Origin of the sequence: Enterobacter cloacae complex sp. 277I4 (assembly GCF_050031465.1) — a bacterium.
Classification (GTDB): Bacteria; Pseudomonadota; Gammaproteobacteria; order Enterobacterales; family Enterobacteriaceae; genus Enterobacter; species Enterobacter cloacae.
This window is the reverse complement of sequence record NZ_JBLGWC010000002.1, coordinates 1-224,617: the sequence shown is the minus strand read 5'-3', so window position 1 is coordinate 224,617 and position 224,617 is coordinate 1. Positions and strand designations below refer to the sequence as shown.

Below are 224,617 nucleotides of genomic sequence, written 5' to 3'. Positions count from 1 at the left end.
TTAACAATCTCCAGGGAAGCGACGGGCGGATCCGTACGTAGGGATTCGTTAAAGGCTTCTTTTTGCTTATGGTTCCAGTACCGGTCCATACCTGTTTCTTCAAAGAGCCTTTTCCACGTTTTACGGTCAATTTCCTTACGCCCCTCCTCGATGGTGCGATCCAGTGACGACGGAAGACCAAATGCGTTGGGCTGCATAATTCTGCTGGTGAAGAGAGAGAAACCGCACAGTTCCGACGCTTCCGAGATTAACCGCATCCCTTCTTCGAATTTCTGCATGGCCATATCCCGGGCGCTGATGAGCCGCCCTGTCCGGCTCGCCGGTACTGGCTCAGAACCCTGGTTATGAGTCATTTTACACTCCATTTTGGTATGTTAGAACAATTTGAATTGAGCAAAGGTAGTTACCCTCTAAAACCTATAGAATTTACGTAGAAACGCGTTTAGTAAAGTCTTTACTAATTACTAATGACTAACATATTAGCACTTTCAGATATGCCAGCAACAACCCCAGCCAGTGAAATAATGTGATGAGCCCATTAAATGGGTGTAATCATTCTATCTGGTTGATATTTAAAGTTTTTAATTGTCAGCTTTATGTATGCCTGTGGGATTTACTCCTAATTAAATCCCATAGTATGAAAATTAGGCATTTGTAGGCTTTTACGACGTGACGTTGTCACGTATATCAATGGAATTTAGTCACTAGTAAAGAGTTAACTAGTGACAATCTGTCTGATCGGTGTGCTTGAACGGTGCACTCCAGGCCGGATATAAAAATTGATGAGAGATATACAGAAAATGATGGACTGGCTTAATAAGCCAACCTTTCTTGCGAGGATTGATGCTGTTGAACACGCTATAAAGCGAAAATGCTCCTTTTTAACCTATAGGTAGGGCACTATGAGTAAGATACAATCAAATCGCCAGACAGATGGTTATTACATGATGATCAAAGCGGGCTAATACATGCGTTATCGCTGAGACGAGGCTTCAATGACAAATACACTTGACCCATCACTCGAGCAAATCGAAATGTGGCGCAGAGCTACCGGTTCCGAAGGTGGACTCAACGAATACCGCAACTGGATTCTGGAAAACAGAATGAGATTTACAGCATACGGTATTCATACCGTTATCGTCGAAGGTGAGGCGAAGCATATAACAGCGCTTGATGATGTTACCCTCTGTAACGAGTGGGCGAAGCTTAAAAGAGAAAACAATAGGCTTTACGCAGCAAATGAAAAAATTTGCTCTGGCTGGCGTGGTTTTGTGTTGCGTTTGTTAGGAATAACACTGCCATGCAGAAAACCGGTCATCTTACTGGGGGCAGATGGGAAGAATCAAAATGATGCCGTGAAAGGGGCTGATTTGTAATTTTCAGGCGAACCCACCGTTCTTAGAAAGCTGTTCTATGGGTATGTAAGGTAGATAATGATCTCTGAACGCTCAGTACACTTAATCACTTCCTGTACAAAGGGCAAGAATCATCAGGGCCACGTCTGGCCGACATTGGACATAGATCCAAAACAAACTCCGGACGACGCAGCATATGCCTGGAGTAACATTGTAGACGACGCCAGAAGTAATCAGGCGGTACCGGCGTTGTCCTTGTATTCAGGTAATCACTGGTCTACGGCAAAGGAAATTTTAAACTCAACCAGAAATCTGGAGTTGTGGATAATCTCTGCCGGGATGGGGTTTTTAAATAGTCGAGATCGGGTGCCCTCTTACGAGGCGACATTTCATCAAGTACCATTCAGGCATGATCTCTGGTGGAAAGCCCTTACAAAATCACTAGGAAAGCATAACCGTTGCGCAACTATAAGCCAGTTAATGCAGTCCAGTCCGAATGATGAATATTTGATTGCGGCTTCGCCTGTTTATATTGCTGCCGTCCAGAATGACATCCTGAAGGGCATCGAGAGTTTGACTCATCCTCTTACGCAACTAACGATCGTGACATCAGGGGCATATGCTGGCCCACTTGAAGAATACTTAATTAAGAGTTCTTCAAGAATGATGAAAGACCTGGAGTGCAATATGGTGTGCCTGAATATAAAACTGGCTCAATACATACTTAAAAGTGGTAGTCGTTAGAACTAGCCTGTTAATGATACAATTCTCCTGTATTTTTAGGTTTATAAAAGGTCTTAAATATGTTCAAAAACAGATTCTCTTTCTTGTGTCTTACTGTCGCATCGTCACTTGCGCTTACTGCCTGCGATGTAGTTGATGCAGCTTATGACGAGACTTTCAATGATAATGCACCCGAAATTGTAATAGCTGGAGGATTCAAAATTGATATCCAAGGTAATGCAGTTCCGGTTGAGGGATATGATAATTGCTCTTTGAATACTCTTCAGGGAAGCGTTGATACGGATAAATCAAATTGTATTGTTCTGGATAGAACGCGTAAAAAAGTACCGGTTCTAGTTCATTTGTCATCCGGTCCCGTCAAAGAAGAATGGAAGATCGAGTACCTGGTTGAAAAAAACTGATCTTGACCCGCCATTTCCGGACAGCTTTTGTATCTTAAGTTAACGATGCCCGCTGCCGCCGGTATTCTCTCGGAGAGTGATATCCCAGCGCACTATGCGGGTGATTTTCATTGTAATGCGTGAACGCCGCTGCAAGGTTTCGCAGGGCTGTTCTCACATCCGGTTTCGGCATGAACGCGATATAGTCTTCCTTCATCGTCTTCACGAACCGTTCGGCCATGCCATTGCTCTGCGGGCTGCTCACCGCTGTTGTACATGGCTCCAGATTCAGCTCTTTGGCGAACCTCCGCGTTTCATGCGCGGTATATGCTGAACCGTTGTCCGTCAGCCACTGCACCGCTGTGTCGGGCAGCCTGTCGCCGAAGCGCTTTTCCACCGACCTCAGCATCACATCCTGCACGGTCGAACTGTCATAGCCTCCCGTGCTTGCTGCCCAGTCTATGGCCTCACGGTCGCAGCAGTCCAGCGCGAACGTTACCCGCAGTTTTTCGCCGTTGTCGCAGCCGAACTCGAAGCCATCTGAACACCAGCGCATATCGCTTTCTGCCACCGCTATCTTGCCCTTATGTTCACGCTTCGGTCGCTCTGGTTTGTGATGCAACAACAACAGGTTATGCTCGCTCATTATCCTGTAAAGCCGTTTGGCATTCACAGGTGGCTGTCCCTCTGTGCGACGTTGCTTGCGCAGGATGCCCCACACGCGTCGATAACCATAACTCGGCATATCGCTGATAATGTTGAGGATAGCCGACAGTATTTCTGCGTCTGCTTCTTCATTACGCCGGTTACAGCGCCTGTCCTGCCAGTCGGCAGAACGGTTAATCCGCAGTGACAGTTGCGCACGCGACACGCCCATGGTCCGGCTGACCATGGCTATTCCCCGTCCTTTGGCAACAAGGGCGCGTGCGCTATCCATTTTCGCGACTGACCGTACTCCACGGCTTCTTTCAGGATCTCAACTTCCATCGTCTTCTTGCCCAGAAGGCGCTGAAGCTCCCGGACCTGCTTCAGAGCAGCAGTAAGCTCAGAAGCAGGAACGACTTCCTCTCCAGCCGCAACGGCGGTGAGGCTGCCTTCCTGATATTGCTTCTTCCACTTAAACAGCAGGCTGGGCTGGATACCATGCAGGCGGGCGACATGGGAGACATTCATACCCGGCTCCATCGTCTGCTGGATAATGGCGATCTTCTCCTGAGGAGTTTTACGTTTACGGACTTCTTGCCCTAACAGGATCCCGGTCATCTCAAAATTGGTGTTAGTGTTAGACATATATTCAAGCCTATCTCTTATCTGGAGATACAGCTACTGTCTGGTGTTTCAGGGGGCTACATCACCTGGTTGAAAAAAACAAATCCGGAAAAAATTTCATCCAAACTCGTATGATTAGACCTGACGGTAACTTTGTAGTGCCTGCATCCTCAGAACGAGGGATCTTTAGTGGCAAGCATTACAGTCAAGCCAGCTAAGTCAAGTCTGTACGTTCAAACAGAAAAAAGGTTTCTTAAAAATGACGTTATCTGCTGCGTTGCAAGGCACTTTTAAAGAGATGAGGAAAGACAATACAGTAGGCATCTCAGTTCAAACTTGTTCTGATATTTTTGACAGCAATGTTCCTCCGGCTTATGTTTTCTGGCTTTATCGTCTCAAAGCGGGAGAAACTTTGCCGCGCGGAAGGTTTTTCAGAAAAAGAAAGCCAATCATCAATGTCATGGCAGTTGTTCATGATACTGCATCCGAAAAATAAAGGCGCTAGCAGAAAAGTAACTTTTATGAACGTAATTGCAGCTGGGATTTTTTGCTTTATTTTTTACCCTTCAGCTTTCGCTTATGCTTGTTATAAAAAGAGATGGCTAGAGTGGATTTTTCTTACTTTAATTATGATTTTTGCTTCTGCCATTTCGATTCAACAATACAATGATGCGAATTTTGTAAGTGAGTTAAATTACCCTGTGTTTATCTCCTCCATATATGGACTGTCACTGGCATGGTTTCCTTTTCCGGTTGCTTATATTGTTCTGCGCTTCCTTCTTGATGATTTACAGCATGAGTACCCTAAACAGTGAGCAGATTTTAAGACTCATGAACAACATCGAATGCACGAATCAGTCTGCAAAAGGAAGATAAGGAGTATTCTTAGCAAGATATCTTTGTACCTGAAGACATAAAGCTGGCATCTTTTTCCTTATAGAGTGTATTATGATTAAGTAAATCCTTATCAAAGAATTAGAAAGTGAGGTCGTATGTCTGAAGCACTCAAATCGTTAAACAATATTCGTACTCTTCGCGCCCAGGGCCGCGAGCTGCCTTTAGAAGTACTTGAGGAAATCCTCGAAAAGCTTAATGTCATTGTTGATGAGCGTCGTCAGGAAGAATCATCCAAAGCTGCCGAACTGCAAGCTCGTCAGGAGAAACTTGACGCCCTGCGTAAGTTAATGGAAGAAGATGGTATCAACCCGGAAGAGCTGCTGGGCTCATTCCAGGCCAAATCTACGGCTCCCAAGAAAAGCCGTGAGCCACGCCCGGCCAAATACTCATTTACTGATGAAAATGGCGAAACAAAAACATGGACTGGACAGGGCCGTACCCCCAAAGCTCTGGCAGAACAAATTGCAGCCGGTAAAAGTCTTGATGATTTCCTGATCTAACTTTTGCCACCAGTTTTGAGAGAGGCCACTTCGGTGGCCTTTTCTCATACGGAATCAATTTTCAGGTACAGAAAATATGAAAAATTCAGAACCTAAGAGCTGTGATCCCTATGTGGACAGTTTGATTAGAAATGCAGATGCAAAGGAAGCCCGGTCATTTCTCAAAATATTGAAGCCCTTACCATTCCTTATCGTTATCATCGCTGTATTCTTTTTTTGTGTCTCGTTTTCCCGTTTATTATCCCAGGTCGCGTAAAACCTTTTTAAAGACTCTTCTTTACCAGATACGCTCCCTCACCGGGATGGTTTCAACCTCTTCAGTTTCCCATATTGGCAAAACCGTCAGGAAATAAGACGGTACCCTCCACGCTTTCCATTAAAGCGGGATGACGACGCCCAGTTCTTACGACCAGACTCCACGTTTTCGATTAGGATGCCTTTGGGCCCTTCTAACGAGGCCACCTCAACAACTCGCACTTTCCGGATCAGTCTTGGATCCACTTCTTCCCAGATCTGGCCAACTGTAATTTCTTTTTGGGTTTGCATTTAATCTCTCGCTGTCATTTAGTGAACAAGACTAATCCTCGCCGTGGTTCAGCTTATGGCTTTATTTACGCTGACGATCCTTAGCCTTAAATTTTTGCCATCGTATCCGAAGGTTTTCGATGTTAACCGGAACTTGCATGCGTGTCGTCTCTATCTCATTCCCATGCCATTTCAGGAGATCATCATCCAACTCCCGAGCCTCCCGGCTGAAGTAAATTTTCATAGTGTCAGGGTTTATGGCGCAATGGTCATTGTCGAACAGTGTATGGATATCACGGCGAAGTAAAATTCCGTTCGTTACGTCGGGAATGCCTTCTTCATGACGGGGCGTTAAGTGCGCGGCCTCAGTACGCCAGGGGGACCTTACGCCGGTGACAACACATCGCCCGTAGCAATTCAACCTAACATCCCGGGCGAAAGGGCCTTGGTCAGGACTGGTGACAGAAGTACATTCCTGGCCCTCTTTGTAGATACGCTTCGGGAAGTCGATAGTGGTTTGAGCTGTTTGGGAAAGTGACACATACGTAACCCCTTTATATCTCCTAATCCCCCCATTAAAAGTGGTAGGAATCGAGCTAGTTATGGCCACCAGTTTCACATCGCCCATTTCGACGATCTTTAGGCTCTTATTAGCGGCTACATGTAACTGGATGAATTTACCTACGAACACATCATGGTTCTCATCTTGTCTTTCAACACACAAAACGACATGGTCGAAGGTTCTCTTGTCAGAGATTACCCAGTTGCCGGTTTTCACACGGCCTGCTTCACTCACCCCTGCGGTAAGATCGGGTATGAGCGTCCCCTGCATGCCGTCAGTTCGAATTGAAAGAATTTCTCCCGATAAACCCAGCTCTGCAAGCTCACTAATAAACGGTCTTTTCTTCCGGCTTACCGGTTTTGGCTTCGTCATTTTCATCTTTGCTGTAGCACCTCAGTACCCCATTGCTCGTTCCTGGCGGGACAGCCGTTCATCAGCTGCCTGAAGACGCTCATCACGCCGCCGTGCTGCCAGAACCCGTCGTTCTGAAAAAGACATAGCCGCTACGTTTGGTACGCTGAGCTTACCGTCACCGGCACAAACGTCACAGCGAACATCAAATGCTCCGGCAAAATACTTTTCACGCATTTCTGGCTCCCACTCAGCCATTTCTGATTGGGTGAATCCATTTTCAAAGGCCGGGTTTTCCATGGTCCCGTGGCCTTCGCACTGGTGACAGATTATGTACTTAAATTTGCGCATGTAACGCTCCTGTATATGATGGATGAACCACTCTCGTTCAGGGTTATGGCGAAATGTTATCGCCGCAGCGAGAGATTCACTCTTGCTATCAATATTCCTGAAGGTTGTCCGCCTGATTTCAGGGTAAGCATTCATTCACTGGCCGGTTCTACCTTATTATTCATGCAGATTAAAGTAGTTGTGCATGCTACTGCTGTCACCTTCCTTGACAAAGTAAGCAAAGTTTGAAAAATTTAACACCGACGAAAGGCCATACCTTCGTTAGTGTGCGAAAGCCGCTTGCGAGCGACGGAATAGGTGAAAGCTTTAGTCAGGGTTAATTACCCTGTCTGCGGTGATGGGATGGCTCAGGCGTATATCATCACTCCTTCCAAAGTCCGTACACACTCTTTTAGCCTTTGCAGAAATGCAGGGGCTGTTTCATATCAGACAAGCGCAATGAAATTTTCAAATGCTTTCCAGAAATTCAAAGGCCTTAAGCTTTATCTGTATCTTACGGTCCCCGCACGGAAAGTAACTTTCCTGAACAGGAACCGCATCGCCAGTCTTAACTTTCGAAACGGTTAAAGTTACACCAGGCTGTAAATGGTGAAACGGTTTTTGAAGCCCATGTAACACCGCTGTCAGAAAGATAACTAGCCCCAAGACGTCTAACCTCTTTTTGATGAAGAGCTAATTCTTTCGGATCGGCAATATCCTCCACCACACTCATCATGGCCCTCTGAACTCCGGGAGATGCCATTGAATAAGCTGTCGAGCTTACAACTGCATTTTTCAGGATTGCCACTCTTTCTTTTTCTGGTCGTCCATTGTCAGACGTATTCGCATAAGTTGTACCGGCAATCAACAACGGAAGGCTGGCATTGGCACAGAAATGCATAACGCGTTTTTGCTGGAGCTGTAATTCAGTGGCTGCAAATGCTTTACCACATCCGAGGATCCCGATAATCATCACTAACGCTGCTTTATTCATAAAATTGAAACCGTCCTTATTAAACTTTAAATGTTGCGGTTAACACTGTGTGGAGATGTATGGACTGGATAATACTCACACGCCTGCGCCTGCCAGTATACGGGCTCAGGTATTAAACCTAAGAGATCTGGTGCACCGGTTTTTACCTTTTCATTTCGGTTTTATCTTGAGCCTGGCTCTTGAGTTTAAATTTATAGGTATGGCGCATGCAGGTTTCACTGACGGGTTTTCTCCCATCCTGGTTGTAACCATCATTGTTCCTGAGCCAGGCCCTGGTATCCTGCCCAGCGTACGGCCAGCCGCTCTAAGTCCAGATCGTACACCAGCGGTGTGATTTTACGGCCTTCGAACAGCTCGCCCAGCTCAATGCCTGGCTTAAAATGAACGGTCAGGGTGGCCGGATCTATGCCCATGAGATCGGCATCAAACAGCGCATGCATTGTCGGTGTCATCAGGATGCCGTTAGACGGATTGTACCGGGTTCCATGTTCAATGTGTGCCGCATCCAGGACACCGCCATTAACCCAACCGGTTACCGCACAACGGCCCGCGAAATTCTCGATGAGCAGAGCTTTGAATTTACCCTGTGCCACGCCACTACGTTGCGTCACTATACGCTCGCAGTGCTCACCCATGATATCTACGTCAGGTTTACGCATCGGCTCGTTGGTGGCCGTCTCAGCTTGTTTAAGGCTGGAACGTGGATAGGCCAGGTTATATGCTGCGCCTGTGGTCATTTGCTCGATAACCGCAGGCGCATATCCTTCGGCTTCGAGCTTACGATATGCAGCCCGGTAGTCTCTTTGGGTTTTCAGCGGGTAAATGTTTCCGCCTTTACCATCGAAAGCGATAAACCAGAAATCGTCCGTGCCGGTTTTCAGATTTCTGCAACGTTTCAGATGCCATCCGCCTTCTCTCGCCCAGATGGTACGGTTATTTCTGGCATTCGTTTTGTCATAACCGTTCTCGTCAAGCCAGCTGTCAAAGCTGGTCAGCCCCAGATCCTGAACCTCCAGAGAAGGCACTCGAATGACCTGCAAGGTATGGCGGGGTCTTGGCTCTCTCATCTTGATCTCTTCCTAGCGCTGGTCTGGGAAATACGGATATTGCGGGCCATATTCATAGTCATGCGGGCCTGGCTCAACTTCCCAGAATGGACGGCCGCTAATTGTCTTTGGACCGCGCTCGTTTACGATGTCTTCTACATCCTGAATATTAAATGGCATCGTTGCCAGTAACAGCTGATCTTCGGGTGTCAGCGTCACAGTTGCACCGTCGATACGGCTGTAAAGGTCGGCAAACTGTTTACCTGCACCGTGCAACCGGTGCTCCGCTACACTTCTGATTGCGTGTAAGTCCAGCTCCGCCGCTTCCATGCGATCCACGTATAGTTTCATTTCTTTACGCAAAGCGCTCAGCTCACGGGTTTTAATAAATCCGTAGGCGTACCCACCCAGGGCGATAACTGCAATGATTGCTAAAATAGCCATTTATTTTCTCTTACGTTACTGCGGCCGCCGCTTTAGTCTTAATGTGAAGCCTGGGAATTCGCTGAATGAAGAATACGTTTTCACCCCCAGACCGACAGCTGTTAAGGCGCGATCCCAACACTCCATTTGTAAGTATCAGGCCCATCTTCTCCGCTGGTGGCATCAGCTACAATTTGAGCATAACGTTCTCCAGCCAGTTCTCTTACCATCTGATCCACCACCCATTGCAGATGATGCATTTCATCGGTTCCGCCGTAACGACAAGCCAACTCAATAGCCCGCTCTATTCTTTTTTGTTCTTCAGTCATACTGAATCCTCACGCTTACATCAGCTATTCTGAAAACATGCCCACTATAAATTGCGGCTGTTATTTCTCAGCCAGGCGCCTGCATTGCTGCCTCATTCCATCAAAAATACTTTCCGCAAGCTGCTGGGGGAACTGGTCCGGAAGAAGCCCGCTAACACGTTCAATGACACCTGGGGTTCTGGCGATGATTTCCTCTATCATCGCCTCTGTCTGCTGTTTACTCAGGCCGGTTATCTCACCATGTCTGATCCAGTGGCGTCGTTGTATTCGATATATCTGGTAATAGTTGCTACTGCCACGTACGGCCATCGCCAGTTTGCACTTCTGCCAGGATATCTGATTGTTCCCATGACCGATCACCGGCCATGCCGACAACACATCATAGAGTGGTGTTAGGTGATATCGTCCCTGTGGCCCAATAGAAATACTGAAATTTTTAGCGTGGCCATCTGTTGCGGCCATCATCCAGAAAATTATCTGCGCCATAAAAAACTGCGCTTTGTCATGCTCAGCGCGGTCTGAATTACTCAGAACTTCCATAATTTCCGATATACCTGGCCCGCCGTCCGCCTGATATTTTCGTAATGGCGAAACGCCCAGGGCCTGACACATATCTTCCTGGGGTAAACGAATGATCCATTGTCCGTCTCCTGACCATTTTCGGTCAAAACGTTCTACCACCAGCGCTTTCTGATCTTCAAAGTGAGCAATCTGCGTTCTTGCCACGGGGAGCCCGTACTGTTCGAGAAGTACCGAGCAGAGCCATTCATTTTCAACCGACGAGCTCATGTCGGCTTTCATGTTCCCCACAAGTCCGAGCGGTAGCTTGAATATATGCGTCGTTGGTGTATTACCCTCCGGCATACACCACCGATCTTCATGCCACAGTAGGGCTGTTTTCTCCTGAGCACCGGCAATCGATAAACGTAAGTCGTCGTTATCTTCTGGCCTGCCCGGTAGCAATGTCTCCGTGGTATTACGCAAAGTTGCCGCAATTTCTGATTCAGTAAGAGGGTGATACTTCACGGAATATAAATCTGTGGGTTCGTCTCCGTCATGAAGCAGCTGTATCGCGCCCACGCAGTCTTTTCCCAGCTCCGTCAGCAGATCAAAAGGCTCCAGGCTATCGGCCTTGTAACGCATTGCCAGACGTCTGCGTATGCCTTCGCTGTCCGGGAGTAAATTATCAAAATAGTCACGTACCACATTTCCACGCCAGACCTGGTTCCCGGGAGTAAAAGGAATGGACAATGACAGCGGCCTTCCCTGTTCGTCAGCACTCCATTCAGGAAGGTATTGTAAGCTGTCAACCCCTTTACTTTTTTCCCAGTATCCGACTTTGATTCCGTTCATCCAGATTGCCAGACGCTGCTGTTTACGGCTCATATCGTTACCATTTCTCCTGTCGTGCAGGTGAGTTTGATTTAAGCGTTTCTTCCGTCTGCTTACTATCTGAAGAGGTGGCCGTCGAGGAGAAGCTGATTTTTACACCTAGGACGGAAAACACCTTGAATAGCCGTTCAATGCTCGCACTGGCAGGGTTGGCTTCCAGACGTGAGTATGTCTGTTGTGTGACGCCTAACCTTTCGGACAGGTCTTTTTGCGTCAGGCCATTCGCCTTGCGAAAACCAATGAGCAAGGGACGCAGCTGGTTGAGCGTGTTTAACGGGTATTCATTATTGATCATAAGCTGGCCTCGGTAGTTTCCTCTGATACACCTTGCAGGCTGTTTTCTAAACATACACCCTAAAAGCTGTAATATCAAATTAACAGCCTAAAAGCTGTAATATCAAATTAACAGCCTAAAAGCTGTTAAATATAGAATACAACTTTTAGGCTGTTACTAAGTGGCAGCATAGATCTTTATGACGTTTGATATGAGAGAACTATCGATAATAAGCCGTTACGCTCGAACAGCATCCGGTAAGAGAGCTGACAGGTCAGGTTCATCGGTAAACGAGAAGCGGAGTATCTTATGGCCCCTGTTGTTAGCTGTATAAGTAACTATGACCTACTCTCTGCCTCGGGGAGGAGGCAGAGAGAGAATTAAAAGCAAATGCAGACATTTTTAGCAGCTGGTGGGCTATGGGGTTCCAGAGGTGCTTCGGTGAATGTTACTTGACTGGCAAGTTTCCTGCTCTGATGGTCAATGCCTCGATGCTGTCTATATTGTTCTGAAGCCGTTCCAGTTCCGCCTTTTCAATACCGGCCCAAAGCTTTAAGTGTCGCTGATAAAGGGACCACTTGAGTGAGTGAAAACCATTCCAGGCTAACCCCATCCAGGAGGCGTAATTCGCATTGAGAATATTGCCGGTAATATACATTTTACCTGCGTTAACAGCACTGGAAGTTCCATAACCCAGGGCAAGCATCATCCGGAAGCGCGGATTTAGCCGCAAAGGCATGGTATCCAGTAAGGTCTCCCCAAAAGCTCCTTTTCCCAGCGATACCTGTTTCGCCACATAGAAAACCCGCATCAAAACTTCCATTATGGTCATCGGAATACTTGTCACGATAAACTGACGAAAGTCATACCCGTTGACATACATGTACTCTATTTGTTTGCCGAAGTTAGAACTCCCCACAGGGATCCCCTCAAGCATACGAAGTAACCCCATAAAAGGAGCCGGTAAACCCATGCCACGGTTTCCTTTTGCTGAGGGGGCATTAACATCCGATGCCAGGTGTCCAAACATTCTGGCGATGAGCCTGAAAATATTGGTTTCGTCGGTAACGCCTTTACTGGAAGGATAAACCACGATCTGTCCATTCTGAACCACCGTACAGGTCCCGTTCAGCATATCCTTTATGCCGAAAATAATGCCCAGTATGGGGTCGTGTGATAAAGCTCTTAAGCGGTGATTTGTGGGAGACAAAACGCCACCGGCTGCACCCACTAAATCGCTGCTGATCGAACTGTCTGGTGCCCCTATAGGGAACAAATCTGAGAGTTTTGTACTCAGGTCCTCCGGCAAAATGGCATTGAAGGCTTTCTGCACCTGTTTATTGAAAATACCATCCACTTCTGTCGTAAAGCTCACCGTAGGTTTTGGCGGGGCTCTGACGCAAAGTAAATCCAGCATGGATGCTATGAGCCCGCATCCGCAGGCAATAGCATAATCCCAGGCGTCGAGTGCGTAGCGATCATTAAATTCTTTAATATGATTCTGGATCCGGGCATCTACGACAGCCAGGTCATCCGTGGAGAGTATTGTGGCCAGTCCAATATCACCGCATACACGCTGGTTAGCCTCGCTATATATGGTCTTGAGACCAGTAGAATGCATGGCAGTATCTGAGGGGGTCATTTCTCGCAGATGATGTTCTTTAAGCGCCAGATGCTCCGCTTCATCAAGTTCAGTGCCGCTGATTAGCCCGGTCAACTGTGCCTTAAGGCTCTCTATATCACTGTTAATTGTCTCGTGAGCGTTCGTGATATCCTGACCACGGAGCTGAATATAACGGATGGCCCTGAGCTCATCATCATAAGGAGACTGACTCATGTGTTTACCTCACCGCGACCAGGCTACCTTTTGGAGCTTTCTTAGTAAGCATGTCGATTGTTGCCTTGATCCCAGCAATTTCTGCCTTAAAAAACTCCGCATTCGACATTAACCTTTCCTGTACTTCATAGAGCTTTTGAATGGCCTGACTGAGGGCGGCTGTCAGTTTCGTATTTTTTTTGTGTTTCACTATCGCGTACCCGCCAATCCCTAACACAGCTACAGGTGCGGCCAATACCGCAATGCCTGCAACCATACCACCACCGACGATAGACCCTGCTGTAGCGAGCCCGGAGGTTATGCCTGCTGCTGACACTCCCGTTGTACCAAGCGTATAGAGAGCACCGAAGGAAGCCGCAGCGCCTACGCCTGACCCCGCCAATGCTGCTGCGCCCTCAGTAATACCCGGGAACTTATTTTCAAGCGCCTGAAGAGCACTTGTAACTTCATCCATTGCCTTCTTGCGAATTTTTTCGAGCTCTTCAGTTTCGGTAGCGTCCATTACAGGCCTCGTATTCATAACTTGCTGTGTGGTAGGTGAAAAAAAGCACCATAAAAGTGATGAAGAAATCATGACTTACTATTGGTGCACTTTCCAGTTCACGGTGGTCAGATTCAAAGCGTTTTGCTGATAGTAAATGCTGACACCGCATTGCCCGGCCCCGAAAATTATCCAGCCGGGCACCGTCGAAAACTGGTAGTGCTAAAAATCGGTCGATGACTGAACTGACAGGGTTGGAGGTGGACCTGGATGAATTTCACCAATGAGACTACCTATAACATAATACTCACCTTCATCAGATATGATATAGGGCCCCCCTGAGCATCCTTGCTTGTTGTAATGCGAAATTTCAAAACGAGATGTGCAATGCTGGTTAGAGTGTTTAGCGCAGTAGCAGGAAGTGACACTTTGAATTTTCCCAAGGACCGTTGAAAGTGCAGTCTGGCCCAATGGATATCCGACCCCAAATGTTTGCATGTTGCCGACGGGGGGACGGCGTTTAAAATAATGTGATACAGGCTGTTTCATTCCAGATGGCAAAATCATTTTCGCACTATCTACAAACGGCATATTGCCTTGAAAGTTGCTTTGGTCATTACAGTCCTTAAGAATGAATTCAACAGGTACTGGGATGGTGTTTACTGGTCCGAGATGATTGTGGAATATTACGTAAAGCTTTTGGTTGTTGCTGCTGGGGTATTTCTTGCCAAGAACATCCGTCACAACATGGGCTGCGGTGAGAAGGTGTGCACTCGTACCGTCATCGAAGCCAAATGCCGTTGCTTCGCGAAATGAACTAGGGTTTGAATTATCACTCACATAGATTTTGCAAACGTAGTTTTCAAGCATTTTAACTTCTCCTTCAGAAGGCAGGTAACCACCAGGTCATACGACCGAAGTTATGTCTGCTGAACAAGTCAGGGCAAATAAATGCGCTGGGTGATTTCCCGCCAATTCGATTAGTCTGACCCTCTATGGTACTGCCGCTCCCCCGGACGGGTATGCACAACAGCGTAGGTCAATGACGCCCTCTATTTAGAGAGCAACAGACAAAATTATCGGCAATGTACATGAAATCATTAATCCATTTATCGGTGTACCTGGCTCAACGTATGATCTTGAACCAACCGGCGAGGGCAACGGAGTGCAAACAGAGTAGTAACCGTAAATCAGGCAGTCAGACATTCGTCAGGTCCATCGACAACAAATTATCTTCCTTCCCTGTCTGTCACTAAAATCCTCAGCTATCTATTTACTCAGCAAAGTTCTATATATTCAATTAGTTAAATCTTTGAAGAGCTGTAAGTATACAACTTTAATGTCACGACACGAAAATAGCGATACAACTTTAATGTTAGCGATACAACTTTATTGTCTCATCGCTCCTCCTTGCAATCAGATGCATACGATCATAAGTGACACAACTTAAATATGACGCGACAACCATCTGAGCAACCTCCGTCATTTCATATAGTTATCTTATTTGCATGTCCTCATCCCATAAGGGGTGGGGCCTACCCCCGGCATCGAGCAAACCTGACCACCCTGCCCTCATTAAGACCCCACATGCGGCAATGGTGCCCTGTCCACGCCGCCCGCGATTTTTGAGGAAATGGGGAGGAAATAAAAAGAAAACAATAAGTTATCGGCTTAGGTACCGGCGCAGATCGGGAATCAGGCGAAGCCTGACAGCACGTTGAGGCCTGGCAGGGGGCTTGAGGGATGAGGACATGCAATTGTGATAACCTTCCCGCCACGGGGTCGGTTAAATTCGTATCCTGCCGGTGCAATTCCAACGGCCGCGTTACCAGTTCGCCGGGTAGCATGGCCAGCAAAGCCAGGCATCGAGCACCCGGGTTTCACTGACGGCCGCTGCATAGACGCCGGTATCCGGGAAGAAATAAACCGGGGTGGCGTTGTTCAGCTGGTCGCCTTCATCGGCCAGAGCGCCGATCACCTCATGAGGCTTAAGCAGCATATCCGTTAAATATTCATCCGGGTGGATGGCATTCAGCGATATGGCCATCTCCAGAAATTCATCCAGGGTATGGCGGGTACGATACCCCCGGAAAACCTCGTATGAAGGCGTGACGCATTCACCATCCAGGGAACAGGCATCGTAACCGGCCAGCTGCTCTTCGGTGAGTCCGGAGGCATGCTTTGCCACAAGATTCGTAAATTGCTCTTTATCGTCCATCACAATCCTTACGCTGTAGGGGCCTGTTTGTGTTATCACTGCTTCCGGTTTTTACTTCGCACAACCCGGCAGGTATCCGGTCGCCCGGGCGTCCTTTGCGGTCTTGTTCGCCCTTCGCCTGAATTACGTCAAATCCCTTTCACTACCCGGCCGCAGGGTGACACCTCCCCTTTTCTCCGGAAGCGAAAGAGGAAGAACAGTTTAACAGCCCGGATCCTCAATAATTTTCGCGTAACGGACTAAATAACCGGTTTATGCAGCTTCTGATAACCACAGACCGCGATAGAATAAAACGTCTGGTGAGGAACCGGAGTGTTATGTAAGCGGGGGGTTTAACTGGGTATCTGTGTAGTCCTATTTAGCCAGATATCCCGAATAAAAACCTCAACGATTAGGTAAACGAAATGGATGGATTCTGGTCGATGTTCTGTTTGTTTGTCGTGGTAGTTTCACTGCATAAAGCCCTTTCTGTAGCAGCAGCACGAGCAGACGCAGCAAAATTAAATATGCTTCTCAGAATGAGAAAGTTTAAAAAGTAGCTTTCAAGACATCTGAGAATTCTTTTAAATCCTCAGAGGAAGTTATATGTTTAGGCTATTTGCAAACTAAGGTTGGAATTCCATCATTCTAGCCTTAGATCTTTGATCAAGTGAAGTTGCTCACTTGGTTGGATTTTACCGTTTCCTGACGGCTTTTCAGAAGCGAGGGCTGGTTGGAATGCCTTCCAGCTAGAAGTCTTGCAGATGCTCTCCGGGCATTAACTCATTGTCGAATCTGCACCAGTATCACTAGGTTGTTGAGCGGGCGATTAGCTTTTTCACTGAGCCGCTGTACACTCGACTGCTTCAAGAAGCACTACTTACCATTTGCCTGCCGTAAGGTCTGTTCTTAGCTGGATTTTTTTGGGAGGATACGCAGTCATGACAACTCAATCCAGCTCAATACAATACGCTTACGCGCTAGACGGCGAGGGCACCCTCACGCACATTGGCGCTGCCCTGCGCTCACATACTTACACCTGCCCAGGTTGTAAGAGCCCCCTGACCCCGGTAATGGGCGAGTTCAACGCTAAGCACTTTCGCCATTCGGAAGAATGCTGTGCCCTTGAAACCTATCTTCACAAGTGCGGCAAAGAAGCATTCTTCTATCGCTACCAACAAGCTCTCAGCCGTGAAATGCCTATTAGCCTTGAGCTGGAGCGCCGGGTTGCCTGTAATGGTTCTCGTTTAGCCTTGGTTAGAGACGAAGCACGTCAGTGCGTAAAATCCGTGCCTGCACGCTACAACTTGACTCAATTTTTCGATCAGGCAGAGCTGGAAAAACACGATAAGGTCACAGGGCTGCGACCAGACGTGATGTTGTATGATACGACTGGCGAAAGGCGTTGCTACGTAGAGATTTGTGTCACACACCCCTGCTCTCAAGACAAGATCGAAGCCGGTATCCCGATTCTTGAGTTTAAGGTCCAATCTGCCTCTGATATTCAGATGTTGCTTACCGGGGCCTACTCGATCAAGGAGAAGATCCTGAGAGTATTCAACTGGCTTCCCCCGTTTCAATCTGTGGACACCTGTAGCGGCGTCTGCTCAGTAGGTAACGTGGATATGTCTGTCTGGAGTTTAAGTGGTTCCGGCCGACTCAACGAACAAACGATGCCGCTCGCTGAAGTGGATTTAACAATCAATTCTGACGTGAACACATGGCCTAGATCGTTAGGGGCCGCTGAGCTGGCTGATAACTTACGAGCTTTTATCCGTCACGCCGATCCTCATTCACTATTTCCCAACTGCATTATGTGCGAGCAAGCAGGCCGATGGGAGGATGGCTATCTGCAATGTCACAGTAAGGCAAAGATCGTTCCCTACACCGAGGCCCGTCAGTGCGCCAATTACAAGGTTAAGGCATGACCAAAAGACTGACTTGGGAGCAGAAAAGTATTGTCAGCCATGACACCGGACATGCGTTGGTAAAAGCCGTACCTGGTAGCGGGAAAACAACCACACTTGTAAAGCGCGTTGAGCGGCTGGTCAAGACGGGAACTGATCCTCGCTCCATTCTGATCCTGATGTACAACAAGTCGGCGCAGGTGAGCTTCACGGAGAACTTGAAGACGGCACTGATGTCGAGCGTGATTCCAGAAATCCGCACGTTCCACAGCTTGGCCTTAAAGATTGTTGGTTACGGAGAACGCCAACAGATAATCAAGAAGAAAGACCTCATTACTCCAAGCGACTACCGCTATGAGCAACTGGTAAAGCAAGCCTACCGCTATGGCTTTGACCATGAGGCGAATTATATTGACCCCAATGAAATTGAAAACTTCGAGCTGTTTATTGCTCGCTGCCGGGCGGCGGCCGTAACTCCTGTTGATGCTGCCAATGATCCAACGTTCAGCAACATCAAACGGGAGTTTATTCACGCCTATGGCCGCTATTGTGAGCTGCTGGAGGAAAACAGTCTGCGAACCTTTGATGACTGTTTGATTGAGGCTGTCGCACTGTTGCGTAATGACAGCAGCCTTGGTGCCCACTTCAAGCACATCATTGTTGATGAATATCAGGACGTTAACCTGATACAGCATGACATGACCCGCTTGCTATCTAAGTCGGATACGTCGGTTATGGCTGTTGGTGATGTTAACCAGTGTATTTATGAGTGGCGTGGTGCTCGACCAGACTTTATCGGCGGACTGTTTGAAAGGCACTACCCGAATACGAAGGTGTTTCAACTGTCATGCACGTTCAGATTTGGCCATGAGCTTTCCTTGATGGCTAACTCGGTAATTCGGCGCAACTCTACAAAGCTGACCAAGCTTTGTGTCAGTCATCCTAGCACCCCCAAAACAGAGGTCAGATTGCACTTTGATAACTGCCTATCCAAGGTGCTATCAAACCTCTCGGTGAGCAGTGGAACACAAGCCATATTGTCCCGCACTAAGGCGAACCTTGCTGAGGCGGAAATTGCTTTACGCCTGTGTGGGCTACCTTATCGCTACCTCAATGGTTCAAGCGCATTACACACCCGCACCGAAATCGGGATACTGGTAGTTGGCGTCTTGCTGTCTGTGTACGGCGATCTGCGGCTACTGGAAAACCATCCCAACAAACAAGCGATTGTTTACGGCTTTCTGAAGGAGGCTGGTTTTAGATGGCAGAAAGGGCAATTCAAAGCGGCGCTCAGTGGATTGATGGCTCCGCACGCCGACCTATGGTCTGCTCTAGGTCAGTTATTCGAGGGCGCACAATACCAAAAAGATCGGCTGGGCAGGCTCGCCACTATCTGCCAGAAAGACGGAGAGGAAACGCCTGCTATCGATGTGTTACGACGCCTGAGTATGGAGGGTTTCATTGATAGTGTTGGCTCTGAGGGTGTAACTCGCACTGGATCGAACGACCAGCAACGAGGGGTCGTGAGGATCGGGGAGCTACTTGACTCCAGTAAGATCGATTCCCGCACGTTTTTAAACCTTATCTTGAATCCAGGCGAGGCTGCTACTGACTGCGATCCCTTCATCCTTTCCACACTGCATGGTTCCAAGGGGCTGGAGTGGGATAACGTAATACTGATCGGGGTCGTCTCAGAAAACGGAATCTATGGTCACTCCCGTTTTTGCAACACCGATTTTGACGACAAGTTGGCTTGCTTGAATCTATCCGGCGTCTGAATGGGATTTTATTCCCGCGCCTTGATGAGTTCCGCGCCTGATGAACCTCCAGAAAATATACGGCTTCAATGAGCCTTTCCGTTTTACAGGTTCCTCAACAGGCCGGTGGGCCGTTAGTATCATCAATATCAGTATTCGCAAAACCAGATCAGTAATTCTTTAAACCGGTGTATTTCTGCCGTTATGCTACATAAGTTTGCTGTCGTGCCGTTAGGGCCCAGGCTATTCTGGCCAGCTTGTTTGCCAGAGCACAAGTGACGACAAAGTTGCTTTTCCGGCACAGTAAATCCCTGACCCAATCGGCCAATTTGCCAGACTGGTGTTCCAGTTTTTGTATGAATACCCTGGCACATTGAACCAACAAAGTTCGGATCTTTTTATTACCTCGCTTACTAATTCCCAGCAATGTCGTCCTACCTCCCGTGCTGTACTGCCGAGGTACAAGCCCTGTTGCCGCCGCAAAGTCACGGCTGCTGGCGTACTGCTTCCCGTCGCCAATCTCAGTTGAAATAGTACTCGCTGTCAGTGTTCCGACGCAGGGAATGCTCAGCAAGCGCTGTCCAACCTCATCTTCGTCCAACTTTCGTTTCAACTGGGATTCCAAATCTTTAATCTGCTCAACAAGATAGTGATAATGCTGTTGTAATTTCAGCAATAACTGGCTGAGGTAAAGAGGCAAACTATTATCCTCAAGAATGGTACTCAGTCGGCTAATAACGGCAGCTCCTCGGGGAACGCTAATGCCAAATTCCAGCAGAAAAGCATGCATTTGATTGGTTGTTTTTACCTTATCCTGAACCAGGGATTCACGGACACGATGCAGAGCCCGCATTGCCTGCTGAGATTCCGTTCTGGGCTGCACAAAACGCATAGACGGACGCGATGCAGCTTCACAAATAGCTTCGGCGTCGACAAAGTCGTTTTTATTGCTTTTAACGAACGGGCGGACAAATTGTGGTGATATCAGCTTTGGGGAATGCCCCAACTCTTCCAACTTGCGTGCCATAAAGTGAGAACCGCCACAGGCTTCCATTGCGATGGTTGTAGCGGGGCATGTCGCCAAAAATTCGATCAACTTTGGCCGGGTAAATTTTTTACGGTAAACAGCCTTCCCGCGACGATCCTGGCAATGAATATGGAAAGAGTTTTTACCCAGATCGATACCAATGAGCGCAATGTTTTCCATGATAGTTCTCCGAATGAAAGCCTGTCCTCAGCATAGTACCGGGAAGGAGGGAGTGACCATCTCATTAAATAAAGCACGCTAAGCGTGCGTGGAGGCTGGCACCCAGCGGTACAGCGTCGGAATGGACACGCCGAGGTTCTTGGCCACGTCCTTGGGCGGCACCCCGCTGGCCAGCAGCTTCTTGGCCGACTCGATCTTGCTGTCGGTCATCTTCGGCTTGCGGCCGCCTTTGCGGCCGAGCTGCTTGGCGACTTCCAGCCCGGCGCGGGTGCGCTCGACGGTCAGCTCGCGCTCCATTTCGGCAAGGCTCGCCATGACGTGGAAGAAGAACCGCCCGGATGGTGTGCCGGTGTCGATGGAGTCGGTGAGGCTCCTGAACTGGACACCGTGCTTGTGCAGATCGCCGACCAGATCGACCAGTTGCTTGACCGACCGGCCCAGCCGGTCGAGCTTCCAGACGACCAAAGTATCGCCTTCGCGCAGCATTTCGAGCGTCTTGGCCAAGCCAGGCCGGTCTGCCCGCGTGCCACTCACCTTGTCCTCGAAGACCTTTTTACATCCGGCCTTGCTCAAGGCTTCGCGTTGCAGCTCCAGGTTCTGATCCTGCGTCGAGACGCGCGCATAGCCAATCAACATGGCTTGTCTCGCGCCCGGTCGATGCGTTCCTGCATCGCCTGCATCACTTCTTCGTGGGTGTACGATCTGGCGTTGGCGTCGGTGGCTTGCCGCAGGGCTTCCTCAACCTCGCGCGTCATCCGCTCGTAATCCTCCGGCCACAGCGCTTGCTCCATGCGCAGCGACGCCTGACTCAGCAGGTGCAGCAGGCTGAACAGCCGCATGTCGTTGGTGGCGACGATGCGCTCCCGAATCTGCTCCTGAATAGCTTCGCTAGCCCGATGCGCTTGTGGTGTGGCAGTCCCCTCGTAGTCAGCGGGGAATTCCGCTTCCTCGGCAATCCTTGCCCAGGCGCTGGCCAGCGCCTCGATGGTTGACGTGCTCATTTCCGCCGCTCCTGTGCTCTTTGGCGAATCAACCGGCCAAGGGGCCTCGACGCGAAAACCAGCAGCATCACGCCTATCGGATACCAGGTCGAGAAGACCACCAAGGCATCGAAGGCTGGCCGTCCGGTGTTGGTAGGCAGTACGGCGGTCACAGCCATCAACCCGCCGACCGTCCAGATGATGCGCCACACGTAGGGCATCACGCGGGGCACGTAGCCGTCATCGAAAGCGGTCTGGTAGTAGCGGCGCAGGCCGCGCTCGGCAAGCGCCTGGCGCTGCCGCTCCGACAGCGCATCCGTCCGGCCATACCAGCGCCGGAATGGTGGACAGCGCAGCAGCAAAGGGGTGAAGAGGATCATCACCGCCACGATCGCGACACCCCACGCCATGACGGCGCCGGCATCGGGCCGCTTGGCGTTCTCGATCACGGGCGCGAAGACGCCCGGAGCACCGATCATCCAGAACAGCGCAATGTGCTGATGGAAGGAGAGCTTCATTTGCTCATCCACTTGCGCAGCAGGCGCTTTTTCAGGGAGGCGCGTTCTTGCGGGTTGCGTCCCTTGTGATTGGCGATGCGATCCGCCGTGGCGGCCTGGCGCTTGACGGGCCAGTAGGAGCGGCCATCCTTGCCCATCGACCAGACGCTGCTGGCCTGGTTTTCCAGCAGGGGCAGATGGGCGCTCAGGGCTTCGGGCGACGCGCTGGTCAGCGCCGTGCGCTCACGGGTGCGCCAGCGCTGATGCCAGAGCTTCTTGTCCTCGCGCTCGCTGCCGCAGGTCGTGTGCCCGACGATGGGTGTTTTGCGGCGGCTGCGGCTCATAACGTAGTGGTCTCCAAGAACATTCAGGACTGATCCCAGGCGTCGATGGTCAAGACCTGATCGGCAGGACAGGCGGCTACGCGGTCGGGAACTGGATGGTGTTCAGTCTCATGCCGACCCCATTCGATTGATCGCGTCGCTTGCGGCACGCTGCGACGCAAGGAGGTTTGCGACCTGGTTTAGCAGCCGTGTCCGCTGCATGTCTGTTACCTATCTCCCCGACCGCTCATTGGACCAACTCCAGAGATTGGGCTCTATCGCTCAGCCAATACGAAACCGGCATTGGCTGATGCCACAACCGAGACTAACACAAATGGCTCGGTACCTGTATTTCGCGCCCCGTGCACTTGGCCCGGTCTTGCCACGGCTATCTCACCTTCCCTGAGGGCACGAACAATCCCATTGCCCTGAAAGTAATCAGCCATTCCCGACAAAACAGTCCACGTGTCTTGGCCGTGAGGATGAATGTGAGCCGCAATTTCCTGCCCGGGATGGACATGCCAAACCACGATAATTGAGTCTCGGGTTTCAAGCACAACGGAACGAATAGGCTCGCCTTCGGACGGCTGAACATACTCGGCTACAGAAAATATTCTCGATTCAACAGTCATCGGAGATCCCTCTTTCACAGTTGTCGTTACGGTCTTCATCGTCGGCATCCTGACGCACGGCGGGCAATTGCTGGAGCAACGCCGGCAGCCATTCCTGTACCGTCTCCCACACCACATCGAGGTTGATGTCGAAATAGCCGTGAGCCATGCGATTACGCATATTGCGCATGCTGCGCCACGGCACGTCGGCATGCGCCTGGGTGAACTCGACGTAGCCATCCATCACCTTTGTGGCCGCCTCGCCGATGACGATCAGGCTCATGATGACGGCCTGCTGGGTGCGCTTGTCGGCCAAGAAGTCGTCCTTGGCCATCCCTTCCACGAAGCTGCGCGCATCGGTTGCGGCCTGCTGAATGTGGTCGAGGTAATCGGGCAGGCGGTTCTCGCTCATATCGGTTGCGCCTCCGCGAGCACCTTGGCCCGGAACTTCGGCGGCAGGTCGCCGGGAGTCAGCAGATCGACGTCAACGCCGAGCAGCGATTTCAGTTCTTCTTCCAAATCGCCCAAGTCCAACAACGTGGCACCGGGCAGCGCATCGACCAACAGGTCGAGGTCGCTGCCATCCCGGTCGGTGCCATGCAGCACCGAGCCGAAGACGCGCGGGTTCGCGGCGCGAAAGCGGCCTACCGCTTCACGCACTGCGCTTCGCTTCATGTCAAGCACAACAGACGGTCGCATGCGCATCCTTTCTTATCGAAACTCGTTGAGATGATATGCAATCAAGAATAGAATTTCAAGAACTATTTTCGAGAATCGCAATGCCTTGATTCCCGTGCCGCGCTGTCGTTTTCAGAAGGCGACTGCACGAAATATCAGGAGTCGGCTGCACTGCCAGAACTGGCCGCCTGCAAGGCAGCGTAGAGAGCGGTTTTTCCTACCTTGAGGCGTGCGGCGGCCTCGCGGACATTCAAGCCGTTGGCGACAAGCTCCCGCGCTCGTTGCAACTTGTCGGCAGTGACAACCGGCTTGCGTCCGCCTTTGCGCCCGCGTGCGGCGGCAGCGGTCAACCCGGCCTTGGTGCGCTCGCGGATCAGGTCGCGCTCGAACTGGCCCAGCGCACCGAACACATGGAAGATGAGCCGTCCGCCCGGCGTGGTGGTGTCGATGTTTTCAGTCAACGAGCGGAAGCCGACGCCCCGTGCTTCCAGCTTGCCGACCGTCTCAATCAGGTGCGGCAGGGAGCGGCCAAGCCGATCCAGCCGCCAGACGACCAGCACATCGCCATCGCGCAGATAAGCCAGCGCATCGGCCAAGCCGGGCCGGTCTGCCTTGGCCCCGGATGCCGTGTCCTCGAAAACCCGTTCGCAGCCTGCATTGCGCAGCGCATCCGTCTGCAAGGCGGTGTCCTGTTCCGCCGTCGATACCCGCGCATAGCCGATGAGTGCCATTTCCGCCCATTTGTCCGTTATACCGTCCGCCTATCTTATTGTCCGTCATCCCGTTGCGCAAGATGTTTTCGGACAGGCGTCCGGTTTGGCCGCCTAATGATCGTTTGGCGGACAAGGCGACTGGCATCAGCCGAACAGCTCGCTATGGGAGCCAAGCCGCGCCAGTCGCAGGGTGTCGGCGTCGGACTTGCGGTAGATCAGCAGCAGGTCGGGCTTGATGTGGCATTCGCGGTAGCCCGCCCAATCGCCGGAAAGATCGTGGTCGCGGTATCGCACATCCAGGGGCTGATCGGTCGCCAGCGCGACCAGAACCGGCTTGAGGTCATCATTCGTGCAGCGGACTCCTGATACTGTTCGTTCAATAGACGACTGCACAACAGCCTTCAAACCGCGTTGTCTGGTGCAGTCGTCTTCTGAAAATGACAACAGCTGCACACGTCGGCTGACGGTGGATTGCGATATCGATAGGCGCTCCGCCGCTCGGCGGAAGCTGCCGGCCTCGGCGACCTGAACGGCGTACTTCAGGTATCGGAGATCAAGAGTCAGGTCGGGCATGAGACCCGTCCTATCATACCGGCGGTCTCATCGGCGAACCGCCTGCGCCCGGTGAGCGGCACCCATGCACGTCCACTTTCATCGAGCCCACCCCCGCTAGCGCCTGGGGAACGAGCACGTCCGTTGATCTCAGATGTGGAATCCGAGCTGAGCCCCTCAATGAGCATGACCATGTCCGAATCTGTCATAGATGCATGCGGCGGTCATACATTTTCACACGCTTGAAGTCTATGCGCGAAGCATATATTCTTGCGGTATGGAGCCTGAGGTTGCCAAGTACCATTTAGGTGCACTCGCGTTGGCCGTTGCAGACAGCATCGCCAGTGTCTCGGCCTCGTTTTCACCAAGCGGCCCGGGGACCGCCGTGATGGTGTTACTCAGCATGGAGCCCGGACTGCCGATCAGCGTTTTGGCTACCTCGATCGGGCTTTCTCATGCCGGGACGGTGCGATTGATCGAGTGAGGCAGCGAAGCGCGAGCCAGCCGCTCGACATATCTCGCTTATTAGTATATGCGTCGCGCATATACTGCAACGCCTGCCCGAAGCACGTAGACGACGTTCGTGACGTTCCCACGGGACCACTGTTGAGGAATTTTAGATGAGCATTTTCGACCGTTATGAATTTCTTGTCCCCGAGCACGGTCGGAGGGATCTTGGCCTGCTTAGATGGGCTCTCGTGATCGTATTTCTGTGGTTCGGCGCGATGAAGTTCACAGCGTACGAGGCCTATGGTATCGCCCCGTTTATCGAACACAGCCCGATCATGAATTGGCTCGGCATGTTCGGGACGCAGGGGCAAAGCTATTTCATCGGCGTTATCGAGTTATCTACCGGTCTCGTTCTGATCCTTGGTGCATTTCGTCCACTCTTCTCTGCGCTAGGCGCACTAATGTCAGCAGCGACCTATCTGATCACGCTGACCTTTTTCATCACCACTCCAGGTGTCGCGGAGCAGACTGCCGGCGGCTTTCCTGCGATTTCGGCTGCACCAGGGCAGTTTCTACTGAAGGACGCAGTTCTGCTAGCGGCGTCCCTCGTGCTGCTGCGTGCTTCGGTCCGCCACAGAGGGGCGCTTGTGCTCTCGTGACTGTGGTCCTCTCGTGACGGCGGGCGTGCAAATCCTGCAGAACCTCCGCGGGGCATGGATGCTCCGTCGCGATATCGAGCCCGGAGGCGCTCAGCTGCATGGCGACGCGGTCTTCGCCCGTTTCGCCGCAATCCCCGACGTCGTGGAGCACGGACTGTTCCTCAATGGGATTGATACAATCGTGATCGCGCGCGGTGACACGATGGAAGTGCGACGCCGGGGGCAAGCTAGGTCTCGCTGATCTGCACCTGCGCGGCCTGGATGACAGCGCTGACGCGGAGTGATTCTCGGGCGCGACCTACGGCGATTCCGAGCGAAAAGGCTTGCCCTATAGCCGCCAGGTATCAACGGTTCCGCGGCCTTAACGAGCCGGACCCGTTTTTTTCGGCGCGCTCGATCAGTCGAAATCCTCCGAAACCCTTCTAAAACAGGACATTTTCCACAAGCCGCGCGGAGGAAGAGGACCACGGTATGGCTTGCTGTCTATGCTCCGCGCACATATAGATGTGGCAATGGATGGACCTCGAGATCGAAACATTTTCGGGGCGTTCGCACTCATGATCAGCGACGACATCGTTCGCGCTAGTTCATCGCGGGCGCCGGAAGCTGGACCCGCCGCCTCAGCGCTGGCGTTGCTCGCGCACAAGCCCGGGCTCTCGATCCGTATGCTTGCGATCGGGGTGGGCCTTTCACATGCTGGAACTGTTCGCCTGGTGGATAGATTGGTAAGCGAGGGATTGATCGAGCGTAGGGAGCATTCGACAGACGGGCGCGCGCGATCCCTCTATCTTACTCCAACTGGCAAGGTCGCGAGCGACGAGGTCCTGGCCTCGCGCGATCAAGTGATTGCCGAAGGGCTATCGATCCTTAATCCAGACGAACTGAAAACCTTATCGGACATCGCTGAACGCGTTCTCCGAAATCGCTTGGAAAACCTCGAGCAGTCATACCGCATCTGCCGCTTGTGCTGCTACGAGGGCTGCACGAACTGCCCCGTCGATGCCGAATTGCATGAGCGAGGTGTGGACCGCGAGAAGAACGACGACGCGTAGGAGACTCGCAATTGCGGCAGCTCAACGCTGCTCAGATGGCGGGGCTTCATAATGTCAGCGAGCCTACCATCAGCCGCATTCTTTTGGCTACGCGTCAAGCCGGCCGATCGGGCATGGCGGTCTCATTCTAATATGTCGGTGATCGCCCCACTTTTAGCCGCTCAATTGATCGGAACGCGGTTTCGGAAGCGGCCGTTCAAACCACTCGCTGCATTCCCATTTCTCTATGTCCGATAGGTAGTTTCGGGGAAAAGCAGTCGGGAACAGGTTTCGGGAACGCATGCTCCGGCAGGAGCGCAGCGCGCGTCCCAAACGCGTTTTCCCGGTAGAGCTTCCCAATCGGCAAAGTGCGGGCCACCTCAGACTGCGAACGCGAAAAACCGCCTGGCTGGTCACTCAAGGCAGGGTAACGACGATTTTCGCTGCGGATACACCCGCCTTCAGGGCTTCCAAGGCAGCCTGGAGCATTTCAAGGCCCTGGCCCACGATCTTCGCCGGAGGGGCGGGGACGAACGTGCGCGCCGCGAGAGCCTGCGGCAGGAATTCGCGGTAGATCATTGGACCAACCTCGTCATCCTTGAGGCTCGTCCCGGAGATGTGCGTCGCCTCGACTCCAAATGAACGCTCGTCGGGCGGGGCCAGCGTCGCTGCCACCCGGCGCGAGCCCTCGCATCTCGCAACTACGGCAAAACAGTCTTTCATGTGACCGGTCGCGTGAAGCGTTCCAGCGAGACTGCGCCCGCGCATTGCCTCAATCACGTCTTCCACGATGGCTGGACTCGAGTGGTCAAGAACCTCGCTTGCACCCAGCTCCTTCAACAGGCCGACGTTGCGCGCCGAAGCGGTGGCGACGCACCTGTAGCCCGACGCCACCGCGAGCTGGATGGCGTTGCAGCCAACGCTCGACGATCCACCCCAGACCAGAACGACCTCTGGACGCGCGGTCGGCGAGTGTAACGGTGGCGCGAGAGCCAACTGTGTCCGTCCGTAGAGCCCGCTTGCGGCGGTGCCAAGGCCAAGCGGGAGGACTGCCGCATCAGCGAAGGCAATGTTGTTGGGGATCGGCGCCGCCATGTGGTCCAGCACGATCGTGTGGTGCTGGAACGCACCCTGCGCAGGTTGATTTACGGTTGTCCCGACCGCCTGTCCGATGACTCGATCGCCGACCTTGAACCGCTCGACCGCGCCACCGACCGCCGCGACCTCACCGGAGACGTCGCTGCCGAGAATCGCGGGATAGTCGAGCCATGGCAAAAGCGCGACGTCCTGCAGAATCCAGTCGAGTGGGTTGATCGCGATGGCCGCGTTGCGGATCAATATCTCGTTCGCCGCCAGATGCGGCAGAGCGGTGACACCGATCCTCAGTGGCTGCCCCGGCGCTTTCTGCCAGGCGGCCTGATTAGTCACGGTTTCGGTCATCATCAACTCTTTCTGTCAAGTATTACAGCTGGGCGTTCGTCTGAGCGGTCCAACCGCCAGGTCGGGCGCACGAAGTGGCAGCTATAGCCCCCAGGATAGCGCACCAGGTATTCTTGGTGCTCTGGCTCCGCCTCCCAAAAGGGTTCTTCTGGGTTGATCTCCGACACGACCGGGCCTGGCCAGCTTCCTGATGCCTCGATTTCCGCGATGGTTGTGAGGGCGACTTCCTTCTGCACTTCGGTGGTGTAGAAAATCGCCGATCGATAGCTCGGACCGACATCGCTGCCTTGTTGCTCGTAGGTCGTGGGGTCATGTATCTGGAAGAAGAGTTCCAAGAGCGAGCGATAGGCGAGAACGGAAGGGTCGAAGGTCACTTCCACTGCTTCCGCATGGCCGTAATGTCTCGCGTAGGTCGGATCAGGCATTTCTCCGCCTGTGTAACCGACACGCGTCGAAATGACTCCCCTGGCTCGGCGCAGCAAATCCTCCATGCCCCAGAAGCAGCCGCCTGCGAGAATTGCTCGCTCTGTCGCGGCCGCCCTATTGCCGGTAGGCGATTGGCTCACAGTCCGTTCGCCCTCCTCCGTGTGCGCCACGGTCAAGCCAGCCTCGCGGGATCCGCAGCCTGACTGGCGCTCAAGAGCTCGGTCTGCACGTCCGAACCCCGGATGAGACTCAGATCGACGGGACACCGATCAGCGATCGCGAGGATCCGAGCGCGCTGATCATCACTCAGCGGCCCATCGAGGACAATGGTGCGGGTGAACCGGTCGGGTGGCATCATGTCCGGCACCTTCTCGTGCTGCACGGTCGTGCTCGCCCGTTCGAGCGGAAAGCCCTTGCGGTTCGCATAGAGACGCATCGTCATCACCGTGCAGGCTGCGAGGCCGGCAGATACGAGTTCGTAGGGAGATAGTCCGGTCCCGAGGCCACCGACCGATGCTGGCTCGTCGGCGAACAGAGTGTGCTCGCCGCTGCGGACCTTGAGCTGGAACGTCCCTGCAAGAGTTTCGGTGGAGACGACGCCCTCCGCAACCTCGACCTGCGGAAGATCCGCGCTGAGTGGTGGGAGAAAGCGGCTCGCCCAAACCGCCACCATGGCCGCGGCGTAGTTCGCGTCCGCGACGTCGGTGAGAAGGTGATCCGCGTTGTCGAGCGAGATGAAGCTTTTAGGGTGCCTGGACGCGACGAAGATGCGCGACGCGTGGTCGATGCCGACCACCTGATCCAGCGGAGAGTGCATGACCAGCACCGGCCGTCGCAGGGAGGCAATGGCCTTCTCGACGTCGATCCCCTCAACCGCCTCAAGGAACCCTCGGCGAATGAGGAAGGGCCTACCGGCAATCTCCACCGAGGCCTCGCCCTCGCTCGCGATGGTGTCCAGATCATTCGGTCCGAAGAGGCGCAAGATATGCTGAAGGTCGGCCGGCGCACCAATCGTCGCTACCGCCGCAATATCAGGCATGTCGGCGGCGGCTACGATCGCAGCGGTGCCACCCAGGCTGTGCCCGACGAGGAGGGACGGTGACATGCCCGCCGCCGCCATCGCATTTGCGGCGGCCCGAAGGTCCTCGACGTCCGACGCGAAGTTCACAGGTTCTCCCGTCCCACCGCCGATCCCGGTCCCGGCGAAATCGAACCTCAAGACCCCGATGCCCGCACGCGACAGCGCGCGCGAGATGTGAACAGCGGCGCGACTGTCTTTCCCGCACGTGAAGCAGTGGGCGAAGATCGCCCAGCCCCGCGGCGTCCCTTCCGGCGGTTCGAGGTGCCCGGACAGCGGAGAGCCAGCCCCACTGACAAACGTAAATGATCTTCCTGCCATGTCCATCAAACCTCCAGCACGCGGCTTGGCGGTTGCGCTCTCAGAACCTTCGACGGAGCTGAGCGGAGCGCACCGCCAACCGGTAATCGTCATCTCAGGCTATCATTTATATGTCTGGCGCATATAGACAAGCCCCTATACCATGATTATATGCGCCAAGCATACTTCTGCGACCTGCTTTCCAAAGGCGGTCTCACGGAAGAGGTATCAGTCAGGCGCGTGGGCCAAAGGACTATGGAACTCAATCAAGTCAGCTATTTCATCAACTTGGCCGAGACGCTGAATTTCACAGCGGCCGCTCGCTTGAGCGGTGTGTCACAGCCAAGTCTGACCCGCGCGATCCGCCGCTTGGAAGATGAGCTTGGCGGGCCGCTGATCTATCGCGACGGGAAGAACAGCCGCCTGACTGGCCTTGGCCATGACGTCGAGGCAGAATTCCGGCGCATGGTGGTCGCGATGAAGAGCGTTCGCAATCACTCGGAGCACTGGGCGATGGGGGGGCACCGCGTGCTGGATGTCGCCGTCGCGCCCACCGTCGGACCAAAGGAATTTACGGCATTCTTCGAGAGCGCATTGGCGGAGATGCCATCCATCGAAATCAAGCTGCACTCGCTCCAGTCGAACGAGGACACATCGGAGGTGCTTTCAGGAAAATACCACGCGTGCATCATGCCGCGTGAAACAAGACCGGAACGCAAGCTGGATGTGCATCCTCTATTTCGGGAGCGCTTCGTGCTCGGCTGTTCTGCAAACCATCCCTTGGCTGCCAACGAGATCGTGCGCGGCGAAGACCTGCTCGAGTTTCCTTTCGTCGATCGCCTGAAATGCGAGTTTCGCGATCGGATCCTCGATCACTTCGCGCGACGGGACTTGCTCATGCGACCTCGCTTTCGATCAGATCGCGAGGACTGGGTGCAACGGGTCGTCGCTGACGGCCACGCCATATGCATTCTTCCGGAACGATCGCCGACCGTGCAAGGCCTCGTCACTCGGCCGATCGACGGATTTGTCTTGGAGCGCGAAGTCGTGATCGCGACAGTATCCGGCTCCACGGCAACGGTCGAGATACGGAACATCGCGCAGCTGGCAGCCCGGTATGAGTGGAACTGAATCACGACGTGAAGAGCTTCGGCGCTATGGAAACTATACGCGCAGCGTATTGGATAAATCTGGGGCGCACTGCTATAGTCGGCGCAATGACTGCAAAGATAAATGACAGTGTGTCGAGCTCTCTAGATTAATTATTGGAGACTATCATGAAGTTTGAGAAGTCACAGGCAGCAGTTGACCGCCTGACCCCCGAGCAACGCCGGATTACCCAGGATTCGGGGACCGAAAGGCCCTTCACGGGTGAGCACAACGACAACAAGGAGCCTGGCATCTACGTCGACATAGTGTCGGGAGAGCCGCTGTTCGCTTCAACGGACAAGTTCGATTCGGGTACTGGCTGGCCCAGCTTCACCAAGCCGATCGTTCCGGCAAACGTGAACGAGGTGCGGGACAGTGCACACGGCATGGTCCGGACGGAGGTCAGGTCGGTACACGCCGACAGCCATCTGGGCCACGTTTTCCCGGACGGTCCTTCCGACCGCGGCGGTCTGCGCTACTGCATCAACTCTGCGTCCCTTCGCTTCATCCCGCGCGACGAGATGGAGTCCGAGGGATACGGTGAATATCTCGATCAAGTAGAGGAGGCTTAACATGCATCAGCGCGCTGTTCTCGCAGGAGGATGTTTCTGGGGCATGCAGGATCTGATCCGCAAGCGGCCCGGCATCATCTCGACCCGTGTGGGTTACACGGGCGGCGATATTCCGAACGCCACGTATCGTAATCACGGCACGCATGCCGAGGGGATCGAGATTGTCTTCGACCCGACAGTGACGAGCTACCGGCACATCCTGGAATTCTTCTTCCAGATCCACGATCCGACGACGCTGAACCGCCAGGGCAATGATCGTGGGCTCTCCTACCGGTCGGGCATCTATTATGTCGACGAGGAGCAGAAGCGCGTCGCCGAGGATACGATCGCCGATGTGGATGCCTCGGGGCTGTGGGATGGCAAAGTGGTGACCGAGGTCCAGCCGGTCGGCGAGTTCTGGGAGGCCGAGCCCGATCACCAGGATTATCTGGAGAAGCGGCCGGGCGGCTACACCTGCCACTTCGTCCGTCCCGACTGGGTTCTTCCAAAGCGGCATGAGGCCGGCGATGTGAGCCCTGCGGCCGGGGCTGCAGCGGAATAGGCTTCGCTGCCGTTAGTGCCGCGCCGATCCGGTTCGCAACCTCCGACGACCGCTCGAATCGACGCGGTCGTCGAACCCGGCCTTGAAGCAGATCATTCCATTCAGCCGCCGTCGCAGTGCCAGGATCCAGATATGACAGACCTCTCCTCCTTTCCCATCACGCAGCGCTGGCCAGCATCTTATCTGGATCGCTTGCAACTATACGCGGCCCCCACGCCCAACGGCGTCAAGGTCTCGATGATGCTGGAGGAGACTGGCCTGCCGTATGAGCCCCACTTCGTCGACATCTCGAACAACGAGTCGAAGGATCCAGCGTTCGTGTCGTTGAATCCCAACGGCCGCATACCCGCGATCATCGATCCGGCTGGCCCTGACGGCCAGCCCATTGGCATATGGGAAACCGGTGCGATCCTCATCTATCTGGCCGACAAGACGGGGCAGCTCATCTCAACAACACCCGCCCAGCGGTACGGAGACTCTGGCCTGGGTGTTCTTTCAGGTGTCGGGCGTCGGGCCGACCTTCGGACAGCTAGGCTTTTTCCTGCGATTTGCCGGCAAGGACTATGAGGACAAGCGACCTCGGCAGCGCTTTGTTGATGAATCCAGGCGTCTTCTCGGTCTGGATCACCGGCTGGAGGGCCGCGAATGGATTGTCGATGATTACTCGATCGCGGAGATTGCGACGTTTGGCTGGGTGAATGCGCTGGTCGAATTCTACGCAGCGGGCGACATCCTCGGCCTAAGCAGCTATTCGAACGTGCAGGCATGGCTGAACGCGGGCTGGCGCGACCGGCTGTACAGCGTGGCCTGCGAATTCCTGCGAGGCCTGCATGACCATTATCGCCGCATATTATTACAACGAAGGTAAGCGAGTCCGTGAAATCAGGCTCGATGAGCACGTCGAACTAAACGAGAATCGCTCGGGCTTCTGCTGGATCGCGCTTAGCGAGCCCACCGCAGACGAACTCAGCGCGATCCAGACGACGTATAACCTCCATCCTTTGGCGATCGACAACGCCATGCACCCGCTGTGCCCGCCCAAGCTCGAGGTCTACAACGATGAGTTGTACGTCGTCGCCCAGACCGCCGAGCTGGTCGGCGACCGGATCAGCTACGGCAAGATGGCGATCTTCACCGGTCACAATCACCTTATCACCGTGCGGCACGGCAATGCCGGAGCGCTGGGCAAACTTCGGGAGCAACTCGAGGCATCGCCGACGCAGTTCGGCAAGGGTGTCGACTATGTGCTGCACGCGATCTTGCACCGAGTGGTCGACCAGTATCTGCCCATCTTCGAAATGATCGAGGACGACGTCCTGGCGATGGAGCGACGGTCGCTGCACGATTTCCTCGGGCCAGAAGAGGTGGCGCGAATCTTCGAACTAAGGTCCGAACTCACGCGGTTCCAGCGCACGCTCGGGGCTATGGCCGAGCTGGTGCGAAAGCTCGTTCGCGGCCACTTTCCCTGCATCAGCGCCGAAATGACACCATATTTCCACGACGTCGCGGACCATGTCCACCGCGTGCAGTCCATGGTCGACGGCCTCCTGCTCTACCGTTCACTGGTCTTCGAGGCCAGCAGCCTTCTGGAAGCGCAAAGGATCGGTGTGGTCACTCGCCAGCTCGCGGCCTGGGCGGCGATCTTGGCGGTCCCGACGGCGATCGCCGGAATATATGGCATGAACTTCAAGCACATGCCGGAACTGGACACGCCATATGGCTACTTCGTCGTGCTCGGAGTGATAGCGGTGTTCTGCCTTCTCCTATTCATGCGCTTCAAGAAGGCCAAGTGGCTATGAGTAACGCACTTCGCGAGCTTCTCCGTCCGCCGAGTCACAGCGCGCTTTGTGCGCGAGCGTGTCCAATCCAGTTCAAGATGAAGGTGCTTCCATGACCTCCCAGGTGACCGACGTTCTAGAAGCAGTCCAGTCATTCATCGCCAAAGGCTATGACCGCGAATACCGCGTCAAGGACGGCAATCTCGTCGATCTCGAACTAGGGTCAACCCTCGATGCATGCAGCATTCGCGTCGATGCGGCGTTGCGCCTCGAGAGCGGGGACGACGGCGAAGATGCCTCCAACATCTACGCGATCACCGATCCGGCGACAGAGCATAAAGGCCTGTTGATCGACGCCTTCGACGTGTTCCACGAAATCTGCCCCCGCGACTTGTCCGAGCGCCTTGTGGCGCATCGGGAAACAGCACCGGCAGGTGACCAGGACGCGCCGAGCAAGCACGGACTACGGAAAGTCTACAAGAGCGAGTTTCACAGCGATCCCGAGCGTTACGTTCTGCGCGAGGGCTTTCCAGACTTCCCGCCATGCCCTTTCGGCCAATCCTTCAGCATCCTCGGCTTCGATACCGCCGAGCAGGAATATGTCTGGCTCGTCACGAGCATCATTCGAGATCCTCGACTGATCAGGGTTCCATACCAGGGCGAAGACGTCATCAGCGACGAATAGCGGTGTCGCTTAGCCGGAAAGGCTGGCCTTCCTGGCCCACACATCTGCAGGCTGAACTTTAAGAACATCGAAAATTAGGAGGTGATTATGGACTGGAACAAGGACCACATACGAGAAACTATGCTCTTGCTGGAGACAGCAGCGTTGCACAGCGCTCGCGAAAACTACCTGGACTATGTCTCTACCGCTCGGCTCGATCGGAGCGAACCGATCGAAAACGACGAACTAGCTCAGGCCGAGGTCGCGAGCGACTTCGCTGAAGCGCTCGATGACACGCTCCATGACTACGCCAATAAACTCGAAAAGCTCAGGACGATCGATTTCGGCCCCAAGTTGGCCGTCAACGAAGGCGCTGTCGTCAAGCTGTCCGGCCGCCACTTTGTGATCGCGGTGTCAACGAGCAAGTTTACCTGTCAGGGGCGTGAGCTCATGGGCATTTCCACGATGGCGCCGATCTTCGAAGCGATCGAGGGTGCCCGAGCCGGGGAGACCGTGCAGTTCAACGGCCGGGACCTCACCGTAGAAGACGTGGAATAAAGCCCTCCACCGCAGCCGGCGCGCTAGTGCCGAACGCCCTGCATCTCTTTCTGCATGCATACGGTCACTTGCAGCCGCGTTGACCTGGCTCATCAAAGGCAAACTCATGACAACACCTTCATTCTTCATCACCCCCGGATACGGGACGCGCCTGCATGACGCGCTTCATTATTCTCAGGCAATGCGCATTGGTGACCGCGTGGAGATCTCCGGACAGGGCGGATGGAACGACGATCTCGTCATTCCGGAGTCGATTGAGGAAGAGATCGAGCAGGCGTTCAAGAACGTGGAACGGACGCTCGCGACCGCCGGAGCACGCTGGCCGCATGTGGTCCACGTCAATTCCTATCACGTCGGTGGATTCCCTCCCGTGATCAACGAAACAATGGCCAAGCTGTATCGCCACTACATGCCCGACCGCGCTCCAATCTGGACGCAGTTGGGAATCGAAGCGCTGGGGCTTCCAACCATGCGTATCGAAATTCGCGTAACAGCTATCATCGCCTGACCCCGCGGTTCGTGCAGGCGCCGTGCCGCGCTAATCCCGCACGCCCTGCGCCCGCTTCTCCATGCATATCATCGTATCGAGAGATCCGGTTATCATCGGCGTGCTCGGAGAACGGGGGGCCGCCTTGGCCTGGTTGGTGCGCCTCGGCTGCCTGCGGGCGATGGCCAGCACTGCCAGGAGCGTGAGCAACGCCGCCGCATAAAGGAACAGGCCGCCAGGGCCGACGATATTCATTGCAGCTGCTCCTATTAGGGGGCCAGCGGCTGTCCCGATCCCGTTGAGCAACAGAAGCCCGCGCGCGGTGCCGAGTAGCCGACCGGCCGGAAGATCGTCGTTTGCGACGGCGAGACACAACGAATAAATCGGGATGCCAAAGCCGCCGAACAGCGCACCTGCCGCAAGGAGCAGCGGCAGAGGCGCTTCCACCGCCAACGCTACGCCGATGGCAGACGCTGCGGACGCCAGCGCCGCACCGGCGATGACAAGATTCCGGGGCACTCGATCCGAAAGCCAACCGAGTGGCCAATGGAAGGCGAGCGTTCCACCAAGAACCGCAGCCATGAAGGCGGAGATACCGCCCACATCGAGGCCGATGCTCTGGGCGAAGTTCGCGCCCATGCCCCAGAAACCACCGATAGCCAGGCCGGCCAGGAAAGCGCCAGCCGCAGCGAGAGGTGATACGAGGACGAGGTCCCTGAACGCGACCCATTCCTGTTCCACCTGGGCCGGCGGATGACTGGGCAGCAAGGTGATCGGAACCACCGCCGCTGATATCAGCAGCGACACGATGAGGAACAATGTCACGTCGGCGGGCGGTGCGATGTTGAGTAACGCCTGCCCGATTGCCCATGAGCCCATAGAGACAACTCCGAATATCGACAGGAGCTGCCCGCGTGTGGATGGCAATGCGTGGGCGTTGAGCCAACTCTCCGTTGCGAGGATCATGCCCGCGTAGGCGAAGCCGGTAATCAGGCGAAGCGGCATCCAGGCGATCGGCTCCACGAACGCCACATGGAGAAGGGCGGTCATCGAGGCAATGGCCGCGAAGCCGGCGAAGGTTCTGACATGTCCCACGGAGACGATGATCGGTGGCAACACGAGCGCGCCGATCGTGAAACCCGCGAAATAGAAGGACATCATCGCGCTGATCGCGCCGGTCGAGAACCCCTTATGGCCGGCTCTCACGATCAGGAGCGTGCTCAGCAGGCCATTGCCCAGCAGCAGAGCGGCGACGCTCAGCAGCAGCGCCGCCACCGGCGCGAGAACGAGGCCGCGCTTGCCCGCCGACCTCATGGTATCCATCGCCGGGCTCGTTCTCGGGCCTGACTTGAGGGTTGATACTCTGCCGCACTGATGAACTGGTCGAATGCTTCGCACCAGATGACGACCGTGTTGTAGTCACGGACATCGATGCCGGCAGGCACCTCGACGATGAAGCCGTTGAACGTCTTCACATCGCCCACGCGGACTGATCTGTCCTTGATTAGGAGAAAGGCCTCCTTCGTGTCGACGAAACGTGGTGCGAGGTAGAGCTTGTAGTCGGGACCAGGGGCGAGGCGCCCGATATGGGCGATACGGTCGCGCGAGACCCGGATCTCGCCTTCCCCCCAGTGAAGCAGGTCGCTGCCTTTGAGATCGCGGGCCAGACGCCCTGCGTAGAGCGTCTCGGCTGAGATGGTCCGCAAGGCCGCCGCGTCCGGGGCCTGGGGGGCGGTCAGGATCGGCAGCGTGTAGACACCGCCCGCGAAGCCCATGGCGAGCATCGCGAGATGGGTGGCAATCAGGATGACCCAGCGCCGCATCGGTTACACCAGCTCCAGTCCCTTCACGAGCTGATCGGCGTCGAGATGGAAGTCCGAGAATACGATGCGGCCGCCAGCGTCCATCACGGAGAACCAGGGCGTTCCCCGCGTGCGGTAGTCCTCCATGAAGGTGGGAAGCGTCGCGCCGGCAGGTGGCTCGTCCTGACCGAACGCGACAGGAAGCGCATACTTGAGCTGGTTCACGCGCAGCTTCTCGAAGGTGTTCTCATCCGCTCCTTCGAAGACGGTCTGGATCACCGCGAAGCCCACGCCCTTGGCGCTCAATGCACCATGCAACCTTTGTAGCGTCGGAAATCCATGCAAATGGCAGCCACGGCACCAGTGCTGGAAGGCGAAGAGGACTTTCGGGCCGGTGCCGAGATCCGACAGCTTGAGCGGCGCGATGCTTTCTCCATCCGCGCCAATCCATCTCTGCACCCGCAGCTCGGGGGCTTGTCGTTCGTCGACGCTCATCTGATCCTCCAATTCCGATGCAGAAGTCCGATGAGTGGTCGCGTGTGGCGATGGCACGCGAACCTCACCGCCTTGATCCCCTACAGGTTGTAGGATGCGAGTTCGCCGACCGATACCTCGTGGCCAGCCCCGCCGTTCTTCCGTCGGTGTGTCACCGCCGCCCCTCAATGACAAAGGCGCGATAGCGGGAACCGGCAAAACGGTGCGCAGCGATGGTTTGGTAGGCGGGGCTATGATACCAATCACGGGCGGCCTGCATCGTCGGGAACCGCAAAATTACGGCCCCTTCGACGGGCGGCCCCTCCAAATGCTCCATCGCGCCATAAGCGGCGAGAAAGGTTACGTCGTGGCCATCGAACGATGGGCCGACGCCTGCAGAATAGGTTGCGAGTTCTTCCGGATCGGTGGTTTCTTCGCGGGTGAAGACGACGAACGCTTCCATCTTAAAGTCTTTCATAAGGTCGCATCTGCAGGCCACCGCCGCTGGCGATGGCCTTAAAGTCGTCAGGCTGGCAGCTCGAACCCGATTTTCGTGAGTGCCTCGACGCACGCATCCTGATCCTGCTGATAGTTGCCTCCGGAGATGCCGATCCCGCCGATCAACTTCCCGTCTTCCAGGATCGGATAGCCTCCGCCGACAGCGACCATCCGGGGGCGATAGGCCAGCGGCGCCACTTTTGGATCGTTCGAAACATAGTCGTTCCAGACATGGGTGGGGTACCCAAACGAGGCGGAACTCCAAGCCTTGTCGATGGCAACATCGACGGTGAGAAACGGCGCGTCATCAGTGCGCTCGAACGCGCGCAGGTTACCGGTGGCGTCGACGACGGCGACCGCAGCCGGGATGCCGATTGTACGTGCCGCGGCGATCGCCGCGTCGATGAGGGCGACGGCGGTTTCGCGGTTGATCGAGGCGGTGGCAATGGATTTCGTCATGAAATTTCCTTCGCCGTGGCGTAATCCGTCCGGCGTTCTTGAGGTTAGAAAAGACGTTCGGCGGTGGCAGTCATCAGAAGCCTTCGAGGACAATCTTGCCTCTTGCCGCGCCACTTTCGATCAGTGCGTGCACCGTCTTCAGATTGGCGGCATTAATTGGCGACAATTTTTCGGTTAGCGTCGTGCGAATTTTGCCGTCGTCCACCAGCACCGCCAGCGAATTGAGGATCTTGCCCTGCTCATCCATGTCGGGCGTGCCGTAGAGCGACCGTGTGAACATCAGCTCGTGGTGGATCGACACTGCCTTGCGCTTGAACAGCATGACGTCGAGCGCCTTGGGATCGTCGATGAATCCGAACCGTCCTTGCGGGGCGATCAGTTCGGCGATGTCGGATGCATGCTGCTCGGTATGCGTGGTCGAGAACACGAAAGCGGGAGCGCCGATGTTGAGCTCGGCAATCTGTGGCGCGAGCGGCCGAGAGTGGTCGATGACATGATGAGCCCCAAGCCCTTTAACCCACTCCTGGGTTTCCGGCCGAGAGGCGGTGGAGATGACGATGAGATCCGTGCGCTGTCGAGCGATCTGGATGGCGATCGACCCGACCCCACCCGCACCACCGATGATGAGGATCGCCGCCGCCCCGGGAACGGGCTTCGTCACGTCCAGGCGATCGAACATGGCTTCCCAGGCCGTCAACGTCGTGAGTGGCAGCGCCGCCGCTTCCGCCCAGTCGAGCGACGCGGGTTTACGACCGACGATCCGGGCGTCGACGAGATGGAACTCCGCATTGGTGCCAGGCCTTATGAGCGATCCGGCATAATAGACCTCGTCGCCTACCGCGAACTGCGTCACGTCGGGGCCGACCTCTTGCACGATCCCGGCCGCATCCCATCCCAGCACTTTCCAATCGCCATCAGCGGGCGGCGTGCTGCTGCGGATTTTGTAGTCGACCGGGTTGACCGAGACAGCCTTCACCTCAACCAGGATATCGCCTCCTTCAGCGACAGGCCGAGGCAGATCAATGTCGACCAGAGAGGCGTCCTCGGCGATGGGTCCCGGAACCTTGTAACCAACGGCTTTCATCGGTGTCTCCAGCTTGCTGTATCCTGAAGTCTTATCGATCAGATCGAAATTTCTTCCGAAATATACTCAGGATTTAAAGATTTCGCGTGTCAGACTATGAAGGTATGCGCGCAACATATCCAATAGCGGTACGACATAGTTTCCATACCTCGGAGCCGGATTCAGAAGTTTATCGAAAATAGCGGTTTATTGCTGTTCGGCGGGTGAGCATCCGGATGGAGGCGATAAGCGCCCAAGCGGTTGAGGAGTCGACCTCTCAGCGGTCGCGTTGGCAGGGGCGATCTCGCCCGCCGGTCTCACACCAACGTTGGCAAGCGACGGCGTCCGCTCGAAATCCGGTAATGACTCCAACTTACTGATAGTGTTTTATGTTCAGATAATGCCCGATGACTTTGTCATGCAGCTCCACCGATTTTGAGAACGACAGTGACTTCCTGCCCAGCCTTGCCAGATGCTGCCTCAGATTCAGGTTATGCCGCTCAATGCGCTGCGTATATCGCTTGCTGATAACGTGCAGTTCTCCCTTCAGGCGTGATTCATACAGCGGCCAGCCATCCGTCATCCATACCACGACCTCAAAGGCCGACAGCAGGCCCAGAAGACGCTCCAGCGTGGCCAACGTGCGTTCACCGAATACGTGCGCCACAACCGTCCTCCGTATCCTGTCATACGCGTAAAACAACCAGCGCTGGCGTGATTTAGCGCCGACGTAACCCCACTGTTCGTCCATTTCCGCGCAAACAATGACGTCACTGCCCGGTTGTATGCGTGAGTTTACCGACTGCGGCCTGAGTTTTTTAAGTGTCGTAAAATCGTGTTGAGGCCAACGCCCATAATGCGTGCACTGGCGCGACATCCGACGCCATTCATGGCCATATCAATGATTTTCTGATGCGTACCGGGTTGAGAAGCGGTGTAAGTGAACTGTAGCTGCCATGTTTTACGGCAGTGAGAGCAGAGATAGCGCTGATGTCCGGCAGTACTTTTACCGTTACGCACCACGCCTTCAGTAGCTGAACAGGAGGGACAGCTGATAGAAACAGAAGCCACTGGAGCACCTCAAAAACACCATCATACACTAAATCAGTAAGTTGGCACCATTACCCGTGAAGCTGATTCAACTCGTGCCTCAGTTGCTCCTTCGTATATTCCTTTTCGATTTGCTGATGGAGGATGCCATTAGCGTCAATCTGAGCTTTTAACACCAGAAAGAGAAGCACTGAACCCAGAATTTGTACAAATGGGCTTGAAATACCTCCAAGAACATCTCCTATTTCGCCATAACCTTTCAAATATTGCAGCGGAAGAAGAGGTGCAAACAAAGGGATAAGCAGGCAAGCCGCACCACCAATGACTATGACCCAGAAAGCTATTTTGGTAACAGGAGAGTTATAGATATTCATTTTTACACCTTTTCAGAATTTTCTTTTCTGTACGCGCTAGGAGTTTTGCCAATTTTTTTCTTAAACAACTTTTGAAAGTGTTCATGTGCCGGATACCCAATGGCTTCACTCACTTCGGGAACAGACTTACCGGATTCTTTAAGCAGCTGCTTTGCTTTTTCAAGCCGACAATAGGTTAAATAATCAAGAGGTGTCATGCCTGACAGCTCCTTAAATTTGACGCTGTAGTTCGTACGCGACATCCCCGCAATCCCGGCGAGATCGTCAAGACCCCATTTTTTATCGAGACTATGATGAATAGCTTCCAAGGTTTTGCTGAGTTGCGGATTTTCGATCAGTTTGAAGAATCCAGCATTTTTATTGGATTTGTACATGTGGATTCTTAACGCTTGCACGAAGATAATTTCGGTCAGCTTTCTGACTAACGTGTTGCTTCCAGGAAGCCCTGATTTTGCTTCCTGCTCTATAATACTTAAAAGCATGGCAAGCCAAGGCGAGTGGGAGTTATCAGCACTCTTGATATGCACGACATTTGGCAGCGAATTTAAGAATGGATGATCGGGTCCGCCATTAAAACAAAAATGTCCGCAAACGACGTTGGCTTTGAGCTTGCTCTGATCACCGTATTCCAAAACTTGAGCTTCGGTGAGGTTGGCTTTAGCTCTAAATTCGACCGCAGGCTCGGCCTTGATTTTTGGTGCACTGGCCATGGTGTGCTCCATCCCTTTGAAAAAGATCAAAATATCGCCCTGCTCCGCCAATGCTTTAAGTTTAAGTTTTGGCACCTCATACCAAAACTCGCCATGAGTCACGATGTGAAATCTCGCTAGATTCTCTTCCTGCGGGAGGCTGATGCCCCAGTCTCCCGCAAATGAGGTTCTATACCAGTAGCTGCTAGTAAGCTCTACCTTATCTAAAATTTCACTGAGAACATCCATATGTAGCTCCTACGTAAACTGTCCAATAGGTCATGTTATACGAACTATTGAACATATTATATCTATTTTACATGCTGTAAAGTCAGTCTAATCAGTAAGTGGATGAAAACTAAGGAGGCTTTATGAAACTAGATTATGTGATCGTTGCCGGAGGGTGTTTTTGGGGTCTCGAAGACCTCCTTAGGAGTCTGGACGGTGTGACGTCAACGAAGGTGGGCTACTCTGGCGGAGATTTTGATGATCCTACCTACGCCGATATTATAACAGGGAAAACGGGGCACGCCGAAGCGGTTCGCGTGGAATACGACCAAGACGAAATATCTCTCGAAGAGATTCTACATTACTTTTTCAAAATCCATGATCCGACTACGAAGAATCGCCAAGGAAATGATGTTGGCACTTCGTATCGCTCGGCAGCGTTCTATCGTGACGATGCACAGAAAGCGATTATCGAAAACGTGATTGATGAGGTCAATGAGATCGGTCGCTTCGAGAATGAAGTGGTCACGACCGTCACCCTGGAAAAAGAATTCTACGACGCTGAGGCATATCACCAAAACTATTTGCAGAGGAATCCCAGCGGATACTCTTGCCATTTTGAAAGAGACTAAATCATGAACCAAATGAACGAGGAAAAAATGAAAGCACTTAAGAATGTTGTTATTTATACGAAAGACCATTGTCCATTTTGCGCACGCGTGAAGAATTACCTAACTGCTGAAAAGGTCGATTTCAAACAAATTCGCGTAGACGACGATCCGAAGACTTACCTGGAGTTGAAGGAAAGAACAAATCTCCAAACTGTACCGCAAGTTTTTGTGGATGGAGAATTCATTGGTAGTGCTACAGACTTCTTCTCGTGGATTGATAGCTAAAGAGTGAACCCTAAAATAAAGGAGCAAATATATGTTCAATTGGAAAAGCATTTACAACTACCTGGATAACGGCACTCCCGCGCCTCCCAAAAAAGTAGAAAAGAGCGAGGAAGAGTGGAAAGAAATTCTGACGCCAGCGCAATTTCGGGTCATGCGGATGAAAGGCACCGAACGCGCGCACACCGGAGAACTCTGTTCATTTTATGAAGCTGGAAGGTACGCCTGTGTGGGCTGCGACACCGAACTCTTTGACTCGAACCTAAAGTTCGATTCGGGAACGGGATGGCCGAGTTTTTCTGAGCCAGTCGCAGACAACGTAATTCAATATGAACTGGATACGACCTTCGGGCGCAGAATCGAAGTGCTATGCAATGTGTGCGAAGCCCATCTGGGGCACGCTTTTCCAGACGGTCCTGAGCCATCAGGGGTCCGATTCTGTATTAACTCGGAGTCATTGAAGTTTGTAGAATAATTTTTAAATCGAGGGGGTTTATGAAAGTGAACCTTTTGAAAAAAGGAGCCGTTCGTGTTGATTAAGCTGTTCGGTCATAAAGACTGCCATAAAACCAAGATTTACCATTCGTACTTGCAAGAAAAAGGGAGCCAGTTTGTTTTTTTGGATGTTCATGAAGACGACGCGGCTGCTGATGAACTGTGCTCCCTCTATTCGAACGGAAAGCTGAATTTCCCGACAATAGTGGTTGGGACAAAGAAGCTGAGAAACCCCAAGTTCAAGGACCTTGACAGGTGGTTGGAAGCTTCAATGAAATAATGAGTTTTTTAGAATTATTAATAACTTAATAAGCAGTAAGATCAATGATTACAGCAATTTTCCGCAGTTGTGTTACCAAGAAACATGCTGCGGAGTTTTAGCAAAGATACTTCATCAAGCTGGTGTTGGAAAACGTGGTCTTATCGTCGTTTGCACGGCGTGAGGAATGGGAGTGGCTTCAATTTTTGAAAGTTAGGTGAAAAATATGTCGGATCTAAAAATGAATAAAGAAGACGGTGTTGAAAGCTATGAATTTGCAACCCCTGAAGCAATCGAAGAAGCATTGAAAATCGGGAAGCTTAGTCAAACGGTTTTCGGCATGGGTTGCTTTTGGGGACCGGATTCTAATTTTGGAGGGACGCAGGGAGTAGTGCAAACACGTGTTGGCTACGCTGGAGCATCAACTCTGGATCCGAGTTACCGCAACATCAACGGACACGCCGAAGTCGTCAGAGTGATCTACGATAAAGACCAAATCAGCTACAGGGAACTTCTTGGAAGTTTTGAATCATGGTCTGTTCATGGTAGAAAGCAGGGCCAGTATCGCCAGATACTTTTTGTTTTTGATCTGGAGCAAAAACAAGTAGCTGAAGAACTGATTCAAGCGATTGGAAAGGAGAAATCTCCCGAGGTGATTGAGGCCGGAGAACAAAATGGTTATTTTTGGCCCGCCGAAGATTACCATCAAAAGCATCGTCTTCGCAGAAACAAACAGCTTGTAAGTCTTGCAGAAGTAGATTTCGGTCCTCGCTGGGATGAACATCTGTATTTTACTAAATTAAATAGTACCGATAGAAAAGGCTTCAGTCTCTCAAGCTGGCTAAAAAAGTTGTCTCCGGAAATGCAGAAAGCTTACCGAATCGGTTAATCTGAAATTGCAGCTGGCTAAAGAACTCTATTTTCTATATGTAAAGAATGTGACGATCTCCTTCACATGGAGTCCAAGAGAGCATAAAAAATCTGTGTAAGTCGCATTACCCATGTATTTGAAAGGAATAAATAATGCCAATATCAGACCAGCTTATCGACCGAAGCAAGACCTCAGTTTTTATGAGGTCTTGAGATCAGCGCAGCATGAACAGATCTCTTACAGTGTGGCGAACACACTGGTTTGATTGCGGCCTTGGGTTTTAGCTTTGTATAACATCTGATCGGCGACTTCGAGCAACTGCTTTTTGTCGTCAAATAAATCAGCGCTGGCCAAACCTATGCTGACCGTTAATTGTCGTAATAACCACTCATGGTTAGCCACTACCAGCCTTAACTTTTCCAGTGTTTTATTTGCGGACGCTGTGTCTGTGCCTGGCAGGATCAGCACAAACTCTTCACCACCATAACGGGCGAAAAAGTCATAGTTCCTGCTATGGCGCTGAAACAGAGCCGCGACTTGACTCAGTGCCTCATCTCCTGCGGCATGACCATAGCTGTCGTTAAAACTCTTAAAGTGATCAATATCAATCAATGCCAGTACAAAAGATTGTCCTGTTCTTTGCCAGCGAGCAAATTCAGCTTCAAACTTGAGGTCAAAAGCTCTTCTGTTGTTCACCCCTGTCAGCGCATCCGTCATGCTGGTATTATGTAATTGTTCGCCGACTTTTTTCAGCTCCAGTATGGCGATCACTTGTCTGGACAGAGCCTGCAAAGAGCTTATCTGCCGCTGGTTCAGCTGCTTAGGAACATGATCATAGACACAAATAGTACCAATCACTGCACCTTCGGGATCAATCAGCGGCGAGCCAGCATAAAATCGGTAGCCAGGTCCTGAAATCACCATAGCATTGGTACTGAATCTGTGATCTAAAGTAGCGTCAGGGACCACCATTACCGCATCAGGTGTTTCCATTGCATACACGCAAAAGGACTCTTTAATTAATACAGAGGTACGCGAAATACCAACTTTTGCAATTAGATTCAGCTTTGTGTCATCGGTTCGCGTCACCATAGCCACTGGTGCATCACAGATATAACACGCCAGTTCAGTGATATCCCGCAGGTTCTGATCTGCTTCAGCAGGTGCTTTTAGTGTGGTTTCTGCACTAGCTGTTTGAGCTAAACTAAAGGTCATGTACTTCTCCGTTTTTCTACTGCATTTTTCAAAGATCCTGCATAGAAAAATGAATTAAATCGTTGATTTAACTCTAAATAGCTGTTCCGAATAGTAGATCACCGGAGGAAGGGAACTCAGTCCAGTTTGTGCGATCTGATTAGTCGCTAAACAAAACAAGCCACACCCAAAGGACTGAGTTGATGCCTATCCTACCACCTCTGCCACGACCACAACGGCGCCGCATTCACAAAATCATCCATGCCACCCGTGATAAAGGACATGCTCGTCGCTTGATGGCCATCTTGCTGTTACATGAAGGACGCACGATCACCGATGTTCATCACCTTACCGGCGCTGCGCGCTCGACCATCGGTCGTTGGCTTCGGTGGTATCGAGATGAAGGCATAGATGCGCTAGAAGCCTTACCGGCTGGCCGTGCCCCAGTCTTACCTATCGCCAAGATTGTCACCTTACTGGTGCTGCTCATGCAGTTTTCTCCGCAAGATTTTGGTTATCAGCGCAGCCGTTGGTGTACTGAACTATTGGCTATAAAAATCAATCGGTTAACAGGGCTCAATGTGGCAGCCTCCACGCTCCGCCGATGGTTACCTCGTATGGGCATTGTCTGGCGCAGGCCCGTGCCGACCTTGCGGATAAAAGACCCAGCCTATCAGGAAAAAATGGCGAATATCGACGCCGCGCTGGCCCGCTGTGATGCCGATAATCCGGTGTTTTATGAGGATGAAGTCGATATAGACCTCAATCCCAAATTAGGAGCCGACTGGATGTTCAGAGCGCAGCAAAAGCGGGTTGTCACACCGGGGCAGAATGCCAAGCATTATCTGGCAGGCGTTCTCCACGCAGGCAACGGAAGGGTACTTTACGTCAGCGGGATCAAGAAAAACTCATCGCTGTTTATTGCCATGCTGGAAAAGCTGCGCCACCACTACCGACGAGCCAAAACCATCACGTTGATCCTCGATAACTACATCATTCACAAAAGCAAACAGACCGAGCGATGGTTGAAGAAGAATCCCAAGTTCTGCCTGGTGTTCCAGCCAGTTTACAGCCCTTGGGTTAATCACATAGAACGGCTATGGCACAAGTTACATGAAACCATCACGCGCAATCATCAATGCAGAGGGATGGCAAACCTGCTGGCCCGAGTGAAACACTTCATGGATACCGTGTCTCCTTTCCCGGGGAATGGCTATGGCACAGCGAAGGTGTAGCACTATTGGGATCAGTTATTTAGCTGACTGTCAATAAAGCAATCTGCAACCATGTCTTTTAACCCTTCCATCAATTTTGTTTTTTTGTGCATGACGGACGTTAAGCGTTCAATGTGCCTCATTGATTTCCCTGGACGGCACAGAGAGAATTTATCAGCAATATCCTTGAGTCCTGACTGTCGAGCTTTAATCGGGGATAGGTGCGACAAGTTGTGCTGGATAATTGCGCAGTAATCCTTGATGGTTTTGATCTGCCGGGACACTTCTGTTATCTGAGCGATGTCTTCCGAGAGCCAGCAATCAATATTTTCCGCATTATTCAGCTTCATTTTGCTCTGTTCTGTAAATAAAGTGGAATCGGCGTCCCCTTTGACAAACCTGTAATGCAACGTGTTGTTATGTCTGTAAAGCACGACACAGGAGATCTGATCTTGTCGTTGATATTCAAAAATGACAAAACTACGTGCTTTAGAAAGATAGAAATCCAGAAAGGTTTTAGGCTTTTCTCTGACCATATACTGAGGGTCAATCCCATAAAAAACAGGAACCAGAACAAGAGATGAGGTTTTTCCTGCTCCGTTTGTCCCTGAGATGTTGCTATGACCCGTCAAGGATATTTCCGTCAATGAAGGAAACGCGCTCTGGTTGGTGATGATCCGCAGTAGTGCACTTTTCATAAAAATCGCCTGCAAAATATACATTAAATCAATATATATCAGATCAGTGCATATTGGTAGTGTCAAGGTTAAATAATAGGCAATTTTGTACTAGGTAGCGTTTTAATTTGATTATGGACTTTATGCTATACCGATAAATACACAGGAAATTTTTTTCACAAAAGTGTATGAATGTTGATAGAAGCAACAAGCTACCATCGAAGGGCGTTTCCAAAGATATTGGTATAACAGAGCATCGAACAGACTCAGTTGGAAAGGATCTCGCGTAGAAGCTCTATCATCTTCACGGATAACTCGCGTTTCCAACGATAAATTAGTTTGGGATTATGTAGGGTAACGTTGTTGTATCGTTATGTGATTTTACTCACTTAGCGCGGTGTACAGAACTACTGGATCAGATCAGTTTCAACTGACGTTCTGCCGTTGCACATTTTGCCCTGATGAGTTCGTTCATTGTTGTAAGACAGCCACTCATCCTGATCATTTTGCCGCGTCTCCAGCGTTTGATTAACTTGTTGCGAAAAGCCACCTGATAAAACTCGTTCAGGATCGCCTTATCAAACTGCTCGCAGATCCCATTCGTTTGCGGTGACATCGTTTTAGTTTTCGTGTGATCGATGCCACTACTAGAGTTGGTAATCATGACGCTCGAACTTGCAGAGTAGCACAGCCTATATCGATGTTAACTCTACACCTGACTCTGTCAATTTATGCGTATCAACATAGTGGCTGAAACGTGCTAATAAGAAGGTGAGTTTTGGATGAATGTACCTTTGACAAAATGGTCTGTTGGGTGCTGTATAAAAGTAGTCGATAAGCTCAGTTTTATTCGCTTTAAAATCCTTAAAAAAATAAACCTGAGTAATGACTGGCTGCTCAAAATCAGCTCTACAGGCATCTAATATGTTTACAGCCTGGTTATACTGAACCTCATCATAAGCGTATATCGCTGAACGATATTTACCACGCATTGAGTGGTTTGATGTGCTCGCGTGAGTATGTAAATGGGTTTCGATCAAGGTTGATAAAGAAATAACAGTCGGATCAAAAACCACTTCAATGGCTTCGCTGAACTGAGCGTTGTCACCAATTGAGGCGATCCAACCTTGATTGACAGTAGCAATGCCAATAAGTGATGAAAATACGCCTTCGGTGCACCAGTGACAACCACCGCCTAAGCCGATTGTATTAAGGGTGGTTGTCGTATGCAAATTGCAAGTCTGTGTGGGCTGCTGCAAACTCATTGAGATGAGGGCAACTTCCAGTCTGGTCTGGGGAAGTGGCAGGTATAGCCATTTGGTCGGAGTTCCAAATAGTCCTGATGCATAGCCTCCGCTTCCCAAAAATCACTTGCAGGTTCGACTTCAGTCACTACTTTTCCAGGCCATAATCCCGAAGCATCCACGTCAGCAATGGTTTTTACTGCCTCAGCATGCTGTGCCTCAGAGGTATAATAAATGGCTGAGCGATAAGATGTGCCCTTGTCATTACCTTGTCTATTTACTGTACTAGGGTCATGAATCTGAAAGAAAAACTCTAAAATTTGTCGATAGCTGGTGATTTCATTATCGAACATTATTTCAATGCCTTCAGCATGGTTACCATGATTGCGGTAGGTAGCATTAGCCACTTCACCACCGGTATAACCTACTCGGGTTGAAGTGATACCGGGACGTTTGCGGATAAGATCCTGCATGCCCCAAAAGCAGCCACCGGCTAATACTGCGCGTTCAATTGCCATAATTAAATGTCCTCTACTTGGTCTAAATACTCTGCGTAACCTTTACTTGCCATTTCTTCCCTAGGAATAAAACGTAATGACGCTGAGTTAATACAATAACGTAGGCCACCCTGGTCTTTGGGACCGTCTGAAAATACATGGCCTAAGTGACTGTCGCCATGAGTTGAGCGCACTTCTGTGCGGGTCATGCCGTGCGACCTATCAGTGATTTCAATTACGTTGACAGAGTCTATCGCTTTGGTAAAGCTCGGCCAACCACACCCTGATTCATACTTGGCAGAAGACGCAAATAAAGGCTCACCTGACACGATATCCACGTAAATGCCGGGCTTGGTGTTCTTTAGCAATTCACCAGTCCCTGGACGCTCTGTACCATTTTCTTGCGTCACCCGATACTGCTCCTTAGTCAGAGCAGAAATCGCATTCATAGATTTTTGATAGGTATTCATAAATGTCCTCTTATAGAGTAGAGCCATGTGCCTTTCAGATTATAAGAGACCTTCTGTTTACAGAATTTATTTCACTTAGGCCGTTAACCCGAAAAAATGATCTGATCCAGTAGTTCTGTACACCGCGCTAAGTGAGTAAAATCACATAACGAGGTGCCTATGACAGCTAAAAAGAACTGCAAGACCTATACCGCAGAATTTAAGGCCCTCTAACTTATAGTTGTTTCGGATGCGGCTTATTTGTTTTTGTGCTCCAGTGCTGTAAGTGATGTGCCTACGATAAATATAGACACGACAAACAAGCCTAAATCTTTTAGCAAAAACTGGCCAGGAACCACAGAGATCGCAGGAAACCCAAGAGATGCCTCAAAAACACCGGGTGTAGTCAGCATGAACGACAATGTCGTAAAAAAGAGTCCGGTTGAAAGTACACCGCCCAAGATTGCGAGCTTAGGGGAGAAAACTCGTGCAGCGATTAACAGGCCAACTGAAATTTCAAGCACACCCAGAAAATTTGAGAATCCTTGAATGCTGAGGAAACTATACATCCATGAAAGCAGAGGGCTATTACTAACAAAACCATGTATACCGTTTGCTTCGTAGCTAGTGAATTTCATACCACCAAACCACAAATATATTATCGTCATGGCAACGTAGATGCCACCTATACCAAACTTAGTGACTTTTGCACCGAGATTATTACTAAGGATATTGGTAGTCTGGACACCATTTTCAATTTCGGGAATAGTCATCTTATATCTCCAATTATTTTTAGCCATGTGGACTCACTCTATGTAGCCCACTAAAATGATATGACTCTTGAGAAAAACTATATGTTTACTCGAGTCGAACCTAACTTAGGTAATTGCTGTAGTTGAGCACCAATGGATTAGACATCAATGCCTAGTGGTTGAACGGCCGGGAAGTCGACCTCGGTCTGTGTCACTTCGTTAACGTAGTTAGTGAAAGTGTTCAGGGCAACAGCCAACAGAATATCCACTACATGTGCATCACTGTAGCCAGCGTTCAGCACCGCTTGGACCTGGTCATTGCTGACTTGCCCGCGCTGGCGGACTACGGCGGCAGCAAAACGCACGGCTGCGTCGGCCTTAGGGTCATTTGATGCACCGCTGCGGTTGGCAGTGAGTTCAGCATCATCAAGCTTGGCCACCTTACGGCCTAGGAAGGAATGGCCAGCAAGGCAATAATCGCAGCCGTTGATCTCAGCGACGGCTAGGGCAATACGCTCAAGAGTCGCTGTACCCAAGCCGCCCTGTGCTGATGCTGCGCTCAATTGCAGGTAGCCAGTCAGCGCAGCAGGGCTGTTGGCAACGACGCGGAACATGTTAGGAACGCGGCCCAGTTGTTTTTCCACAGCCTTGAGTGAGGTATGGGTAGCAGTAGGCGCGGCGTCGATTGTGGTAGGGGTGTTCAAACGTGACATAAATTTCTCCTAGTGATTTGAAAGACAGCACGCTGTATTGGCGTGGAATAAATTGTATTTAAGAAGGTTCTGCTTGATAATCCGTTGCTATCAGACAGCTCATCTTCACGTCTTGCGCAGTCGCCATTTCAGTGCCACTACACACCTTCGTTGACGTCACGCCGTCCTGATTTCTAAGGAGGTCTTCGAGACTCCAAAAACACCCTCCGGCAACGATCACATTATTTATTTTTCATAAAGCCTCCTTGGTTTTTATCTATTTACTAATGGAACTGAATTTACAGCATGTAAAATAGATATAACATGCTCAATAGTTCGTATAATGTGACTTATTAGACAGTTTACGTAGGGGCTATGTCAGGGTGAGAGCGTGAACATTTTGTTAAATTTCACCCAGTTTTTTGAGACCCGCATTGAGTACCGTTTCCAGATATTCACTGCTCATTCCTGCGATTTTTTGCTTCCGTCTTACGCTCGCCTTGCGTGAAGTCTCGGCCCTGAGCATGTTCAGCCCCATGTGCCGGATGCACGCCAAAATCTCTGCGGCATCACCGCGATAAATCGGGCAATCATCCTCGCCCATCGTGACGTCCAGCACCCAGTGCAGGCTATTTTCGATGGCCCAGTGCCCACGCACCGCTCGCGCAAACTCATCCTGCACCAACGCTTTGGAACTGATGAAATAACGCTGCTCTATGGTAATTTTTTGCATATTTTCAACGCGATAGGAGATGGCCACGCCAATGCTGTGCAACTGTTTCCAATGAGGAAACTGGGCGGCCAACTCGCCCGCCGCCATGACATGGTACTCACGACCATCGATGCGGCCATGAGCCTTCTCAAGCGTCATCGTCTCTGCGCATAACGGGGTGGCCGCCAGCGGGGCGAGGGCCTGTCGAACCGCCTCGAACAACTTGGGTTGGTTGCCTTTGACGGCCAATAAGTAATCGCCACCTTGCTGAAGGATGGTCTCGGCGATCTCGGTCTGGCACCCCATCGCATCGATGGATACCAGGCAGCCTTTGATGTCGAGCAGCGCCAGCAACTCGGGAATAGCGGTAATTTCATTGGACTTGGCGTCGGTTTTTATCTGTCCGAGCACCAGCTTATTGGCGGCGGCATAGGCACTGACCATGTGAATGGTCGACGTTCGATCCTCACGGTCATAGGAACTGCGCAGGGTTTTGCCATCGATAGCGACCAGGGCGCCATCGGTGTGCTGGTTAATGGCTTGAGTCCACCGCACAAAGGCGGCCTGAAACGGCTCTGGTTTGATGCCGGAGATGATCCTGGCAATGGTGTCATGGACAGGAATGCCGTTTTTAAACAGTCCCTTGGATTGAAACCAGGGAAGATGAACCTCGCCGAAATCCTCAATATCTTCCCAGCCCTCAGCCCCGCCGATCACGGCACAGACGGTGAGAAACAGGACATCGTAGAAGGGATAATAAATCTTGGCATGCTGGCGAGGGTCGTGAATATTGTCGAAGAACTGAGCGAAAACGGCATCAATAGACATGAGAGCACTCCTGAAAAGGAGCATGAGATCACAGCCGGATCACCAGGTCAAATTTCAGGGTGAGGATGTGAGCAAATTGTTAACTATGGAAATCATGGAAATTATCATTTTTTGGATTTCATGCGCATTTTTTGAGCTGAAATGACGTGCAGTGACGATTAAAAAGTGTGAAGGCGATCCTGACTATAAAGTTAACTGCATATCACAGGCCTATAAGTATTTGTTTTGTAGGCAAAAAACTATTTTTAATTTTTAACAAAATGTTCACGATCTCGCCCTGGATCTATGCTAAATAACTGATCCCAATAGTGCTACACCTTCGCTGTGCCATAGCCATTCCCCGGGAAAGGAGACACGGTATCCATGAAGTGTTTCACTCGGGCCAGCAGGTTTGCCATCCCTCTGCATTGATGATTGCGCGTGATGGTTTCATGTAACTTGTGCCATAGCCGTTCTATGTGATTAACCCAAGGGCTGTAAACTGGCTGGAACACCAGGCAGAACTTGGGATTCTTCTTCAACCATCGCTCGGTCTGTTTGCTTTTGTGAATGATGTAGTTATCGAGGATCAACGTGATGGTTTTGGCTCGTCGGTAGTGGTGGCGCAGCTTTTCCAGCATGGCAATAAACAGCGATGAGTTTTTCTTGATCCCGCTGACGTAAAGCACCCTTCCGTTGCCTGCGTGGAGAACGCCTGCCAGATAATGCTTGGCATTCTGCCCCGGTGTGACAACCCGCTTTTGCTGCGCTCTGAACATCCAGTCGGCTCCTAATTTGGGATTGAGGTCTATATCGACTTCATCCTCATAAAACACCGGATTATCGGCATCACAGCGGGCCAGCGCGGCGTCGATATTCGCCATTTTTTCCTGATAGGCTGGGTCTTTTATCCGCAAGGTCGGCACGGGCCTGCGCCAGACAATGCCCATACGAGGTAACCATCGGCGGAGCGTGGAGGCTGCCACATTGAGCCCTGTTAACCGATTGATTTTTATAGCCAATAGTTCAGTACACCAACGGCTGCGCTGATAACCAAAATCTTGCGGAGAAAACTGCATGAGCAGCACCAGTAAGGTGACAATCTTGGCGATAGGTAAGACTGGGGCACGGCCAGCCGGTAAGGCTTCTAGCGCATCTATGCCTTCATCTCGATACCACCGAAGCCAACAACCGATGGTCGAGCGCGCAGCGCCGGTAAGGTGATGAACATCGGTGATCGTGCGTCCTTCATGTAACAGCAAGATGGCCATCAAGCGACGAGCATGTCCTTTATCACGGGTGGCATGGATGATTTTGTGAATGCGGCGCCGTTGTGGTCGTGGCAGAGGTGGTAGGATAGGCATCAACTCAGTCCTTTGGGTGTGGCTTGTTTTGTTTAGCGACTAATCAGATCGCACAAACTGGACTGAGTTCCCTTCCTCCGGTGATCTACTATTCGGAACAGCTATTTAGTCAAAGAGCTGTCACGAGAACACCGTTAGCTTAGCGTACGATTTTTTCCGAATTCTGCGGTTCCCCCTGGCAGAAGCTGGTGATGACCGACACCGGCATCGACCGGCGCTACTACGAACTGTGCGCGCTGTCGGAGCTGAAGAACGCGCTGCGCTCCGGCGACATCTGGGTGCAAGGCTCGCGCCAGTTCAAGGACTTCGAGGACTACCTGGTGCCGCCCGCGAAATTCGCCAGCCTCAAGCAGGCCAGCGAATTGCCGCTGGCCGTGGCCACCGATTGCGACCAGTACCTGCATGACCGGCTGACGCTGCTGGAAACGCAGCTCGCCACCGTCAACCGCATGGCGCTGGCCAACGAGCTGCCGGACGCCATCATCACGGAGTCGGGCCTGAAGATCACGCCGCTCGATGCGGCGGTGCCCGATACCGCACAGGCCCTGATCGACCAGACGGCGATGATCCTACCGCACGTCAAGATCACCGAATTGCTGCTGGAGGTAGACGAATGGACGGGCTTCACCCGGCACTTCGCCCACCTGAAGTCAGGCGACCTGGCCAAGGACAAAAACCTGTTGCTGACCACGATCCTCGCCGACGCGATCAACCTGGGCCTGACCAAGATGGCGGAATCGTGCCCCGGCACGACCTACGCCAAGCTGGCCTGGCTGCAAGCCTGGCACATCCGCGACGAAACCTACGGGGCGGCACTGGCCGAGCTGGTCAACGCGCAGTTCCGACATCCCTTCGCCGAGCATTGGGGCGACGGCACCACGTCATCGTCGGACGGCCAGAACTTCCGCACCGGCAGCAAGGCCGAGAGCACCGGCCACATCAATCCGAAATACGGCAGCAGCCCAGGGCGGACGTTCTACACCCATATCTCCGACCAGTACGCGCCGTTCCACACCAAGGTCGTGAACGTCGGCGTGCGCGACTCGACCTACGTGCTCGACGGCCTGCTGTATCACGAATCCGACCTGCGGATCGAGGAGCACTACACCGACACGGCAGGGTTCACGGACCACGTCTTCGCGTTGATGCACCTGCTGGGCTTCCGCTTCGCCCCGCGCATTCGTGACCTGGGCGACACCAAGCTCTACATCCCGAAGGGCGATGCCACCTACGAGGCGTTGAAACCGATGATCGGCGGCACGCTCAACATCAAGCACGTCCGCGCCCATTGGGATGAAATCCTGCGGATGGCCACCTCGATCAAGCAGGGCACGGCGACGGCCTCGCTGATGCTCAGGAAGCTTGGCAGCTACCCGCGCCAGAACGGCCTGGCCGTCGCCCTGCGTGAGCTGGGACGCATCGAGCGCACACTGTTCATCCTGGACTGGCTGCAAAGCGTCGAGCTGCGCCGCCGCGTGCATGCCGGGCTGAACAAAGGCGAGGCGCGCAACGCGCTGGCCCGCGCCGTGTTCTTCAACCGCCTGGGGGAAATCCGCGACCGCAGCTTCGAGCAGCAGCGCTACCGGGCCAGCGGCCTCAACCTGGTGACGGCGGCCATCGTGCTATGGAACACGGTCTATCTGGAGCGGGCCGCGAACGCCTTGCGTGGCCACGGTCAAGCCGTCGATGACGGCCTGTTGCAGTACCTGTCGCCGCTCGGCTGGGAGCACATCAACCTGACCGGCGATTACCTCTGGCGCAGCAGCGCCAAGATCGGCGCGGGCAAGTTCAGGCCGCTACGGCCGCTGCAACCGGCTTAGCGTGCTTTATTTAATGAGATGGTCACTCCCTCCTTCCCGGTACTATGCTGAGGACAGGCTTTCATTCGGAGAACTATCATGGAAAACATTGCGCTCATTGGTATCGATCTGGGTAAAAACTCTTTCCATATTCATTGCCAGGATCGTCGCGGGAAGGCTGTTTACCGTAAAAAATTTACCCGGCCAAAGTTGATCGAATTTTTGGCGACATGCCCCGCTACAACCATCGCAATGGAAGCCTGTGGCGGTTCTCACTTTATGGCACGCAAGTTGGAAGAGTTGGGGCATTCCCCAAAGCTGATATCACCACAATTTGTCCGCCCGTTCGTTAAAAGCAATAAAAACGACTTTGTCGACGCCGAAGCTATTTGTGAAGCTGCATCGCGTCCGTCTATGCGTTTTGTGCAGCCCAGAACGGAATCTCAGCAGGCAATGCGGGCTCTGCATCGTGTCCGTGAATCCCTGGTTCAGGATAAGGTAAAAACAACCAATCAAATGCATGCTTTTCTGCTGGAATTTGGCATTAGCGTTCCCCGAGGAGCTGCCGTTATTAGCCGACTGAGTACCATTCTTGAGGATAATAGTTTGCCTCTTTACCTCAGCCAGTTATTGCTGAAATTACAACAGCATTATCACTATCTTGTTGAGCAGATTAAAGATTTGGAATCCCAGTTGAAACGAAAGTTGGACGAAGATGAGGTTGGACAGCGCTTGCTGAGCATTCCCTGCGTCGGAACACTGACAGCGAGTACTATTTCAACTGAGATTGGCGACGGGAAGCAGTACGCCAGCAGCCGTGACTTTGCGGCGGCAACAGGGCTTGTACCTCGGCAGTACAGCACGGGAGGTAGGACGACATTGCTGGGAATTAGTAAGCGAGGTAATAAAAAGATCCGAACTTTGTTGGTTCAATGTGCCAGGGTATTCATACAAAAACTGGAACACCAGTCTGGCAAATTGGCCGATTGGGTCAGGGATTTACTGTGCCGGAAAAGCAACTTTGTCGTCACTTGTGCTCTGGCAAACAAGCTGGCCAGAATAGCCTGGGCCCTAACGGCACGACAGCAAACTTATGTAGCATAACGGCAGAAATACACCGGTTTAAAGAATTACTGATCTGGTTTTGCGAATACTGATATTGATGATACTAACGGCCCACCGGCCTGTTGAGGAACCTGTAAAACGGAAAGGCTCATTGAAGCCGTATATTTTCTGGAGGTTCATCAGGCGCGGAACTCATCAAGGCGCGGGAATAAAATCCCATTCAGACGCCGGATAGATTCAAGCAAGCCAACTTGTCGTCAAAATCGGTGTTGCAAAAACGGGAGTGACCATAGATTCCGTTTTCTGAGACGACCCCTGATCGGGCTGAATGAGCAGGAATTTCCTGGCGGCAAACCCGATGATGTTTACAGCGTTCGCACATCGATGAACACCCCTCCGGCCGAAGAGGAAATCGAGGAGGAACGTCGGCTGTTTTATGTCGGTATCACTCGCACAAAACAGCAGCTAAATCTGGTGGTCCCTCTTGATGAAGGGCTTGCGCGGTGGCTCAAAAACCGCTGGGATAGCACCCCGAAGAAGTCACCGATAGCTACTCGCTTCGTCTATGAGGCTGGCTGGACTGCTTGTGCGGTTACCAGTGATGCGATCTATAACAGCACGGTAGAGAAACAGAAGGCTGACTTCAGCAAGTTTCACCAATGGTATCTAAGAGATCTTCAGCGGCTAAAAGTCTAGGGCTACCGATACTTTTCGATTTCAGACAGGTGCTCGTTATCCAGATCAATTGTGGCTTTTCTTTCAGAAGCGAGCTTCTTCGCTCGCTTTGCATACTGAAGCCCCTTGGCTGGCTGCTCTCCGCGTAGGATCTGTTCAGCCTGCTTGCTCGTGCTGTGCCCCAGAAAGCGTTCGTACTGCTCGTCAGATACCTCAGTGCCGATCAGTCGTTCGATCCAGCCGCTTTTCGGCGGGTAACTTACGCCCAGCGCAAGCAACTGCCTTTTCTGTACCCACTATTTCCGGCGCGGCCGGCTTCAATCAAGGCTTTGGTTAGAACTACAGCCATTTGGGGACTCTCATACACAAACCTGAACCATGCGGGTCTGATTGGCGGTCAAGATAGCAGCGCATCGAAATCAACACTGAACTCTGCTTCTAAGAACTCAATCGTGGCTGGTTGGCTATCGAGCGATGCTTCCCGTGTAGACTCCAGTGCGCACTCCAATCGACGCAGCAGAGTAAACGGCAAAATGATCTTGCCGAAGTCGGTATGCTTGAAATCCCCCCCCACAGGTCTTCCGCGTTCTTCCAAATGAAATCAGCTTGCGAAGCAGCCGAACCTACGAACTCTGCCATCTTGGCCTCCAACCAACTTTTGCACGAAACGGCACATCTTCCAAAAGAGGGTTGTCAACCAAGTTTTGCACAAAACGGACTTTGATCCATTTCTAACTAAAATCTACAATCCAACCTCAGATTGCAAATAGCCTATGTTTATTACAGATGGTATGGTTCGTGTTTTTGTTTATTCGATGGCAACTGTACTCTTTCTGCCGCTTGGCTTGTTGAAAAGCACGTGGTGGTTTTCACCATTGTTTGCGATAGCTGCTATTGATTACTTAATGTTTCTGCGTCGACAAGGCTAGTTGCTGAACCTCATACCTCAGAGCAATCTGTATGTTTTTTACACCACTGGTTAAAAGGTCAGGCTACGTTCCTGACGTTTTTTAAAAAACAGTTTTATGTTTGATGCGTTACTGGTCTGTCTGGTAACCCAGTGGTACATTACCATTATTAAGGCTGGCTGGCGGTGGTGCATCATGCTTAAACGACCCTCTCTGAGCGTACTTTCCGACAGTCCTGTGCACCGCACCACTTACCCGGCAGGCCTATGTCTTGGTTATTCTTCGTTGTACCTTTTTCTTCAGCTTTATCCCTGACATGTCTGTCTGAACAGTTCTAAGCAAACCGGAATGTTGTCATGGCCAAAGTACAAGGGCTCTTTGTTGGATACCGAAAATTCGCTGTTGATCGCGACTGGCTTCGTCAGCAGGAAGAACAACGTTATCGGGATCGCCAGCGACAATTTGATGAATGGTCCAGGAAATGGGTCACTGTAACCAGGCTCAAAGAGACTCGTTTATGGACTGACGGAGCCATCAGGCGATGGTTGGGTGAACCTCAGCAGCAGGGTAAATATAAAGTTTTCCCCGTTGAAGCGGTTTTGGCTGCTGAGAAGTTGAATGAGTTTCGGCTCTGGCTTAAACCCCGACTGGAAAAGAAACGTGCCCAGCACCACCACTTTTTAATTCCATTTCTGTAAAGTAGAAACAACGGCAGTTCCGGCCGCATTCAAGGCTTCGGCATCTGGTCAGAAATAAAGCGCCATTTTTCAGTATAAGGGAGGTTAGATAGTGGAAGGTATTGAGACACTGAGTTTGCAGCTTGATGAGAATGAAACTATGGCCCTTGCTCAATTAGTTAAACGTCTGAGCTGGAGCGATCTTCGTGGCTGTGCTGTGAGTGACGAAGAAGCCTGGGTAATGAAAAGCGCAATTGAAAAATTACAACAGGCGTTAAGGGAAGAAGGTTATGCGCCTCGATGAGGCTGGCTTCGTTCTTTATTCCGATAACAAATTTGCTTAAGGACTAACTATGAGCCAGCACTGGTATGAGGTGAAAAGCAATCAGGGAATTGTTCAGGTGATTGTTGGGAGAAGATATTAATGTAATGCGTTTCTGCATTACATCAAGCAGATTAGCTTTTTCTGGTCAAAATAGACGATGTGATTTTTCTTTAGCCGAAGTCCATCCGCTCCCCACGCAACCGGTAAAGGTTCGCAGGTTTAATAAAGATAGGTTTCGTATCTCCCTAAGGGTGGGATAGGTAAACTCATAATGGCATCTGTGTTTACTATGTAAGTATTCGGGTAAAATTCATCTAATACAGTAAAGTTTAGTTTCTTACAAAAGCTTAATAAATATGGGTTTTTCACGTCTTCTATTACAACATCGCACCAGGGATTCGATTCACAGCAAAGCTTCAGAAAAGACTTAAACCATCCCTTGTTTTGTATTTCTTCCGGAAGCCGTACCACATGTATGGTCAGACAATCTCCATGATAACGATTAGTACTTTGTCTAAGCCCTACAACAATCCCCTTTTCTTGAATCTGTACACCTGCCTGATGCTCTTTCATGTCGGGCGTATAGTGCCTTGCTCTGTTTAACCAGGCCACCAGCTGCTGAGCCGTACTTGGTGATTCTTCAGCTATCCATTTCAGGTACTTGATGCGGTCCATATGCGCCTCCCTGTACGATTTCCAATGAACAAAGGCTCTACAGTATTAAGCTGCTGTAGAGCTCATTCAACCAAGCTCAAACTGTGCGTATTAAAGGATGCCTAACCTTTTTGTTTCATCGATCCACGGTCTGAATTCTTCCAGTAGATTATCATATAACTTTTCATCGCTAATCGAACCGAAATCATCCATGGCAAAGAAGTGGGTGTTATCAACCCGGCGGTCAGTAAAGTCATCCAGATTTTTGAGGATACCGTAGCTTGAACCACCCAGGCCGACAAACTTCCAGAAGATGGGGTAGTTGGCAGAACGCCGGATTGCATCTTTAATCGCCCGGGTCTTGCTGATCCCGCCATCGGTAATAAATACAACATACACCGGGATTTTCGAGTCCTTAAAGTAGTCGACTATTTCTTCCATCACAGGAGGCTCGTTGTTTGTCCCTCCGAGGCCCGGCAGGTTCTCCCAGGCTGAACGCTTTCCAGCCCCGCGAATGGACTGAATATATGTGTCCAGGTTGTCCAGTGTGACGTTTGGATACTTCTTATGCTTCTCTCCAAATCCCCAGACATCCATTTCACCGTCGTCGTCGAACTGGGCGGCAAGAACGGCGATGCGGTCCAGCACAGACTGAACGTTACCCTTACTGAACTGGCCACTCATTGAGCCGGATGCGTCAAGTACAAATGCAACCGCTGCCTCAAGGGTGTCCAGTTTATTTTTAGTAAGACTGACCGAGGCTTTTTTAGCGAGGCTTACAAGGCGCGGAGATCTGGTTTCCAGTTTCTTTTCCAGACTGATACGAGCAGGCTTTGCTGGCTGCGGAGCTGGCTGTGCGACATCAACGCCATAGCTAATGGCCAGAGGCTCAAGACCACCGTTGAAACCCTGCCCGAGCGCACGAAGCTTCCAGGCGCCATTGTGCCGATATACTTCACCCAGGATAATTGCTTTCTCACTGCGGCCCTGAGTCTCAGCCTGGAACTCAGCGATTCCTTGAGCCTGCATGCTCAACGAACTGAGCCCACTGATGGTATCTTCACCATCAATGACAACTGTGATTGCAATTTTACTGATGTTCGCAGGAACACGATCCAGTGCTATCTCAATGCTGGACTGCTGAGAACCGGTAACGAGCTTTACTGCCCCTTCAGGAGAAGACAGATTATTGTAAAAGATAAAGTCAGAATCGCCGGTTACCTTTCCCTGAGCATTAAGCAGGAAGAGGCAGGTATCGGGTTCGCCTTTAAAGCCGGATTTGGCAGGGTACTGAAGATTCAGCCTGATCGCAGATTGCTGAAGCGGTATGTTTTGTCCGGATTGTAGATTCACATTAACTCTCCTGATTTTTGATTATTTTTAAAGCGCAGCGCTTATATATGTTCCCCAGGCTTAGTTCAGGACGCTGGATTTCTGGTGAGGCGTATATATGGTGTGACACCATATTTCATCACGCTGAAGTTTCTATACCTGTTGAACTGGAATTTTGATTGACCGGGTATCTTATGTTCCAGATCCCGTTCCTTCATAAACCGCAAAAGTAACATATATCAGAGGGGCATTCTGTTGATAAAAGGCACGGAATACCGGCTTTAACCAGCAACCAGAGATAAATCCGTTTCCTGCCTTTAAAAGGCTCAGGTCTGAATTAACATGACCTGCTTTCTGAAATTTCCAGTCCCCTTTCTACTACTCCCTCCTGAAAGCGGATCGCAACCAAAAAAAACCCCGGCATTGCCGGGGTATGATTCAGCGTTGTTTTAGATGTTAACGCCGTGCTGGGAGGCAAGAGCCGCCAGGCCACCGGCAAAGCCCTGACCGACAGCTTTAAACTTCCACTCAGCGCCATGACGATACAGTTCACCGAAGACCATAGCGGTTTCGGTTGAGGCATCTTCAGACAGATCGAAACGGGCAATTTCCGTGCCGTTGTCGTTGTTGTAAACGCGCATGAAGCTGTTGCTCACCATGCCGAAGTTTTGTTTACGCGCTTCTGCATCATAGATGGTAACGGCAAACACCAGTTTTTTGATATCTGCTGAGACTTTGGTCAGATCGATTTTGACCTGCTCATCGTCACCGTCGCCTTCACCGGTACGGTTGTCGCCCTGGTGCTCTACCGCGCCATCAGGGCTGGTTTTGTTATTGAAGAAAATGAAATGCGCATCTGACAGCACTTTACCGTCTTCGCCTACTGCGAACACGGAAGCGTCCAGGTCAAAAGCCTGACCGTCAGTTACACGGGCATCCCAGCCGAGGCCAACCATAGCGATATTCATGGTTGGTGCTTCTTTGGTCAGAGATACGTTGCCGCCTTTTACGAGAGAAACTGCCATTTTTAGCTCCTGCAAACAGTTGAATGAGGGCTGCATTAACAGCCCCGGGTGAAAAGTTACTTTTCGATCAGGACGCGTTAATGCCGTACTGAGCACATACAGATGCCAGACCACCAGCATAACCCTGGCCCACTGCGCGGAATTTCCACTCACCATTGTGGCGATACAGCTCGCCGAACAGCATGGCAGTCTCAGTGGACGCATCTTCGGTCAGATCGTAGCGAGCGACTTCAGTCTGGTTATCGTCATTGACCAGGCGAATAAACGCACCGGATACCTGACCAAAGCTCTGGCGACGAGCCTGAGCATCATGGATAGTGACAACGAAGATGATCTTGTCAACATCAGACGGGACGGCGTCCAGTTTAATTTTCAGCGATTCATCATCACCATCACCTTCACCGGTACGGTTATCACCGGTATGGGTTACGGAACCGTCAGATGACGTCAGGTTGTTATAGAAGATGAAATCTGAATCGCCGCGCACTTTGCCATTTGCGGCCAGCAGGAATGCTGAAGCATCCAGGTCAAAGTCCTGACCGTCTGTTGAACGCGCATCCCAGCCAAGGCCCACCAGGACGTTTTTCATTGACGGAGCTGCTTTACTCAGGGAGACGTTCCCGCCTTTGGAAAGAGAAACACTCATAAAATAACCTCTTCGATTAGTAATTGTTCAGGTTAACACTTCAGGGGATCAGCTCCCCTTTTCCTCAGATTCAGGTTTGCCCGGGAACATGACGCTTGCGAGAATGCCCAGCGCCAAAACACCCAGTACAACATACAGGCTGGTTGTCGCCGCGATGCTGTAACCATGATGCCAAATGTGATCGGTCGCATTCAGGCCCAGTTTTGCCGCGATGAAGAACAGCAGCACGATAACGGCCTTCTCCAGATGAACCAGGTACTGTTTCAGTGCTTCAAGGACAAAGTACAGAGTACGCAGGCCCAGGATAGCAAACATCATGGCACTATAGACGATAAGCGGTTCACGACTGACGGCAATGATTGCCGGTACCGAGTCAAACGCAAACATAACATCCGAGAGTTCAACCACGGCCACACACAGGAACAGAGGGGTCGCATACAGCGCCGCCTTTTTACCACGGCCAATGGTGACATCGCTGTTTTCTGGTTTCGCCAGTTCGGCATCCACTTCCTTCTGGTTAAGCAGGAAAGCATGACCTCTGAGCTTCGGCCAGATAGGGAAGAAGCGTTTAACCATGCGGTAAGCCAGATGCTGGGAATAATCCTCAATTTCATCATCGTCATCACCGCTTTTAAGCATCATGACCGCCGTCCAGGCGACGATGATAGCGAAGACAACTTCAACATACGGCCCCAGACTCAGCAGGCTCGTACCGATGGCGACAAAGATGCCCCTGAAGACGATGGCACCAATGATCCCCCAGTAGAGAACACGGTGGCGGTAACGATCAGGAACGGCGAACCAGGAGAAGATGGCCATCATGACAAACAGGTTGTCGACCGACAGCACTTTCTCCAGCGCATAACCCGTTACAAACAGGCTGGCAACCTCAGCACCGTGGTGGATGTAGAGGAAACCGGCAAATGCCATCGCAACCACAACCCAGAATACGGACCAGAGCGCCGCACTCTTCAGGGAAATGGGCTTGTCATCACGGTGCATAAACAGGTCAATAAAGATGGCACCGACTGAAAGCGCAATGAAAACAATGACCGTTTCAGTCGGGAAGCCGATGTGTGTGGAAACCATATTTTACCCTTAGGGATGTGGATCAGAGGCCAAATTCAGCCGGGTCGAAGCCCAACGCGATAGCGATCTCGCGGGAGGCCAGTTTCTCGTCCTGATCGAAGTTACCGTCACTTTTCGCAACGGCAATACCAACACGTAAGGCCAGCTGAGCGGCCTCAGGCTGATCTTTCAGCGCCAGGATGTATTTCATGGTTTCGCCCTTGCCGATTTCAACATCGAAATCGAAGCTTGAAACCAGTTTATTGAAGAACTCGATCACCTCATTGGTATCGAAGACCTTCAGCTCTTCTGAAGAGCGAAGAAAGCCCATCATTTTCTGCTTTTCTTCCGAACTCACGCCGTCACTCGATACGGCAATACGGGCACATACAGCAACGGTGCCGTGCATAAATTTTTTGTTTTTGAAACGACCAACCTGGCGGGTCAGTTCGTCCCGGCCAGAGTTAATGGCACCTTTTACCTTGTCGAAAAAGCTCATACCTGTTTCCTTTGTTGCTGTGTTATTTAGAACCGGCGCTCCAGCGAAATCCCCAGCCAAATGCCCGGTCCATTTCGTCCTGGCCTTTGAAGTACTGGTTAATTCGCTCGACTTTAATTGCGCCGTTTTCGTTTACGAGTCTGGCAATGGCGCACAATGTGCGACGGTTTTCACCTTCGGTCAGGCGGGTCTCAATGGGCGGTTGATCCGGCACATGAATGGTGACCACACCATCAGTCTTGTCCCAGCTGGGAACACCTTCATAAATAAAGGCGTAAATCAGCACTTCGCGGATATGCTTCCATTCACGTCCATTGATATGCAGCCACTCGCCGTCTGATACATCACCCGTCCGGTCATCGCCCTTGAGCTGAACATACGGTTCATCGCGATAATTACCGAATGCATTACCGAGCGCCTGAATGACCGATTTATACCCGTCCTGAAGCTCAACAAAGGCCCCCAGATCCAGGTCGATTCCTTTGGAGCCGAACATGCCTGCAAAGCCTGATTTGCCGCTGCCCCGGTGCCAGTTCAGGTTGATCCGGATTTCACCGAAGTTATCCCGTTTGGTCAGGCTGATTGCAGGCTTCTCTTTTGTCAGCGATACCTTGCTCAGGCTGATTTTTGTCTCAACTGGCGGAGGGGTTACAACCGGAGGAGTCGGGGCTGCGGGAGCCGGTTCGTCGGCAATATTTACGCCGAAATGCTCTGCCAGCGGTTTAAGTCCACCGTTGAACCCCTGCGCAACGAAGCGGAATTTCCAGTCATTATTACGACGGTAAAATTCACCCAGAATTAAGGCTGCTTCCTGACGGCCGCTCAGTTCGACACTGCCGCTAACCAGGCCGGTAGCCCCTTGCTCCACGTCGATGGAAAGATTACGAAGACCGGACACCGTCTGCCCACCGTCACAGGTCACGGTGAACGCAATTTTCTGGACATCAGGTTTCAGCCGGTTGAGCGCGACAGTAAAGGTTGAGTACTGGCCTTCACTGACCAGGCTGACGGTACCATCATCGTTACGTGGCTGACCATAAAACACCATGTCCGCATCACCCTGCACCTTCCCGTCGGCATACAGGCGAAACGCCGAAGCATCCACCTGGCCGCCCGAGGTGATCCGGACCCGCAACTCCTGGGCTGGAACGGGGGCATTGCCCCCCGGCGTCAGGTTCATTAGCGAATAACCGCTGAAACGATATCGGAGTGCATATCGTCAATTGTGCGGCCGCGACAGGCATGGCCAAGGGCGGTAAAGTCCCAGTTGCCGTTATTACGGCGCAGCGAAGAAATAACGATCCCGGTATGTGAGCCCTGCTCAGTCAGCTTGTAGCGAGCCAGCTCTTTGCCGGTTTGATCGACAACGCGGCAGAACGCGTTTTCGACGTCATTGAACGACTGACCACGGAAGCTGTTTACCGTAAACGCCAGGTATTCAACGTTTGCAGGCAGTCGGGAGAGGTTGACCTTAATCACTTCATCGTCACCGTCACCCTCACCGGTCAGGTTATCGCCACTGTGCACAACAGCGCCGCAGGTGGATTCCAGTTTGCGGAACCAGATGGTGTCAATTGTTTTACCGGTGCTGTCCATTAATACGCAGCCAGCATCGAGATCGATTGAGTCGTTGCCTCCAAACAATCCTCCAAGAAGACCTTTTTTCTTAACCGGATCCCAACCGAGACCGAAATGAAGCTGGCTTAATGCAGATGATTCTTTGCTGAGTGATACCGTCTGGTTCTTAACTAATGAAACCATGTTTTATTCCTTAAAATGGTAATGACCGAGACAATCAAAGGGTTGTTTATTAACTGACGAAGAAAATCATATCATGATGAAGTTCTCTGACAAGGGAAATTTTGGTAGTTTTCTGTAAAAACACAAAAAGAAAATCTTTTCAGGGTGTTAATTTTCTATGTTTAATTTAAATATCAATACTTTATCGGGAATCCAAAAAATACTGACTCACTCCATAACCACAGAAGTTATTAATCATATTATGATTGACATGTAGCTTAGACACTCATAGACTCACTTCTCAATCATAAATTTGCATGGCGTTCCGGATAATTAAAAAAAATGAACAAGAAAATTTGGTTTATGGAAGGTTTATCCTCCCAGCGAGATATTATTCAGGGGGTAAAATCATTTGCACAAAAAAATAATTTTGCCATTACCGTTTTTGCCTCCCACCGTAACGAAAGAAATGAAATCCTTTCCGTTGCCGATTATTCTTTGACTGAACCTGAAGATCCTCAAAAACGTCTCCAGTTTATTCAGGAAACCATTCAGACCTACGGCATCCACCATATTCATGCTGGCCGTAACAGCCAGTGGTTTGAAGAACACCGTTCAGACATTGAATCGACCGGTGCCACCCTTACTACCGGTGCAACGAGCGTCGACTGGTTAACTCTGGCTGACGAAAAAGTTACTTTTGCTCAGTTTATGGAGCAAAAGGGACTCCCGGTTGTACCATCCTGGCGGGTGAATACGCTGGCAGAATTAAAGACACACCTCGCGTCCCCGCCGTTCACTGACAGCCCGGTATGCGTGAAGCCGGTGACGGGTATCTATGGCATGGGATTCTGGCGCTTTGATGACAGTGCTTCGCCTATGGCCGTCTTTAATCATCCCGAACATCGTCTGGTCAGTCCGCAACAGTATATTGCAGCAGCATCAGCTGCTGAGTCGTTTAAACCCCTTGTTTTGATGCCGTACCTGCCAGGCCCGGAATTTTCCGTCGATATCCTCGCGGATAAGGGCGAAATACTCGCAGCCGTGGGACGCCGTAAGGAAGGGGCTATCCAGTATCTGGTAAACGAAGGTAGCGCCTGGGAACTGGCGTGTGACTGCGCCCGGGTTATGAAGGCCGACGGGCTGGTGAATGTTCAGACGCGAAACGATGTGAATGGCAACCCGGTGCTGCTTGAAACCAACATGCGTCCGTCAGGGGGGGTGGGTTATACCCTTCACAGCGGGGTGAACCTTCCTGGGTTATTTGCTGCCTTTAAGCTCGGTCTGATGTCTGAAGATATGGTGCGCCAGAGCGCTAAAAACACCTTTTCTCCGGTTGCGGTGAGATCCATTACGGATGTAATTGCATACCCGGAATCACTCTCTAACCTTTTGAATTAAGGCGTGTTTATGTCTGATAACCTCGAAGATATGATTTATCGCCGTACCCTCTCATGCGGTACGATTCAGGTAATCCGCGATCAGGGTGAAGTTTCGCTCGATGACCTGTTTGATATCGCTGAAAGACGTAACCCGAAACGCGCCTTTCTGTTTGTCAGCAAAGTACTCGGCAGGCACATTCCCGTGCCACCCTCAGTCATGCGGCAGGCCTACAGACAGCTTGCCAGCCAGTTCCCCTCAACGCTAACAGGGCCCGTACTGTTTATCGGTATGGCTGAAACCGCCGTTGGGCTTGGGGCCGGTGTGTTTGATGAAGTGCGCCACCAGCATCGTGAATCTGTATATCTGACCTCTACCCGTCACCCGGTTGATGGCACGTTGCTTTGCGAGTTCAAGGAAGAACACAGCCACGCCACTGATCATCTGATCTATCTGCCAGATGATGAAGAGAAAAGACGTCGTGTTACCAACGCGCGAACGCTGGTTTTGATTGATGACGAGGCAACCACCGGTAATACCTTTATTAACCTGCTTTCTGCCCTGCGTAATACCGGCAAGCTTCAACATATTGAACAGGTTATCGCCGTTACGCTTACCGACTGGAGTGGCAAAGCCTTGTCCGAGCGCAGCACCTTACCCGTCACTTCTGTTTCTCTTGTAAGCGGTCAGTGGGGATGGACCACATTACCAGATGCACCGGTCCCGGACATGCCAAAAGTCAACGTAACTTCACGCGGAGAATGGGACATCCAGGGGAAACAGTCATGGGGTCGACTGGGGATGCTCGCACCTGCGGCCGATCTCGGCCATGAGGTTTCCGTCCGCAAAGGGGAGCGTGTTCTGGTTCTCGGGACAGGGGAATTCGTCTGGGAGCCGTTCCTGCTTGCAGAACGGCTCGAAGCTGCCGGGGCAAAGGCATTTTACGGTTCGACTACCCGCTCCCCTATCGCCGTTGGTTATGCCATTGAGTCCGCCATTTCCTTTACGGATAACTACGGGCTGGGCATCCCCAATTTTGTCTATAACGTCGCCCACCAGCAGTTTGACCGCATTCTTGTGTGTACTGAGACACCCGCAGAAAGTATTGACGCGCAGCTTCTTAAGGCGCTGGCTGAGGTTGCGCCCGTCGTGGAGATTGTTACCTATGAATAAACCCGTTGTTCTGAGCGACCTTGACGACACGCTCTTTCAGACCCGTCGTAAAATGGTGGACGAGCTGGCCCTGGAGCCATTCCGTACCGGTGCCGTTGATCGTACCCTGAATCCACGAAGCTTTATGACGGAAGAACAGTCCATGTTAGTGGACTGGCTTCTGGAGCAGGCTGAACTCATTCCCGTTACCGCACGGGGAACTGAAGAAATCAGCCGCGTACGGATCCCTTTCCACTCCTGGGCAATCACCACGCACGGGGCCGTCATTCTCACGCCTGAAGGCAACCCCGACGAGGAGTGGAAGGCCCATATGCTCGGCCAGCTGGCTCCCTATCAGGAAAAGCTGACATCGATGCAGCGACTGATCACTGAAATGATGGACGCAAAAGGGATTAATGCCTGGGCAAGACTGAACTTCGAATACGGTGAAACGGCGGTTTATATGGTGATGAAACACCGCGACAGCACCCGCCTTGACGAGCTCAATGCCATTGCAGATGAGATAGAAACGGTGTTTCCGACCGAGGGCTTCTACATCCACCGCAACAGTAATAACGTGGCCTGGCTACCCACCCCGGTTGAGAAAGGGCTGGCCGTCAGCTGGCTGCTTGAAAAACTTCGGGCTGAACGCGGCGTTTTCCCCGTAATTGGTCTGGGCGACAGCCTGAGCGATCATCGTTTTATGAAACTGTGCAGCTGGTTTGGCATCCCGCGTCAGAGTCAGTTTGCAGATGCCATTTCACAGCGAATTTTTGGAGAAAATTAAAATGCAGCCACATGAAACATTTACCGGCTCATACCAGCCCGGTGACGTGGAATTTCTGCTAAAGCCGGTTGTCATTGAGATGACGCCGGTTGATCAAAAAGAAGAGCTGATTCAGTCCGGGAAGAAACATTATTCAGACATGCTCAGCCAGGAGCCAGCACCAACACAATGGCATCTTGATTTGTTTCACCGGGCGCTGGATCGGGGCGCAGAGAGGCTTGCAAAAGAAGTCACACAGCTCGCTATTTCTCTGGCCGAACGCTTCGGTGATGAGCCCATTGTACTGGCCAGTCTTGTCAGAGCTGGCGTACCGCTCGGCGTTATGCTGCACCAGGCCCTGCGTGACATGGGGAAAACCTCATGGCATTACGGCATCAGCATCATCCGGGATCGTGGAATTGACGGTGCAGCACTCGACGTCATTGAAGAGCGGCATGGTACCAGCGGTATTGTCTTTGTTGACGGATGGACAGGTAAAGGCGCAATTACCGGAGAGCTTGTACGCGCACTGAAAGATCGCCCGGGCTATCCTGAGCAGCCGCGACTGGTTGTCCTGGCCGATCCCTGTGGCTGTTCCTGGCTTGCAGCAAGTGATGATGACTGGCTCATTCCTTTTGGCATCATGGGTGCGCCGGTATCAGGTCTGATCTCCCGGTCAGTATGGTCCTCTGAAGGATTACATGGGTGCATGGTTTGCGAGCATCTCAGTGAATTCGAATGCAGCCGGATGCTTGTCGATACCGTCGCTCATTTCCGTAAGAAGTTAACACCGACATCCCTCGCTCCCCTGAGCTGGAATACGGAGTCAGCCCGGATCTTATGGCAGACAAGTCGCGACGTTATCGCGTTCCTGGCCGATGAATTTAAAGTGGACAGCGTCAATCGTATTAAACCCGGTATTGCTGAAGCAACCCGGGCTGTATTGCGTCGGGTACCGGACCATATATTTGTGCGTTCTATTGACGACCCGGACGTTGCCTTGCTTGTAGGGCTTGCTCGTGAAAAGGGAATAGTTGTTACAGAAATGGGGGGAACCCTCGGCCAGTATCGGGCTGTAACCATTATCAAGAAGGTACTCTGATGAAAAATCGTCTTTCTCCCTGGAATCTGGGAGCCACGCTATACATGCCTGCAACACGGGAAGATATTGCTGATGCCGTCCTGCATGGGAAAATCCCGGGTTTGCGCTCTCTGGTAATTTGCCTTGAGGATGCTGTCAGTGAAGCAGACATCCCCATCGCCCTCAAAAATCTGGAGCACCTGCTGCACGAGCTCAGTAACAGCATGCGTAGCCTGGGTAAAAATGACTGGCCTCTGGTGTTCATTCGCCCCCGGCATGCCGACATGGGCAGATGGTTAAAAGCGCATTATGATCTTTCCGCTGTCGACGGGTTTGTGTTGCCGAAATTTACCCTCAGTTCGTTAGCTGAATGGTGGGATATCATGGGCGGGACTCACCTGTGCATGATGCCAACGCTGGAAACAGAAGACGTCTTTGACGTGGTTCAGATGCGGGAGCTGGCCACCCGTCTGGTGGAACATCCCTGCCACGACCGCATTATTGCGCTTCGAATCGGCGGCAACGATCTTATGAACGTTGTGTCGCTTCGCCGTCCCCGGGACCTGACGCTGTATGACAGCCCGATGGGCTACGTCATCAAAATGCTCGTTTCGGTCTTCGGCCCGCGTGATTTTGCCCTGACCGCGCCCGTATGTGAGCATATTGACGATCATGCCGTAATGGCCAGAGAGCTGGCTCTTGATATGGCACATGGGCTTGTTGGGAAAACGGCCATTCACCCGGGTCAGATAGAGGTCATTCAAAACGCGCTGATGGTCACTCAGGGTGAGCATTCTGACGCTCTGCGGATCCTGAACTCGACCCAGGCCGTGTTTAAGTCGCAGGGAGCAATGTGTGAACCCGCCACACATCGCCGCTGGGCGGCTGGCATTCTGGACAGAGCTCGTTTTTATGGGTTACAGAACGAGCAAAGCGCTGATGGAATCAGATTACTTACCGTGACCCAGCATCATTAAGGAAATCATAATGGGGTTCAGGTTCAGAAAGTCGATCAACATTATTCCTGGTGTTCGCCTCAACCTGAGTAACGGTGCACCGAGCCTGAGTGTCGGGCCGAGAGGTGCTTCCGTTTCTTTTGGAAGCCGGGGGACCTATGCCAATCTGGGCTTGCCCGGTACCGGGCTGAGTTACCGTACCCGGCTTGACCGGGCCGCGCGTTCCGGAGGTGGGAACCGGACGGCTACCGACCCGGGGCTCAGACAGGCGCTTGAGCAGGAAGCCGCTGATCTCATGTCAGCGGTGACCGCAATCCGTAATATTCACGAGCTGACGCCGGATCCCAAAACAGGCATCAGCTGGGCAGAGCTGGAAGCAGTATACCTGCATAACAGAACGTCGCCTTTTCAGGTTCCGGCACCGGTGCGTCCAGAAAAGCCAGACTATCTTGCATTGCCGGAAAAGCCTGCCGAGAGCGAAGGCATTAGTTTTCTGGGTAAATGGTTTGAATCGGAATCAGCTAAAGCTGAGCGCCACGCCGAAAATCTTCGCCGGTGGCAGCAGGAGCTGATTGATGTGGAGCGTGAGAATACCCTTCGACAGCACCGGTACCAGCAACAACGGACGGCCTGGGCCGAACAGTATGCAAACTGGAAGTTTGAGGCTGAAGAACATGAAAAACGGCTCGCCACGGCTCAGGCAGATGCCCGGCAGCAGTTCCGGACAGACGCCGCGTTTTTCGAATCATACCTGGCGGGTGTGCTGGCAGAAACTGAATGGCCGCGTGAAACGCTTGTTGCATTTGAAGTAAAGCCGGAGCTATCAGCAGTCCTGCTGGATGTTGATTTAGCTGAGATTGAAGATTTCCCTGATAAGATTTACGGCGTTAATGCCCGGGGCACGGAGCTGACGGAAAAAGCCATGACGCAAAAAGCCGTACGCGAAAACTATGCCCGCCACGTCCATGGCTGCTTGTTCCGCCTGGTCGGTATCGTTTTACATACGCTACCGTTCGACAACGTGATTGTGTCAGGCTTTACGCAACGGGTCAGTAAGCGGACCGGCTATCTGGAGGATGAGTATATCCTGTCCTGCAAATGCAGTCGCAGCCAGATGTCGTCAGTAAATTTTGCAGGCTTAGAACACATTGATCCGGTTGAAGCGTTAGGCGATCACCCGGTTATTCGAAAGATGAGCAGTACCTTCATTTTTCAGCCTATTGAACCACTAACCCTTTAAGCAGGCTAAATCTTACGATGCAATTAAATACCAGACAGGCCCGGATTTTTAAGCTTGCCAACTTACTGGGCACCGGCAAGCCCGTTTCCGCTGCCAACATTATAACCAGTCTGGAATGCTCAGAGCCGACATTAACCCGGGCACTCAAAGAGCTACGCGAGTCATATTCTGCGGAGATCAAATACAGCAAGGCAGGTCATTCATACCATCTCGTTAATCCGGGCCAGCTGGATAAAAAGACCCTTCGCCGGATGAATGAAGCGCTCGCACAGAATGCTGAACTGAAAACCGGTGAGTCCACAGGGAAGGTCGTACTCGATAAGGATAAAAAAACAGCCGTGTCATTATCGCTACGCATGCGGATTTTAAGAAAAATTGACCGTCTGGCTGCGCTGAGTGGCTCGACCCGAAGTGAAGCGGTAGAGAAGCTGGCTCTGCACTCCGTTGATGAACTGATAAAAGAATACAGCGCTAAAAAGTCCTGACGCTAAATCTCAGACCGGGGTGAAAACCCCGGTTTTGTCATATTTCACCTCTGTATCTGCGTGACGGAGTTTTGATCTATTCTCCTCCCGCAATGTCAGCAGCGCCTTTCTGCCTACAAAACCTGGTGTCTTGACATCCTCTTGTGCTACACATCAATCTTTGGGCGATTTACACTCCATTCATGCAGATCTGTGATGTATGATGATTTTCATACATAAGAAAGTTTATTTTTGCCGGAGTTTTTTTCAGAAATCTTATATTCCAGTACGGTCTGAATTTTTTTCTCTGATAAGAGGCCATTCACATGTCGGTAATTCAATGGTGGTTAACTTATTTCTTTAATGCCGCTTCTGAGTATTTAATCTCCACCCGACAGATGTCGTGCCGTTTTATCAAATCTACAAACTCTGGCCTCTTCCTGAAACTACTCTCCTCTTCCGATCTCTTAAGAAGGAATTACATTTGAGACGCTTACCCGTATATCTGCTACTCGACACGTCCGGCTCTATGCACGGAGAGCCTATCGAAGCGGTTAAGAATGGCGTTCAGACGCTGCTTACCACGCTGAAACAGGATCCGTATGCACTCGAAACGGCTTACGTGTCAGTGATCACCTTTGATTCTTCAGCCCGACAGGCAGTCCCCCTGACAGACCTCCTGAGTTTCCAGATGCCAGCACTAACAGCCAGCGGCACCACCTCTCTTGGCGAAGCGCTTACCCTGACGGCCAGCTCCATTGCCAAAGAAGTACAGAAAACGACGGCTGACACTAAAGGTGACTGGCGTCCCCTTGTATTCCTGATGACGGATGGAAGTCCGAATGATGACTGGCGTAAAGGCCTGAATGACTTTAAAGCGGCCAGAACCGGCGTTGTTGTGGCATGTGCAGCCGGGCATGATGCCGATACCAGCGTCCTCAAAGAAATCACTGAAATCGTGGTTCAGCTCGATACAGCTGACAGTTCGACGATTAAAGCTTTCTTTAAATGGGTCAGTGCGAGCATTTCGGTAGGCAGTCAGAAAGTGGAGTCCAGCAAAAAAGAAGTGATCGGTCTTGAAGACCTGCCACCGCCGCCGCCAGAAGTAAACGTGGTCTTATAATTTTATTAATTAAGGGGATGTCATGTCTGTCAGTCTGAGCAAAGGCCAGGGCGTAAGCCTGAAAAAAAATGAATACGATCTCTCGTCCGTTACTATCGGCCTGGGTTGGGATATTAATGAGGAAAAGAAAGGTTTCCTCGGCGGGATCTTTGGTAAAAAAGAAGAAGAATACGACCTTGATGTGATCGCTTTCCTGTGTAATTCAGCCGGAAAGGTGACCGATCTCGGCAATGTGGAAAATGGTAAACCAACGCTTGTGAATGGCGATATCATCTTTTTCAACAGCCTTCGCCATAAGTCAGGAAATATCTGGCTGACGGGCGATAACCGAACCGGAGCCGGTGACGGTGACGATGAGCAAATTATTGTGCGCCTGAATTCCCTTGACGCTCAGTACGAGAAAATTGTGTTCATCGTTCAGATCTACAATGGTGAAAAGCTCCAGCAGCACTTTGGTAAAGTTCAGAATGCCTTCATCCGGGCAGTAGATGCCCGTAATATTGAAATGGCACGATTCGATCTTTCTGGCGGACCCGCCTTCGCCAGCCAGCGCTCCATGGTTTTTGCCGAGCTGATACGCGAGGCTACAGGCTGGAAACTCAGGGCAATTGGTGAGCCTTCAGAATCAGATTCGTTTGTCTCGCACCTGAGGAATTACATGTGATGCGCCGCCTGCCTGTTTACCTTGTTATCGACACATCCGGCTCGATGCGCGGTGAGTCCATCCATTCCGTTAACGTTGGAATTCAGGCGATGCTTAGCGCTCTTCGCCAGGATCCCTACGCCCTCGAAAGCGTTCATATCTCCATTATCACCTATGACAATGGGGCGCGTGAGTTCATTCCTCTCACGCCGCTGGAAGACTTCCAGTTTTCTGATATCGTTGTGCCAAGCGCAGGCGGGACGTTCACCGGTGCTGCCCTTGAATGTCTGATGCAGTGTGTTGAACGGGATGTACGTCGCTCAGATGGTGATACAAAAGGAGACTGGCGTCCTCTGGTATTCCTGATGACTGATGGAACCCCTTCTGATGCCCTGGCGTACGGTGAAGCGGTAAAAGCGATTCGCGGCCGGGGATTCGGATCCATCATTGCCTGCGCCGTTGGTCCTAAAGCAGGCCATGAGCACTTAAAACAGCTCACCGATAAGGTTGTGTCTCTGGAGACGCTAGATTCAACCGCGTTTGCAGGTTTCTTTAAATGGGTATCGGCCAGCGTGTCTTCCGGCAGCACAAGCGCGGGGATCAATAACGGAACTGATACCCTTCCCCCTCCTCCACCAGAAATCCAGCTGGTGCTCTGACAGACAGAAAGGTGCTGCTTTCCGGGCAGCACCTTTCTGTACAGCAACGTTTTCTGCTGGCCGTACCAGCCGTACGAGGAAAATTATGAGACGCCTTCCCGTGTTTTTTGTCCTGGACTGTTCAGAGTCCATGATTGGTGAAAACCTGAAAAAAATGACTGATGGTCTGCAAATGATCGTCGGAGATTTAAGAAAGGATCCACACGCACTTGAAACAGCCTGGGTTTCGGTAATCGCATTTGCCGGTGTAGCCCGTACGATTGTACCTCTTCACGAAATTGCCTCGTTCTACCCTCCCCGCCTTCCCGTTGGCGGCGGTACGAGCCTTGGGGCCGCATTGCGTGAGCTGACCGTACAAATTGATACCCAGGTCAGAAAAACCACTCATGAGGCTAAAGGCGACTGGAAACCCGTCGTGTATCTCCTTACCGACGGACGTCCGACTGACGACACAACCGCAGAAGTGAAGCGCTGGAAGGATCACTACGCGAGTAAAGTGAATCTCATTGCCGTTGGCCTGGGGCCGTCAGCGGACCTGAATACCCTGCGGCAACTGACAGAGAATGTCATGCTGTTCACCGAGTCTCAGGAAGGGGACTTTACCCGCTTCATCAAATGGATCACAGCCTCGGTTACGGCGCACAGCCGCAGCGTCGGAGACGACAAACAACCTGAGCTCAGCCAGACTGAATACATAGTCCGGCTGGCCAAGGACGAGCCAGTAAAAGCGTACGACGAAAACTGCGTTACGCTTACCGGCCGTTGCAGCAAGACCCGTCGTCCGTATCTGATGAAGTATGAACGGCCACCAGCAAGGATTTCCGGGCTCGATTTCAGCCTGAACCTGAACAGCTTTAATATTGCCGGATGCTATCCCATCGATGAGGACTATTTTGCATGGTCAGATGCCACCGCTACCGGTTTGCAGGTAAACACCAGCGAACTGCATGGCGTACCGGGTTGCCCTCACTGCGGTAATGCCAGTGCGTTTGCCCTGTGCTCATGCGGAAAATTGCTGTGCATTGACGGCCCGGATGACGTGATCTGCCCGTGGTGTGAAACAGGTCTGTCATTCAGCAATGATGGCGGAAACACTAACTTCGACGTAAACAGAGGGAGAGGTTGATGTCGCAAAATGCTTTACTTGAAGAGAAGATTATCCGCTTAGTGCTGTCTGAGCTGGGCCACCCTGTAGAAGGTGAGCGGCTTTTTCTTCTATCGCACGACCCTTCCCTTACTGAAGAGATTATGCGGCTTAAAGAGCGGATTGAGAGCCTTGCACAGGGTTTATCTGCGCGGGTTAGCGAAGGTTATAACGACGCAGAGATCGCCCCCTCGTCAGCATCCAGCCTTTCCGATCAGCAACAAACGGTCGTAAGTGATGCAGATAACCCGGGCATTGACGCTACCGATACACCATTACTGCAACCCCTGCCAGAAAATGAACCTCATCCTCCGTTCTGGAAGCTGATGCCTTATTACGAATTTGATAAACCAGCACAGAGGGAAGACGAAAACCTGTCTTCCCTGGTATTAAAACCCGGGCAGATACCGACAGGCCAGCAGCGGGCCGGATTAGCTGTGCCACCTGCCGTTCCCCCGAGAGCTAAAATAGTTATTCCCAACGCCCGCGCAGGCGAACGTTTCTCTTCGCCGGTTGCTATAGTTCTGGATGAGGGCCAGCAGGCTACTGTCAGGGACGTTGTCTTTCCCAGGAACATTGGCCTGACCTTTGACAAAGAGCATAAGTTGCTGACAGGTACACCCACCGAAAGCGGCGATATAGAGCTTTCAGTACTCTGGTCATGCGCTTCGCACGACGAATGCGAAACAAAACAGCTTTTTATAGTCAATCCCGATCCGAGAAGCCTGTGGAAGGTGGTAGAGCCACCAGCAGGCGCTTCCTACCCTAAGTCCCATCTGGACGCTGCTGGCCTGGTCAGGGGTGACATACGTATTGCTGCCGCCAGTCGCCGGGGACGATCTCATGAGCATGCCGGGAGCTTCAGAGATGACGACTTCTATATCAACCACTGCCAGGAAACAGGATGGTCTGTCATGCTGGTCGCAGATGGGGCCGGTAGTGCGGTAAATTCCCGGGAAGGCTCCCGGATTGCAGTCCAAACGGCTGGCGATTACCTTTTCAATCAGCTCAGTGGTTTGAAAGGCGTCCATCTAAAGCAGCACATCACGGCGTGGGAAGGGAGCGATCAGCAGGCAACCATAAACGCCATGCTTCATCATTTTAAACAGGCAGCTACGCTCGCGGTCAACAGTATCCAGAACGAAGCCATTTGTGCAGAACAACCTGTGAAATCCTATTCAACAACCCTACTGGCAACTGTAGCGCTACGAACTGATAATGAGCTGTTTGCGGCTGCATTCTGGCTTGGTGATGGTGCGATAGGTGCATACAGCCCTTCCGGTAAAGTCAGGATACTGGGAAATCCCGATAGCGGAGAATACGCAGGACAAACCCGCTTTCTTGACCAGAGCATTATCGCAGACCCCTCGTTTAGCGGCCGCATCAGCGTGGGTAAATGGAATGATGTATCTCACTTGATCCTCATGACAGATGGCGTATCAGACCCTCTGTTTGAGACAGATAACGGGCTTCGCAGTGACGAAAAATGGACCCGTCTCCTTGATGAGCTCATCCCTGTCCTTACAGACGCCAGTATTGCGCCTGAGAGGTTAGGCGACTGGCTTAACTTTTTCTCCACAGGGAACCACGATGACCGCACTATTGCGGTGTTGTGGTAAGGGATACGCTTCTTCGGTGATCAATATGGCAAATATTGTTACGTGCAAAACAAAGGACGGCGAAACAGTCCAGTATGTTGACGAGGTAATTGGTTCGGGCTCGATGAAGGATGTTTACTTCTCGCCTGATAAATCATACGTCGTCGCTTTTTATCATAAACCGCAGAACGAGCAGGCCCGGGATCGGATTGATATGATCACCGGACGCTACAGGCAAAACATTTTTGGCCAGTCCGGAGGTGAATACTGGAAGGACCTGTTTTGCTGGCCGACCCACGTTGTTGAGCATGGGGATAAAATCGGCATCGTGGTTCCAACCTACAAAAGCTACTTTTTCTTTAAATACGGCTCTAAAAACGATGATTTTCTTGGCATAAAAGGCCGTGAAAAGGAAGGCAAATGGTTTGCCAGCGCCAGCAACCAGAATAAATTTCTCGACCCACGTGAACGAGGCAATACGCTTACCTATCTCAAGGTCTGTCTGCTGCTAACAAGAGCCGTCAGAAGGATGCATGCGGCAGGTCTCTGTCACAGCGATCTAAGCTATAAAAACGTGCTTATCGATCCAGAAATGGGACATGCCTGCATCATTGACGTAGACGGCCTGGTTGTCCCTGGAAAGTATCCTCCCGACGTCGTGGGCACCCCGGATTTTATCGCTCCGGAAGTGGTGAAAACCAGCCATCTTTCCAAAGAGGATCCGAACCGCGTATTGCCAAGCATTTCTACTGACCGTCATGCGCTGTCGGTGCTTATCTACATGTATCTGTTCTTCCGTCATCCGCTACGTGGCGGAAAAATACATGACATGTCGGATGAAGTACGTGATGAGACCTTATCTATGGGTGAGAAGGCACTCTTCATTGAACATCCGACAGACAAAAGCAATGCAGTCAAAGTCAGTCAGCTATCCTCCTTTTCACTGCCCTGGGCTGACCCGGAGAAAATTCCTTACACCATCATGGGCCCTTATCTGACGCCTTTGTTTGAACGCGCCTTTATTGATGGCTTACACGATGCCACTAAACGCCCGACCGCCGATGAGTGGGAAAGTGCCCTGGTTAAAACAGTCGATCTGATACAGCCCTGCCAGAACAAGGCGTGTGAACAGAAATGGTACGTTTTCTCAGGTAAGACAAAGCCGGTTTGTCCCTACTGCGGTACGCCATACAAGGGTAAATTACCGGTTCTAAATTTATATTCATCCCGAAAGGAAGGCAGTTATCGTCCTGACGATCACCGGTTGATGGTGTGGAGCGGGCAGTCAATCTATGCGTGGCATGTGAATCGCCTCATTGCGCCAAATGAGCGCACAACCGATGCACAAAGGAAACGAGTTGGGTATTTTGTTTTCCATAACGATCAGTGGTGGTTAGTAAATGAAGGCATAAATGGGCTTATGTCATTACCGGATAAACGACAGATTGCCATTGGTGAAAAAATTGAACTGACGAATAACGCTCAGTTTGTTCTGTCAAAGGAGGAAGGCGGCAGGCTAGTCGTCGTTCAGTTAGTAGAAAACTAACGTGTAGTGGTCAAGTAATACTGGCCACAGTTTTACAGTAAAAATGGTATCTGTTCTCTGACTCTTCCGGCGTCAGCCCACCGTTATAATGGTGAGGTCTGACGCTGTTGTAGTAGTTCAATATGTAATCATTAATTTGCTGCCGGGCCTCGTCCTTGCCTGCGTAACCATTCGTTGGCACCCATTCTGTTTTCAGACTGCGGAAGAAGCGTTCCATGGGGCTGTTATCCCAGCAGTTTCCCCGCCGACTGACGCTTTGATTTATTCTGCAACGCCAGAGAAGTTGTTGATATTTAAGGCCTGTATACTGGCTTCCCTGGTCGCTATGGAACATGACATCCCGGGGTTGGCCACGCGTCTCATAGGCCATCCGCAGGGCACTGCTTATCAGTGCGGTATCGGCATGCGCTGACAGACTCCAGCCGATAACCCTGCGGGCAAAAAGATCCATAACAACCGCCAGATAGCACCAGCGATTTCCTGCCCAGAGATACGTAATATCTCCACACCATACCCGGTCTGGCTCCGGTACTGCGAACTGACGCTCAAGCAGATTCGGCAGGCTGGTATGCTCCTGACGGGCATTTTTATACTGATGTTTTCCGGGCTGACAACTGCTCAGGTTCAGATATTTCATCAGACGCCCGGCACGGTAACGGCTCATCGGGACCCGTTTTGAGTCAGCATTTCAGCCAGAGTGCGCGCGCCCGCAGAGCCCCGACTTTGGTTCCACGCCCGGCGTATTTCGCTGCACAACCTGACTCGTGCCGGATTAACCGTATCGCGTCGTTTTCGCCAGTACCGGTAACTGCTGCGGTGTATTTCCAGAGCAGAACACAGGCTGACAACCGTGTGGCTGTCACTTAGTCTGGCGGCTATCGTGAACCGTTCAGCGAGTCGGACATTAAGAGCGCGGTAGCCTTTTTTAATATCGTATTTTGTTCCTCCAGACGGCGAACTTGCTTTTCCAGCTCGCGGATACGTTGCTGGTCTGGAGTAATGGGTGTGGCAGAGGGCGTAATCCCCTGGCGCTCTCGCCTGAGCTGGCGTACCCAGCTCTCAAGCGTGGTTGAACCGACATTCATCGCTTCACTGGCCTGTCGATATGAGTAGCCCTTATCAACAATCAGCTGTGCACATTCCAGCCTGAACTCAGGGGGGAAGGTTCGTTTGGTTTTCTTGTTCATTAAGTCACCTGTTTTGTGTTGTGGTGAGAATATCACCTTTCATCAGGTGGCCAAATTTAGTGTGCCACTACAACGGACGCCCATAACGACTAAAACGTTCTGGCAGAATACTGAACCTGTTTAATGAATCACTATATTAAGCTGTGTTAAATTTAAGCTGCCAGAAAAACTGACTGTCTGTGCCGGATATGCGGTTCACCGCCTGCGGCAAGGGTTTAATGCGCAAAGCTCAAGTTGTTTATAAAAGTGAATAGTTTTGTGGCTCTACCCTGCCGCCCTCCTTTACGGCCTAGTGGGAGCGAAGCTGCAAAATGCGAATTTTAATAAATAGTGAAGTTTAATCCGGCAAAACAATCAGATTTATCCTCTAAAGGTTCTCAAGATGTTCCTTTTGTTTTTTTAAGCCTGAAATTCTGTGTAACTTCCAATATATGAAAGGTGATCGCTAAGGCAGTCACCGAACTCGATAATAAAACCACTAATCGCCAGTCGCCAGTTCTGGAGCGGTATACTCCATTTTTTCGACGCATCCTTGATCGGCAGAGATATAATCTTCCGTACCGGTCATCTGTCGGGAACATTTTGCGTTTATAACTTGATAAGGTACAGTGGATCCCATATATGTATATTGAGGATGTCCCTCTGAAACTCAGGAATCCGTATCATGGGTTTAAAACCAGGTCCCAAACCAATTGCCAAGTCAACAGGAAAGCCAGATCAACGTCGTCGCGATAATAAGGATACGCCCGGTAATACACCCGGATTGAAACCCAGTAAATCTACCGGGAAATGATAATGAAGGGTATAAGTTTCGTACTTATACCCTTATTAGGAACGAAGTTGCAAACTTCGGTTACTGGAGTGGAACATCCCAGCGTTTTACAGCTGTCGCTGAAACCGGTACGCAGTAAGCGGCATCTTTCTGGAGTTTAAGCCTGACATCTGTATCGAACTCAGAATCCAGCGGATTAAATTTCCAGCTTTCCCTATAGGATTTGATTATTTCTTCAGGGCAAAGAAAACTGAATTGATTGGTGGTAAATATAGAAACAGCCCGAACCGAGTAATATTCTCCTGCTTTGATTTTTTTCCTATCCCAAACTGAATTAGAAAAAAACTCCTCCGGATACTCGCTAGATTTTATAATATAGCTGTGGGTGCTGAAATCACTTATACCTGAAAGTTTAATGACGGAATGAGTAAATATAACAGGTAAAACAGTTATTTTTGTAGAAATAAATAACAGTATCATCAGAGACACTATCAGGGAAGTGCTAATTTTTTTGGGGAGTTTATCCTTGGCATCCATTCTGAGGTAAACGAGGCCAGGCAAAATTGTCATAAAAAAAACCATATAAGACATGAACGCCATTCCGGCCACGATCCTGAAACTTACCTTTTCAGTTGAAGCAGAAATATTCCTGAATACTATTTCCAGTGGAAACACCTGAAGATGCGCCAGCAGTGCTATACAGAGCGGGATGGCCACATAAATCTGGCATCGCCGCATCCATCTCACCTTCGTATTTTTAATTGATAAGTCGTGTTCTAGATATTTTCGGTTTATCAGGCAGGAAATAATTATGGTCAGTACACCGATACTTAGCAAAGACAGCCAGCCTGAATTATTTTTTACGGCCTGGCTGAAATCGAAAGCATAGTAAAATACATAGATAAACGCCATCGGGAACAGTCCTGACAGCATCAGTATCGATAAAAAGTTATTCTGAATTTTATTGTATGTAGGAAGATTATTGATGTCCAGAGGAATGATAATCGGCATGAATATAGAGATTATAAAAAAGATAAATAACAGAATCGCTAATGAGAATACGGCTGCGCAGCAGACCATAGCGAATAGACTCTTGATGCTCATCACCTCAAAGAAAACATCGAGTCTGTCAAGACGACTGAAATATCCCCAGAGCACAGTCAGCGCGATCCCTGATATGATGCCAGACGGAGTTAATATCGAAATTAACAGCGTCTTCCATTTTTGATTCATTGTTAACATTCCCTCTTTATTATGGTGGTTAAGCTAAATTAGCAGCGTTACAGCGTACAGGCACCTACCCGAATCTGACCGTCAACAGCTGTTCGAGCTGCAATGACCGAAGAATGGTTTCAGTTTTTTCTGCTTATTAAAATGTACCTTTGAAAAAGTAGACTTTCTGCGGTACGCTCTGACAGTAAGTTTGCCCCCGATTTTTTACGCAGCGCGCCGGACGGAGCCCGACATGATCCTGATTCCCGATGACGAACCGGAGCTGAGTCTGCCCGCAGCCAGTGAGGAATTCCTGCCGGCGCTGTCAGGTGAGAATGCCCCGGTCAGCCCGGCCCGGGCCTACCTGCTTTCACTCAATTCCCACCGCAGCCGGCAGACCATGGCCTCGTTCCTGAACATCGTCGCCGTTATGCTCGGAGCTGCCTCCCTGGAGTCCTGCAGCTGGGGCAGCCTGCGGCGCCATCACGTGATGGCCGTGACCGAACTGCTGCGCGACACCGGCCGGGCCACCGCCACCGTCAACACCTATCTTTCGGCACTCAAGGGCGTGGCGAAGGAAGCCTGGATGCTCAGGCTGATGGACGTGGAGAGCTTCCAGCACATCCGGGCGGTCCGTAACCTGCGCGGCAGCCGTCTTCCGCGCGGCCGGGCCCTGCCGCCGGAGGAGATCCGGGCGCTGTTCGGTGCTTGCGAGGCCGATGACTCCAGCATTGGGGTGCGCGATGCGGCGATGCTGGGTGTCATTCTCGGCTGCGGCCTGCGACGCTCGGAGGCCGTGGGGCTCGATTTGTGTGACATTGTCACAGATGAGCGGGCGCTCAGGGTACTGGGTAAGGGGAACAAGGAAAGGCTGGCCTATATGCCGGCGGGCACCTGGCAGCGGCTCAGAAAGTGGATCGATGACGTGCGGGGAGAAAAAGACGGGCCGCTATTCACCCGTATCCGCCGCTTTGACACCCTGACGAACGACCGGCTTACCGACCAGACGGTGTACCATGTCCTGCAGGTGCGCCAGCGCCTGGCTGGGATTGCAAAATGCGCACCGCACGATTTAAGGCGAACCTTTGCGACCTCCATGCTGGATAACGGCGAGGACTTAATCACTGTAAAGGATGCCATGGGGCATGCCAGCGTCACCACCACCCAGCAGTACGATCGCCGCGGCGAAGCGCGCCTGCGCACGGCTCGTGACCGTCTGGATCTGATATGAACTTAATAACATACCAAGATGATAAGTTAACAAGATAGTGTGCAAAGATGCTCGCAGGCTGCGCGATTTTCTCGAATGGTTCAACAGTGGAACTTCCGTTAAAGTAGGTCTGCCGGTTATCCTGCTTCCCCTTCTGAACCGGGGTGGTTTGGATATGCGGGATGGCCGGTCCTTTTCGTTCTTTCGCCGGGTACCATATGTGATTTTGAGGGTTATGAAGCGTGAAAATCTTCTGCAACTTCAGAAAAGTAGCTGAGTAACCGGGTATCTCTCGCTGGCATACGTTCATGAGCCGGTGTTATCAGCCCCATCAGCAGAAAGCGGCCGCTATCCCACATGTGTTCTGTGTAAATGAGATAATGATCTGAGGTACGGTTGTAATTCTCTTGTCTGGCACTCCAGGTGAGCTGGAAATGCAGATTAACGTGAATATGCTGGACGTTAGCATCGACAGCGAATGGCGGGAAATCAAAGGGGGCGTCCCTTCCAAGGAGATTCGACGGTGCGCCAGTTGATTTATACGTGATGAACTCTGCCTGTAGCTGACTCTCCAGCTCAGGGTAAACGGCAAACGTGGGCTGGAAAAACGAATCCCACGTGACATGACTGTACTCAGCCGTTAACGCCATTTGGCCGCAGCCCTGTCGCCTGAATCCAGCAGGTGATTCATGGCCGAGAGGTTGATTCCAGAGTCACGCACTTCTGTCGTTCGCGTGATTTGATCAATCAGACTAAGGTAGTTTTTGGTCGCAAGACTGACCATCTTAATGGCCTTAAAGAACGCAAACTCAACAGAATTCCTGTCATACGACTGAATGATGTTTTTTTCCGGCAACATCAGAACAAAGGACTCTGCGATACCTGCGACATGGATAGTATGATTTCTGATGTCGCTGGCGACTTTGATAGCGCCGGAGAAATCGCTGTCTGCATACCGGGCCAGCTCAATGCGACTTGAGCGTAATTCTTCAGCTACGTCATTGAGAGCAACAGTGAGCTCGCTGATATCGGTTTTGTTGACTCTGGAGCCCATTTCGTAAACCCGTTCAACAATCGTAGGCTGACACGCAACCGCTTTGGGTTGCGGCTGGAAACTGGCAAGAACCAGTGCCACTGCGGCCTGCAAGTGCTGGATTTTAAATTTCACGACGACGGACTCCATAATCATCATCTCTCGACGAGGCGCTGCATTTTACTACTGAACTTAACTATATGCTAAAAAAAGTTGGTTGCATATGTGGCTGGCACAGCAAACAGGAAATTGAAATCCTCTATCTGGCCGTGGCTTTCAGGATTGCTGCCTGGAGTCTTTCAGCGGTTACGGCTTCCGGGAAAACCGTGATGGTATCAGGAGTCGCTCCGCTAACGGGCATGACGATGATCCCCGGCGTTCCGGTGAGTCCCAGCGCCTCAGCCAGGTTACTGTTTTTCTCCAGGGATGCGGTATGGTCGCCAGGAGCTGGGGTGGTCAGTCCCGCCTTTGACGCTGCTCCGTGAATATCCTCCGCCGTCAGTTTGCCTTCATTATGACCGGTGGCGTAGATGGCATTGTGATAGGTGACATAGGCCTGCGGCCCTTTCTTTTGCCAGACCGTCAGCCCCTGCTGTGCTGCCTGAAATGAAGCTTCCCAGCGACCACCAAAAATTGGCCACTCCTTAAAGTGGTAGCGGACGTCCGGCTGCGCTTTCATAACCTTCTCCAGCTCCGGCGCAAAGCGGCTGCAGAACACGCACTGGTAATCAAAGAATTCAATCACCGCGACTTTTGCATTTTCAGGCCCGTAAGCCGGTGTGTCCGGATCATGCAGAAGGTTCGCCTGATTCTCCATCACGCTGAGTGCAAACATTTTCTGCTTACGTACCTCCTGCTGTTCCTGCAGCTTTTGACTGACCGTCACGAGAATCTCCGGGTGGGAGATCAGATAGTCGGCAGCGATTTCTCCGATACGAGCCTCCTGCTCCGGACTGAATACCGCCTGAGGGGCCGAAGCGTGTGCCATTGAAACAAAGCCAATGTATGTTGTAACTATTAATGCAGTTAATTTGTTTGCTTTCATAGATGGGGTTTGAGGGCCAATGGAACGAAAACGTACGCTAAGAAGGTAATTCATTGTTTAAATTAAAATTTAATTCTCTCAGTTCCCCCTTCAAAATATCCTCCGGTAGCGTGAACGTATAATGCCCCAGCATATTGATATGCCCGTGCATCAGTGGGGATAACCGGACGATATCTTCACCCCCGGTTTCTTCTCCATTCCTGCGCATCCAGCTCAGGGCTTCCTGCATATAAAGTGTGTTCCACAGTACCACTGCGTTAGTGACGAGGCCCAGTGCACCCAGTTGATCTTCCTGACCTTCACGATAGCGCTTTCTGATCTCACCGCGCTGCCCGTAGCAGATCGCCCTCGCCACAGCATGGCGGCCTTCTCCCCGGTTTAGCTGCGTCAGGATCCGCCGACGATAATCTTCATCATCAATATAATTTAGAAGGTACAGCGTCTTGTTGACGCGCCCCACTTCCATGATCGCCTGTGCCAACCCTGATGGGCGCGAGCTTTTCAGCAAAGAGCGAATGAGTTCTGAAGCATGAATGGTACCCAGTTTCAGCGAACCGGCGGCTCGCATCATCTCATCCCACTGATACTCGGCTTTCGACAGATCGGCACAACCACGAGCCAGTTCGTCTAGTGCACCGTAATTTGCCGATTTATCCACCCGCCAGAATACTGCTTCACCGGCATCGGCAAGCCGAGGAGAAAACTGGTATCCCAGCAGCCAGAAGAGGCCAAAAATAATGTCGCTGGTACCGGCTGTGTCTGTCATGATCTCAACCGGATTCAGCCCTGTCTGCTGCTCCAGAAGGCCTTCCAGCACAAAAATGGAATCACGTAATGTGCCGGGAACAACGATGCCGTGGAATCCAGAATACTGATCAGAGACGAAGTTGTACCAGGTGATGCCACGTCCGGAACCAAAATATTTTCTGTTAGGTCCTGAATTGACGGTTTTCACCGGCGTGACAAAGCGCATGCCGTCAGCTGAAGCCACTTCGCCGCCACCCCAGCGGCCAGCAAGCTCCAGTGTGGACTGAAAATCAACCAGGCGGACATTGGCGCTGACCAGCGTTTCTGCCCGGAGGTAATTCTGTTTCACCCAACTGAGCCGGTGGCGCGTCAGCGCCGGTATATTGTGCTTTATCAGCGGTTCCAGCCCGATATTGCAAGCCTCAGCCATCAGGACCGCGCACAGGCTGATGTGCAGATCCTGCGCCCGGGCCCCGGATTCACTGACATGCGTAAACTCACGTGTAAAGCCCGTTCTGGCATCTATCTCAAGCAACAGTTCCGTCAAATCTACCGGCGGGAGTAGCTGCCTTACCCGACTGTTGAGACGATGCAACGATGGTGGCTCCTCCAGTTTCTCCAGGCTGCTGATAGTCAGGGAAGGATATTTACCGTCATGGCAGATATTAACCTCCGCATTTCCTTCAAAGCGAGATGCGACGGCTTTCCAGGTTTTATCCAGTTGGACCGCCAGCTGTTGCACGCCTTTATGTCCATCAGTGGGATGTCCCAGCGCCCGACAGATGGGGACCCGCTGAACCTGCCATTCTTCCCCCTGCAACAGCTTCTCGCGGGGATTTCCCCAGCGATCGCTGTTTTCGAGCCAGATGTCCCGTCGGCGTAGTGCATCCTGAAGGCGCTCCAGCAGACAAAGCGAGTAACCGGCACGCTGTATCCGGCCCTCCGCATCGTATACCAGGCGTTTCCAGGGGCCGGTAATAATATGTTCAGGCGCATCGTCCAGGATGCGCTTTTTCGAGCCGTTCAGTTCGGTCAGATAATGAATGGCGGACAGCGTATGTTCTCCGGCTGGCGCTGCCTGGAAATGCAGGTCGCGCAATACCGCCGGAAGAAAACGCTTTACCCGCCCGTACTGTTCCACCATTTCGTCATGGAAATTGTTGTTCTGAGGCCGGGCCAGCTCATTTACCTTGCTGACGGATTCTGCCAGCCTACTTTTCGGTATGCTGCTGAATATGGTCTCCCTCAGTTCAGCATCGTCAGCCTGCTCAGCTAGCAACAATGAACATGCCTGCGCCAGCAGTAGCGCAGCACGGTCAAGATCTTTCAGCGTCCTGAGCCGTTTTTTCTGCCCCGTTTTCTTCGCCGCACGAGTGATATCCAGTATAAGCATATCGAGCACATCAACGGCTTCATCCAGCGCCGCAGTCTCCTGTGCTTTAACGAATGCGGTGAGTACGGCCAGCTTTCTCTGCTGTGGCATTCGCGCGATATATTTTACCGACGCCATGCCTGCGTAACGGGCCAGATTACGTAGTTGTATAGCGGGCAGACCGGTAAAACTCAGTCGGGAAAACTCCAGGTTTCGCAGCCGGATATACCGCTCCAGCGCTTCGGTAAATGCCGGACCGCTGACGGTGACAGGTCCCTTTTTCAGTTGCTCCAGCGGTGAAATTCGCTGCCCCTCAGGAATGTCCAGCAGCTCAGTCACGCGGGCGGTCTGCCAGCTGTCCGGCAACGCGGCCAGTTTCTTCCAAAGTTGCTGATTTGCCCGTTCACGTATTTCACTGACGAGACGTACAAGTGTGGTTGCTCCGGGCAGCAGGACCTTATTCTGAAGCAACCAGGCGGTGGCAAAATCAAACATCAGGCCGGGTCGCTCATTACTGAGCCATGCACGGGTGTATAGCAGGCGCTTCAGGCGGAAAGACCAGGGGAAATCGCCAAATTCATGGTAACCGTAATATTCCTTAATCAGCGCAGTATGCTCTCTGAGGGTGGTATCCCGTTCTGCGTAGCGGGAAAGGACTTCCGGACGGCGGATATTAAGCTGCACCGCGACAAATTGCTGAACACCCGGCAGAACCCGGGTTAAATCTGTCAGAAAGGTGCCCAGAAAACGGGCGGTGGTGAGCTGAAGCGCAATTCCCAGCCGGTTATGCCTTCCCCGTCGCTGGTTAATGAAGGCAAGATCTCGCTCATCAAGATGAAAATAGCGCGCCAGCTGCACGTCATTGGGTTCTGCAACATAGCGACCATAATTCAGTTCCTGCTCAGTGGTCAGAAAATCGACGGGCATATAGGCCTTCCTGCCTGACGGTTATATATTAACAATTTCGCAACCGTCCGAAATGTTATAATTTATAAGACAGCATAAAACGGCAGGCATGGACTGTCTATTAAATCGTATTTTTGCCATAATAGACACAAGGTGTCTGATATTCGATTTAAGGTACATTTTTATGCGACTTTTTGGTTACGCACGGGTCTCAACCAGTCAGCAGTCCCTAGATATTCAAATTAGAGCACTTAAGAACGCGGGGGTAAAAGCCAACCGTATTTTTACGGACAAGGCATCGGGAAGTTCAGCTGCCAGGGAAGGACTTGAGCTGTTGCGCATGAAGGTGGAAGATGGAGATGTCATTCTGGTGAAGAAGCTAGACCGTCTTGGTCGTGACACTGCCGATATGATTCAACTAATAAAAGAATTCGATGCCTTGGGTGTGGCAGTCCGATTCATTGATGATGGGATCAGTACCGATGGAGAAATGGGGAAGATGATCGTCACAATTCTATCAGCAGTGGCACAAGCAGAACGTACTCGCATCTTTGAACGAACAAATGAAGGAAGAATTGAGGCCAAGTCTAAAGGAATTAAATTTGGCAGAAAACGGAAAATAGACAGGAATAAAATAAAATTTATGCATGATAAAGGAACTGGAGCAACTGAAATAGCTAAGCATATGGGTATTGCGCGTTCAACCGTATATAAAATTATCAATTCAGAACGTTCACCAATCAATGATTGATTATCTTACAACTGACAAGGTGGAATTGTGAGAACATTTGTTATAATTTGGACGATAGCTTTCATTGCGGTAATTGCTGTAATGTGTACAGTGGATCTTTCATTATATGTACCTTCAATTTACACCGTATTTAATAAAAACAAACCTTTAGTAACTGGTATTATATATATACTACTAATATCTATTTTTATATGGCTAATTGTAGCGTTATATCTTTTAAAAAAATACTCATTTAAAGTAGAGAAATTAAGTTTAGGCGGCGTTAATGTTCTGTTCAATGAAAGTGGTACGTTATATCGCAAAAGTATAAAAAATCATCTGGATTCAAAAAGAGCTATCTTTAAGTTGAAGAAAAATGTGGACGCATTCGATGAAGTTATCTCATCATATTATCAGACATATCAATTTATTAGAGATGAAATGAAACTATTGAATCCAAAAAAAGACAATGAGTTATATAATATTAGCAATGATATGTTAATGGTGTTAAATAAATTTTTAACTAAAAATCAAAATAATTATAAAAGATGGTATAAATATATATCAGATAAGGATGAAGTTATTGATGTTATAACTAATACACCATTAAAAGTTCACCTGACGCCTATAAATAAAATACAAAAGCAATACTATAACTACAGTAAAATATGTAACGATTTTAAAGTAGTAAATGATTTTTTCACATCACGGGTTCAACAAACATTTAACGTGAACACCACCAAATGGGATTGGTAACAAGTAAAGGGGAGTATCATACTCCCCTTTACTGTTTCTGCTAGCCATTACGCATTCTCATTGGGGTAGAAAAAACGTATTCGCACTTATCTTTATCTTGATATGTTAACTCAATCATTTTTCTAAGGTTTTCTGGGTTATTGTGTATCTGATCCCAGTTGACTATTGATATATATGACTTTTCACTCATCAAGTTATCGATAACTCTTTCAGGCATATATGGATATATTTCTTTATATGTTGTTCTGTCGTTGATTGTTATCCACTCGGTTATATTAGGATGAAATTCATTTTTTTCATTTTCACCATGACTGGCTCTAATGTTGTTTGTCCCTGTTGAAGGAAGATTTATAATAAAAATACCTGATTTGCCGTTTCTGGGACTATCCCTCATGGATGAATATAATTCCCAATCAACATGCTTTCTATTTTTAGTCTCAGTCCCAACGAGTAAAATAAGAGCGGATGTATCACGTAAATATTCATCCCTTATTATTTCTCTGATCTTTTGAGGTTCTTCTTCTTCATCAATGTCACCAAGTGATACCGAGCGATTCACAAAAATATCAAAAACATCATTCATTTTTTCAAGTTCGTTTTTGTACCATTGGTCATTAGCATGGTGGTAACTGATGAAAACTTTGTGCTTGGTCACGCTTTTTCCTCATTTATTCTCTGGTTTACGGATTTTACATCTTCATCCATACCGAGTAAAAGTCTTATAATTTATTTTTTCACACTAAGAGATACTCTCAACCACTGGATACAGTATAATCAGGAAGTGGCTACATTCTTCCAATTCAAATGAAGAGAGCAGACTTACATGCAATTCATCCATAATGATCTTGGTCAAAGAAAAAGAGGGGAGATTGTTGAAATCACCCTTACCAGTGGTGCAAATGTTAGACTAATGGATAGTTCTAACTTCAGTAGTTATAAGAATGGCCGACGACATTCCTACATTGGTGGGTTAGCAAAGCGCTCCCCCATAAGGTTACAGATCCCTTCATCAGGCCATTGGCATATTGCTGTAGATATGCAGGGATTAAGGGGGAGTACCAGGGCTTCTGTTCGCGTTCTTCCAGGGGTTCTTCCTGAAATTCAGGATAGGCCGTTAAGCGAAGTTCCTAGTCTGGTAAGAGATAACAGACCACCGTCAACAGCACAGAGCAACGAGATACATGACGTATTTATTTCGCATGCCTCAGAGGATAAAGATGATTTTGTTCGCTCTCTGGCAAACTCATTAATCAGTCACGGCCTTAATGTATGGTATGACGAAATGACGTTAAGAATTGGTGACAGCCTGAGACAAAAAATAGACAAAGGTTTAGCAAACAGTCGTGTTGGGTTAGTAGTTTTGTCTCCGGCGTTTATAAGCAAAGGTTGGACAAATTATGAACTTGATGGAATCGTCACTCGTGCTATTTCTGGTGAGCAAATATTGCTTCCCATATGGCATAATATTACAAAACAAGAAGTTGTCGATTTTAGTCCATCATTAGCAGACAAAGTTGCTCGTAGTACTGCAACTCATACAATCGATGAAATTGCTCATGAGATAGCCGAGCTACTGCATTCTCGTGGTTAATGTTTATCGAAATTCAAATAGCAAAACAAAAGGATCAATCAGCGATCCTTTTTTTATTTTTATGAATATCAATAAATTACATTCTTAACGTACGTTTTCGTTCCATTGGCCTTCAAACCCCATTAGCGCCTGTTCCAGCGGGCATAAACCGCCACCGGAGCCGGACTGGAGCAACACCGTTCCAGTAAACAAAACAATCCCGGTTGATACGCAAGGTGGTGCAAATGAAAGCTAATAAAAAAACAGGGCTTACACGTGAAGCCATTAAAGAGTTCAACGAAAGCCGTAAAGGGCTTGAAGTTGATCTGATGGATGAAGTGCTGAAGTCCCGGCGTACCGCCTGGATGGTTGCCACCGGTTCAGCGGTGGTAACTGTTTTTGCACTCTCTTTAGTTGGTTACGTGGTGCATAAGTACAGCCAGCCAATCCCCGCACATCTGCTAACGCTCAACGAGGCCACTCACGAAGTACAGCAGGTCAAGCTGACCCGCGACCAGACCTCTTATGGTGACGAAATTGATAAGTTCTGGCTGACACAATATGTCATTCACCGTGAGAGCTATGACTTCTATTCAGTTCAGGTCGACTATACGGCCGTTGGCTTAATGTCCACGCCGAACGTGGCAGAGTCTTACCAGAGCAAGTTCAAGGGCCGCAACGGTCTTGATAAGGTTCTGGGCGACAGTGAAACGACCCGCGTGAAGATTAACTCTGTGATCCTCGATAAACCGCACGGCGTAGCAACGATACGCTTTAATACGGTTCGCCGCGTGCGCAGCAATCCCGTTGATGATCAGCCGCAGCGCTGGATTGCCATTATGGGGTATGAATATAAATCGCTGGCGATGAATGCTGAGCAGCGTTATGTCAACCCGCTGGGTTTCCGCGTGACGAGTTATCGCGTCAACCCGGAAGTTAACTGAGGGCTGCCCCATGAAAAAACTACTTCTTTCAGCAGTCGTTTTGTCAGTCCTGGGAGGCGCGGCCACTAACGTTATGGCGCTTGAGGTTGGCCGCAATTCTCCTTATGACTATCGCATTAAAAGCGTTGTTTATAACCCTGTTAATGTGGTCAAAATTGACGCTATCGCCGGTGTGGCTACCCACATTGTTGTCGCGCCTGACGAAACCTATATCACTCATGCTTTTGGCGATTCTGAAAGCTGGACGTTTGCGCACAAAATGAACCATTTTTTTGTGAAGCCGAAACAGGCCATGAGTGATACCAACCTGGTGATCGTCACCGATAAGCGCACCTATAACATCGTCCTCCATTTCATCGGTGAAGAAACGAAGAAAAATGCAGACGGTACGGTATCAAAATCCTTTATTGAAACGCCGTGGGCTGTGCGCCAGGCCGTTCTTCAGCTGACCTATGAATATCCGTTTGAGCAGCAGGAAAAAGCCAAAAGCGCGGCTGATAAAAAACGCATTACGCAGAAGCTGAAGCAGACGGCTTTTGCGGGGGCGAAGAACTATCAGTACGTAATGAGCGAACAGCCTGAAATGCGCAGCATCCAGCCGGTTCACGTCTGGGATAACTACCGCTTTACCCGGTTTGAGTTTCCGGCCAATGCGGAGTTACCGCAGGTCTACATGATCTCGGCCAGTGGCAAAGAAACGCTGCCTAACTCTCATGTTGTGGGTGAGAACCGCAACATCATCGAGGTGGAAACCGTCGCTAAAGAGTGGCGTATTCGTCTGGGCGATAAAGTCGTTGGCGTTCGTAATAATAATTTCGCGCCGGGCGCCGGTGCGGTAGCAACCGGTACGGCTTCCCCGGATGTGCGCAGGGTTCAAATTGGGGAGGATAACTGATGGCCCGTAAAAGTGTCGATGTAGATCAGGAACTCGATGAAAACACCGGAGACGGTGAATTTGAAAGCGAGCGTGGCGGATTTAATGGCAGTAACCGCCGTTCGGCTCCTGGTATGAAAGCCTTTGTCATACTGATGGCGCTGCTTGCTTTGGTATTCATCGGGATTACGGTCATGGGTAAAATTCGCGCCCCGGCTAAAGCTGAAGCTGATAAAGACGGTGGTAAAGCGCAACAGGCCAATACACTGCCAAACTACAGCTTTAACAGCGATCCTGATGTTAATAAACCTGCAACTGCGCAGAATAGCGCCACTGATGCCCGTGCTGTGCAGGCTGCCGCACAGGCAGATGCAGATGCGGGCAGCAGCAATACCGGCGCGCGTACCTCTAATAAGCGTAAAGAACCTTCGCCTGAAGAACTGGCTATGCAGCGTCGTCTGGGCGGCGAGCTGGCCCAGACTAATCAGGCGGCTACAAGCAATAGTCCCGGAGTGCAGCCCCAGGACAACGAAACAAGCGAAGGTAGTTCAGCACTCGCTAAAAACCTGACTCCTGCAAGGCTGAAGGCTAGCCGCGCTGGAGTCATGGCTAATCCCAGCCTGACTGTTCCGAAAGGCAAAATGATCCCCTGTGGTACCGGCACCGAGCTGGATACCACTGTTCCGGGTCAGGTTTCCTGCCGGGTTTCACAGGACGTTTACTCAGCTGATGGACTCGTTAGGCTGATTGATAAAGGCTCATGGGTTGACGGGCAGATTACCGGTGGTATCAAAGACGGCCAGGCGCGCGTGTTTGTTCTCTGGGAGCGTATCCGCAATGACCAGGACGGAACAATCGTTAATATTGACAGTGCCGGAACGAACTCACTCGGCAGCGCGGGGATTCCGGGCCAGGTGGATACCCATATGTGGGAGCGTCTGCGTGGTGCGATCATGATTTCGTTGTTCTCTGACACCTTAACGGCGCTGGTTAACCAGACGCAGAGTAATAACATTCAGTACAACAGTACAGAAAACAGCGGTGAGCAGCTGGCGTCTGAAGCACTCCGCTCTTACATGTCTATCCCCCCTACCCTCTACGATCAGCAGGGTGATGCGGTGAGCATTTTTGTTGCCCGCGACCTCGATTTCAGCGGCGTTTATACGCTCGCAGACAACTAAAAAAGTGGGCGCTTAGCGCCCGCTTTTCTTCAGGAGTAATCATGACTGATGCAGCTTTCTATCAACTTGGCCCACTGCGCGAGTATTTAGAAGATCCTACTGTTTTTGAAATTCGCATTAACTGCTTTCAGGAAGTTATCTGTGATACGTTCAGCGGCCGCAGGGTTGTGCAGAACGCGGCAATTACGGCAGATTTTATTAGGAACCTTGCTAAATCGTTGGTGAGCAGCAACAAGCTGACCATGCAGGCCATTAATGACGTGATCCTGCCTGGCGGGATCAGGGGCGTTATCTGTCTGCCCCCTGCGGTGATTGACGGTACAACGGCCGTAGCGTTTCGTAAGGATTTGGCGGCCGATAAAAATCTGGAGCAGCTGACCCGCGAGGGGATTTTCAGTGACTGCCGGAAGATTACCGGCAGCAAGCAAAGCCTAACGGATGATGATTTTTTCCTTAAAGAGCTGCACAGCAGCGAAAAATGGCCCGCATTCCTGCAAACCGCCGTTGAGAAGAAACGCACTATCGTGATCTGCGGTGAAACCGGGTCGGGGAAAACGGTACTCACGCGCGCGCTGTTAAAATCGCTACATAAAGACGAGCGTGTAATTATTTTAGAGGACGTTCACGAAGTCACGGTCGATCACGTTGTAGAAGCCGTTTATATGATGTACGGCGATGCAGGAAAGATCGGCCGCGTCAGCGCCACTGATGCCCTGCGAGCCTGTATGCGTCTGACACCGGGCCGTATCATCATGACTGAGCTTAGGGATGATGCTGCGTGGGATTATCTTAAAGCACTTAATACCGGCCATCCAGGCGGTGTTATGTCAACGCACGCTAACTCTGCGCGCGATGCCTTTAACCGTATTGGGCTGCTTATCAAGGCGACCCCTATCGGCCGTATGCTCGATATGAGCGATATTATGCGAATGCTCTACTCCACCATTGACGTTGTGGTGCATATGGAAAAGCGGAAAATCAAAGAAATTTATTTTGACCCTGAATATAAAATGCAGTGTGTGAACGGGAGCCTGTAATGAAAAACTTAGCAACCTGGCTTCTGGCCGCAGCATTTACGACAGCCGCCCTGCCCGCCTTTGCGGTGGAACCATCCGTTCAGGTTGGCGGTAATAACTCCAACTTATTGATAGTGTTTTATGTTCAGATAATGCCCGATGACTTTGTCATGCAGCTCCACCGATTTTGAGAACGACAGCGACTTCCGTCCCAGCCGTGCCAGGTGCTGCCTCAGATTCAGGTTATGCCGCTCAATTCGCTGCGTATATCGCTTGCTGATTACGTGCAGCTTTCCCTTCAGGCGGGATTCATACAGCGGCCAGCCATCCGTCATCCATATCACCACGTCAAAGGGTGACAGCAGGCTCATAAGACGCCCCAGCGTCGCCATAGTGCGTTCACCGAATACGTGCGCCACAACCGTCTTCCGGAGCCTGTCATACGCGTAAAACAGCCAGCGCTGGCGCGATTTAGCCCCGACGTATCCCCACTGTTCGTCCATTTCCGCGCAGACGATGACGTCACTGCCCGGCTGTATGCGCGAGGTTACCGACTGCGGCCTGAGTTTTTTAAATGGCGGAAAATCGTGTTGAGGCCAACGCCCATAATGCGGGCGGTTGCCCGGCATCCAACGCCATTCATGGCCATATCAATGATTTTCTGGTGCGTACCGGGTTGAGAAGCGGTGTAAGTGAACTGCAGTTGCCATGTTTTACGGCAGTGAGAGCAGAGATAGCGCTGATGTCCGGCGGTGCTTTTGCCGTTACGCACCACCCCGTCAGTAGCTGAACAGGAGGGACAGCTGATAGAAACAGAAGCCACTGGAGCACCTCAAAAACACCATCATACACTAAATCAGTAAGTTGGCAGCATCACCCTTCTGCCGGGCTAATAACCTGGTCCCGAGCATGAGCCGGCGTGGCAACTGCTGGGATAATGCGGTGGCCGAATCGTTCTTCAGTTCACTGAAAAAAGAGCGCATCAGGAAGAGAATATACAAAACCCGGGATCTAGCCCGGGCGGATATCTTCGATTACATTGAAGTGTTCTACAACCGGGCCCGGCGCCACAGTCACCTCGGCGGCGTCAGTCCGGAGGCCTTCGAACAGGCCTCGTCGTGAGGACAGAATTTGTCTACGGGCGTGGGGTCAGTCCAATCAACGGCTCGGAAGTGTCTAGATTATCCGTGGCGATTCAATTATTCTAAAGTTTTCGACCGCTATACACTCTTATCATTCTTTGTTAATCGTTTATTAAGATAATAAATATAAGGACGAAACCATGAACGATGTCATTCGTGACTTTTTCAAAATGGAATCAGCTGGTGGTATTCTTCTCGTGATTGCCGCGGCAATTGCGATGACCATTGCTAACTCACCGCTGGGCGAAACTTATCAATCTGTACTGCATACTTATGTATTTGGTATGTCAGTTTCTCACTGGATTAATGACGGCCTAATGGCTGTTTTCTTCTTACTCATTGGCCTTGAAGTTAAGCGAGAGCTGCTTGAAGGTGCGTTAAAATCAAAAGAAACCGCAATTTTCCCTGCGATTGCAGCGGTTGGCGGTATATTAACTCCTGCTCTTATTTACGTAGCCTTTAATGCCAACGATCCTGAGGCGATTTCTGGTTGGGCAATTCCAGCGGCGACAGATATCGCTTTTGCTTTAGGTATCATGGCGTTATTAGGTAAGCGTGTACCAGTAAGCCTAAAAGTGTTCTTGCTGGCGGTTGCTATCATCGATGATTTAGGTGTAGTTGTTATTATCGCGCTATTTTACACCGGTGACCTGTCGACCATGGCGTTGCTTGTTGGCTTCATCATGACTGGTGTCCTATTCATGTTGAATGCGAAGGAAGTAACAAAACTTACGCCATACATGATCGTCGGTGCGATCTTATGGTTCGCGGTGCTTAAATCTGGTGTTCACGCAACATTGGCAGGTGTAGTGATTGGTTTTGCTATCCCACTAAAGGGAAAGCAGGGCGAACATTCTCCACTTAAACATATGGAGCACGCGCTTCACCCATACGTGGCATTTGGTATTCTGCCTCTATTCGCATTTGCCAATGCGGGGATTTCGTTAGAAGGCGTATCGATGTCAGGTCTAACTTCAATGCTGCCACTCGGTATTGCTTTGGGTCTACTGGTTGGTAAGCCTCTAGGTATCTTTACCTTTAGCTGGGCAGCGGTAAAAATGGGCGTTGCTAAGTTACCTGAAGGCGTTAACTTCAAGCATATCTTTGCGGTATCTGTGTTGTGTGGTATTGGCTTTACAATGTCTATCTTCATTTCCTCTTTAGCGTTCGGAAATGTAAGTCCTGAATTTGATACCTATGCTCGACTCGGTATCTTAATGGGTTCTACGACAGCAGCATTACTTGGCTATGCCTTACTGCACTTTTCTTTGCCTAAGAAAGCGCAAGCGTAAGATAAAAATGAGCTATTTTGTAAAGCCTCCCAATCGGGATAACACCGATCAGTTAAGGCATTGATCAGTTGAACGATCCTACGGATGGTTAACAATACCCTCAGTACACTAATTGCTGAGGGTATTTTTGGCACTGTTGCAAATAGTCGGTGGTGATAAACTTATCATCCCCTTTTGCTGATGGAGCTGCACATGAACCCATTCAAAGGCCGGCATTTTCAGCGTGACATCATTCTGTGGGCCGTACGCTGGTACTGCAAATACGGCATCAGTTACCGTGAGCTGCAGGAGATGCTGGCTGAACGCGGAGTGAATGTCGATCACTCCACGATTTACCGCTGGGTTCAGCGTTATGCGCCTGAAATGGAAAAACGGCTGCGCTGGTACTGGCGTAACCCTTCCGATCTTTGCCCGTGGCACATGGATGAAACCTACGTGAAGGTCAATGGCCGCTGGGCGTATCTGTACCGGGCCGTCGACAGCCGGGGCCGCACTGTCGATTTTTATCTCTCCTCCCGTCGTAACAGCAAAGCTGCATACCGGTTTCTGGGTAAAATCCTCAACAACGTGAAGAAGTGGCAGATCCCGCGATTCATCAACACGGATAAAGCGCCCGCCTATGGTCGCGCGCTTGCTCTGCTCAAACGCGAAGGCCGGTGCCCGTCTGACGTTGAACACCGACAGATTAAGTACCGGAACAACGTGATTGAATGCGATCATGGCAAACTGAAACGGATAATCGGCGCCACGCTGGGATTTAAATCCATGAAGACGGCTTACGCCACCATCAAAGGTATTGAGGTGATGCGTGCACTACGCAAAGGCCAGGCCTCAGCATTTTATTATGGTGATCCCCTGGGCGAAATGCGCCTGGTAAGCAGAGTTTTTGAAATGTAAGGCCTTTGAATAAGACAAAAGGCTGCCTCATCGCTAACTTTGCAACAGTGCCGTTTGCACGCTCTCGCTTTCCCTGTTCAGCCCGGTTTTTCGGGCAAACTGCCAGAGCACATCTGCAGCCAGTGCAGCGTGATCGTCGTTGTTGCGGATTTTTAGCGGTTCAGGCTGGCCGTTGAGGCATTCTGCCATGGTCTCCAGCACGGTCGCCGGAACAGCGTTCAGTCATTTTTATCTCCCTGCGGCAGGTCTGCCCTGCCGCTCTGTCAGTCAGGCGGCCACGGTGGCCAGAAAGTTCTTCATTGCATCCAGACGACTGCGAAATGCCAGACGGCCCTGCCAGTCATTGAAGTAATACACGGGGGTGTAACGCACGCGGTTCGCTTTCAGGGTCAGCGTATTACCGGTCACGACTTTCGCGGGAATACCCAGCAGAGCCAGCTGGATAAAGGCCATATCAGCCACCATTGGATCGATGTCGGTGCAGGTGGCATATAGCTGTTCAGACGGGTTATATCCCGCTTCAGCCATCCAGTATGCAAAGGCAATGACCATACCGGCGCTGCCGCAGGCTGGCTCATCGAGCGTCATCCACCCCTCACGCTTTATCGTCTCCTGAGCGCCGGGCATGAGTAGTCCGGCCATCAGACGGGAGATGCAGGACGGAGAGAAATACTGCCCCATTTCGTCCGCGCCCAGCTCCTGCTCCATATACAGAGCGCCGAGGAAATCATGAATGTCACCCGCCAGCCCCTCCACCAACAGGCAGAACAGCTGCTTCATGGCGTCTAAATCGTCCGGCTGATACCGTGCGCAGATGCGACGGCTGTTTTCGATGTTCTCCGGCGAACGAATACGGGCCAGATCCAGCTCGCTGGCTGCCAGGGTGATGAAGTCACTGAACACTTCGGAACGGCGCATATTTTTCGCCGTTTGCCGGAACACACTGGCGAACTGTTTACGCGCCTCAGCTGGCGACAGCATCCGGGCCGGTGCGGAAGCCCGCGGCTGCAGATCAGCCTGGTCTGCCAGGAACAGGGATTCAAAACTCAGTTGTGACATGGTTTCTCCTTACCGGCCGCCCGCAGGCGGCCGTCTCCTGTTAAGCCAGTCCAAGCGCCGGGTAGACGCTGACAGCCAGACCACAGTCAGCATCGGTGGCGTAGCCCGTTTCGGCATTTACCACGGACAGGAACGGCTGCCACTGTGAGAAGCGCAGCGCGGGTACGCGAGCGCGTTTTCCGGCGCGGAGGGCATTTACAAATGCCTTCGCCTGTGCGACAGTTTGCGGGTCAAATTTCACGATCAATCTCCTTACTTTGGTTGTGATTGCCGGTTCACCGTTGCTGCGGCTACCCGGCGTTGAGAAAGCAGGGGCAACCCTGCTTTTTTAATGCGCGGAATTCAGCGGCGCATCGAGACAGAAACGGGCGATCACGTCGCCAATCAGCTCCCGGTGATGGCGGGTGTGCAGGTCATGGCACTCAAAGAAACGCGCGCCGTACCGGACGAAAATTGCGGTCACATCCCCGCCCGTAAACTCCATCGATTTGAACGACTCCCCGCCATACCCTCTGCACCAGTCCACTGGCGGCAGCGTTTCCAGCTGGTCGATGTACCGGGCCCCGGTGATTTCCACCCAGGGACGGCGATAGCCGTCATTCTGCTTTTCCTGAACCAGAGTCGCGGGGATCAGCTCCGCATCCGGATAGAGACGGCGCAGGGATTCCAGCGTTATCGCTTCACGCTGAGTCACCCACTGCCCTTCCAGCTGGGTTGCGCGGTCATAAACGGCGTTATGGGACGGAACGAAAAAGGCCATTGGTGCAGCGGCCGGGGTGTTAACGTTCATATTTCTGGCTCCTGTCTTATGAGGTTCCGTGCGGCGGCTGCCGCACGGGGTGAACCGTGTTTAAATGTCGATACCTGCACGCGCGATCAGGCGCACAAACTGTTTGAAGTGGTCAGCTTCAGCCACATGGATATGGCGGAACTGTTTATCGACGCCGCTGCTGAGGGCGTAGAAATAGGTGCAGCGCATCGTTTCGGGGCAGCGTCTGCGCAGTTTCTTCAGCTCAGTCAGGCTGCTGAACTCCAGAACATCAGGTTCCTCCGCTGAGTTTTTTTTCTGCTCAGCGACGAGGATCGTGTACGACACGGTTTTTCCCCCTATCTTCCTGGAAGATTCGGGAGCGGCGGTTTTGACGTTGACGTTTTGTGTGTGCATCCTGGTTTTCTCCTGTGGTGATGGTTGTCCATCTCCCTGGTGAGTTCTCTCGCGGCAAAGGGCAAAAGGAGCAACGGCGAAGGGCGGAAGGAAAGGGGCGGAGACAAAAGTTTTTGCGGCACGCAAAAAGTTTTGGCGGAGTGCATTTCACCCCTTGGATGACGACCCGACGGTGCTACAAGCAGCCCTCCGCGTGAGGACGCACGGGGGATGGCCTCACCGGGTGAACAGGATGCACGCACCCGACACGTCGGAACGGCGTGGCGGCCTTAAAGCGACGGCTCCGCCGGCGCGCTCAGGGCGGCCCGGCCTCCGGCCGGTGCAAGCCAGGGGGTTGACCTCAGCCATCAGACCCTAGCGTCAGCCCGAAACCGCTTGCGGGTTCGGCGGAGCCCGGCGGGTGCGTCAGCAGCCGACCTGGCGGAGTGGGGCTCGACGACCGGACCGCCACGCGGGCCGGGAGCCGAAGGGGGCCATCGCCCTGCCCTGTTTTCGGGTTATAGCCACGGAGCTGCAGATGCGAAAGTTAACCGGCAGGACGCCGGATATGACGCCCGGGATAAAGAACATCGGGCACACCAGGCTGAAGCCCGGTATGAGCAGGTAGCTCACAGAGTTTCGAATTCAACAAAATCAGGCAGGACAGGCAGGGGGGAGGATCAGGCAGAGGGAGCAGAGGGGCAGCGCCGAAGGCGCGTCCCCCTTCCCCCGTTCCCCGCAGGGGAACAGCCCTTCCCGGAGGTTCAGGCGTGCGGTCGCGTCGGGAAGGAAAAAGGGGCTACCGGCGAACCGGCAACCCCTTCATAAAGGCGCTTCAGGCATGTCCACACAATCTCAGCCCCTGAATGGCGGGGGTTTCCCCCCGCCGGGGTTAGCTACTTAGCGGATTCGTAAGCCATAAAAGCTGCCACCTCCCTGTCCGTGTCCCTGTACCGGATTTCGCAAAGCGATTTCCGTGTCAGGTAAGTGAATATCAGCAGTGTGAGACACACTATTAATACGCACCAGAGCAGGGTGTTTCGCGGCAGTTTCATGGCCTTCTTCTCCTGTGTAAGTTCACACAGATATTGCAATTGCCTCAGAACACTAAAGGAGGGATTGCCAGATGTTGATGCAGCATATCGGTGTCGGCTATTTTGGGTATTACCGAGCAACTGCTTATGCGATGAAACACTCTCTTATGCCCGAGATTGCGAAGTTAAGAATGAAGGCTCTGAACTTCTGGGATAAGCACGGGATCCGTGCCGCAGCTGATGCTTTAGACGTATCAACGCGAACACTCTACTGGTGGCGCCGGTTACTGCGCACCGGTGGTCCAGAAGCACTAATTCCAAGAAGCAAAGCCCCTCTGGTTCGCCGTTCAAGGCACTGGCATCCTGATGTACTCAAGGAGATCAGGCGTCTGAGAACTGAGTTACCCAATCTCGGCAAAGAGCAGATTTTTGTCAGGCTGAAACCATGGTGTGAAGCGCGGCATTTTACCTGTCCCAGCACGTCAACCATTGGAAGAATCATTGCTGGTGCTCACGATAAAATGCGGATGATCCCCGTACGCCTCAGCGCCAGGGGCAAAGCCCGGTTGATAAAAAAACGCTCAGTGAAGCCCAGAAGACCAAAACAATACCGCCCGGTAAAAACAGGCGAACTCATAGGGATGGACGCGATTGAACTCAGGATGGGGGACCTACGCCGCTATATCATTACCATGATCGACGAGCACAGCGACTATGCGCTGGCCCTTGCGGTCCCTTCACTCAACAGCGATATTACCAGCCATTTCTTCAGCAAGGCCACAAAGCTCTTTCCTGTCGCTATCAGACAAGTTGTCACTGACAACGGTAAGGAGTTCCTCGGTAACTTTGATAAAACGCTACAGGAAGCCTCGATTAAACACATCTGGACCTATCCGTACACACCGAAAATGAATGCGACCTGTGAGCGATTTAACCGGACACTTAGAGAACAATTTATTGAATTCAATGAATTGTTGCTTTTTGAGGACCTGAATTTGTTTAATCAAAGAATGGCTGAATATCTGGTGCTGTATAACAGCAAAAGGCCACATAAATCACTCGAACTGATGACGCCAGTGGACTATATTTTACGTGAGAGTAAAAATTGCAATATGTGGTGGACCCATACATCTCCTGTCAACGCAAAGCAGAAGTGTCACCATCGGTGCGAAACAGAGATGTCATGCTTTGGTTCAGAGAATGCGTTTGACCGCCTCGCTATATACTTCCGAGCGTTCTCTTTTCCCAACAGAAATCACGAAAACGACAACTTTCTCGTCTATAACCTGGTATACAAGGCGATAGCCTGAAGACCGGAGCTTAATCTTGTAACAATCAGGCATACCACGGAGCTTGTTTGCTTCAATCCGGGGTGACTCAAGTACTTCAACCAGCTTCTTTTTCAACTGTTCACGTACCGTCGAGCCCAGCTTTCGCCATTCCTTTAGTGCCCGCTCGTCAAAATCCAGAAAATACGCCATCAGAGTTCATCCAGCGTCACACGTACTGGCTTAGGATTACAAAGTCGTTCTTTCACTATCTCCACAAGTTCAGCATCTTCATCACTCAGGAGTGTCTGTTTGAACGGCAAGCGTTCATTGTCAGCGATATACTCGAGCATGAGACGAAGCGCTTCAGAAGGAGTTACGCCCATTTTTTCAAGCGCGGCGTAAGAACGCGCTTTAAGTTCATCGTCAATACGTAGGTTAATGCTACCCATGTCTTACACCCCTTGTAATTACAAATGTCATTACAAGTATCGCACTACAACATGCTTAGGGCAAGTCACGAAGTAAGTCAGAAAGTAGTCGTAAGAACGGTGATCACTGTCCGCTTTGTGCCAGAAGTGGACGGCAGGATTTGTTGAACATTTCAGACAAAACCAAACTCAAAACAACTATTGAAATCAAGCCAGCATAGCGGATACATTACGCACGTTGTTACTTTGTATCATCAGGATGCCGTTAACTGTGTTTATCAGCCGTGAAGTCATTTCCAGAATCGTGCTTATCATCATGGCTGTTGCCGTGCTGAGCAGTTCGTTTATGGCAAAGCCACAGGCTGCATACAGCGTTCAGGAAACAACGTCCATCAGTGACCATCAACACGACAGCGATGAACCACTGAATGAGCACGATCCATTGTTGTTTCACTCCCACGGTAGCGTGCATCACCTCAATGCCGATCATTCCCACGATCTGAATAAACTCTTTGCTCTGCCTACTCTGCACGCATGGAATCCGGGCATGCGGGTGATATATGCGTTGAGTTCAGAACAAATACTGCAAATGCCGCAGTCCACCCCCGAACGCCCTCCGAGAATCCTGTCTGCGTAATAACTTCTGCTAATTCGTTATTATTCAACATGTAAGGATTTTTATGTATACCAGCCTTGATACACAGGGCCGGTTGAGCGCTCGCCTGCTTTCAGCTCAGGCGCGTTCGGCTTGTCTGTTTTTCCTGTTGTTACTGCTTTTCTACAGCCAGGGCGCGTATGCGCACGGCGTGGCGGAAGGCGACAAAGGGTACATCCAGGAAATCACCGGGGTGAACATCATCCCGTTTATCTACCTTGGCGCGAAGCACATGGTGACCGGTTACGATCATCTGCTGTTTCTGTTCGGGGTGATTTTCTTTCTCTACAAAATGCGTGATATCGGGCTGTACGTTAGCCTGTTCGCTATCGGGCATTCAACGACGCTGCTCATCGGCACCTTCTTTGATATCAGCGTCAGTGCTTACCTTATTGACGCCATTATCGGGCTGTCCGTGGTCTATAAAGCGCTTGATAACCTCGGGGCATTCCAGCGCTGGTTTGGCGTTCAGCCCAACACGAAGCTTGCGACGCTCATCTTTGGATTCTTCCACGGTTTTGGTCTGGCAACCAAAATCCAGGAATTCGAAATCTCTCCCGATGGCCTGTTTGTCAACCTGATTGCCTTCAACATTGGCGTTGAGATCGGCCAGCTGCTCGCGCTGAGCGCCATCCTGATCGTTATGAGCTACTGGCGGCAAACGGCGAGCTTTTTCCGACACGCTTATACCGCCAATGTGGTGATGATGAGCGCGGGATTTCTGTTAATGAGTTACCAGCTTTGTGGCTACATTTTAGCCTGAGGGAGACAAAACAATGTACAACACTGATTTACCAACACGCGCAGAATTACCTTCTGCCATCAAACTGATGCAGTCCACTATCCTCGCCGCCATCGTGGCGCTGACGCTGCTGATCACCGTCGTCATGCCTTCGGAATACGGCATTGATCCTACTGGCGTGGGTCGTTTACTGGGGCTTAAGCAGATGGGAGAAATCAAAACGCAGCTTGCCGAAGAAGCTGATGCCGATAATCAGGCCAGCGCTGTTCAGCAAGGACAGCTGGCTGCGCCAGTTAATGAGCGACCGATCCCGGATAATCCTCCGGCAATAACGCAGAACACCTACCCGGAGCTGAGCGTTCCGGCGACCACGCGCGCGCCGGAAGTACCATCGGCTGGCTCGCAACGTCATCAGATGCTCATCACCCTGAAGCCTAACGAAGCTGCTGAAGTTAAACTGGAAATGCGCAAAGATGCCCGCGTGACCTATCAGTGGACAAGTTCCGGACCGGTAAACGTGGATGCGCACGGCGATCCGGTCAACGCCCCGAAAGGCTTCTACCATGGCTATGGTAAAGCCCGGCAGATCACATCCGGAGACGGCGTTTTACAGGCCGCGTTCGAGGGTAAACATGGCTGGTTCTGGCGAAATCGTGGTTCTGAGACCATCACGATCCAGCTTGATACAACCGGCGACTACCTGAACATCAAACGGGTTATCTGATAAATCAGGGGCAGGATAACCTGCCCCTTTTCACACAGCTGACAGCCCGGTCAGGCGGAGTATCAGCCCGGCGAGAGCCGCCATGGCAATAACGTGCGTAACCTTCCATTTTAATCTGAAAAGCGCAAACGCAGCGGCGACGGCAATCAGGGCGGCAGGGATATCGATCCCTCCCTTTGCGCCTTCCGGCCATACGGTATGCCAGATAAAAAACAGCCCCAGATTAACAATGACGCCCACTACGGCCGCTGTGATGGCGGTTAAAGGTGCCGTGAAACCCGCCTTGTTGTGGGTCGTTTCGATAAACGGCCCGCCTGCCAGCACGAAAATGAAGGACGGGAGAAAGGTAAACCAGGTCACCATGCAGGCGGCAACGGCGCCGCCGACAAACAGCATATCCGCGCCAAAAACGGCATGGGTATACCCGCCCACAAATCCGACAAACGTGACCACCATAATCAGCGGGCCGGGCGTGGTTTCTCCCAGCGCCAGCCCGTCCATCATCTGCCCGGCAGTCAGCCAGCCAAAATTGACGACAGCACCCTGATAAACGTATGGCAGGACGGCGTAGGCCCCACCGAAGGTAAGGAGCGCAGCCTTGGTAAAGAACCAGCCCATCTGCGTCACCGGATGCGCCCAGCCCAGCCCCAGCGTCAGCACCGTCATGGGAATAAGCCAGAGCAGTGCACCCGCTGCCACAATCCTTAACAGTTTCGCCCAGCTGAACAGGGCATGCGCCGGTACGGGCGTATGATCGTCAATAACCGCAGCATCAACGGCGGCTTTCTCCTGTTTGTTATGCCCGCTGCCGCTGTGAAATTTTTCCGGCGCGATGCGTCCGCCGATAAAGCCAGTTATCGCTGCTGAAATAACGATGACGGGAAAAGGAACGTTCAGGGCGAAAACGGCCACAAAAGCCGCAGCAGCTATGGCCCAGTGGGCACCGTGTTTCAGCGCACGGGAGCCGATGCGATGCGCCGCCTGCAGCACGATTGCCGCCACGGCGGGTTTAATGCCGTAAAAGATACCGGCAATAATGGCAACGTCTCCCCAGGCGATATAGATCCACGACAACGCGATAAGAATAAAAAGTGAGGGAAGGATAAATAACAAACCCGCTATCACTCCGCCCAAGGTCCTGTGCATCAGCCAGCCAATGTAGGTGGCAAGTTGCTGAGCTTCCGGACCGGGCAGCACCATACAGAAATTGAGTGCGTGGAGAAAACGGGACTCGGAAATCCAGCGCCGGTTCTCGACCAGTTCCTGATGCATGATCGCAATCTGTCCGGCAGGACCGCCAAAGCTGATAAAACCCAGCTTCATCCAGAACCAGAACGCCTCCTTCAGGGGGACCGGCTTGGGCTTAACGTTTTCCTCTGCCAGCGTCAGCAACTCCGTTTTGTTCATCATGGCCGGACCTCATTTCAAACGTCGTTAACAGACCGTCAAACAGCGAACAGGCCGCTGTGAGTAATGTGTCATCATCCGTAATGCTTTCACGCAATCCTGCCAGTACACTTTCAACGCCAGCGGCTTCGGGGGGCTGAACCCCGCCAACATCAAGGTAATGCACAAGCATCCCCAGACCATTCAGGGCATCCCCCGTCAGCCCGAAGCGGACCATCAGCACTTCAAAGGTCACACGATTGTCGATGTGGCTGAAGGTCGCGCCATCAAAATCAAACCCCACCGCCTCTTCCGGGCAATCGTTGCCATCCTTAAGCCAGAGAAACTGCGCATCCTGGTCGATAAAACGCCGTATAAGCCAGGCGCTGGCAAGCCTGTCAATCCATGGCCGGCGACGCGTAGCCCAGATCCTGTTATGAAAATCCTCAGGCTTCAGCCGTGTCAGCAAGCCACTGACGGCATGAGGCTCTCCGGGAGAGATGAACCTGTTAATGCCAGCTTCCAGTTCTGACAAGGCAAAAATGGCCTGCGCCTGCGCTTCACCAGGAAAGAAATCAATCGCCACAATCCGATCCAGCTCGCGACGAAGTTTTCTTACCATCTTCAGTTGGCTGACCGCGGTTTCCTCATTAAGGTCGTTTTTACAAACCTGAAGGCTCTCCATCAGGATCAGGTACTGCTGAGAGCGATCGAATAACGGGCGAATTTTCTCTTCGTCGGAAGTCTCTGCGTCAAAAACAAAGGCCGTTCCTCCCTCACCGCTGATTTCACGACTCATCTCGTTAAAAATCTCATGGCTCTGTTGCGCTTCAGGCAACAGATAAACGCCGTCGCGCAGCATGGCGGCACCGGTATTTTTTAATGCCCGCCAGACACGCATACGTAATGTGGCCTGCTCAGTGGGCAGTGTCAGAATAAGGATATGTAGTTTCATAGTGTAGAGATTAATACATATGGTAGAGATTGCTACATATTTTCAGTCTTTCTAACCGTACATATCGCTATCTTTTTATGGTGCTCATAATTGCTCTTATCGGTACCGGTCTTGCTACCGTTGCACTGGGCCTGCTGGCGGGCGACAGGGCAGGGGGAGTCGGGAACGGCGCTGGCAATGAAGATGCTTGCTTATATTCTGGTCGCCCCGGTCGCTGATGCATTATGCGGGCCTTTTTATTCATATCGCCAATACAAGACTTTACATTCCAGCCCTTACATCCTCCCCGGGGGGATGCTAATCTTTTTATACCGTTGTCATTGTCTATTGAGGAAAGCAATCAGCGATGTACCCGATGTTTAAACGTTCGCCCCGTTATGTTCTGATGATCGTCATCATGGCCATTGGCATGATGATGTCGTCGATGGTGACGTTTGCGTCGCACGGTACAAACGGCCTGACAGGCTACGAGATGAATCTGCATGACGCAGAAGTCACCATGTCAATGCAGGATCACTCTCACGATTCGGATATCCCTCAGTCTGGCCACGCAGGCCATCATCAGACAGACCATTTCCATGAAACCCCTGAGCAGCCGCCCTCTGTAGAGATTTCCCTCTCTCCTGTAACAGACAGATGGTTGCCGCTTGCCGATCTTCGTAGCCCGGTTAAGGCCACGGACATCATTTACCGTCCTCCCAGCATCCGCCAGATCTGATCGCTGTTACCGGCAGTTTTTGCTGCCCGGCTTTAATCAACTTCAGATTTAGCGGAGAGGCTATGTATAAAGACTCTATCCAGGCGCGTCGAGAGATTGCGCGTAATTTCACTGCACTCAATTATCGTGTTGATCCCCTGCACTGGCAGACGCTCTGCATGGGCGTTAATCGCGACCTTCAGGCCAAAAAAATGCGTCCGAATGTCCCGGTTCCTTCACGGCGTAAAGTCATTCCGTTCCTGAAAATGATGCATCAGGAAACGGGCTCGATGCTCAAAGCGATCCTTGCCTTTGGCTTTGATGGCCCCTGGACATCCAGCGGCGGTTCATTTCGCCTGGCGCGAGAAATTGGGTTCGACATCGCCCACTATGCGAAAAACATTCACCACAAAAACGGGAAAGTCACCTTCCTGGAAATTGGTGCCGCCTGGGCGGGTTTTCGCGCTGAGGAATGTGCCGGCCATCAGGCGACGATTTCCGGGCTTTCCGGGGAGTTCAGGGAGCAACTTGGGGAAAGCGTATTCCTGCACTTCACTAATCTCACACCGTGGCATGCATCGCTGCCAAAAGGCGTGACTGAGCATCCTTACGTGACAGCAGCCGGGCTGGGAGCGCTGGAAAACAGAGGTGTTCAGGCAGGTGAGGTCGATATTATCTACTCCCAGGCAGCGGCCTATTTCGAACAGGATTACACGGCTTTCCTTCGCAGCGCTGCACGCCTGCTGAAAGAGGATGGCGTCCTGATCTTCAACCATGACCCTGTTCTGGCGAGCGCGATGGATGAAGTCGCCTGGGAGCACGGACTGCGGCTGGTCAGACGTAAGCAAATGGGAGGAATGAATGGCGCGATTGCCCGTTATCACCGGCTTCGTTCGTCCCCGGTAAGTCAGATGGTCTTCCCCGGCGTAAAGCGGGCAGAGGATGAAGAAGTGGTCTGTGAATCACTGGTTATGTCGGCGCTTCGTCGCAACGTAGAGGTGTAACGCCCGATATGTTGACGCGCAGACATTTTCTCACCACCACAGGAGCGTTGCTGATGACAACATTACTGCCGGGGGAAACCCTGGCAGCCTCTCTGGCTGAAAAAGTCAGTGAAACATGGCAAAAAATAAACACCCGCCGCAATCAACAAGAGGCGATAACGCCGGGCTGGGTTTTGCAGTCGCTCGGGCTTAAACCTGGCTCAACTGAACTGCGAAGAGCCATTTTTGAGCTGGTCAGGCGGATACCCTATCAGCTCGGTGCATGGAATGGCGAAAGCATGAGTCTGTTTCAGCAGGGCTTTGGCGACTGCCGTCATAAAGCCGCTGCTGCCGAACGACTGCTGACCGATGGTGGCATTACGGCAAAGCGAAAGCTGGTGCGGTTTGACTGGGCTGATTTGCCTGTACCTGCGGATATTCTGGCAATTTTGCCGCAAACACAGGGATTTCATGACACTGTGGCTTTTGAGCTACAGGGCAAAACATACCTGTTTGATGCCACCTGGGATATGGCCTTGCGCGGAGCGGGTTTCCCGGTGATGCCTTCCTGGGATGGCAACTCTGATACCTGGCCGGTGACTTCCCGGATGTCGACGCAGCAAACCGTACTAATGCCGCAGCCAGGGCAGGACATTTACAGCACTAACCAGATGAGCTGGCCGCAGCGCGAGAAAACCATGGCGTTTAATCAGGCACTGAATAACTGGCTGGAGGTCATTCGGGCTAACCGTGATGACTGGTGCACCATTATCCATAGTGATATTGAAGCCACCCGGTTGAGCCTGAAAACCTGTCTGGGACAACTGAGTTAATTCCCTTCTCGTCAGGAGGGGCTGCGCAGGGAAGCGGCGATAACACCTTCGACACTTTTTATGCTGCTTCAGGTATAACGCTGGGATACCTGAAGCTTTTTTATTTAACATCCAAGATAACAGACGAATCAGTATCCTCCTCACCCGGATAAAGCTTGTCATTTTTTTCAGGTCCCTCTATGCTTTGAATATCCCCCTGGGGGGGATGTGATTTCAAACCAAGAGATTTCCTGATGCTCAACATTCTTTCTAATCGTACCTATCGCCACCTGTTTATGGCACAGGTTATCGCCCTTATTGGCACCGGTCTGGCGACCGTTGCGTTAGGGTTACTGGCCTACGATCTCGCAGGTGACAGAGCCGGGGCAGTGCTGGGTACCGCGCTGGCTATCAAAATGAGCGCCTATATTCTTGTTGCGCCCGTGGCGGCGGCTTTTGCCGATAAATTCCCGCGTCGCACCATGCTGGTAACACTGGACCTGGTTCGCGCTCTCGTGGCTATCACGCTGCCTTTTGTCACCCAGATATGGGAAATCTACATCCTGATCTTCATTCTTCAGGCTGCCTCGGCGGCGTTTACGCCTACTTTCCAGGCAACTATCCCGGATATTCTTCCTGACGAACGTGAATATACCCGGGCGCTGTCTCTGTCACGTCTGGCCTACGATCTTGAAAGCGTCATCAGCCCTATGCTGGCGGCTGCACTGCTGACGGTCATGAGTTTCCACAACCTGTTTGCCGGTACGGCAGTCGGGTTCCTTGCTTCAGCAGCTCTGGTTGTTTCCGTGACACTGCCGAAGATGAAAGCGTTAACGGTCAAACGCAGCATCTATGACAAAACTACACGAGGTATGCGCATCTTCCTGAAAACGCCCAGACTGCGCGGCCTGCTGGCACTCAACATGGCCGTAGCGGCAGCGAGTGCAATGGTTATCGTCAACACCGTCGTTCTGGTTCAGGCGGACTTTGGTTTCTCACAGCGGTCTACCGCTATTGCGCTGGCCTTCTTCGGCGTGGGGTCCATGGTATCGGCCCTGGTTCTCCCCAGACTCCTCGACAACATGAGCGACCGTATGCCGATGCTTGCAGGTACGGCGCTTTTAGTCATTGGCCTGGGGTCAGGCATTTTCCTGAAGGATTACATCACGCTGGTTGTGCTCTGGGCACTGCTGGGGGTGGGCTATTCACTTTCTCAGACACCGGGTGGTCGCCTGCTGCGCCGTTCGTCAACAGCGGAAGACAGACCGGCGCTGTTTGCCGCCCAGTTTGCACTGTCACATTCATGCTGGCTGGTGACTTATCCGCTGGCCGGATGGGTTGGTGCGGCATGGGGGACACAGGCTTCATTCATCGCCCTGACTGTTGTGGCAACATTGTCGCTGGTCACCGCCGTACTTATCTGGCGTCCTGAGCATGAAGTGTACGCTCAGGTTCACAGCCACAAAGACCCGGAAACAAACAACGAATCGACCCATGAGCATGATTTCGTCATTGACGATGAACATCCGTCCTGGCCGAAGAAAGAGAAGTAATTTCCCAAAAAAAGACAACGTATCAGGAGAGGATAAGCCGATAAAAAGTGTGACCATGGCGTTGATACACATTATCTTATCCCTTCCACCTGGAGAGGATAAACCATGACCGTTCATGCATCACACCCTGACATTATTAAAAGACTTAAACGTGCCGCAGGGCACCTGAAAAGTACCATCCAGATGCTCGAAGATGAGAAAGCATGTCTGGATATCGCCCAGCAACTGCACGCTGTGGAAAAGGCGATAACGAATGCGAAGCGTACCTTAATTCATGACCATCTGGATCACTGCCTGGAGGATGCCCTTCATGCTGACCACACGGAGTCTGATAAGACGCTTAGCGAATTTAAAGAGATAACTAAATATCTTTAAGGCAAGCGAAACATGACTGATTTTTCCACTCTTTTACAGCAAGGCGTGGCCAATGCCTGGCTGTTCATCCCCAGCGCTATTTTGCTCGGTGCGCTTCACGGACTGGAGCCAGGGCATTCCAAAACGATGATGGCCGCCTTTATTGTGGCCATCCGGGGAACGGTCAAGCAAGCGGTATTACTGGGGCTTGCCGCGACAATTTCTCATACGTCTGTTGTCTGGCTCATTGCGTTCGGCGGAATGTATATCAGTCAGAAATTCACTGCTGAATCAGCCGAACCCTGGTTTCAGCTGATTTCCGCCGTCATCATTCTCGGTACGGCGGCATGGATGTTCTGGCGAACCTGGCGCGGCGAAAAGCTGTGGAAGATGGAGCAGGAAGAGGAACACAGCCACGGTCATCACGATCATGACGAAACCCGCATCATCGATACGGGCCATGGCAGCGTTGAACTCTCGATTTTCGAAGAAGGACAACCCCCTCACTGGCGTTTACGCTCGCTCAGCGGCAAGAAATGGGAAGCTCGCGACATTTCTCTGGTGACCAACCGTGGTCCAGGGACATTTTCACAGGTATTTGATTTCGTCGAAAAAGACGGGTTTATGGAATCGGCCCTGGCGATCCCGGAGCCACACAGCTTTGATGTTCGCCTGTCTTTAGGCCATCGCGGCCATGTGCATGATTATGATGTGGAATTCCGTGAACATGAACACGACCACGATCATTCCTCGCTGGAAGGTCTGGATGTTAATTCTCGCGAATATCAGGATGCTCACGAAAAAGCGCATGCGAACGACATCAAAAAACGTTTTGCGAATCGCAGCGTAACCACCGGACAAATAATCCTGTTCGGCCTGACCGGCGGCCTTATTCCTTGCCCGGCAGCCATTACCGTTTTGCTGCTCTGCATCCAGGTGAAGGAATTTACGCTCGGTGCCGCGCTGGTACTGTGTTTCAGCATCGGTTTAGCGATCACGCTGGTTTCAGTGGGCGCAGCGGCGGCTTTCAGCGTTCGTCAGGCAACCAAACGCTGGAGTGGCCTGGATACGCTGGCGCGGCGGGCTCCATACTTCTCAAGCGTACTGATTGCACTTGTCGGCATTTACATGGGCTATCACGGCTGGATCGGCGTAACGAGCTGATTTTCTCCTGTATGAATCTCACGCCTGAACCCACCAACCGGTGGGTTTTATATTTCTGAAGCCCATCATATTTTTATCCCCCTGCCGGGGATAGGAATTGAGCTTTTATAGCCGCTCATTTATCATCGACAATATCCCCCATGGGGGATGTAAAATTATAAATGGAATCTGCTATGCAAAAACAATATTTCAGTCAGTTCGTCACCGGAGTGTTACTCACTTCGTTCATCGCCATTCCTGCTCTGGCAGCGCAAGGTGGCTTCTCCGCAGAGAAAGAGCCTGTCGTCACTGAGCACATGTATGCCGGTCATAAAGTTCAGCAGGAGAATAGTCAAAGCCGGATTCAGATCGTATCGTCAATGCACGAAGGGGCGTGGATCACACTGGAAGGCAATGTTGTCAGCCAGCAGCAGGACGAGTGGTATACGTTCCGCGACCCAACCGGTACCATCAAAGTCCGCATCCCGCAGAAAGTCTGGAACGGGCAGCACTTCGATGCTCAGGACCTGGTACGGGTCAGTGGACCGGTAAGCCATGAAAATGATGGTTCAATTTTATATGTTGCAGTTATCAGCAAACCCTAAAACACAATTCTGACGGGCTATGTTTTTTTATATATATAGTTCGTCAACCAAACGTCCGCTTCTCGCTCTTAGCGGACATTAGCATAGGCTATTTACCATAACGCCGCATTACGCGCACCGCCCAGACTGACTCAGCGCGTTTCTGGCATATCCCCGGTAAAACAAGTAACAAACCACCCGAAAATGAACACCAGAAACGCGACTTAAGAATCTACCCTATGAATGGATATGCACTCAACCGAATCGATCTTGGTTTCAATCTTTTTTATCGGGATCAGGCTTCTTTTTAGGTAACTTCGGGGGCTTAACTTGCTGATGACTTTGCGTTCGGCGCGTAAGCCAGGGATGGTCAGCTTTAGGTTTAACATAGTATTTTGAGCGTAAATCAATACGGGCATTATCCACTCGTTCAAGGACACTCTTTTCATCATCCAGTGGTATAGGCTCCGGGCCATCAACATACTTTTCCCAGCCCAGCGCTTTCCCGTCATACAGAACGTTAATTTCACCGTCAAAGTTCTCGCATACAGTAACAACCGAATGCCTAAGTCGATATCCCCGGCCCTCACTGCGTACCTGAAACGCACTGCTTTTGTACTGGAAAGTGAGATTTTTAGACAGAACGCGCTTCGCCTGTAGGCTGAAGATATAACCCAGTTCCTCTTCAGAATGGTGCACATCAAGATGAGCATTATCAGTAGTACGAGGCGACGTAGCGAACCGGTTGTTATAGGCTTCAATAAAGGTCGGCAACCATGCATTTGCTGTTTCAATATCACTGATATTCTGAAGCCGCATTTCTTTGACCAGCCTGTCCTGTAGTGTCTGATTGGCGCGCTCTACCCGCCCTTTTGCCTGCGGGCTGTTGGCATGGATTGGCTCGATGCCCAGTGTCTTTATCGCACGAGTGAACTGGGTCAGCTCACCTTCCCGCTCTGGGTTATTTACCCTGAATATACTGTGTCTATCAGAGTAGAGAGCGAGCGGTACGCCATGATCATTAAGGTAACCCCGGAGGGTTTCCATGTAAGCCCGGGTTGTTTCAGCAGGCACAAAACGCAACGCCATCAACGCACTGGTGGCATCATCAATGAAAACGATCAGTGTACATCTGGGGCCTCGATTTTCAAACCAGTCATGAGGTGAGCCATCAATCTGGATCAGTTCACCGTAAGATGGTCGTCGCATGCGGCGTTGATATATACGGGCAATTTTACGACGGCGTTCACGCCATAACCCCTCTTCTATCATCCACTTTCTGAGAGTTTCAACGGATAAAGATAAACCGTGTATCTCGCGCAATTTTTCGCACGCAAACGTAGGTCCAAAATCAGCGTAACGGCCTTTGAGGAGTGAAATTACTGTTGCTCTGAATTCAGTAGAAAAGGAATTATTAGGACGCTTTCCACGTCGGTGGGAAACCAGACCAGAAGGCCCTTCATTTCTATACCGTTGCACCAGACGTTTAACCTGCCGAATAGAAATGCCAATGCGTGCCGCAGCTTGTTCCTGAGTAATATGTCGATTAATTGACTCCTGAATAATCTGAAGTCGGTGGAGTTCCTTATGACTCATCGTAACAGTCTCTTTGATCATGAAAAATCCCCCAGAGAATTGTCTGGGGACATTTTAGAATGGTTCAAAGGGGACATTACAGCTTGGTGTTAACAGACCCATACATCTCCTTGCCTTGCGGCATCTAAGAGGCTATCCTGATGTTGTCTAGGCATACAGGTGGCCTCGTGGGTGTACTGACCCCAAAAAGTTGGACAGATTAACCGAGGCATCAGAGAAAGAGTCCATTGAATACATGGGCTCTTTTTTGTTTCCAGCTAACGCTAAATAGAGTATTCCGTACTCGAATTATCCATCCCGCCGTTTCTTTCCTTTCGCCTTACAGTCTCATCAATAACTGTTCGTCATCTTCTTTCGTGAAGCGTTTCTACTGAATTAACATTAGACGGACCATCCGATTCTCGCTCCCGGCGCTTTGAGCGTAATAGTCTTCGCGTTCTATTGAGGGAGTTTAAGAAATAATGTCCGTTGCTGAGTTTGTGATGGTTTGAAACCATGGTGAATGTAGAAATTTTTAGCTTCTTCGGTGAGTGCATGAACCATGATTGCACGTACACCAATATTCTCGGCAACCCGATAGCAACGAAGCACTGCATCATGAAGTAAATCAGCGCCAAGCCCTTTTCCGCGGAAAGAGAGATCGACAGCAAGACGGGCAAGTATAATAACAGGGATGGGATCGGGCATGTTACGCCGAAGATTGCCTGTCGCTTCTGTATGGTTGACGCTCCCGGTGGCCAGAGAGTAAAAACCGGCTACTTGTTTCGTGTCTTTTTTACACACTACAAACGTTCTGGCCGATCCGAGAGCCTGGTTTTTGAGGCCTTTCTGCTTTAACCAGTCATCCAGAACAGTTTCACCGCAAACGAATTCCGCCACCTGATGAAAGCTGGATAAAGGTTCTGGTACTGTTACACGTCCCACTGAGGTTTCCTTGCCAGCAGTTTATCTATGGCAGGATCATCTGCAACAGGGGCATCAAGCATGTCGATGAATTCGGCATATTGTTCATCGTTAAAATTAAAGACCCGGCGATCGAGGATCACGTTCTCAGCGGCCTGACAGGCCATTTCCAGGATGAAGTCTGTTCGTGATTTGTGAAGAATTTCCGCAGCAGCATCAATGAGCGCCCGCTGTGATTCCTTTGCTCTAAGATTAAGTTGAACATCTGATTTCATGAGACACCTCTGTATAGCATTTGCTTTACAAAGATAGCATAATATTCATGTATAGCAAACGTTATACAATTATTTATCTTCTTTGGTATGCGAAGTTCTGAAGTTCACTTTGCGCTAAAAGCAGCGTTAGACAAAGGAAAGAGCTTAATCCATCCAACACATTAGTCCTACAAACATGATGGCTCGCAACGATTACTTAGCCGCTCTCAACAACTCCCCAACCAGACAGATTGAAGGTTGAAAGAAAAAAACATTTCCATTATTCTAGAAATATAGAATCATTGATTGTGAGAACGAGTATGGAACTTATCAGTGCGTCGACGGTGCTGAAAGAACTTGGGCATGCTACAAGGCTAGGGATTTACAAAAAATTGGTCAAAGCAGGGCCTCAGGGCCTGCCCGTGGGCGATCTACAGAAGCAACTTGAGATCCCAGCATCGACACTGAGTCATCATATTTCATCCCTGATATCAGTATCGCTGGTTCGTCAGGAACGTCAGGGAAGAACTCTGTATTGCCATGCCTGCTATGAAAAACTTAGTGCGCTGATTGCCTTTCTGACGGAAGAATGTTGCACAGGCGCAGATGGACTGCACAATACCAATAACGACGTCGGAGAATAATATGCCCACTGAACTTAAGAATGTTGATGCAGGCCTGTTCGATACCTCCATCACAGAGGCAAAATTCCACGTACCTGCAATTCCCCACCCTCCCCGTATCCTGATGCTGTATGGCTCTGTACGTGAACGCTCATACAGTCGACTGGCAACAGAGGAAGCAGCAAGGTTGCTGACTGCCATGGGCGCAGAGGTGCGGATCTTCAATCCATCTGGCTTGCCTCTTCCTGACGATGCACCTGAAACGCATCCTAAAGTTATGGAACTGCGCGAGCTGGTTCGTTGGTCCGAAGGGATGGTTTGGTGTTCACCTGAACGCCATGGTGCGATGACCGGCATCATGAAGGCCCAGATTGACTGGATACCACTTTCGGAAGGCGCTGTTCGCCCTTCTCAGGGTAAGACGCTGGCCGTTATGCAGGTCTGCGGTGTCAACAACGGGTAAAAAGTGATCCACTTACCGCCACCACCAACGGTTTAATATTGATCCACCTTGTTTACTCAGGATTAGCTTCAGCGATAACCCCGGCCTTTCGTTTCTGCTTCAGTCGATAGCTTTCCCCTTTTATTTGCACGACATGTGAGTGATGTAAGATCCGGTCCAGCATCGCCGATGTCAGCGCTGCATCACCGGCGAACGTCTGATCCCACTGCCCGAACGGCAGGTTGGAGGTCAGGATCATCGCGCTCTTCTCGTAACGTTTGGCGATGACCTGGAAGAACAGCTTGGCTTCCTCCTGACTGAACGGCAGATAACCTATTTCATCGATGATAAGCAGCTTCGGGGCCATGACACCACGATTGAGAGTCGTTTTGTAACGGCCCTGACGCTGTGAAGTGGACAGCTGTAGCAGCAGGTCCGCTGCTGTTGTGAAGCGAACCTTGATGCCCGCCCGTACTGCTTCGTAGCCCATGGCTATCGCCAGATGCGTTTTTCCCACGCCCGATGGCCCCAGCAACACGATGTTTTCGTTACGCTCTATGAAGCTCAGGGATCGCAGCGACTGGATTTGCTTCTGAGGAGCGCCGGTGGCGAAGGTGAAGTCGTACTCCTCGAACGTCTTTACCGCCGGGAAGGCTGCCATCCGCGTGTACATCGCCTGTTTACGCTGATGCCGGGCCAGTTTCTCCTCATGTAACAGGTGCTCCAGGAAGTCCATGTAGCTCCATTCCTGATCCACCGCCTGTTGCGACAGCGCCGGCGCTGCGCCGATAAGACTGTCCAGCTGGAGCTGTTCGGCAAGCACCATCAGCCGTTGATGTTGCAGTTCGACCATCATGCGGCTCCTCTGCAGAACGTGTCATAGATGGAGAGCGGATGATGCAACGGCTGCCTGTCGAAGGTCATCAGGCTTTCATCAACCTGCACATCATACTGTTTTTTCTCCGGTGGCAGTGCCAGCATGGATTGCTGTTCCTCCACCCAGCGATCGCAGGGGCGGGTCTGGATAGTTTCATGCTTACGTTGATTGGCCACATCGTACAGCCAGCGCAGGCCGTAACGGTTTGCGGTTTCAACATCGACGGTGATCCCCATCGGACGCAGGCGTGTCATTAACGGGATATAGAAGCTGTTGCGGGCGTACTGCACCATCCTCTCCACCTTGCCTTTAGTCTGCGCCCTGAAGGGACGGCACAGGCGGGGAGAGAAGCCCATCTCTTTGCCGAACTGCCACAGGGAAGGATGGAACCGGTGCTGCCCGGTCTGGTAAGCATCACGCTGCAGCACCACCGTTTTCATATTGTCGTACAGGACTTCCTGCGGTACACCGCCGAAGAAGCTGAACGCATTGCGGTGACAGGCTTCCAGCGTGTCGTAGCGCATGTTGTCGGTGAACTCGATGTAAAGCATTCTGCTGTATCCCAGAACAGCGACGAACACATGCAGGGGTGACTTGCCGTTTCGCATGGTCCCCCAGTCAACCTGCATCTGCCGTCCGGGCTCGGTTTCGAAGCGAACGACCGGTTCTGCCTGTGCTGGCAGGGTCTGTTTACGGATGAACTCTCTCAGGATAGTAAGCCCTCCACGATAGCCCAGCTCCATGATTTCCCTGGCAATAACGGTCGCCGGGATTTTGTAGGGATGCGCATCGCTGATCCGCTTAGAGATGTAATCACGGTATTCATCGAGCAGTGATGATGGTGCCGGGCGTGGTGAATACTGCGGCTTTTCAGATTTGGCTTTCAGGTGGCTGCGGACAGTATTGCGCGAAATACCCAGCTCCCTGGCAATGGCCCGGATACTCATTCCCCGCTTGTGCAGGACTTTAATTTCCATACGAATCTCAAAAGTGATCATAAGCTCCCCTGTATTCAGAGGAGCAGATTAACCCCTGGATCAATTTTCAACCGCTGGGGTGGATCAGTTTTGCACCGTTGGTAACACTGCGGTGGCTCTCAGTCTTTCAATGCCGTAAACCAGATGCGTATTCTTGGCCGATGGATGCGGATGATCACCATCCCGAATCAGTCCTCTGTGGCAAAAGCCTGGCAGGAGTTTGATGAAGATTAACGAATGAAACCGTCGTCTTATTACGACCGCATCGTAGATGTAATGGAAGAACTGGTGAAATTTACTCTGCTGACCCGAGGTAACTCAGCCTATCTCGTTAATCGCTACAGCGAACGAAAAGAGTCGGCAGAAGAACTTTCCCGGCGAGTTAATCAGAGCAAAATTTGAGGGCTGGTATGAGTGATGTAACGGCATTCAACAACTGCATGAGCGTGTTCTGGCGGCAACATGAAGCCGAACTCGCTCGATTTCTGACATCGAAGACAGGCGATAGCGAAAAAGCAGCAGATCTTCTGCAAGAGCTATTCCTGCGTGCCCGCGCTCATTCAGACAGTTTTTGTGAGATGGAGAATCCACGAGCCTGGCTGTACCGGGCTGCGAGGAACCTGCTGATTGATGAGTACCGCACCGCCAGGGATTTCGTTGAGCTGGAAGAAGATGCCCCATTAACTGACGCATCCCCTGAGGCAATCTCAACGCTGGGTATTTGCCTGCCTGAAACATTACAGGCATTACCTGAGGATGAGCGGTGGTTGATTGAAGAATCCGACCTTAACCGGCGTCCCCAGCAGTCTCTGGCCGATGAACTGGGAATCACGCTTACGGCGTTTAAATCTCGACTACTTCGGGCCAGAAAGCACCTGAAAGAAGCGATGACAGAACTTTGCCAAATTGAGGCGGATGACACTTCTTCCGTCTGCTGCCACAAAAAAATGAATTAATCGCGCATCTTTTTCCCACCATCTTCGTTTACCTCAGTGTAAAGCCAATCGACTAAACACTGAGGTAAACAGTCCATGTCAAATATTGAGATCTTTGAAGCAGCAGGCTGCTGCGCAACCAGTAGCGTTGTGGTCAGCGACGAAGCCATCAAATGGAACGCCAGCGCCGAATGGGCGAAAAAAAATGGCGTTGATATTCAGCGCTACAGCCTTGCAAAGAACCCGCAACAGTTCCTGAATACGCCTGTCATTAAAGAGTTTCTGAACACATCAGGGATGGAGTCCCTTCCTGTCACCTTGCTCGACGGCAAGCTAGTGATGGCAGGCAAACTGCCAACTCGTGAAGATATCGCCCGTTGGGCAGGTATTCCGCTTACTCAGGACTGGAGTGAAGGCAGCACGCAACCACGCTGCTGCAGCATTCCACGCATGCCTTAATTCCAGAGGAGCTATTACTGATGAATATTCCATTTTTAAAAGACATTCCCCCGTTCATCTTCTTCACTGGCAAAGGTGGTGTGGGTAAAACATCCCTGGCATGTGCTACTGCGGTATGGCTGGCCGATCAGGGTAAGAGAACGCTTCTGGTGAGTACCGATCCGGCTTCCAATGTCGGCCAGGTATTTAGCCAGACTATCGGCCACCGAATCACAGATATCAGTACCGTAGAAAATCTTGCCGCTATGGAAGTTGATCCGATGGCTGCAGCACAGGCTTATCGTGACCGCGTGCTCGACCCGGTTCGCGGGCTGATGCCAGCCGATGTGGTCAGCAGTATTGAAGAGCAGCTCTCCGGCTCATGCACCACAGAAATCGCTGCGTTTGATGAGTTTACTGGTCTGCTGACCAATCATGAGCTGCGGGAAAAATATGACCATATCGTATTTGATACCGCGCCAACCGGTCACACCATCCGCATGCTTGAATTGCCGGGAGCCTGGAGCGGTTATCTCGAAGCGAACCCTGATGCCGCTGCAAACCTTGGACCTCTGGTAGGGCTTGAGAAACAACAGCACCAGTACTCCGATGCGGTTAAAGCGCTGTCCGACGCAGCTCTCACACGCTTAGTGCTGGTTGCCCGAGCTCAGGCTTCAACGCTGAAAGAGGTTTCTCATACGCACGATGAGCTTTCTGCTATTGGTTTGCAGCATCAACACCTTGCCATCAATGGTGTGCTGCCGCCGTTTGCTGGTGAGGATGACCCACTGGCGCAAAGTATTCTGGTTCGGGAAGAAAAAGCATTACAGGCAATGCCTGATAATCTGGCTAATCTTCCCCGCTCGCAGCTGTATCTGAAGCCATTTAACCTGGTCGGCCTGGAAGCCCTGCGGGAGCTATTTACCCAGAGCAAAGCCGCACCGGCTCTCCCTGATACCACGTTGAATGTTCTGGATTTACCGAAACTGTCTTCACTGGTTGATGAACTGAGCCAAACTGGCAATGGGCTGGTCATGACGATGGGTAAAGGCGGTGTAGGTAAAACGACCATTGCAGCGTCAGTCGCGGTATCGCTGGCGAAACGTGGTCATAAGGTCCACCTGACTACATCCGATCCGGCAGCACATCTGTCTTACACACTGGATGGCTCGCTGCCCAATCTTCAGGTCAGCCGTATCGACCCGAAGGTAGAGACAGAACGTTATCGCCGCTTTGTCCTGGAAAATCAGGGCAAAGGATTAGATGCAGAAGGGCTGGCGGTGCTTGAGGAAGACCTCCGCTCACCATGCACTGAAGAGATCGCCGTCTTCCAGGCATTCTCTCGGATCATCAAAGAAGCAGACGACCATTTTGTCATTATGGATACAGCCCCAACAGGTCACACGCTTCTGCTACTGGATGCAACAGGAGCCTATCACCGGGAAATGGTGCGCCAGATGGGGCAAACGCATGACAATTTGTTGACACCAATGATGCTATTGCAGGACCCGGAGAAGACGAAGGTGATTATCGTGACGCTTGCCGAAACGACACCTGTACTGGAAGCAGCAAACCTGCAGCAGGATTTGCGTCGTGCTGAAATTGAACCATGGGCATGGGTAATCAATAGCAGTCTGGCTGCTGCGAAACCGTCCTCACCGTTCCTCGTAACCCGAGCCAGTCGCGAACTGCCTCTGATAAATGACGTTACAGAGCAGTTTGCAGAGCGTATTGCATTAACACCGCTGCAGAATGAAGAACCAGTGGGTGCAGCTCTGCTGGCAAAAATGGCAGGCTAAAAGATGGGGCTGCGGCCCCATTTCCTGCAGTCAAACTTTTACTTATACAGGCTATAAGTTTAAGTATTTAACCTTCTGTCGCGAATTCCGGTAGCTTGTAAAGCATCATTACTGGAGTAACACGATGCACATTATTAATGCTGAAGAACAGCACATTACCGCGATACGCAATATCTATGCTCACCATGTTCTGCATGGTACAGGTAGCTTCGAAACCGAACCTCCGGATACGCAGGAAATGCTTAACCGACTGAGGAGCATTCAGTCTCGGGGATTTCCTTGGTATGTCGCTCTGCATGGCGATACGGTCATCGGCTACTGTTATATTTCCCGTTACCGCGAACGCCATGCCTATCGGTTTACAGTTGAAAATTCGATATATATTGATCCGACTTATCAGCGCCAGGGCGTCGGAAAAGCACTGCTCAATCATGCATTAAAATGGGCCGAGTCCCAGGGATATCGTCAGATGATTGCTGTCGTAGGTGACAGCGCTAACGTCGCTTCTGTTGCGCTTCATATCCGCACAGGATTTACTGAAATAGGCACATTAAAAGACATTGGTTTCAAACATGGCCGCTGGCTTGACACGGTTTTGCTGCAAATGAAACTTGGTGAAGGGAATCGTACTCTGCCAGAAGATTCAGATCTTATGCTCTGAGGCAGGAATAAGGGGGCGTCTGCCCCCTTTATCTTTATTTCAATCGCTTACCTGTTTCATCAACGACTTTCTCGCCGTCTTCCTTAGCAAATGCGCCTTTTTGCGCATCCGGAAGAATATCCAGCACCACTTCGGAAGGGCGGCAAAGGCGCGTTCCCAGCGGTGTCACCACAATCGGACGGTTAATCAGGATCGGATACTGAAGCATAAAATCGATTAACTCACCGTCAGTAAACTTATCTTCAGCAAGCCCCAGTTCTTCATAAGGCTCGACGTTTTTGCGCAGCAAAGCCCGGACTGAAATGCCCATATCTGCAATGAGTTTGACCAGCTCATCGCGTGAAGGTGGATTTTCAAGGTAATGAATAACGGTCGGTTCATTACCACTGTTGCGGATCATCTCCAGCGTATTACGCGACGTGCCGCAGGCCGGGTTGTGATAAATGGTGATGTTGCTCATATCAGTATCTCATTACAAAGTGAAAGAGAGACGTAACGCCAGCGCTGCCAGCGTTACAAACAGCACAGGCAGAGTCATGACGATCCCGGTGCGGAAATAGTATCCCCAGGTGATGGTCATATTCTTCTGTGAAAGGACATGCAGCCAGAGCAGCGTTGCCAGGCTACCTATAGGTGTAATTTTCGGGCCCAGATCGCAGCCAATCACGTTGGCGTAGATCATCGCCTCTTTAATAACGCCAGTTGCAGTGCTTCCATCGATAGAAAGAGCGCCAACCAGCACGGTAGGCATGTTGTTCATGATGGAAGACAGGAAAGCCGTCAGGAAGCCAGTACCCAGCGTCGCAGCCCAGAGTCCTTTATCCGCCAGTACGTTCAGCACTCCTGAAAGGTATTCGGTTAGCCCGGCGTTGCGCAGACCGTAGACCACCAGGTACATCCCCAATGAGAAGATGACGATTTCAGAGCCGCCACGCCACGCCACGCCACGCCACGCCACGCCACGCCACGCAGGACCGTATCCGTGACAATTTGCCCTCACAATGCCTTTCATCTGCATCTCTCCGGGCTTACATCCGGGCGGGAGGGGGCAGCGCCGCAGGCGCTGGCCTTACCGTCCGTCAGCCCGAAGGGATGACAGGGTTTTCGCGCGCGAACAGGCGGCGCCTATGCCCCGCCCGGATTATTTACTGTGCATCCCCCTGACCGCCCTGGAGAATGAAGTGGCCGCAAAGATAGACGGCGCACTGGCGGGTAGCCGATTCGCAGATCTCTTCAAGCACTTTAGCTGTGGTTACGGGGCTGAGTCCGGATTCGCGACGTCGCTCGTTGATAAGTGTTTTATACTGGCGCAGGATGCTGCGGGTTTCCGGTGACAGTTGCAAGGTGTTCTCCTTTTGTTCTGTTTCCGGAGGCAATGCCTCCGGTTTCTCTGTCAGGCATCGAGCGCCGCGCGCAGGCGCATCATGACGTCGTTTTCTTCTTTCAGGGTTTCTTCAGCTGATCCGCCGCCATCCTCCGCGCATACTGCGATACGTTGCATCTCCCGTCCTGCAAGCTGCATGACTAAGGCCAGCGATTTCGCGGGAATAGTCACGGTTCGCTTCTCGCGTCGCTCATCGAGCATGGTTTCGACAATCGCCCGTATCTGGCCGATATCCGCGCCACTTTCAAGGCATGAACTTAGCCGACGCAGGACTTCATCCAGTTCCTCATCGGTTAAATCCCAGTCAAGGCAGACGCAACGAATGTCATTTCGATTCCAGCAGGCGAAAACGTATTTCTCGCCATCGAGGTCGGAATGTCTGAACATTTCAAGGGCAATTTCTCTTGCTGTACCAATCATGTTTTTCTCCTTTTATCGGGCGGCATCACCGCCCGTGGTCAGTCAGTCAAGGGCACGCCAGATGGTGGCGCTTTCCGGATGGGTGTCAGCAAATGCCATAAGCTGCTCATAGCGACGGCAGAAGTGGCGGCACAGTTCTTCATGGTCATGGTTGCTGTGGTGCCAGCTCCGGTGATTCAGTACCAGCGCCGTGAGGATGATCCCCGCCACTTCCCCGCTGACAGTCTCCTCAAACCAGTTGTCCGGATTGCACAGGGTCAGGCTCTCCACGTCAGGCGCCATATATCCGCCGCCTTCCGGCAGCCGGTAAAACTGCCAGAATCCCCCCTGATACTCAGGGCAGTAACGCTGGGCGTAGGCGTACACGGATGCCTCGGACGTCATAAAATCGCCGCCAAACAAATCAGGCAGGAAAGTCAGGCGCTGCGCACCCTCAAGACGAACAGCATCACAGGTCACGGTCTGGTTCATAGATCCTCCACGGTTAACATATTCTCGGTTCCGGCATCGCCGTGACGACACGACAAACCGGCGAAAAGCGGAGGACACAGGGGCGACGCCGCAAGCCGCAGCGCAAAGCCTTCACGGGCTGAATGCACCGTGAAGGGTGCGAACGGGTGAGGACGGAGGCGTAAGCGAACCCTTGTGGCCGATGCGGCCGGGCTACAGTGAAGTCACGGCGCATGCCGTCACCGCACGGAGCTTCAGAGGAGTTTCATTGTCCCGACGTGGCCCGGAGGGCAGCGGCGGATAAAAGCGAAAGGCACTGACATCCTTTTCGCAGTGGATGGCCACCGGTTGCCGGGGCGTTACCCCGGCTCTCTCCCTTACGCGGCCAGCGTCTCCTGTAATGCGTGAACGTCCTTCAGCTCATTCCTGACGGATTCAGGCTCCTGCCGCCCGGCTTCCCAGGCCATACCGATCCGGTTTTCCAGCTCGCATTCATAGTTACGCAGGACGCGGGACAGGAGTACCGCCGGAACACTCACCTGACGGTTTGCCACTTCCCACTGACGGGCCAGGAGATCGCTGACAGTCAGATTATTTACCCCCTCCTGGCGGTATTGCGTCATTTTCATTTCGCCGATCGCCTTCATCAGATTCCGGATTTCAGCCCCGTCCGGTTCTGGCTGGGCTTCACGGCAGGCCACGCTAATCCCCTCTTCCGTCCAGACCAGCAGGACCAGGGGTTCGTCAAACGTGAACATGTTTTTAAGCTGTACACAAAGTTCTTCGCGGGTTCCGTACATCGTTTGTTCTCTCTTGTAAGGGGTTACAGGCCGGGCATCAGCCCGGCAGGGTCAGTCAGTCCTGAAAGGTTTCGTCCAGCACCAGGGCTTCGCGGTAGGCTTCAAGAAGCAGGGTGTTGATCCGGCGCAGAGTCTGCGCAGCCATACGTTCGGTAAGCGTTGCCGCGTCGTGCCGGTGCTGCGATTCGAGGCGGTTCAGCAGCATCCGCACGTCACACATGGCATTGCTGAGCGCGGCCACGTCCGCGCGCAGGTGTTCAAGGCCCGGGTAGTTCATGCCGCCTCCGGCCAGTCGGGGTAAAACGCGCCGTCATTGGCCGCCGGCATCCTTCTTGCCCGTTCAACCTGTGCCAGACGTCGAACGCCGGCGGCGTGGTACTGCTCAAGCATCTCGATCCCGATATAGCGGCGGCTGGCTTCGGCGGCGGCCACGCAGGTGGAGCCGCTGCCGGCGAACGGGTCAAGGACAATAGCCCCCGGACGCGTGAGCGATTCAATCAGCGGCCGCAGGCTCTGCACCGGCTTCTCCGTCGGGTGATGTCGGTTGCCCGTGTATTTCCAGGGGATCACGTCCGGGATGGGACGGTCCGGGGTTTGCGGCCTTCCCTTCGCCAGCAGGTAGGCGCTCTCATGGGTGTAACCCACGAACGTCGATTTTGAGGCGTAGCTCTTGGCAAAGACGATATGGCCAACCACCCGGAAACCGGCCGTTTTCCACGCATTCAGAAACAGATCCGCGCGGTTCCAGGCATAGAAACTCACCATCAGGCTGTCATTTTTCAGCACGCGGTACATTTCATGACAGGCGGGCTGGAGCCATTCGGCAGAGTTGTCCCCGGCCAGGGTGCGGCCGGTACGGTCCTTATAGCCAACCAGGTACGGTGGATCGGTAAGAATAAAATCGACGGCACGTGCCGGAAAACGGGACATCACCTGCACGCAGTCACCCAGAATAAAACGGGACATAGACACACTCCTCTCTGATATGCGGCACCCTGTTGCGCCGTGCCGCCACAAAAACCCGGCGAAAAGCGGAGGGCGCAGGGGCGACGCCGCAAGCCGCAGCGCAAGCCTTTCACGGGCTGAATGCACCGTGAAACGTGCGAACGGGTGAGGACGGAGACAACGTGAACCCTTGCGACCACAGCAGCCGGGTTAGCGTGAAGGCACGGCGTTGAACACGCCGCCGGCTGGCGGCAATAAGGCGGAGGGAACCGACATCCTTCGGTACCGGTTCTGGTAGCTGATGAGTACGTGAGTGTATGGCAGAATGCACGCTGATAATGGATTCGCGCCGTTATCTGACATGTGTGCCTTTGATTTCAGGACGTCCCCGACCGGAGACGTCTTTTTTTTGATTCGGATATATGGCAGGTGAAAGTGCGAAGTGATTATGTGATTATCAGCGCCGAAAACATCTTAAGGGTTTTCACCTGTAACGAATTGCATGGCTTCAGGACACCCCCTCCCCGGATGGTGTCCTTTTTTTCAGCGCCCCTTCACGTGGTCGATAGCGAACTGCAGCGTGTCCCAGTTAAAACCGATGCCTGCATCGTGGCTGTGGTCGCCGATACGCATGGCTTCTGCAATTTCCTCCTCCGACAGACTGCTATCGAGCGACAGAAAATCATCTTCCAGCCAGAACGTCCCCATACACAGTGCATCCGGTGGGTACTGCTTCAGCCTGGCGATGAGCCCTGCTACCGTCACATCATCACGACATGCAGGACGCGGCGGCAGGACGCGATCGGCGATGTCGTTCCAGCACCAGTCATCGCACTCCGGTACGGGTTCCAGCAGGGTCTGTAATTCCACGCCCGGCAGCAGGGAGAGCTGCTCCAGAACCTCCCCCAGAGAAAGTCGCTCTCCGCTGGCATCTTCACTCCCCAGGTAATGGTGATTGATATAGACGGCAAACTCGCCGTTATCGGGTTCAATACAGGTCAGTCTGAACATGGTTGTGTCCTCAGCATCCGGCACCCTCTTGCGCCGTGCCGCCACAAAAACACGGCGTAAAGCGGAGGACGCCAGGGAGACGCCGAAGCCGCAGCGCAAGCCCTTCACGGGCTGAATGCACCGTGCAGGGCGCGAACGGGTGAGGACGGAGACAACGTGAACCCTTGCGACCGCAGCGGCCGGGTTAGCGTGAAGGCACGGCGGGTAATTTTTTACGGGAGATATAAAGCGGAGGAAAAATTTCACATTAAATTAAAATGTGATTTACATCACAAAACAATACATTATAATCGCCGAAAAATTAAGCGTTTAGTTTTGACGGCAGGGATGAGATGTCACTCTGCCGTTTTTTTCTGAAGTGTACGGGACCGGATTTAACGCGCAGGAGCTGCACCAATACGTCTCAGCGCATCCTCTACTTCACGCAGCCCAAAAATATCTTCCGGCGGCTGCTCTTTTCCGGACAGGCTACATACCGTAAAGACGGCATTTGATGCGGATAATCTCTCGCGGAACAACGCCTGCAGTGCCACAACGACCAGCGTACGTTCGTCTCCTGTCAGTTCTTCAAGCTGCATACTGTTTCCTTCAGGTTAATGTTCATATTCATCCCCGCCCCTCTGGTTTTTTCTCGTCAAACGCCAGGAGAACCCCGAGGCCGATCAGTGAGGCATAGCAGACCTGCATCGCGATTGTCACCGGCAGTGAGATGTTATCAACCAGAACGCCAGGAACCACGACGGCCACGCCAGCCAGTATCATTCCCCTGCCGGTCTTTTTGACCCGTTCCGGCCACTGAGATTCAGGCACGTTCCGGGCCCGCAGAAAGTTATGAATGCACTGCTTTTTGTTTAATCACTGACATGCTCTAGTCTCCGAATGCCCGGCGCATATTTTTCTTTATGCTGGTCGCTTCAGCGGATACCGGTGCGGCAGGCTCCGCAGGTTTCGCCGGCACTGCAGCCATACTCACGTCAGCCGTATCGGCCATCTGCTGAACCAGAACCTGCAACTCGCTGACCGTGCCGGGCGGTACCGGCATGCTGGCCAGCAGACGCGGCAGCTCCGGTGCGGTCGTATGCAGGGCCAGACCGGTGATTATCAGGTTTCTCAGCAGCTCTCCGCGCAGGCGGGATGACACGCCCGTCAGCACACGCTCAACCCGTTCACTGCTCCGGTCATCCTGAAGCGTCAGGGTGTAACGCCGGCGCTGGTATTCGGTCTCCGGTGACATGGCCAGAGCAGCAACGCCACCATCAGGCTCATCAGGAAGTCCTGAGAGTGAAGACCAGGTGCCGGATACCAGCGCCATCACGGCACAAAGCCGGATGGCACTCAGATGTCCGTCAAAGAACACCGGGATCAGCGCCGGTAAACGGGCATCCGTCTGGTACATCACCGCCCCGGCGGTGGCGGCGGTCCGAATGAAGTCACCGCGCAGGGGCTGTGAGATGGTGCTGATGGTCGCCATCGCCGTGATGTCGGTGCGATCGTCGCTGTGCAGATAGAAAGAATACTGGCCGTCCGGCACGTTTAGTCCTCTTTATTGTAAAGGGCAATCTCTCTGGCCAGCGCCAGCTGCGGATCGCCGATAACCTCGATACGGTCAGGAGCCAGAGGCCAGGCCTGACGGATAGCCTCTTCAATGAGGGATGCCCCTCCCCCGACCAGGAATACCCGGTTAACGCTCCTGAAGACCGTCAGCTCACTGGTGACACGCGCGCCCAGGGAAGTGATTGCCTCTGTAATTTTGTTCAGAACATCGTCAATTTTTCCGGCATCGTTGATCACTCGCTGCAGATACTGACGATCATTGCGGTTGCGGATGACCGTGTCAGCAATAAGCGCGCTGGTTTCGCTGTCTGCAGCCCGCAGCGCGCCTGCAGCTGCGCGGGTGACCTGTGACACGCCGACAGACGGATTGCCGTGTACCGCACTGATATCATCAAACTGTCCGACAATCACGCCGGCATCGAGCGTGGTTCCGCCGAGATCGATAATCAGGGTGGTCTCAGCGGGTCCGGGCTTCAGCTCCGCGAGACGGGAGAACGCCGCCGGCAGTGATTCAGGCATCACCTTCACGTCCGTTACGGTAAATGCCCTGCCCTTATTCAGAACCAGCTCACGCATCAGGTTTTCTCGTTTGCGTCGGATGTTCTCCTCGTTCCGCTGGCAGTCCCCGTCATAATACTCGCTCAGGGGCAGCGTCACGGTCAGGCTCACCGGCTGCGGCTCAAGTCCGCTGTTCAGCAGGGCATGATGCACGGCCAGCAGGTTGAGATCACCGTACTGGTATTCCACGTTTGTTGTCGGGATGGCATCCCGGCTGACGCTGTCCCAGGTGTATTTCAGCGTGCCCACCTGATAGTTGAACGTTGCGGCACTGAATTCCGCCACTTTCCAGCCATGCCGGAAGGAGTTAGCAGAAACCCGGGTCTGCAGCTCGTTTCCTTCAAACCATGCCAGCTTAACATTAGTTGAACCATCATCGCAGTAAATATTCATCATTATGCTCCGTCAATTAAACTCAATTTGATACATATTATAAGAGCAAAATGGCAAAATAAAAGCCATACTTCTCATTATGAGTAATTTAAATGTTCCATAATGATATTAAATAGCATTTTGAGTAACTTAGGTTACTCACCCTGTTCATGAAGCAGGTGATCTGGATTATCCTCACGCTGTTAAATATACTGTATGCATATCCAGTATATTTAGACGTCAGGAGGAAAGATGAAACTGCAGCTTTTCAGCACCGGGAAAGCACTCCCGCCACAGGCCCATCCGTTGTTTGCAGACCTGGCCAGCTGCGGTTTTCCGAGCCCTGCCGCTGACTATGTCGAGTCCGACCTGGATCTCCATGATTACTGCATACGGCACCCAAGCGCGACTTACTATCTCCGTGCCAGCGGTGACAGCATGTCCGACGGCAGCCTTTACAATGGCGATCTGCTGGTTGTGGACAGTGCAGAGAAGCCCCGGCACGGCGATATTGTTGTGGCCAGTGTGCAGGGGGAGTTTACGGTTAAACGGCTTCTGCTGACGCCACGACTGACGCTGCAGCCAATGAACGCCGCCTGGCCGCCGATTTATCCCGACCCGGACGATCTGGATATCTTTGGCGTCGTCACGCACATCATCCACCGCCCGAGGGAGATGTACTGATGTTTGCCCTGGCCGATGTGAACAGCTTTTATGCCAGCTGCGAACGTGTTTTCCGCCCGGATTTGAAAGGAAAGCCGGTTGTGGTGCTCAGTAATAACGATGGCTGCGTTATCGCAAGAAGTGCCGAGGCAAAGCCCTGGATCAAAATGGGCATGCCGTGGTTTCAGATGAAAAACGAAACGTATCCGGAAAAAATATACGCGTTCTCAAGCAACTATGAACTTTATGCCTCGATGTCAGCGCGCGTGATGAGCTGCCTGGAGGAGCTGGCCCCAAGGGTGGAACAGTATTCGATTGACGAGATGTTCCTCGACCTGACCGGCGTTGAGCACTGCATGGACCTGGAGGACTTCGGCCGGCAGCTGCGCCAGCACGTGTATGACTGTACCCGTCTGACCATCGGCGTGGGTGCCGGGCCGACGAAAACCCTGGCAAAATCAGCCCAGTGGGCCTCAAAGGAGTGGAAACAGTTTCGTGGTGTGCTCGCCCTGACCAGGGGGAATCCTCAGCGAACGCGGAAACTGCTTTCACTGCAGCCGGTCGAAGAGATCTGGGGCGTGGGAAACCGTATTGCACGCAAACTTAATGTACTGGGTATCAGGACCGCGCTCGATCTGGCCCTGACGAACCCGGCCTTTATACGCAAAAATTTCTCCGTCGTTCTCGAGCGAACAGTACACGAACTGAACGGGGAAAGCTGCATGTCGCTTGAGGAAGCACCACCGACGAAACAGCAGATCGTCTGCAGCCGCAGCTTTGGAGAGAAAATCACGGAGTACGATTCGCTCCGCCAGGCTGTCTGTCAGTACGCAGAGCGGGCCTCTGAAAAGCTGCGGAAAGAGCGCCAGTACTGCCGGCATATTTCCGTTTTCATCAAAACGTCTCCGTTCGCCGTTAAAGAGCCTTACTACGGCAACGTGGCCACGGAGAAACTGCTTACACCCACTCAGGACACCCGGGACATTATTGCGGCCGCCACAACGGCTCTGGAGCGTATCTGGAAGGATGGGCACCTGTATGCCAAAGCCGGTGTGATGCTGAATGACTTCACCGGCTCCGGCGTTTCGCAGCTGCAGCTGTTCGACGAACGTCCGCCACGTCCTCACAGCTCTGAGCTGATGAAGGTTCTCGATGGCATTAATCATTCCGGTCTGGGACAGATCTGGTTTGCCGGGCGAGGGATAGCGCCATCATGGCAAATGAAACGCGATATGCTCTCCCCTGCGTACACCACCCGCTGGAAAGATATTCCCGTTGCGAGGATCAGATAAATTCTGCTTTTCTGAGAGAGCCAGTAGTGCTCGCCGCAGCCGAACGACAGGGCGAAGCCCGCGAGTGAGCGAGGAAGCACCAGGGAACAAAACGAACATAATCTTCTTACGCACCTAATACAGGAACCACAGTAACAATCTCAAAATCTGTATTGTGATAGAAACAGCTGAATAGAGTGGGACCATGGTCCCAGTTAAATCCGGCGTGTGGAATCGATATTCCAGGCGGGGTTGAAGGATGAGTTCTGACACGCAAGTAGGAGGTGGGACCGTGGTCCCAGTTAAATCCGGCGTGTGGAATCGATATTCCAAGCGGGCTTGACGGGTGAGTTCTGACACGCAAGTAGGAAGTGGGACCGTGGTCCCAGTTAATCTGGTGTATGAAATCAGTATTCCGGGATGGGTTACCGTCTGAGTTCTGATATGCAGGTTGAGGGGTGAACTGCGGAACTAGTTAAGGAAAACTAGAAAAAACTGGATCTTTAGATTGTGGTAACAATCAGGTTGGGAGAAGTAAACAGATCTTTTTAACAACACTGGGCTATAGTGCAGAAAATAACTGCTTCGGATGTATATATTCCGAAGCAGCATGTAACGCATTAAGGATATTGGAAATTAATGAAGACTCTCGCGTGTATCATTAAACAGGCTAAACTTTTTGTAAGTCGCGCAGTATGCTTTCTATCTTCTCGATACACTCGGCAGGCAAACGAGATTTATCGAGATTAAAAATCACCTTATCGCCTTTGTATAGGGCTGTCGCACCAGGTACAAATTGATGACGGGTATTAAGGTTTACTTTTTTACCTGATGGCTCTTTCAGAACATCCGTCAGTAAACCAATAACTTCCTCGGATTCAAAGATAACTCCCGCTTTCTTTTGCTCATGAAGCTGTTGTGTCCGTTGCAACAATAAAGCTTCTTTTCCCGAAAATGCTTTGTACAGCGTCTCCCCAGAGCGGGCGGAAAGTTCACCAGGATGAGTAAACAGGGCAACCACTGATTTTGGCAAATGGGCCGTGTTGATGCAACGCGTGATGATTTTACGGGAAATATTCTCAGCTTCAGCCAGAGCAGAGATATTGCCGTTAAAATCATTTTCCAACCGCTGTGCATAACGGTTGCCCCGTTCATAAGCGCTGACAGGACGATAATCATTACCCAGCCGTGATAAAGCCATCATCTGTTCGTCATCGAGATCCCCGACGAGAACACGATAATCTGATGATGTCAGTATGGCGGCTTTACGACGGCGACTACCATCAGCAATTTCAATGACACCTTCTACCCTTCGTCCGAACGCAGGCGTCTGTTGACCACTCAGCATAAAAGAGGGAATCAGATCATCAAGCGCGTCTTCGGTCAGTAGTTCCTGGTCACGTTCATTACCTGACCAGACTCTTGATGCCGTCTCAACACTCTCGCCCGGGATCGCTTCCAGAATAAATTTCACTTCCCGGCCACAAACCGGAAGCAGAATGGTATTCCCGCGGGCCATGGCTCCAACCCGTGCAATTAATGAATCAACCATCGGTGCAGCGGGTGCCGCTGAAGGTTCAGTTTCGGGGCGGATATCTTTTACGGTATGTTTTGGAATGACTGGTGCACGTTTCATTATCTGATCTCCCAGCGAGGTTTAATCAGGCGATCAAAAATTTCATTACAGACAGGCTCCCAGATAGACAGCGCATTTCGCCAGGCTCCTGTAGATGAGCGCTGATCGATAGCCTGCTCAAACACCGTTCTCATACGGATCTGACCTTTACCGACTTCGTCGGTCTCGCGAACAACGTTTTTCAGTACCATGCTTCCCCAGGCATCGCGGATCTGTTCTTCCATCCAGGGTGACTGTGAGCCATTGTTATTGCTGTACTTGGTCAGAAGAATTCTAACGTCAGGTTCAAAACCCTGCAGGTCCACGTTTTTTAACAGGTCGCGCAGCATGTCAAAAAACTGAAGGGCAGAGGTGTAATCAAATAACTCTGCTGGCGTTGGCACGATGAGTACATCTGCAGCACAGACGACATTGATGGTACCAATACCGAGGTTCGGTGCACTGTCGATAACAATGACATCATAATCATGGGCCACTGTTTCGATGGCCAGGCGAAGCATCATATGAGGTTCTGTCGGCAGTTTCCCGTTGTCAAACCTTCCCATTAGTTCTGTCTCAATGCGGTGCAGAGCCAGGCATGAAGGTATGATGTCGAGACCCGGCCAGCAGGTGGCTTTGACGGCATAGGCTGCATCATCGCGCTCACCAAGATAAAAAGGCAGCAGTGTGTCTTCGGCATGGATATGCAAATCAGGGACCCAGCCGTGGTACATGGAGGCTGTGCCTTGAGGATCGTTCCCTTCGACAAGCAGTACTCGCAGCCCTTTCAGCGCCAGGTCCTGTGCCAAATGTACAGATACAGATGTCTTATAGACACCCCCTTTATGTGCTGCCACCGCGATGACGGGCGGAACGCTGTCATCAGGACGGCGCAGACGGGTGCCAAATACATCCCGCATATGGTTGATTTGTTCAATGGTGTAGCCCACCCGCTGCTCTACACGTCCACGCATTTCCATATCAGGATGGGGAAGGCGTCCTGCTTTTTCTGCATCACGGATTGCCTGAGAAGAAACGCCAATCAGATCGGCGGCCTCACCCACACGCCAGCGACGGGTAATTTTCCTGGCTTCCGGGCTATCATCGTTAAACTGTGCAATCGCGATAGCTTTCGTCATTTCATGACCGGCCGTAATGCACTGGTCAAGCGTTTCCATCAGTCCCATTCTTTGTTCCTTATTATTATCTTTGCATTAATCTATTAAATCTTGGTAAAAGGCGCAAAGCAACATTAAAGTTGCAAACCGTCTTAAATATTGCAAAGCCGATCAAAATATAGTCTTGTTCAGTTCAGCATCCGCCTGAAAGGCTGCCGCATGCTTCAGTCAATATCATCCGCTCGCCGCAGAAAGTATGCGCGCGTAGGCGCATGCGTCGAGGAAGCGGAATTACTCCGTACTAACAAGGTGTGGCTGACGCTCTGAAGCTAACGAAGCTCCACTGGAAGGAACTGAATGGTAAGGAATTGACTATAGTATGCAGATTATTGACTGCGGTATGAAGCTGAATAGGAATAGGGAAGAGTAATGACATGCATTTTTCTGCATATCACAGTCAAGACTATTGCCTTTCCTGGTGTTGTATTACTGGGTTGTTGTACCAAGATTCACATTGTGTCATGTCAGTGGTCCATATGTATTGGATGCTGGCTGTTATTCCATATTTCGATCCAGTAATTGATCCTTAAGGAGATCATGTTGAGATCAAAAAGAGATCCCCGGATCGTTTAGCGCCCCGCTACGCCTGAGCCTGGAGACTATCTTCATTAACTGTGGTGTGTGGTATGTTGACTGTTGTGTGCGAGATCAACTATTGCGGTATGCAATTGTATTAACTGGGGTATGTATTTCCGTTGACTGTGATATGCGTATATACTTTCGTTTGTGGATAACCGCGGGTTAATAAAATGGCTATGGAAAATAATGAGTTACCCCTGAATCTTCAGGAGGTCAATAAGACAACGGGTGAAGTTGTTAAGCTGGATGTCAACAGCGCCAGTACTGTTCAGCCTGTTGCGCTCATGAGGCTTGGTCTGTTCGTTCCTACCCTCAAATCGACCTCTAGGAGTAAGACGAACCGCAAAAACGTCACGGATGCGACTGAGGAGCTCGTACAGCTGTCCATTGCCCGGAGTGAAGGGTATACCGATGTCAGGATCACCGGATCGCGCCTCGATATGGATACGGACTTCAAAGTCTGGCTTGGAATCATCCGTTCAATGTATGATTTTGGCGTTAAGGATGACACGCTCAAGCTGTCTTTTGTTGAGTTTGTTAAAATGTGTGGCTTTGACTCCCGGCGCTCTAACAAGAAAATGCGTGACAGGATAAGCAACTCCCTGTTCAAGCTGGCATCCGTAACCCTCAAGTTTCAGAGTGAAACGAAAGGGTGGACTACGCACCTGGTTCAGTCTGCCTATTACGACATCACTGCCGATGTCGTGGAGATCAGGGCAGAGCCCAAGCTCTTTGAGCTTTATCAGATGGACAGGCGGGTCCTGTTGCGTCTGAAAGCCATTGATGCCCTGCAGCGCAAGGAGTCCGCACAGGCACTCTATACCTACATTGAAAGTCTGCCACAGAATCCGGCCCCCATCTCCATGAAGCGTATGCGAGACAGACTCAACCTGACGTCTAACCTCTACACGCAGAACCACACGGTGCGCAAAGCCATGGCGCAGCTGAAGGATATCGGCTATCTGGATTACACCGAATTCAAACGCGGCCGGGCCACCTACTTCAGCGTGCATTACCGTAATCCGAAACTCATCAGTAGCAAGGTCGTTGTTCCCCGTGAGCCGGAAGAGGAAGTACCTGAGCAGAACTATGACGAAGTTATTAAAGCCCTGAAGGCTGCAGGTATTGATCCTCAGAAACTAGCAAAAGCGCTCGCCAGCGTGAAACCGGGAAATGACTGAGGAATGCCGTTTTAGAGTTTGTTGACTGTGGTATGCAGAGCGCATACCACAGTCAATTTATACTGATTCATCATTCCGTTTAGGTTTTGCTTGCCTTGACTGCGATATGCGGATAGGCCTACCGGAGTATTGATATTGACTGCGGTGTGTGGAAGAGCGGGCAGTCTGCTCAACATCTTCACTGCGATATGTTTACTTTCATCACTTAGTCAATATTGTTCGTCAGGGCGGATGCCCTTAGCCCAGTACTTTCACAAAGGGTCTTAACCCACCGAGATCAAAGGATTCCGGGGGCAGCGTCCGGGATTCACTGATCCGCACTCCCGTGTTCCAGAAAGTAGAGAACAGCATTTAATGGTGAAGATCCGGCATATAGAAGAGTAGGGCTCTCACTTCGGGGACGAGTAGGTACGCCAGGGTGGCGCCGGTTAAAGTGGCCATCCTTCTGAGTGCGGCCGCGGTCGCAAAGTCGACCCCATGGGCTTTCGGCAACAGTGAAATGCGTTATGAAGAAAAGGGGGCAATGCAGGGATGAACAGGATCGGAACGAAAAGGTAAGTAATGAAGAAGACGTAAAGTGCGTTACGTGAATTCCGGCCTGGTACAGCCTGGACCCCTGTCAGTTTTCACGTAACGCAAGATTAATTTATTATCGAATAAGTGGATGTCATTACAACTGTCTGTAAATTTTGACAAATTTAGTTATCTTTTTTTCAGCATGGCAACAGCATCAGCCTCTGCCATTGAAAATTGCACACGATGCCTTGCAGCAACATCGAGCGCAAATACCTTTGTATAGACTTCCGTCGAGCTGATCGACTTGTGCCCCATCAGGCTCTGCAGCACCTTCAGCGGAATTCCGGCATACAGCATGTGCATGGCGTAGGAGTGGCGGAACGTGTGTGGCGTCACCGGCACGGAGAACGTCACCCCGTCGGCGGCTGCCGCTTCAACAGCTTCGCCCAGCCAGGTGCGAACGGTACGGTCGGTGATCTCCCAGATGCGCACCTTTTCCGTTCTGCCGGTGCGCTTATTCCGGCGTTCCAGCGGTATTTTCAGGGTGGCCACCATCATTTCCAGCTGGCGGGCATACTGCGGATCGGAAAGCGGAACGTTACGATGAGGCTGGCTGCCGGCCGGAGCACGGCCGGCCGTTCGGGCCGCTTTCTCCACCCGCTGTTTGAGGGTTGCCAGTTGCACGAACGGGTAGGGCGGGGCCAGGGAAAAATCACTCCGGGTCAGGGCCAGTGCTTCGTTAATACGGGCGCCGGTGTTCCACAGGGTGGTCAGCAGCATCTTACGGTGAAGATCGGGCACGTAGTGGAGCAGGGCGCTCACTTCCGGCGCCAGCAGGTATTTCGGCAGTTCGTCCTGAACGAGCGCCATCTGGCGCAGTGCCAGCGCGGCCGGGTAATCGATGGCCACCGGCAGCTGAGCAGAGGAAAAAGCCCCGCTATGGCCTGGCAGTGCTGGCATCATGTTATGTCACCATTGTCATTAGAGTGTGCAGTGCATCACCGGTGCATCCGGGGATGCCGGACCCGGCAGGATCAGATACTCGGTAGCAGATTTGACACGGTAATTGGTGTAATCTTCAAACGAAACCGGGCTTGCTTTCATCCCCGCGAGAAAAGTTTCTTCAAGACCGCGGGCACGCGGAAGCGATAGTTCTATCGTCTCAGGATCGATGGCCATTTTCTGGCGGGTGGCTTCCAGCTCAGTGGTCAGCCGGTATTTTTCCGTACGAAAAGGAATACTCTCTTCAGCGTTTCGCTGTGTATAGGTCACGTCAAACATCATGCGATCACCGTCGTTCTGCAGTACCACGCCCCTGAGGAGACTTTCTATACGAACGGGGGATTCACCTTTCTGCGGAATCTCCGAGGTCCGGCTGCAGATAATCACCATCCCGGGTTTCTGACTGGCATTAACCATCCGCATTTCACTGAGCGTTGCCGCCCCTGCATCCCGTGCAGTCACACCCAGCAGGATCGTCAGCCCCATTATAAAACCGGTCAGTTTACACATCGTTCCTGTATCCTTTACGTTAATGTCTGGATCATCTTCAGGGAGAAATCCCGCCGGACTACACTATCGAGTGACATGTGGCCGCCAGAGGGTGTCCAGCCGACCACTCATTAAATGCTGCTGTCGGCTATCAGTAGCGACCAAGAGTCATTAACTGGAAGCATTTTTCCTCGGAGAGCTCTCCTTCTTTCTTTGGGAGAGGGCCAAGGAAAGGAGTTATCACATCGACTTCTGTGGACAGATACCATGTGTCATCAGCATCATCCCACCAGGCAACTGTGCGATCGTCCCAAGTGTGTATCTCACGGTAGCAGCCGTATCCGTATATGTGCTCAAACTCCGATTCTTCCATCCAGACTCTGTCATGCCCAAGGATTATGAGAGCCTCAAATAAAACACTCAGTGTAATTTTCATATTCATAATCAACTTCCTTATTATTTAATATCTATTAGTTCTATTTATTTATCATCGCCAGCAGAACATTCCGTTGCCCGCCCGCAGTGATTAGCAGAATAACAGTCACCGCCCGCAATTACCGGATCTCACTCTTTTTGACTTCCGAAAAATTCATAATAGCAAAGTTTTCGGAAGCGATGATGAACAGATTAACAGGATTTACTCGTCAGGTCGGTCTGATGCGGAGAGGGTGAAAGTTATCTAACTACTTAAAGTGTAGCACATTTTTAATTTTCGTTTCACAAATCAGCGCAGAAAATCGCCGTGATCCGGAACTACCTTTTTTCGGATCTGACCGGGAAAAGTGAAAAGAAAGGATATGCAAAGCATATCCATATGCCTGACATCTGCATAGGTATGGCATACGCATATACTCACCATCTGCATATGCTCTATATATACATATGCCGAACATCTGCCTATACTGAACATATGCACACACCCGGTGCAATGAACCTCATTCCGGATATGCATCACATATCCATACTTACCCGGGAGAAAAATCATGAGAACCGTATCTATTTTCAAAAACGGCAACAACCGCGCCATCCGCCTGCCCCGCGATCTGGATTTTGAGGGGGTGAGCGAGCTGGAGATCGTCCGGGAAGGGGACAGCATTATTCTGCGTCCCGTCCGGCCGACCTGGGGCTCGTTCCTGGAGCTCGAAAAAGCTGACCCGGACTTTATGGCTGAGCGCGGGGACGTTGTCAGCGACGAAGGACGGGTTAACCTGTGAACAAAATGTATATGCTCGACACCAACATCTGCTCGTTCATCATGCGCGAGCAGCCGGAAGCCGTCCTGAAGCGCCTGGAGCAGGCGGTGCTGCGGGGTCACCGCATTGTGGTTTCGGCCATCACCTGGGCCGAAGTGTCACTGGCATCACAGGAAGCAGGACCAGCCGCACAGAAGCTGGCTGACGCCTTCGCTGCCCGCCTTGATGCCATCCTGCCCTGGGACCGTACCGCGGTGGACGCGACCACGGAAATTAAGGTGGCGCTGCGCCTCGCCGGCACGCCGATCGGGCCGAACGACACGGCGATCGCCGGGCACGCCATCGCCGCCGGTGCCGTGCTGGTGACCAATAATGTGCGGGAATTTGAGCGGGTGCCGGGTCTGGTGCTGGAAGACTGGGTAAGATAACGCTGTAATACAAAACAGGCGGTCTGGCGCTGCCGGACACTCTTTCAGTCAGCGGTATATAAAGGAATAAAAGATGCCTCTGATCACGCGGCTTATGCTGCAAAACTTTAAAAAGTTTCCGGAACTGGATCTGCGCTTCACTCATGACCGTAACATTCTGGTCGGTGACAACGAGTCCGGGAAAAGCACGATTCTGCTGGCCCTTGACCTTGTGCTGAGTGACAGCCGGCACCGGGTCGAGGCATTGGGTGTGGAATCGCTCCTGTCCCAGTCAGCAGTCAGGCATTTTCAGGAAGGTGAGCGCCGCGCCGAGCTGTTACCCGTGCTGACAGCTGACGTTTTCCTGAGTAATGGGGGAGATCCTGACCTGAACGGCAGGCAAAATCTGGCGGGTATCGATGCGGATGGACTCAGAATGCGCATTGCACCAATGACGGAGGAATACGGTCAGGATATTCACAATGTACTACAGCAGGATCCCGATAATTTTCCCTATGAATACTATTCCGTGCGGTTCAGCACCTTCTCCGGTGGTCATTTCGCCGGCTTCAGACGCTATCTGCGCCATCTGCTGTTAGACAGTGCACGCATCGATAACGAGCACGCCGCACAGGAATATACGCGCACAGTTTACAGCGTCAATGTGCCGGTGGCCGATCGTTACCGGCTTGAAAACAGTTACCGGCAACAGAAAATGCTCTTCTGCACCCGGCATCTGTCAGCCATAAACGACACGCTGGAAACGTATCAGTTTGGCGTGCGTTCCGGTGCTAAATCAGGTCTTGAGGCGAATCTGGACATTACCGAGGACGGTATTTCCATTCGTCACCGTGGAAAAGGAAGGCAGTGCTTCATCAAAACAGAGTTTGCGCTGCAGCGGCATCAGCAGCAGGGAGAGCTCCACGCACTGTTGCTTGAGGAGCCGGAGAATCATCTCAGCCATGTCAGTATGAAGAGGCTGGTTAATCAGCTTGCCACTGAACGGCAGACGCAGGTGTTTATTGCCACACACAGCAGCCATATCTCCTCCCGCCTCGATCTACGTAAGGCAATCCTCCTCGGATCTACCCGGCCGGTACTGATGAATGAACTTTCCGCTGAGACTGCCGCCTTCTTCATGAAAGCACCGGATAATAACGTGCTGGAATTTGCGCTAGCCAGACGTGCACTGCTCGTGGAGGGGGATGCTGAGTTTATTCTGATTGAGGCCTTTTATCGCCGCCTGTATGGCAGGGCGCCGGAGGATGACGGGGTTCACATCATCGCTATCGGCGGAACGAGTTTCCGTCGTTATCTTGAACTGGCCCGTCTTCTGGAAAATCGCGTCGCGGCCCTTCGTGATAATGACGGAAACTATCAGCAAAACTGCGATGAACGCTATGCTGACGTGCTGTGTTCCCGCACCCGGGCATTTGCTGATCGCGACAACACCCGATCCACATTTGAAATCTGCCTGTATCAGGATAACGCTGCTCTGTGTGACGCGCTTTTCCGCGGAACCCGCCGAACACTCACGGTGCAGGAATACATGCTGGCCAATAAGGCAGAAGCAGCATTCCGGCTGTTACAGCTGCACGCCGAAGAGCTGACGGTACCTGATTATATTCAGGAGGCACTGGCATGGATAAGAGAGTGATATTTGCGGTTGCCGGCTCGGGCAAGACCACGCTGCTGATACGGCGGTTGAGTGAGGACCGGAGAACGCTGATCCTGACCTTCACCGTGAATAATGAAGCGCATCTGCGGGCGCAGATTATCAGACGTTTTGGCTTTATCCCGGACGGGATCAGGGTGATGACCTGGTTTGAGTTTCTGCACGGTTTTTGCTTCCGGCCTTTCCTGCAGGAGCGGCTGGCATCGCGTGGCCTGAGCTTCGACCGACCCCCTCCCGGAATACCGCGCACGAATGCCCGGCATTATCAGGATCCCGCCGGACGGCTATATCACCGGAGGCTCGCACACTTGCTGACAGCCCGGGGGCTGCTGCCGGATATCCGTACCCGGCTTGCCCGTTACTACGATGAACTGCTTGTCGATGAAGTCCAGGACTTTGCCGGACATGACTTTGATTTTCTGCTGGAGCTCTGCCGTGCGGAAATCACTGTGCTGTGTTGCGGTGATTTTTATCAGCATACCTTTGATACAAGCCGTGACGGCAACGTTAATTCAGCGCTGCACGATGACATTACGCGATATGAGGCCCGCTTCGCCGCAGCAGGTTTCATGGTTGACCGTAACACGCTCAACCGAACATGGTGTTACCAACGGTGCAAAACTGATCCACCCCAGCGGTTGAAAATTGATCCAGGGGTTAATCTGCTCCTCTGAATACAGGGGAGCTTATGATCACTTTTGAGATTCGTATGGAAATTAAAGTCCTGCACAAGCGGGGAATGAGTATCCGGGCCATTGCCAGGGAGCTGGGTATTTCGCGCAATACTGTCCGCAGCCACCTGAAAGCCAAATCTGAAAAGCCGCAGTATTCACCACGCCCGGCACCATCATCACTGCTCGATGAATACCGTGATTACATCTCTAAGCGGATCAGCGATGCGCATCCCTACAAAATCCCGGCGACCGTTATTGCCAGGGAAATCATGGAGCTGGGCTATCGTGGAGGGCTTACTATCCTGAGAGAGTTCATCCGTAAACAGACCCTGCCAGCACAGGCAGAACCGGTCGTTCGCTTCGAAACCGAGCCCGGACGGCAGATGCAGGTTGACTGGGGGACCATGCGAAACGGCAAGTCACCCCTGCATGTGTTCGTCGCTGTTCTGGGATACAGCAGAATGCTTTACATCGAGTTCACCGACAACATGCGCTACGACACGCTGGAAGCCTGTCACCGCAATGCGTTCAGCTTCTTCGGCGGTGTACCGCAGGAAGTCCTGTACGACAATATGAAAACGGTGGTGCTGCAGCGTGATGCTTACCAGACCGGGCAGCACCGGTTCCATCCTTCCCTGTGGCAGTTCGGCAAAGAGATGGGCTTCTCTCCCCGCCTGTGCCGTCCCTTCAGGGCGCAGACTAAAGGCAAGGTGGAGAGGATGGTGCAGTACGCCCGCAACAGCTTCTATATCCCGTTAATGACACGCCTGCGTCCGATGGGGATCACCGTCGATGTTGAAACCGCAAACCGTTACGGCCTGCGCTGGCTGTACGATGTGGCCAATCAACGTAAGCATGAAACTATCCAGACCCGCCCCTGCGATCGCTGGGTGGAGGAACAGCAATCCATGCTGGCACTGCCACCGGAGAAAAAACAGTATGATGTGCAGGTTGATGAAAGCCTGATGACCTTCGACAGGCAGCCGTTGCATCATCCGCTCTCCATCTATGACACGTTCTGCAGAGGAGCCGCATGATGGTCGAACTGCAACATCAACGGCTGATGGTGCTTGCCGAACAGCTCCAGCTGGACAGTCTTATCGGCGCAGCGCCGGCGCTGTCGCAACAGGCGGTGGATCAGGAATGGAGCTACATGGACTTCCTGGAGCACCTGTTACATGAGGAGAAACTGGCCCGGCATCAGCGTAAACAGGCGATGTACACGCGGATGGCAGCCTTCCCGGCGGTAAAGACGTTCGAGGAGTACGACTTCACCTTCGCCACCGGCGCTCCTCAGAAGCAAATCCAGTCGCTGCGATCCCTGAGCTTCATAGAGCGTAACGAAAACATCGTGTTGCTGGGGCCATCGGGCGTGGGAAAAACGCATCTGGCGATAGCCATGGGCTACGAAGCAGTACGGGCGGGCATCAAGGTTCGCTTCACAACAGCAGCGGACCTGCTGCTACAGCTGTCCACTTCACAGCGTCAGGGCCGTTACAAAACGACTCTCAATCGTGGTGTCATGGCCCCGAAGCTGCTTATCATCGATGAAATAGGTTATCTGCCGTTCAGTCAGGAGGAAGCCAAGCTGTTCTTCCAGGTCATCGCCAAACGTTACGAGAAGAGCGCGATGATCCTGACCTCCAACCTGCCGTTCGGGCAGTGGGATCAGACGTTCGCCGGTGATGCAGCGCTGACATCGGCGATGCTGGACCGGATCTTACATCACTCACATGTCGTGCAAATAAAAGGGGAAAGCTATCGACTGAAGCAGAAACGAAAGGCCGGGGTTATCGCTGAAGCTAATCCTGAGTAAACAAGGTGGATCAATATTAAACCGTTGGTGGTGGCGGTAAGTGGATCACTTTTTACCCGTTGTTGACACATGGCGTTGCTCGACTTCGGTGTGCGAGTTTATCACCGGGCAACTGAACATCCGTATCGCTGCCCATGGGATACATGCCACCCTGATTGAAACGATCACAGATGCAGAGCGCACAGCCGCCCTGCACGCCGATAATACGGTGATTAAGCTCTTCTATCGTGAGCATCACCGTTACGGCTGCTATTCCATGAACTGGGGCGTCAGCAAAGGGCTCGATCACTTTCAGGATGTCTGCATTGTGATGGGGCCCGCCCACTGGAAGCTTCTGACCCGTCAGGAACTGGCAGCCCTTCCACCATCGTCCCGTAACAGGCTGTACGTGGCATGCTCACGGGCGCGCGGCAACATTTATTTTGTTCCGGAAACTCATCTGCGCCGATTCCGAAACTGAGTTACCGATTTCTCAGTCGGGCACAAATCAGTAAAAAGCGAGGGTCATCGACGGAAATACCGGCTGGACAGGTGCGGTTCCGGTTCTCGCTTTCCGGAACCTGGCTGACAATATGTAACATTATCATTAAATTCAATTATGCCAGTTATTTTCATTCGCAAAATGTGAATAATGTGGCATACACGCCAGCATGAAATTATTGTTAACATTTTAAGTTCTGAATGGTTTTTCACTTGTTCAGTTAAAAGTGCAGGTCATTGAAAACATTGTACGGTTTTGTTGGCCGGAGACTATTTCATCATCGCGGATAATGAGCGGAACTAACTGTCCATTATATCTGGGCCAGACAGAAAACATGGTATAGTCGGTGATGGATGCTGAAGTTTAGTAATTTCAGAAATAATTTAATTTGAGATGCCATGACAATGGTTTTTCTGATTTACCAGAGCTGAAAATATGGCATACTGCAGATGTTACCTGACTGCACTCATACCGGGTAACGGACTGTGTATTGTGATGATTTTTTTATTACAGGGGGGATAGATCGTGATCTATAAGATTTGCCAGGTAATTGACGGGGAGTACGTCTGCGACATTGATATCAGTGTGGAAGAATGGAAAAATCTGTTAATGAATGAAAAGGTTTTTGACTCTAAAAGTATTGAGGCGTTAAAAAAATGGTATATTGAACCAAATCATTCCTGCACATGTTTTGATATAGGCAAAAAGTACGACCAGCACAGTATGAGTGCTAATGGCGTTATTAACGGGCTCGGTGGTAGAGTTCAAAAAGAGCTAGGAAGGTTTGAAGTTAAAGGGATCGGGAATATAGCACCTGGCACAAAATTCATTACAGTCATGAAGAGTAAAGAAACCGGTGAAAAACCAAAAAGATACTTATGGACTATTCGTGATGAACTTGTTCAGGCAATTAAAGAGCTGGATTTATTTGGTGTGGAAGAAATAACCATCAATGAGTATTACTCAGACGATGAGTTGATCAACGCCATGGAAGCGAATAATACATTTGATATCGCCCAGGCATTTGAATATACAGGGGAAGCTAAACCAAAGAAACATGCAATTGAAGTAAAAAATGGCGTCTCGTACCCAAGAAATAAAGGGGTTTCGAAAAATGCACTGAACAAAGCAGGTTACAGATGTGAAGTCGATGGTGAACACCCAACCTTCAGAAGGCGTAACTCTTCCCTGAATTATACTGAACCTCATCACATTGTACCTATGTCCATGCAGGATGATTTTAACACTTCGCTTGACGTCGAAGAAAATATAATATCGCTGTGTTGCAATTGCCATAAGCAAATTCACCTCGGCCAGGGATATGAAGAAATGCTTGAGAAAATATATAATGAGAGAAAGGAGTTATTAAAACAGGTAGCTATCGATATATCTCTGGAGGATTTGATTCGCTATTATAAAGGTGAGAACAGGTGAGTGTTATTCAATAGTAATGCTTTTACCTTGCTTGCAGAGACGGTCATTATTTCCTGGTAGTTACCGATTTGGCGCGTGAAAATACAAAACCCGAAATTAATCGGGTTTGAATTATATAAAGATTAACAGACTCCCGTGCCCAGGAGCGATGTAAAATCACGCTTGTCGTGACATTTCTGCAATGTTTACTTTTGACTATCAAGCCATTTATTCATCTGCTCAATTTCACCTTTTTGAGCTTTAATGATGTCCTGTGCGAGCTTTCTCATTTCCGGATCTTTTCCGTATTTTAGCTCGGTCTCAGCCATTGCTATTGCCCCTTCATGGTGCGCTACCATGCCTTTCGCAAAAGCCTTGTCGGGATCGGATTCATTTACGGCAGCCATCATTTTGTCATGCATGTCTTTCATGCCAGCCATATATTCCTGTGACGAAGCCGAGGTAGACATATCAGTCATTTTCATTTCTGAATGTTCTGCTGAAATCGCTGGCAGGGATAACAATAATACTGCAAATAAAGTGTTTCTGGCTTTCATAAAAAATATCCTTTTAAGTTGATACCCGTTAACTGTAGCAGAATCTGATAAAAATGCCCCTGTAGGGGGCAAAGATGTTGCCATATATCCGGTTACGGAAAAATCTATCAAGGAAATAAGGACAGCACAGATACTTCCCTCGCCGTCAGCCTGCACTGAGCATGCGACGATGCGCTTCGGCCATGGCCTGATGTGGGCCAGACTGACCGTTATTCATAAATTCATGGGCAACTGCAGCTCTTTCATGCTCATTCATTGCCGCTAATGACTTCGACGGCCCGGTAGGGGAAACGGTCTGACTTCCCATCATCCTCTGATGACTTTCAACCATTTTCTGGTGCGCATCCGCCGACCCGTTCGTCATGGTTTCATGAGCAATAATGGCCTGTTCATGCTGGTCCATACCGGCCATACGAGGAGCAGTCCCCTGGATCCCGACAGGAGCCGCAGCAGACTGCATCTGGTGAGCAGGAGCCTGTGCATTGTTGACCCGCTCATGGATATTCACGGTTTCAGTGGCCCAGGCCGAAGAAATTAAACCAAAGCCCAGCAAGGATGCTAATACGATATTTTTCATGATAAATCTCCATTTCTGAATTAGTGATGTCCGGGGAAGTACAACCGACGTTTTCAGTTCCATAACTGAAACAGGTTCGGCAGTGTTTATTTCTCCGGGAGAGGACTGGATATTCATTTCCTGGCGTACTCTGACGCCGGGTATTGATGAAGCAATCCAGCCTTCCTGATAAGTTGCACTAATTATATCGAATGGCTTCTGTTTGCTGCATGACAGGCTAATGACATCTTTGTCATTTAAATCTTTATTCTCAGTATTGGGTTTCCGGAATCATTTTCTCCAGTCTGGGCACGGATAAGATAAAACGCGTTGAGTGTACGTCCGATTCCACCTGCACTCTTCCGTGATGTGCTTCCACGATTGACTTCACAATCGCAAGGCCGATGCCGCTGCCTTCTCCTTTTCGTTGTCTGGACGGATCCACCCGATAAAAGCGATCAAACAGCTTTGATAAATGCTCTTCAGGGATTGGTTTCCCCGGATTTTCAATCACAAGGTCAAAAAAGCTCTCCTGCTCTCTTATTGAGACGGTGATTGCCTGTCCCTCTGGGGTATAACGCAGGGCATTGGATAACAGATTATTGATCGCTCTTCTGAACATTTGTGGATCTCCCTCAACCAGGCAGGGCATCCCGTTAAATTTGAGCGTGATATTTCGTTCTTCGGCCCAGGCTTCGAAAAACTCGAAGACTTTCATGACTTCTGCTCTGAGGTCAAACCGAACCCTGTCAGGTATCAGCTGATTATTGTCCGCCTGGGCCAGGAACAGCATGTCGCTGACCATTTTTGTCATCCGGTTATACTCTTCAAGGCTGGAATAGAGGACATCCTCAAGTTCCTTCTGGGTTCGATCCTGACTCAGAGCGATTTCAGTCTGCGTCACCAGATTGGTGATGGGGGTTCTGATCTCGTGCGCGATATCGGCAGAGAAATTGGCCTGGCGGGTAAAAACATCCTCAATCTTTCCAATCATATGATTGAACGAGATAACCAGCTGCTCCAGCTCAATGGGAACGCGTGTCGGTTCCAGCCGCGCATCAAGATTCTCGGAGGTGATGTTTTTAATGGCATTGCTGACATTACGAAGGGGCAGGTGCCCCTGACGGACAGCAATGCGAATGATCAGAACAATTAGCAGACTTATCACGACAGCGATCGCAATCAGATTTTTTTTCAGCGCATCGAGGTAATGGAGATGGAAATTAATGGAGAGGCCAGTCAGCATGACATAGTTCTGCTGTTTGCCCTGAAATATCGCCTGACCAGATGAGGCGATAATTCTGTATGTTTCCATCTTCATTCCGGACCCGGTATCCATCGCTCTCGCAGGATCCTCCACCGTCCAGAGAAAGACATCACGTGCACGGCTGTGCTCGCTAAAATCGGCTGAATTCACAGCAGAGCGTAAAGCAGCCCCCTGCACAGAGCTGTACAGCACCTCTCCCCGGGGATTGAGGAGCAAAAGAGCAACGTTACGGTAGCTGGCGATCGATTCCTTTATTTTGCTTACTTTTTTTTCATCCGGATCAACCGGAGACTGCAGGATACGGTTTAGTGTGGTGCTGATTTGTTGCAGATCGCTGACATCCTGCTCGGCAAAATGCTTATCAACAGAATGCAGCATAAACCAGGTGAAGGCGATAAACGCCAGTATTGTGGACAGGCTGATAAAAAAGGTCAGCCGCAGAGCGAGTGAGAAAGGTCGTCTGGACGGTTTGCTATGCATCCGGGATCTCCAGCATGTAGCCCACGCCCCGCACTGTCTGGATCAGTTTTGTCTCGTAATCGTTGTCAATTTTAGCGCGGAGTCGCTTTACTGCGACATCAATCGCGTTAGTGTCGCTGTCAAAATTCATGTCCCAGACCTGAGAGGCAATCAGGGAGCGGGGAAGAACTTCTCCTTGATGGCGAATGAAGAATTCCAGCAGGCTGAACTCTTTACTGGTGAGCACAATGCGGTTCCCGGCGCGGCTGACTTTTCTGGATACGAGATCAACCGAGAGGTCAGCCACTTTAAGCTGGCTTTCCGTGATCATCGTGTTTCCCCGCCTGAGGAGGGTTCTTACCCGGGCGAGCAGTTCAGCAAACGCAAAGGGCTTCACCAGATAATCGTCCGCACCCAGCTCAAGTCCTTTGACCCTGTGTTCAATCGTGCCAAGGGCCGTCAGCAGTAATACCGGCATCCCCTTTCCGGCACTGCGCAGCATACGGATGATATCCCAGCCGTTTACATCAGGCAGCATGATATCCAGGATGACTAAATCATACTCGGCTGTCATGGCAAGATGATATCCGGTCAGACCATTATCAGCGTGATCCACGACGAACCCCGCCTCTGTCAGCCCCTTGCTGAGATATTCACCTGTTTTAATTTCGTCTTCAACGATTAATATTTTCATTATGCTCCCTGGCTGGCTGCTAATGTCATTTTATTGCGCCCACGATCGTTATCAACGGATTACAGCAAAAATGACAACATTGTCATTATCCTGTCACCCGGCAAACAGAGAGCGTTCGGTAAAGTATCCCTATCAATACTCTGGACTTCGTTTGAACCATTTACCAGGTCTGCCTGTACGAGAAGCGTTATGTTCAAATTAAAATTACTCAGCATCAGTACCATATTCATCCTGGCTGGTTGTGTTTCTCTGGCACCTGAATATCAGCGTCCGCCAGCTCCGGTTCCCCAGCAGTTTTCATTGTCTAAAAACAGTCTGACGCCTGCGGTAAACAGCTATCAGGATACGGGCTGGCGAAACTTTTTTGTCGATCCCCAGGTCAGCAGGCTGATCGGTGAAGCCCTGAATAATAACCGTGATTTGAGAATGGCTGCCCTGAAGGTTGAAGAGGCCCGGGCCCAGTTCAACGTCACGGATGCAGATCGTTATCCTCAACTGAATGCCTCATCCGGGATCACATACAGCGGTGGTCTGAAAGGTGACAAGCCGACCACACAGGAGTACGACGCGGGTCTGGAGCTCAGCTATGAGCTCGATTTTTTTGGCAAACTTAAGAACATGAGTGAGGCTGATCGCCAGAACTACTTTGCCAGCGAAGAAGCCCGTCGTGCCGTACACATCCTGCTGGTCTCCAACGTTTCACAGAGCTATTTCAGCCAGCAACTGGCGTACGAACAACTCCGTATTGCGCGGGAAACGCTGAAAAATTATGAACAGTCTTATGCATTCGTTGAGCAACAACTGGTGACCGGGAGTACGAACGTTCTGGCGCTTGAACAAGCCAGGGGGCAAATCGAAAGTACCCGCGCCGAAATAGCCAAACGAGAAGGCGATCTGGCTCAGGCAAACAATGCCCTGCAACTGGTGCTGGGAACGTACCGCGCAGTTCCGTCAGAAAAAGGGATGAAAGGTGGGGAGATCGCACCAGTAAAATTGCCACCAAATCTGTCGTCACAAATATTGCTGCAGCGTCCGGATATTATGGAAGCGGAATACCTGTTGAAAGCGGCTGATGCTAATATTGGCGCAGCGCGAGCGGCTTTTTTCCCGTCCATTACCCTGACCAGTGGCCTTTCCGCAAGCAGTACGGAGCTGTCCAGCCTCTTTACGTCAGGAAGTGGAATGTGGAATTTTATCCCTAAAATTGAAATTCCTATTTTCAATGCCGGCAGAAACAAAGCCAATCTGAAGCTGGCTGAAATTCGCCAGCAACAGTCCGTGGTTAATTACGAACAAAAAATTCAGTCAGCCTTTAAGGATGTTTCCGACACGCTTGCGCTGCGCGACAGCCTTAGCCAGCAACTTGAGTCACAGCAGCGTTATCTTGATTCACTTCAGATAACTCTACAGCGTGCCAGAGGATTGTATGCAAGTGGTGCTGTCAGTTACATCGAAGTGCTGGATGCAGAACGTTCCCTCTTCGCGACGCAGCAAACCATTCTCGATCTTACCTATTCCCGACAGGTTAACGAAATTAATCTGTTTACCGCGCTGGGTGGCGGTTGGGTAGAGTAAATTTATTCAATTAATCAGGAAATTAAAAATGCGTAATTCACTTAAAGCCGTTTTATTTGGTGCCTTCTCTGTCATGTTTTCTGCCAGTCTTCATGCTGAAACACATCAGCATGGCGATATGAATGCTGCCAGTGATGCTTCGGTACAGCAGGTTATCAAGGGCACCGGTATCGTTAAAGACATTGATATGAATAGTAAAAAGATTACCATTTCGCACGAAGCAATCCCGGCGGTGGGCTGGCCTGCAATGACCATGCGCTTCACTTTTGTTAATGCAGACGACGCTATCAATGCCCTGAAAACCGGCAACCATGTCGATTTCTCGTTTATTCAGCAGGGCAATATCTCCTTACTCAAAAGCATTAACGTTACGCAATCCTGATTAACAGTCCGGAGCGAATACATCCAGTGCGCCTGAACATTCATTATGGGATTACTGTGAATGAATGATCGGGCGCATATGCCAGGTGTTTTGATTTTTCAGCGAGAAATTGTATGGCTTCTTTAAAGATAAAATATGCTGCAATAATTATCAGCAGCCTCATAGCAGGAGGGCTGATATCGGTTACTGCCTGGCAGTATTTAAACTCATCACAAAAAACAGTACCAGCAGAACAAAAGGCACCGGAGAAAAAGGTGCTTTTCTGGTATGATCCTATGAAACCGGATACCAAATTTGATAAACCCGGAAAATCGCCTTTTATGGATATGGACCTTGTGCCGAAATATGCTGATGAAAGTGGCGATAAAAGCAGTGGCGGGATCCGTATCGATCCAACTCAGGTTCAGAATCTGGGATTAAAAACGCAAAAAGTCACGCGAGGAATGCTGAATTATTCTCAGACAATCCCGGCTAATGTCAGTTACAACGAATATCAGTTTGTCATTGTGCAGGCGCGTTCTGACGGTTTCGTCGAAAAAGTGTATCCCCTGACGATTGGCGATCATGTGAAGAAAGGCACTCCGCTTATCGATATCACCATTCCTGAATGGGTTGAGGCACAAAGTGAGTTTCTGCTGTTATCCGGTACAGGCGGTACGCCAACCCAGATAAAAGGGGTTCTGGAGCGACTTCGTCTGGCTGGTATGCCGGAAGAGGATATTCAAAGGCTGCGTTCAACCCGCACAATCCAGACCCGTTTTACCATTAAAGCACCTATTGATGGTGTCATTACTGCATTTGACCTGCGCACCGGCATGAATATTTCCAAAGATAAGGTGGTGGCTCAGATTCAGGGGATGGACCCGGTCTGGATCAGCGCTGCAGTGCCAGAATCTATCGCCTATCTGCTGAAAGATACGTCGCAGTTTGAAATTTCGGTACCGGCTTATCCGGATAAAACATTCCATGTCGAAAAATGGAACATTCTTCCCAGCGTGGATCAGACAACCCGCACGCTTCAGGTCCGCCTCCAGGTTACTAACAAGGATGAGTTTCTCAAGCCGGGCATGAATGCCTATCTCAAACTGAATACCCAAAGTCAGGAGATGCTGCTGATACCAAGCCAGGCCGTTATCGATACCGGCAAAGAACAGCGCGTGATTACTGTTGATGATGAAGGCAAGTTTGTGCCGAAACAGATCCACGTTCTGCATGAATCACAGCAACAGTCCGGCATTGGCTCCGGTCTTAATGAAGGCGATACCGTGGTGGTCAGTGGCCTGTTCCTCATTGACTCCGAAGCCAATATTACGGGCGCGCTGGAACGTATGCGCCACCCTGAAAAAACAGAAAACAGTATGCCAGCAATGTCTGAGCAGCCTGTAAATATGCATTCAGGGCACTGAGGAGACGACGATGATTGAATGGATTATCCGGCGCTCTGTCGCCAACCGTTTCCTGGTCATGATGGGTGCCCTGTTTCTCAGCATCTGGGGCACATGGACGATAATTAACACGCCGGTCGATGCGCTGCCTGACCTGTCAGATGTGCAGGTCATTATTAAAACCAGCTATCCCGGACAGGCTCCGCAGATTGTAGAAAACCAGGTCACCTATCCGCTTACCACCACCATGCTGTCCGTACCTGGCGCAAAAACTGTGCGTGGCTTTTCACAGTTCGGTGATTCGTATGTGTATGTCATTTTTGAAGACGGGACCGATCTGTACTGGGCCCGTTCGCGCGTGCTGGAATACCTGAATCAGGTTCAGGGCAAACTGCCTGCGGGTGTGAGTTCTGAAATCGGTCCGGACGCCACGGGAGTGGGCTGGATATTTGAATATGCCCTGGTCGATCGCAGCGGAAAACACGACCTTTCAGAACTGCGTTCTTTGCAGGACTGGTTTCTGAAATTTGAACTGAAGACCATCCCGAACGTGGCTGAGGTAGCCTCGGTTGGTGGCGTGGTGAAGCAGTACCAGATTCAGGTCAATCCGGTAAAACTGTCTCAGTATGGGATCAGCCTGCCCGAAGTGAAACAGGCTCTTGAATCGTCTAACCAGGAGGCCGGTGGTTCATCCGTTGAAATAGCCGAAGCGGAGTATATGGTCCGCGCCAGCGGCTATCTGCAGAGCATTGATGATTTTAATAACATCGTCCTGAAAACAGGCGAGAACGGCGTGCCGGTTTATTTGCGGGATGTTGCCCGCGTGCAGACAGGGCCTGAAATGCGGCGTGGTATTGCCGAACTGAACGGCCAGGGGGAAGTCGCTGGCGGCGTGGTGATCCTGCGGTCGGGTAAAAACGCGCGTGACGTAATCACGGCAGTGAGGGATAAACTGGAGACACTGAAGGCCAGTCTGCCGGAAGGTGTTGAAATCGTGACCACCTACGATCGCAGCCAGTTAATCGACCGGGCGATTGATAACCTCAGTTCCAAACTTCTGGAAGAGTTTTTCGTGGTGGCCATCGTCTGTGCCCTGTTCCTGTGGCACGTACGTTCTGCCCTGGTGGCGATTATCTCTCTGCCGCTTGGCCTGTGTATCGCCTTTATCGTCATGCACTTCCAGGGACTGAACGCCAATATCATGTCGCTGGGAGGGATAGCTATTGCCGTCGGTGCGATGGTGGATGCCGCCATTGTGATGATTGAGAATGCGCATAAACGGCTTGAGGAGTGGGATCATCGGCATCCGGGTGAGCAGATTGACAACGTCACCCGCTGGAAGGTGATTACCGACGCCTCCGTGGAAGTGGGACCCGCACTGTTTATCAGCCTGCTGATCATCACCCTGTCCTTTATACCTATCTTTACCCTGGAAGGTCAGGAAGGACGTCTGTTTGGCCCGCTGGCATTCACGAAAACGTACTCCATGGCGGGCGCGGCCGCGCTGGCCATCATTGTCATTCCGATCCTGATGGGATTCTGGATCCGGGGAAAAATTCCTGCCGAGACCAGTAACCCCCTGAACCGGGTGCTGATCAAAGCGTATCATCCATTGCTGCTGCGGGTCCTCCACTGGCCAAAAACAACCCTGCTGGTTGCGGCCTTGTCCATTTTCACCGTTGTATGGCCATTGAGTCAGGTGGGGGGGGAGTTTCTGCCGAAGATCAATGAGGGCGACCTGCTGTATATGCCGTCAACATTGCCTGGCGTCTCTCCGGCAGAAGCTGCAGCACTCCTGCAGACGACGGACAAGTTAATCAAAAGCGTTCCTGAAGTGGCCTCTGTATTTGGCAAGACCGGTAAAGCAGAGACCGCAACGGATTCCGCACCGCTTGAAATGGTGGAAACCACGATCCAGCTCAAACCTGAGGATCAGTGGCGTCCGGGTATGACGATTGACAAGATTATTGAAGAACTCGACAAGACCGTCCGTTTACCGGGTCTGGCAAACCTGTGGGTTCCGCCAATCCGTAACCGTATTGATATGCTCTCAACCGGGATCAAAAGCCCGATAGGTATCAAGGTCTCAGGGACTGTCCTGGCCGATATTGATGCGACTGCGCAGAGTATTGAGGCGGTAGCCAAAACCGTGCCGGGCGTGGTGTCTGCCCTGGCTGAGCGACTTGAAGGCGGGCGTTACATCGATATCGATATCAACCGGGAAAAAGCGTCCCGTTACGGTATGACTGTCGGTGATGTACAGCTGTTTGTCTCATCAGCCATCGGCGGCGCAACGGTAGGGGAAACGGTTGAAGGCGTGGCCCGCTACCCGATTAATATTCGCTATCCGCAGGATTACCGGAACAGTCCAAATGCATTGAAACAGATGCCGATCCTGACCCCGATGAAGCAGCAGATCACGCTGGGCGATGTCGCGGATATTAAGGTCGTTTCAGGGCCGACTATGCTGAAAACGGAAAATGCCCGTCCAGCCAGCTGGATTTACATTGACGCGCGCGGCAGGGATATGGTGTCGGTGGTTAATGATATTAAAACGGCTATCAGTCAGAAAGTGAAACTGAGACCGGGTACCAGCGTGTCATTCTCCGGACAATTTGAACTGCTTGAGCACGCCAACAAGAAACTTAAACTGATGGTGCCGATGACGGTGATGATCATTTTCATCCTGTTGTATCTGGCGTTCCGCCGGGTTGATGAAGCGTTGTTGATCCTGATGAGTCTGCCGTTCGCCCTGGTTGGCGGGATATGGTTCCTGTACTGGCAGGGCTTCCATATGTCAGTCGCAACCGGAACCGGGTTTATCGCCCTGGCCGGTGTGGCAGCAGAGTTTGGCGTGGTCATGCTGATGTATCTGCGTCATGCCATTGAAGCGCATCCGGAACTGTCAAACAAGGAAACGTTCACACCGGAAGGTCTTGATGAAGCCCTTTATCATGGTGCCGTGCTGCGTGTCCGGCCGAAAGCCATGACCGTGGCGGTGATCATCGCGGGTCTGCTGCCGATACTCTGGGGAACCGGCGCAGGTTCAGAAGTCATGAGCCGTATTGCGGCCCCCATGATTGGCGGGATGATCACAGCTCCGCTGCTGTCCCTGTTCATTATTCCTGCCGCCTATAAACTCATCTGGCTGCGCAGACATAAAAAGAGCGTGTCATAACCCTGAAAGGACACCCCTGCGGGTGTCCTTTTGCATAAATTCACCCTGACGTCAGGGTTTACATCGATAACATACAGAGGTGAGTATGAAAAAAATAATTTTAATGGCCCTGGCTTTTGGCCTTTCACTTCCGGCAATGGCAGGTGAAAAAGTAATAGACATGTACAAGTCTGAAAACTGTGGTTGCTGTTCCCTGTGGGGCAAGGCGATGGAAAAGGACGGGTTTGAGGTACGGACCCACGTCATGAATGATCAGGCTCTGTCAGCCCTGAAAGAAAAATATGCTGTTCCTGCTGAGCTGAGAAGCTGTCATACCGCAGTTACTGGTAATTTGATCATTGAAGGTCATGTGCCTGCCACAACGATACATAAGGCAATGCAGTCTGATTCAGGGATTTATGGCCTTGCCACCCCCGGTATGCCTGCGGGAAGCCCGGGAATGGAGATGGGGGCCCGTAAAGAGGCTTACGATGTTATCGCATTCTCTCCGGAGGGCAGTAAAAAGATCTTCCAGCGAATCGAATAGTCAGCGGAACGGCTGTTAACGGGACGCCGGTAGCAGGCACTCCTGTGCCGGCGACATTCGTGGTAATCGCATCCATGACATAACCTGAATACAGAAGACGCTTCAGGTTTGCATAAGGAGAGTTACTGTGAAAAATGACAATGCAGTGCAACACAACAACCAGACTGCCTCTGAACAGACATTATCCCCGGACGAGAGTCACGTATTGCATAAGGTGAGAGATCCCGTGTGCGGGATGACAATCATGCCCGATAAGGCGCACAGCAGCATTCGATACCAGGAGCATCAGCTTTATTTCTGCTCCGCCAGCTGTGAGAGCAAATTTAAAGCTCATCCCGATCATTATCTTACAGAAGATGCCAGTGAACATTCCCATCACCACCATCACCACGAGGTCATCCCTGATCAGATAAAACAGCCTCACCACCAGGCGGAGAACGATATTTCTGAAGGTGTGTGGACATGCCCGATGCACCCGGAGATACGCCGTCGTGGTCCAGGAAGCTGTCCTGTCTGTGGAATGGCACTGGAACCACTCGTAGCCACGGCATCCACGGGGCCGAGTGATGAACTTCGCGACATGACAAGACGCTTCTGGCTGGGGTTGTTGCTGGCGTTTCCGGTTCTGATACTCGAAATGGGATCTCATCTGTTTCCCGCCTTGAGAAATACAGTATCGCCACAGTACAACACATGGCTGCAGCTGCTTCTGGCCTCTCCTGTCGTGTTGTGGTGTGGCTGGCCATTTTTCGCCCGGGCCGGGATGTCGTTACGTAACCGTTCCCTGAATATGTTTACCCTTGTTGCTATGGGGACCGGCGTAGCCTGGGTTTACAGCGTCATTGCAACTGTCTTCCCCTCCTGGTTTCCTGCATCGTTCAGAAACATGGATGGCCTGGTGGCCGTTTATTTTGAAGCCGCGGCAGTAATTACGGTGCTTGTACTGCTGGGACAGGTTCTTGAGCTGCGGGCACGGGAACAAACCTCAGGTGCCATTACTGCGCTTCTGAACCTTGCCCCCAAAACCGCCAGGCGGCTGGACCATGACGGTCATGAAACGGATATTAATGCGGAAGATGTCCTGCCTGGCGATAAGCTCCGCATCAGACCTGGGGAGAGTATTCCGGTCGACGGTATCGTGGTCGAAGGCACAACAACCGTTGATGAATCGATGGTGACCGGGGAGTCTATGCCGGTTACCAAAACGGAGGGTGCCCCTGTCATTGGGGGGACGATTAATCAGACAGGTAGTCTTATCATCCGTGCAGAGAAAGTCGGAGATGAAACGATGCTCTCACGAATTGTTCAGATGGTCGCTGATGCACAGCGTTCGCGAGCCCCCATCCAGAGAATGGCTGACAGCGTTTCAGGCTGGTTTGTTCCTCTGGTGATACTTATCGCGGTTGTTGCTTTCGTGATCTGGTCTGTCTGGGGGCCCGAGCCCAGGATGGCGCACGGTCTGATTGCGGCTGTGTCGGTCCTGATTATTGCCTGTCCCTGCGCGCTGGGGCTGGCCACGCCGATGTCGATAATGGTGGGGGTGGGCAAAGGAGCCCAGGCCGGGGTGTTAATCAAAAATGCCGAAGCCCTTGAGCGTCTTGAAAAAGTGGACACGCTGGTTGTCGACAAAACAGGCACGCTCACCGAAGGTTCGCCTACGGTGACAGGAATTATCAGTCTCAGTCCGGGTGGGGAAGCCTCTCTTTTGCGTGTAACGGCCGCAGTGGAAAAAGGCTCGCAGCATCCGCTGGGTATGGCAGTCGTCAGAGCAGCACAGGAAAAGGGGATCGCAATACCCGCAGTCACTCATTTCGATGCGCCGTCGGGTAAAGGTGTCACAGGCGATGTCGAAGGTCAACGGATTGTTATTGGTAATGAACTGGTTATGCAGGAAAACAGTATCGTTATTGATAATCAAAAGGCCGTTGCGGATACGTTGCGGATGGAAGGCGCTACCGTTATCTATGTGGCCACGGACGGGGACCTTGCAGGCCTGATAGCTATTTCGGATCCCGTGAAAGCAACCACGCCGGATGCACTTAAAGCGTTGCGTCAGGCGGGGATCCGCATTGTTATGCTCACCGGGGATAACCAGCTAACAGCTGAAGCCGTCGCACGAAAACTGGGAATAGAGGATGTTGAAGCCGGGATTCTGCCGGATGGCAAAAAAGCAGTGATAACCCGACTGAAAGCGTCTGGTCATGTGGTTGCGATGGCCGGAGACGGTGTGAATGATGCCCCGGCGCTGGCAGCGGCTGACGTGGGTATAGCCATGGGAACGGGTACAGATGTGGCAATTGAAAGTGCCGGAGTCACCCTTCTCAAAGGCGACCTGATGATACTGAACAGGGCCCGTCATCTGTCAGAGATCACCATGAAAAATATCCGACAGAATCTGTTTTTTGCATTTATCTACAACGCACTTGGTGTGCCGGTGGCTGCAGGCCTGCTTTATCCTGTGTATGGAATACTGCTGTCGCCAGTTATTGCGGCGGCGGCCATGGCTCTTTCTTCCGTCAGCGTCATTGTGAATGCGTTGCGTCTGAAAAGTGTCAGGCTCGGGAAATAACACTGAGTGAAGGGTCTGTTATGAACAGAAGGAGTCCAGTATGAAAAGTACCACCTATGCGCTTATTGCTGTCGCCGCGATCGCGGCATTTGCCCTCCTGCGAGAACACTGGTCACATGTGGCAGGTTACTGGCCATATCTGTTATTGCTGGTCTGCCCGCTAATGCATCTTTTCCACGGCCACGGAGGGCATGGGGATCACCAACATCACGGAAGTGAAAACGATAAAAAAAATTAATCCGGCAAACGGGGCCGCGTCGCGGTCCCGTTATCAGTCCAGGTATCGTTCGTAGTCTCTGGCATGCGCAAAGGCATGCTGTTCGAGTTTGTTATCAGCGGGTGCCGATGCCCGGAACGCCAGTGAATTAACAGGATTGTTATTGATGACCAGCTCGTAATGTAAATGAGGACCGGATGAACGTCCGCTGTTACCGGATAACGCAATAGCACCTCCCCGGGTAACTCTGGCCCCTTTAGTAACGAGTATTTTATTGAGGTGGAGATAGCGAGTTTTAACACCGGCTTTTCCCGTTACTTCAACAAAATATCCCATGGTACTGTTGTATTCGGCCCGGGTGATTTTTCCGTCGATGACGCTGACTATTTTCGTGTTCATGGGCATGGAATAATCAATGCCATTATGGGGACTCACTTTTCCCGATACCGGGTTAAGTCTTGCAGGATTGAAAGGTGAACTGAGTCTTGCTGTGGCTGGTAACGGATAATCGAGACTGCCTTTCCCGGAAGTATCGGAAAGATTATAGAACTTTTTGTCTGATATACGATACGCCGTGTAATTAAATGAGCCGGACGTAAATTTATAAGCCACTACACGTGATTTTCCCGCTTTCTTTTGCAGTACGAGTTTTAATGATTCATTTTTTTTCAAATGCCGAAGATTAAAGCGGGAAGGCAAAGAGCGCTGAAGGATAGCGATCTCGTTCGATTCCAGCCCCGAGCGGGTGGCTGAAAGGTAAGCATTTTCTTTTACGACATCGGTAGAATACATTTACTGGAATTCGCCGTTAGCATGAACACTGCGGCGTATGCTAGGGGTTTTCAGGAGGAGTGTCATCTGCCAGTTAATCGGGAGCACCGTTGATGGTCGTCATTTTTGTAACATATCTTGTTTCCCGTTTGCTCCTGAAGCTCTGGGAAGTGTATGACCAGCCCGGCGGTGATGATTAACGGGTCTGAAACAGGTTACGGCAGAGCAATATGAAGCTCATGTCCTGCGACGTAACCCGTCAGTGAAACCCTGCTGCGCACCTGACGCTAAGCACTAACCCACCTGCCTTTACCTGGACGAATCCAGCCCACGAAGCTTTCTTGCCTGCGTCTGATGAGCTTCCGCAGCGGCATTATTGACCTGCTCATGCACGAGGGCGGCTTTCTCTCCGGCATTCAGTTCGTTAAAAGAAGAAGATGATGTCTCTGAATTTGCGTCACTCCCGGACAGCATTTTTTTATGTTCCTCAATCATTTTTTGATGTGCATAGGACGCGCTGTTGTTCATAAATGAATGCGCAACAATGGCCCTTTCATGTTCATTCATTTCAGAGAATGATGGCGTGCTCTTTTTATTAATCCTGCCCGGCAAGTTTTCATGCGTCGAGGAATTAACATGACTGACGGCTGAGGCATTGTTCACGAATCGATGTGCTTCATGGGCAATATCACTGGACTTGGCAAAAACTGCCCCACAAAATAAAGCTGTAAACGCAGTGGTAGTGATTAATATATTCATGTGTGATTACCTTCTTAGGTACATAAAAGATGTCATCACGATCATATATAAAAATAATCAATCTGTGGTGAAGATGACGTAAATGTAATACAGCTACGTACATTACACGATTGTAATGAATTTGTTTCTTAAGGTGTGCTAGCTTCATTTCATTGTAAGAGGATGAACCAGAAATTTAATTTAAATCGGTTCTCGAACTTTGTCAGTAACCATACTTTAAATAAGGGAACGCGCATGCTGTTGAAAACGTCTCGACGAACTTTCCTGAAGGGATTAACCCTCTCTGGCGTAGCCGGAAGTCTTGGCGTATGGAGTTTCAATGCGCGTTCCAGTCTGAGCCTGCCAGTTGCCGCATCCCTGCAGGGTACTCAGTTTGACCTGACCATTGGTGAAACGGCCGTCAATATCACTGGCAGTGAGCGTCAGGCCAAAACAATCAATGGAGGCCTGCCGGGGCCCGTTCTTCGCTGGAAAGAAGGTGACACCATTACCCTGAAGGTCAAGAACCGTCTTAATGAACAGACGTCCATTCACTGGCACGGCATTATTCTTCCAGCCAATATGGATGGTGTTCCGGGGCTGAGTTTTAGGGGCATAGAGCCTGATGATACCTACGTTTACACCTTTAAGGTTAAGCAGAACGGGACTTACTGGTACCACAGCCATTCCGGTCTGCAGGAACAGGAGGGGGTATACGGTGCCATTATCATCGATGCCAGGGAGCCGGAACCGTTTGCTTACGATCGTGAGCACGTGGTCATGTTGTCTGACTGGACCGATGAAAATCCTCACAGTCTTCTGAAAAAATTAAAAAAACAGTCGGATTACTACAATTTCAATAAACCAACCATTGGCTCTTTTTTCCGCGACGTGAATACCAGGGGGCTGTCAGCCACTATTGCCGATCGGAAAATGTGGGCTGAAATGAAAATGAATCCGACTGACCTCGCGGATGTCAGTGGCTACACCTACACCTATCTCATGAACGGTCAGGCCCCGCTGAAAAACTGGACCGGGCTGTTCCGTCCCGGTGAAAAGATACGCTTACGGTTTATCAACGGTTCGGCAATGACCTATTTCGATATCCGCATCCCCGGGCTGAAAATGACGGTCGTGGCTGCAGATGGCCAGTATGTAAACCCGGTTACCGTTGACGAATTCAGGATTGCCGTTGCCGAAACCTATGATGTCATTGTGGAGCCTCAGGGTGAGGCCTATACCATCTTCGCACAATCCATGGACAGGACCGGCTACGCTCGGGGGACACTGGCCACGAGAGAGGGGTTAAGTGCTGCCGTTCCCGCCCTGGATCCACGTCCTCTGTTGACCATGGAAGATATGGGTATGGGAGGAATGGGGCATGATATGGCAGGAATGGACCACAGCCAGATGGGGGGCATGAATAACAGCGGAGAGATGATGTCTATGGACGGTGCTGAGCTTGCGGATAGCGGGACATCCTCCGCACCCATGGATCACAGCAGCATGACTGGTATGGATCATTCCCAGATGGCCGGAATGCCGGGTATGCAAAGTCATCCTGCGTCAGAAACGGGTAACCCACTGGTTGATATGCAGGCGATGAGCGTCTCTCCGAAATTAAACGATCCGGGTATCGGTCTTCGAAATAACGGAAGAAAGGTTCTCACGTACGCGGATTTGAAAAGCCGCTTTGAGGATCCTGACGGACGTGAACCTGGCCGCACCATAGAACTGCATTTAACCGGTCACATGGAAAAGTTTGCCTGGTCATTTAACGGAATCAAGTTTTCAGATGCCGCACCGGTGCTGCTGAAATACGGTGAGCGACTCAGGATCACTCTGGTCAACGATACCATGATGACTCACCCCATTCACCTGCATGGTATGTGGAGCGATCTGGAAGATGAAAACGGTAATTTCATGGTTCGTAAACACACAATAGATATTCCCCCTGGTACAAAACGCAGTTACAGAGTGACAGCAGATGCGCTTGGCCGCTGGGCGTATCACTGCCATTTGCTCTATCACATGGAAATGGGAATGTTTCGTGAAGTCCGGGTGGAGGAATGATGCGAATGAAGAGAAGTTTTAAGGCCATAACTGTTCTGGTCGCTGGTTTGTTTACCTCACCGTTTTCTATTGCGGCGGGCTCCGTCTCTGCAGATCCTCATGCCGGGCACGACATGTCTTCCATGCAGATGCCGGTAGATGAGAATTTCACTGAGATGACGTCAATGGAGCCCATTGTAACTGAGAGCAGAACGCCAATTCCGCCTGTTACCGATGCCGACCGGAAGGCTGCATTCGGCAATTTACCGGGGCATGCGATTCACGACAGTGCGATTAATTATCTGGTCTTGCTGGATCAACTGGAATGGCAACGGTCGGATAACACCAATAATTTCAGCTGGAGTGTTAACAGCTGGATTGGAGGCGACACTGACCGGCTCTGGCTAAAGAGTGAAGGCGAACGAAGCGGGGGGAAAACGGAGACGGCAGAAGCCCAGCTACTCTGGGGGCATGCGGTTGGCCCCTGGTGGGATTTGGTTGCGGGTGTAAGACAGGATTTCAGACCTGCTTCAGCCCAGACCTGGGCTGCTGTCGGTTTTCAGGGGCTCGCGCTCTATAATTTTGAGTCTGAAATTACGGCTTTTGTCAGTAATGACGGAAAAGCAGCCCTCCGTCTGGGGGGAGAATACGACGTTTTACTGACTAACCGGCTCATACTCCAGCCATCCTATGAGGTAAATCTCTACAGTCAGGATGATGAATCGCGGGAGCGCGGCAGAGGATTAGCTGACACAGAGCTGGGCCTTCGGCTGCGCTACGAAATACGCCGTGAGTTTGCACCCTATATAGGCGTCTCCTGGAATCAGCTTTACGGGAAAACGTCCGATATGGCGAAAAGAGAGGGTGAGAAAGACCATCAGGTAGTATTCCTGGCGGGAGCCAGAATCTGGTTTTAATGCGTTGACTTAAAACACTAAACTAAACAGGTAAATAATATGTCGATTTTACATAAAGCCATTCTTACAGGTGGCCTGGTTATGGGCGTCGCTTTTTCTGCTATGGCCCATCCGGAATTAAAAAGCTCTGTGCCACAGGCTGATTCGGCCGTAGCGGCCCCGGATAAGATTCAGCTTAATTTCTCGGAAGATCTGACCGTGAAATTCTCAGGTGCAAAATTAACGATGACGGGTATGAAAGGTATGTCATCACATTCTCCGATGCCGGTCGCGGCAAAAGTGGCACCAGGCGCTGACCCTAAATCGATGGTCATTATTCCGCGAGAACCTTTACCCGCTGGCACTTATCGTGTTGACTGGCGCGCAGTTTCTTCAGATACGCACCCTATTACCGGTAATTACACCTTTACAGTGAAGTAATATTATGAACGACCTGATTATGATTGTTATTCGTTTTCTTCTTTATCTTGATTTGATGGTAATATTTGGATTGCCATTTTTTCAGATATATGGATTAAGTGGTGTCAGACATGAAACGTATAACCTGACTAATTTCAGGTCGTTTATAACCTTTGCTGTTGTTGCAGGCATCATTCTTACTGGCATTAATATGCTCCTGGTATCTAATGCCATGAGCGGAGTAACTGATCTCAGGGAATTATCCATCCATATTATCGAGATGGTTATAGAAGAAACTGATGTAGGTATTAGCTGGATTGTCAGACTTTGTGCACTGTTTATCACTCTCGGTGCTTTGTTCCTTTACACTAACAAGAGACTATTGTCCTGCCTGCTGATGACGATGAGTGGGGGCGTGGCGCTGGCTACACTTGCCTGGGGAGGACACGCCGTCATGCATGACGGTCTGCATTACTATCTCCATTTACTGAGCGATCTGACTCATCTCGGCGCTGCAGGTGCCTGGACAGGTGCTCTGGTTGCATTTGCTATCCTGCTGATGCGCAGAAACGCGCACAATGCACAGAGCGTCATTGTGATATCTGACTCCCTGGCAAAATTTGCCACGGCAGGTACGGTGATTGTTGTAGCCCTGATCCTGAGTGCGATGGTCAACTATCTGTATATTGCTGAAGGTAACTTAACCCCCTTATTCAACAGCTCCTGGGGGGGAATATTGCTTGCTAAGACGGCTCTGTTTGTTCTGATGCTTCTTCTGGCTGCAGCAAACCGGTTTCACCTGGGTCCCCGGCTTGAAGTTATGGTCAGGGAAGGGAATTATGATCGCAGCGTTGCCCTGATGCGAAACAGCATCCTGACAGAATTCGTTGTTGCGATTATCATTCTGGGTGCCGTAGCGTGGCTCGGAATGCTTGCTCCGTCTCAGGTCAGCTAAGGGACAACCAACGCTCACGCGTGAGATTTTTACTTTCATATCAGCGAGTTGACCATGCAGCGTATTTTAATCGTTGAAGACGAACAAAAAACAGGTCGTTACCTGCAGCAGGGACTGGTTGAGGAAGGCTATCAGGCCGATCTCTTTAATAATGGCCGCGATGGTCTTGGGGCCGCGTCGAAGGGACAGTATGATTTGATAATACTGGACGTGATGCTGCCTTTCCTCGACGGGTGGCAAATCATCAGCGCACTGAGGAAGTCCGGGCACGAAGAACCGGTCCTGTTTTTAACCGCAAAAGACAACGTGCGGGACAAAGTGAAAGGACTGGAGCTTGGTGCAGATGACTACCTGATTAAGCCCTTCGATTTTACGGAGCTGGTTGCACGTGTAAGAACCTTACTGCGGCGGGCACGCTCGCAGTCCGCAACGGTTTGCACCATCGCCGATATGACCGTTGATATGGTGCGCCGAACCGTGATCCGTTCGGGGAAGAAGATCCATCTCACCGGTAAAGAATACGTTCTGCTTGAGTTGCTGTTGCAACGCACCGGAGAAGTGTTACCCAGGAGTCTTATCTCGTCCTTGGTCTGGAATATGAACTTTGACAGTGATACGAATGTGATTGATGTCGCCGTGAGACGTCTGAGAAGTAAAATTGATGATGACTTTGAACCAAAACTGATCCATACCGTTCGCGGTGCCGGATATGTCCTGGAGATCAGAGAAGAGTGAGGTTCAAAATTTCCCTGACCACACGCCTGAGCCTGATTTTTTCTGCAGTGATGCTTACGGTATGGTGGTTATCAAGTTTTATCCTGATTAGCACCCTTAATGGCTATTTCGATAATCAGGATCGCGATTTTCTGACTGGTAAACTTCAGCTCACCGAAGAGTTTCTTAAAACAGAGACGTTCAGGAACAAAACGGATATTAAGTCATTATCAGAAAAAATAAACGATGCGATGGTGGGGCACAATGGCTTATTCATTTCTATAAAAAATATGGAAAATGAAAAACTGGTGGAACTGTATGCCAAAAATTCTGTTGTTCCAGCGGTCCTGCTAAATAAGTCGGGGGATATTCTCGACTATATGATCCAGACGGAAGAAAATAACACCGTATACCGCAGTATCTCGCGGCGGGTTGCCGTGACGCCGGAACAGGGTAAAAGCAAACATTTCATCGTTACGGTTGCCACGGATACCGGGTATCACACCCTGTTTATGGATAAGCTCAGTACCTGGCTGTTCTGGTTCAATATCGGTCTGGTTTTTATTTCTGTTTTTCTGGGCTGGCTGACCACACGCATTGGTCTGAAACCGTTACGGGAAATGACCAGTCTGGCTTCCTCCATGACCGTGCACAGCCTGGATCAGCGTCTTAATCCCGATCTGGCTCCGCCGGAAATCTCAGAGACCATGCAGGAATTCAATAACATGTTCGATCGCCTGGAGGGTTCATTCCGGAAACTGTCAGATTTCTCGTCTGACATCGCGCATGAGCTGCGCACACCGGTCAGTAATCTGATGATGCAGACGCAGTTTGCACTGGCTAAGGAAAGGGATGTTTCGCATTACCGCGAAATTTTATTCGCTAACCTGGAAGAACTGAAAAGGTTGTCACGAATGACCAGTGACATGCTTTTTCTGGCACGTTCAGAGCATGGTCTGCTGCAGCTGGATAAACATGATGTGGATCTGGCCGCCGAACTGAATGAATTACGTGAGTTATTCGAGCCCCTTGCAGACGAGACAGGAAAGACAATCACGGTTGAAGGTGAAGGGGTTATTGCCGGAGACAGCGACATGCTGCGGCGTGCTTTCAGTAACCTGCTTTCGAATGCAATCAAGTATTCTCCCGATAACACCTGTACAGCGATACGCCTTGAGCATGACAGTGACTGTGTGAACGTGATGATTACGAATACGATGTCTGGCCCGGTTCCCGCTAATCTTGAACGTTTGTTTGACCGGTTCTATCGCGCAGACTCATCACGGGTCCACAACACGGAAGGCGCGGGGCTGGGGTTATCAATAACGAGGTCAATCATTCATGCTCACGGCGGCGAGCTGTCAGCAGAACAGCAGGGGCGGGAAATTGTGTTCAAAGTGCGCCTGTTAATGGATTAACCCCGTTATTCAGGAGAAACCTGGAAGGTGACAAAATTGTCATCATCCAGTCACGCGATAAACAGATGCGGTTTTTTATAATCATTCATAAATCAGGAGCAGGGTGATAACGCAATCACCTGGTTCCTGGAGTGATGAATAACCCGCCCTGAGATCAAATGCTTTCTCTGTCATAAGCCGTTGATTGTTTGGGGATGTAAACACCGGAGACCCAACCATGAAAAAGATCCTTGTATCATTTGTTGCCATTATGGCTGCCGCTTCATCTGCCATGGCTGCAGAGACAATGAACATGCATGACCAGGTAAATAATGCACAGGCACCTGCCCACCAGATGCAGTCATCTGCTGAAAAAAGTGCAATTCAGGGAGACAGCATGACAATGATGGATATGAGCAGTCACGATCAGGCCGCAATGTCCCATGACATGATGCAAAACAGCAATTCTGCTGCCCACCAGGACATGGCTGAAATGCATAAAAAAATGATGAAAGCTAAACCAGGAGCTACCAACGAAACAGCAAAGTCATTTTCTGAAATGAGCGAGCATGAGAAGGCCGCAGCTGTGCATGAGAAGGCGAATAATGGTCAGTCTTCCGTTGTTCACCAGCAGCAGGCTGATAAGCATCGTAGTCAGATCACCCAGAATTAACCCGCAGCTCCACTTGTTAGACCCTCATTTGACGCCGAAGTCACTGGCTTACGCTCCTGATAGGGAGCGTTTTTTTTAAACTAAATGAAAGAGTATATCTGTGTATGACTAATCGTAGTCTGCGGTCGGGTATAAAATAAATGAACGACGGACTAAATTTAACATAAGATAGATTGCGCGAACTAAGTATGTAATGGCTCAATAGTAATGTCCGCCTGTGGCTCAATTCAGATGTCCGCGCTATGGTAAGCTTCACTGGTCCGTTTAAACTACCGGGAGGCATATCATGAGCGCAGAAAGCTCAGGAGTGTTTACTTTGAAAGAGATCAACCGGATCAAGATTATACAGGACGTCATTGAACGTCGCATCACAACGCGCCGTGCGGCCGAGCACCTCGGTATCAGCGACAGGCAATGCCGCAGACTTCTTGCCCGTTACCGTGAAGGCGGACCGCTTGGTATGGCCAGCAGACGATGTGGCATGCGTGGTAACCGCCAGTTGCCACCCGGGCTCGCAGATCAGGCTCTGGAACTGATCAAGACGCGTTATGCTGATTTCGGTCCGACTCTGGCGCGTGAAAAGCTCGAAGAACTCCACGGACTGTTTCTTGGCAAAGAAACTGTCCGGCGCATCATGGTGCGGGCTGGCTTATGGGTTCCCCGTAAACAACGTGCCGCAAGGATCCCTCAACCACGGTACCGGCGTCCGTGTACTGGTGAGCTGATACAAATAGATGGCTGTGATCACGACTGGTTTGAAGGCCGTGGCCCGGCCTGCACCGCGCTGGTCTATGTTGATGATGCAACCAGCAAACTGATGGAACTGTTGTTTGTTAAATCGGAGTCCACGTTTTCTTACTTCGAAGCCACGCGGCGCTATATCGATAAGCATGGTAAACCGCTGGCACTGTACAGCGATAAAGCCGGTGTTTTTCGTGTTAACAATAAACACGCCACAGGCGGAGACGGGCATACTCAGTTTGGGCGAGCCATGCATGAACTGAACATCCAGACTATCTGTGCAGAAACCAGTTCCGCCAAAGGGCGTGTAGAACGAGCTCACCTCACTTTACAGGATCGTCTGGTCAAAGAGCTGCGGTTACAGGGCATTTGTTCAATGGAGGCTGCAAATGACTTCGCTGAGGCCTATATGGCTGACTATAACCGCCGTTTTGGCAAAGTACCGCGACATGATTTTGACGTACACCGTGCTGTAGAACATGATGAGGACCTGGGGCTTATTTTCACTGTTCGTGAAAAACGTAAAGTCTCAAAATCGTTGACGATACAATATGATAAAATGTTGTACCTGATTGAAGACAGCGAACTGAGTCGCCGTGCAATAGGTAAATATATCGATGTGTATCACTATCCTGATGGCAGAAAAGAGCTGCGCCTGAACGGTACGCTACTTCCCTACTCTACCTACGACCGACTGTCAGAAATCGACCAGGGCGCGATTGTCGATAACAAGCGTCTTGGCCGAACCCTGGAGTTTATCAGTCTGGTGCAGAGCAAGCGGGATAACACGCGCTCTCAGTCAATTCCCGCTGGAGATGGCCCTTCCCGACGACGGCCAAAGCAGGAAGGGAAGAAATCCCAGCGCTCACTGGATAATGATGACATGCTCGAAGCACTCAAACAGCTTCAGTCACGTTCAGAGGACATTTTTGGTAAAAGAGCCCGCTGATGGTACTCACTGGCCGGACAGTGGTTGCTCACCAGTTGATATTGTCCGGCCAGACCCATGATGTATTATTCATTTCGTTCAGCATCTTTATGTCCTGCTTTTCACGGGCATACTTACCCCATAATGAATGAAAAGAACGAACAATACTGATTAACTGCTTTTTTCTTTGCTCCGGAGATAGGCTGATAAAATAGCAGCACCTGCTGTCAATATTATCCTCAATGAAATTAAAATCAGAGTCTGATGCATATTTTACTGTTAGCATAATATCATTCGACGTTGTTCTCTCAGACTCTGTTAATGCTGATTCTATCAGGTATTCAAAGGCATACATGACAGACAGCTGGTTTTTGTCTGTCTGAATATAACCCATTGAGTTTCTGAGTATTGAGGACTGTACCAGGACCAGAGGCCATAAAAGCTCAACACCATAAAGCTTATATGTATCATGTTGATCATACTGATGTTGCTCAACACGACGATTACCTTCCCGTGCTTTACGAATATCATAGGCAAGGGATAACATAAATCCGTCTTTAACTTTAATCAGTGGGCTTTCATCCACGATGTAATGAATGAGTTCATGTAATTCATTCAGGGCTTCTGAATCTCCCCACAGTATAAAACCTGCATTGTTCGGCGTTAACTCGTATCGAAGCATGGGCTCAATCATCCTGTTGTTTCAGTCGGAGGAAAGTCTATCAGTAAAGAGAATGAGAGATCAAAGTGGTCATTTTAATTGAGCTGGATAACGGACATTTCAATTGAGCCTTGACAAAGTATTTAATTTGATTGTTATTTTACACATTCAGTTATATCCATGGTTCATGCCGCGCCGTATCCTGAGACTGACTGAGAATACGTATGATCGTAACCACCGAATGTGATGACACAAAATAGATCATGTGCTGTTCCACCGGCAGCGAGCAGATATCTTCTCCCAGCTCTGCGCGATGCGTGCCGATGTCATGCATGGCCAGCACATCAAACACTGCGGCTATACGCCCGATATACGCATCCGCCTGAACAACCCCGAACTGTCTGAAGCTGTAGTCCCAGATAGCCTCCAGATCTTCTTCTGCTTTTGGTGTCAGCTCAATCTCTTTCATTTGCCATCCTGGCCCTGACATTATTCAGGAATGCATCCTTGTTCCATGGTTTCGCCTCGCCGCTGCTGATGCCTTCGGCCAGCAGATCACGCAGTTCCTGAAGGCGTGATTCAGCTTGCTTCTCGCGCAGCAGCCGCAGCGCGTCACGCATGACTTCGCTCTGGGTTCGGTAATCACCGGCCTTAACCAGGGAATCGATAAATTCACGCAGCTCATCACCCACGTCCACCGTCATTGTACGGGCCATAACCCCTCCGTTTCATTATGTAAGATTTGTTCTTACATAAGTATATCATTTTAGCATCAGGCTTCCATGGTCAGTGATCGAGACTATGGGCTGCATTTATGAGATCAACAGGGATGCGAAATCAGATAGATATCTAATAGAATGCTGAGTTGTAGCCTTAAGCGAGAACTGGAAATGAAATTAACAGAAAATCGGGTGGATACACTCATCGATACCCTGAACGACCTGATCTGTGATGAGCAAAGTATTACTCGCGAACAGCGAGAAAATTTAATTAAAACGGTTGCCACATTGGGTGGGCTTAAGGAGCGACTACGACTCATTTCTGCGGAGAAAGAAGCCAGACAGATCGCCAAAAACGAGAAGGTAAAGAAACCGCGCGAACCGGACCTGGTGTTTCCCCGTACTGGAAAGCCGTGGCTATCAGAGGACCTCGATGTTATCCATTCCATTATCGACGATATACCTGATGACAGAATTGATGATCACATCCTGTGGCTTTCAAAACAGCAAGGGCGCACTCCCTATGCTGTCGCACTGAAGATTGTTGGTGTAGGTAGAATGGATGATGAGTGGGCGAAAGCCTGGAAACCCGCGGCAAAATCGCTTCGAGAAGATTATGCAAAGCTTCATCCTGCTCCCTCTTCGGATATCAGCCAGGAATAATAGGTTTAGGTTGAGATGTATATGAAGTTATTTTGCAGCAGCATGTTTTATAATTATAAAAAACTGCTCCTGCAAACTATGGTAAAATAATAAACAATTACACTCCTTAATCTAAATATATCAATATTTTTGCCGATATATATAGTAAGTAAGGGAGTGTCATGAACGATTTTCATATTTTAAGTATCTGTATTCAGAATAAGGATGTGGCAGGCGCAATGCGCGTGCTGCGTGATAAATCAGAATTTGCGGTGCGCAAGATTCTGGAGAAACTCAGAGTCAGGATCACAACGCAAACCGGCAGGGCATTCTGGCATTATGTTCAGGGCTGGCTGTTAACCGCGTGTCGCCAGGGGAATATACAGCATGAATCATTCATTACCCGACGTTCTTCCCACTATCCGGAACGCCAGCCAGCTCAGTCCCGCTGCACTCGATATGGTCAAACTTCTCGCACTTCTGGCCATGATTATCGACCACACCAATACGGTGTTTCTGTCGTCAGCCTTGCCGGTGATGTATGCGCTTGGCCGGATGGCCTTCCCCCTGTTCACGCTTATATGGGCGATGAACGTACAGCGCACCCCGGAGCGACTGCAGAAGAGAGCCAATCGTCTGTGGATCTGGGCAGTCATAACGCAGCCGGTGTTCAGCCTGGCCTTCCAGAATCAACAGCCCTGGTGGGCCCTGAACATTCTGTTCGTGTTTGCAGGCGTCACGCAGCTGCTTGCCCTGCAGTACCGGCACGGCCGGAAAGGAATGCTTGCCGGGTATCTGCTCCTGGCCCTTATGATTTGGCCCCTGCAGCCGGCAAGTTACGGACTGGCAGGAATAACGCTGGCCATCAGTATGGCAACGGTTTCTGGCAGCGATACACCCGGAGTGCAGCGGCTGGCAGCCATCACTGCCGTGCTGTCACTGATTTGTTTAAACGGGTTATCGCATCTCCTGGATATGCCCGCAGAAACATTATTACTGGCCACGCTGCCTACTCTGGCATTCCCCCTGGCAGTGGTTTCATTCTGCAGGCAAATATGTCCGGAGGGCCGTAGGCGTTTCATGCCGCGTAATTTCTTTTATTATGCTTACGCCGGCCACCTGGGGATCATTGGTCTGGTACAGACTACTTTTGGCTGACTTAGGATGACGTGATGGCTATCAGTGAGAAAGAGCTTCTTGAGGCAGGTTTCAGTAACCGTGATGTGGATACTTTACTGGAGCGGCTTTCAGCAACCGGTGGCACTATGCAGGGCTTCATTGCAGCACTTTCACGACGCTTCCGGGTATCGGTATGGATCACGGTCGCGCTCGCTCTGATTATGCTGGTCATTCTCATCGCCGGCAGCCGGACACATATCCTGTCTGGCGGCATGAGTTCCCTCGTTGTCCTGACCATTGCCTGGTTGACCTTTCCACCGGCTCTTGGCTGGAAAGCATTCCGCCTGCAGAAGAATGCCCGGGGCAGGTTTCAGCAAAGTGATAGCCCGTAACCACCTGACAGATTATCGGTCGGGCTTAACTGGTTATTGGCGCAGGGCATGTTAAACTTCCCGCAGGGAAAAGGAGAGAAGCATGAACCATGAAAGTGATCTGATGAACCACGGCTTCAGTGAAGAGGACATTGTCCGGCTGCGGGCCAGTTCAGCTAAGACGGGTACGGAGATGGATACCCTGCTGAACGATCTGGCAAACCGTTTTAAGGCCCTGATATGGGTGTTGTCAGTCATGTTACTGATTTTTGTGGCCACACTTTTGGCTGGCTCGAGGATGCATACCATTTCCTTCGGCGTGGCTATTCTTGTTCTTGGCACTCTGTTTACGATTACCATGCCTTTGAAGCTGGCCTATAAATCATGGCATTACCGCCGGAAAAATCTCATTTCCCGGAGTCATCAGAAGTGATCAGATCGAAAACAACCTTAGCCTTTACCCCCCATCCCACAATTTTCATTGTCAGTTTACCCCGGGACATGGTGTCGATTTTCCGGTAAAAATCGGTGCTGATATAGTTAAACAGACGCCATGTCCCAGGTCTGGCCATTAATCCATAGACACTGTAGATATTGCCTGCAAGCGCGATCCCGTTGTATATCCCTAACCCTGTTGATCGTTCAAATCCCATGAATTTAGCGATGTTCATGGCACCATCACCAAACATACCCTGCGTGTCAGGTTCATTCAGGAACTGACGACCAACTTCACGGGTTATCGTGTTGGCCGAGTCGACAATCAGAATAGCCCCGGCAAGAACGCCTACGGGGGTCATTGAGGAAGTCAGCACGAAGCCAAATACGCCCTGCATACCTGCCAGCACCACTTTAATTCCTGAGATGACATAACCGACCATCCGGTCTTCATCCCTGACGTATTTGATCTGGGCATATAGTTTCGCATAACCGGTCTGGAGCTGCCGGCTCTGCTCAAGCAGACTGCTGTTTTCTGCCTGCAGGTTACGCAGGCAGGTCATGCACTCTTCGTCAGACTTTGCCCGCCGGGCACGCTCAAATTCGCCATTAATGACAGATTTAATTTCATCGATGAATTTGAGACGCGTCAATCCATCCCCCAGATGTCGGGCGCCAACAATATTAGCGGTATTGACGAGTTTGCGGGCCTCCAGATTAATCATGGTTTCTGCCCAGAGTCGTGCCTGGCTTTTGTTTCCCGGAAGAATTATATCCATTTTACTCATCCTGATTGAAAATCACCCGTTAAAGCTTATCGCGCTCCCGGATTTAGGCAACCCTGCTTTAAAGGGTAAAATAATAGTCTGATGCTGTCAGTAAACCTTCGCCCATGATGGCCAGCCTGTGTAGTCCAGGGTTCATGGAACATGTATGCCGCGAAGCGGCATGGAGACGCCAGCCGGAGCTGAACCGGGTGATTCTGGTGAGGGGCGTCGTAACCGGCATCAGCCGTTACGGATTGATAGGTTCTGCCAATCCCATCCCTTTCCCTGCAAAGCTATACCCGCTTAAAGCTTTCCGATTGCTAATGTGCGCGGTCGGAGTGAGTCCGTCAAGGCCGATGGCCGCTGACGGGCTGTATCTCCGCGTTAGCGCCGTCAGGCGCTTACGAGCGTGTATGAAGTGATTACCGCGACTTAACTACAGCTACTCTTGATACTAGTTACAACATCCCTCTTAAAGCGAGGGTGTTCCGGCCCTTTGGGCCGGGGCGGCGTCGGTTTAGCAGGGGTTAGGTATGTATGCGGTGCCGGGTTCTGGCCAGAAAGGGGCCCGGCGCTTGCGACGGGAGGTACTTTTGATTTTGTTCTGAGCGCGAGGCCGTGAGGCCGCTGCATGCGAAGGCATTTTTCGTTATCCACAGAGTGACTGCAGACAAAGATCTTAGACTGGCCCCCTGAATCTCCAGACAACCAATATCACTTAAATAAGTGATAGTCTTAATACTAGTTTTTAGACTAGTCATTGGAGAACAGATGATTGATGTCTTAGGGCCGGAGAAACGCAGACGGCGTACTACACAGGAAAAGATCGCTATCGTTCAGCAGAGCTTTGAACCGGGAATGACGGTCTCCCTTGTTGCCCGGCAACATGGTGTGGCAGCCAGCCAGCTATTTCTCTGGCGTAAGCAATACCAGGAGGGAAGTCTTACTGCTGTGGCTGCCGGAGAACAGGTCGTTCCTGCCTCTGAACTTGCTGCCGCCATGAAGCAGATTAAAGAACTCCAGCGCCTGCTCGGCAAAAAAAACGATGGAAAATGAACTCCTTAAAGAAGCCGTTGAATATGGGCGAGCAAAAAAGTGGATAGCGCACGCGCCCTTATTGCCCGGGGATGGGGAGTAAGCTTCGTCAGCCGTTGTCTCCGGGTGTCGCGTGCGCAGTTGCACGTCATTCTCAGACGAACCGATGACTGGAAGGACGGCCGCCGCAGCCGTCACACGGATGATACGGATGTGCTTCGCCGTATACACCATGTTATCGGAGAGCTGCCCACATATGGTTATCGTCGGGTATGGGCGCTGCTTCGCAGACAAACAGAACCTGATGGTATGCCTGCGATCAATGCCAAACGTGTTTACCGGATCATGCGCCAGAATGCGCTGTTGCTTGAGCGAAAACCCGCTGTACCGCCATCGAAACGGGCACATACCGGCAGAGTGGCTGTGAAAGAAAGTAATCAGCGATGGTGCTCTGACGGGTTTGAGTTCCGCTGTGATAACGGAGAAAAACTGCGGGTCACGTTCGCGCTGGACTGCTGTGACCGTGAGGCACTGCACTGGGCGGTCACAACGGGTGGCTTCGACAGTGAAACAGTACAGGACGTCATGCTGGGAGCAGTGGAACGCCGCTTTGGCAGCGAGCTTCCGGCGTCTCCAGTGGAGTGGCTGACGGATAATGGTTCATGCTACCGGGCGAATGAAACACGTCAGTTCGCCAGGATGTTGGGACTTGAACCGAAGAACACGGCAGTGCGGAGTCCGGAGAGTAACGGAATAGCAGAGAGCTTCGTGAAAACGATAAAGCGTGACTACATAAGTATCATGCCCAAACCAGACGGGTTAACGGCAGCAAAGAACCTTGCAGAGGCGTTCGAGCATTATAACGAATGGCATCCGCATAGTGCGCTGGGTTATCGCTCGCCACGGGAATATCTGCGGCAGCGGGCCAGTAATGGGTTAAGTGATAACAGGTGTCTGGAAATATAGGGGCAAATCCAGATCTACTCTGGAATGAAATGAACAGAGAGATAAAAACGGTGAAGTAAGACTGTTTTGCGGAATGTCTTTTATTCGTTTCCGGGTTACTTCACTTATTCGTTTGCGGATTTCTGTGTAAAAAAAAGAGACAGTGGCCACTGGGGGCCATAACGACAAGCAGAACGTCATGGTGACCGGAAGGAGAACGGAGTGAAGGTTGAAAAATGAGCAGAGTGGCCGAAAAAAACCAGCACGAAAAGCCCCGGTGAGGGGCCCGTAAACAAGAAGACTGTTGTGTCGTCTGTGACTAGTCCGGGGGAGAAAGCGCCAGATCCAGCTGGTAAAGATGCTGGATGGCCAGAGCCTTCAGGCGCTCAGATGTGCACCAGTACGCTTCGTCAGGCGGGAGGGTGCGGTAAATCCATTCAGACATTGCATGGAGTCGTTCATCTGCCGGCAGCTTAATCAGATTGTTGGCACGTTTACGCTCCGCGCCTTTATTGCGGCGGTAAACGAGTGCCTCCCGACGCTTACGGCCAGACCAGCATTTCCGCGCAGAGTGGGCCTGAACATCATCATGTTCGCTCATCACTCCTTCCCGGATCAGCTGCTCACGCTCGGCGCTCTGACGGAGCTTCTTCTCCTGCTCTTTAAACAGCTTGTCCATATCGACGCCCAGCATCTGGAATCCCACGGGGGTTATATAGACATACGTTGGCAACCAGGTGCGGGATTCACGATCCCAGGCGCGTTCTTCTGCGAGGCCCAGAACGCCAAACCGTACCTGTTCCTCAATAAGCCGTGAAAGGCGTGACACCGTCACCTCCGTTTCAGGAATGACATTGCCTTTTGCGTCCTTTGCACTGAGTTCTTTTGCAAGACGGGAGATACACATGCCGACGGTATGCTTGCCGGCATCACAGAAGCTGATGAGCACTGGCCAGAGCGCATCGAGCAGGCGCTGACGTTCCGGACGGAAGCCATATTTACGTCCCGCCTTACGGCGGCCGGCGACATAGAGAGGGTGACGAGAAACATGCATGCGCAGGCTGACCTGCCCGGTTTCTTTGTCTTTTTTCACCAGGCGATTGTAGGCATGACCGAGCTGTCCGGAGAGCTTTTTATAATGCTCCGGGCGATACCAGGCCGGGTTCTCACATTTGGCTTTTGTGGAATGCTCACCGCGTTTGCGGCGGGTCAGTTTTTTGACCGGTGCAATGAGGAAATTACCCTGAGTGCCGGCATCGACATCCTGGCAGAAACGGGTTAGCTCATCTTTCGGTAGATCTGACCAGTGAACAGAAATCTGATTGTCATTCACGGCGGCCTGTTCTTATGGCGGCCGGGTGTTGTGTTATGTGGTGCATGCGTTATAATCCTTCACAGGCCACGCGCCTGCTTTTGGACCCCCTGATATCTGTGTCTTCCGCCAAGATGATGACAGATGTCGGGGGGGTTGTGCATTCAGGCTCCGGGAAATCCCGTTACCTGCTCCTGAACGTTTTACTGGACACGTCCTGTCCCTGTCTGTTTCCGGAAGTCCGCATTTCTTCCGTAAAACCATCTTTTGCCACCCGCCTGCCTCACCACAAAGCAGTCAAACCGTCAGTTTGAGTTAGGACACAAAAGTAATCTGAATCAACAATCTGTCCCACCACAAGACGATCGCTGACGATCCGAATACTACCTTCTCATCAGTAACTTTTCCAGATGTTAGACCAGATAACAATCCATAGTTTTCATGCTAATTGTCCGGATGAGACTGCTAGCAAGCATCGCACGCAGTAAATTCAGGGCGTTGGGTTTGATTTGGTAGGCCAGAGCAAGGAAAATAATTTAGAGGAAGAGCTTTACCTAATAGTTGCAAGTTGACTCTTTCGTATGTTCACTGCACTTAAAAAACCGTATAGCTTTTGCTATACAGAATCCATATGGTATGCTTGTAAAGCAATCGCTATACAAGGAGCGCACTCATGAAATCAGATGTTCAGCTCAACCTTAGAGCTAAAGAATCTCAAAGAGCACTTATTGATGCTGCAGCAGAGATTCTCCATAAATCACGCACGGACTTCATCCTGGAAATGGCATGTCAGGCTGCGGAGAATGTGATCCTCGATCGTCGCGTATTTAATTTTAACGATGAGCAGTATGCAGAGTTTATCGATATGCTCGATGCACCGGTTTCGGATGAGGCGGCTATTGATAAACTTCTGGCAAGGAAACCTCAGTGGGACGTGTAACAGCACCAGAACCATTATCCAGCTCCCATCAACTAGCAGAGTTCGTCAGTGGTGAGGCAGTACTTGATGACTGGCTTAAACAGAGGGGATTAAAAAACCAAGCTCTTGGTGCAGCACGAACGTTCGTCGTTTGTAAAAGAGACACTAAACAGGTTGTCGGTTTTTACTCTCTGGCCACCGGCAGCGTTAACCACGTGGAAGCAATGGGAAGCCTCAGGCGCAATATGCCAGATCCAATTCCCGTAATCATACTTGCTCGCCTGGCAGTTGATGTTTCATACCGTGGCCAAGGGCTCGGGGCCGATTTACTGCATGATGCAGTTCTGCGCTGTTACCGTGTAGCTGAGAATATTGGAGTCCGTGCGATTATGGTTCATGCACTGACTGAAGAAGCCAAAAACTTTTATCTTCACCATGGCTTTAAGGCATCACAAACTCAGGAACGGACATTGTTTTTAAAGTTACCACAGTGAGGTTTGAGGAAGAAAGGGGCTTGTTCGATATTTAAGATATTGATTTATAATGACTTTACCATTGAATTTAACATAATCATGATTATGCGCACTAACATGTGTAATGGCTCAATAGTAATGTCCGCCTGTGGCTCAATTGAGATGTCCGCGCTATGGTAAGCTTCACTGGTCCGTTTGAACTACCGGGAGGCATATCATCAGCGCAGAAAGCTCAGGAGTGTTTACTTTGAAAGAGATCAACCGGATCAAGATTATACAGGACGTCATTGAACGTCGCATCACAACGCGCCGTGCGGCCGAGCACCTCGGTATCAGCGACAGGCAATGCCACAGACTTCTTTGCCCGTTACCGTGAAGGCGGACCGCTTGGTATGGCCAGCAGACGATGTGGCATGCGTGGTAACCGCCAGTTGCCACCCGGCTCGCCGATCAGGCTCTGGAACTGATCAAGACGCGTTATGCTGATTTCGGTCCGACTCTGGCGCGTGAAAAGCTCGAAGAACTCCACGGACTGTTTCTTTGGCAAAGAAACTGTCCGGCGCATCATGGTGCGGGCTGGCTTATGGGTTCCCCGTAAACAACGTGCCGCAAGGATCCCTCAACCACGGTACCGGCGTCCGTGTACTGGTGAGCTGATACAAATAGATGGCTGTGATCACGACTGGTTTGAAGGCCGTGGCCCGGCCTGCACCGCGCTGGTCTATGTTGATGATGCAACCAGCAAACTGATGGAACTGTTGTTTGTTAAATCGGAGTCCACGTTTTCTTACTTCGAAGCCACGCGGCGCTATATCGATAAGCATGGTAAACCGCTGGCACTGTACAGCGATAAAGCCGGTGTTTTTCGTGTTAACAATAAACACGCCACAGGCGGAGACGGGCATACTCAGTTTGGGCGAGCCATGCATGAACTGAACATCCAGACTATCTGTGCAGAAACCAGTTCCGCCAAAGGGCGTGTAGAACGAGCTCACCTCACTTTACAGGATCGTCTGGTCAAAGAGCTGCGGTTACAGGGCATTTGTTCAATGGAGGCTGCAAATGACTTCGCTGAGGCCTATATGGCTGACTATAACCGCCGTTTTGGCAAAGTACCGCGACATGATTTTGACGTACACCGTGCTGTAGAACATGATGAGGACCTGGGGCTTATTTTCACTGTTCGTGAAAAACGTAAAGTCTCAAAATCGTTGACGATACAATATGATAAAATGTTGTACCTGATTGAAGACAGCGAACTGAGTCGCCGTGCAATAGGTAAATATATCGATGTGTATCACTATCCTGATGGCAGAAAAGAGCTGCGCCTGAACGGTACGCTACTTTTTGCCTATTCTACCTACGACCGACTGTCAGAAATCGACCAGGGCGCGATTGTCGATAACCTGAGCGTCTTGGCCGAACCCTGGAGTTTATCAGTCTGGTGCAGAGCAAGCGGGATAACACGCGCTCTCAGTCAATTCCCGCTGGAGATGGCCCTTCCCGACGACGGCCAAAGCAGGAAGGGAAGAAATCCCAGCACTCACTGGATAATGATGACATGCTCGAAGCACTCAAACAGCTTCAGTCACGTTCAGAGGACATTTTTGGTAAAAGAGCCCGCTGATGGTACTCACTGGCCGGACAGTGGTTGCTCACCAGTTGATATTGTCCGGCCAGACCCATGATGTATTATTCATTTCGTTCAGCATCTTTATGTCCTGCTTTTCACGGGCATACTTACCCCATAATGAATGAAAAGAACAACGATTCTGATTAACTGCTTTTTTTTGCTCCGGAGATAGGCTGATAAAATGGCCACACCTGCTGTCAATATTATCCTGAATGAAATTAAATCAGAGTCTGATGCATATTTTACTGTTAGCATAATATCATTCGACGTTGTTCTCTCAGACTCTGTTAATGCTGATTCTATCAGGTATTCAAAGGCATACATGACAGACAGCTGGTTTTTGTCTGTCTGAATATAACCCATTGAGTTTCTGAGTATTGAGGGACTCTACAGGACCAGAGGCCATAAAAGCTCAACACCATAAAGCTTATATGTATCATGTTTGATCATACTGATGTTGCTCAACACGACGATTACCTTCCCGTGCTTTACGAATATCATAGGCAAGGGATAACATAAATCCGTCTTTAACTTTAATCAGTGGGCTTTCATCCACGATGTAATGAATGAGTTCATGTAATTCATTCAGGGCTTCTGAATCTCCCCACAGTATAAAACCTGCATTGTTCGGCGTTAACTCGTATCGAAGCATGGGCTCAATCATCCTGTTGTTTCAGTCGGAGGAAAGTCTATCAGTAAAGAGAATGAGAGATCAAAGTGGTCATTTTAATTGAGCTGGATAACGGACATTTCAATTGAGCCTTGACACATGATGTAGCAGCTCAATTGAGATGCCGTCTCCTTAAAATGTGTTAGGCAATAGCTTTGAGAGCCTAATGCCACAATTAATTCAGTGGCATCAAACAAGAGGGTTTTCAACAGGGAACTATATTTCTCATAGCATAATACAAACCGTCATTTAATCTTCATATTTATATGTTTTTAGTTCAATTTTAGTTCTGTCAATATTCAATCCAAACACGGGGAAGTCGATTATTTTGTAGTTATCATCGCTACAACCTTTCACTACATCGATAAATTTAATTATCATGAAATTAAATATGGATTTATTCTCAACAAACTCCAACTTATCAGAGTCTAAGCCTTCGCATTGGGTCAACTTTTGAGAAGTCGGGGCTATTTATGAATTCATGATGACATTTAATCATTTCGTTCCCATATTCAGGGACGCCTATATACACCAATTCATTACGTCCAAACCTCCCTCATTTCAACGGCAGGCACAAATATATCACCACTCATTTGCTTGGTTACTGTATACTTGAATAAATAATTTCTTCTTGTTTTTTCGCAATAAATTGAAACTAAAAACTCGCACTCCAAATCCTTTATACCTTCTTCGTCAATTTTGTATTTCCTTGCAGAATTTACAGATTCAGATATCACATCCTTAATTAAGGTTGATATAAAATTTTTATCTAACAATGAATGTTTAGTCCCTAAAGTTATAAAAATCAACATCCCAACACTGACCATATGATGTATTTATTTCCTGAGGGGTTTTGTTGCCCATCGGAACAAGATATATTGAGATGCTATCACCTAGGGCAATTTTTAAATTTGATAAACTCAATTCTATACTATTAATTATATGATGTGCAGTATCTTCCCTCCAGCGAAAGCGATAACACACTTTCCATAGGTTTCGATTTTATGGTATTTTTCAAAAAAACCTGAATTGTTAAATTTAGGGTGTTTTATTTTCAAATCAATTTCATAAAATTTGCGATATCCGTTAAGTAATGTTTTAACTTCTGTCGTCTTCTTGTTATCAGTAGAGTTTTTGTAAGTTGTCATCCTTGTTATAGCGCTATCAGCAATTATAAATGTCGCCCGTCTTCAAATTCATTTATTTCATACCCGCCGATAATGAGAGTCATATTAGTACCTTATCTGTTATAAACATTTACTCACTGTTGATTAACTCACTTAACCTACTATGTTCCTTCTGAGCAAAATTATTCTAAAACTGAGAAGCCGATAATGACAGGAAATGTGTATTGCCATTGGCCACAGGATAAAACGTTAAAGAGTTGTCACTGTACTCTGTTCCCGTTGAAGTTTTTCTTTCAATCATATTGATTGGTTCAGATATTTGTGCACATCCATTTTTAATATTTTGTGTTTTTACTCGATATATTCCAGATGGGACTTGTTCAAGAGTAATTTGACTCCCCGCGGGAACGAAGACTTCACGTACAAAATCAGTTTTGATGTATGCATTATCCAATGTCAATCGGACCCGTAACCCTTCATTATTTTGAGTATTATCTAATCTAAGTGAGGACAAACCACTACGACGATCTTTTTTCAGATAAAACAGTTGGGATAGTAGGCCATTGATGTTGTTGCACGGATGAATCACAAATACCGTTATTGTTTGTTAAACGTTCGGGTTTTAAAGGCGAAGTGTTGTTTACGGCCGCTGTTTTGAAGAAGAGCCTCCTTCATTCATATTGTTAATTATTGCGTACGCTATAAATCCTATTACACACAGGCCAGCAATAGATCTCAATATAGAAAATAAAGGAAAAAATATGATACCCATCATTGTCATTAATGACTTCGGTTTTCTTACTGTATTTTTGTTGTTTCAACTGGTGCTTGAACGTTAGTATTTGTTTCCGAATTTCGTGCTAATGTGGCCTCAGCCCTTTCCCTCCACGTTTCTTTAATAACCCAGCGATCATGTTCTTTTCTTTTTATGGGATCGATTAAAACATCATACGATGCGTTAATAATTTGCATTATCCTGACAGCCTCAGGATTGTTTTTATTTACATCAGGGTGGTATTTCTTAGCCAATGTACGATACGCTGCTTGTATTACCTCTACAGGGGCATCTCGTGATACCTTGAGGTTATCATAATGAGTTCTCATCTTTTTTCCATAGTGGTAAAATTCCCTATCATTTATATAACAAAGTTGTTGAATATTGTAAAACTTGGATTTGTTTGTCAGCAGTTGAGATAGACAATGCTAATGTATGCGTACATTAGCATTGATGTTGGCACTGTTGCAAAGTTAGCGATGAGGCAGCCTTTTGTCTTATTCAAAGGCCTTACATTTCAAAAACTCTGCTTACCAGGCGCATTTCGCCCAGGGGATCACCATAATAAAATGCTGAGGCCTGGCCTTTGCGTAGTGCACGCATCACCTCAATACCTTTGATGGTGGCGTAAGCCGTCTTCATGGATTTAAATCCCAGCGTGGCGCCGATTATCCGTTTCAGTTTGCCATGATCGCATTCAATCACGTTGTTCCGGTACTTAATCTGTCGGTGTTCAACGTCAGACGGGCACCGGCCTTCGCGTTTGAGCAGAGCAAGCGGGCACTGTTGCAAAGTTAGCGATGAGGCAGCCTTTTGTCTTATTCAAAGGCCTTACATTTCAAAAACTCTGCTTACCAGGCGCATTTCGCCCAGGGGATCACCATAATAAAATGCTGAGGCCTGGCCTTTGCGTAGTGCACGCATCACCTCAATACCTTTGATGGTGGCGTAAGCCGTCTTCATGGATTTAAATCCCAGCGTGGCGCCGATTATCCGTTTCAGTTTGCCATGATCGCATTCAATCACGTTGTTCCGGTACTTAATCTGTCGGTGTTGAACGTCAGACGGGCACCGGCCTTCGCGTTTGAGCAGAGCAAGCGCGGGACCGTCGGCGGGCGCTTTATCCGTGTTGATGAATCGCGGGATCTGCCACTTCTTCACGTTGTTGAGGATTTTACCCAGAAACCGGTATGCAGCTTTGCTGTTACGACGGGAGGAGAGATAAAAATCGACAGTGCGGCCCCGGCTGTCGACGGCCCGGTACAGATACGCCCAGCGGCCATTGACCTTCACGTAGGTTTCATCCATGTGCCACGGGCAAAGATCGGAAGGGTTACGCCAGTACCAGCGCAGCCGTTTTTCCATTTCAGGCGCATAACGCTGAACCCAGCGGTAAATCGTGGAGTGATCGACATTCACTCCGCGTTCAGCCAGCATCTCCTGCAGCTCACGGTAACTGATGCCGTATTTGCAGTACCAGCGTACGGCCCACAGAATGATGTCACGCTGAAAATGCCGGCCTTTGAATGGGTTCATGTGCAGCTCCATCAGCAAAAGGGGATGATAAGTTTATCACCACCGACTATTTGCAACAGTGCCCAAGGGATTTAGTTTGGAAAAAGCCAGCACCCGATAGCGTGACGCCAGGCTGCAAGGATTTGTCGCAGGAGCAAACTCTCCCCCCTCCTGCTAACGCCGCGATTGTCATCAGCATGGATAGCAGCCGCGGCGGATTTAAGGGTTACCGCAGCGGATTACTCCTCTCCAATCCAGGTGCCGGTTTTATGCTGCAAAGCCGCGTGAATGGCATTCGGACTGGTAATAAGTCCCTTCGCACTTCTCCCTTTCGACTGGCTACGCGACACAAAATCAACAATCGCTTCGACCTTGGGCTGCATACTTCCTTCACCAAATTGCCCTTCTTTGAGCAATTGTTGAGCCTCAGCGATAGTCAGGCTATTGATCCCCCGCTGCTCGGGCGTACCAAAGTTGACAGCAACCTGTTCAACCCCAGTGGATATCAGCAGTAATTCGGCATGGAGTTTATCTGCTATCAGGGCTGAGGCTAAATCCTTATCAACAACCGCCTCTACACCATGCAACATTCCATCACGATCGCGAACAACGGGAATACCGCCACCGCCACAGGCAATCACAATACAACCGTAACGCAATAACTGAGCAATGGTTTCAAGCTCAATAATTTCCAGTGGCTGAGGTGATGGAACGGTACGTCTCCAGCCGCGCCCTGAGTCCTCCATGATTGTCCAGCCCAGCTCTTTCTGGCGCTGCATAGCGGTATGGCGATCCAGAAACGCGCCAATGGGTTTTGAGGGGTGGCTGAACGCGGCATCATCTTTATCGACAAGGGTTTGCGTCACTAGTGAGACTATAGGTTTGTGAATACCGCGCCGCTGCAGCTCATTTTTGAACGCTTTCTGGAACATATAACCAATCGCTCCCTGCGTATCACCCACCGCGTAGTCGAGGGGGACCGGAGAGACTTCCTCCCGGGATATTTCAGAACGACGCAGAATGAAGCCGACCTGTGGCCCGTTGCCATGAGTTAACAACATTTCCCAACCGACCTCGATCATATCGCAAAGATAGCGAACGGAATCAGTGACACACGCATACTGTTCATCAATACTATTACGCTTGTCATCGGCAATGAGCGCATTTCCGCCCACGGCCACAACGGCTAAAGGTTTACTCATTCGGGATTCTCCTCAGTGAGCTTTTGCGCAAGAGCCCGAATCGCTGCACTAAAGCAGGCCATCGGAGCCGTGGTGATTCCGGCGCCAATCTGGCCAACGCCGGCTTCCTTATGGGCGATACCGGTGTTGATAATCGGTAGTATGCTGCGATCGACAACTTTACGCGCGTCGATACCGGCCGCGGTCGGTGAAAAGTTCAGGGCAGGTAGAGTAAACGCAGGGTTTGAGCCCACGGTAATAAACTGCATGCGTCGGCTATTTTCAGTTGCATCAGCGGGGGTCCCCCCCACAAATTTAACGATGGCCGGGGAAGATGCCATCGCAAAGCCGCCCACGCCTGCGGTTTCAGTAATGGCGCTATCTCCCAGATCAGCCGCGGCGTCCTCTACGCTATAGCCAGGGAAAAATAACCCTTCTACCGGGTTGGCCGGCGCCTGGAACCACTGGTCACCAAGGCCCGAGAGCCGGATACCGAAGTTGACGCCATTTCGTGCCATAACAGTCACTAGCGAGCTGAATGGTACATTAGCGGCGGCATCCATCATCGACTTACTTGCCGCCATAGAAAGATTCAGGAAGAAATGATCGTTACCAGAAATAAATGACACGACCTTCTGAAGCTGGACGTTCGGTAAGTTACATCTCAGCAGCACGGGAAATAAACGCTTAATTAGCAGCCCCGTCGCGGCGGCATTACGGTTATGTACCTCATCCCCCATATGCAACGCCTGAGCCATTATGGGTTTTAGTTCAAGCTCACCCAACTGGCACACCGCCGCTTTCATTACCGGGCCTAATTCCTGCGATATCCATGTTAAGCGCTCCAGGACCTCTTCATTGTTCGCCCCAAAGCGTAAAACTTTGCCCAGGCCTTCATTAAAGTTACTGAAGGCACGCTTGCCGTTAGTTTTATTTTCGATTACCCACAACGGCATCGAAGGACTAATAACGCCGGCCATAGGGCCAACGGCGTCGTAATGGTGGCACGGAGCAAGGGCAATTTCGCCATTAAGAACCAAACGAGATGCCACATCTTTACTTGCCGCCCAGCCTTCAAACAATATTGCGCCGATAATGGCACCCTTGACCGGCCCGCACATCTCTTCCCAAGCGATAGGGGGACCGGCATGCAGAATTAATTTTTGTTCCGCCATTGCCGGAATCGCCACAGCCGCGGTCAGGACATCCACTAATACCGGCTGAGCGTCAAGATAGCGCCCCATTGCCACCTGATTGGCGCGCTCCACGACGGGATGGTTAATAAGCCCCGCGAGGGACAGCCCGGTAAAACGATCCCCTTCAGCGGGCGGCTGCCAGTTCAAAGGAGTGACCTCTCCCCCGGCTTGCCTGATATTATCGGCAAAACTGGCAAGGCCTTCGTTAATCACATTAAGTGACTGAGAAAATAATGAGTTCATATCAGTTCCTTATTTATTTCCCAGATTATTTACTGCGCTGGCGGCCCAGCATGTAGCCTGAGCGTTGCTGTCAGCGACCAGAACGCCATAGCGTCTCAAGGCGCCAATTTGCACGCTACGCTGTTGTGGATCGCTCTGTGTTCCACAAACATGGGCTATTAATAACGGGCTGGCCGCTCTGTTGGTAGCATTGAGCAGTTTCAGTAATTCTTCGGCTGGCTCCGGTGCTGCGCCATAGCCAAGAACAAGATCAAAAAGCACAACCGCCGTTTGCGGATCGTTAATTTCAGCGATAATCCGCTGATTACGCAGCGTCGGGTCGATCATGGGGTGTGGACGGCCGCGGGTGAAATCATCATCCCCCATATCAATTAAGGTATGCCCCTCACTCTGCCAGATATTATTTAGCGCTAAGTTTCCTTTTATTGGCGTATTAGAATGGGCGGTTATACCATTACGCTGGCAAATTAACTGACTTTCATAACAAAATGTTCCGCCCGCAAAAACGCCCCGTATATATCTACGTGAATTATCGGCGCCGTTAATCTGCGTTTGCTTTTGAATAAATTCATCTTCAGTACAGCATGCTGATGACTGCGCCTGCTGAGCGGACTCTGGCGCAACAAACGACATAGCCAGTTCAGCGGCCTCTGCCAGCGTTAATGCGGCAACAACACCTGGCCGCGTAACGCTCTGCGGTGCAGCACCTAAAAAGTTTACAACAACGGGTTTTCCTGCTTTCTGCGCTTGGGTGAGAACCCTTTCCGCAACGTCATAGGCTGGCGGTTTGGAAATAAGGACAATCACCTGCGTCTCATCATCTTCCGCCAGGGCATTCAGCCCCATCAGCATGCTGATACCACCAATTTCCTCGTGTAAATCATGGCCACCGGTCCCTAACGCCTGGGAAATCCCTCCGCCCAATTGATCAATGCGGCAGGTGACTTCCTGCAACCCCGTGCCGGAAGCACCAACAATGCCAATACCCCCTCTGCGGACAACGTTAGCAAACCCCAGCGGGATCCCATTAACAATCGCCGTACCGCAATCAGGCCCCATCACCAACCGATTTTTCTGCCGAGCAAGGGTTTTGATCGCTTTTTCCTCGGCGAGACTCACATTGTCACTAAACAGCATGACATGCATACCGAGCTCAATAGCTTTGATTGCCTCGGCGGCAGCATAATCGCCGGGAACGGAGATCAGCGCCAAATTAGCCTCTGGATCCTGTTCAGCCGCCATAGCCAAGCTGGTAAACTGTACCAGCCTTCTCCCGGCTTCTGTATCAGCCTGCGGCTTACTGTTAAGTTTCTCCTTCGCCAGTGCCAGTGCCTGCTCGCAGGCCTCATCTTCCCCCATAATCGCAATAATAAGATCGTTAGGACCTGCAGCAATATTGTCGCCCAGCCTTGCGTCTCTTAATTGAATAAGATTGGTCTCACTTCCCATCACAACGGATGCCTGCTTAATACCAGGCAAATTGATGATGCTTGCGGAAACCTGCATTAGGGAAACGGAATCCTGATAAAGATTTTTAAAAATACCGTGTAGTACTTTCATGTAGGCTACCTGTTCATTCGCCATTGCCATAAGAAATCAGCAACAATTAGTCGTAAGAGGGAAAATCCCTCCGGTAAAACACATCGTGTTATGCCTTAATGAATGCGGGTTGACGCACGTATGCCATGAAGTAGTCCAGCCAGACAATCGACTCCGGAAGAGGCGCCAAACCGCATGACAGCTGTCGCCGCCGCCGCAAGAGGCGAAGGTGAAAAAGGCGCCGATAGGTGCGTCAGCAGCTGACAAATCGCTTCAGAAAAATGGCCCTCCGTCGCGCGCTTCAGATAATGCTGGCTAATATCATTGGTACGATCCAGCCTCGATATAATAATTCTGGTAAGCGCCCGTCGATGCCTCGAAATAATGTCCTGTGGCAAAAAAGAGATGGCTGCGAGATATCCGAGAAGATAATCGTCGCCATCGGGTGTCAGACCGAAACCAAAACCAATTAATCCGTCAACCAGCTGGCTAATCTGCTGCTCATTATCTTCAATGGCGATATTTACTTCGCGCAATGGTCGATTTACCTGTTTAGCCATATTATCGGGCAACAGCATAATTGCACTTTTGATCGGATATCTCTGACTGTACACTTTTAATTGCTCAGCAAGAAACGTATATTTCCTTTCAGTTTCCGTCATTATTAATGGATATAAGTCTGTTTGCTGCCAACGTTTAACATGGCGTATATCCATTTGCCAAACCGGGTTGCTGAATATACCATCACCGAACGTAATCCCCGCACGCCCGGTACAACGCCAATCCCAGTTCGCCGGTACGCTAACAATAATAGTATCAGGATGATTTAAACCGGTGTGCTCCGAAGCCAGTATCAGTAATTCACCATCAGACAACAATAAATTCATCGTATTTGTAAAGCAGCTGTGAACATTTATTTGTTGATTCCCGGCATCGTTCAGACGGTCAATGGCCAAATACCCGACCGTAACGGGAATCAGTGTTAAAGATGTCATATTTCACCTCCATCGGAGAATTACCGATAATGATTCAACCTTATATCCACCACAAGTAAAAATAAATAATTGGCCATCTTCCATTGGTCAGGTAAATACCTGCCAGAGACTGGAATCATAAAATATCATTTATACGGCAGAACAATTCAATAAAAGCGAAAAATGAATTAAATAAATAAACTTCAACCCTCGCGATTTCAGCTAACGGATGGTTCAGGTGATCGCGGAAGAACCAGATTCAATATAATTGCCGCCATTCCACCAATCGCCACACCCGACTCCAGGAGCACGGCCAGCGATGGCGAAAAGGCATCAAAAGCGTCTTTCGGCGCCAGGCCAAACCCCAGTCCGAGTGCGAGAGAGGTTGAAAAAACCATGGCTGCTCGCTGGTCGAACGGTCCTGAATCCTTAATCTGGGCGACGCCTGACCCGACGATAGAGCCGAACATAATCAGAGACGCTCCACCGAGCACCGGTGCCGGCATTCCCGCGACCAGGGCTGAAAATTTGGGAATCAACCCAAGTGCAATCAGAACCACACCCGCTGAGGCAACCACATAGCGGCTTGCCACGCGAGTGATACTGATGACCCCTATATTCTGGGCAAAACAGGTCAGAGGAAAACCGTTAAGCAGCGGCGCGACAATCGAGCCGATACCATCGACTGAGATTGCGCCAGACAAATGCTTATGCGTGATCTCTCTGCGTACCGCAGCTCCCGTACCGTATGTATTACCAATGCTTTCCAGTACGGCGGTAAGTTGAGCAATCATCATGATGACAATGGCCGAATACGAAAAAGTCGGCCAACCAAAATGCAGCAAATCAGGAAAAGAGACCCAGGAAGCATCCTGCACGTGGTGGAGGTCAAGAATGCCGAGCAGTGCCGATACAACATATCCCAGCATAATGGCAATAATGACGGAAAACGATGATAACAAGCCTTTTCGCGACTGGCTGGCAACCAGTAATGCCACCAGCACAACGCCGCCGATCAGAAAACATACCGGCTTGCCATAAAGTTCACTATGCCCACCAGCAAGCCAGGTGAATCCCAGCGGCAGCAGCTTGATACCAATCAGTGAAACAATAGTTCCGGTCACCAGCGGAGGAATCAGTTTCTGCACTCTTCCAATAAAAAAACTGAGGATCCAGGCGACAAACCCGCACACCATGGATGCGCCAAACACGGCCTGGATCCCCATCTGCGACCCCACCGTGATACTGGGTGCAATGAAGACAAACGCCGAGCCCATGCAAATGGGCAACCGGGATCCCAGATGTCCTAAACCAAGGCATTGAATCAGCGTACCAGTACCGCTAACAATCAAGCTGCCCTGGACCAGAACAGTAATATCCGTACTGGGCAGACCAAGCGCCATGCCCACCACCAACGGTACGGCTACCAGACCTGAGAACAGCACCAGCACGTGCTGAATCCCCATTAACAGCAAAGATAGAAACGGGGGCTTCTCATCAATTCCGACAAAGTGGTTATTCATGTGCATCACCTCTCATCGTAAAACCAAGTCCGGCTCGCTCCCTGCCCGGCAGGGCCGCCCCGCGGTTGTTCTGGCGCAGGAGTGAGCGTGATTAACCGCTCGTTCCCCCTTGCCAGGCTGCTTACACTTTCGCGATTACGCTAATGGGACCGCCGCCATCTGGCCCCTGATGCTCAGCCCCCCCGGAGACATACACGAGCGGGTCACGTGTAATTGCGGCAATGGCTGCATTGACCACGGCCCGGGCCGAGCGGGTATGGTTGATATCAGAGTCGTCCTGCATCGTATTTCTTCTTCCCCGCACCGTTCCTGTGGAGCTTGCTTCAGCCTTGGCCAACACATTTACGATCCGATCCAGCTCTTCCTGCGGCGGCAGACCGTCAAATTCAAGACCGGCTTCACGCATAGCGGCAAACAGGGCATCGATATCAATAGCATCCTGCATCACCGCATGCCCGATGCGCAGATCGCTGGTCGTGTTTTCAGCGTTTCCGATAACAATAATTTCATCCTTCAGAAGTTCCACACCTGCCGAAGTAGACGCCACACCGGAATAAAGCGTCCAGTCCTGACAAATGACCTTATCGTTCAACGCATCTTCTGACACTTCACCGAGGGCCAGCGCGACGCCGAGGGCGGATGCCCCTCTGGAGTAGGCCATTGATTTATACGTATCATGAACAGCAACGGTTTGACCGCGCACTCTGGCGTCCTCAATACGATCTGCCGTCAGTAAAGGACACTTGATTTGCACAAAATGAACATCCTGCGGATCGGTAATGCCAGCATCTTTCATCGCAATACGCACCCCTTCAGCGACTTCTTTCACCTGCGCCATTCTGCCAATTTCTTCTGGGAGAAAATCCCGGGTAAAGGCAATACCGGCTGCCAGACGTTTACCTTCCTTTGCGGGTTGATCCACCTCTTTGCGGGTAAACACCGTCAGATGGGGCGACATTACGCCTTCCGTGCCGCCTGACATGACAAATGCGATCCGCTCCTGTACGGCGCTGACGGACATATCTAATTGCTCAGCCATGAAGATAGAGAGGCTTTGCGTTGCAAAACCGCGGGTAAAGTCGTTAACGCAACCATTACCTTCAGTTTTACCCAATACAGCAATAATATCACGTGGATCAACACTACCATTCTCAATCAAATTTTTCAGACCAGATACATCATCCGGCGATGCAGTTGGAATACGGAACACTTCAACTTTTTGCATAGTGTATTTCCTCTTTTTCAGATACCAGGGACAGCAAGTTTTGTAAGATGTTTTATAAGAAGAATCCCATGATGCACAGTATCGCCGCAACGCCAGCCATATAAGGTGCATTAATTTTAACAATTCGCTGAATATCCAGCTTGAATGACTGTGACAGTGAAGCCACGTTGATTTGAACCGGGCTCATTTGCGTGCCCACACCTACAGCAAGTGCCGCCAGACCAATTTGTGTAATAGAAAGCCCGGACTCCACCATAATCGGCATGACCAGGGTACTGACCCCCACGCTGTATCCTCCTGCCGGAATCGAGATGCAAAAAGCAATAAATACAGCCACGGGTACGGTAACAAAGGCGGGTGATGATTTAATAAATTCAGCAATGTAGGTGAACGTACCAATTTCCGCCAGTATGTTGATAAAACCGAGGAAAATGCCAATTGCGAATAGTTTTGTTAGCAGGAAAGAAGAGTTCTGTACCAGTTCTTCAGCCAGCTTACCGGGAGACTGACGTGTTACTGCAAAACCCAGCATCAACGTACTGAACATATTAAATATCGGGCTAAACAGCGAATAATCGAATAACTCATTCAAGTTTTTGCCTGCCACAACGACTACCAGAAAATATACGGGAGGCATGACCTTAATTAACTGTTCTTTCAGCGTAACATCGGACATCGTATCCTCATCCTGCAGGACGCTTCCGCTTTTCCAGACGCCGAATGCAGCGATAGTCATTCCCAAAGTCCACAAGCAGACGGTAATGGGGAACATCGTATCGCTATAGGTTGCAATTTCAATGTTGGCAATTTTTGAAATAGCGGCCGCATCGGCCCCTGAAGGTGACGTCATAAAGCTCGCGGCAGTCACAATTGCCATGCCCGCTATCAGCTGTGGAACAGCACCTACAATCGCCAGCGCAAGAGGCCCGGTTACCATGGTATTACCCGCCCCAAGCCCTGCGGCATAAGTTGCTAACGCCTGAGTGAGTACAATCGCCGCCGCAATGAGATATTGCTTTCGGCCAAACACTCTGCGACTCAGACCGAGCAACGCTTCAAAACCACCGAGTTTAGCCAGTACCAACGCCACAGCAGAATAGATAACCGGGGTGATAATTCCCGTCATCCCGGGAATTGATGTCATAACGATCTTACTTGCCTGCGAAAAACCGATACCACCAACCAGCATCGCGGTTAGTCCGCCCACCAGTCCTGCCAGAATCATATGCTTATTTCGCAAAACGAGTATCAGCATTACCAACAATGGCAATAACACGACTATTTCCATAAAAACATCACCGCCGTAATTTTATTATTCACCAGAATTAAAATACCGGATCACTGTATAAATTAGGTTTCACTAACACAGGCAATAATTAATCATCTTTTCTGCTACTGACAACTTACGATTATTATTGAACTAAAAAAAGCAAAATTATTTATACCTCAACAACGATTTATTTGTATCTCACCAGCCCACTACGGCTAAATGTGAGCCACTGCGCATCGACTAGGCTTCCAGTCAAATTATTTGAGTCAACAGATTCGCTCGCATCAAATTTTTACATGTAAAAAGGTCGTCTGGCGCAGATATTATAGGAAGCTGGATATTCTTCATCCGATCTTGTCGGCACTGTTGCAAATAGTCGGTGGTGATAAACTTATCATCCCCTTTTGCTGATGGAGCTGCACATGAACCCATTCAAAGGCCGGCATTTTCAGCGTGACATCATTCTGTGGGCCGTACGCTGGTACTGCAAATACGGCATCAGTTACCGTGAGCTGCAGGAGATGCTGGCTGAACGCGGAGTGAATGTCGATCACTCCACGATTTACCGCTGGGTTCAGCGTTATGCGCCTGAAATGGAAAAACGGCTGCGCTGGTACTGGCGTAACCCTTCCGATCTTTGCCCGTGGCACATGGATGAAACCTACGTGAAGGTCAATGGCCGCTGGGCGTATCTGTACCGGGCCGTCGACAGCCGGGGCCGCACTGTCGATTTTTATCTCTCCTCCCGTCGTAACAGCAAAGCTGCATACCGGTTTCTGGGTAAAATCCTCAACAACGTGAAGAAGTGGCAGATCCCGCGATTCATCAACACGGATAAAGCGCCCGCCTATGGTCGCGCGCTTGCTCTGCTCAAACGCGAAGGCCGGTGCCCGTCTGACGTTGAACACCGACAGATTAAGTACCGGAACAACGTGATTGAATGCGATCATGGCAAACTGAAACGGATAATCGGCGCCACGCTGGGATTTAAATCCATGAAGACGGCTTACGCCACCATCAAAGGTATTGAGGTGATGCGTGCACTACGCAAAGGCCAGGCCTCAGCATTTTATTATGGTGATCCCCTGGGCGAAATGCGCCTGGTAAGCAGAGTTTTTGAAATGTAAGGCCTTTGAATAAGACAAAAGGCTGCCTCATCGCTAACTTTGCAACAGTGCCCATTACGTTCCGGTGATATCTGGGTAAAAGGATCGCGCCGCTACAAAAATTTTGATGATTATCTCATCCCGACTGCTGAGTTTGAGAAATCCCGACATAATGACCAGTTACAGTTGGCCGTTCAGACCGATAGCCAGGCATACCTTCAGGCCCGTATGACTCTTCTTGCATCTCGGCTGGAAGAAGTTAACGCGATGGCGCTTGCCGGTGATTTGCCCGATGTAGATATCTCAGATAAAGGCGTAAAAATCACTCCACTGGAGAACAGCGTTCCTTCAGGTGTTTCGCCCTTTGCAGATTTGGTCTATGGCATGCTTCCCCATCCGAAAATTACGGAGATACTGGAAGAAGTTGATAGCTGGACGGGATTTACGCGTCACTTCGCGCACCTCAAAAATAATAACGTCAGACCAAAAGACGGAAGACTGTTGCTGACCACCATTCTGGCTGACGGCATCAACCTTGGGCTGACAAAAATGGCGGAATCCTGCCCTGGGGCCACAAGATCGTCACTCGAAGGTATTCAGGCATGGTACATCAGGGATGAAACTTATTCAGCGGCACTGGCCGAGCTGGTCAACGCACAGAAAGAGCGGCCTCTGGCCGCATTCTGGGGCGACGGGACAACATCGTCGTCAGACGGGCAGAACTTTCGGGTAGGCAGTCACGGACGTTATGCCGGTCAGGTCAATCTTAAATATGGTCAGGAGCCGGGCGTGCAGATTTATACGCATATCTCAGACCAATACAGCCCGTTCTACGCCAAAGTGATCAGCCGGGTGCGCGACTCAACCCACGTGCTTGATGGCCTGCTGTACCATGAAAGCGATCTGGAAATTACCGAGCATTACACCGATACCGCAGGCTTCACTGAACATGTTTTCGCCCTGATGCACCTGCTGGGATTCGCTTTTGCGCCAAGGATCCGTGATCTTCATGACAAGCGGCTGTTTATTCATGGAAAGGCCGAGCGCTATCCGGGGCTTCAGTCTGTCATATCAACAACCTGCCTAAATATCAAAGACATTGAGTCGCACTGGGATGAGGTATTGCGCCTGGCAACCTCGATTAAGCAGGGGACAGTCACCGCATCACTGATGATGAAAAAGTTAGCCAGTTACCCAAAACAGAATGGACTTGCCAAAGCGCTGAGAGAGATTGGCCGCATCGAACGGACACTATTTATGCTGGACTGGTTCCGTGATCCCGGTCTGCGCCGACGCGTGCAGGCGGGGCTGAATAAGGGTGAGGCCCGTAATGCCCTTGCGCGAGCGGTCTTTTTGCACCGTCTGGGTGAAATAAGGGATCGTGGGCTGGAGAATCAGAGTTATCGCGCCAGCGGGCTGACATTACTGACAGCAGCGATCACGTTGTGGAACACGGTATATATAGAAAGAGCTATTGAGTCACTAAAACGAAAGGGTATCCCGATAAATGAGCAACTGGTCTCTCATCTTTCTCCCCTGGGCTGGGAACATATCAATCTGAGTGGAGATTACGTCTGGCGTAATAATCTTAAGCTGGGATCCGGAAAATACCGCTCATTACGTACAGTCGATACCGCTTTGTACAAAAAACAGTCTTAGCGTGGGATAATTAATGAGATGGTCACTCCCTCCTTCCCGGTACTATGCTGAGGACAGGCTTTCATTCGGAGAACTATCATGGAAAACATTGCGCTCATTGGTATCGATCTGGGTAAAAACTCTTTCCATATTCATTGCCAGGATCGTCGCGGGAAGGCTGTTTACCGTAAAAAATTTACCCGGCCAAAGTTGATCGAATTTTTGGCGACATGCCCCGCTACAACCATCGCAATGGAAGCCTGTGGCGGTTCTCACTTTATGGCACGCAAGTTGGAAGAGTTGGGGCATTCCCCAAAGCTGATATCACCACAATTTGTCCGCCCGTTCGTTAAAAGCAATAAAAACGACTTTGTCGACGCCGAAGCTATTTGTGAAGCTGCATCGCGTCCGTCTATGCGTTTTGTGCAGCCCAGAACGGAATCTCAGCAGGCAATGCGGGCTCTGCATCGTGTCCGTGAATCCCTGGTTCAGGATAAGGTAAAAACAACCAATCAAATGCATGCTTTTCTGCTGGAATTTGGCATTAGCGTTCCCCGAGGAGCTGCCGTTATTAGCCGACTGAGTACCATTCTTGAGGATAATAGTTTGCCTCTTTACCTCAGCCAGTTATTGCTGAAATTACAACAGCATTATCACTATCTTGTTGAGCAGATTAAAGATTTGGAATCCCAGTTGAAACGAAAGTTGGACGAAGATGAGGTTGGACAGCGCTTGCTGAGCATTCCCTGCGTCGGAACACTGACAGCGAGTACTATTTCAACTGAGATTGGCGACGGGAAGCAGTACGCCAGCAGCCGTGACTTTGCGGCGGCAACAGGGCTTGTACCTCGGCAGTACAGCACGGGAGGTAGGACGACATTGCTGGGAATTAGTAAGCGAGGTAATAAAAAGATCCGAACTTTGTTGGTTCAATGTGCCAGGGTATTCATACAAAAACTGGAACACCAGTCTGGCAAATTGGCCGATTGGGTCAGGGATTTACTGTGCCGGAAAAGCAACTTTGTCGTCACTTGTGCTCTGGCAAACAAGCTGGCCAGAATAGCCTGGGCCCTAACGGCACGACAGCAAACTTATGTAGCATAACGGCAGAAATACACCGGTTTAAAGAATTACTGATCTGGTTTTGCGAATACTGATATTGATGATACTAACGGCCCACCGGCCTGTTGAGGAACCTGTAAAACGGAAAGGCTCATTGAAGCCGTATATTTTCTGGAGGTTCATCAGGCGCGGAACTCATCAAGGCGCGGGAATAAAATCCCATTCAGACGCCGGATAGATTCAAGCAAGCCAACTTGTCGTCAAAATCGGTGTTGCAAAAACGGGAGTGACCATAGATTCGTTTTCCAAGCGGACCCCAATTAACACTTGCCAACCTATCTACTGGTTGGTATATTTGATTTTAACAACACGACACACAAACAAAAACACACAACAGAACATCAGGAGCGTCATCATGAAAAACATCATCAAAACCACCCTTGCCATCATCGCCCTGTCCGCCAGCGCACTGAGCTATGCCGCCAGCCCGCAAATGGTTTCCCGCAGCGAAGCAGCATCGCTGCAAAAAATTGGGGTGGTCTCTTCCGGTGGCTTCACCACCCTGGATGACCTGGTGGCCTCACTGGATATGAAAGCCGCTGATGCCGGGGCCACACACTACCGCATCACCAGTGCCACCGGTATGAATAAACTTTCCGGTACCGCTGTCCTGTATCGTTGAATACCCGTTACCCTCGCAACTGCGCCCGGAACCCTTCTGGTTTCCGGGCGCAGTTGTGTCTGAATAACAGGCACCCGCAGGTGCCAGGAGAACATTATGTCCACCCATGACAGTCTGATTGAACTGACTGATACCCTTATCCAGCAGAACGGCTACCAGGGCTTCAGCTATGCTGATCTCGCTGACGGTCTGGGAATACGGAAGGCCAGTATCCATTACCATTTTCAGACCAAAACCGACCTCGGGCTTGCCTATTGTGAATACAAGGAGGCCAGCCTGCTGAAACTGGAAGCTGCCCTGTTACAGCTGCCACCGGGTAAAGCCCGTCTGCAGGGTTATATGGACGCATTTCTCAAATGCGCCGACAGCGGCCAGATGTGTGGCATTCACGCCATGCTGTCCGACAGCGCCCTGTTTGAAGAACCTCTTCAGAAAGCCACCTCACGACTGGCACAAACCGACCTGCGCATCCTGACCAGTGTGCTGGTTTCGGGTCGTGAAAGCGGTGAACTGGCTTTTACTGCTGAGCCGGCTGACGTGGCCATTATCATCGGCAGCGCCATTAAAGGGGCCCTGATGCTCAATCGGATCCCTCCTCATGATGCCTGTTCCCGCACCATGAGCGCGCTTATTCAGCTACTCTCCCGCCCGTAAAGCCACGCCTGTGGCTGCCCCGGTTTAACCGGGGCAGCCAGCACTCAAAAAAATCACCGCTGACAACGCCTGTATTCCGGGGGCCTCAGAAGACATTAAGACTTTCCTTGCGTTTAATTTCCAGTTACCCCTTGCCAATCTATCTACTGGTAGGTAGAATAAATATTAACAACACGACAACACAATAAAACAGACATGCAGGGGGCATCATCATGAAAGCACTTATCAACGACGTTATCGCTGTCTTCACCCGTAAAGCCCATGGACCGGTCATCATCAAATCCGATCTTACTGAGGAAGAAAAAGCAGCTCTGGTACCGGTCCGTACACTCTCTGTTGGCTGGGTGTCTTCCGTGGATGAGCTGGAGCGGGAGGTTATCCGCGAAGCCCTTGAACATGGCGCTGCCGCTTATCTGATTTCTGAGCTTGAGCAGGCCCGTTTCGTTCATGCCCGCGCCACGCTGTTTGCATAAACACAAAACGAAAATAAAAGGACACACACCATGAAAAATAACGTCGAGACACAACTGCGCCGGTTACTTCGTAAAACGTCAGGCCTGGACATTATGGTTCTGCGGCTGTCAGTGATTTTCATCTTCGCCCTGTTTGGCACCTACAAATGGTTTGCCTTCGAGGCCAATGCCCTTCACCACCTGCTGCCAGGCACCTGGCTCGGTGCGCTGTATCCGGCTCTCGGCGTTCAGGGGCTCAGCTACGCACTCGGCGTGGTGGAAAATATCACCCTTCTGGCCCTGATTGCCGGATTTTTCCGGCCGGCAGTGGGTGCAGCAGGCGCCCTGATGGTGGCAGGCACCGGCATCGTCACCCTGAGCCTTCTGCCGCAGCTGGGTCGCATTGACAGCTTCATTATCAAGGATGTTCTTCTGATTGGGGCTGGACTGGTGCTGTTGCGTCATGACCTGCGACGGACACTGATTAACCGGAGGGCGAAGCAACTCAGCGCCGTGCACAAACCCCGCTCGTCTGACGCATTGTCAGCCATGGGGTGACCCTGAATTACGCAGCAGCCTGATATTTCTGGCCAGCAAATATGACACCACTCCCGGGTTCATGGTGAGAGGCATGGAAGCCGCCTTTCGGGCGGGGATCACTCCCCGCTACTTTTTAGAGCGCTACCTGGAAAATAAGTCGCTCCCCGCCAACCCGGACTTTGAAAAACACTATCTGGATCTTATTCATGAGCAGGACCCGTCCCGGTGAGTGAGATTTGTCAGGAGAGCGATATGAACAAACCGTATAAAAAAGACCCACAGACCATTCAGGCACTGACGGAACTGCAGTTCAGCGTCACCCAGAAAAGCGCCACTGAGCGCCCGTTTACCGGAGAATATGACGACCACTTTGAGGACGGACTGTACGTGGATATCGTCTCCGGTGAGCCACTGTTCTCGTCGAAGGACAAATTTGATTCGGGCTGTGGCTGGCCGGCATTCAGCAAACCAGTGGAAAACAACGTCCGCAACCTGAGCGACCTCAGTCACGGCATGGTGCGTACTGAAGTGCGTTCCCATCACGGTGACAGCCATCTGGGACACGTCTTCCCTGACGGGCCACAGGATACCGGTGGATTACGTTACTGCATTAACTCGGCTTCACTGCGTTTTATCCCGAAAGGCGCTCTGGAAACAGAAGGATACGGTGAATTTCTTCCCCTGTTTGAGAAAGGAGATAAGCATGAAAACTGATGTGGCAATCCTTGCCGGTGGTTGTTTCTGGGGTGTCCAGGAGCTGATCCGCAAACTCAATGGCGTGGTCAGCACCGAAGTGGGCTATACCGGCGGACGTAATGATAACCCGACATACCAGCACCACCCAGGACATGCGGAGGCGGTGAAGGTGGTGTATTCCCCGGATAAACTGAGCTACCGAAAACTACTGGAATATTTCTTTAGTATTCACAACCCTACAACAATACTTCGTCAGGGTAATGACGTCGGCTCAAGCTACCGCTCAGCCATCTTTTTCACCACAGAGGAGCAAAAGCAGCAGGCAAACCAGCTTATCCGTGAAATAGATGATTCAGGAGTCTGGCCCGGAGTCGTGGTGACAGAAGTAGAGCAGGCCGGTGAGTTCTGGTCTGCAGAGCCAGAGCATCAGGATTACCTGCAGCATAATCCCAACGGCTATACCTGCCATTTTGAACGACCTGACTGGACGCTTCCGGGATAAGTCACCGTCGCAGACTCGCAGCATTCAGCCCCGCCCATGTGCGGGGCTTTTTTGTTCATATGCAGAAACGAGAATGGGATCACAAACAAATTTCTTTAGTCCATTTCTTGCATACAAAACAATCAACATCCTGATTTTAAGGGGCATATTAGAAAAAAGATGAGGATGATTAGGGTCAAAGGGACAAAGGGACAATGTTTAGAATTATGCTGACCGTTATCGCAGGATCGTTATTTTACGGACTCTCGGCCAGTCTGTGTTTTGCCGGGCTTTTTCGCATACACGCCCCCAGTGCCTGCACAGCCTTCTGTCTGACTTATAACCCAACAGCCGGCTATGTCATGCTGGTTACCGGTATGACACTGTTTATCGTATTTTTGCTCAGCCTTTTCCGGACAACAAAAGCCCCTATTTAACATAAAGGCTTCATTGTACGCACCGCTAGGGGTCGTCTCAGAAAACGAATCTATGGTCACTCCCGTTTTTGCAACACCGATTTTGACGACAAGTTGGCTTGCTTGAATCTATCCGGCGTCTGAATGGGATTTTATTCCCGCGCCTCGATGAGTTCCGCGCCTGATGAACCTCCAGAAAATATACGGCTTCAATGAGCCTTTCCGTTTTACAGGTTCCTCAACAGGCCGGTGGGCCGTTAGTATCATCAATATCAGTATTCGCAAAACCAGATGAATGATTGTTTAAACTGGTGTATTTCTGCCTTTATGCTTCGTAAGTTTGCTGTCGCGCCGTCAGTGCCCAGGCTATTCTGGCCAGCTTGTTTGCCAGAGCACAGGTGACGACAAAGTTGCTTTTCCGACACAACAACTCCCTGACCCAGTCGGCCAACTTGCCAGACTGGTGTTCCAGTTTTTGTATGAATACCCTGGCACACTGAACCAACAAAGTTCGGATCTTTTTGTTGCCCCGCTTGCTAATCCCTAACAATGTCGTCCGACCTCCCGTGCTGTACTGTCGGGGTACCAGCCCTGTTGCCGCCGCAAAGTCACGGCTGCTGGCGTACTGCTTCCCGTCGCCAATCTCAGTTGAAATAGTACTGGCAGTCAGCGTTCCAACGCAGGGAATACTCAGCAAGCGCTGTCCAACCTCATCTTCGTCCAACTTTCGTTTCAACTGAGATTCCAGATCTTTAATCTGCTCAACAAGATAGTGATAATGCTGTTGTAATTTCAGCAGTAACTGGCTGAGATAAAGAGGCAAACTACTGTCCTCAAGAAGGGTACTCAGTCGACTAATAACGGCAGCACCTCGCGGAACGCTGATACCAAATTCCAGCAGAAAAGCATGCATCTGATTAGTTGTTTTCACCTTATCCTGAACCAGGGATTCACGGACACGATGCAGAGCTCGCATTGCCTGCTGAGATTCGGTTCTGGGCTGCACGAAACGCATAGATGGACGTGATGCTGCTTCACAGATAGCTTCAGCATCAACGAAGTCATTTTTGTTGCTTTTAACGAATGGGCGGACAAATTGCGGTGATATCAGCTTTGGAAAATGCCCTAACTCTGCCAGCTTGCGTGCCATAAAGTGAGAACCGCCACAGGCTTCCATCGCGATGGTTGTTGCCGGGCATGTCGCCAGAAATTCGATTAGCTTTGGTCGGGTGAATTTTTTACGGTAAACGGCCTTCCCACGATGATCCTGACAATGAATATGGAAAGAGTTCTTACCCAGATCGATACCAATAAGCGCAATGTTTTCCATGATGGTTCTCCGAATGAAAGCCTGTCCTCAGCATAGTACTGGGAAGGAGGGAGTGACCATCTCATTAAATAAAGCACGTTAAGCCGGTGGCAGTGGTCGCAACGGTCTGAACTTGCCTGCGCCGACCTTGGTGCTGCTGCGCCAGAGGTAATCGCCGGTCAGATTGATGTGTTCCCACCCCAGCGGTGACAGGTATTGAAACAGCGTCTCGTCTACCGGTTTGCCGTGCCCGTTCAAAGCATTGGTTGCCCGTTCCAGATAGGCCGTGTTCCAAAGCACGATGGCCGCCGTTACCAGATTGAGGCCGCTGGCCCGGTAGCGTTGTTGCTCAAAACTGCGGTCGCGGATTTCGCCCAGTCGGTTGAAGAACACCGCCCTGGCCAGCGCGTTGCGCGCCTCGCCTTTGTTGAGTCCGGCCTGCACGCGGCGGCGCAGCTCCACGCTTTGCAGCCAATCCAGTATGAACAGCGTGCGCTCAATGCGCCCCAGCTCGCGCAGTGCAACGGCCAGTCCGTTCTGACGCGGATAGCTGCCGAGCTTGCGCAACATCAGCGAGGCCGTCACCGTACCCTGTTTGATCGAAGTGGCGAACCGCAAGATTTCATCCCAATGGGCGCGTATCTGCTTGATGTTCAGCCGGTCGCTGCTAATCATCGGCTTGAGCGCGTCATAGGCGGCATCGCCCTTTGGGATGAATAGCTTGGTGTCGCCCAGGTCTCGGATACGTGGCGCGAATCGGAAGCCCAGTAGGTGCATCAGGCCGAAGACATGATCAGTAAAGCCCGCTGTGTCGGTGTAGTGCTCCTCGATCCGCAAGTCCGACTCGTGGTACAGCAGGCCATCGAGCACATAGGTTGAATCACGCACGCCGACGTTGACTACCTTGGTGCTGAAGGGCGCGTACTGGTCGGAGATATGGGTATAAAACGTCCGGCCTGGACTGCTTCCATACTTCGGGTTGATATGCCCGGTGCTCTCCGCTTTGCTGCCGGTTCTGAAATTTTGGCCATCCGACGATGACGTGGTGCCATCGCCCCAGTTTCCGGCAAAGGATTGCCGGAACTGCGCGTTGACCAGTTCGGCCAGCGCCGTTGAGTACGTTTCATCCCGGATGTGCCAGGCTTGCAGCCACGACAGCTTGGCGTAAGTCGTGCCTGGGCAGGATTCGGCCATCTTGGTTAGCCCGAGATTGATGCCATCAGCCAGGATCGTCGTCAGCAGCAAGGTTTTGTCCTTGGCCGTGTCGCCGGTCTTCAGATGCGTGAAATGCCGGGTGAAGCCTGTCCACTCATCAACTTCCATCAGCAGTTCGGTAATCTTGACGTGTGGCAGCAGCATCGCCGACTGGTCGATTAGGGCTTGTGCGGTCTCCGGCACCGCCGCGTCCAGCGGCGTGATCTTCAGGCCGGACTCGGTAATGATGGCATCCGGCAGATCATTGGCCGCCGCCATGCGGTTGACGGTGGCAAGCTGCTGTTCCAGCAATGCCAGTCGGTCGTGCAAATACTGATCGCAATCGGTGGCCACTGCCAGCGACAATTCGTTGGCCAGCTTCAGAGTAGCGAACTTCTCGGCCGGCACCAGGTACTCATCAAAGTCCTTGAACTGGCGCGAACCCTGCACCCAGACATCGCCTGATCGCAGCGCGTTCTTTAGCTCTGACAGGGCGCACAGCTCGTAGTAGCGCCGGTCAATGCCATCGTCCGTGAGCACCAGTTTCGCCCAGCGTGGCTTGATGAATGCGGTCGGCGCGTCGGCGGGCACCTTGCGGGCGTTGTCGCTGTTCATGCCGCGAAGCACCTCGATGGCATCGAGTACGCCCTTGGCGGCTGGTGCCGCCCGTAACTTAAGGGGTCCGCTTGGAAAACGGAATCTATGGTCACTCCCGTTTTTGCAACACCGATTTTGACGACAAGTTGGCTTGCTTGAATCTATCCGGCGTCTGAATGGGATTTTATTCCCGCGCCTTGATGAGTTCCGCGCCTGATGAACCTCCAGAAAATATACGGCTTCAATGAGCCTTTCCGTTTTACAGGTTCCTCAACAGGCCGGTGGGCCGTTAGTATCATCAATATCAGTATTCGCAAAACCAGATCAGTAATTCTTTAAACCGGTGTATTTCTGCCGTTATGCTACATAAGTTTGCTGTCGTGCCGTTAGGGCCCAGGCTATTCTGGCCAGCTTGTTTGCCAGAGCACAAGTGACGACAAAGTTGCTTTTCCGGCACAGTAAATCCCTGACCCAATCGGCCAATTTGCCAGACTGGTGTTCCAGTTTTTGTATGAATACCCTGGCACATTGAACCAACAAAGTTCGGATCTTTTTATTACCTCGCTTACTAATTCCCAGCAATGTCGTCCTACCTCCCGTGCTGTACTGCCGAGGTACAAGCCCTGTTGCCGCCGCAAAGTCACGGCTGCTGGCGTACTGCTTCCCGTCGCCAATCTCAGTTGAAATAGTACTCGCTGTCAGTGTTCCGACGCAGGGAATGCTCAGCAAGCGCTGTCCAACCTCATCTTCGTCCAACTTTCGTTTCAACTGGGATTCCAAATCTTTAATCTGCTCAACAAGATAGTGATAATGCTGTTGTAATTTCAGCAATAACTGGCTGAGGTAAAGAGGCAAACTATTATCCTCAAGAATGGTACTCAGTCGGCTAATAACGGCAGCTCCTCGGGGAACGCTAATGCCAAATTCCAGCAGAAAAGCATGCATTTGATTGGTTGTTTTTACCTTATCCTGAACCAGGGATTCACGGACACGATGCAGAGCCCGCATTGCCTGCTGAGATTCCGTTCTGGGCTGCACAAAACGCATAGACGGACGCGATGCAGCTTCACAAATAGCTTCGGCGTCGACAAAGTCGTTTTTATTGCTTTTAACGAACGGGCGGACAAATTGTGGTGATATCAGCTTTGGGGAATGCCCCAACTCTTCCAACTTGCGTGCCATAAAGTGAGAACCGCCACAGGCTTCCATTGCGATGGTTGTAGCGGGGCATGTCGCCAAAAATTCGATCAACTTTGGCCGGGTAAATTTTTTACGGTAAACAGCCTTCCCGCGACGATCCTGGCAATGAATATGGAAAGAGTTTTTACCCAGATCGATACCAATGAGCGCAATGTTTTCCATGATAGTTCTCCGAATGAAAGCCTGTCCTCAGCATAGTACCGGGAAGGAGGGAGTGACCATCTCATTAATTATCCCACGCTAAGACTATATTTTGTACAGCAGTGGAGAAGGATGAGAGACCAGCAGTTCATTAACAGGGACTCCTTTTTGCTTAAGCGGCTCAATGGTTCTTTCTATATAAACCGTATTCCAGAGTGTTATCGCCGCCGTATGTAGTGTCAGCGCCGGTGGCGTGGTAACGCTGATCCTCCCACCCCCAGATCCCTGATTTCATTCAGCCGGTGCATGAAGGATGCTCGCCCAAGGGCCTCACCCTTATTCAGCCCCGCCTGTATGCATCGGCCTAAGCCTTTATCGCAAAATCAGTCCAGCATAAACAGCGTCCGATCTCTGCAGAAAATCGCCCTCTGCGCTACGAGTTTGAACGCATTTACTCTGTTTATAGGTAACATTCGCTCCACGATATAATGATATCGGCAACGTATTCAGCATCCTGAGCATGAGTCAGAAGGTGATCCGCCTTACCCAACGAAATGAAACTCTTGGGATGCTTTGCTGCTTTGAATATTTTTTCGGCCTGCTCAATTAACACAGTATCATCTTCAGTCGCATGAAAAATAAGCAGAGGCTTGTTCATGGCGAACACCTTATGAGCGATTTTGTGTTCCTGAATATTGTCCAGCATCTGTTTCTTTAAGGTAAATACCCGCCCGGCCAGCTCAACGGGATAGGCTCCATGCTGGTTAATGTTTTCAACATCATCCTTAAAAAGACGTTTTACGTGTGTCAGTTCTCCGGGTGATCCTATGGTGACAACGGCCTTTGCCTCAGGAACTTCGCCGGCAATAGACAGAATGGCCGATCCCCCCAGGCTATGGCCGATGAGCAAAGAAGGCGCTTCGTACTGTCGGCGGAGATAATCTACCGCGCAAAGCAGGTCCGAAATATTGGATGAGAAGTTGGTGTTGGAAAAATCCCCTTCGCTGTTTCCCAGACCAGTAAAATCAAACCGGAGAACGGCGATAGCATTCTCTGTCAGTTTCCGCGCAATACGCGCCGCGCCTTTGAGGTCTTTGCCACACGTAAAACAATGAGCTAACAGCGCAAACGCTTTAGGATTTTCAGGAAGTTCAAGCAATCCGGCCAGTTCTTCACCAGCCGCATTTTTGAACGTAAATTTTAGTTTTTTCATAGGATATTCCAGGTCTTAAACTGATTTCATATGTTTGATCGCAGGGAAAAATAATCTTCTGCTCTGCATCTGGCATTACGCGTTTTCCTTCCTCTACTGGGGATGTGAAACAGAATTCATTCCGAATGCCTGTCCTCACCTTCCAGTTTGAAAGCTGATTATTGCTTCCTGTTCGGTGATCACTTACGCTATGCTACCAACTAGATGGTAGTTTACAAGAATTTTATGAGGTCTCACTGAATGGCCAATTGCGCGCTCATTCTTAAAATATCCCTGGCAATGCTGGCGTTTGCTGCAAACTCTATTCTGTGCCGTCTGGCCCTGCAGGGAGGCCACATTGATCCCCTTTCATTCAGCAGCCTCAGGCTGGCCAGTGGTGCACTCGTCCTGTCACCTTTCTTGTTTTATCACGCAAAAACTACATTATCGCTGTGGCGTCCGCTGAGCGGATTTTACCTCATGGTGTACGCAGTGCTCTTCTCTGTCGCCTATATCCATCTCGATACCGGGGCAGGTGCGCTGTTACTTTTTGGTGCCGTACAGTTTGCGATGGTGATCCACGGATTATTTAAAGGGGAATCACTCTCCGTTATGCGGGCTTGCGGTTTAGTTATTGCTCTGGCAGGAATTGCTGCCCTGCTGTTACCCGGGGCGAAGGCACCGCCGCTTTACAGTGCACTTATGATGATCGTTGCCGGATTAGCCTGGGCCGCCTATTCCGTCAGGGGGAGGGCGGGCCAGGCGGCCGGGGCTTCAACGGCGGCAAATTTTGTACTCGCCACGCCGATGGCTCTCGCTCTTTCGTTGCTGTTTATGAAGCAGGGTCACTATGATGCTGCGGGCATTGCTTTGTCATTGCTGTCCGGTGCCGCCGCCTCAGCCGGTGCATATGTATTGTGGTATACCCTTTTACCCTCTCTCGGCTCTATCACCGCCAGTACCCTTCAGCTCAGCGTTCCCTGTCTGGCAATGCTAGGGGGTGTGGTATTCCTGGATGAATCACTGACGGTCAGAACGATATTTTCTGCCCTGGCGGTGCTGACTGGCATTGTGATGGTGACACGCGAGAAATCCCCCCGTCAGTCGATGACAAAGGCGAGAGAACCTTAATAACGCAATTAATTCATGCAGTTGTGATGATTCTCTTATGTTAATCACACGAGCCAGTTTTCCCGCTCCGGCATCAGACTGACAGTAATACTGAGGTCGACGTTTCTGACTACACCTAAGGCAGGTTTATGAAATGAAATATGATTTTGATGAGTACGTAAGCAGAGAGAAAACAGACAGTCTCACCGTGGACGGCTGGCGGGAATACCTGTTTTCGGGACAGTCCGAATTTGCAATGCGGTATCCGGCAGAAGGGCTAATTGTAACGGCTCGCAATCGAAATCCTTCGGGCTCGCAATCAGCGCAATTTTCGGCTCAGATTAAGTGACAATGAAAATCCTCACAGGCTCACATTAAGTGATAATGAGCTCGCGTTTATCTTTTCCGGCTCGCCATTCATTGCCTCGGGCTCACAATAAATGCAAATGAAAATTCTCCCATTGCGTCACCAGTAGATAATTTATTGCTTCTTATGCTGGCGAAACAGGGCTGTCAAGACCCTTTCAATCATCTCTTTCACCACCTCAGATTTCGGACGCTCCAGCGCCGTCAACGCCAACCCTTTTTCCAGTGTGATAATAAAACAGGCAAACGCTTCAGGAGCAAGGTAAGCAGGCAGCTCTCCACATTGCTGCGCCTCTCGCGCTTCGTTTTCCAGCCACTGGGTAAATGCCTGCCTTTCATCGCGTAATTGTGCGGCAAGGCCTCCTTCATCAATCTGGAAAGCCAGTGCGGAAAAGGTCATGGCGCACCCCAACGGTTTACCGTCACAACTGAACAACGTAAAGGCGTCATGAAGAAAATGACGCATCCGTTGTTCGAAAGTTTGTGTTTGATCCTGCAGACACTGTTCCAGCCCCCCCAACCAGTGCTGGCGGTAATACATAAGCGCCGCCGCATACATCCCCTCTTTGTTACCGAAGGCCAGATACAGCGATGGAGGTTTCATTCCGGTTACATGGGTCAGGTCTGCTATCGAGGTTGAGGCATATCCCTTTTGCGCAAAAACCTGAAATAACGCCTCCGCCAGCTTATCTGATGAGATGAGTTTTGGCCTGCCAGTTTTTTTCTTTTCAATCATGGAGATAGCCTTATCTTTTAACTTAATCATTATGTTCATAGTATCATGTTTTATAGTTATCGCTAAAAAACAATTGCATCACTGAAATATTTACCTTATATTTTTTATTGATCACTACAAAATACGAACGGGATAGGCGTATGAGAAAGTTCATTATTGCTGCAATATTGAGTCTGAGCATCCTGCCCGTGCTGACACAGGCATCAACCGAAATCAACAATTCTCACCAGTGCGAATTGCTTCGCCTTGGGAGCATCAGTGTTTCAGGTGGCACGATTGATGAGTTGACTAGCAAGCTTGCAGCAAAAGCAGAAAAATCAGGCGCCGATTATTTCCGCATCACTTATTTAAATACCAATGCCCATGGATATGCCACTGCAACGCTATACGACAATGCAGGCGCTTAGCTGCAACATAAATTTGACAAGTTAATCTGTTACATAAGGGATGTGTGGCTACAGAACCCTTATGGCTTTTTACATACGCAAAGGAAAATATTATGAAAACAAACATTAAAGCGCTGTTTTTTGCTTCGCACCTGGCTTTATTTGGCGTGGGTTTCGGTGTCGGTATCTATGTACTGCCTATCCTCACCGCTGAGAAAAACTCCAGTGCTGATGAAATTAAGGAAGTTAAAAATAATGCCCGCTACACGGGGGCATTTTTTAAAAACCAAAAAGGGAGTAATGCTGTTCACTGGGTTGATGGAAAGCTGTATGTCTCCGATCAAGAAATCGCATTTGAAGGTAGCATTGCTCCAGGTCCGGATTACAAGATCTATCTGACCAAAACCCAGGCTGATGATCGTAATTCATTTTTAAAAATAAAAGAAGAATCATTATATATAGGTGATTTGAAAAACTACGGCAACTTCAAAAAGAACCTGCCAAATGGTGTCAATATTGATGAATACACCACTGTGCAAATCTGGTGCGAAAAATTCGAGCAATTTATTGGTTCAGCCCAATACAGGTAGTGGGGTAAAACACGGGTTACTGGAGTTATTTTCGCAAACAGATCATGACGCTCTCTGTGTGACTGGCGCAATGATCACCGGATACGCTCGCAATTAAGGCTATCGGACCTTAAGACTCTGTCAAAATAGATAAACTGGAATATCCATTTACCCATATGGGGTCGTCTGGCGTACTGCAATTCAGTCAGCAAATCTCATGGAGTAAAATCGTATTTTATGGGTGCACCCAAAGCATACAGTTTGGTGAGACAGTTTTTCTGTCTCATTTGGATTGTTTTTGTCTCATCTGCATGTTACGTTTTCCTCATCTAGAGTCTAACGAGACATTTTTCATAACAATGGCTTTTTACGGTTATGCCCGGGTTTCAACCAACGACCAGGATCTGGATTTGCAAATACAGACGCTTCGCGCCGCTGGCTGCGAAATCATCCGTTCAGAAAAAGCGAGCGGGACCAGCCGCGATGGACGAACTGAGCTGCAACTGTTGCTGGATTTTCTGCGTAAGGGAGACACGCTGATTGTCACGCGAGTCGATCGCCTGGCCCGTAGCATTAAAGATTTGCAGGATATCGTGTATGCCCTGAATCAGCAGGGCATTACCCTCAAGGCAACAGAACAACCTGTGGATACGCGCACCGCAGCAGGTAAGGCGTTTCTGGATATGCTGGGTGTCTTCGCTGAGTTTGAAACCAACCTGCGCCGTGAACGCCAGTTGGAAGGTATCGCTGCCGCAAAAGCCCGCGGGGTTTATCAGGGGCGCAAACCGCGCATCGATCCTGTTGAGGTCCGTCGGTTGTACGTTGAAGAGAAAATGGGCGCAACGGCGATTTCTCGCCAACTGGGGATCGGTCGAGCCTCGGTCTATCGTGTGCTGGACCGCGATGAGCAGCCGGCGTAAGGCCATTCCAACCGATTCTTTGTTGCAACTGCGACAACGGCTTGACCGTCTGCCACCAAAAAGTCCGGAACGCGCGGCCCAGATCACCGCGATGGCGCTACTCTATTGCATTTCCGTCACCACCGTCTATCGTACACTCCGTGCCTTCCAGAAACCTCACATTGCACACCGGCGTGATCACGGGAAACCCCGGATACTGCCGCCGTCCGAACTCGAATATTATTGTGAACTGATCGCTGCATTGAAATTACGTACCACCAATAAAGCCGGTCGTCATCTGTCCACGACGCGTGCCATTCAGTTGCTCGAAGAACATGGTGTGGAAACGACTCAGGGGCTGGTTAAACTTCCAAAGGGGTTGTTGCGCAGGCCAACGGTTAACCGCTATTTGTCCCTGTTCCGACTCGATCACTCACGTCTGTTACGGGAGCCACCGGCAGCGCGGTTCCAGGCTGAGTGCAGTAATGACTGCTGGCAGTTCGATATGTCGCCCTCTGATCTCAAATATATCGAATGTCCTGAGTGGATTGATCCGGCCCGTGGACAACCTACCCTGATGTTATTCAGCGTGGTGGACGATCGCAGCGGGGTTAATTACCAGGAATACCGCTGTGTGTATGGCGAAGATGCGGAGTCTGCCTTGCGTTTTCTGTTTAATGCCATGGCGCCTAAAAGTCATCCGGAGATGTCTCTCCAGGGGCGACCGAAAATGCTGTACCTCGATAATGGCCCGGTGGCGAAAAGCCATGTCTTCCAGAATGTGATGCAGGCGCTGCAGATTGACTGGCAGACACATATGCCGGCAGGCAAGGATGGCACCCGCACCACAGCCCGGTCAAAAGGCAAGGTTGAGCGCCCGTTCCGTTCCGTCAAAGAAGCCCACGAAACGCTGTATCATTTTCATAAGCCGGAGACTGAACAGCAGGCGAATGAATGGCTCTGGAACTACCTGATACGCTATAACGCACAACGACATCGCAGCGAAAAGCATTCCCGTGAGGAAGATTGGCTGATGCATTTGCCACCAAAGGGAGTGCAGGACATGTGCACCTGGGAACAGTACTGTCGCTTTGCCCGGGAGCCGGAGTCTCGCAAGGTGGGTATCGATGCCCGCATAACGATTGACGGGACAGCTTACGAAGTCGAACCCGACATGGCGGGTGAAACTGTTATCCTGCTGTGGGGCCTCTTTGATGACGAAATGTTCGTGGAGTTTGACGGTGAAAAGTGGGGGCCTTATTTTCCTGTTTCCGGCCCGATACCTCTGCACCGCTATCGGGCATTCAAACGCGGAAAAGCAGCGGTGCGGGCAGACCGTATCCAGTCATTGGCTCGGCAACTGAACTTACCTATCAGCGCCCTGTCCGGTTGTGACCTCAAACTGGTGGCCGATAGCGTTCAGAGCACGCGGGTGTTGCCACATCAACCCTTCGAGTCCACAGCGTTTGAATACTGTTTTCCTACCCCGGTGGCAGCGAAGCTGGCTATTGCGGCTGATCTGGCCACACCGCTGGCGAAATTATCGGATGAAGACAAGGCGTTTATCGACCAAGTACTGACAGACACGCTGATCCGCAGTGAGGTATTTGCCCGGGTCAGGGAGTATTTCCGCAACACCCAATCAGGAGAGGATCATGCGGGTTGAGGTAATGGAACATTATGGACTGGCGCAACCAATCGATCAGGCCGGTTACTATGAGACGGCTCACCATAAGCAGCTTATCAAGGATATCCGCGGTGCTATCCACGAAGGCCGGTTAATTGCCGTTTGTGGTGTGGTTGGCAGCGGCAAGACAGTCACTCTGCGGCGTTTGCAGCAGCGTCTCAGGGAGGAAAATAAAATTACCGTAGCTCGCTCCCTGTCGATTGAAAAGCACAATATTAAACTGGCCACGCTCATCAACGCGCTCTTTTACGATTTGACGCAGGATAAACAGGTTCAGATCCCCAAACAGGGCGAACGACGCGAGCGTGAGTTACAGGAACTGGTCAAAAAAGGAAAGCGGCCAGTGGCATTGTTTGTTGATGAAGCGCATGACCTGAACGGGCATACACTGATCGGACTCAAAAGGCTGATGGAAGTTGTGGAGGACGGTGGCGGCCGGCTGTCGGTTGTTCTGGCCGGTCACCCCAAACTGCGCAATGACCTGCGACGCCCGACTATGGAGGAGATCGGTTATCGCACGGATATCTTTACGCTGGATGGGATCACCGGTAGCCAACGGGAATATATTCAGTGGCTACTGAAAACCAGTATGGGGAAAGGCAAGCCGGAAGACATTCTGACCGCCGACGCCCTCGACCTGCTGGCGATGAAACTACGTACCCCACTTCAGGTTCAACTACATCTGACGCTGGCCCTGGAGGCCGGTTATCAGACGGGAGAAAAGCCGATAACCGCCGCCCTGGTTGAATCGGTACTTTCCCGCCAGCTTGACGATTTGGAGCCGACATTAACGCGTCATGGTTATCGACTGAAAGACATGGTGGAGCAGTTTGATGCCAAACCGGCAGAAATCAGGGCCATGTTCAACCATCAGCTCGACCCTGCTCGAACAGCAGAACTGCGGGACAGGATGCTGGCGGTGGGGCTCCCGATATGACGAATTTCATTTGCAGTTATTGTGAGCCGAAGGAAATGGAATGCGAGCCGAAAAAGATAAACGCGAGCTCATTGTCACTTAATGTGAGCCCGGGAGGATTTTCATTGTCACTTAATCTGAGCCGAAAATTGCGCTGATTGCGAGCCCGGGGGATTTCGATTGCGAGCCGTTACAGCTAATCAACCTCTGGGTTGCTGACATGGCTTTTGCCACACCAGAGCCGATTCTTCAGGCCATCAGAGACCGTCTGGATAGAAAAATACTCGGCTACACTAAAATCTACGACGAAGAATACTATGAGATCTTTGGCAGCTGGTGTGAGCGACAATATGGTCACCGTTTCAAAACGGAAGACATTGTGCTGTCTCCGGGCATTATTCCCGCGCTGAACCGTCTCGTCCCGCTTCTGACCGACATGGATGACAGTATTCTTATTATGACGCCTTCATATGGCCCGTTTAAAAAGGCGGGTGAATACAGTCAGCGTCGCGTGGTGTACTCGGCGTTAAAAAAATCAGCAGGCGGCTGGGAACCTGACTGGGAAGACTTTGCACGCAAAGCCAGTCAGGCCGATTTACGTGTGAAAATTCTTTTCCTGTGTAATCCGCATAACCCGACCGGACGAGTCTGGCGGCCTGATGAACTTAAGCGGATTATTGAAATTTGCCTGGCCAATGACATCTGGGTGATATCTGACGAAATTCACTGCGACCTGTCCCGAAGCGGTATCGGTCATACACCGGCCGCCTCTCTTTTCCCTGATTCTACACGCATTATTACCTGCATGTCCTCGAGTAAAACATTCAATCTGGCCGGGAATTTGTTGGCAAATATCATTATTCCGGATCCCGGTGTCAGAAGCGAGTGGCGTCTCAGACACGACGAGTTCATCTCTCCACTGAGCCTGGCAGCAAACAAAGCGGCGTGGAGTGAATGTGATGACTGGCTTGTCCATCTGAGGGAATATATTGACGGCAATTTCCAGTACCTGCACGACTATCTCAAAAGCTATTTACCCGAAACCAGGTTCTCGATCCCCGAAGGGACATATCTGGCCTGGATAGATATTAGCCGCTACCTGCCCGACACCGCAGGTGAGGATTTATCGCTGTATTTTGCCCGGGAGTCAGGGGTCCTTCTTGAAGGGGGCTTGCTGTTTGTCGACAATGGGGACGGATATATCCGGTTAAATCTGGCCTGCCCACGGAGTATGCTGACAGCAGGGATGAAAAGAATTTCACAGGTACTGCGGATACCGGCTCCTCATCGTGTATAACCCCTTTCTCTCTGGCCGTTTTGTCCTGTCAGGATGTCGTCAGAACCCGGCATAACACCCTGTGCCGGGAACACAAAAGGCACGGATGAACAGGTCGTGAATATTCTTAGTGAAGCCTGCTGATGACATGTCTGGCGACAAAAAAATGCCGCCCTTAAGGGGCGGCTTATGCCAGCGTCACGGGGTTATCGTCTGACCGCCATGATGCCCGCATCGACATCCCAGATAGCGCCCGTCACCCATGAGGTTTTGTCAGACAACAGGAAGAGAATAGTGTTTGCCACATCTTCGGCAGTTCCGACGCGTCCCAGCGGGTGGAAATCGTTCAGCGACTTCATAGCATCTGCGATATCCGCTTTGTCCATGAAGCCTTCGTATATCGGCGTATGAACAATCCCGGGAGACACCGCGTTGACACGAATACCCGCGCTGGCCAGCTCAATCGCCAGATTACGCGTCAGGGCATGCAGACCCGCTTTTGCCATTGAATAGGCCGAGGCCGGCGAGTCACCCAGTGCAGCCTGAGCACCAATCGAACCGACGTTGACGATAGACCCTTCGAGCTTCGCGGCGAGCATGTTCTTCACGACATCCTGTGTAATAAAGAACGTGGCTCGGTTCAGCGAAAGATACATGTCATAATCGGCAAAGCTGTGCTCGGTAAATCCTTTGGGCATGAAGATACCGGCGGCATTCACCATCAGGCTGATATCGTGATGGTGAGCATTAATTTCCTGACGGATAGTTTCCATACCTTCTTCGGTCATCAGGTTCGCCGCGATGACCGCAACCGGTCCCAGAGGGCTCAGTTCTTTTTGCACCGCTTCGGCTTTGTCTTTTTTATTCCCGGTCAGCACGACACTGCCGCCCGCTTCCAGTACCATGCGTGCCACGGCCAGGCCCATGCCGCTGGTACCGCCGACGACGAGCAGTTTTTTACCTTTGAAAAAAGTGTTCATTTTCTGACTCCATTACTGGTGGGTAAGACGTTGCCGGCAGCGTGAAACTGCCGGCGGTTGACGGATTAAATACTGCAGCCATCCGTTCCGCAGGTCTGACCCGCAGTGGCTGAAAATTCGGTTTGCTGTTCATCCCAGACCTGACGCAGGGCATTCAAAAAGTTATCTGCTGCCTGAGCCCCGCTGATGGCATATTTTTCGTTCATCACAAAAACCGGAACGCCGCTGAGGCCAATAGACTGTGCGTGGGCTTCATCGTCGGAAACGGTGGCGCGAAAATCGTCATTTTCCAGGGCGGCTTCAGCGTCAGCTTTCGGCATACCGGCTTCTACGGCCATGGCAACGAGCTGCTGACGGTCAAAGAGAGAGCGACCTTCGGTGATACTGCCATGATAAAAACGTTCTTCCACCGTGTCCGCAATTCCGGCCTTACGCGCGGCAACCAGCAGGGTGTGTGCATCTTCTGTATCACCAAACATCATGCCGTCGAAGTTGTAGATCAGACCTTCAGATTTACCGGCGGTGCCCACCTGATTCATCATCAGCTCCGCTGAATGCTGACTGCCCAGCTTTTTAACGATGGCATCCTTAAAAGGCATCGCGGGAGTACCACCGGCCAGACGGTAGCTGTGATGGCGGATCACCACCTGGTCGCGAAATTCAAAGCGATTCAGACCCTGTTCAAATCTTTTTTTAGCAATCCAGCACCACGGGCAGACCAAATCTGACCAGATATCGATGGTAAGGGTGGGTTTCAGCGTTTGCATAATGATTCCTCAAAGACGTTGGGCGGTCGGTTCTCACTTATCAGAGAACCGCGACCGTATGGGATTTATTGCGCCTGCCAGACCGGGTAATCGGTATAGCCTTTTTCCGGGGAACCACTGACGCCGTAGTAGGTGGCGCGGTCACTTTCTGCCAGTGGCCAGCCGTTTTGCATTCTTTCAACCAGATCCGGGTTAGCGATGTAGGGCACACCAAATGCCACCAGATCCAGCTCATCATCTTCCAGAGCCTGCTCTGCGATATCACGGGTAAAACCGCCGGCAGCGATGATGGTGCCTTTAAACGTGTTGCGAAAACGGCGGCGGAAGCCTTCCGGAAGTGGCGCTTTGGTGTACACCGGCTGATAGTAAAGGTGTACGTAGGCCAGTTCCCGCTGACCGAGCGCGTCGGTGATGGCTGACCAGGTTTGCTCTTCACCTTCATACGGCGCGAGGTCATAAATGCGGCCGAACGGTGACAGGCGCACGGCAACGTGGCTGTTACCCACGGCTTCCGCCACGGCGTCAATGGTCTCCAGCAGGAAACGCTGACGATTTTCCACCGAGCCGCCGTATTCGTCGGTGCGGGTGTTCAGTTCGCTACTGAGGAACTGGTCAAAGATGAATCCGTTTGCCGCCATGATTTCCACGCCGTCAAAGCCGGCTTCCATCGCCAGGCGTGCGGAGTGCACGAAGTCTGCAGTGATGCGTTTAACTTCATGCGTTTCCAGCGCGCGTGGCTGGCTTGGTACAACCGGGCCCGGTTCTCCGGATTCGGTCAGCGCAAAAACGGTGGTATTGACCGCCTGAACGGTGCCCGCTGAAACCGGCGCTATGTGGCCTGGCTGAAGAGAGACGTGAGACATACGGCCGACGTGCCAGAGCTGCGCGAAAATACGGCCACCTTTGGCGTGAACCGCTTGTGTCACTTTACGCCAGCCCTGGACGTGTTCGTCGTTGTAGATACCAGGGGTATAAAGGTAACCCCGGCCTTCTTCTGAAACCGGCATCCCTTCGGTGATGAGCAGGCCAGCAGAAGCACGCTGTGCATAGTACAAAGCCACGACCTCATCCGGCACGTCATTCATGGTGCGGGTGCGGGTCATCGGTGCCATGACTACACGGTTTTTTAACGCCAGGCCAGACAGATTGTAGGGGGTGAAAAGCTTACTCATCGTATACCTCACAAAAAACAAAAAGGAGTATCCCGGCAGGGATTTGCACAGCCCGGCAGTATCATCGACTGGACGTCGCGCACTGGAGTTGCATAAACATCTGATGGGTGGCAATATGCCAACCATCTAGTAGGTAGGTCAATGGGTGTGTCGTATTTTTTTGTCATAACGCAGCCATTCCTGAATTGTCACTCATTTTGCGAGGTCATCACCATGCGTACATTAACAGCTTATAACGAAGATAATTTCCGCCAGATAGAGCAGTACAAAGGAATATCGGTGGTACGTTTCTCTGCACCCTGGTGTCCGCCCTGTCAGGCCAGCGAAGAAATGTTCAGTCAGTTTGCAGACCGGCTCGATAGAGATATTCAGGTGGGGAAAGTCAATGTAGATCAGGCGCCGGTGCTGACAACCAAATACGAGATCTGGGGGCTGCCGTCTGTGCTGATATTTCATGAAGGGCAATTAGTTAAACGCATACCGGGTGTGAAACCTGCATCGGTATATGCTCAGGCTATTGCGGACATAAAAAAAGGGCAGTAATGCCCTTTTAACGTGGAATTTATTAATGCTTAACCGCGTGCCTGACCGACGGCATCCAGAGTGCGGGCTGAATGAATGACCGCCGCGCCAGCGTTGAGGTTAATCGCCACGCCCAGCGCTTCAGCAATTTCAGCGTCGGTTGCACCGGCTTTCACAGCGGCGTCGGCGTGAAAAGCAATACAGCCGTCGCAGCGGGTTGTGACTGCGCACGCCAGGGCAATGAGTTCACGCACTTTTGCGCCCAAAAGGTCAGTTTTGTTACCTGCGTTGCCCAGGGCAACCACGCCTTTCATGGTCTCGGGGGTCAGTTTGCCCAACTCGCCTAAACGTTGCATTAACTCTGAGCGATAGTTGTTCCAGTCCAGCATAGTGTCATTCTCCTGAATGAGGGGTATTAAGAAGCAGTTTTATATACTTAAGGCTGTTGGCGAAGACTTCGGGTCTGGCCGTTGCATGCGCCACTACGCTTGAGCCTTCACAGACATTAATGATCATCAAAGCAATATCTGATGGTTCGGCATGGGATGAAAACTCACCTGACTCCATGCCCGCCCTGACGACTTTTGTGAGCCACTCGATTTGCATATCGAAATAAAGTGATGTCTGTACAGTAATTGCCTGAGGCAGATTGGCGGTCTCTGCTGACAACGCACAACACAGTGGCAGTAGCGAAGCTTTATGGCTTTGCGCGAAGATATCGATGTAAGCCGCAATTCTTCTCTCCGCGCTTTTCTCAGTCGCCTCTATCTGCTCAAATACGCGTTGTGTATCAGAGAACGCCTGTATTACCACCTGCTCACCCAGAATATCTTTGGTCGGGAAATGGTGATGAATACTGGCCTTGGTGATACCCACTATTTTTGATAAATCAGCATAGCTGAATACTGAATACCCTTTTTCGCGCATCAGGTGTTCTGCTTCGCTGAGCAGCCGTTCCCGTGTCATGGTTGTCATAATTACTCCATATAATCTACTAGTTGATAGATTATATTGTTGCTATTTTTCCGTAGCAAGTTGTATCACTGACTCAGTATCGTGCAGAGCTGAACGTCACTGCCATCCTGCATTCTGAATGGCAGCATTACATCTCTGACATCACGCCAGGCGTGTAATCATTTCAACCGGATTAGCCAGAGTATCGTGGATTGGCGAATTCTTTTGCATTTCGCTGACCAGCGCTTCTAACTCCTCGCGACTGGCGGTCTTGCTCGTAAGGTGAACATCGACGCGAATAGATTTCGCACCTTTACGCACGTTGCTGTCCAGCCCAAGGAAGCCGTTGAGGTTGATATCGAAATTAAGATCCAGCTCGATACCGTCCAGGTCGATCCCTTTTTCAGCAGCCATCATGGTAAGGGTGGCGGTATAACAGCCAGCCAGCGCCTGCATGATGTATTCAGTCGGGCTCATGCCGGTATCGGTGCCGAGTAAACCTGCGGGTTCATCACCGATATTAGAAAATTTCCCCACACGGCTGGTATCGATAACGCCGTTCTGGATTGTGGCGCCGGTCTCTGTGCGAACGGTTAATCCGCCGCTGGAACGGGCTTTCATCTGGAAAGTCAGGTTACCCAGGCCAGGCTGGCTGCGAACTGCTTCACGGGTATTGTGGATCGCAGCTGCGTCTGCAGAAGGTTTAACGGTAGTAGACATAATGGCTCCTGTAATTTCTTGATAAAAGGTATAGCTGGTGTAACCAGCACCAATCATCTAGTTGGTAGATTAGTGTCGCGAACCTCTTTTGTCTACTCTTTTATAAAAAATAGGGGGAAAAGAACCCAGCAGGCTGTTTTATTTCATAATAACCATTTGATTTTTTTATAATCTTCCCAGCCGCTCACTCTTGCAGCAATCCAGCCTTTACCCGAAGGATAGTCTGGCGGGTGGTATTAAATTCCCGGGCAATAGCACTGATACTGATGCCAGCATTTAGGCGCTCTGTCACTGTTTGCTTTTGTTCCTCGCTCAGGATGGGGGGGCGACCGAAGCGTTTTCCAGCCGCTTTTGCCCTCGCAATACCTGAATACGTTCGCTCAAGCAGCAAATCCCGCTCAAACTCCGCTACAGCAGAAATTACCTGCATAGTCATTTTTCCGGCCGGACTGGTCAAGTCAACGCCTCCGAGTGCGAGACAATGAACGCGAATATCTAAAGCCGCCAGTTGCTCTACTGTTTTTCGGATATCCATCGCATTACGACCCAG

The 224,617-nt window shown here is 51.1% G+C and carries 239 protein-coding genes and 22 pseudogenes (1 of these 261 cut by a window edge); 125 read left to right on the top strand and 136 right to left on the bottom strand.

Translation table 11 applies throughout. The features are described 5' to 3' along the window. Positions 1-353, bottom strand: the beginning of a protein-coding gene (locus ACQG19_RS26220; protein WP_058687704.1) for a DUF4942 domain-containing protein. It extends 466 nt beyond the left edge of the window; only the first 353 of its 819 coding nucleotides appear in the window; the start codon lies at positions 351-353; the stop codon falls past the left edge of the window. 642 nt (positions 354-995) lie between these two features. Here ACQG19_RS26220 and ACQG19_RS26215 point away from each other — a divergent pair. Genes ACQG19_RS26215 through ACQG19_RS26205 form a run of 3 tightly spaced genes read left to right on the top strand, consistent with a single transcriptional unit; the run spans position 996 to position 2,500 of the window. Next, positions 996-1,376, top strand: a complete 381-nt coding sequence (locus ACQG19_RS26215) for a hypothetical protein (RefSeq protein WP_049827792.1) — start codon at positions 996-998, stop codon at positions 1,374-1,376. A 57-nt stretch (positions 1,377-1,433) separates the two neighbouring features. Continuing rightward, complete coding sequence (locus tag ACQG19_RS26210; RefSeq protein ID WP_020833815.1) at positions 1,434-2,099, top strand: hypothetical protein; 666 nt, start codon at positions 1,434-1,436, stop codon at positions 2,097-2,099. 59 nt (positions 2,100-2,158) lie between these two features. After that, positions 2,159-2,500, top strand: coding sequence for a hypothetical protein (locus tag ACQG19_RS26205; protein WP_426726004.1), 342 nt, complete (start codon positions 2,159-2,161; stop codon positions 2,498-2,500). A gap of 34 nt (positions 2,501-2,534) precedes the next feature. Here ACQG19_RS26205 and ACQG19_RS26200 read toward each other — a convergent pair. After that, positions 2,535-3,742, bottom strand: a protein-coding gene (locus ACQG19_RS26200) for an IS3 family transposase (RefSeq protein WP_087776199.1) whose coding sequence is annotated in 2 segments (ribosomal slippage) — positions 2,535-3,421 and positions 3,421-3,742 — 1,209 coding nt in all. Because the reading frame shifts where the segments join, the coding sequence is not laid out codon by codon here. Positions 3,743-4,007: 265 nt separating this feature from the next. On the opposite strand from ACQG19_RS26200, the gene ACQG19_RS26195 reads away from it, so the two are divergent. The 3 genes from ACQG19_RS26195 to ACQG19_RS26185 all read left to right on the top strand — a co-directional run bounded on the left by ACQG19_RS26195 (position 4,008) and on the right by ACQG19_RS26185 (position 5,145). Further along, positions 4,008-4,244 (top strand): hypothetical protein, encoded by a 237-nt coding sequence (locus ACQG19_RS26195; protein WP_024143026.1) that lies wholly within the window; start codon positions 4,008-4,010, stop codon positions 4,242-4,244. 25 nt (positions 4,245-4,269) lie between these two features. After that, positions 4,270-4,563, top strand: coding sequence for a hypothetical protein (locus ACQG19_RS26190; RefSeq protein ID WP_024143027.1), 294 nt, complete (start codon positions 4,270-4,272; stop codon positions 4,561-4,563). 177 nt (positions 4,564-4,740) lie between these two features. Next, positions 4,741-5,145: an H-NS family nucleoid-associated regulatory protein gene (locus ACQG19_RS26185; protein ID WP_020833818.1), complete on the top strand. Its 405-nt coding sequence runs from the start codon at positions 4,741-4,743 to the stop codon at positions 5,143-5,145. Between the two features lie 607 nt (positions 5,146-5,752). On the opposite strand, the gene ACQG19_RS26180 is transcribed toward ACQG19_RS26185, so the two are convergent. From ACQG19_RS26180 to ACQG19_RS26125, 12 genes are all read right to left on the bottom strand, one after another. Further along, positions 5,753-6,610: an HNH endonuclease signature motif containing protein gene (locus tag ACQG19_RS26180; RefSeq protein WP_020833820.1), complete on the bottom strand. Its 858-nt coding sequence runs from the start codon at positions 6,608-6,610 to the stop codon at positions 5,753-5,755. 15 nt (positions 6,611-6,625) lie between these two features. Continuing rightward, entirely contained in the window at positions 6,626-6,934 is a 309-nt protein-coding gene (locus ACQG19_RS26175; RefSeq protein ID WP_001224686.1) for a hypothetical protein, read from the bottom strand. Positions 6,935-7,481: 547 nt separating this feature from the next. Continuing rightward, the gene (locus tag ACQG19_RS26170; protein ID WP_020833821.1) at positions 7,482-7,907 is read right to left on the bottom strand and encodes a hypothetical protein; all 426 of its coding nucleotides are present in this window, start codon (positions 7,905-7,907) and stop codon (positions 7,482-7,484) included. A gap of 251 nt (positions 7,908-8,158) precedes the next feature. Further along, positions 8,159-8,974: an HNH endonuclease signature motif containing protein gene (locus ACQG19_RS26165; protein ID WP_024143028.1), complete on the bottom strand. Its 816-nt coding sequence runs from the start codon at positions 8,972-8,974 to the stop codon at positions 8,159-8,161. Between the two features lie 12 nt (positions 8,975-8,986). Then, on the bottom strand, positions 8,987-9,397 hold the full coding sequence (locus tag ACQG19_RS26160; protein WP_000985911.1) for a hypothetical protein: 411 nt from the start codon (positions 9,395-9,397) through the stop codon (positions 8,987-8,989). A 101-nt stretch (positions 9,398-9,498) separates the two neighbouring features. Next, a complete protein-coding gene (locus ACQG19_RS26155) occupies positions 9,499-9,705 on the bottom strand; it encodes a hypothetical protein (protein WP_000134171.1) in 207 nt (68 codons plus the stop codon). A gap of 60 nt (positions 9,706-9,765) precedes the next feature. After that, complete coding sequence (locus ACQG19_RS26150) at positions 9,766-11,091, bottom strand: type II toxin-antitoxin system HipA family toxin (RefSeq protein WP_020833823.1); 1,326 nt, start codon at positions 11,089-11,091, stop codon at positions 9,766-9,768. Positions 11,092-11,095: 4 nt separating this feature from the next. Further along, positions 11,096-11,389, bottom strand: a complete 294-nt coding sequence (locus ACQG19_RS26145) for a helix-turn-helix transcriptional regulator (RefSeq protein WP_024143029.1) — start codon at positions 11,387-11,389, stop codon at positions 11,096-11,098. A 430-nt stretch (positions 11,390-11,819) separates the two neighbouring features. Further along, positions 11,820-13,208, bottom strand: coding sequence for a hypothetical protein (locus tag ACQG19_RS26140; RefSeq protein WP_008786875.1), 1,389 nt, complete (start codon positions 13,206-13,208; stop codon positions 11,820-11,822). Positions 13,209-13,212: 4 nt separating this feature from the next. Beyond that, on the bottom strand, positions 13,213-13,710 hold the full coding sequence (locus ACQG19_RS26135) for a membrane protein (protein ID WP_008786874.1): 498 nt from the start codon (positions 13,708-13,710) through the stop codon (positions 13,213-13,215). A 201-nt stretch (positions 13,711-13,911) separates the two neighbouring features. Further along, positions 13,912-14,559: a hypothetical protein gene (locus tag ACQG19_RS26130; protein WP_008786873.1), complete on the bottom strand. Its 648-nt coding sequence runs from the start codon at positions 14,557-14,559 to the stop codon at positions 13,912-13,914. Positions 14,560-15,514: 955 nt separating this feature from the next. Further along, positions 15,515-15,907: a hypothetical protein gene (locus ACQG19_RS26125; RefSeq protein ID WP_000341066.1), complete on the bottom strand. Its 393-nt coding sequence runs from the start codon at positions 15,905-15,907 to the stop codon at positions 15,515-15,517. Positions 15,908-16,827: 920 nt separating this feature from the next. On the opposite strand from ACQG19_RS26125, the gene ACQG19_RS26120 reads away from it, so the two are divergent. Further along, positions 16,828-17,814 carry a hypothetical protein gene (locus ACQG19_RS26120; RefSeq protein WP_000211823.1) on the top strand — a complete coding sequence of 329 codons (987 nt, stop codon included), beginning with the start codon at positions 16,828-16,830 and terminating at the stop codon, positions 17,812-17,814. Then, positions 17,811-19,571, top strand: a complete 1,761-nt coding sequence (locus ACQG19_RS26115) for an ATP-dependent helicase (RefSeq protein ID WP_031942310.1) — start codon at positions 17,811-17,813, stop codon at positions 19,569-19,571. Before ACQG19_RS26120 ends, ACQG19_RS26115 begins: the two co-directional genes overlap by 4 nt. Positions 19,572-19,752: 181 nt before the next feature. Here ACQG19_RS26115 and ACQG19_RS26110 read toward each other — a convergent pair whose 3' ends face one another. The 10 genes from ACQG19_RS26110 to ACQG19_RS26065 form a co-directional block, all read right to left on the bottom strand. Further along, entirely contained in the window at positions 19,753-20,757 is a 1,005-nt protein-coding gene (locus ACQG19_RS26110; RefSeq protein WP_000427623.1) for an IS110-like element IS4321 family transposase, read from the bottom strand. Positions 20,758-20,835: 78 nt separating this feature from the next. Next, a complete protein-coding gene (locus ACQG19_RS26105) occupies positions 20,836-21,393 on the bottom strand; it encodes a recombinase family protein (RefSeq protein WP_003100847.1) in 558 nt (185 codons plus the stop codon). Further along, positions 21,387-21,758: a hypothetical protein gene (locus ACQG19_RS26100; RefSeq protein ID WP_021243030.1), complete on the bottom strand. Its 372-nt coding sequence runs from the start codon at positions 21,756-21,758 to the stop codon at positions 21,387-21,389. The genes ACQG19_RS26105 and ACQG19_RS26100 overlap by 7 nt, the downstream gene beginning before the upstream one ends. Beyond that, entirely contained in the window at positions 21,755-22,255 is a 501-nt protein-coding gene (locus ACQG19_RS26095; protein ID WP_003100856.1) for a hypothetical protein, read from the bottom strand. The genes ACQG19_RS26100 and ACQG19_RS26095 overlap by 4 nt, the downstream gene beginning before the upstream one ends. Further along, positions 22,252-22,578, bottom strand: coding sequence for a hypothetical protein (locus ACQG19_RS26090; protein ID WP_003100858.1), 327 nt, complete (start codon positions 22,576-22,578; stop codon positions 22,252-22,254). Before ACQG19_RS26090 ends, ACQG19_RS26095 begins: the two co-directional genes overlap by 4 nt. Before the next feature lie 254 nt (positions 22,579-22,832). Next, positions 22,833-23,189, bottom strand: coding sequence for a cupin domain-containing protein (locus tag ACQG19_RS26085; protein ID WP_000215515.1), 357 nt, complete (start codon positions 23,187-23,189; stop codon positions 22,833-22,835). Then, positions 23,179-23,580 (bottom strand): HepT-like ribonuclease domain-containing protein, encoded by a 402-nt coding sequence (locus tag ACQG19_RS26080; RefSeq protein ID WP_001293886.1) that lies wholly within the window; start codon positions 23,578-23,580, stop codon positions 23,179-23,181. The genes ACQG19_RS26085 and ACQG19_RS26080 overlap by 11 nt, the downstream gene beginning before the upstream one ends. Continuing rightward, positions 23,577-23,867 carry a nucleotidyltransferase family protein gene (locus ACQG19_RS26075; protein WP_001247892.1) on the bottom strand — a complete coding sequence of 97 codons (291 nt, stop codon included), beginning with the start codon at positions 23,865-23,867 and terminating at the stop codon, positions 23,577-23,579. Before ACQG19_RS26075 ends, ACQG19_RS26080 begins: the two co-directional genes overlap by 4 nt. Positions 23,868-24,001: 134 nt before the next feature. After that, entirely contained in the window at positions 24,002-24,577 is a 576-nt protein-coding gene (locus ACQG19_RS26070; RefSeq protein ID WP_001173919.1) for a recombinase family protein, read from the bottom strand. A gap of 126 nt (positions 24,578-24,703) precedes the next feature. Further along, positions 24,704-25,132, bottom strand: a complete 429-nt coding sequence (locus ACQG19_RS26065; RefSeq protein ID WP_021140470.1) for a type II toxin-antitoxin system YafQ family toxin — start codon at positions 25,130-25,132, stop codon at positions 24,704-24,706. Between the two features lie 599 nt (positions 25,133-25,731). Here ACQG19_RS26065 and ACQG19_RS26060 point away from each other — a divergent pair. Both ACQG19_RS26060 and ACQG19_RS26055 read left to right on the top strand, forming a co-directional pair. Beyond that, positions 25,732-26,220, top strand: coding sequence for a YkgB family protein (locus ACQG19_RS26060; RefSeq protein ID WP_004099027.1), 489 nt, complete (start codon positions 25,732-25,734; stop codon positions 26,218-26,220). Between the two features lie 557 nt (positions 26,221-26,777). Further along, a complete protein-coding gene (locus tag ACQG19_RS26055) occupies positions 26,778-27,272 on the top strand; it encodes a MarR family winged helix-turn-helix transcriptional regulator (RefSeq protein WP_004099028.1) in 495 nt (164 codons plus the stop codon). Positions 27,273-27,668: 396 nt separating this feature from the next. On the opposite strand, the gene ACQG19_RS26050 is transcribed toward ACQG19_RS26055, so the two are convergent. From ACQG19_RS26050 to ACQG19_RS26040, 3 genes are read right to left on the bottom strand one after another with little or no spacing between them, the layout of a single operon-like run. Next, on the bottom strand, positions 27,669-28,694 hold the full coding sequence (locus tag ACQG19_RS26050) for a zinc-binding alcohol dehydrogenase family protein (protein ID WP_004357654.1): 1,026 nt from the start codon (positions 28,692-28,694) through the stop codon (positions 27,669-27,671). Then, positions 28,694-29,257 carry a peptide-methionine (S)-S-oxide reductase MsrA gene (gene msrA / locus ACQG19_RS26045; protein ID WP_011191350.1) on the bottom strand — a complete coding sequence of 188 codons (564 nt, stop codon included), beginning with the start codon at positions 29,255-29,257 and terminating at the stop codon, positions 28,694-28,696. The genes ACQG19_RS26050 and msrA (ACQG19_RS26045) overlap by 1 nt, the downstream gene beginning before the upstream one ends. Before the next feature lie 32 nt (positions 29,258-29,289). Beyond that, on the bottom strand, positions 29,290-30,522 hold the full coding sequence (locus tag ACQG19_RS26040) for a bifunctional alpha/beta hydrolase/OsmC family protein (RefSeq protein WP_004357650.1): 1,233 nt from the start codon (positions 30,520-30,522) through the stop codon (positions 29,290-29,292). A gap of 228 nt (positions 30,523-30,750) precedes the next feature. Here ACQG19_RS26040 and ACQG19_RS26035 point away from each other — a divergent pair, with 228 nt between their 5' ends. The 8 genes and pseudogenes from ACQG19_RS26035 (at position 30,751) to ACQG19_RS26000 (ending at position 36,265) form a co-directional block, all read left to right on the top strand. Next, positions 30,751-31,626, top strand: a complete 876-nt coding sequence (locus ACQG19_RS26035; protein ID WP_011191349.1) for a LysR family transcriptional regulator — start codon at positions 30,751-30,753, stop codon at positions 31,624-31,626. Positions 31,627-31,772: 146 nt separating this feature from the next. Next, complete coding sequence (gene msrB, locus ACQG19_RS26030) at positions 31,773-32,216, top strand: peptide-methionine (R)-S-oxide reductase MsrB (RefSeq protein WP_004099035.1); 444 nt, start codon at positions 31,773-31,775, stop codon at positions 32,214-32,216. Position 32,217: 1 nt separating this feature from the next. Then, positions 32,218-32,757, top strand: a complete 540-nt coding sequence (msrA, locus tag ACQG19_RS26025; RefSeq protein WP_004099036.1) for a peptide-methionine (S)-S-oxide reductase MsrA — start codon at positions 32,218-32,220, stop codon at positions 32,755-32,757. Between the two features lie 132 nt (positions 32,758-32,889). After that, positions 32,890-33,591 (top strand): annotated as a pseudogene (locus tag ACQG19_RS26020) (glutathione S-transferase N-terminal domain-containing protein). Beyond that, positions 33,588-34,556: a magnesium and cobalt transport protein CorA gene (locus ACQG19_RS26015; protein ID WP_426726003.1), complete on the top strand. Its 969-nt coding sequence runs from the start codon at positions 33,588-33,590 to the stop codon at positions 34,554-34,556. The pseudogene ACQG19_RS26020 and the gene ACQG19_RS26015 overlap by 4 nt, the downstream one beginning before the upstream one ends. A gap of 91 nt (positions 34,557-34,647) precedes the next feature. Beyond that, positions 34,648-35,220, top strand: a complete 573-nt coding sequence (locus tag ACQG19_RS26010; RefSeq protein ID WP_004099040.1) for a hypothetical protein — start codon at positions 34,648-34,650, stop codon at positions 35,218-35,220. Between the two features lie 87 nt (positions 35,221-35,307). Beyond that, positions 35,308-35,757 carry a hypothetical protein gene (locus ACQG19_RS26005; RefSeq protein ID WP_004099042.1) on the top strand — a complete coding sequence of 150 codons (450 nt, stop codon included), beginning with the start codon at positions 35,308-35,310 and terminating at the stop codon, positions 35,755-35,757. Positions 35,758-35,863: 106 nt separating this feature from the next. After that, on the top strand, positions 35,864-36,265 hold the full coding sequence (locus tag ACQG19_RS26000) for a RidA family protein (RefSeq protein WP_004099044.1): 402 nt from the start codon (positions 35,864-35,866) through the stop codon (positions 36,263-36,265). 30 nt (positions 36,266-36,295) lie between these two features. Here the strand turns inward: ACQG19_RS26000 and ACQG19_RS25995 are convergent, their stop codons facing one another. From ACQG19_RS25995 to ACQG19_RS25955, 9 genes are all read right to left on the bottom strand, one after another. Continuing rightward, complete coding sequence (locus tag ACQG19_RS25995; protein WP_094935733.1) at positions 36,296-37,567, bottom strand: MFS transporter; 1,272 nt, start codon at positions 37,565-37,567, stop codon at positions 36,296-36,298. After that, complete coding sequence (locus ACQG19_RS25990; protein WP_004357637.1) at positions 37,555-38,067, bottom strand: DM13 domain-containing protein; 513 nt, start codon at positions 38,065-38,067, stop codon at positions 37,555-37,557. Before ACQG19_RS25990 ends, ACQG19_RS25995 begins: the two co-directional genes overlap by 13 nt. Positions 38,068-38,070: 3 nt before the next feature. Next, positions 38,071-38,541, bottom strand: coding sequence for a TlpA family protein disulfide reductase (locus ACQG19_RS25985; protein WP_011191345.1), 471 nt, complete (start codon positions 38,539-38,541; stop codon positions 38,071-38,073). 151 nt (positions 38,542-38,692) lie between these two features. Beyond that, on the bottom strand, positions 38,693-38,998 hold the full coding sequence (locus ACQG19_RS25980; RefSeq protein WP_004357632.1) for a DUF1330 domain-containing protein: 306 nt from the start codon (positions 38,996-38,998) through the stop codon (positions 38,693-38,695). 47 nt (positions 38,999-39,045) lie between these two features. Further along, positions 39,046-39,477 carry a GlcG/HbpS family heme-binding protein gene (locus ACQG19_RS25975; RefSeq protein ID WP_004357630.1) on the bottom strand — a complete coding sequence of 144 codons (432 nt, stop codon included), beginning with the start codon at positions 39,475-39,477 and terminating at the stop codon, positions 39,046-39,048. Positions 39,478-39,550: 73 nt separating this feature from the next. After that, positions 39,551-40,561 (bottom strand): zinc-binding alcohol dehydrogenase family protein, encoded by a 1,011-nt coding sequence (locus tag ACQG19_RS25970; RefSeq protein ID WP_011191343.1) that lies wholly within the window; start codon positions 40,559-40,561, stop codon positions 39,551-39,553. Positions 40,562-40,913: 352 nt separating this feature from the next. Beyond that, a protein-coding gene (locus ACQG19_RS25965) for an IS1 family transposase (RefSeq protein WP_223274117.1) occupies positions 40,914-41,611 on the bottom strand; the annotation gives its coding sequence in 2 pieces (ribosomal slippage) (positions 40,914-41,362 and positions 41,362-41,611; 699 coding nt in all). 50 nt (positions 41,612-41,661) lie between these two features. Further along, entirely contained in the window at positions 41,662-41,964 is a 303-nt protein-coding gene (locus ACQG19_RS25960) for a hypothetical protein (RefSeq protein ID WP_223878984.1), read from the bottom strand. A gap of 2 nt (positions 41,965-41,966) precedes the next feature. Next, positions 41,967-42,902: an AraC family transcriptional regulator gene (locus ACQG19_RS25955; RefSeq protein WP_002123001.1), complete on the bottom strand. Its 936-nt coding sequence runs from the start codon at positions 42,900-42,902 to the stop codon at positions 41,967-41,969. 122 nt (positions 42,903-43,024) lie between these two features. Between ACQG19_RS25955 and msrA (ACQG19_RS25950) the strand changes: the two genes are divergently transcribed. The 5 genes from msrA (ACQG19_RS25950) (at position 43,025) to ACQG19_RS25930 (ending at position 45,417) form a co-directional block, all read left to right on the top strand. Then, the gene (msrA, locus tag ACQG19_RS25950; RefSeq protein ID WP_069785042.1) at positions 43,025-43,513 is read left to right on the top strand and encodes a peptide-methionine (S)-S-oxide reductase MsrA; all 489 of its coding nucleotides are present in this window, start codon (positions 43,025-43,027) and stop codon (positions 43,511-43,513) included. A 3-nt stretch (positions 43,514-43,516) separates the two neighbouring features. Continuing rightward, positions 43,517-43,777, top strand: coding sequence for a glutaredoxin (locus tag ACQG19_RS25945; RefSeq protein ID WP_005403706.1), 261 nt, complete (start codon positions 43,517-43,519; stop codon positions 43,775-43,777). Positions 43,778-43,808: 31 nt separating this feature from the next. Further along, entirely contained in the window at positions 43,809-44,249 is a 441-nt protein-coding gene (msrB, locus tag ACQG19_RS25940) for a peptide-methionine (R)-S-oxide reductase MsrB (RefSeq protein ID WP_005403705.1), read from the top strand. A 54-nt stretch (positions 44,250-44,303) separates the two neighbouring features. Then, positions 44,304-44,549: a glutaredoxin family protein gene (locus ACQG19_RS25935; protein ID WP_011711656.1), complete on the top strand. Its 246-nt coding sequence runs from the start codon at positions 44,304-44,306 to the stop codon at positions 44,547-44,549. A 220-nt stretch (positions 44,550-44,769) separates the two neighbouring features. Then, complete coding sequence (locus tag ACQG19_RS25930; protein ID WP_223846397.1) at positions 44,770-45,417, top strand: peptide-methionine (S)-S-oxide reductase MsrA; 648 nt, start codon at positions 44,770-44,772, stop codon at positions 45,415-45,417. 219 nt (positions 45,418-45,636) lie between these two features. Here ACQG19_RS25930 and ACQG19_RS25925 read toward each other — a convergent pair whose 3' ends face one another. After that, entirely contained in the window at positions 45,637-46,614 is a 978-nt protein-coding gene (locus tag ACQG19_RS25925) for a sensor domain-containing diguanylate cyclase (RefSeq protein ID WP_002119794.1), read from the bottom strand. Positions 46,615-46,796: 182 nt separating this feature from the next. Between ACQG19_RS25925 and ACQG19_RS25920 the strand changes: the two genes are divergently transcribed. Beyond that, complete coding sequence (locus ACQG19_RS25920) at positions 46,797-47,828, top strand: IS630-like element ISAhy2 family transposase (protein WP_001809438.1); 1,032 nt, start codon at positions 46,797-46,799, stop codon at positions 47,826-47,828. Positions 47,829-47,839: 11 nt separating this feature from the next. Here ACQG19_RS25920 and ACQG19_RS25915 read toward each other — a convergent pair whose 3' ends face one another. The 10 genes and pseudogenes from ACQG19_RS25915 to ACQG19_RS25870 form a co-directional block, all read right to left on the bottom strand. Further along, positions 47,840-48,505 (bottom strand): ATP-binding protein, encoded by a 666-nt coding sequence (locus tag ACQG19_RS25915; protein WP_163138160.1) that lies wholly within the window; start codon positions 48,503-48,505, stop codon positions 47,840-47,842. A gap of 386 nt (positions 48,506-48,891) precedes the next feature. After that, positions 48,892-49,161: pseudogene (locus ACQG19_RS25910) on the bottom strand (IS481 family transposase); the annotation flags it as partial. A 15-nt stretch (positions 49,162-49,176) separates the two neighbouring features. Then, a complete protein-coding gene (locus ACQG19_RS25905; RefSeq protein WP_223878982.1) occupies positions 49,177-49,716 on the bottom strand; it encodes a peptide-methionine (S)-S-oxide reductase in 540 nt (179 codons plus the stop codon). 29 nt (positions 49,717-49,745) lie between these two features. After that, complete coding sequence (gene msrA / locus ACQG19_RS25900) at positions 49,746-50,246, bottom strand: peptide-methionine (S)-S-oxide reductase MsrA (RefSeq protein WP_011711652.1); 501 nt, start codon at positions 50,244-50,246, stop codon at positions 49,746-49,748. Positions 50,247-50,248: 2 nt separating this feature from the next. Further along, positions 50,249-50,695 carry a peptide-methionine (R)-S-oxide reductase MsrB gene (msrB, locus tag ACQG19_RS25895; protein WP_011711653.1) on the bottom strand — a complete coding sequence of 149 codons (447 nt, stop codon included), beginning with the start codon at positions 50,693-50,695 and terminating at the stop codon, positions 50,249-50,251. A gap of 236 nt (positions 50,696-50,931) precedes the next feature. Next, positions 50,932-51,474, bottom strand: coding sequence for a YkgB family protein (locus ACQG19_RS25890; RefSeq protein WP_223878981.1), 543 nt, complete (start codon positions 51,472-51,474; stop codon positions 50,932-50,934). Positions 51,475-51,584: 110 nt separating this feature from the next. After that, entirely contained in the window at positions 51,585-52,139 is a 555-nt protein-coding gene (locus tag ACQG19_RS25885; RefSeq protein WP_011711655.1) for a carboxymuconolactone decarboxylase family protein, read from the bottom strand. A 58-nt stretch (positions 52,140-52,197) separates the two neighbouring features. Further along, the gene (locus tag ACQG19_RS25880; RefSeq protein ID WP_223290059.1) at positions 52,198-52,359 is read right to left on the bottom strand and encodes a peptide-methionine (S)-S-oxide reductase; all 162 of its coding nucleotides are present in this window, start codon (positions 52,357-52,359) and stop codon (positions 52,198-52,200) included. Between the two features lie 162 nt (positions 52,360-52,521). Further along, positions 52,522-53,658: an ISAs1-like element ISAs12 family transposase gene (locus ACQG19_RS25875; RefSeq protein WP_021141311.1), complete on the bottom strand. Its 1,137-nt coding sequence runs from the start codon at positions 53,656-53,658 to the stop codon at positions 52,522-52,524. 311 nt (positions 53,659-53,969) lie between these two features. Continuing rightward, positions 53,970-55,001 (bottom strand): IS630-like element ISAhy2 family transposase, encoded by a 1,032-nt coding sequence (locus ACQG19_RS25870; protein ID WP_094935932.1) that lies wholly within the window; start codon positions 54,999-55,001, stop codon positions 53,970-53,972. A 170-nt stretch (positions 55,002-55,171) separates the two neighbouring features. Here ACQG19_RS25870 and ACQG19_RS25865 point away from each other — a divergent pair. The 3 genes and pseudogenes from ACQG19_RS25865 to ACQG19_RS25855 form a co-directional block, all read left to right on the top strand. Continuing rightward, positions 55,172-56,821, top strand: a pseudogene (locus ACQG19_RS25865) (Tn3-like element ISPa38 family transposase); the annotation flags it as partial. A gap of 78 nt (positions 56,822-56,899) precedes the next feature. Then, positions 56,900-57,904: an IS110-like element IS4321 family transposase gene (locus ACQG19_RS25860; protein WP_000427623.1), complete on the top strand. Its 1,005-nt coding sequence runs from the start codon at positions 56,900-56,902 to the stop codon at positions 57,902-57,904. A 111-nt stretch (positions 57,905-58,015) separates the two neighbouring features. Beyond that, entirely contained in the window at positions 58,016-58,561 is a 546-nt protein-coding gene (locus ACQG19_RS25855; protein WP_306307854.1) for a 3'-5' exonuclease, read from the top strand. Positions 58,562-58,563: 2 nt separating this feature from the next. Here the strand turns inward: ACQG19_RS25855 and ACQG19_RS25850 are convergent, their stop codons facing one another. Next, entirely contained in the window at positions 58,564-58,818 is a 255-nt protein-coding gene (locus ACQG19_RS25850; RefSeq protein WP_000880375.1) for a hypothetical protein, read from the bottom strand. A gap of 140 nt (positions 58,819-58,958) precedes the next feature. Beyond that, positions 58,959-59,179: pseudogene (locus ACQG19_RS25845) on the bottom strand (type I restriction-modification system subunit M N-terminal domain-containing protein); the annotation flags it as partial. A gap of 625 nt (positions 59,180-59,804) precedes the next feature. Here ACQG19_RS25845 and ACQG19_RS25840 point away from each other — a divergent pair. Then, the gene (locus tag ACQG19_RS25840; RefSeq protein ID WP_001151572.1) at positions 59,805-60,146 is read left to right on the top strand and encodes a hypothetical protein; all 342 of its coding nucleotides are present in this window, start codon (positions 59,805-59,807) and stop codon (positions 60,144-60,146) included. A 91-nt stretch (positions 60,147-60,237) separates the two neighbouring features. After that, positions 60,238-60,429 (top strand): DUF7706 family protein, encoded by a 192-nt coding sequence (locus ACQG19_RS25835; RefSeq protein ID WP_000398479.1) that lies wholly within the window; start codon positions 60,238-60,240, stop codon positions 60,427-60,429. Positions 60,430-60,669: 240 nt separating this feature from the next. Here ACQG19_RS25835 and ACQG19_RS25830 read toward each other — a convergent pair whose 3' ends face one another. The 8 genes from ACQG19_RS25830 to ACQG19_RS25795 form a co-directional block, all read right to left on the bottom strand. Then, positions 60,670-61,125, bottom strand: a complete 456-nt coding sequence (locus ACQG19_RS25830; RefSeq protein WP_000374058.1) for a hypothetical protein — start codon at positions 61,123-61,125, stop codon at positions 60,670-60,672. Positions 61,126-61,215: 90 nt separating this feature from the next. After that, positions 61,216-62,457: a vWA domain-containing protein gene (locus ACQG19_RS25825; protein ID WP_340003301.1), complete on the bottom strand. Its 1,242-nt coding sequence runs from the start codon at positions 62,455-62,457 to the stop codon at positions 61,216-61,218. 428 nt (positions 62,458-62,885) lie between these two features. Next, positions 62,886-63,461: a TerD family protein gene (locus tag ACQG19_RS25820; protein ID WP_000301242.1), complete on the bottom strand. Its 576-nt coding sequence runs from the start codon at positions 63,459-63,461 to the stop codon at positions 62,886-62,888. 67 nt (positions 63,462-63,528) lie between these two features. Continuing rightward, entirely contained in the window at positions 63,529-64,107 is a 579-nt protein-coding gene (terD, locus tag ACQG19_RS25815; protein ID WP_000116677.1) for a tellurium resistance membrane protein TerD, read from the bottom strand. A 48-nt stretch (positions 64,108-64,155) separates the two neighbouring features. Then, on the bottom strand, positions 64,156-65,196 hold the full coding sequence (gene terC, locus ACQG19_RS25810) for a tellurium resistance membrane protein TerC (protein ID WP_000255079.1): 1,041 nt from the start codon (positions 65,194-65,196) through the stop codon (positions 64,156-64,158). 22 nt (positions 65,197-65,218) lie between these two features. Beyond that, complete coding sequence (locus ACQG19_RS25805; RefSeq protein WP_000007448.1) at positions 65,219-65,674, bottom strand: tellurite resistance TerB family protein; 456 nt, start codon at positions 65,672-65,674, stop codon at positions 65,219-65,221. A gap of 22 nt (positions 65,675-65,696) precedes the next feature. Next, positions 65,697-66,854, bottom strand: coding sequence for a TerD family protein (locus tag ACQG19_RS25800; protein ID WP_001054787.1), 1,158 nt, complete (start codon positions 66,852-66,854; stop codon positions 65,697-65,699). Beyond that, the gene (locus ACQG19_RS25795; RefSeq protein ID WP_000254136.1) at positions 66,854-67,435 is read right to left on the bottom strand and encodes a TerD family protein; all 582 of its coding nucleotides are present in this window, start codon (positions 67,433-67,435) and stop codon (positions 66,854-66,856) included. Before ACQG19_RS25795 ends, ACQG19_RS25800 begins: the two co-directional genes overlap by 1 nt. Positions 67,436-67,756: 321 nt before the next feature. Between ACQG19_RS25795 and ACQG19_RS25790 the strand changes: the two genes are divergently transcribed. The 13 genes from ACQG19_RS25790 (at position 67,757) to ACQG19_RS25730 (ending at position 81,166) form a co-directional block, all read left to right on the top strand. Then, on the top strand, positions 67,757-68,815 hold the full coding sequence (locus ACQG19_RS25790) for an ATP-grasp domain-containing protein (RefSeq protein ID WP_058654142.1): 1,059 nt from the start codon (positions 67,757-67,759) through the stop codon (positions 68,813-68,815). Positions 68,816-68,824: 9 nt separating this feature from the next. Further along, the gene (locus tag ACQG19_RS25785) at positions 68,825-69,967 is read left to right on the top strand and encodes a phosphoribosyltransferase domain-containing protein (RefSeq protein ID WP_001282603.1); all 1,143 of its coding nucleotides are present in this window, start codon (positions 68,825-68,827) and stop codon (positions 69,965-69,967) included. Continuing rightward, the gene (locus tag ACQG19_RS25780; RefSeq protein ID WP_001040062.1) at positions 69,960-70,733 is read left to right on the top strand and encodes a hypothetical protein; all 774 of its coding nucleotides are present in this window, start codon (positions 69,960-69,962) and stop codon (positions 70,731-70,733) included. Before ACQG19_RS25785 ends, ACQG19_RS25780 begins: the two co-directional genes overlap by 8 nt. A 1-nt stretch (position 70,734) precedes the next feature. Beyond that, the gene (locus ACQG19_RS25775) at positions 70,735-71,814 is read left to right on the top strand and encodes a cysteine protease StiP family protein (protein ID WP_001182415.1); all 1,080 of its coding nucleotides are present in this window, start codon (positions 70,735-70,737) and stop codon (positions 71,812-71,814) included. Continuing rightward, entirely contained in the window at positions 71,814-72,770 is a 957-nt protein-coding gene (locus ACQG19_RS25770) for an HpcH/HpaI aldolase/citrate lyase family protein (protein ID WP_000797363.1), read from the top strand. Before ACQG19_RS25775 ends, ACQG19_RS25770 begins: the two co-directional genes overlap by 1 nt. Before the next feature lie 10 nt (positions 72,771-72,780). Continuing rightward, positions 72,781-73,989: a DUF4236 domain-containing protein gene (locus ACQG19_RS25765; protein ID WP_426726002.1), complete on the top strand. Its 1,209-nt coding sequence runs from the start codon at positions 72,781-72,783 to the stop codon at positions 73,987-73,989. Between the two features lie 17 nt (positions 73,990-74,006). Then, the gene (gene terW, locus ACQG19_RS25760; RefSeq protein WP_246932916.1) at positions 74,007-74,474 is read left to right on the top strand and encodes a tellurium resistance protein TerW; all 468 of its coding nucleotides are present in this window, start codon (positions 74,007-74,009) and stop codon (positions 74,472-74,474) included. A gap of 463 nt (positions 74,475-74,937) precedes the next feature. Next, positions 74,938-75,576: a vWA domain-containing protein gene (locus ACQG19_RS25755; protein ID WP_001388628.1), complete on the top strand. Its 639-nt coding sequence runs from the start codon at positions 74,938-74,940 to the stop codon at positions 75,574-75,576. A gap of 22 nt (positions 75,577-75,598) precedes the next feature. Continuing rightward, complete coding sequence (locus tag ACQG19_RS25750) at positions 75,599-76,240, top strand: TerD family protein (protein ID WP_000116681.1); 642 nt, start codon at positions 75,599-75,601, stop codon at positions 76,238-76,240. Further along, entirely contained in the window at positions 76,240-76,878 is a 639-nt protein-coding gene (locus tag ACQG19_RS25745) for a vWA domain-containing protein (RefSeq protein WP_013087240.1), read from the top strand. Before ACQG19_RS25750 ends, ACQG19_RS25745 begins: the two co-directional genes overlap by 1 nt. 85 nt (positions 76,879-76,963) lie before the next feature. Beyond that, the gene (locus ACQG19_RS25740) at positions 76,964-78,004 is read left to right on the top strand and encodes a TerY-C metal binding domain-containing protein (protein ID WP_045899550.1); all 1,041 of its coding nucleotides are present in this window, start codon (positions 76,964-76,966) and stop codon (positions 78,002-78,004) included. After that, a complete protein-coding gene (locus ACQG19_RS25735) occupies positions 78,004-79,641 on the top strand; it encodes a PP2C family serine/threonine-protein phosphatase (protein ID WP_013087238.1) in 1,638 nt (545 codons plus the stop codon). Before ACQG19_RS25740 ends, ACQG19_RS25735 begins: the two co-directional genes overlap by 1 nt. Positions 79,642-79,666: 25 nt before the next feature. Beyond that, complete coding sequence (locus ACQG19_RS25730) at positions 79,667-81,166, top strand: helix-hairpin-helix domain-containing protein (protein WP_032662300.1); 1,500 nt, start codon at positions 79,667-79,669, stop codon at positions 81,164-81,166. Between the two features lie 10 nt (positions 81,167-81,176). Here the strand turns inward: ACQG19_RS25730 and ACQG19_RS25725 are convergent. The 3 genes and pseudogenes from ACQG19_RS25725 to ACQG19_RS25715 form a co-directional block, all read right to left on the bottom strand. Then, positions 81,177-82,353: pseudogene (locus ACQG19_RS25725) on the bottom strand (IS3 family transposase). A gap of 399 nt (positions 82,354-82,752) precedes the next feature. Next, positions 82,753-82,943: pseudogene (locus tag ACQG19_RS25720) on the bottom strand (hypothetical protein); the annotation flags it as partial. A 263-nt stretch (positions 82,944-83,206) separates the two neighbouring features. Next, positions 83,207-84,358: a hypothetical protein gene (locus ACQG19_RS25715; RefSeq protein ID WP_058654143.1), complete on the bottom strand. Its 1,152-nt coding sequence runs from the start codon at positions 84,356-84,358 to the stop codon at positions 83,207-83,209. A 232-nt stretch (positions 84,359-84,590) separates the two neighbouring features. Between ACQG19_RS25715 and ACQG19_RS25710 the strand changes: the two genes are divergently transcribed. Further along, positions 84,591-85,568 (top strand): tyrosine-type recombinase/integrase, encoded by a 978-nt coding sequence (locus ACQG19_RS25710; protein ID WP_013087234.1) that lies wholly within the window; start codon positions 84,591-84,593, stop codon positions 85,566-85,568. A 212-nt stretch (positions 85,569-85,780) separates the two neighbouring features. Here the strand turns inward: ACQG19_RS25710 and ACQG19_RS25705 are convergent, their stop codons facing one another. The 4 genes from ACQG19_RS25705 to ACQG19_RS25690 form a co-directional block, all read right to left on the bottom strand. Continuing rightward, complete coding sequence (locus ACQG19_RS25705) at positions 85,781-86,197, bottom strand: type II toxin-antitoxin system YafO family toxin (RefSeq protein WP_023338064.1); 417 nt, start codon at positions 86,195-86,197, stop codon at positions 85,781-85,783. After that, on the bottom strand, positions 86,188-86,715 hold the full coding sequence (locus ACQG19_RS25700; RefSeq protein WP_225986326.1) for a hypothetical protein: 528 nt from the start codon (positions 86,713-86,715) through the stop codon (positions 86,188-86,190). Before ACQG19_RS25700 ends, ACQG19_RS25705 begins: the two co-directional genes overlap by 10 nt. Before the next feature lie 124 nt (positions 86,716-86,839). Continuing rightward, positions 86,840-87,625: a DsbA family protein gene (locus ACQG19_RS25695; protein WP_013087230.1), complete on the bottom strand. Its 786-nt coding sequence runs from the start codon at positions 87,623-87,625 to the stop codon at positions 86,840-86,842. A 37-nt stretch (positions 87,626-87,662) separates the two neighbouring features. Next, the gene (locus ACQG19_RS25690; RefSeq protein ID WP_004098837.1) at positions 87,663-90,671 is read right to left on the bottom strand and encodes a Tn3 family transposase; all 3,009 of its coding nucleotides are present in this window, start codon (positions 90,669-90,671) and stop codon (positions 87,663-87,665) included. Positions 90,672-90,834: 163 nt separating this feature from the next. Here ACQG19_RS25690 and ACQG19_RS25685 point away from each other — a divergent pair, with 163 nt between their 5' ends. Together ACQG19_RS25685 and ACQG19_RS25680 are read left to right on the top strand one after the other, a co-directional pair. Beyond that, positions 90,835-91,401: a recombinase family protein gene (locus ACQG19_RS25685; protein ID WP_004098835.1), complete on the top strand. Its 567-nt coding sequence runs from the start codon at positions 90,835-90,837 to the stop codon at positions 91,399-91,401. A 27-nt stretch (positions 91,402-91,428) separates the two neighbouring features. Next, complete coding sequence (locus tag ACQG19_RS25680) at positions 91,429-92,136, top strand: hypothetical protein (protein WP_001258875.1); 708 nt, start codon at positions 91,429-91,431, stop codon at positions 92,134-92,136. Positions 92,137-92,176: 40 nt separating this feature from the next. Here the strand turns inward: ACQG19_RS25680 and ACQG19_RS25675 are convergent, their stop codons facing one another. After that, on the bottom strand, positions 92,177-92,791 hold the full coding sequence (locus ACQG19_RS25675; protein ID WP_000160641.1) for a TIR domain-containing protein: 615 nt from the start codon (positions 92,789-92,791) through the stop codon (positions 92,177-92,179). 168 nt (positions 92,792-92,959) lie between these two features. Between ACQG19_RS25675 and ACQG19_RS25670 the strand changes: the two genes are divergently transcribed. From ACQG19_RS25670 to ACQG19_RS25645, 6 genes are all read left to right on the top strand, one after another. Continuing rightward, the gene (locus ACQG19_RS25670; protein WP_001159650.1) at positions 92,960-93,727 is read left to right on the top strand and encodes a DUF1883 domain-containing protein; all 768 of its coding nucleotides are present in this window, start codon (positions 92,960-92,962) and stop codon (positions 93,725-93,727) included. A 121-nt stretch (positions 93,728-93,848) separates the two neighbouring features. Then, entirely contained in the window at positions 93,849-93,962 is a 114-nt protein-coding gene (locus tag ACQG19_RS25665) for a conjugal transfer protein TraN (protein ID WP_072205861.1), read from the top strand. Further along, positions 93,952-94,650: a virB8 family protein gene (locus ACQG19_RS25660; protein ID WP_058654144.1), complete on the top strand. Its 699-nt coding sequence runs from the start codon at positions 93,952-93,954 to the stop codon at positions 94,648-94,650. The genes ACQG19_RS25665 and ACQG19_RS25660 overlap by 11 nt, the downstream gene beginning before the upstream one ends. A gap of 10 nt (positions 94,651-94,660) precedes the next feature. Next, entirely contained in the window at positions 94,661-95,545 is an 885-nt protein-coding gene (locus tag ACQG19_RS25655; RefSeq protein WP_000735066.1) for a TrbG/VirB9 family P-type conjugative transfer protein, read from the top strand. Beyond that, positions 95,545-96,705 (top strand): type IV secretion system protein VirB10, encoded by a 1,161-nt coding sequence (virB10, locus tag ACQG19_RS25650; RefSeq protein ID WP_012561145.1) that lies wholly within the window; start codon positions 95,545-95,547, stop codon positions 96,703-96,705. The genes ACQG19_RS25655 and virB10 overlap by 1 nt, the downstream gene beginning before the upstream one ends. 41 nt (positions 96,706-96,746) lie before the next feature. Beyond that, the gene (locus ACQG19_RS25645; protein WP_012561144.1) at positions 96,747-97,742 is read left to right on the top strand and encodes an ATPase, T2SS/T4P/T4SS family; all 996 of its coding nucleotides are present in this window, start codon (positions 96,747-96,749) and stop codon (positions 97,740-97,742) included. A gap of 104 nt (positions 97,743-97,846) precedes the next feature. Here ACQG19_RS25645 and ACQG19_RS25640 read toward each other — a convergent pair. Further along, positions 97,847-98,544 (bottom strand): IS1-like element IS1B family transposase gene (locus ACQG19_RS25640; RefSeq protein WP_095033700.1). Its coding sequence is split into 2 segments (ribosomal slippage): positions 97,847-98,295 and positions 98,295-98,544, totalling 699 coding nucleotides; the frame shifts between segments, so codons are not numbered across the junction. Positions 98,545-98,600: 56 nt separating this feature from the next. Here ACQG19_RS25640 and ACQG19_RS25635 point away from each other — a divergent pair. From ACQG19_RS25635 to ACQG19_RS25625, 3 genes and pseudogenes are all read left to right on the top strand, one after another. Further along, positions 98,601-98,843, top strand: a pseudogene (locus ACQG19_RS25635) (IS3 family transposase); the annotation flags it as partial. Positions 98,844-99,003: 160 nt separating this feature from the next. Further along, positions 99,004-100,155, top strand: coding sequence for a Na+/H+ antiporter NhaA (gene nhaA / locus ACQG19_RS25630; RefSeq protein WP_001000602.1), 1,152 nt, complete (start codon positions 99,004-99,006; stop codon positions 100,153-100,155). A 192-nt stretch (positions 100,156-100,347) separates the two neighbouring features. After that, entirely contained in the window at positions 100,348-101,052 is a 705-nt protein-coding gene (locus ACQG19_RS25625; protein ID WP_001067855.1) for an IS6-like element IS26 family transposase, read from the top strand. Between the two features lie 33 nt (positions 101,053-101,085). On the opposite strand, the gene ACQG19_RS25620 is transcribed toward ACQG19_RS25625, so the two are convergent. The 6 genes from ACQG19_RS25620 to ACQG19_RS25595 form a co-directional block, all read right to left on the bottom strand. After that, complete coding sequence (locus tag ACQG19_RS25620; RefSeq protein ID WP_350389357.1) at positions 101,086-101,241, bottom strand: hypothetical protein; 156 nt, start codon at positions 101,239-101,241, stop codon at positions 101,086-101,088. Positions 101,242-101,319: 78 nt separating this feature from the next. After that, positions 101,320-102,111, bottom strand: coding sequence for an N-6 DNA methylase (locus tag ACQG19_RS25615; RefSeq protein WP_013087183.1), 792 nt, complete (start codon positions 102,109-102,111; stop codon positions 101,320-101,322). A 40-nt stretch (positions 102,112-102,151) separates the two neighbouring features. After that, a complete protein-coding gene (locus ACQG19_RS25610) occupies positions 102,152-102,352 on the bottom strand; it encodes a hypothetical protein (protein ID WP_013087182.1) in 201 nt (66 codons plus the stop codon). Between the two features lie 87 nt (positions 102,353-102,439). Continuing rightward, positions 102,440-102,901: a hypothetical protein gene (locus tag ACQG19_RS25605; protein ID WP_013087181.1), complete on the bottom strand. Its 462-nt coding sequence runs from the start codon at positions 102,899-102,901 to the stop codon at positions 102,440-102,442. 60 nt (positions 102,902-102,961) lie between these two features. After that, positions 102,962-103,276, bottom strand: a complete 315-nt coding sequence (locus tag ACQG19_RS25600) for a hypothetical protein (RefSeq protein WP_047345097.1) — start codon at positions 103,274-103,276, stop codon at positions 102,962-102,964. Between the two features lie 875 nt (positions 103,277-104,151). Then, positions 104,152-104,310: a type I toxin-antitoxin system Hok family toxin gene (locus ACQG19_RS25595; protein ID WP_013087178.1), complete on the bottom strand. Its 159-nt coding sequence runs from the start codon at positions 104,308-104,310 to the stop codon at positions 104,152-104,154. A 71-nt stretch (positions 104,311-104,381) separates the two neighbouring features. Between ACQG19_RS25595 and ACQG19_RS25590 the strand changes: the two are divergent. After that, a pseudogene (locus tag ACQG19_RS25590) lies at positions 104,382-105,416 on the top strand (IS481 family transposase); the annotation flags it as partial. Positions 105,417-105,482: 66 nt separating this feature from the next. Here ACQG19_RS25590 and relE read toward each other — a convergent pair. Together relE and relB are read right to left on the bottom strand one after the other, a co-directional pair. After that, positions 105,483-105,770 (bottom strand): type II toxin-antitoxin system mRNA interferase RelE, encoded by a 288-nt coding sequence (gene relE, locus ACQG19_RS25585; RefSeq protein WP_000323025.1) that lies wholly within the window; start codon positions 105,768-105,770, stop codon positions 105,483-105,485. Further along, positions 105,770-106,009 carry a type II toxin-antitoxin system antitoxin RelB gene (relB, locus tag ACQG19_RS25580; RefSeq protein ID WP_004196370.1) on the bottom strand — a complete coding sequence of 80 codons (240 nt, stop codon included), beginning with the start codon at positions 106,007-106,009 and terminating at the stop codon, positions 105,770-105,772. Before relB ends, relE begins: the two co-directional genes overlap by 1 nt. A gap of 24 nt (positions 106,010-106,033) precedes the next feature. Between relB and ydfV the strand changes: the two are divergent. From ydfV to ACQG19_RS25560, 4 genes and pseudogenes are all read left to right on the top strand, one after another. Then, a pseudogene (gene ydfV / locus ACQG19_RS25575) lies at positions 106,034-106,132 on the top strand (protein YdfV); the annotation flags it as partial. Between the two features lie 127 nt (positions 106,133-106,259). Then, complete coding sequence (locus tag ACQG19_RS25570) at positions 106,260-106,625, top strand: hypothetical protein (protein ID WP_009651956.1); 366 nt, start codon at positions 106,260-106,262, stop codon at positions 106,623-106,625. A gap of 43 nt (positions 106,626-106,668) precedes the next feature. Continuing rightward, entirely contained in the window at positions 106,669-107,406 is a 738-nt protein-coding gene (locus tag ACQG19_RS25565) for a HupE/UreJ family protein (RefSeq protein WP_008460272.1), read from the top strand. A gap of 13 nt (positions 107,407-107,419) precedes the next feature. Beyond that, the gene (locus ACQG19_RS25560) at positions 107,420-108,109 is read left to right on the top strand and encodes a hypothetical protein (RefSeq protein WP_004196322.1); all 690 of its coding nucleotides are present in this window, start codon (positions 107,420-107,422) and stop codon (positions 108,107-108,109) included. A 30-nt stretch (positions 108,110-108,139) separates the two neighbouring features. Here the strand turns inward: ACQG19_RS25560 and chrA are convergent, their stop codons facing one another. Beyond that, entirely contained in the window at positions 108,140-109,516 is a 1,377-nt protein-coding gene (gene chrA, locus ACQG19_RS25555) for a chromate efflux transporter (RefSeq protein ID WP_004196363.1), read from the bottom strand. After that, complete coding sequence (locus tag ACQG19_RS25550; protein ID WP_004196334.1) at positions 109,473-110,450, bottom strand: chromate resistance protein ChrB domain-containing protein; 978 nt, start codon at positions 110,448-110,450, stop codon at positions 109,473-109,475. Before ACQG19_RS25550 ends, chrA begins: the two co-directional genes overlap by 44 nt. 346 nt (positions 110,451-110,796) lie before the next feature. On the opposite strand from ACQG19_RS25550, the gene ACQG19_RS25545 reads away from it, so the two are divergent. The 7 genes from ACQG19_RS25545 to ACQG19_RS25515 all read left to right on the top strand — a co-directional run bounded on the left by ACQG19_RS25545 (position 110,797) and on the right by ACQG19_RS25515 (position 116,597). Continuing rightward, positions 110,797-111,168 (top strand): hypothetical protein, encoded by a 372-nt coding sequence (locus ACQG19_RS25545; RefSeq protein ID WP_004196359.1) that lies wholly within the window; start codon positions 110,797-110,799, stop codon positions 111,166-111,168. 62 nt (positions 111,169-111,230) lie between these two features. Further along, complete coding sequence (locus ACQG19_RS25540) at positions 111,231-112,151, top strand: methyltransferase domain-containing protein (RefSeq protein WP_004196315.1); 921 nt, start codon at positions 111,231-111,233, stop codon at positions 112,149-112,151. A gap of 53 nt (positions 112,152-112,204) precedes the next feature. Beyond that, entirely contained in the window at positions 112,205-112,963 is a 759-nt protein-coding gene (locus ACQG19_RS25535; protein ID WP_004196325.1) for a hypothetical protein, read from the top strand. Between the two features lie 233 nt (positions 112,964-113,196). Further along, positions 113,197-114,495, top strand: coding sequence for an MFS transporter (gene nirA / locus ACQG19_RS25530; protein WP_004196314.1), 1,299 nt, complete (start codon positions 113,197-113,199; stop codon positions 114,493-114,495). Positions 114,496-114,600: 105 nt separating this feature from the next. Further along, positions 114,601-114,870 carry a nickel-sensing transcriptional repressor NcrB gene (locus ACQG19_RS25525; protein ID WP_004196355.1) on the top strand — a complete coding sequence of 90 codons (270 nt, stop codon included), beginning with the start codon at positions 114,601-114,603 and terminating at the stop codon, positions 114,868-114,870. A 12-nt stretch (positions 114,871-114,882) separates the two neighbouring features. Continuing rightward, positions 114,883-116,013: a Ni(II)/Co(II) efflux transporter permease subunit NcrC gene (locus tag ACQG19_RS25520; RefSeq protein WP_004196366.1), complete on the top strand. Its 1,131-nt coding sequence runs from the start codon at positions 114,883-114,885 to the stop codon at positions 116,011-116,013. A gap of 161 nt (positions 116,014-116,174) precedes the next feature. After that, the gene (locus ACQG19_RS25515) at positions 116,175-116,597 is read left to right on the top strand and encodes a nickel resistance OB fold protein NcrY (RefSeq protein ID WP_032072095.1); all 423 of its coding nucleotides are present in this window, start codon (positions 116,175-116,177) and stop codon (positions 116,595-116,597) included. 255 nt (positions 116,598-116,852) lie between these two features. Here ACQG19_RS25515 and ACQG19_RS25510 read toward each other — a convergent pair whose 3' ends face one another. The 3 genes from ACQG19_RS25510 to ACQG19_RS25500 form a co-directional block, all read right to left on the bottom strand. Next, positions 116,853-118,193 carry an IS1202-like element ISEsa1 family transposase gene (locus ACQG19_RS25510; RefSeq protein ID WP_246932984.1) on the bottom strand — a complete coding sequence of 447 codons (1,341 nt, stop codon included), beginning with the start codon at positions 118,191-118,193 and terminating at the stop codon, positions 116,853-116,855. A 417-nt stretch (positions 118,194-118,610) separates the two neighbouring features. Continuing rightward, positions 118,611-119,096, bottom strand: a complete 486-nt coding sequence (locus tag ACQG19_RS25505; RefSeq protein WP_013087172.1) for a GNAT family N-acetyltransferase — start codon at positions 119,094-119,096, stop codon at positions 118,611-118,613. After that, positions 119,084-119,350 carry a DUF1778 domain-containing protein gene (locus tag ACQG19_RS25500; RefSeq protein ID WP_012540086.1) on the bottom strand — a complete coding sequence of 89 codons (267 nt, stop codon included), beginning with the start codon at positions 119,348-119,350 and terminating at the stop codon, positions 119,084-119,086. Before ACQG19_RS25500 ends, ACQG19_RS25505 begins: the two co-directional genes overlap by 13 nt. A gap of 299 nt (positions 119,351-119,649) precedes the next feature. Between ACQG19_RS25500 and ACQG19_RS25495 the strand changes: the two genes are divergently transcribed. After that, positions 119,650-119,973 (top strand): ArsR/SmtB family transcription factor, encoded by a 324-nt coding sequence (locus ACQG19_RS25495; RefSeq protein WP_013087171.1) that lies wholly within the window; start codon positions 119,650-119,652, stop codon positions 119,971-119,973. Position 119,974: 1 nt separating this feature from the next. Beyond that, positions 119,975-120,400, top strand: a pseudogene (locus ACQG19_RS25490) (NAD(P)H-dependent oxidoreductase); the annotation flags it as partial. 67 nt (positions 120,401-120,467) lie between these two features. Here ACQG19_RS25490 and istB (ACQG19_RS25485) read toward each other — a convergent pair. Both istB (ACQG19_RS25485) and istA (ACQG19_RS25480) read right to left on the bottom strand, forming a co-directional pair. Next, a complete protein-coding gene (gene istB, locus ACQG19_RS25485; RefSeq protein ID WP_001531258.1) occupies positions 120,468-121,250 on the bottom strand; it encodes an IS21-like element ISSen3 family helper ATPase IstB in 783 nt (260 codons plus the stop codon). Continuing rightward, positions 121,247-122,269: an IS21-like element ISSen3 family transposase gene (gene istA / locus ACQG19_RS25480; protein WP_000627495.1), complete on the bottom strand. Its 1,023-nt coding sequence runs from the start codon at positions 122,267-122,269 to the stop codon at positions 121,247-121,249. The genes istB (ACQG19_RS25485) and istA (ACQG19_RS25480) overlap by 4 nt, the downstream gene beginning before the upstream one ends. Positions 122,270-122,356: 87 nt before the next feature. Here istA (ACQG19_RS25480) and ACQG19_RS25475 point away from each other — a divergent pair. The 5 genes and pseudogenes from ACQG19_RS25475 to ACQG19_RS25455 form a co-directional block, all read left to right on the top strand. Continuing rightward, positions 122,357-122,650, top strand: a pseudogene (locus tag ACQG19_RS25475) (arsenical resistance protein ArsH); the annotation flags it as partial. Between the two features lie 8 nt (positions 122,651-122,658). Then, entirely contained in the window at positions 122,659-123,204 is a 546-nt protein-coding gene (locus tag ACQG19_RS25470) for a sigma-70 family RNA polymerase sigma factor (protein ID WP_013087169.1), read from the top strand. Positions 123,205-123,279: 75 nt separating this feature from the next. Next, positions 123,280-123,642: an arsenic metallochaperone ArsD family protein gene (locus ACQG19_RS25465; protein WP_013087168.1), complete on the top strand. Its 363-nt coding sequence runs from the start codon at positions 123,280-123,282 to the stop codon at positions 123,640-123,642. A 20-nt stretch (positions 123,643-123,662) separates the two neighbouring features. Then, positions 123,663-125,420 carry an arsenical pump-driving ATPase gene (gene arsA, locus ACQG19_RS25460; protein WP_013087167.1) on the top strand — a complete coding sequence of 586 codons (1,758 nt, stop codon included), beginning with the start codon at positions 123,663-123,665 and terminating at the stop codon, positions 125,418-125,420. Between the two features lie 124 nt (positions 125,421-125,544). After that, positions 125,545-126,081, top strand: coding sequence for a GNAT family N-acetyltransferase (locus ACQG19_RS25455; RefSeq protein WP_013087166.1), 537 nt, complete (start codon positions 125,545-125,547; stop codon positions 126,079-126,081). A gap of 34 nt (positions 126,082-126,115) precedes the next feature. Here the strand turns inward: ACQG19_RS25455 and arsC are convergent, their stop codons facing one another. The 13 genes and pseudogenes from arsC to parM form a co-directional block, all read right to left on the bottom strand. Further along, a complete protein-coding gene (arsC, locus tag ACQG19_RS25450) occupies positions 126,116-126,541 on the bottom strand; it encodes a glutaredoxin-dependent arsenate reductase (protein WP_013087165.1) in 426 nt (141 codons plus the stop codon). Between the two features lie 12 nt (positions 126,542-126,553). After that, positions 126,554-127,003 (bottom strand): annotated as a pseudogene (arsB, locus tag ACQG19_RS25445) (arsenite efflux transporter membrane subunit ArsB); the annotation flags it as partial. A gap of 223 nt (positions 127,004-127,226) precedes the next feature. Further along, positions 127,227-127,424: a hypothetical protein gene (locus tag ACQG19_RS25440; protein WP_071888820.1), complete on the bottom strand. Its 198-nt coding sequence runs from the start codon at positions 127,422-127,424 to the stop codon at positions 127,227-127,229. A 50-nt stretch (positions 127,425-127,474) separates the two neighbouring features. Next, on the bottom strand, positions 127,475-127,885 hold the full coding sequence (locus tag ACQG19_RS25435; RefSeq protein WP_013087149.1) for a DUF1380 family protein: 411 nt from the start codon (positions 127,883-127,885) through the stop codon (positions 127,475-127,477). A gap of 42 nt (positions 127,886-127,927) precedes the next feature. Next, positions 127,928-128,356 (bottom strand): antirestriction protein, encoded by a 429-nt coding sequence (locus tag ACQG19_RS25430; RefSeq protein WP_013087148.1) that lies wholly within the window; start codon positions 128,354-128,356, stop codon positions 127,928-127,930. Positions 128,357-128,712: 356 nt separating this feature from the next. Continuing rightward, positions 128,713-129,135 carry a DUF1380 family protein gene (locus ACQG19_RS25425; RefSeq protein WP_013087145.1) on the bottom strand — a complete coding sequence of 141 codons (423 nt, stop codon included), beginning with the start codon at positions 129,133-129,135 and terminating at the stop codon, positions 128,713-128,715. A gap of 55 nt (positions 129,136-129,190) precedes the next feature. Then, positions 129,191-129,412, bottom strand: a complete 222-nt coding sequence (locus ACQG19_RS25420) for a hypothetical protein (protein ID WP_013087144.1) — start codon at positions 129,410-129,412, stop codon at positions 129,191-129,193. Further along, positions 129,409-130,101, bottom strand: coding sequence for a DNA methylase (locus ACQG19_RS25415; protein ID WP_013087143.1), 693 nt, complete (start codon positions 130,099-130,101; stop codon positions 129,409-129,411). Before ACQG19_RS25415 ends, ACQG19_RS25420 begins: the two co-directional genes overlap by 4 nt. Before the next feature lie 522 nt (positions 130,102-130,623). Next, positions 130,624-131,091 (bottom strand): hypothetical protein, encoded by a 468-nt coding sequence (locus ACQG19_RS25410; protein WP_013087142.1) that lies wholly within the window; start codon positions 131,089-131,091, stop codon positions 130,624-130,626. A gap of 374 nt (positions 131,092-131,465) precedes the next feature. Further along, a complete protein-coding gene (locus tag ACQG19_RS25405) occupies positions 131,466-131,669 on the bottom strand; it encodes a hypothetical protein (protein ID WP_013087140.1) in 204 nt (67 codons plus the stop codon). A 28-nt stretch (positions 131,670-131,697) separates the two neighbouring features. Continuing rightward, entirely contained in the window at positions 131,698-131,901 is a 204-nt protein-coding gene (locus ACQG19_RS25400) for a hypothetical protein (RefSeq protein ID WP_226881633.1), read from the bottom strand. Positions 131,902-131,959: 58 nt separating this feature from the next. Continuing rightward, on the bottom strand, positions 131,960-132,622 hold the full coding sequence (locus ACQG19_RS25395) for a plasmid partitioning/stability family protein (RefSeq protein WP_013087138.1): 663 nt from the start codon (positions 132,620-132,622) through the stop codon (positions 131,960-131,962). Between the two features lie 2 nt (positions 132,623-132,624). Next, positions 132,625-133,596 carry a plasmid segregation protein ParM domain-containing protein gene (gene parM / locus ACQG19_RS25390; RefSeq protein WP_023327692.1) on the bottom strand — a complete coding sequence of 324 codons (972 nt, stop codon included), beginning with the start codon at positions 133,594-133,596 and terminating at the stop codon, positions 132,625-132,627. Between the two features lie 231 nt (positions 133,597-133,827). Here parM and umuD point away from each other — a divergent pair, with 231 nt between their 5' ends. Together umuD and ACQG19_RS25380 are read left to right on the top strand one after the other, a co-directional pair. Then, positions 133,828-134,259, top strand: coding sequence for a translesion error-prone DNA polymerase V autoproteolytic subunit (gene umuD, locus ACQG19_RS25385; RefSeq protein ID WP_013087136.1), 432 nt, complete (start codon positions 133,828-133,830; stop codon positions 134,257-134,259). Further along, positions 134,259-135,530 (top strand): Y-family DNA polymerase, encoded by a 1,272-nt coding sequence (locus ACQG19_RS25380; protein ID WP_058654146.1) that lies wholly within the window; start codon positions 134,259-134,261, stop codon positions 135,528-135,530. Before umuD ends, ACQG19_RS25380 begins: the two co-directional genes overlap by 1 nt. A gap of 649 nt (positions 135,531-136,179) precedes the next feature. Here ACQG19_RS25380 and ACQG19_RS25375 read toward each other — a convergent pair. Then, the gene (locus tag ACQG19_RS25375) at positions 136,180-137,145 is read right to left on the bottom strand and encodes a ParB/RepB/Spo0J family plasmid partition protein (RefSeq protein ID WP_013087134.1); all 966 of its coding nucleotides are present in this window, start codon (positions 137,143-137,145) and stop codon (positions 136,180-136,182) included. Beyond that, positions 137,145-138,311 (bottom strand): plasmid-partitioning protein SopA, encoded by a 1,167-nt coding sequence (gene sopA / locus ACQG19_RS25370; protein WP_023327689.1) that lies wholly within the window; start codon positions 138,309-138,311, stop codon positions 137,145-137,147. The genes ACQG19_RS25375 and sopA overlap by 1 nt, the downstream gene beginning before the upstream one ends. A 740-nt stretch (positions 138,312-139,051) precedes the next feature. Between sopA and ACQG19_RS25365 the strand changes: the two genes are divergently transcribed. Continuing rightward, a complete protein-coding gene (locus tag ACQG19_RS25365; protein ID WP_015572055.1) occupies positions 139,052-140,062 on the top strand; it encodes a RepB family plasmid replication initiator protein in 1,011 nt (336 codons plus the stop codon). A 243-nt stretch (positions 140,063-140,305) separates the two neighbouring features. Here ACQG19_RS25365 and ACQG19_RS25360 read toward each other — a convergent pair. The 4 genes and pseudogenes from ACQG19_RS25360 to ACQG19_RS25345 form a co-directional block, all read right to left on the bottom strand. After that, positions 140,306-140,563 (bottom strand): annotated as a pseudogene (locus tag ACQG19_RS25360) (tyrosine-type recombinase/integrase); the annotation flags it as partial. A gap of 201 nt (positions 140,564-140,764) precedes the next feature. Beyond that, positions 140,765-141,541, bottom strand: a complete 777-nt coding sequence (locus tag ACQG19_RS25355) for a site-specific integrase (protein ID WP_015572054.1) — start codon at positions 141,539-141,541, stop codon at positions 140,765-140,767. Between the two features lie 18 nt (positions 141,542-141,559). Continuing rightward, positions 141,560-142,090: a hypothetical protein gene (locus ACQG19_RS25350; protein ID WP_013087127.1), complete on the bottom strand. Its 531-nt coding sequence runs from the start codon at positions 142,088-142,090 to the stop codon at positions 141,560-141,562. A 130-nt stretch (positions 142,091-142,220) separates the two neighbouring features. Continuing rightward, positions 142,221-142,511: a hypothetical protein gene (locus ACQG19_RS25345; protein WP_013087126.1), complete on the bottom strand. Its 291-nt coding sequence runs from the start codon at positions 142,509-142,511 to the stop codon at positions 142,221-142,223. 541 nt (positions 142,512-143,052) lie between these two features. On the opposite strand from ACQG19_RS25345, the gene vapB reads away from it, so the two are divergent. The 8 genes and pseudogenes from vapB to ACQG19_RS25305 all read left to right on the top strand — a co-directional run bounded on the left by vapB (position 143,053) and on the right by ACQG19_RS25305 (position 149,749). After that, positions 143,053-143,283: a type II toxin-antitoxin system VapB family antitoxin gene (gene vapB, locus ACQG19_RS25340; RefSeq protein ID WP_032662167.1), complete on the top strand. Its 231-nt coding sequence runs from the start codon at positions 143,053-143,055 to the stop codon at positions 143,281-143,283. Then, complete coding sequence (locus tag ACQG19_RS25335; RefSeq protein ID WP_032662169.1) at positions 143,280-143,690, top strand: PIN domain-containing protein; 411 nt, start codon at positions 143,280-143,282, stop codon at positions 143,688-143,690. The genes vapB and ACQG19_RS25335 overlap by 4 nt, the downstream gene beginning before the upstream one ends. Before the next feature lie 73 nt (positions 143,691-143,763). Further along, positions 143,764-145,326: an ATP-dependent nuclease gene (locus ACQG19_RS25330; protein WP_032662171.1), complete on the top strand. Its 1,563-nt coding sequence runs from the start codon at positions 143,764-143,766 to the stop codon at positions 145,324-145,326. Then, positions 145,311-145,946 (top strand): annotated as a pseudogene (locus tag ACQG19_RS25325) (DNA helicase UvrD); the annotation flags it as partial. The gene ACQG19_RS25330 and the pseudogene ACQG19_RS25325, both read left to right, overlap by 16 nt. 86 nt (positions 145,947-146,032) lie before the next feature. Beyond that, the gene (istA, locus tag ACQG19_RS25320; protein WP_000627495.1) at positions 146,033-147,055 is read left to right on the top strand and encodes an IS21-like element ISSen3 family transposase; all 1,023 of its coding nucleotides are present in this window, start codon (positions 146,033-146,035) and stop codon (positions 147,053-147,055) included. After that, positions 147,052-147,834: an IS21-like element ISSen3 family helper ATPase IstB gene (gene istB, locus ACQG19_RS25315; RefSeq protein WP_001531258.1), complete on the top strand. Its 783-nt coding sequence runs from the start codon at positions 147,052-147,054 to the stop codon at positions 147,832-147,834. Before istA (ACQG19_RS25320) ends, istB (ACQG19_RS25315) begins: the two co-directional genes overlap by 4 nt. Before the next feature lie 67 nt (positions 147,835-147,901). Further along, a pseudogene (locus tag ACQG19_RS25310) lies at positions 147,902-148,294 on the top strand (DNA helicase UvrD); the annotation flags it as partial. Between the two features lie 546 nt (positions 148,295-148,840). Beyond that, the gene (locus tag ACQG19_RS25305; protein WP_032662179.1) at positions 148,841-149,749 is read left to right on the top strand and encodes an HNH endonuclease; all 909 of its coding nucleotides are present in this window, start codon (positions 148,841-148,843) and stop codon (positions 149,747-149,749) included. 185 nt (positions 149,750-149,934) lie between these two features. Here the strand turns inward: ACQG19_RS25305 and copM are convergent, their stop codons facing one another. The 4 genes from copM to silR all read right to left on the bottom strand — a co-directional run bounded on the left by copM (position 149,935) and on the right by silR (position 153,261). Beyond that, entirely contained in the window at positions 149,935-150,285 is a 351-nt protein-coding gene (copM, locus tag ACQG19_RS25300; protein ID WP_032662182.1) for a CopM family metallochaperone, read from the bottom strand. Between the two features lie 145 nt (positions 150,286-150,430). Beyond that, positions 150,431-150,862 carry a silver-binding protein SilE gene (silE, locus tag ACQG19_RS25295; RefSeq protein ID WP_000790485.1) on the bottom strand — a complete coding sequence of 144 codons (432 nt, stop codon included), beginning with the start codon at positions 150,860-150,862 and terminating at the stop codon, positions 150,431-150,433. Between the two features lie 250 nt (positions 150,863-151,112). Continuing rightward, complete coding sequence (gene silS, locus ACQG19_RS25290; protein WP_032662186.1) at positions 151,113-152,588, bottom strand: copper/silver sensor histidine kinase SilS; 1,476 nt, start codon at positions 152,586-152,588, stop codon at positions 151,113-151,115. Further along, entirely contained in the window at positions 152,581-153,261 is a 681-nt protein-coding gene (gene silR / locus ACQG19_RS25285) for a copper/silver response regulator transcription factor SilR (protein ID WP_032662190.1), read from the bottom strand. The genes silS and silR overlap by 8 nt, the downstream gene beginning before the upstream one ends. A gap of 189 nt (positions 153,262-153,450) precedes the next feature. On the opposite strand from silR, the gene silC reads away from it, so the two are divergent. From silC to ACQG19_RS25250, 7 genes are all read left to right on the top strand, one after another. Then, positions 153,451-154,836, top strand: a complete 1,386-nt coding sequence (silC, locus tag ACQG19_RS25280) for a Cu(+)/Ag(+) efflux RND transporter outer membrane channel SilC (protein WP_032662193.1) — start codon at positions 153,451-153,453, stop codon at positions 154,834-154,836. 28 nt (positions 154,837-154,864) lie between these two features. After that, complete coding sequence (cusF, locus tag ACQG19_RS25275; RefSeq protein ID WP_032662198.1) at positions 154,865-155,218, top strand: cation efflux system protein CusF; 354 nt, start codon at positions 154,865-154,867, stop codon at positions 155,216-155,218. A 113-nt stretch (positions 155,219-155,331) separates the two neighbouring features. Further along, positions 155,332-156,624: a Cu(+)/Ag(+) efflux RND transporter periplasmic adaptor subunit SilB gene (gene silB / locus ACQG19_RS25270; RefSeq protein WP_001446341.1), complete on the top strand. Its 1,293-nt coding sequence runs from the start codon at positions 155,332-155,334 to the stop codon at positions 156,622-156,624. A gap of 10 nt (positions 156,625-156,634) precedes the next feature. Further along, a complete protein-coding gene (gene silA / locus ACQG19_RS25265; RefSeq protein WP_047070876.1) occupies positions 156,635-159,781 on the top strand; it encodes a Cu(+)/Ag(+) efflux RND transporter permease subunit SilA in 3,147 nt (1,048 codons plus the stop codon). An 85-nt stretch (positions 159,782-159,866) separates the two neighbouring features. Beyond that, positions 159,867-160,307 (top strand): DUF411 domain-containing protein, encoded by a 441-nt coding sequence (locus tag ACQG19_RS25260; protein WP_032662207.1) that lies wholly within the window; start codon positions 159,867-159,869, stop codon positions 160,305-160,307. 127 nt (positions 160,308-160,434) lie between these two features. Next, positions 160,435-162,876, top strand: coding sequence for an Ag(+)-translocating P-type ATPase SilP (gene silP / locus ACQG19_RS25255; RefSeq protein WP_032662211.1), 2,442 nt, complete (start codon positions 160,435-160,437; stop codon positions 162,874-162,876). Positions 162,877-162,916: 40 nt separating this feature from the next. Beyond that, positions 162,917-163,114 (top strand): DUF2933 domain-containing protein, encoded by a 198-nt coding sequence (locus ACQG19_RS25250; protein WP_000843494.1) that lies wholly within the window; start codon positions 162,917-162,919, stop codon positions 163,112-163,114. A gap of 33 nt (positions 163,115-163,147) precedes the next feature. Here the strand turns inward: ACQG19_RS25250 and ACQG19_RS25245 are convergent, their stop codons facing one another. Together ACQG19_RS25245 and ACQG19_RS25240 are read right to left on the bottom strand one after the other, a co-directional pair. Then, positions 163,148-163,885, bottom strand: coding sequence for a peptidoglycan DD-metalloendopeptidase family protein (locus ACQG19_RS25245; protein WP_000287499.1), 738 nt, complete (start codon positions 163,883-163,885; stop codon positions 163,148-163,150). Between the two features lie 288 nt (positions 163,886-164,173). Further along, on the bottom strand, positions 164,174-164,623 hold the full coding sequence (locus ACQG19_RS25240; protein ID WP_032662214.1) for a hypothetical protein: 450 nt from the start codon (positions 164,621-164,623) through the stop codon (positions 164,174-164,176). A 234-nt stretch (positions 164,624-164,857) separates the two neighbouring features. Here ACQG19_RS25240 and pcoA point away from each other — a divergent pair, with 234 nt between their 5' ends. The 8 genes from pcoA to ACQG19_RS25200 all read left to right on the top strand — a co-directional run bounded on the left by pcoA (position 164,858) and on the right by ACQG19_RS25200 (position 173,399). Then, on the top strand, positions 164,858-166,675 hold the full coding sequence (gene pcoA, locus ACQG19_RS25235) for a multicopper oxidase PcoA (RefSeq protein ID WP_032662218.1): 1,818 nt from the start codon (positions 164,858-164,860) through the stop codon (positions 166,673-166,675). A gap of 5 nt (positions 166,676-166,680) precedes the next feature. After that, a complete protein-coding gene (locus tag ACQG19_RS25230; RefSeq protein WP_072199631.1) occupies positions 166,681-167,571 on the top strand; it encodes a copper resistance protein B in 891 nt (296 codons plus the stop codon). A gap of 39 nt (positions 167,572-167,610) precedes the next feature. Next, complete coding sequence (gene pcoC / locus ACQG19_RS25225) at positions 167,611-167,991, top strand: copper resistance system metallochaperone PcoC (protein WP_032662224.1); 381 nt, start codon at positions 167,611-167,613, stop codon at positions 167,989-167,991. Between the two features lie 55 nt (positions 167,992-168,046). Continuing rightward, complete coding sequence (gene pcoD / locus ACQG19_RS25220; protein ID WP_306463840.1) at positions 168,047-168,925, top strand: copper resistance inner membrane protein PcoD; 879 nt, start codon at positions 168,047-168,049, stop codon at positions 168,923-168,925. A gap of 54 nt (positions 168,926-168,979) precedes the next feature. Continuing rightward, complete coding sequence (gene pcoR / locus ACQG19_RS25215; RefSeq protein ID WP_032662230.1) at positions 168,980-169,660, top strand: copper response regulator transcription factor PcoR; 681 nt, start codon at positions 168,980-168,982, stop codon at positions 169,658-169,660. Continuing rightward, positions 169,657-171,057 carry a copper resistance membrane spanning protein PcoS gene (gene pcoS, locus ACQG19_RS25210; RefSeq protein WP_032662233.1) on the top strand — a complete coding sequence of 467 codons (1,401 nt, stop codon included), beginning with the start codon at positions 169,657-169,659 and terminating at the stop codon, positions 171,055-171,057. The genes pcoR and pcoS overlap by 4 nt, the downstream gene beginning before the upstream one ends. 217 nt (positions 171,058-171,274) lie before the next feature. Then, positions 171,275-171,709, top strand: coding sequence for a copper resistance system metallochaperone PcoE (gene pcoE / locus ACQG19_RS25205; protein WP_000723069.1), 435 nt, complete (start codon positions 171,275-171,277; stop codon positions 171,707-171,709). Positions 171,710-171,995: 286 nt separating this feature from the next. Continuing rightward, complete coding sequence (locus tag ACQG19_RS25200; RefSeq protein ID WP_057061543.1) at positions 171,996-173,399, top strand: ISNCY-like element ISKpn21 family transposase; 1,404 nt, start codon at positions 171,996-171,998, stop codon at positions 173,397-173,399. Between the two features lie 28 nt (positions 173,400-173,427). Here ACQG19_RS25200 and ACQG19_RS25195 read toward each other — a convergent pair whose 3' ends face one another. From ACQG19_RS25195 to ACQG19_RS25185, 3 genes are all read right to left on the bottom strand, one after another. Continuing rightward, positions 173,428-174,060, bottom strand: coding sequence for a DUF6904 family protein (locus ACQG19_RS25195; RefSeq protein ID WP_001567369.1), 633 nt, complete (start codon positions 174,058-174,060; stop codon positions 173,428-173,430). 151 nt (positions 174,061-174,211) lie between these two features. Beyond that, positions 174,212-174,508: a type II toxin-antitoxin system RelE/ParE family toxin gene (locus ACQG19_RS25190; RefSeq protein WP_013087107.1), complete on the bottom strand. Its 297-nt coding sequence runs from the start codon at positions 174,506-174,508 to the stop codon at positions 174,212-174,214. After that, a complete protein-coding gene (locus ACQG19_RS25185) occupies positions 174,495-174,755 on the bottom strand; it encodes a type II toxin-antitoxin system ParD family antitoxin (protein WP_013087106.1) in 261 nt (86 codons plus the stop codon). Before ACQG19_RS25185 ends, ACQG19_RS25190 begins: the two co-directional genes overlap by 14 nt. A gap of 141 nt (positions 174,756-174,896) precedes the next feature. Between ACQG19_RS25185 and ACQG19_RS25180 the strand changes: the two genes are divergently transcribed. The 4 genes from ACQG19_RS25180 (at position 174,897) to ACQG19_RS25165 (ending at position 177,323) form a co-directional block, all read left to right on the top strand. Continuing rightward, positions 174,897-175,421 carry a hypothetical protein gene (locus ACQG19_RS25180; RefSeq protein ID WP_013087105.1) on the top strand — a complete coding sequence of 175 codons (525 nt, stop codon included), beginning with the start codon at positions 174,897-174,899 and terminating at the stop codon, positions 175,419-175,421. A gap of 366 nt (positions 175,422-175,787) precedes the next feature. Beyond that, positions 175,788-176,558 carry a TraX family protein gene (locus tag ACQG19_RS25175; protein WP_013087103.1) on the top strand — a complete coding sequence of 257 codons (771 nt, stop codon included), beginning with the start codon at positions 175,788-175,790 and terminating at the stop codon, positions 176,556-176,558. 14 nt (positions 176,559-176,572) lie between these two features. Then, positions 176,573-176,911, top strand: a complete 339-nt coding sequence (locus ACQG19_RS25170) for a hypothetical protein (protein WP_013087102.1) — start codon at positions 176,573-176,575, stop codon at positions 176,909-176,911. A gap of 82 nt (positions 176,912-176,993) precedes the next feature. Beyond that, positions 176,994-177,323: a hypothetical protein gene (locus tag ACQG19_RS25165; RefSeq protein WP_013087101.1), complete on the top strand. Its 330-nt coding sequence runs from the start codon at positions 176,994-176,996 to the stop codon at positions 177,321-177,323. Here the strand turns inward: ACQG19_RS25165 and ACQG19_RS25160 are convergent. Continuing rightward, entirely contained in the window at positions 177,298-178,104 is an 807-nt protein-coding gene (locus ACQG19_RS25160; protein WP_013087100.1) for a DUF4225 domain-containing protein, read from the bottom strand. The genes ACQG19_RS25165 and ACQG19_RS25160 overlap by 26 nt on opposite strands. Positions 178,105-178,863: 759 nt before the next feature. Between ACQG19_RS25160 and ACQG19_RS25155 the strand changes: the two are divergent. Next, positions 178,864-180,093: pseudogene (locus ACQG19_RS25155) on the top strand (IS3 family transposase). A gap of 298 nt (positions 180,094-180,391) precedes the next feature. Here ACQG19_RS25155 and repA read toward each other — a convergent pair. Beyond that, positions 180,392-181,405, bottom strand: coding sequence for a plasmid replication initiator RepA (gene repA, locus ACQG19_RS25150; protein WP_013087098.1), 1,014 nt, complete (start codon positions 181,403-181,405; stop codon positions 180,392-180,394). A gap of 652 nt (positions 181,406-182,057) precedes the next feature. Here repA and ACQG19_RS25145 point away from each other — a divergent pair. From ACQG19_RS25145 to ACQG19_RS25135, 3 genes and pseudogenes are all read left to right on the top strand, one after another. Beyond that, positions 182,058-182,324 (top strand): DUF1778 domain-containing protein, encoded by a 267-nt coding sequence (locus ACQG19_RS25145; RefSeq protein WP_007869691.1) that lies wholly within the window; start codon positions 182,058-182,060, stop codon positions 182,322-182,324. Next, positions 182,312-182,797 carry a GNAT family N-acetyltransferase gene (locus ACQG19_RS25140; RefSeq protein WP_013087269.1) on the top strand — a complete coding sequence of 162 codons (486 nt, stop codon included), beginning with the start codon at positions 182,312-182,314 and terminating at the stop codon, positions 182,795-182,797. The genes ACQG19_RS25145 and ACQG19_RS25140 overlap by 13 nt, the downstream gene beginning before the upstream one ends. A 196-nt stretch (positions 182,798-182,993) precedes the next feature. Next, positions 182,994-184,403 (top strand): annotated as a pseudogene (locus ACQG19_RS25135) (ISNCY-like element ISKpn21 family transposase). Positions 184,404-184,431: 28 nt separating this feature from the next. On the opposite strand, the pseudogene ACQG19_RS25130 reads toward ACQG19_RS25135, so the two are convergent. From ACQG19_RS25130 to ACQG19_RS25075, 12 genes and pseudogenes are all read right to left on the bottom strand, one after another. Then, positions 184,432-185,061 (bottom strand): annotated as a pseudogene (locus ACQG19_RS25130) (DUF6904 family protein). Positions 185,062-185,618: 557 nt separating this feature from the next. Further along, positions 185,619-185,906, bottom strand: coding sequence for a hypothetical protein (locus ACQG19_RS25125; RefSeq protein ID WP_426726001.1), 288 nt, complete (start codon positions 185,904-185,906; stop codon positions 185,619-185,621). A gap of 1,098 nt (positions 185,907-187,004) precedes the next feature. Beyond that, on the bottom strand, positions 187,005-187,310 hold the full coding sequence (locus ACQG19_RS25120) for a J domain-containing protein (protein ID WP_426726000.1): 306 nt from the start codon (positions 187,308-187,310) through the stop codon (positions 187,005-187,007). Positions 187,311-187,491: 181 nt separating this feature from the next. Next, positions 187,492-187,758 (bottom strand): annotated as a pseudogene (locus tag ACQG19_RS25115) (DDE-type integrase/transposase/recombinase); the annotation flags it as partial. A 54-nt stretch (positions 187,759-187,812) separates the two neighbouring features. Continuing rightward, positions 187,813-188,517, bottom strand: coding sequence for an IS6-like element IS26 family transposase (locus tag ACQG19_RS25110; protein ID WP_426725999.1), 705 nt, complete (start codon positions 188,515-188,517; stop codon positions 187,813-187,815). Between the two features lie 218 nt (positions 188,518-188,735). Next, positions 188,736-189,698, bottom strand: a complete 963-nt coding sequence (locus tag ACQG19_RS25105; protein WP_001549941.1) for a carbamate kinase — start codon at positions 189,696-189,698, stop codon at positions 188,736-188,738. Further along, positions 189,695-191,116, bottom strand: a complete 1,422-nt coding sequence (locus tag ACQG19_RS25100) for a DUF1116 domain-containing protein (RefSeq protein WP_001549942.1) — start codon at positions 191,114-191,116, stop codon at positions 189,695-189,697. Before ACQG19_RS25100 ends, ACQG19_RS25105 begins: the two co-directional genes overlap by 4 nt. A gap of 9 nt (positions 191,117-191,125) precedes the next feature. After that, entirely contained in the window at positions 191,126-192,676 is a 1,551-nt protein-coding gene (gene fdrA, locus ACQG19_RS25095; protein WP_024194858.1) for an acyl-CoA synthetase FdrA, read from the bottom strand. Between the two features lie 95 nt (positions 192,677-192,771). After that, positions 192,772-193,650, bottom strand: a complete 879-nt coding sequence (locus ACQG19_RS25090; RefSeq protein ID WP_044257108.1) for a DUF2877 domain-containing protein — start codon at positions 193,648-193,650, stop codon at positions 192,772-192,774. Between the two features lie 197 nt (positions 193,651-193,847). Further along, on the bottom strand, positions 193,848-195,152 hold the full coding sequence (locus ACQG19_RS25085; protein WP_001549946.1) for a uracil-xanthine permease family protein: 1,305 nt from the start codon (positions 195,150-195,152) through the stop codon (positions 193,848-193,850). A gap of 121 nt (positions 195,153-195,273) precedes the next feature. Continuing rightward, the gene (locus ACQG19_RS25080; RefSeq protein ID WP_001549947.1) at positions 195,274-196,377 is read right to left on the bottom strand and encodes a ring-opening amidohydrolase; all 1,104 of its coding nucleotides are present in this window, start codon (positions 196,375-196,377) and stop codon (positions 195,274-195,276) included. 52 nt (positions 196,378-196,429) lie between these two features. Then, positions 196,430-197,665, bottom strand: coding sequence for a hypothetical protein (locus ACQG19_RS25075; RefSeq protein ID WP_001549948.1), 1,236 nt, complete (start codon positions 197,663-197,665; stop codon positions 196,430-196,432). Positions 197,666-198,069: 404 nt separating this feature from the next. On the opposite strand from ACQG19_RS25075, the gene ACQG19_RS25070 reads away from it, so the two are divergent. From ACQG19_RS25070 to msrA (ACQG19_RS25025), 10 genes and pseudogenes are all read left to right on the top strand, one after another. Beyond that, complete coding sequence (locus ACQG19_RS25070; RefSeq protein WP_001067855.1) at positions 198,070-198,774, top strand: IS6-like element IS26 family transposase; 705 nt, start codon at positions 198,070-198,072, stop codon at positions 198,772-198,774. 54 nt (positions 198,775-198,828) lie between these two features. Further along, a pseudogene (locus ACQG19_RS25065) lies at positions 198,829-200,412 on the top strand (Tn3 family transposase); the annotation flags it as partial. Between the two features lie 78 nt (positions 200,413-200,490). Further along, positions 200,491-201,495, top strand: coding sequence for an IS110-like element IS4321 family transposase (locus tag ACQG19_RS25060; RefSeq protein ID WP_000427623.1), 1,005 nt, complete (start codon positions 200,491-200,493; stop codon positions 201,493-201,495). Between the two features lie 373 nt (positions 201,496-201,868). Next, positions 201,869-202,135 carry a YdgH/BhsA/McbA-like domain containing protein gene (locus ACQG19_RS25055; protein ID WP_001567383.1) on the top strand — a complete coding sequence of 89 codons (267 nt, stop codon included), beginning with the start codon at positions 201,869-201,871 and terminating at the stop codon, positions 202,133-202,135. Positions 202,136-202,231: 96 nt separating this feature from the next. Then, positions 202,232-202,789 carry a TetR/AcrR family transcriptional regulator gene (locus ACQG19_RS25050; RefSeq protein ID WP_001567382.1) on the top strand — a complete coding sequence of 186 codons (558 nt, stop codon included), beginning with the start codon at positions 202,232-202,234 and terminating at the stop codon, positions 202,787-202,789. Between the two features lie 212 nt (positions 202,790-203,001). Beyond that, positions 203,002-203,262, top strand: coding sequence for a DUF1471 domain-containing protein (locus ACQG19_RS25045; RefSeq protein WP_001567381.1), 261 nt, complete (start codon positions 203,002-203,004; stop codon positions 203,260-203,262). Positions 203,263-203,292: 30 nt separating this feature from the next. After that, positions 203,293-203,799 (top strand): DUF417 family protein, encoded by a 507-nt coding sequence (locus ACQG19_RS25040; RefSeq protein WP_001567380.1) that lies wholly within the window; start codon positions 203,293-203,295, stop codon positions 203,797-203,799. 73 nt (positions 203,800-203,872) lie between these two features. Next, positions 203,873-204,010 (top strand): hypothetical protein, encoded by a 138-nt coding sequence (locus ACQG19_RS25035; RefSeq protein WP_021243014.1) that lies wholly within the window; start codon positions 203,873-203,875, stop codon positions 204,008-204,010. A gap of 23 nt (positions 204,011-204,033) precedes the next feature. Continuing rightward, positions 204,034-204,495 (top strand): peptide-methionine (R)-S-oxide reductase MsrB, encoded by a 462-nt coding sequence (msrB, locus tag ACQG19_RS25030; protein ID WP_001567378.1) that lies wholly within the window; start codon positions 204,034-204,036, stop codon positions 204,493-204,495. Further along, positions 204,485-204,979 carry a peptide-methionine (S)-S-oxide reductase MsrA gene (gene msrA / locus ACQG19_RS25025; RefSeq protein WP_001567377.1) on the top strand — a complete coding sequence of 165 codons (495 nt, stop codon included), beginning with the start codon at positions 204,485-204,487 and terminating at the stop codon, positions 204,977-204,979. Before msrB (ACQG19_RS25030) ends, msrA (ACQG19_RS25025) begins: the two co-directional genes overlap by 11 nt. Positions 204,980-205,699: 720 nt before the next feature. Here msrA (ACQG19_RS25025) and ACQG19_RS25020 read toward each other — a convergent pair. From ACQG19_RS25020 to ACQG19_RS25000, 5 genes and pseudogenes are all read right to left on the bottom strand, one after another. Beyond that, a complete protein-coding gene (locus tag ACQG19_RS25020; RefSeq protein WP_000427614.1) occupies positions 205,700-206,704 on the bottom strand; it encodes an IS110-like element IS5075 family transposase in 1,005 nt (334 codons plus the stop codon). A 78-nt stretch (positions 206,705-206,782) separates the two neighbouring features. Then, a pseudogene (locus ACQG19_RS25015) lies at positions 206,783-208,555 on the bottom strand (Tn3 family transposase); the annotation flags it as partial. A gap of 276 nt (positions 208,556-208,831) precedes the next feature. Further along, positions 208,832-209,836 carry an IS110-like element IS4321 family transposase gene (locus ACQG19_RS25010; protein ID WP_000427623.1) on the bottom strand — a complete coding sequence of 335 codons (1,005 nt, stop codon included), beginning with the start codon at positions 209,834-209,836 and terminating at the stop codon, positions 208,832-208,834. Positions 209,837-209,935: 99 nt separating this feature from the next. After that, positions 209,936-210,249, bottom strand: a pseudogene (locus ACQG19_RS25005) (Tn3 family transposase); the annotation flags it as partial. Between the two features lie 26 nt (positions 210,250-210,275). Then, positions 210,276-211,028, bottom strand: a complete 753-nt coding sequence (locus ACQG19_RS25000; protein WP_004729622.1) for an alpha/beta hydrolase family protein — start codon at positions 211,026-211,028, stop codon at positions 210,276-210,278. 240 nt (positions 211,029-211,268) lie between these two features. On the opposite strand from ACQG19_RS25000, the gene ACQG19_RS24995 reads away from it, so the two are divergent. Then, the gene (locus ACQG19_RS24995; RefSeq protein WP_001567390.1) at positions 211,269-212,138 is read left to right on the top strand and encodes a DMT family transporter; all 870 of its coding nucleotides are present in this window, start codon (positions 211,269-211,271) and stop codon (positions 212,136-212,138) included. 460 nt (positions 212,139-212,598) lie between these two features. Here the strand turns inward: ACQG19_RS24995 and ACQG19_RS24990 are convergent, their stop codons facing one another. Further along, positions 212,599-213,219 carry a TetR/AcrR family transcriptional regulator gene (locus ACQG19_RS24990; protein WP_001567388.1) on the bottom strand — a complete coding sequence of 207 codons (621 nt, stop codon included), beginning with the start codon at positions 213,217-213,219 and terminating at the stop codon, positions 212,599-212,601. 140 nt (positions 213,220-213,359) lie between these two features. Between ACQG19_RS24990 and ACQG19_RS24985 the strand changes: the two genes are divergently transcribed. The 6 genes from ACQG19_RS24985 to ACQG19_RS24960 all read left to right on the top strand — a co-directional run bounded on the left by ACQG19_RS24985 (position 213,360) and on the right by ACQG19_RS24960 (position 218,973). After that, the gene (locus ACQG19_RS24985; protein WP_001567387.1) at positions 213,360-213,626 is read left to right on the top strand and encodes a DUF1471 domain-containing protein; all 267 of its coding nucleotides are present in this window, start codon (positions 213,360-213,362) and stop codon (positions 213,624-213,626) included. Positions 213,627-213,718: 92 nt separating this feature from the next. After that, on the top strand, positions 213,719-214,195 hold the full coding sequence (locus ACQG19_RS24980) for a DM13 domain-containing protein (RefSeq protein WP_001567386.1): 477 nt from the start codon (positions 213,719-213,721) through the stop codon (positions 214,193-214,195). Positions 214,196-214,533: 338 nt separating this feature from the next. Then, entirely contained in the window at positions 214,534-215,094 is a 561-nt protein-coding gene (locus ACQG19_RS24975; RefSeq protein ID WP_021242984.1) for a recombinase family protein, read from the top strand. After that, positions 215,078-216,739: an IS481 family transposase gene (locus tag ACQG19_RS24970; protein ID WP_033488203.1), complete on the top strand. Its 1,662-nt coding sequence runs from the start codon at positions 215,078-215,080 to the stop codon at positions 216,737-216,739. The genes ACQG19_RS24975 and ACQG19_RS24970 overlap by 17 nt, the downstream gene beginning before the upstream one ends. Further along, positions 216,672-217,697, top strand: a complete 1,026-nt coding sequence (locus ACQG19_RS24965; protein ID WP_370375586.1) for an ExeA family protein — start codon at positions 216,672-216,674, stop codon at positions 217,695-217,697. Before ACQG19_RS24970 ends, ACQG19_RS24965 begins: the two co-directional genes overlap by 68 nt. A gap of 199 nt (positions 217,698-217,896) precedes the next feature. Next, a complete protein-coding gene (locus tag ACQG19_RS24960) occupies positions 217,897-218,973 on the top strand; it encodes a MalY/PatB family protein (RefSeq protein ID WP_020277916.1) in 1,077 nt (358 codons plus the stop codon). Between the two features lie 185 nt (positions 218,974-219,158). Here ACQG19_RS24960 and ACQG19_RS24955 read toward each other — a convergent pair whose 3' ends face one another. The 3 genes from ACQG19_RS24955 to ACQG19_RS24945 all read right to left on the bottom strand — a co-directional run bounded on the left by ACQG19_RS24955 (position 219,159) and on the right by ACQG19_RS24945 (position 221,871). Beyond that, positions 219,159-219,932 (bottom strand): SDR family NAD(P)-dependent oxidoreductase, encoded by a 774-nt coding sequence (locus ACQG19_RS24955; RefSeq protein WP_020277917.1) that lies wholly within the window; start codon positions 219,930-219,932, stop codon positions 219,159-219,161. Positions 219,933-219,997: 65 nt separating this feature from the next. Further along, positions 219,998-220,699 carry a DsbA family oxidoreductase gene (locus tag ACQG19_RS24950; RefSeq protein WP_020277918.1) on the bottom strand — a complete coding sequence of 234 codons (702 nt, stop codon included), beginning with the start codon at positions 220,697-220,699 and terminating at the stop codon, positions 219,998-220,000. A 65-nt stretch (positions 220,700-220,764) separates the two neighbouring features. Continuing rightward, positions 220,765-221,871: an alkene reductase gene (locus tag ACQG19_RS24945; RefSeq protein WP_006687059.1), complete on the bottom strand. Its 1,107-nt coding sequence runs from the start codon at positions 221,869-221,871 to the stop codon at positions 220,765-220,767. 213 nt (positions 221,872-222,084) lie between these two features. Between ACQG19_RS24945 and ACQG19_RS24940 the strand changes: the two genes are divergently transcribed. Further along, positions 222,085-222,414 (top strand): thioredoxin family protein, encoded by a 330-nt coding sequence (locus ACQG19_RS24940; protein ID WP_002431133.1) that lies wholly within the window; start codon positions 222,085-222,087, stop codon positions 222,412-222,414. Between the two features lie 29 nt (positions 222,415-222,443). On the opposite strand, the gene ACQG19_RS24935 is transcribed toward ACQG19_RS24940, so the two are convergent. The 4 genes from ACQG19_RS24935 to ACQG19_RS24920 form a co-directional block, all read right to left on the bottom strand. Further along, positions 222,444-222,782, bottom strand: a complete 339-nt coding sequence (locus tag ACQG19_RS24935) for a carboxymuconolactone decarboxylase family protein (RefSeq protein ID WP_020277919.1) — start codon at positions 222,780-222,782, stop codon at positions 222,444-222,446. A gap of 4 nt (positions 222,783-222,786) precedes the next feature. Next, positions 222,787-223,368 (bottom strand): TetR/AcrR family transcriptional regulator, encoded by a 582-nt coding sequence (locus ACQG19_RS24930; RefSeq protein WP_020277920.1) that lies wholly within the window; start codon positions 223,366-223,368, stop codon positions 222,787-222,789. A 141-nt stretch (positions 223,369-223,509) separates the two neighbouring features. Continuing rightward, positions 223,510-224,067, bottom strand: coding sequence for an OsmC family protein (locus ACQG19_RS24925; RefSeq protein WP_000108589.1), 558 nt, complete (start codon positions 224,065-224,067; stop codon positions 223,510-223,512). A gap of 184 nt (positions 224,068-224,251) precedes the next feature. Beyond that, on the bottom strand, positions 224,252-224,617 hold a 366-nt coding region (locus tag ACQG19_RS24920; RefSeq protein WP_166697282.1), incomplete at its 5' end, for a recombinase family protein.

Bases quoted from the DNA above. Each gene is read 5' to 3' on its own strand.
- ACQG19_RS25495 (WP_013087171.1), top strand. From the start codon at position 119,650: ATGGAACTTATCAGTGCGTCGACGGTGCTGAAAGAACTTGGGCATGCT.
- ACQG19_RS25510 (WP_246932984.1), bottom strand. From the start codon at position 118,193: ATGATCAAAGAGACTGTTACGATGAGTCATAAGGAACTCCACCGACTT.
- ACQG19_RS25775 (WP_001182415.1), top strand. From the start codon at position 70,735: ATGCAGCCACATGAAACATTTACCGGCTCATACCAGCCCGGTGACGTG.
- ACQG19_RS25010 (WP_000427623.1), bottom strand. From the start codon at position 209,836: ATGGAAAACATTGCGCTCATTGGTATCGATCTGGGTAAAAACTCTTTC.
- ACQG19_RS25075 (WP_001549948.1), bottom strand. From the start codon at position 197,665: ATGGAAATAGTCGTGTTATTGCCATTGTTGGTAATGCTGATACTCGTT.
- ACQG19_RS26175 (WP_001224686.1), bottom strand. From the start codon at position 6,934: ATGCGCAAATTTAAGTACATAATCTGTCACCAGTGCGAAGGCCACGGG.
- ACQG19_RS25200 (WP_057061543.1), top strand. From the start codon at position 171,996: ATGAGCGCAGAAAGCTCAGGAGTGTTTACTTTGAAAGAGATCAACCGG.
- ACQG19_RS25195 (WP_001567369.1), bottom strand. From the start codon at position 174,060: ATGCTTCGATACGAGTTAACGCCGAACAATGCAGGTTTTATACTGTGG.
- ACQG19_RS25625 (WP_001067855.1), top strand. From the start codon at position 100,348: ATGAACCCATTCAAAGGCCGGCATTTTCAGCGTGACATCATTCTGTGG.
- cusF (WP_032662198.1), top strand. From the start codon at position 154,865: ATGCGTAATTCACTTAAAGCCGTTTTATTTGGTGCCTTCTCTGTCATG.
- msrA (WP_001567377.1), top strand. From the start codon at position 204,485: ATGAAAACTGATGTGGCAATCCTTGCCGGTGGTTGTTTCTGGGGTGTC.
- silC (WP_032662193.1), top strand. From the start codon at position 153,451: ATGTTCAAATTAAAATTACTCAGCATCAGTACCATATTCATCCTGGCT.
- ACQG19_RS25695 (WP_013087230.1), bottom strand. From the start codon at position 87,625: ATGAAAGCAAACAAATTAACTGCATTAATAGTTACAACATACATTGGC.
- arsA (WP_013087167.1), top strand. From the start codon at position 123,663: ATGAATATTCCATTTTTAAAAGACATTCCCCCGTTCATCTTCTTCACT.
- ACQG19_RS25410 (WP_013087142.1), bottom strand. From the start codon at position 131,091: ATGTTCAGACTGACCTGTATTGAACCCGATAACGGCGAGTTTGCCGTC.
- ACQG19_RS25120 (WP_426726000.1), bottom strand. From the start codon at position 187,310: ATGAGAACTCATTATGATAACCTCAAGGTATCACGAGATGCCCCTGTA.
- silA (WP_047070876.1), top strand. From the start codon at position 156,635: ATGATTGAATGGATTATCCGGCGCTCTGTCGCCAACCGTTTCCTGGTC.
- istA (WP_000627495.1), top strand. From the start codon at position 146,033: ATGATCACTTTTGAGATTCGTATGGAAATTAAAGTCCTGCACAAGCGG.
- ACQG19_RS25925 (WP_002119794.1), bottom strand. From the start codon at position 46,614: ATGACCTTTAGTTTAGCTCAAACAGCTAGTGCAGAAACCACACTAAAA.
- ACQG19_RS26170 (WP_020833821.1), bottom strand. From the start codon at position 7,907: ATGAATAAAGCAGCGTTAGTGATGATTATCGGGATCCTCGGATGTGGT.
- istB (WP_001531258.1), top strand. From the start codon at position 147,052: ATGATGGTCGAACTGCAACATCAACGGCTGATGGTGCTTGCCGAACAG.
- ACQG19_RS25465 (WP_013087168.1), top strand. From the start codon at position 123,280: ATGTCAAATATTGAGATCTTTGAAGCAGCAGGCTGCTGCGCAACCAGT.
- ACQG19_RS25780 (WP_001040062.1), top strand. From the start codon at position 69,960: ATGAATAAACCCGTTGTTCTGAGCGACCTTGACGACACGCTCTTTCAG.
- ACQG19_RS25000 (WP_004729622.1), bottom strand. From the start codon at position 211,028: ATGAAAAAACTAAAATTTACGTTCAAAAATGCGGCTGGTGAAGAACTG.
- ACQG19_RS25420 (WP_013087144.1), bottom strand. From the start codon at position 129,412: ATGAACTACCCGGGCCTTGAACACCTGCGCGCGGACGTGGCCGCGCTC.
- ACQG19_RS24960 (WP_020277916.1), top strand. From the start codon at position 217,897: ATGGCTTTTGCCACACCAGAGCCGATTCTTCAGGCCATCAGAGACCGT.
- ACQG19_RS26055 (WP_004099028.1), top strand. From the start codon at position 26,778: ATGATCAGCGACGACATCGTTCGCGCTAGTTCATCGCGGGCGCCGGAA.
- ACQG19_RS25875 (WP_021141311.1), bottom strand. From the start codon at position 53,658: ATGTCTATTGATGCCGTTTTCGCTCAGTTCTTCGACAATATTCACGAC.
- ACQG19_RS24945 (WP_006687059.1), bottom strand. From the start codon at position 221,871: ATGAGTAAGCTTTTCACCCCCTACAATCTGTCTGGCCTGGCGTTAAAA.
- ACQG19_RS24940 (WP_002431133.1), top strand. From the start codon at position 222,085: ATGCGTACATTAACAGCTTATAACGAAGATAATTTCCGCCAGATAGAG.
- ACQG19_RS26100 (WP_021243030.1), bottom strand. From the start codon at position 21,758: ATGAGCACGTCAACCATCGAGGCGCTGGCCAGCGCCTGGGCAAGGATT.
- ACQG19_RS24950 (WP_020277918.1), bottom strand. From the start codon at position 220,699: ATGCAAACGCTGAAACCCACCCTTACCATCGATATCTGGTCAGATTTG.
- sopA (WP_023327689.1), bottom strand. From the start codon at position 138,311: ATGGGACTGATGGAAACGCTTGACCAGTGCATTACGGCCGGTCATGAA.
- ACQG19_RS25730 (WP_032662300.1), top strand. From the start codon at position 79,667: ATGGCAAATATTGTTACGTGCAAAACAAAGGACGGCGAAACAGTCCAG.
- ACQG19_RS26120 (WP_000211823.1), top strand. From the start codon at position 16,828: ATGACAACTCAATCCAGCTCAATACAATACGCTTACGCGCTAGACGGC.
- ACQG19_RS25035 (WP_021243014.1), top strand. From the start codon at position 203,873: ATGGAAGCCGCCTTTCGGGCGGGGATCACTCCCCGCTACTTTTTAGAG.
- pcoA (WP_032662218.1), top strand. From the start codon at position 164,858: ATGCTGTTGAAAACGTCTCGACGAACTTTCCTGAAGGGATTAACCCTC.
- pcoE (WP_000723069.1), top strand. From the start codon at position 171,275: ATGAAAAAGATCCTTGTATCATTTGTTGCCATTATGGCTGCCGCTTCA.
- nirA (WP_004196314.1), top strand. From the start codon at position 113,197: ATGCTCAACATTCTTTCTAATCGTACCTATCGCCACCTGTTTATGGCA.
- ACQG19_RS25800 (WP_001054787.1), bottom strand. From the start codon at position 66,854: ATGAACCTGACGCCGGGGGGCAATGCCCCCGTTCCAGCCCAGGAGTTG.
- ACQG19_RS26105 (WP_003100847.1), bottom strand. From the start codon at position 21,393: ATGTTGATTGGCTATGCGCGCGTCTCGACGCAGGATCAGAACCTGGAG.
- ACQG19_RS25620 (WP_350389357.1), bottom strand. From the start codon at position 101,241: ATGGCAGAATGCCTCAACGGCCAGCCTGAACCGCTAAAAATCCGCAAC.
- silB (WP_001446341.1), top strand. From the start codon at position 155,332: ATGGCTTCTTTAAAGATAAAATATGCTGCAATAATTATCAGCAGCCTC.
- ACQG19_RS25550 (WP_004196334.1), bottom strand. From the start codon at position 110,450: ATGAAACTACATATCCTTATTCTGACACTGCCCACTGAGCAGGCCACA.
- ACQG19_RS26010 (WP_004099040.1), top strand. From the start codon at position 34,648: ATGACCTCCCAGGTGACCGACGTTCTAGAAGCAGTCCAGTCATTCATC.
- ACQG19_RS26080 (WP_001293886.1), bottom strand. From the start codon at position 23,580: ATGAGCGAGAACCGCCTGCCCGATTACCTCGACCACATTCAGCAGGCC.
- terC (WP_000255079.1), bottom strand. From the start codon at position 65,196: ATGGTTTCCACACACATCGGCTTCCCGACTGAAACGGTCATTGTTTTC.
- msrA (WP_011711652.1), bottom strand. From the start codon at position 50,246: ATGGCAATTGAACGCGCAGTATTAGCCGGTGGCTGCTTTTGGGGCATG.
- ACQG19_RS26180 (WP_020833820.1), bottom strand. From the start codon at position 6,610: ATGAAAATGACGAAGCCAAAACCGGTAAGCCGGAAGAAAAGACCGTTT.
- ACQG19_RS25080 (WP_001549947.1), bottom strand. From the start codon at position 196,377: ATGCAAAAAGTTGAAGTGTTCCGTATTCCAACTGCATCGCCGGATGAT.
- ACQG19_RS25915 (WP_163138160.1), bottom strand. From the start codon at position 48,505: ATGAAAAGTGCACTACTGCGGATCATCACCAACCAGAGCGCGTTTCCT.
- ACQG19_RS25785 (WP_001282603.1), top strand. From the start codon at position 68,825: ATGTCTGATAACCTCGAAGATATGATTTATCGCCGTACCCTCTCATGC.
- vapB (WP_032662167.1), top strand. From the start codon at position 143,053: ATGAGAACCGTATCTATTTTCAAAAACGGCAACAACCGCGCCATCCGC.
- ACQG19_RS26040 (WP_004357650.1), bottom strand. From the start codon at position 30,522: ATGGACATGGCAGGAAGATCATTTACGTTTGTCAGTGGGGCTGGCTCT.
- ACQG19_RS26195 (WP_024143026.1), top strand. From the start codon at position 4,008: ATGACGTTATCTGCTGCGTTGCAAGGCACTTTTAAAGAGATGAGGAAA.
- ACQG19_RS26210 (WP_020833815.1), top strand. From the start codon at position 1,434: ATGATCTCTGAACGCTCAGTACACTTAATCACTTCCTGTACAAAGGGC.
- ACQG19_RS25240 (WP_032662214.1), bottom strand. From the start codon at position 164,623: ATGAATATATTAATCACTACCACTGCGTTTACAGCTTTATTTTGTGGG.
- copM (WP_032662182.1), bottom strand. From the start codon at position 150,285: ATGAAAGCCAGAAACACTTTATTTGCAGTATTATTGTTATCCCTGCCA.
- ACQG19_RS26155 (WP_000134171.1), bottom strand. From the start codon at position 9,705: ATGACTGAAGAACAAAAAAGAATAGAGCGGGCTATTGAGTTGGCTTGT.
- ACQG19_RS25350 (WP_013087127.1), bottom strand. From the start codon at position 142,090: ATGTGTAAACTGACCGGTTTTATAATGGGGCTGACGATCCTGCTGGGT.
- ACQG19_RS25670 (WP_001159650.1), top strand. From the start codon at position 92,960: ATGCAATTCATCCATAATGATCTTGGTCAAAGAAAAAGAGGGGAGATT.
- nhaA (WP_001000602.1), top strand. From the start codon at position 99,004: ATGAACGATGTCATTCGTGACTTTTTCAAAATGGAATCAGCTGGTGGT.
- ACQG19_RS25795 (WP_000254136.1), bottom strand. From the start codon at position 67,435: ATGGTTTCATTAGTTAAGAACCAGACGGTATCACTCAGCAAAGAATCA.
- ACQG19_RS25660 (WP_058654144.1), top strand. From the start codon at position 93,952: ATGAAAGCTAATAAAAAAACAGGGCTTACACGTGAAGCCATTAAAGAG.
- ACQG19_RS25655 (WP_000735066.1), top strand. From the start codon at position 94,661: ATGAAAAAACTACTTCTTTCAGCAGTCGTTTTGTCAGTCCTGGGAGGC.
- ACQG19_RS26090 (WP_003100858.1), bottom strand. From the start codon at position 22,578: ATGAGCCGCAGCCGCCGCAAAACACCCATCGTCGGGCACACGACCTGC.
- ACQG19_RS25110 (WP_426725999.1), bottom strand. From the start codon at position 188,517: ATGAACCCATTCAAAGGCCGGCATTTTCAGCGTGACATCATTCTGTGG.
- terW (WP_246932916.1), top strand. From the start codon at position 74,007: ATGCAATTAAATACCAGACAGGCCCGGATTTTTAAGCTTGCCAACTTA.
- ACQG19_RS26135 (WP_008786874.1), bottom strand. From the start codon at position 13,710: ATGGACGCTACCGAAACTGAAGAGCTCGAAAAAATTCGCAAGAAGGCA.
- ACQG19_RS25090 (WP_044257108.1), bottom strand. From the start codon at position 193,650: ATGACATCTTTAACACTGATTCCCGTTACGGTCGGGTATTTGGCCATT.
- ACQG19_RS25990 (WP_004357637.1), bottom strand. From the start codon at position 38,067: ATGCGGCGCTGGGTCATCCTGATTGCCACCCATCTCGCGATGCTCGCC.
- ACQG19_RS25470 (WP_013087169.1), top strand. From the start codon at position 122,659: ATGAGTGATGTAACGGCATTCAACAACTGCATGAGCGTGTTCTGGCGG.
- virB10 (WP_012561145.1), top strand. From the start codon at position 95,545: ATGGCCCGTAAAAGTGTCGATGTAGATCAGGAACTCGATGAAAACACC.
- ACQG19_RS24990 (WP_001567388.1), bottom strand. From the start codon at position 213,219: ATGATTGAAAAGAAAAAAACTGGCAGGCCAAAACTCATCTCATCAGAT.
- ACQG19_RS25345 (WP_013087126.1), bottom strand. From the start codon at position 142,511: ATGAATATGAAAATTACACTGAGTGTTTTATTTGAGGCTCTCATAATC.
- ACQG19_RS26035 (WP_011191349.1), top strand. From the start codon at position 30,751: ATGGAACTCAATCAAGTCAGCTATTTCATCAACTTGGCCGAGACGCTG.
- ACQG19_RS25535 (WP_004196325.1), top strand. From the start codon at position 112,205: ATGACAACATTACTGCCGGGGGAAACCCTGGCAGCCTCTCTGGCTGAA.
- ACQG19_RS24995 (WP_001567390.1), top strand. From the start codon at position 211,269: ATGGCCAATTGCGCGCTCATTCTTAAAATATCCCTGGCAATGCTGGCG.
- ACQG19_RS25145 (WP_007869691.1), top strand. From the start codon at position 182,058: ATGAAATCAGATGTTCAGCTCAACCTTAGAGCTAAAGAATCTCAAAGA.
- ACQG19_RS25715 (WP_058654143.1), bottom strand. From the start codon at position 84,358: ATGAATCAAAAATGGAAGACGCTGTTAATTTCGATATTAACTCCGTCT.
- ACQG19_RS24980 (WP_001567386.1), top strand. From the start codon at position 213,719: ATGAAAACAAACATTAAAGCGCTGTTTTTTGCTTCGCACCTGGCTTTA.
- ACQG19_RS25520 (WP_004196366.1), top strand. From the start codon at position 114,883: ATGACTGATTTTTCCACTCTTTTACAGCAAGGCGTGGCCAATGCCTGG.
- ACQG19_RS25820 (WP_000301242.1), bottom strand. From the start codon at position 63,461: ATGGCAGTTTCTCTCGTAAAAGGCGGCAACGTATCTCTGACCAAAGAA.
- istA (WP_000627495.1), bottom strand. From the start codon at position 122,269: ATGATCACTTTTGAGATTCGTATGGAAATTAAAGTCCTGCACAAGCGG.
- ACQG19_RS26185 (WP_020833818.1), top strand. From the start codon at position 4,741: ATGTCTGAAGCACTCAAATCGTTAAACAATATTCGTACTCTTCGCGCC.
- ACQG19_RS25180 (WP_013087105.1), top strand. From the start codon at position 174,897: ATGCTGAGTTGTAGCCTTAAGCGAGAACTGGAAATGAAATTAACAGAA.
- relB (WP_004196370.1), bottom strand. From the start codon at position 106,009: ATGGGTAGCATTAACCTACGTATTGACGATGAACTTAAAGCGCGTTCT.
- ACQG19_RS25805 (WP_000007448.1), bottom strand. From the start codon at position 65,674: ATGAGCTTTTTCGACAAGGTAAAAGGTGCCATTAACTCTGGCCGGGAC.
- arsC (WP_013087165.1), bottom strand. From the start codon at position 126,541: ATGAGCAACATCACCATTTATCACAACCCGGCCTGCGGCACGTCGCGT.
- ACQG19_RS25040 (WP_001567380.1), top strand. From the start codon at position 203,293: ATGAAAAATAACGTCGAGACACAACTGCGCCGGTTACTTCGTAAAACG.
- ACQG19_RS25685 (WP_004098835.1), top strand. From the start codon at position 90,835: ATGCGACTTTTTGGTTACGCACGGGTCTCAACCAGTCAGCAGTCCCTA.
- ACQG19_RS25995 (WP_094935733.1), bottom strand. From the start codon at position 37,567: ATGGATACCATGAGGTCGGCGGGCAAGCGCGGCCTCGTTCTCGCGCCG.
- istB (WP_001531258.1), bottom strand. From the start codon at position 121,250: ATGATGGTCGAACTGCAACATCAACGGCTGATGGTGCTTGCCGAACAG.
- silE (WP_000790485.1), bottom strand. From the start codon at position 150,862: ATGAAAAATATCGTATTAGCATCCTTGCTGGGCTTTGGTTTAATTTCT.
- msrB (WP_001567378.1), top strand. From the start codon at position 204,034: ATGAACAAACCGTATAAAAAAGACCCACAGACCATTCAGGCACTGACG.
- ACQG19_RS25885 (WP_011711655.1), bottom strand. From the start codon at position 52,139: ATGTCACGTTTGAACACCCCTACCACAATCGACGCCGCGCCTACTGCT.
- ACQG19_RS25105 (WP_001549941.1), bottom strand. From the start codon at position 189,698: ATGAGTAAACCTTTAGCCGTTGTGGCCGTGGGCGGAAATGCGCTCATT.
- ACQG19_RS25165 (WP_013087101.1), top strand. From the start codon at position 176,994: ATGAACCATGAAAGTGATCTGATGAACCACGGCTTCAGTGAAGAGGAC.
- ACQG19_RS25415 (WP_013087143.1), bottom strand. From the start codon at position 130,101: ATGTCCCGTTTTATTCTGGGTGACTGCGTGCAGGTGATGTCCCGTTTT.
- ACQG19_RS25605 (WP_013087181.1), bottom strand. From the start codon at position 102,901: ATGAACGTTAACACCCCGGCCGCTGCACCAATGGCCTTTTTCGTTCCG.
- ACQG19_RS25560 (WP_004196322.1), top strand. From the start codon at position 107,420: ATGTACAACACTGATTTACCAACACGCGCAGAATTACCTTCTGCCATC.
- ACQG19_RS25735 (WP_013087238.1), top strand. From the start codon at position 78,004: ATGTCGCAAAATGCTTTACTTGAAGAGAAGATTATCCGCTTAGTGCTG.
- silR (WP_032662190.1), bottom strand. From the start codon at position 153,261: ATGAAAATATTAATCGTTGAAGACGAAATTAAAACAGGTGAATATCTC.
- ACQG19_RS25765 (WP_426726002.1), top strand. From the start codon at position 72,781: ATGGGGTTCAGGTTCAGAAAGTCGATCAACATTATTCCTGGTGTTCGC.
- ACQG19_RS25160 (WP_013087100.1), bottom strand. From the start codon at position 178,104: ATGGATATAATTCTTCCGGGAAACAAAAGCCAGGCACGACTCTGGGCA.
- ACQG19_RS25770 (WP_000797363.1), top strand. From the start codon at position 71,814: ATGAAAAATCGTCTTTCTCCCTGGAATCTGGGAGCCACGCTATACATG.
- ACQG19_RS25125 (WP_426726001.1), bottom strand. From the start codon at position 185,906: ATGGTCAGTGTTGGGATGTTGATTTTTATAACTTTAGGGACTAAACAT.
- ACQG19_RS26065 (WP_021140470.1), bottom strand. From the start codon at position 25,132: ATGCCCGACCTGACTCTTGATCTCCGATACCTGAAGTACGCCGTTCAG.
- ACQG19_RS25060 (WP_000427623.1), top strand. From the start codon at position 200,491: ATGGAAAACATTGCGCTCATTGGTATCGATCTGGGTAAAAACTCTTTC.
- ACQG19_RS25615 (WP_013087183.1), bottom strand. From the start codon at position 102,111: ATGTCACAACTGAGTTTTGAATCCCTGTTCCTGGCAGACCAGGCTGAT.
- ACQG19_RS25070 (WP_001067855.1), top strand. From the start codon at position 198,070: ATGAACCCATTCAAAGGCCGGCATTTTCAGCGTGACATCATTCTGTGG.
- ACQG19_RS25740 (WP_045899550.1), top strand. From the start codon at position 76,964: ATGAGACGCCTTCCCGTGTTTTTTGTCCTGGACTGTTCAGAGTCCATG.
- relE (WP_000323025.1), bottom strand. From the start codon at position 105,770: ATGGCGTATTTTCTGGATTTTGACGAGCGGGCACTAAAGGAATGGCGA.
- ACQG19_RS25890 (WP_223878981.1), bottom strand. From the start codon at position 51,474: ATGGCTAAAAATAATTGGAGATATAAGATGACTATTCCCGAAATTGAA.
- ACQG19_RS26115 (WP_031942310.1), top strand. From the start codon at position 17,811: ATGACCAAAAGACTGACTTGGGAGCAGAAAAGTATTGTCAGCCATGAC.
- ACQG19_RS24970 (WP_033488203.1), top strand. From the start codon at position 215,078: ATGAGCAGCCGGCGTAAGGCCATTCCAACCGATTCTTTGTTGCAACTG.
- ACQG19_RS24955 (WP_020277917.1), bottom strand. From the start codon at position 219,932: ATGAACACTTTTTTCAAAGGTAAAAAACTGCTCGTCGTCGGCGGTACC.
- ACQG19_RS25230 (WP_072199631.1), top strand. From the start codon at position 166,681: ATGAAGAGAAGTTTTAAGGCCATAACTGTTCTGGTCGCTGGTTTGTTT.
- ACQG19_RS24985 (WP_001567387.1), top strand. From the start codon at position 213,360: ATGAGAAAGTTCATTATTGCTGCAATATTGAGTCTGAGCATCCTGCCC.
- ACQG19_RS24975 (WP_021242984.1), top strand. From the start codon at position 214,534: ATGGCTTTTTACGGTTATGCCCGGGTTTCAACCAACGACCAGGATCTG.
- ACQG19_RS25525 (WP_004196355.1), top strand. From the start codon at position 114,601: ATGACCGTTCATGCATCACACCCTGACATTATTAAAAGACTTAAACGT.
- ACQG19_RS25380 (WP_058654146.1), top strand. From the start codon at position 134,259: ATGTTTGCCCTGGCCGATGTGAACAGCTTTTATGCCAGCTGCGAACGT.
- ACQG19_RS26075 (WP_001247892.1), bottom strand. From the start codon at position 23,867: ATGCGACCGTCTGTTGTGCTTGACATGAAGCGAAGCGCAGTGCGTGAA.
- ACQG19_RS26150 (WP_020833823.1), bottom strand. From the start codon at position 11,091: ATGAGCCGTAAACAGCAGCGTCTGGCAATCTGGATGAACGGAATCAAA.
- ACQG19_RS25985 (WP_011191345.1), bottom strand. From the start codon at position 38,541: ATGAGCGTCGACGAACGACAAGCCCCCGAGCTGCGGGTGCAGAGATGG.
- ACQG19_RS25050 (WP_001567382.1), top strand. From the start codon at position 202,232: ATGTCCACCCATGACAGTCTGATTGAACTGACTGATACCCTTATCCAG.
- pcoD (WP_306463840.1), top strand. From the start codon at position 168,047: ATGGTAATATTTGGATTGCCATTTTTTCAGATATATGGATTAAGTGGT.
- pcoC (WP_032662224.1), top strand. From the start codon at position 167,611: ATGTCGATTTTACATAAAGCCATTCTTACAGGTGGCCTGGTTATGGGC.
- ACQG19_RS25245 (WP_000287499.1), bottom strand. From the start codon at position 163,885: ATGTATTCTACCGATGTCGTAAAAGAAAATGCTTACCTTTCAGCCACC.
- ACQG19_RS25330 (WP_032662171.1), top strand. From the start codon at position 143,764: ATGCCTCTGATCACGCGGCTTATGCTGCAAAACTTTAAAAAGTTTCCG.
- chrA (WP_004196363.1), bottom strand. From the start codon at position 109,516: ATGAACAAAACGGAGTTGCTGACGCTGGCAGAGGAAAACGTTAAGCCC.
- msrA (WP_069785042.1), top strand. From the start codon at position 43,025: ATGAAACTAGATTATGTGATCGTTGCCGGAGGGTGTTTTTGGGGTCTC.
- ACQG19_RS26000 (WP_004099044.1), top strand. From the start codon at position 35,864: ATGACAACACCTTCATTCTTCATCACCCCCGGATACGGGACGCGCCTG.
- ACQG19_RS25830 (WP_000374058.1), bottom strand. From the start codon at position 61,125: ATGGACCGCATCAAGTACCTGAAATGGATAGCTGAAGAATCACCAAGT.
- msrA (WP_004099036.1), top strand. From the start codon at position 32,218: ATGCATCAGCGCGCTGTTCTCGCAGGAGGATGTTTCTGGGGCATGCAG.
- ACQG19_RS26005 (WP_004099042.1), top strand. From the start codon at position 35,308: ATGGACTGGAACAAGGACCACATACGAGAAACTATGCTCTTGCTGGAG.
- ACQG19_RS25190 (WP_013087107.1), bottom strand. From the start codon at position 174,508: ATGAAAGAGATTGAGCTGACACCAAAAGCAGAAGAAGATCTGGAGGCT.
- ACQG19_RS26140 (WP_008786875.1), bottom strand. From the start codon at position 13,208: ATGAGTCAGTCTCCTTATGATGATGAGCTCAGGGCCATCCGTTATATT.
- ACQG19_RS26085 (WP_000215515.1), bottom strand. From the start codon at position 23,189: ATGACTGTTGAATCGAGAATATTTTCTGTAGCCGAGTATGTTCAGCCG.
- ACQG19_RS25425 (WP_013087145.1), bottom strand. From the start codon at position 129,135: ATGTACGGAACCCGCGAAGAACTTTGTGTACAGCTTAAAAACATGTTC.
- ACQG19_RS24925 (WP_000108589.1), bottom strand. From the start codon at position 224,067: ATGTCTACTACCGTTAAACCTTCTGCAGACGCAGCTGCGATCCACAAT.
- ACQG19_RS26095 (WP_003100856.1), bottom strand. From the start codon at position 22,255: ATGAAGCTCTCCTTCCATCAGCACATTGCGCTGTTCTGGATGATCGGT.
- ACQG19_RS25355 (WP_015572054.1), bottom strand. From the start codon at position 141,541: ATGATGCCAGCACTGCCAGGCCATAGCGGGGCTTTTTCCTCTGCTCAG.
- ACQG19_RS25690 (WP_004098837.1), bottom strand. From the start codon at position 90,671: ATGCCCGTCGATTTTCTGACCACTGAGCAGGAACTGAATTATGGTCGC.
- ACQG19_RS25515 (WP_032072095.1), top strand. From the start codon at position 116,175: ATGGAATCTGCTATGCAAAAACAATATTTCAGTCAGTTCGTCACCGGA.
- ACQG19_RS25100 (WP_001549942.1), bottom strand. From the start codon at position 191,116: ATGAACTCATTATTTTCTCAGTCACTTAATGTGATTAACGAAGGCCTT.
- ACQG19_RS25840 (WP_001151572.1), top strand. From the start codon at position 59,805: ATGGCCAAAGTACAAGGGCTCTTTGTTGGATACCGAAAATTCGCTGTT.
- ACQG19_RS25455 (WP_013087166.1), top strand. From the start codon at position 125,545: ATGCACATTATTAATGCTGAAGAACAGCACATTACCGCGATACGCAAT.
- ACQG19_RS25930 (WP_223846397.1), top strand. From the start codon at position 44,770: ATGAATAAAGAAGACGGTGTTGAAAGCTATGAATTTGCAACCCCTGAA.
- ACQG19_RS25545 (WP_004196359.1), top strand. From the start codon at position 110,797: ATGTACCCGATGTTTAAACGTTCGCCCCGTTATGTTCTGATGATCGTC.
- msrB (WP_004099035.1), top strand. From the start codon at position 31,773: ATGAAGTTTGAGAAGTCACAGGCAGCAGTTGACCGCCTGACCCCCGAG.
- ACQG19_RS25375 (WP_013087134.1), bottom strand. From the start codon at position 137,145: ATGAAACGTGCACCAGTCATTCCAAAACATACCGTAAAAGATATCCGC.
- ACQG19_RS26165 (WP_024143028.1), bottom strand. From the start codon at position 8,974: ATGAGAGAGCCAAGACCCCGCCATACCTTGCAGGTCATTCGAGTGCCT.
- ACQG19_RS26130 (WP_008786873.1), bottom strand. From the start codon at position 14,559: ATGCTTGAAAACTACGTTTGCAAAATCTATGTGAGTGATAATTCAAAC.
- ACQG19_RS25705 (WP_023338064.1), bottom strand. From the start codon at position 86,197: ATGGCGTTAACGGCTGAGTACAGTCATGTCACGTGGGATTCGTTTTTC.
- ACQG19_RS25435 (WP_013087149.1), bottom strand. From the start codon at position 127,885: ATGATTGGTACAGCAAGAGAAATTGCCCTTGAAATGTTCAGACATTCC.
- msrB (WP_005403705.1), top strand. From the start codon at position 43,809: ATGTTCAATTGGAAAAGCATTTACAACTACCTGGATAACGGCACTCCC.
- ACQG19_RS25790 (WP_058654142.1), top strand. From the start codon at position 67,757: ATGAACAAGAAAATTTGGTTTATGGAAGGTTTATCCTCCCAGCGAGAT.
- ACQG19_RS25260 (WP_032662207.1), top strand. From the start codon at position 159,867: ATGAAAAAAATAATTTTAATGGCCCTGGCTTTTGGCCTTTCACTTCCG.
- ACQG19_RS25170 (WP_013087102.1), top strand. From the start codon at position 176,573: ATGGCTATCAGTGAGAAAGAGCTTCTTGAGGCAGGTTTCAGTAACCGT.
- ACQG19_RS25020 (WP_000427614.1), bottom strand. From the start codon at position 206,704: ATGGAAAACATTGCGCTTATTGGTATCGATCTGGGTAAGAACTCTTTC.
- ACQG19_RS25750 (WP_000116681.1), top strand. From the start codon at position 75,599: ATGTCTGTCAGTCTGAGCAAAGGCCAGGGCGTAAGCCTGAAAAAAAAT.
- ACQG19_RS25960 (WP_223878984.1), bottom strand. From the start codon at position 41,964: ATGAATATCTATAACTCTCCTGTTACCAAAATAGCTTTCTGGGTCATA.
- ACQG19_RS26060 (WP_004099027.1), top strand. From the start codon at position 25,732: ATGAGCATTTTCGACCGTTATGAATTTCTTGTCCCCGAGCACGGTCGG.
- fdrA (WP_024194858.1), bottom strand. From the start codon at position 192,676: ATGAAAGTACTACACGGTATTTTTAAAAATCTTTATCAGGATTCCGTT.
- ACQG19_RS25870 (WP_094935932.1), bottom strand. From the start codon at position 55,001: ATGCCTATCCTACCACCTCTGCCACGACCACAACGGCGCCGCATTCAC.
- ACQG19_RS26050 (WP_004357654.1), bottom strand. From the start codon at position 28,694: ATGATGACCGAAACCGTGACTAATCAGGCCGCCTGGCAGAAAGCGCCG.
- silS (WP_032662186.1), bottom strand. From the start codon at position 152,588: ATGCATAGCAAACCGTCCAGACGACCTTTCTCACTCGCTCTGCGGCTG.
- ACQG19_RS26215 (WP_049827792.1), top strand. From the start codon at position 996: ATGACAAATACACTTGACCCATCACTCGAGCAAATCGAAATGTGGCGC.
- ACQG19_RS25045 (WP_001567381.1), top strand. From the start codon at position 203,002: ATGAAAGCACTTATCAACGACGTTATCGCTGTCTTCACCCGTAAAGCC.
- ACQG19_RS26190 (WP_024143027.1), top strand. From the start codon at position 4,270: ATGAACGTAATTGCAGCTGGGATTTTTTGCTTTATTTTTTACCCTTCA.
- ACQG19_RS25500 (WP_012540086.1), bottom strand. From the start codon at position 119,350: ATGAAATCAGATGTTCAACTTAATCTTAGAGCAAAGGAATCACAGCGG.
- ACQG19_RS25980 (WP_004357632.1), bottom strand. From the start codon at position 38,998: ATGAAAGACTTTAAGATGGAAGCGTTCGTCGTCTTCACCCGCGAAGAA.
- ACQG19_RS25600 (WP_047345097.1), bottom strand. From the start codon at position 103,276: ATGCACACACAAAACGTCAACGTCAAAACCGCCGCTCCCGAATCTTCC.
- terD (WP_000116677.1), bottom strand. From the start codon at position 64,107: ATGAGTGTTTCTCTTTCCAAAGGCGGGAACGTCTCCCTGAGTAAAGCA.
- ACQG19_RS25540 (WP_004196315.1), top strand. From the start codon at position 111,231: ATGTATAAAGACTCTATCCAGGCGCGTCGAGAGATTGCGCGTAATTTC.
- ACQG19_RS25405 (WP_013087140.1), bottom strand. From the start codon at position 131,669: ATGCAGCTTGAAGAACTGACAGGAGACGAACGTACGCTGGTCGTTGTG.
- ACQG19_RS25710 (WP_013087234.1), top strand. From the start codon at position 84,591: ATGATCCTGATTCCCGATGACGAACCGGAGCTGAGTCTGCCCGCAGCC.
- pcoR (WP_032662230.1), top strand. From the start codon at position 168,980: ATGCAGCGTATTTTAATCGTTGAAGACGAACAAAAAACAGGTCGTTAC.
- ACQG19_RS25085 (WP_001549946.1), bottom strand. From the start codon at position 195,152: ATGAATAACCACTTTGTCGGAATTGATGAGAAGCCCCCGTTTCTATCT.
- ACQG19_RS25920 (WP_001809438.1), top strand. From the start codon at position 46,797: ATGCCTATCCTACCACCTCTGCCACGACCACAACGGCGCCGCATTCAC.
- ACQG19_RS25975 (WP_004357630.1), bottom strand. From the start codon at position 39,477: ATGACGAAATCCATTGCCACCGCCTCGATCAACCGCGAAACCGCCGTC.
- ACQG19_RS25365 (WP_015572055.1), top strand. From the start codon at position 139,052: ATGGCTATGGAAAATAATGAGTTACCCCTGAATCTTCAGGAGGTCAAT.
- ACQG19_RS24930 (WP_020277920.1), bottom strand. From the start codon at position 223,368: ATGACAACCATGACACGGGAACGGCTGCTCAGCGAAGCAGAACACCTG.
- ACQG19_RS26125 (WP_000341066.1), bottom strand. From the start codon at position 15,907: ATGGACGATAAAGAGCAATTTACGAATCTTGTGGCAAAGCATGCCTCC.
- ACQG19_RS25860 (WP_000427623.1), top strand. From the start codon at position 56,900: ATGGAAAACATTGCGCTCATTGGTATCGATCTGGGTAAAAACTCTTTC.
- ACQG19_RS25185 (WP_013087106.1), bottom strand. From the start codon at position 174,755: ATGGCCCGTACAATGACGGTGGACGTGGGTGATGAGCTGCGTGAATTT.
- ACQG19_RS26205 (WP_426726004.1), top strand. From the start codon at position 2,159: ATGTTCAAAAACAGATTCTCTTTCTTGTGTCTTACTGTCGCATCGTCA.
- msrB (WP_011711653.1), bottom strand. From the start codon at position 50,695: ATGAATACCTATCAAAAATCTATGAATGCGATTTCTGCTCTGACTAAG.
- umuD (WP_013087136.1), top strand. From the start codon at position 133,828: ATGAAACTGCAGCTTTTCAGCACCGGGAAAGCACTCCCGCCACAGGCC.
- ACQG19_RS26015 (WP_426726003.1), top strand. From the start codon at position 33,588: ATGACCATTATCGCCGCATATTATTACAACGAAGGTAAGCGAGTCCGT.
- ACQG19_RS24935 (WP_020277919.1), bottom strand. From the start codon at position 222,782: ATGCTGGACTGGAACAACTATCGCTCAGAGTTAATGCAACGTTTAGGC.
- ACQG19_RS25945 (WP_005403706.1), top strand. From the start codon at position 43,517: ATGAACCAAATGAACGAGGAAAAAATGAAAGCACTTAAGAATGTTGTT.
- ACQG19_RS25970 (WP_011191343.1), bottom strand. From the start codon at position 40,561: ATGAAAGCCGTTGGTTACAAGGTTCCGGGACCCATCGCCGAGGACGCC.
- ACQG19_RS26160 (WP_000985911.1), bottom strand. From the start codon at position 9,397: ATGGCTATTTTAGCAATCATTGCAGTTATCGCCCTGGGTGGGTACGCC.
- ACQG19_RS25250 (WP_000843494.1), top strand. From the start codon at position 162,917: ATGAAAAGTACCACCTATGCGCTTATTGCTGTCGCCGCGATCGCGGCA.
- ACQG19_RS25595 (WP_013087178.1), bottom strand. From the start codon at position 104,310: ATGAAACTGCCGCGAAACACCCTGCTCTGGTGCGTATTAATAGTGTGT.
- ACQG19_RS25175 (WP_013087103.1), top strand. From the start codon at position 175,788: ATGAATCATTCATTACCCGACGTTCTTCCCACTATCCGGAACGCCAGC.
- ACQG19_RS26110 (WP_000427623.1), bottom strand. From the start codon at position 20,757: ATGGAAAACATTGCGCTCATTGGTATCGATCTGGGTAAAAACTCTTTC.
- ACQG19_RS25645 (WP_012561144.1), top strand. From the start codon at position 96,747: ATGACTGATGCAGCTTTCTATCAACTTGGCCCACTGCGCGAGTATTTA.
- ACQG19_RS26070 (WP_001173919.1), bottom strand. From the start codon at position 24,577: ATGGCACTCATCGGCTATGCGCGGGTATCGACGGCGGAACAGGACACC.
- ACQG19_RS25055 (WP_001567383.1), top strand. From the start codon at position 201,869: ATGAAAAACATCATCAAAACCACCCTTGCCATCATCGCCCTGTCCGCC.
- ACQG19_RS25565 (WP_008460272.1), top strand. From the start codon at position 106,669: ATGTATACCAGCCTTGATACACAGGGCCGGTTGAGCGCTCGCCTGCTT.
- ACQG19_RS25745 (WP_013087240.1), top strand. From the start codon at position 76,240: ATGCGCCGCCTGCCTGTTTACCTTGTTATCGACACATCCGGCTCGATG.
- ACQG19_RS25430 (WP_013087148.1), bottom strand. From the start codon at position 128,356: ATGAACCAGACCGTGACCTGTGATGCTGTTCGTCTTGAGGGTGCGCAG.
- parM (WP_023327692.1), bottom strand. From the start codon at position 133,596: ATGAATATTTACTGCGATGATGGTTCAACTAATGTTAAGCTGGCATGG.
- ACQG19_RS25955 (WP_002123001.1), bottom strand. From the start codon at position 42,902: ATGGATGTTCTCAGTGAAATTTTAGATAAGGTAGAGCTTACTAGCAGC.